This is a genomic window from Delftia deserti (assembly GCF_042653485.1).
Classification (GTDB): Bacteria; Pseudomonadota; Gammaproteobacteria; order Burkholderiales; family Burkholderiaceae_C; genus Comamonas; species Comamonas acidovorans.
In genome coordinates this window covers 6357092-6582557 of sequence record NZ_JBHSIH010000001.1, presented here as the reverse complement: position 1 = coordinate 6582557, position 225466 = coordinate 6357092, and the positions used below count along the sequence as shown (strand labels likewise).

Annotated in this window: 204 protein-coding genes and 16 pseudogenes (1 of these 220 only partly in view); 83 read left to right on the top strand and 137 right to left on the bottom strand. The window is 64.0% G+C overall.

What is annotated here, in order from left to right:
- The first annotated feature begins 3 nt into the window (after positions 1-3).
- Together ACFPFG_RS31035 and ACFPFG_RS31030 are read left to right on the top strand one after the other, a co-directional pair.
- Positions 4-987 carry a Bug family tripartite tricarboxylate transporter substrate binding protein gene (locus tag ACFPFG_RS31035; RefSeq protein ID WP_197955982.1) on the top strand — a complete coding sequence of 328 codons (984 nt, stop codon included), beginning with the start codon at positions 4-6 and terminating at the stop codon, positions 985-987.
- A gap of 110 nt (positions 988-1097) precedes the next feature.
- Positions 1098-1652, top strand: a complete 555-nt coding sequence (locus tag ACFPFG_RS31030; RefSeq protein WP_224986183.1) for a bacteriohemerythrin — start codon at positions 1098-1100, stop codon at positions 1650-1652.
- Between the two features lie 78 nt (positions 1653-1730).
- On the opposite strand, the gene ACFPFG_RS31025 is transcribed toward ACFPFG_RS31030, so the two are convergent.
- The 3 genes from ACFPFG_RS31025 to pobA form a co-directional block, all read right to left on the bottom strand.
- Positions 1731-2168 (bottom strand): universal stress protein, encoded by a 438-nt coding sequence (locus ACFPFG_RS31025; protein WP_183018309.1) that lies wholly within the window; start codon positions 2166-2168, stop codon positions 1731-1733.
- A gap of 99 nt (positions 2169-2267) precedes the next feature.
- Positions 2268-3050 carry a 2OG-Fe dioxygenase family protein gene (locus ACFPFG_RS31020; protein WP_197955981.1) on the bottom strand — a complete coding sequence of 261 codons (783 nt, stop codon included), beginning with the start codon at positions 3048-3050 and terminating at the stop codon, positions 2268-2270.
- Between the two features lie 130 nt (positions 3051-3180).
- Positions 3181-4356, bottom strand: a complete 1176-nt coding sequence (gene pobA / locus ACFPFG_RS31015; RefSeq protein WP_197955980.1) for a 4-hydroxybenzoate 3-monooxygenase — start codon at positions 4354-4356, stop codon at positions 3181-3183.
- A gap of 170 nt (positions 4357-4526) precedes the next feature.
- Here pobA and ACFPFG_RS31010 point away from each other — a divergent pair, with 170 nt between their 5' ends.
- Complete coding sequence (locus tag ACFPFG_RS31010) at positions 4527-5309, top strand: IclR family transcriptional regulator domain-containing protein (RefSeq protein WP_197955979.1); 783 nt, start codon at positions 4527-4529, stop codon at positions 5307-5309.
- A gap of 40 nt (positions 5310-5349) precedes the next feature.
- Here the strand turns inward: ACFPFG_RS31010 and ACFPFG_RS31005 are convergent, their stop codons facing one another.
- Complete coding sequence (locus ACFPFG_RS31005; protein WP_183018312.1) at positions 5350-6249, bottom strand: LysR family transcriptional regulator; 900 nt, start codon at positions 6247-6249, stop codon at positions 5350-5352.
- 203 nt (positions 6250-6452) lie between these two features.
- Between ACFPFG_RS31005 and ACFPFG_RS31000 the strand changes: the two genes are divergently transcribed.
- Complete coding sequence (locus tag ACFPFG_RS31000) at positions 6453-7460, top strand: Bug family tripartite tricarboxylate transporter substrate binding protein (protein ID WP_183018313.1); 1008 nt, start codon at positions 6453-6455, stop codon at positions 7458-7460.
- A gap of 75 nt (positions 7461-7535) precedes the next feature.
- Here ACFPFG_RS31000 and ACFPFG_RS30995 read toward each other — a convergent pair whose 3' ends face one another.
- Together ACFPFG_RS30995 and ACFPFG_RS30990 are read right to left on the bottom strand one after the other, a co-directional pair.
- Positions 7536-8678, bottom strand: coding sequence for a DSD1 family PLP-dependent enzyme (locus tag ACFPFG_RS30995; RefSeq protein WP_380109728.1), 1143 nt, complete (start codon positions 8676-8678; stop codon positions 7536-7538).
- An 11-nt stretch (positions 8679-8689) separates the two neighbouring features.
- Positions 8690-9094, bottom strand: a complete 405-nt coding sequence (locus tag ACFPFG_RS30990) for a GFA family protein (protein ID WP_380109726.1) — start codon at positions 9092-9094, stop codon at positions 8690-8692.
- Positions 9095-9204: 110 nt separating this feature from the next.
- On the opposite strand from ACFPFG_RS30990, the gene ACFPFG_RS30985 reads away from it, so the two are divergent.
- The 12 genes from ACFPFG_RS30985 (at position 9205) to arsH (ending at position 22934) form a co-directional block, all read left to right on the top strand.
- Positions 9205-9744, top strand: a complete 540-nt coding sequence (locus ACFPFG_RS30985; RefSeq protein WP_183018316.1) for a DUF6886 family protein — start codon at positions 9205-9207, stop codon at positions 9742-9744.
- A gap of 164 nt (positions 9745-9908) precedes the next feature.
- Positions 9909-13997: a TOMM system kinase/cyclase fusion protein gene (locus ACFPFG_RS30980; RefSeq protein ID WP_380109724.1), complete on the top strand. Its 4089-nt coding sequence runs from the start codon at positions 9909-9911 to the stop codon at positions 13995-13997.
- Positions 13998-14014: 17 nt separating this feature from the next.
- Complete coding sequence (locus ACFPFG_RS30975; protein WP_183018318.1) at positions 14015-14800, top strand: BMA_0021/BMA_0022 family TOMM bacteriocin; 786 nt, start codon at positions 14015-14017, stop codon at positions 14798-14800.
- Positions 14801-14810: 10 nt separating this feature from the next.
- The gene (locus ACFPFG_RS30970; RefSeq protein ID WP_380109722.1) at positions 14811-15641 is read left to right on the top strand and encodes a class I SAM-dependent methyltransferase; all 831 of its coding nucleotides are present in this window, start codon (positions 14811-14813) and stop codon (positions 15639-15641) included.
- The gene (locus ACFPFG_RS30965; RefSeq protein ID WP_380109720.1) at positions 15598-17811 is read left to right on the top strand and encodes a TOMM precursor leader peptide-binding protein; all 2214 of its coding nucleotides are present in this window, start codon (positions 15598-15600) and stop codon (positions 17809-17811) included. The genes ACFPFG_RS30970 and ACFPFG_RS30965 overlap by 44 nt, the downstream gene beginning before the upstream one ends.
- A gap of 119 nt (positions 17812-17930) precedes the next feature.
- Entirely contained in the window at positions 17931-18875 is a 945-nt protein-coding gene (locus ACFPFG_RS30960) for an FHA domain-containing protein (RefSeq protein WP_380109718.1), read from the top strand.
- 199 nt (positions 18876-19074) lie between these two features.
- Positions 19075-19410 carry a hypothetical protein gene (locus ACFPFG_RS30955; RefSeq protein WP_225970979.1) on the top strand — a complete coding sequence of 112 codons (336 nt, stop codon included), beginning with the start codon at positions 19075-19077 and terminating at the stop codon, positions 19408-19410.
- A 93-nt stretch (positions 19411-19503) separates the two neighbouring features.
- A complete protein-coding gene (locus ACFPFG_RS30950) occupies positions 19504-19911 on the top strand; it encodes a GFA family protein (protein WP_312372367.1) in 408 nt (135 codons plus the stop codon).
- Between the two features lie 187 nt (positions 19912-20098).
- Positions 20099-20422: an ArsR/SmtB family transcription factor gene (locus ACFPFG_RS30945; RefSeq protein WP_183018322.1), complete on the top strand. Its 324-nt coding sequence runs from the start codon at positions 20099-20101 to the stop codon at positions 20420-20422.
- A 72-nt stretch (positions 20423-20494) separates the two neighbouring features.
- On the top strand, positions 20495-21781 hold the full coding sequence (locus ACFPFG_RS30940) for an arsenic transporter (RefSeq protein ID WP_380109714.1): 1287 nt from the start codon (positions 20495-20497) through the stop codon (positions 21779-21781).
- Between the two features lie 21 nt (positions 21782-21802).
- Entirely contained in the window at positions 21803-22231 is a 429-nt protein-coding gene (gene arsC / locus ACFPFG_RS30935) for an arsenate reductase (glutaredoxin) (protein ID WP_183018324.1), read from the top strand.
- Complete coding sequence (gene arsH, locus ACFPFG_RS30930; RefSeq protein ID WP_183018325.1) at positions 22203-22934, top strand: arsenical resistance protein ArsH; 732 nt, start codon at positions 22203-22205, stop codon at positions 22932-22934. The genes arsC and arsH overlap by 29 nt, the downstream gene beginning before the upstream one ends.
- A gap of 598 nt (positions 22935-23532) precedes the next feature.
- Here arsH and ACFPFG_RS30925 read toward each other — a convergent pair.
- The 4 genes from ACFPFG_RS30925 to ACFPFG_RS30910 form a co-directional block, all read right to left on the bottom strand.
- Positions 23533-24237 (bottom strand): SDR family oxidoreductase, encoded by a 705-nt coding sequence (locus ACFPFG_RS30925; RefSeq protein WP_197955970.1) that lies wholly within the window; start codon positions 24235-24237, stop codon positions 23533-23535.
- Positions 24238-24267: 30 nt separating this feature from the next.
- Positions 24268-25269, bottom strand: a complete 1002-nt coding sequence (locus ACFPFG_RS30920; RefSeq protein WP_197955969.1) for an NADP-dependent oxidoreductase — start codon at positions 25267-25269, stop codon at positions 24268-24270.
- Between the two features lie 73 nt (positions 25270-25342).
- Positions 25343-25948, bottom strand: a complete 606-nt coding sequence (locus ACFPFG_RS30915; RefSeq protein WP_380109710.1) for a TetR/AcrR family transcriptional regulator — start codon at positions 25946-25948, stop codon at positions 25343-25345.
- 60 nt (positions 25949-26008) lie between these two features.
- Positions 26009-26902 carry a LysR substrate-binding domain-containing protein gene (locus tag ACFPFG_RS30910; RefSeq protein ID WP_312372380.1) on the bottom strand — a complete coding sequence of 298 codons (894 nt, stop codon included), beginning with the start codon at positions 26900-26902 and terminating at the stop codon, positions 26009-26011.
- Positions 26903-27025: 123 nt separating this feature from the next.
- On the opposite strand from ACFPFG_RS30910, the gene ACFPFG_RS30905 reads away from it, so the two are divergent.
- The 7 genes from ACFPFG_RS30905 (at position 27026) to ACFPFG_RS30875 (ending at position 33851) form a co-directional block, all read left to right on the top strand.
- Positions 27026-27340, top strand: coding sequence for a YciI family protein (locus ACFPFG_RS30905; protein ID WP_380109708.1), 315 nt, complete (start codon positions 27026-27028; stop codon positions 27338-27340).
- 272 nt (positions 27341-27612) lie between these two features.
- Complete coding sequence (locus tag ACFPFG_RS30900) at positions 27613-28920, top strand: flavin-dependent oxidoreductase (protein WP_380109705.1); 1308 nt, start codon at positions 27613-27615, stop codon at positions 28918-28920.
- 142 nt (positions 28921-29062) lie between these two features.
- Positions 29063-29965, top strand: coding sequence for a glutamate ABC transporter substrate-binding protein (locus ACFPFG_RS30895; protein ID WP_183022075.1), 903 nt, complete (start codon positions 29063-29065; stop codon positions 29963-29965).
- A gap of 3 nt (positions 29966-29968) precedes the next feature.
- Positions 29969-30631 (top strand): amino acid ABC transporter permease, encoded by a 663-nt coding sequence (locus tag ACFPFG_RS30890; RefSeq protein WP_183022076.1) that lies wholly within the window; start codon positions 29969-29971, stop codon positions 30629-30631.
- Positions 30628-31428 carry an amino acid ABC transporter permease gene (locus ACFPFG_RS30885; RefSeq protein WP_183022077.1) on the top strand — a complete coding sequence of 267 codons (801 nt, stop codon included), beginning with the start codon at positions 30628-30630 and terminating at the stop codon, positions 31426-31428. Before ACFPFG_RS30890 ends, ACFPFG_RS30885 begins: the two co-directional genes overlap by 4 nt.
- 246 nt (positions 31429-31674) lie before the next feature.
- Positions 31675-32358 carry an energy-coupling factor ABC transporter permease gene (locus ACFPFG_RS30880; RefSeq protein ID WP_380109702.1) on the top strand — a complete coding sequence of 228 codons (684 nt, stop codon included), beginning with the start codon at positions 31675-31677 and terminating at the stop codon, positions 32356-32358.
- A gap of 329 nt (positions 32359-32687) precedes the next feature.
- Entirely contained in the window at positions 32688-33851 is a 1164-nt protein-coding gene (locus tag ACFPFG_RS30875) for a GGDEF domain-containing protein (protein WP_374617585.1), read from the top strand.
- Between the two features lie 89 nt (positions 33852-33940).
- Here the strand turns inward: ACFPFG_RS30875 and ACFPFG_RS30870 are convergent, their stop codons facing one another.
- Positions 33941-35035, bottom strand: coding sequence for a glycosyltransferase family 9 protein (locus ACFPFG_RS30870; protein ID WP_380109699.1), 1095 nt, complete (start codon positions 35033-35035; stop codon positions 33941-33943).
- A gap of 208 nt (positions 35036-35243) precedes the next feature.
- On the opposite strand from ACFPFG_RS30870, the gene ACFPFG_RS30865 reads away from it, so the two are divergent.
- From ACFPFG_RS30865 to ACFPFG_RS30845, 5 genes are all read left to right on the top strand, one after another.
- Complete coding sequence (locus tag ACFPFG_RS30865) at positions 35244-37337, top strand: metallophosphoesterase (protein WP_380109697.1); 2094 nt, start codon at positions 35244-35246, stop codon at positions 37335-37337.
- 269 nt (positions 37338-37606) lie between these two features.
- Positions 37607-40960 carry an Ig-like domain-containing protein gene (locus ACFPFG_RS30860; protein WP_380109695.1) on the top strand — a complete coding sequence of 1118 codons (3354 nt, stop codon included), beginning with the start codon at positions 37607-37609 and terminating at the stop codon, positions 40958-40960.
- Positions 40961-41084: 124 nt separating this feature from the next.
- Complete coding sequence (locus ACFPFG_RS30855; protein ID WP_332259037.1) at positions 41085-41570, top strand: BLUF domain-containing protein; 486 nt, start codon at positions 41085-41087, stop codon at positions 41568-41570.
- Positions 41571-41808: 238 nt separating this feature from the next.
- On the top strand, positions 41809-42216 hold the full coding sequence (locus ACFPFG_RS30850; protein ID WP_183022083.1) for a PRC-barrel domain-containing protein: 408 nt from the start codon (positions 41809-41811) through the stop codon (positions 42214-42216).
- A 150-nt stretch (positions 42217-42366) separates the two neighbouring features.
- Positions 42367-42741 carry a c-type cytochrome gene (locus ACFPFG_RS30845; RefSeq protein ID WP_380109692.1) on the top strand — a complete coding sequence of 125 codons (375 nt, stop codon included), beginning with the start codon at positions 42367-42369 and terminating at the stop codon, positions 42739-42741.
- A 2-nt stretch (positions 42742-42743) separates the two neighbouring features.
- Here ACFPFG_RS30845 and ACFPFG_RS30840 read toward each other — a convergent pair whose 3' ends face one another.
- Positions 42744-43679: a LysR family transcriptional regulator gene (locus tag ACFPFG_RS30840; protein ID WP_374617581.1), complete on the bottom strand. Its 936-nt coding sequence runs from the start codon at positions 43677-43679 to the stop codon at positions 42744-42746.
- An 89-nt stretch (positions 43680-43768) separates the two neighbouring features.
- Here ACFPFG_RS30840 and ACFPFG_RS30835 point away from each other — a divergent pair, with 89 nt between their 5' ends.
- Together ACFPFG_RS30835 and ACFPFG_RS30830 are read left to right on the top strand one after the other, a co-directional pair.
- The gene (locus ACFPFG_RS30835; RefSeq protein WP_380109690.1) at positions 43769-45130 is read left to right on the top strand and encodes an MFS transporter; all 1362 of its coding nucleotides are present in this window, start codon (positions 43769-43771) and stop codon (positions 45128-45130) included.
- Positions 45127-45765 (top strand): LysE family translocator, encoded by a 639-nt coding sequence (locus ACFPFG_RS30830; protein WP_012206205.1) that lies wholly within the window; start codon positions 45127-45129, stop codon positions 45763-45765. Before ACFPFG_RS30835 ends, ACFPFG_RS30830 begins: the two co-directional genes overlap by 4 nt.
- 39 nt (positions 45766-45804) lie before the next feature.
- On the opposite strand, the gene ACFPFG_RS30825 is transcribed toward ACFPFG_RS30830, so the two are convergent.
- The 4 genes from ACFPFG_RS30825 to ACFPFG_RS30810 form a co-directional block, all read right to left on the bottom strand.
- On the bottom strand, positions 45805-46113 hold the full coding sequence (locus ACFPFG_RS30825) for a type II toxin-antitoxin system RelE/ParE family toxin (protein WP_380109688.1): 309 nt from the start codon (positions 46111-46113) through the stop codon (positions 45805-45807).
- The gene (locus ACFPFG_RS30820; RefSeq protein WP_202759172.1) at positions 46110-46385 is read right to left on the bottom strand and encodes a type II toxin-antitoxin system ParD family antitoxin; all 276 of its coding nucleotides are present in this window, start codon (positions 46383-46385) and stop codon (positions 46110-46112) included. The genes ACFPFG_RS30825 and ACFPFG_RS30820 overlap by 4 nt, the downstream gene beginning before the upstream one ends.
- A gap of 208 nt (positions 46386-46593) precedes the next feature.
- Positions 46594-46899, bottom strand: coding sequence for an antibiotic biosynthesis monooxygenase family protein (locus ACFPFG_RS30815; RefSeq protein WP_043821188.1), 306 nt, complete (start codon positions 46897-46899; stop codon positions 46594-46596).
- Between the two features lie 164 nt (positions 46900-47063).
- The gene (locus tag ACFPFG_RS30810) at positions 47064-48059 is read right to left on the bottom strand and encodes an NAD(P)H-quinone oxidoreductase (RefSeq protein WP_197955955.1); all 996 of its coding nucleotides are present in this window, start codon (positions 48057-48059) and stop codon (positions 47064-47066) included.
- Positions 48060-48200: 141 nt separating this feature from the next.
- Between ACFPFG_RS30810 and ACFPFG_RS30805 the strand changes: the two genes are divergently transcribed.
- Positions 48201-49097: a LysR family transcriptional regulator gene (locus ACFPFG_RS30805; protein WP_034398816.1), complete on the top strand. Its 897-nt coding sequence runs from the start codon at positions 48201-48203 to the stop codon at positions 49095-49097.
- Here ACFPFG_RS30805 and ACFPFG_RS30800 read toward each other — a convergent pair.
- Genes ACFPFG_RS30800 through ACFPFG_RS30775 form a run of 6 tightly spaced genes read right to left on the bottom strand, consistent with a single transcriptional unit; the run spans position 49069 to position 54597 of the window.
- The gene (locus tag ACFPFG_RS30800; protein ID WP_312372413.1) at positions 49069-51030 is read right to left on the bottom strand and encodes a hybrid sensor histidine kinase/response regulator; all 1962 of its coding nucleotides are present in this window, start codon (positions 51028-51030) and stop codon (positions 49069-49071) included. The two genes, ACFPFG_RS30805 and ACFPFG_RS30800, sit on opposite strands and share 29 nt — an antisense overlap.
- 45 nt (positions 51031-51075) lie before the next feature.
- Entirely contained in the window at positions 51076-51936 is an 861-nt protein-coding gene (locus ACFPFG_RS30795) for a sensor histidine kinase (RefSeq protein ID WP_183022089.1), read from the bottom strand.
- Positions 51933-52931, bottom strand: coding sequence for an ATP-binding protein (locus ACFPFG_RS30790; RefSeq protein ID WP_380109682.1), 999 nt, complete (start codon positions 52929-52931; stop codon positions 51933-51935). Before ACFPFG_RS30790 ends, ACFPFG_RS30795 begins: the two co-directional genes overlap by 4 nt.
- 47 nt (positions 52932-52978) lie before the next feature.
- Positions 52979-53383 carry an anti-sigma regulatory factor gene (locus tag ACFPFG_RS30785; RefSeq protein ID WP_197955953.1) on the bottom strand — a complete coding sequence of 135 codons (405 nt, stop codon included), beginning with the start codon at positions 53381-53383 and terminating at the stop codon, positions 52979-52981.
- Positions 53373-53747 carry an STAS domain-containing protein gene (locus ACFPFG_RS30780; RefSeq protein WP_012206213.1) on the bottom strand — a complete coding sequence of 125 codons (375 nt, stop codon included), beginning with the start codon at positions 53745-53747 and terminating at the stop codon, positions 53373-53375. The genes ACFPFG_RS30785 and ACFPFG_RS30780 overlap by 11 nt, the downstream gene beginning before the upstream one ends.
- Before the next feature lie 7 nt (positions 53748-53754).
- Complete coding sequence (locus ACFPFG_RS30775) at positions 53755-54597, bottom strand: STAS domain-containing protein (protein WP_380109680.1); 843 nt, start codon at positions 54595-54597, stop codon at positions 53755-53757.
- Positions 54598-55050: 453 nt separating this feature from the next.
- Here ACFPFG_RS30775 and ACFPFG_RS30770 point away from each other — a divergent pair, with 453 nt between their 5' ends.
- Positions 55051-55752 carry a pentapeptide repeat-containing protein gene (locus ACFPFG_RS30770; protein ID WP_183022092.1) on the top strand — a complete coding sequence of 234 codons (702 nt, stop codon included), beginning with the start codon at positions 55051-55053 and terminating at the stop codon, positions 55750-55752.
- 66 nt (positions 55753-55818) lie between these two features.
- On the opposite strand, the gene ACFPFG_RS30765 is transcribed toward ACFPFG_RS30770, so the two are convergent.
- Positions 55819-56082, bottom strand: coding sequence for a VF530 family protein (locus ACFPFG_RS30765; protein WP_312372422.1), 264 nt, complete (start codon positions 56080-56082; stop codon positions 55819-55821).
- 206 nt (positions 56083-56288) lie between these two features.
- Between ACFPFG_RS30765 and ACFPFG_RS30760 the strand changes: the two genes are divergently transcribed.
- The 6 genes from ACFPFG_RS30760 (at position 56289) to ACFPFG_RS30735 (ending at position 62311) form a co-directional block, all read left to right on the top strand.
- Positions 56289-57845 carry a methyl-accepting chemotaxis protein gene (locus ACFPFG_RS30760; RefSeq protein WP_183022094.1) on the top strand — a complete coding sequence of 519 codons (1557 nt, stop codon included), beginning with the start codon at positions 56289-56291 and terminating at the stop codon, positions 57843-57845.
- Between the two features lie 24 nt (positions 57846-57869).
- Complete coding sequence (locus ACFPFG_RS30755) at positions 57870-58175, top strand: NIPSNAP family protein (protein WP_183022095.1); 306 nt, start codon at positions 57870-57872, stop codon at positions 58173-58175.
- 123 nt (positions 58176-58298) lie between these two features.
- Positions 58299-59291: an ABC transporter substrate-binding protein gene (locus ACFPFG_RS30750; protein WP_197955951.1), complete on the top strand. Its 993-nt coding sequence runs from the start codon at positions 58299-58301 to the stop codon at positions 59289-59291.
- A gap of 19 nt (positions 59292-59310) precedes the next feature.
- Positions 59311-60174 (top strand): ABC transporter permease, encoded by an 864-nt coding sequence (locus tag ACFPFG_RS30745; RefSeq protein WP_013801848.1) that lies wholly within the window; start codon positions 59311-59313, stop codon positions 60172-60174.
- The gene (locus tag ACFPFG_RS30740; RefSeq protein WP_183022097.1) at positions 60171-60896 is read left to right on the top strand and encodes an ABC transporter ATP-binding protein; all 726 of its coding nucleotides are present in this window, start codon (positions 60171-60173) and stop codon (positions 60894-60896) included. The genes ACFPFG_RS30745 and ACFPFG_RS30740 overlap by 4 nt, the downstream gene beginning before the upstream one ends.
- 47 nt (positions 60897-60943) lie before the next feature.
- Positions 60944-62311: an LLM class flavin-dependent oxidoreductase gene (locus ACFPFG_RS30735; protein WP_197955950.1), complete on the top strand. Its 1368-nt coding sequence runs from the start codon at positions 60944-60946 to the stop codon at positions 62309-62311.
- 31 nt (positions 62312-62342) lie between these two features.
- Here ACFPFG_RS30735 and ACFPFG_RS30730 read toward each other — a convergent pair whose 3' ends face one another.
- The gene (locus tag ACFPFG_RS30730; protein ID WP_197955949.1) at positions 62343-63236 is read right to left on the bottom strand and encodes an amino acid ABC transporter substrate-binding protein; all 894 of its coding nucleotides are present in this window, start codon (positions 63234-63236) and stop codon (positions 62343-62345) included.
- 182 nt (positions 63237-63418) lie between these two features.
- Between ACFPFG_RS30730 and corA the strand changes: the two genes are divergently transcribed.
- Together corA and ppk2 are read left to right on the top strand one after the other, a co-directional pair.
- On the top strand, positions 63419-64393 hold the full coding sequence (gene corA, locus ACFPFG_RS30725; RefSeq protein WP_012206223.1) for a magnesium/cobalt transporter CorA: 975 nt from the start codon (positions 63419-63421) through the stop codon (positions 64391-64393).
- A 113-nt stretch (positions 64394-64506) separates the two neighbouring features.
- Complete coding sequence (gene ppk2 / locus ACFPFG_RS30720; protein WP_199136634.1) at positions 64507-65427, top strand: polyphosphate kinase 2; 921 nt, start codon at positions 64507-64509, stop codon at positions 65425-65427.
- A 60-nt stretch (positions 65428-65487) separates the two neighbouring features.
- Here the strand turns inward: ppk2 and ACFPFG_RS30715 are convergent, their stop codons facing one another.
- Entirely contained in the window at positions 65488-71574 is a 6087-nt protein-coding gene (locus ACFPFG_RS30715; RefSeq protein WP_380109673.1) for a DUF4011 domain-containing protein, read from the bottom strand.
- Positions 71575-71771: 197 nt separating this feature from the next.
- A complete protein-coding gene (locus tag ACFPFG_RS30710; RefSeq protein WP_172642953.1) occupies positions 71772-72047 on the bottom strand; it encodes a metal/formaldehyde-sensitive transcriptional repressor in 276 nt (91 codons plus the stop codon).
- Positions 72048-72092: 45 nt separating this feature from the next.
- Here ACFPFG_RS30710 and dmeF point away from each other — a divergent pair, with 45 nt between their 5' ends.
- A complete protein-coding gene (dmeF, locus tag ACFPFG_RS30705; protein ID WP_380109671.1) occupies positions 72093-73133 on the top strand; it encodes a CDF family Co(II)/Ni(II) efflux transporter DmeF in 1041 nt (346 codons plus the stop codon).
- 2 nt (positions 73134-73135) lie between these two features.
- On the opposite strand, the gene ACFPFG_RS30700 is transcribed toward dmeF, so the two are convergent.
- Both ACFPFG_RS30700 and ACFPFG_RS30695 read right to left on the bottom strand, forming a co-directional pair.
- Positions 73136-74806 carry an ABC transporter substrate-binding protein gene (locus ACFPFG_RS30700; protein ID WP_380109669.1) on the bottom strand — a complete coding sequence of 557 codons (1671 nt, stop codon included), beginning with the start codon at positions 74804-74806 and terminating at the stop codon, positions 73136-73138.
- A 115-nt stretch (positions 74807-74921) separates the two neighbouring features.
- The gene (locus tag ACFPFG_RS30695) at positions 74922-76391 is read right to left on the bottom strand and encodes a leucyl aminopeptidase family protein (RefSeq protein WP_380109667.1); all 1470 of its coding nucleotides are present in this window, start codon (positions 76389-76391) and stop codon (positions 74922-74924) included.
- A gap of 213 nt (positions 76392-76604) precedes the next feature.
- Between ACFPFG_RS30695 and ACFPFG_RS30690 the strand changes: the two genes are divergently transcribed.
- Complete coding sequence (locus ACFPFG_RS30690) at positions 76605-76943, top strand: DUF6616 family protein (protein ID WP_183022105.1); 339 nt, start codon at positions 76605-76607, stop codon at positions 76941-76943.
- An 84-nt stretch (positions 76944-77027) separates the two neighbouring features.
- Here the strand turns inward: ACFPFG_RS30690 and ACFPFG_RS30685 are convergent, their stop codons facing one another.
- The 7 genes from ACFPFG_RS30685 to ACFPFG_RS30655 form a co-directional block, all read right to left on the bottom strand.
- The gene (locus ACFPFG_RS30685; protein WP_259649371.1) at positions 77028-77231 is read right to left on the bottom strand and encodes a tripartite tricarboxylate transporter substrate-binding protein; all 204 of its coding nucleotides are present in this window, start codon (positions 77229-77231) and stop codon (positions 77028-77030) included.
- Positions 77232-77264: 33 nt separating this feature from the next.
- Positions 77265-78518: an MFS transporter gene (locus ACFPFG_RS30680; RefSeq protein WP_380109664.1), complete on the bottom strand. Its 1254-nt coding sequence runs from the start codon at positions 78516-78518 to the stop codon at positions 77265-77267.
- Positions 78519-78592: 74 nt separating this feature from the next.
- Entirely contained in the window at positions 78593-79030 is a 438-nt protein-coding gene (gene aroQ / locus ACFPFG_RS30675) for a type II 3-dehydroquinate dehydratase (RefSeq protein WP_183022107.1), read from the bottom strand.
- Positions 79031-79086: 56 nt separating this feature from the next.
- The gene (locus ACFPFG_RS30670) at positions 79087-79215 is read right to left on the bottom strand and encodes a hypothetical protein (RefSeq protein WP_380109662.1); all 129 of its coding nucleotides are present in this window, start codon (positions 79213-79215) and stop codon (positions 79087-79089) included.
- A 29-nt stretch (positions 79216-79244) separates the two neighbouring features.
- Positions 79245-80396, bottom strand: a complete 1152-nt coding sequence (locus ACFPFG_RS30665) for a porin (RefSeq protein ID WP_312372449.1) — start codon at positions 80394-80396, stop codon at positions 79245-79247.
- A 91-nt stretch (positions 80397-80487) separates the two neighbouring features.
- Positions 80488-81321 carry a shikimate dehydrogenase family protein gene (locus tag ACFPFG_RS30660; protein WP_183022109.1) on the bottom strand — a complete coding sequence of 278 codons (834 nt, stop codon included), beginning with the start codon at positions 81319-81321 and terminating at the stop codon, positions 80488-80490.
- A 48-nt stretch (positions 81322-81369) separates the two neighbouring features.
- Positions 81370-82764, bottom strand: a complete 1395-nt coding sequence (locus tag ACFPFG_RS30655; RefSeq protein ID WP_374617568.1) for an MFS transporter — start codon at positions 82762-82764, stop codon at positions 81370-81372.
- A gap of 196 nt (positions 82765-82960) precedes the next feature.
- On the opposite strand from ACFPFG_RS30655, the gene ACFPFG_RS30650 reads away from it, so the two are divergent.
- Both ACFPFG_RS30650 and ACFPFG_RS30645 read left to right on the top strand, forming a co-directional pair.
- Entirely contained in the window at positions 82961-83731 is a 771-nt protein-coding gene (locus tag ACFPFG_RS30650; protein WP_012206241.1) for an IclR family transcriptional regulator domain-containing protein, read from the top strand.
- A 17-nt stretch (positions 83732-83748) separates the two neighbouring features.
- Positions 83749-84186 carry a nuclear transport factor 2 family protein gene (locus ACFPFG_RS30645; protein WP_380109659.1) on the top strand — a complete coding sequence of 146 codons (438 nt, stop codon included), beginning with the start codon at positions 83749-83751 and terminating at the stop codon, positions 84184-84186.
- Positions 84187-84202: 16 nt separating this feature from the next.
- On the opposite strand, the gene ACFPFG_RS30640 is transcribed toward ACFPFG_RS30645, so the two are convergent.
- The 14 genes from ACFPFG_RS30640 to ACFPFG_RS30575 form a co-directional block, all read right to left on the bottom strand.
- Positions 84203-85228, bottom strand: coding sequence for an aldo/keto reductase (locus ACFPFG_RS30640; RefSeq protein ID WP_183022112.1), 1026 nt, complete (start codon positions 85226-85228; stop codon positions 84203-84205).
- A 72-nt stretch (positions 85229-85300) separates the two neighbouring features.
- Positions 85301-86197, bottom strand: coding sequence for a sugar phosphate isomerase/epimerase family protein (locus tag ACFPFG_RS30635; protein WP_183022113.1), 897 nt, complete (start codon positions 86195-86197; stop codon positions 85301-85303).
- A gap of 65 nt (positions 86198-86262) precedes the next feature.
- The gene (locus tag ACFPFG_RS30630) at positions 86263-87147 is read right to left on the bottom strand and encodes a 4-hydroxyphenylpyruvate dioxygenase (protein WP_380109656.1); all 885 of its coding nucleotides are present in this window, start codon (positions 87145-87147) and stop codon (positions 86263-86265) included.
- Positions 87148-87313: 166 nt separating this feature from the next.
- Positions 87314-88273, bottom strand: coding sequence for a Gfo/Idh/MocA family oxidoreductase (locus ACFPFG_RS30625; protein ID WP_183022115.1), 960 nt, complete (start codon positions 88271-88273; stop codon positions 87314-87316).
- 82 nt (positions 88274-88355) lie between these two features.
- Positions 88356-89225 (bottom strand): class III extradiol dioxygenase subunit beta, encoded by an 870-nt coding sequence (locus ACFPFG_RS30620; protein ID WP_012206247.1) that lies wholly within the window; start codon positions 89223-89225, stop codon positions 88356-88358.
- 1 nt (position 89226) lies between these two features.
- Entirely contained in the window at positions 89227-89685 is a 459-nt protein-coding gene (gene ligA, locus ACFPFG_RS30615) for a protocatechuate 4,5-dioxygenase subunit alpha (protein WP_012206248.1), read from the bottom strand.
- Between the two features lie 48 nt (positions 89686-89733).
- On the bottom strand, positions 89734-90651 hold the full coding sequence (locus ACFPFG_RS30610; RefSeq protein WP_013801815.1) for an amidohydrolase family protein: 918 nt from the start codon (positions 90649-90651) through the stop codon (positions 89734-89736).
- Positions 90652-90664: 13 nt separating this feature from the next.
- Positions 90665-91348 carry a 4-carboxy-4-hydroxy-2-oxoadipate aldolase/oxaloacetate decarboxylase gene (gene ligK, locus ACFPFG_RS30605; protein WP_071956256.1) on the bottom strand — a complete coding sequence of 228 codons (684 nt, stop codon included), beginning with the start codon at positions 91346-91348 and terminating at the stop codon, positions 90665-90667.
- A gap of 33 nt (positions 91349-91381) precedes the next feature.
- Complete coding sequence (locus ACFPFG_RS30600) at positions 91382-92410, bottom strand: amidohydrolase family protein (protein ID WP_197955939.1); 1029 nt, start codon at positions 92408-92410, stop codon at positions 91382-91384.
- A 37-nt stretch (positions 92411-92447) separates the two neighbouring features.
- On the bottom strand, positions 92448-93830 hold the full coding sequence (locus tag ACFPFG_RS30595) for an MFS transporter (RefSeq protein WP_183022118.1): 1383 nt from the start codon (positions 93828-93830) through the stop codon (positions 92448-92450).
- 101 nt (positions 93831-93931) lie between these two features.
- Entirely contained in the window at positions 93932-95056 is a 1125-nt protein-coding gene (locus tag ACFPFG_RS30590) for a 4-oxalomesaconate tautomerase (RefSeq protein WP_380109650.1), read from the bottom strand.
- A 180-nt stretch (positions 95057-95236) separates the two neighbouring features.
- Positions 95237-95755 carry a hypothetical protein gene (locus tag ACFPFG_RS30585; RefSeq protein ID WP_183022120.1) on the bottom strand — a complete coding sequence of 173 codons (519 nt, stop codon included), beginning with the start codon at positions 95753-95755 and terminating at the stop codon, positions 95237-95239.
- A gap of 184 nt (positions 95756-95939) precedes the next feature.
- Positions 95940-96941, bottom strand: a complete 1002-nt coding sequence (locus ACFPFG_RS30580; RefSeq protein WP_197955937.1) for a tripartite tricarboxylate transporter substrate binding protein — start codon at positions 96939-96941, stop codon at positions 95940-95942.
- Positions 96938-97801 (bottom strand): amidohydrolase family protein, encoded by an 864-nt coding sequence (locus ACFPFG_RS30575; protein WP_380109647.1) that lies wholly within the window; start codon positions 97799-97801, stop codon positions 96938-96940. Before ACFPFG_RS30575 ends, ACFPFG_RS30580 begins: the two co-directional genes overlap by 4 nt.
- Before the next feature lie 122 nt (positions 97802-97923).
- On the opposite strand from ACFPFG_RS30575, the gene ACFPFG_RS30570 reads away from it, so the two are divergent.
- Both ACFPFG_RS30570 and ACFPFG_RS30565 read left to right on the top strand, forming a co-directional pair.
- Entirely contained in the window at positions 97924-98811 is an 888-nt protein-coding gene (locus tag ACFPFG_RS30570; protein ID WP_183022123.1) for a LysR family transcriptional regulator, read from the top strand.
- Between the two features lie 119 nt (positions 98812-98930).
- Positions 98931-99707: an SDR family oxidoreductase gene (locus ACFPFG_RS30565; RefSeq protein ID WP_183022124.1), complete on the top strand. Its 777-nt coding sequence runs from the start codon at positions 98931-98933 to the stop codon at positions 99705-99707.
- Between the two features lie 74 nt (positions 99708-99781).
- Here the strand turns inward: ACFPFG_RS30565 and ACFPFG_RS30560 are convergent, their stop codons facing one another.
- A complete protein-coding gene (locus tag ACFPFG_RS30560) occupies positions 99782-100315 on the bottom strand; it encodes a phage late control D family protein (protein ID WP_380109644.1) in 534 nt (177 codons plus the stop codon).
- 563 nt (positions 100316-100878) lie between these two features.
- Between ACFPFG_RS30560 and ACFPFG_RS30555 the strand changes: the two genes are divergently transcribed.
- Positions 100879-101304 (top strand): Fur family transcriptional regulator, encoded by a 426-nt coding sequence (locus ACFPFG_RS30555; protein ID WP_012206260.1) that lies wholly within the window; start codon positions 100879-100881, stop codon positions 101302-101304.
- A 111-nt stretch (positions 101305-101415) separates the two neighbouring features.
- Here ACFPFG_RS30555 and ACFPFG_RS30550 read toward each other — a convergent pair whose 3' ends face one another.
- The 6 genes from ACFPFG_RS30550 to ACFPFG_RS30525 all read right to left on the bottom strand — a co-directional run bounded on the left by ACFPFG_RS30550 (position 101416) and on the right by ACFPFG_RS30525 (position 108461).
- The gene (locus ACFPFG_RS30550) at positions 101416-102780 is read right to left on the bottom strand and encodes a DUF3526 domain-containing protein (RefSeq protein ID WP_380109642.1); all 1365 of its coding nucleotides are present in this window, start codon (positions 102778-102780) and stop codon (positions 101416-101418) included.
- Positions 102777-104204, bottom strand: coding sequence for an ABC transporter permease (locus ACFPFG_RS30545; RefSeq protein ID WP_183022126.1), 1428 nt, complete (start codon positions 104202-104204; stop codon positions 102777-102779). Before ACFPFG_RS30545 ends, ACFPFG_RS30550 begins: the two co-directional genes overlap by 4 nt.
- Complete coding sequence (locus ACFPFG_RS30540) at positions 104201-105010, bottom strand: ABC transporter ATP-binding protein (RefSeq protein WP_380109640.1); 810 nt, start codon at positions 105008-105010, stop codon at positions 104201-104203. Before ACFPFG_RS30540 ends, ACFPFG_RS30545 begins: the two co-directional genes overlap by 4 nt.
- 8 nt (positions 105011-105018) lie before the next feature.
- Positions 105019-107205, bottom strand: coding sequence for a TonB-dependent siderophore receptor (locus tag ACFPFG_RS30535; RefSeq protein ID WP_380109638.1), 2187 nt, complete (start codon positions 107203-107205; stop codon positions 105019-105021).
- Between the two features lie 117 nt (positions 107206-107322).
- Complete coding sequence (locus ACFPFG_RS30530; RefSeq protein ID WP_380109636.1) at positions 107323-107712, bottom strand: DUF2946 family protein; 390 nt, start codon at positions 107710-107712, stop codon at positions 107323-107325.
- Between the two features lie 134 nt (positions 107713-107846).
- Positions 107847-108461 carry a TetR/AcrR family transcriptional regulator gene (locus ACFPFG_RS30525; protein WP_012206266.1) on the bottom strand — a complete coding sequence of 205 codons (615 nt, stop codon included), beginning with the start codon at positions 108459-108461 and terminating at the stop codon, positions 107847-107849.
- A gap of 134 nt (positions 108462-108595) precedes the next feature.
- Between ACFPFG_RS30525 and ACFPFG_RS30520 the strand changes: the two genes are divergently transcribed.
- Entirely contained in the window at positions 108596-108988 is a 393-nt protein-coding gene (locus tag ACFPFG_RS30520; protein WP_380109634.1) for a hypothetical protein, read from the top strand.
- 241 nt (positions 108989-109229) lie between these two features.
- The gene (locus tag ACFPFG_RS30515) at positions 109230-109508 is read left to right on the top strand and encodes an H-NS histone family protein (RefSeq protein WP_012206267.1); all 279 of its coding nucleotides are present in this window, start codon (positions 109230-109232) and stop codon (positions 109506-109508) included.
- An 87-nt stretch (positions 109509-109595) separates the two neighbouring features.
- Here the strand turns inward: ACFPFG_RS30515 and ACFPFG_RS30510 are convergent, their stop codons facing one another.
- The 7 genes from ACFPFG_RS30510 to ACFPFG_RS30480 form a co-directional block, all read right to left on the bottom strand.
- Positions 109596-110000: a RidA family protein gene (locus ACFPFG_RS30510; protein ID WP_183022131.1), complete on the bottom strand. Its 405-nt coding sequence runs from the start codon at positions 109998-110000 to the stop codon at positions 109596-109598.
- A 4-nt stretch (positions 110001-110004) separates the two neighbouring features.
- A complete protein-coding gene (locus ACFPFG_RS30505) occupies positions 110005-110457 on the bottom strand; it encodes an acyl-CoA thioesterase (protein ID WP_183022132.1) in 453 nt (150 codons plus the stop codon).
- A 9-nt stretch (positions 110458-110466) separates the two neighbouring features.
- Positions 110467-112107: an AMP-binding protein gene (locus tag ACFPFG_RS30500; RefSeq protein WP_183022133.1), complete on the bottom strand. Its 1641-nt coding sequence runs from the start codon at positions 112105-112107 to the stop codon at positions 110467-110469.
- A gap of 41 nt (positions 112108-112148) precedes the next feature.
- Positions 112149-113318 (bottom strand): acyl-CoA dehydrogenase family protein, encoded by a 1170-nt coding sequence (locus tag ACFPFG_RS30495; RefSeq protein WP_312372501.1) that lies wholly within the window; start codon positions 113316-113318, stop codon positions 112149-112151.
- A 2-nt stretch (positions 113319-113320) separates the two neighbouring features.
- Positions 113321-114178 carry an enoyl-CoA hydratase family protein gene (locus ACFPFG_RS30490; RefSeq protein ID WP_380109629.1) on the bottom strand — a complete coding sequence of 286 codons (858 nt, stop codon included), beginning with the start codon at positions 114176-114178 and terminating at the stop codon, positions 113321-113323.
- A gap of 45 nt (positions 114179-114223) precedes the next feature.
- Positions 114224-115027 carry an SDR family NAD(P)-dependent oxidoreductase gene (locus ACFPFG_RS30485; protein ID WP_380109627.1) on the bottom strand — a complete coding sequence of 268 codons (804 nt, stop codon included), beginning with the start codon at positions 115025-115027 and terminating at the stop codon, positions 114224-114226.
- Between the two features lie 204 nt (positions 115028-115231).
- The gene (locus ACFPFG_RS30480) at positions 115232-117580 is read right to left on the bottom strand and encodes a bifunctional salicylyl-CoA 5-hydroxylase/oxidoreductase (RefSeq protein WP_380109625.1); all 2349 of its coding nucleotides are present in this window, start codon (positions 117578-117580) and stop codon (positions 115232-115234) included.
- A 181-nt stretch (positions 117581-117761) separates the two neighbouring features.
- Here ACFPFG_RS30480 and ACFPFG_RS30475 point away from each other — a divergent pair, with 181 nt between their 5' ends.
- Both ACFPFG_RS30475 and ACFPFG_RS30470 read left to right on the top strand, forming a co-directional pair.
- Positions 117762-117980 carry a DUF7661 family protein gene (locus ACFPFG_RS30475; RefSeq protein WP_183022137.1) on the top strand — a complete coding sequence of 73 codons (219 nt, stop codon included), beginning with the start codon at positions 117762-117764 and terminating at the stop codon, positions 117978-117980.
- A gap of 26 nt (positions 117981-118006) precedes the next feature.
- On the top strand, positions 118007-118288 hold the full coding sequence (locus tag ACFPFG_RS30470; protein WP_380109622.1) for a hypothetical protein: 282 nt from the start codon (positions 118007-118009) through the stop codon (positions 118286-118288).
- 19 nt (positions 118289-118307) lie between these two features.
- On the opposite strand, the gene ACFPFG_RS30465 is transcribed toward ACFPFG_RS30470, so the two are convergent.
- The 23 genes and pseudogenes from ACFPFG_RS30465 to ACFPFG_RS33570 all read right to left on the bottom strand — a co-directional run.
- Complete coding sequence (locus ACFPFG_RS30465) at positions 118308-118709, bottom strand: hypothetical protein (protein WP_380109620.1); 402 nt, start codon at positions 118707-118709, stop codon at positions 118308-118310.
- Positions 118706-118861 (bottom strand): transposase, encoded by a 156-nt coding sequence (locus tag ACFPFG_RS30460; RefSeq protein WP_380109618.1) that lies wholly within the window; start codon positions 118859-118861, stop codon positions 118706-118708. The genes ACFPFG_RS30465 and ACFPFG_RS30460 overlap by 4 nt, the downstream gene beginning before the upstream one ends.
- 104 nt (positions 118862-118965) lie before the next feature.
- Positions 118966-119292, bottom strand: a complete 327-nt coding sequence (locus ACFPFG_RS30455; RefSeq protein ID WP_259649375.1) for an Imm58 family immunity protein — start codon at positions 119290-119292, stop codon at positions 118966-118968.
- Between the two features lie 165 nt (positions 119293-119457).
- Positions 119458-119737: pseudogene (locus ACFPFG_RS30450) on the bottom strand (hypothetical protein); the annotation flags it as partial.
- An 805-nt stretch (positions 119738-120542) separates the two neighbouring features.
- Positions 120543-121176: pseudogene (locus tag ACFPFG_RS33610) on the bottom strand (integrase core domain-containing protein); the annotation flags it as partial.
- Between the two features lie 192 nt (positions 121177-121368).
- Positions 121369-121785, bottom strand: a complete 417-nt coding sequence (locus tag ACFPFG_RS30440; RefSeq protein WP_312372511.1) for an SMI1/KNR4 family protein — start codon at positions 121783-121785, stop codon at positions 121369-121371.
- A gap of 171 nt (positions 121786-121956) precedes the next feature.
- On the bottom strand, positions 121957-122436 hold the full coding sequence (locus ACFPFG_RS30435; RefSeq protein ID WP_380110396.1) for a hypothetical protein: 480 nt from the start codon (positions 122434-122436) through the stop codon (positions 121957-121959).
- A 25-nt stretch (positions 122437-122461) separates the two neighbouring features.
- Positions 122462-122907, bottom strand: a pseudogene (locus tag ACFPFG_RS30430) (transposase); the annotation flags it as partial.
- Between the two features lie 264 nt (positions 122908-123171).
- Entirely contained in the window at positions 123172-123762 is a 591-nt protein-coding gene (locus ACFPFG_RS30425) for a DUF6896 domain-containing protein (protein WP_380109614.1), read from the bottom strand.
- A gap of 217 nt (positions 123763-123979) precedes the next feature.
- Positions 123980-124157, bottom strand: a pseudogene (locus tag ACFPFG_RS30420) (RHS repeat-associated core domain-containing protein); the annotation flags it as partial.
- 997 nt (positions 124158-125154) lie between these two features.
- Positions 125155-125292 carry a hypothetical protein gene (locus ACFPFG_RS30415; RefSeq protein WP_380109612.1) on the bottom strand — a complete coding sequence of 46 codons (138 nt, stop codon included), beginning with the start codon at positions 125290-125292 and terminating at the stop codon, positions 125155-125157.
- An 816-nt stretch (positions 125293-126108) separates the two neighbouring features.
- Positions 126109-126275: pseudogene (locus ACFPFG_RS30410) on the bottom strand (RHS domain-containing protein); the annotation flags it as partial.
- A 243-nt stretch (positions 126276-126518) separates the two neighbouring features.
- Complete coding sequence (locus tag ACFPFG_RS30405) at positions 126519-127037, bottom strand: DUF3592 domain-containing protein (protein WP_380109610.1); 519 nt, start codon at positions 127035-127037, stop codon at positions 126519-126521.
- Positions 127038-127290: 253 nt separating this feature from the next.
- The gene (locus ACFPFG_RS30400) at positions 127291-127734 is read right to left on the bottom strand and encodes a hypothetical protein (RefSeq protein WP_374617542.1); all 444 of its coding nucleotides are present in this window, start codon (positions 127732-127734) and stop codon (positions 127291-127293) included.
- Positions 127735-127739: 5 nt separating this feature from the next.
- Positions 127740-128487, bottom strand: a pseudogene (locus ACFPFG_RS30395) (RHS repeat-associated core domain-containing protein); the annotation flags it as partial.
- A 165-nt stretch (positions 128488-128652) separates the two neighbouring features.
- Positions 128653-128973, bottom strand: coding sequence for a hypothetical protein (locus ACFPFG_RS30390; RefSeq protein ID WP_380109608.1), 321 nt, complete (start codon positions 128971-128973; stop codon positions 128653-128655).
- Positions 128970-129941 (bottom strand): annotated as a pseudogene (locus tag ACFPFG_RS30385) (DUF6973 domain-containing protein); the annotation flags it as partial. The gene ACFPFG_RS30390 and the pseudogene ACFPFG_RS30385, both read right to left, overlap by 4 nt.
- A 145-nt stretch (positions 129942-130086) precedes the next feature.
- Positions 130087-130665 (bottom strand): tetratricopeptide repeat protein, encoded by a 579-nt coding sequence (locus tag ACFPFG_RS30380; RefSeq protein WP_197955916.1) that lies wholly within the window; start codon positions 130663-130665, stop codon positions 130087-130089.
- Positions 130666-130704: 39 nt separating this feature from the next.
- Entirely contained in the window at positions 130705-131244 is a 540-nt protein-coding gene (locus tag ACFPFG_RS30375; protein WP_380110364.1) for an RHS repeat-associated core domain-containing protein, read from the bottom strand.
- Positions 131245-131345: 101 nt separating this feature from the next.
- Complete coding sequence (locus ACFPFG_RS30370; protein ID WP_197955914.1) at positions 131346-131936, bottom strand: DUF6714 family protein; 591 nt, start codon at positions 131934-131936, stop codon at positions 131346-131348.
- A gap of 22 nt (positions 131937-131958) precedes the next feature.
- Positions 131959-133964 (bottom strand): annotated as a pseudogene (locus tag ACFPFG_RS30365) (RHS repeat-associated core domain-containing protein); the annotation flags it as partial.
- A gap of 91 nt (positions 133965-134055) precedes the next feature.
- Positions 134056-134634 carry a hypothetical protein gene (locus tag ACFPFG_RS30360; RefSeq protein WP_380109606.1) on the bottom strand — a complete coding sequence of 193 codons (579 nt, stop codon included), beginning with the start codon at positions 134632-134634 and terminating at the stop codon, positions 134056-134058.
- Positions 134635-135041: 407 nt separating this feature from the next.
- Positions 135042-135345 (bottom strand): annotated as a pseudogene (locus tag ACFPFG_RS33570) (RHS repeat-associated core domain-containing protein); the annotation flags it as partial.
- Positions 135346-135376: 31 nt separating this feature from the next.
- Between ACFPFG_RS33570 and ACFPFG_RS30350 the strand changes: the two are divergent.
- A pseudogene (locus ACFPFG_RS30350) lies at positions 135377-136125 on the top strand (integrase core domain-containing protein).
- Here ACFPFG_RS30350 and ACFPFG_RS30345 read toward each other — a convergent pair.
- The 27 genes and pseudogenes from ACFPFG_RS30345 to ACFPFG_RS30215 form a co-directional block, all read right to left on the bottom strand.
- Positions 136047-136376 (bottom strand): RHS domain-containing protein, encoded by a 330-nt coding sequence (locus ACFPFG_RS30345; RefSeq protein WP_380109601.1) that lies wholly within the window; start codon positions 136374-136376, stop codon positions 136047-136049. The pseudogene ACFPFG_RS30350 and the gene ACFPFG_RS30345 sit on opposite strands and share 79 nt — an antisense overlap.
- 87 nt (positions 136377-136463) lie before the next feature.
- Entirely contained in the window at positions 136464-136982 is a 519-nt protein-coding gene (locus ACFPFG_RS30340) for a hypothetical protein (protein ID WP_380109599.1), read from the bottom strand.
- A gap of 414 nt (positions 136983-137396) precedes the next feature.
- Positions 137397-137573: pseudogene (locus tag ACFPFG_RS30335) on the bottom strand (RHS repeat-associated core domain-containing protein); the annotation flags it as partial.
- Positions 137574-137845: 272 nt separating this feature from the next.
- Positions 137846-138322, bottom strand: a complete 477-nt coding sequence (locus ACFPFG_RS30330; RefSeq protein WP_183021790.1) for a hypothetical protein — start codon at positions 138320-138322, stop codon at positions 137846-137848.
- Between the two features lie 352 nt (positions 138323-138674).
- Positions 138675-139049, bottom strand: a pseudogene (locus tag ACFPFG_RS33565) (RHS repeat-associated core domain-containing protein); the annotation flags it as partial.
- The gene (locus ACFPFG_RS30320; protein ID WP_380109597.1) at positions 139010-139267 is read right to left on the bottom strand and encodes a hypothetical protein; all 258 of its coding nucleotides are present in this window, start codon (positions 139265-139267) and stop codon (positions 139010-139012) included. The gene ACFPFG_RS30320 and the pseudogene ACFPFG_RS33565, both read right to left, overlap by 40 nt.
- Before the next feature lie 395 nt (positions 139268-139662).
- Entirely contained in the window at positions 139663-140178 is a 516-nt protein-coding gene (locus ACFPFG_RS30315; RefSeq protein ID WP_380109595.1) for a hypothetical protein, read from the bottom strand.
- A gap of 86 nt (positions 140179-140264) precedes the next feature.
- On the bottom strand, positions 140265-140948 hold the full coding sequence (locus ACFPFG_RS30310) for an RHS repeat domain-containing protein (protein ID WP_380110361.1): 684 nt from the start codon (positions 140946-140948) through the stop codon (positions 140265-140267).
- Between the two features lie 174 nt (positions 140949-141122).
- Positions 141123-141764 carry a hypothetical protein gene (locus tag ACFPFG_RS30305; RefSeq protein WP_380109593.1) on the bottom strand — a complete coding sequence of 214 codons (642 nt, stop codon included), beginning with the start codon at positions 141762-141764 and terminating at the stop codon, positions 141123-141125.
- A 98-nt stretch (positions 141765-141862) separates the two neighbouring features.
- Positions 141863-142046, bottom strand: a pseudogene (locus ACFPFG_RS30300) (RHS repeat-associated core domain-containing protein); the annotation flags it as partial.
- A 586-nt stretch (positions 142047-142632) separates the two neighbouring features.
- Positions 142633-142860, bottom strand: coding sequence for a hypothetical protein (locus tag ACFPFG_RS30295; RefSeq protein ID WP_183021795.1), 228 nt, complete (start codon positions 142858-142860; stop codon positions 142633-142635).
- Between the two features lie 374 nt (positions 142861-143234).
- A pseudogene (locus ACFPFG_RS30290) lies at positions 143235-143414 on the bottom strand (RHS repeat-associated core domain-containing protein); the annotation flags it as partial.
- A 577-nt stretch (positions 143415-143991) separates the two neighbouring features.
- Complete coding sequence (locus ACFPFG_RS30285) at positions 143992-144573, bottom strand: DUF416 family protein (RefSeq protein WP_183021797.1); 582 nt, start codon at positions 144571-144573, stop codon at positions 143992-143994.
- A gap of 361 nt (positions 144574-144934) precedes the next feature.
- A pseudogene (locus ACFPFG_RS30280) lies at positions 144935-145180 on the bottom strand (RHS repeat-associated core domain-containing protein); the annotation flags it as partial.
- 3 nt (positions 145181-145183) lie between these two features.
- On the bottom strand, positions 145184-145528 hold the full coding sequence (locus ACFPFG_RS30275; protein ID WP_232245759.1) for an RHS domain-containing protein: 345 nt from the start codon (positions 145526-145528) through the stop codon (positions 145184-145186).
- Between the two features lie 574 nt (positions 145529-146102).
- Complete coding sequence (locus tag ACFPFG_RS30270) at positions 146103-146327, bottom strand: hypothetical protein (RefSeq protein WP_183021798.1); 225 nt, start codon at positions 146325-146327, stop codon at positions 146103-146105.
- Positions 146328-146652: 325 nt separating this feature from the next.
- Positions 146653-147276: a hypothetical protein gene (locus tag ACFPFG_RS30265; RefSeq protein ID WP_183021799.1), complete on the bottom strand. Its 624-nt coding sequence runs from the start codon at positions 147274-147276 to the stop codon at positions 146653-146655.
- 3 nt (positions 147277-147279) lie between these two features.
- Complete coding sequence (locus ACFPFG_RS30260) at positions 147280-151368, bottom strand: RHS repeat-associated core domain-containing protein (protein WP_380109590.1); 4089 nt, start codon at positions 151366-151368, stop codon at positions 147280-147282.
- 55 nt (positions 151369-151423) lie between these two features.
- Positions 151424-152035, bottom strand: a complete 612-nt coding sequence (locus ACFPFG_RS30255) for a hypothetical protein (RefSeq protein ID WP_197955903.1) — start codon at positions 152033-152035, stop codon at positions 151424-151426.
- Positions 152036-152064: 29 nt separating this feature from the next.
- The gene (locus ACFPFG_RS30250; protein WP_088164314.1) at positions 152065-152424 is read right to left on the bottom strand and encodes a DUF4150 domain-containing protein; all 360 of its coding nucleotides are present in this window, start codon (positions 152422-152424) and stop codon (positions 152065-152067) included.
- 3 nt (positions 152425-152427) lie between these two features.
- Complete coding sequence (locus ACFPFG_RS30245) at positions 152428-153537, bottom strand: DUF2169 family type VI secretion system accessory protein (protein WP_380109587.1); 1110 nt, start codon at positions 153535-153537, stop codon at positions 152428-152430.
- Positions 153538-153547: 10 nt separating this feature from the next.
- The gene (locus ACFPFG_RS30240; protein ID WP_380109585.1) at positions 153548-155857 is read right to left on the bottom strand and encodes a type VI secretion system Vgr family protein; all 2310 of its coding nucleotides are present in this window, start codon (positions 155855-155857) and stop codon (positions 153548-153550) included.
- A gap of 235 nt (positions 155858-156092) precedes the next feature.
- Entirely contained in the window at positions 156093-156806 is a 714-nt protein-coding gene (locus ACFPFG_RS30235; RefSeq protein ID WP_380109583.1) for an ABC transporter ATP-binding protein, read from the bottom strand.
- Positions 156806-157600 (bottom strand): ABC transporter ATP-binding protein, encoded by a 795-nt coding sequence (locus ACFPFG_RS30230; protein ID WP_380109580.1) that lies wholly within the window; start codon positions 157598-157600, stop codon positions 156806-156808. The genes ACFPFG_RS30235 and ACFPFG_RS30230 overlap by 1 nt, the downstream gene beginning before the upstream one ends.
- A complete protein-coding gene (locus tag ACFPFG_RS30225; protein WP_259649352.1) occupies positions 157597-158559 on the bottom strand; it encodes a branched-chain amino acid ABC transporter permease in 963 nt (320 codons plus the stop codon). Before ACFPFG_RS30225 ends, ACFPFG_RS30230 begins: the two co-directional genes overlap by 4 nt.
- Positions 158560-158561: 2 nt before the next feature.
- Positions 158562-159482, bottom strand: a complete 921-nt coding sequence (locus tag ACFPFG_RS30220) for a branched-chain amino acid ABC transporter permease (protein WP_197955899.1) — start codon at positions 159480-159482, stop codon at positions 158562-158564.
- Positions 159483-159592: 110 nt separating this feature from the next.
- Positions 159593-160768 carry an ABC transporter substrate-binding protein gene (locus tag ACFPFG_RS30215; protein ID WP_063325953.1) on the bottom strand — a complete coding sequence of 392 codons (1176 nt, stop codon included), beginning with the start codon at positions 160766-160768 and terminating at the stop codon, positions 159593-159595.
- A 197-nt stretch (positions 160769-160965) separates the two neighbouring features.
- Between ACFPFG_RS30215 and ACFPFG_RS30210 the strand changes: the two genes are divergently transcribed.
- Positions 160966-161871 (top strand): alpha/beta hydrolase, encoded by a 906-nt coding sequence (locus ACFPFG_RS30210; protein ID WP_380109578.1) that lies wholly within the window; start codon positions 160966-160968, stop codon positions 161869-161871.
- Positions 161868-162356 (top strand): MarR family winged helix-turn-helix transcriptional regulator, encoded by a 489-nt coding sequence (locus tag ACFPFG_RS30205; protein ID WP_183021807.1) that lies wholly within the window; start codon positions 161868-161870, stop codon positions 162354-162356. The genes ACFPFG_RS30210 and ACFPFG_RS30205 overlap by 4 nt, the downstream gene beginning before the upstream one ends.
- A gap of 22 nt (positions 162357-162378) precedes the next feature.
- On the opposite strand, the gene ACFPFG_RS30200 is transcribed toward ACFPFG_RS30205, so the two are convergent.
- Positions 162379-164016, bottom strand: a complete 1638-nt coding sequence (locus ACFPFG_RS30200) for a sensor domain-containing diguanylate cyclase (protein ID WP_380109576.1) — start codon at positions 164014-164016, stop codon at positions 162379-162381.
- A 414-nt stretch (positions 164017-164430) separates the two neighbouring features.
- The gene (gene dbpA, locus ACFPFG_RS30195) at positions 164431-165831 is read right to left on the bottom strand and encodes an ATP-dependent RNA helicase DbpA (RefSeq protein ID WP_312379367.1); all 1401 of its coding nucleotides are present in this window, start codon (positions 165829-165831) and stop codon (positions 164431-164433) included.
- Between the two features lie 350 nt (positions 165832-166181).
- Between dbpA and ACFPFG_RS30190 the strand changes: the two genes are divergently transcribed.
- Complete coding sequence (locus ACFPFG_RS30190) at positions 166182-168080, top strand: DUF1800 domain-containing protein (RefSeq protein ID WP_380109574.1); 1899 nt, start codon at positions 166182-166184, stop codon at positions 168078-168080.
- A gap of 55 nt (positions 168081-168135) precedes the next feature.
- Complete coding sequence (locus tag ACFPFG_RS30185; protein WP_312379370.1) at positions 168136-169584, top strand: DUF1501 domain-containing protein; 1449 nt, start codon at positions 168136-168138, stop codon at positions 169582-169584.
- A 45-nt stretch (positions 169585-169629) separates the two neighbouring features.
- Here the strand turns inward: ACFPFG_RS30185 and ACFPFG_RS30180 are convergent, their stop codons facing one another.
- Positions 169630-170574: an oxidoreductase gene (locus ACFPFG_RS30180; protein ID WP_380109572.1), complete on the bottom strand. Its 945-nt coding sequence runs from the start codon at positions 170572-170574 to the stop codon at positions 169630-169632.
- Positions 170575-170586: 12 nt separating this feature from the next.
- Positions 170587-171696 (bottom strand): SDR family oxidoreductase, encoded by a 1110-nt coding sequence (locus ACFPFG_RS30175; RefSeq protein WP_380109570.1) that lies wholly within the window; start codon positions 171694-171696, stop codon positions 170587-170589.
- Between the two features lie 75 nt (positions 171697-171771).
- Here ACFPFG_RS30175 and ACFPFG_RS30170 point away from each other — a divergent pair, with 75 nt between their 5' ends.
- The 3 genes and pseudogenes from ACFPFG_RS30170 (at position 171772) to ACFPFG_RS30160 (ending at position 173740) form a co-directional block, all read left to right on the top strand.
- Positions 171772-172161 (top strand): MerR family transcriptional regulator, encoded by a 390-nt coding sequence (locus ACFPFG_RS30170; protein WP_380109568.1) that lies wholly within the window; start codon positions 171772-171774, stop codon positions 172159-172161.
- Positions 172162-172257: 96 nt separating this feature from the next.
- Positions 172258-172344 (top strand): annotated as a pseudogene (locus tag ACFPFG_RS30165) (VOC family protein); the annotation flags it as partial.
- Positions 172345-172513: 169 nt separating this feature from the next.
- Positions 172514-173740, top strand: coding sequence for a PQQ-dependent sugar dehydrogenase (locus ACFPFG_RS30160; protein ID WP_380109566.1), 1227 nt, complete (start codon positions 172514-172516; stop codon positions 173738-173740).
- Between the two features lie 74 nt (positions 173741-173814).
- Here ACFPFG_RS30160 and ACFPFG_RS30155 read toward each other — a convergent pair whose 3' ends face one another.
- Entirely contained in the window at positions 173815-174048 is a 234-nt protein-coding gene (locus ACFPFG_RS30155; protein WP_012206300.1) for a hypothetical protein, read from the bottom strand.
- Positions 174049-174222: 174 nt separating this feature from the next.
- On the opposite strand from ACFPFG_RS30155, the gene ACFPFG_RS30150 reads away from it, so the two are divergent.
- Positions 174223-175605, top strand: a complete 1383-nt coding sequence (locus tag ACFPFG_RS30150) for an aminotransferase-like domain-containing protein (RefSeq protein WP_183021815.1) — start codon at positions 174223-174225, stop codon at positions 175603-175605.
- A gap of 158 nt (positions 175606-175763) precedes the next feature.
- On the opposite strand, the gene ACFPFG_RS30145 is transcribed toward ACFPFG_RS30150, so the two are convergent.
- Positions 175764-176480, bottom strand: a complete 717-nt coding sequence (locus ACFPFG_RS30145; protein WP_183021816.1) for an aspartate/glutamate racemase family protein — start codon at positions 176478-176480, stop codon at positions 175764-175766.
- An 89-nt stretch (positions 176481-176569) separates the two neighbouring features.
- On the opposite strand from ACFPFG_RS30145, the gene ACFPFG_RS30140 reads away from it, so the two are divergent.
- The 5 genes from ACFPFG_RS30140 to ACFPFG_RS30120 all read left to right on the top strand — a co-directional run bounded on the left by ACFPFG_RS30140 (position 176570) and on the right by ACFPFG_RS30120 (position 182097).
- Positions 176570-176872 (top strand): helix-turn-helix domain-containing protein, encoded by a 303-nt coding sequence (locus tag ACFPFG_RS30140; RefSeq protein WP_232245756.1) that lies wholly within the window; start codon positions 176570-176572, stop codon positions 176870-176872.
- 392 nt (positions 176873-177264) lie between these two features.
- Positions 177265-178494 carry a sensor domain-containing phosphodiesterase gene (locus tag ACFPFG_RS30135; protein ID WP_183021817.1) on the top strand — a complete coding sequence of 410 codons (1230 nt, stop codon included), beginning with the start codon at positions 177265-177267 and terminating at the stop codon, positions 178492-178494.
- 286 nt (positions 178495-178780) lie between these two features.
- On the top strand, positions 178781-179890 hold the full coding sequence (locus tag ACFPFG_RS30130) for an acyl-CoA dehydrogenase family protein (protein WP_183021818.1): 1110 nt from the start codon (positions 178781-178783) through the stop codon (positions 179888-179890).
- Positions 179891-179953: 63 nt separating this feature from the next.
- Positions 179954-180820 carry a phosphate/phosphite/phosphonate ABC transporter substrate-binding protein gene (locus ACFPFG_RS30125; RefSeq protein WP_013801769.1) on the top strand — a complete coding sequence of 289 codons (867 nt, stop codon included), beginning with the start codon at positions 179954-179956 and terminating at the stop codon, positions 180818-180820.
- A gap of 8 nt (positions 180821-180828) precedes the next feature.
- The gene (locus ACFPFG_RS30120; protein ID WP_183021819.1) at positions 180829-182097 is read left to right on the top strand and encodes a ferritin-like domain-containing protein; all 1269 of its coding nucleotides are present in this window, start codon (positions 180829-180831) and stop codon (positions 182095-182097) included.
- Between the two features lie 237 nt (positions 182098-182334).
- On the opposite strand, the gene ACFPFG_RS30115 is transcribed toward ACFPFG_RS30120, so the two are convergent.
- Together ACFPFG_RS30115 and ACFPFG_RS30110 are read right to left on the bottom strand one after the other, a co-directional pair.
- Positions 182335-182604 carry a type I secretion C-terminal target domain-containing protein gene (locus tag ACFPFG_RS30115; protein ID WP_232245754.1) on the bottom strand — a complete coding sequence of 90 codons (270 nt, stop codon included), beginning with the start codon at positions 182602-182604 and terminating at the stop codon, positions 182335-182337.
- Between the two features lie 35 nt (positions 182605-182639).
- Positions 182640-184571 carry a midcut-by-XrtH protein gene (locus ACFPFG_RS30110; protein ID WP_380109561.1) on the bottom strand — a complete coding sequence of 644 codons (1932 nt, stop codon included), beginning with the start codon at positions 184569-184571 and terminating at the stop codon, positions 182640-182642.
- Positions 184572-184978: 407 nt separating this feature from the next.
- On the opposite strand from ACFPFG_RS30110, the gene ACFPFG_RS30105 reads away from it, so the two are divergent.
- The 4 genes from ACFPFG_RS30105 to ACFPFG_RS30090 all read left to right on the top strand — a co-directional run bounded on the left by ACFPFG_RS30105 (position 184979) and on the right by ACFPFG_RS30090 (position 189428).
- Positions 184979-185446, top strand: a complete 468-nt coding sequence (locus ACFPFG_RS30105; protein WP_374617791.1) for a hypothetical protein — start codon at positions 184979-184981, stop codon at positions 185444-185446.
- 30 nt (positions 185447-185476) lie between these two features.
- Entirely contained in the window at positions 185477-185776 is a 300-nt protein-coding gene (locus ACFPFG_RS30100; protein WP_380109559.1) for a hypothetical protein, read from the top strand.
- Between the two features lie 307 nt (positions 185777-186083).
- Entirely contained in the window at positions 186084-187568 is a 1485-nt protein-coding gene (locus ACFPFG_RS30095; protein WP_380109557.1) for a helix-turn-helix domain-containing protein, read from the top strand.
- A 69-nt stretch (positions 187569-187637) separates the two neighbouring features.
- Positions 187638-189428 (top strand): methyl-accepting chemotaxis protein, encoded by a 1791-nt coding sequence (locus tag ACFPFG_RS30090; RefSeq protein WP_183021822.1) that lies wholly within the window; start codon positions 187638-187640, stop codon positions 189426-189428.
- A gap of 7 nt (positions 189429-189435) precedes the next feature.
- Here the strand turns inward: ACFPFG_RS30090 and ACFPFG_RS30085 are convergent, their stop codons facing one another.
- From ACFPFG_RS30085 to ACFPFG_RS30050, 8 genes are all read right to left on the bottom strand, one after another.
- The gene (locus ACFPFG_RS30085; RefSeq protein WP_380109555.1) at positions 189436-190233 is read right to left on the bottom strand and encodes an SDR family oxidoreductase; all 798 of its coding nucleotides are present in this window, start codon (positions 190231-190233) and stop codon (positions 189436-189438) included.
- 1 nt (position 190234) lies between these two features.
- Positions 190235-191248 carry an ABC transporter substrate-binding protein gene (locus ACFPFG_RS30080; RefSeq protein ID WP_380109553.1) on the bottom strand — a complete coding sequence of 338 codons (1014 nt, stop codon included), beginning with the start codon at positions 191246-191248 and terminating at the stop codon, positions 190235-190237.
- 38 nt (positions 191249-191286) lie between these two features.
- Positions 191287-192048 (bottom strand): ABC transporter permease, encoded by a 762-nt coding sequence (locus tag ACFPFG_RS30075; RefSeq protein ID WP_012206326.1) that lies wholly within the window; start codon positions 192046-192048, stop codon positions 191287-191289.
- Complete coding sequence (locus ACFPFG_RS30070) at positions 192045-192851, bottom strand: ABC transporter ATP-binding protein (protein ID WP_380109551.1); 807 nt, start codon at positions 192849-192851, stop codon at positions 192045-192047. Before ACFPFG_RS30070 ends, ACFPFG_RS30075 begins: the two co-directional genes overlap by 4 nt.
- Positions 192852-192856: 5 nt before the next feature.
- Positions 192857-194326 carry an acyl-CoA reductase gene (locus ACFPFG_RS30065; RefSeq protein ID WP_380109549.1) on the bottom strand — a complete coding sequence of 490 codons (1470 nt, stop codon included), beginning with the start codon at positions 194324-194326 and terminating at the stop codon, positions 192857-192859.
- Positions 194323-195441 carry a LuxE/PaaK family acyltransferase gene (locus ACFPFG_RS30060; RefSeq protein WP_380109547.1) on the bottom strand — a complete coding sequence of 373 codons (1119 nt, stop codon included), beginning with the start codon at positions 195439-195441 and terminating at the stop codon, positions 194323-194325. Before ACFPFG_RS30060 ends, ACFPFG_RS30065 begins: the two co-directional genes overlap by 4 nt.
- A gap of 218 nt (positions 195442-195659) precedes the next feature.
- Positions 195660-196709 carry a DUF418 domain-containing protein gene (locus ACFPFG_RS30055; RefSeq protein WP_380109545.1) on the bottom strand — a complete coding sequence of 350 codons (1050 nt, stop codon included), beginning with the start codon at positions 196707-196709 and terminating at the stop codon, positions 195660-195662.
- A complete protein-coding gene (locus tag ACFPFG_RS30050; RefSeq protein ID WP_374617507.1) occupies positions 196706-197332 on the bottom strand; it encodes a TetR/AcrR family transcriptional regulator in 627 nt (208 codons plus the stop codon). The genes ACFPFG_RS30055 and ACFPFG_RS30050 overlap by 4 nt, the downstream gene beginning before the upstream one ends.
- Positions 197333-197553: 221 nt before the next feature.
- Between ACFPFG_RS30050 and ACFPFG_RS30045 the strand changes: the two genes are divergently transcribed.
- Positions 197554-197841: a TFIIB-type zinc ribbon-containing protein gene (locus ACFPFG_RS30045; RefSeq protein ID WP_183021828.1), complete on the top strand. Its 288-nt coding sequence runs from the start codon at positions 197554-197556 to the stop codon at positions 197839-197841.
- Positions 197842-197922: 81 nt separating this feature from the next.
- Positions 197923-198423, top strand: a complete 501-nt coding sequence (locus ACFPFG_RS30040) for a MarR family winged helix-turn-helix transcriptional regulator (RefSeq protein ID WP_197955884.1) — start codon at positions 197923-197925, stop codon at positions 198421-198423.
- A 6-nt stretch (positions 198424-198429) separates the two neighbouring features.
- On the opposite strand, the gene ACFPFG_RS30035 is transcribed toward ACFPFG_RS30040, so the two are convergent.
- Positions 198430-199317, bottom strand: a complete 888-nt coding sequence (locus ACFPFG_RS30035; RefSeq protein ID WP_183021829.1) for an amidohydrolase family protein — start codon at positions 199315-199317, stop codon at positions 198430-198432.
- A gap of 195 nt (positions 199318-199512) precedes the next feature.
- Here ACFPFG_RS30035 and ACFPFG_RS30030 point away from each other — a divergent pair, with 195 nt between their 5' ends.
- From ACFPFG_RS30030 to ACFPFG_RS29990, 9 genes are all read left to right on the top strand, one after another.
- Positions 199513-201222: a tannase/feruloyl esterase family alpha/beta hydrolase gene (locus ACFPFG_RS30030; RefSeq protein WP_183021830.1), complete on the top strand. Its 1710-nt coding sequence runs from the start codon at positions 199513-199515 to the stop codon at positions 201220-201222.
- 183 nt (positions 201223-201405) lie between these two features.
- A complete protein-coding gene (locus ACFPFG_RS30025; RefSeq protein ID WP_380109541.1) occupies positions 201406-202554 on the top strand; it encodes a porin in 1149 nt (382 codons plus the stop codon).
- Between the two features lie 49 nt (positions 202555-202603).
- A complete protein-coding gene (locus tag ACFPFG_RS30020) occupies positions 202604-203596 on the top strand; it encodes a tripartite tricarboxylate transporter substrate-binding protein (protein ID WP_183021832.1) in 993 nt (330 codons plus the stop codon).
- 66 nt (positions 203597-203662) lie between these two features.
- Positions 203663-204148 (top strand): Rrf2 family transcriptional regulator, encoded by a 486-nt coding sequence (locus ACFPFG_RS30015; RefSeq protein WP_380109538.1) that lies wholly within the window; start codon positions 203663-203665, stop codon positions 204146-204148.
- Positions 204135-205034: an NAD(P)/FAD-dependent oxidoreductase gene (locus tag ACFPFG_RS30010; RefSeq protein WP_380109536.1), complete on the top strand. Its 900-nt coding sequence runs from the start codon at positions 204135-204137 to the stop codon at positions 205032-205034. Before ACFPFG_RS30015 ends, ACFPFG_RS30010 begins: the two co-directional genes overlap by 14 nt.
- 171 nt (positions 205035-205205) lie before the next feature.
- Positions 205206-207359 carry a TonB-dependent receptor gene (locus tag ACFPFG_RS30005; RefSeq protein ID WP_380109534.1) on the top strand — a complete coding sequence of 718 codons (2154 nt, stop codon included), beginning with the start codon at positions 205206-205208 and terminating at the stop codon, positions 207357-207359.
- A 77-nt stretch (positions 207360-207436) separates the two neighbouring features.
- Positions 207437-207709 (top strand): hypothetical protein, encoded by a 273-nt coding sequence (locus ACFPFG_RS30000; RefSeq protein WP_183021835.1) that lies wholly within the window; start codon positions 207437-207439, stop codon positions 207707-207709.
- Positions 207690-208028, top strand: coding sequence for a hypothetical protein (locus ACFPFG_RS29995; RefSeq protein WP_380109532.1), 339 nt, complete (start codon positions 207690-207692; stop codon positions 208026-208028). Before ACFPFG_RS30000 ends, ACFPFG_RS29995 begins: the two co-directional genes overlap by 20 nt.
- Positions 208025-209674 (top strand): PepSY-associated TM helix domain-containing protein, encoded by a 1650-nt coding sequence (locus tag ACFPFG_RS29990; RefSeq protein WP_183021837.1) that lies wholly within the window; start codon positions 208025-208027, stop codon positions 209672-209674. The genes ACFPFG_RS29995 and ACFPFG_RS29990 overlap by 4 nt, the downstream gene beginning before the upstream one ends.
- Positions 209675-209748: 74 nt before the next feature.
- On the opposite strand, the gene ACFPFG_RS29985 is transcribed toward ACFPFG_RS29990, so the two are convergent.
- From ACFPFG_RS29985 to ACFPFG_RS29975, 3 genes are all read right to left on the bottom strand, one after another.
- Positions 209749-209967, bottom strand: a complete 219-nt coding sequence (locus ACFPFG_RS29985) for a hypothetical protein (RefSeq protein ID WP_012206342.1) — start codon at positions 209965-209967, stop codon at positions 209749-209751.
- A gap of 104 nt (positions 209968-210071) precedes the next feature.
- Entirely contained in the window at positions 210072-210872 is an 801-nt protein-coding gene (gene blaOXA / locus ACFPFG_RS29980) for a class D beta-lactamase (RefSeq protein WP_380109529.1), read from the bottom strand.
- 185 nt (positions 210873-211057) lie between these two features.
- Complete coding sequence (locus ACFPFG_RS29975; RefSeq protein WP_380109527.1) at positions 211058-212752, bottom strand: long-chain fatty acid--CoA ligase; 1695 nt, start codon at positions 212750-212752, stop codon at positions 211058-211060.
- Positions 212753-212979: 227 nt separating this feature from the next.
- Between ACFPFG_RS29975 and ACFPFG_RS29970 the strand changes: the two genes are divergently transcribed.
- A complete protein-coding gene (locus ACFPFG_RS29970) occupies positions 212980-213519 on the top strand; it encodes a pyridoxamine 5'-phosphate oxidase (RefSeq protein ID WP_380110359.1) in 540 nt (179 codons plus the stop codon).
- A 1-nt stretch (position 213520) separates the two neighbouring features.
- On the opposite strand, the gene ACFPFG_RS29965 is transcribed toward ACFPFG_RS29970, so the two are convergent.
- Both ACFPFG_RS29965 and ACFPFG_RS29960 read right to left on the bottom strand, forming a co-directional pair.
- A complete protein-coding gene (locus tag ACFPFG_RS29965; RefSeq protein WP_312379408.1) occupies positions 213521-214024 on the bottom strand; it encodes a hypothetical protein in 504 nt (167 codons plus the stop codon).
- Between the two features lie 2 nt (positions 214025-214026).
- A complete protein-coding gene (locus ACFPFG_RS29960) occupies positions 214027-214929 on the bottom strand; it encodes a LysR family transcriptional regulator (protein ID WP_380109525.1) in 903 nt (300 codons plus the stop codon).
- A 258-nt stretch (positions 214930-215187) separates the two neighbouring features.
- Between ACFPFG_RS29960 and ACFPFG_RS29955 the strand changes: the two genes are divergently transcribed.
- Both ACFPFG_RS29955 and ACFPFG_RS29950 read left to right on the top strand, forming a co-directional pair.
- Positions 215188-220080: a DUF6765 family protein gene (locus tag ACFPFG_RS29955; protein ID WP_380109523.1), complete on the top strand. Its 4893-nt coding sequence runs from the start codon at positions 215188-215190 to the stop codon at positions 220078-220080.
- Between the two features lie 755 nt (positions 220081-220835).
- Positions 220836-221315: a right-handed parallel beta-helix repeat-containing protein gene (locus tag ACFPFG_RS29950; RefSeq protein ID WP_380109520.1), complete on the top strand. Its 480-nt coding sequence runs from the start codon at positions 220836-220838 to the stop codon at positions 221313-221315.
- A 29-nt stretch (positions 221316-221344) separates the two neighbouring features.
- On the opposite strand, the gene ACFPFG_RS29945 is transcribed toward ACFPFG_RS29950, so the two are convergent.
- Positions 221345-221995 (bottom strand): cysteine hydrolase family protein, encoded by a 651-nt coding sequence (locus ACFPFG_RS29945; RefSeq protein ID WP_380109519.1) that lies wholly within the window; start codon positions 221993-221995, stop codon positions 221345-221347.
- A 266-nt stretch (positions 221996-222261) separates the two neighbouring features.
- A protein-coding gene (gene hrpA / locus ACFPFG_RS29940; protein ID WP_380109516.1) for an ATP-dependent RNA helicase HrpA crosses the window boundary here: on the bottom strand, positions 222262-225466 show its 3' portion. The gene runs 884 nt beyond the window's last position; 3205 of the gene's 4089 nt are visible here — the last part of the coding sequence; its start codon lies off the right edge, out of view; the stop codon is at positions 222262-222264.

Genomic DNA, 225466 nt, shown 5'->3' with positions numbered 1-225466 from the left:
TTCATGTTCCGCCAACTGATCACCTGCACCGCCGTGGCCGCCGCCATGGGCCTGAGCTTTTCCGCAGCCGCCCAAGGTGCGGCTGCCGACTATCCGAACAAGCCCGTGCGCATGATCGTGCCCTTCCCGCCCGGCGGCGGCACCGACATCCTCGCGCGCGTGGTGTCCAACAAGCTCACCGAAGTCAGCAAGTGGACCGTGGTGCCCGACAACCGTGCGGGCGCAGGCGGCACCATCGGCATCACCGAGGCCGTCAAGGCCTCGCCCACGGGCTACGACATGGTCATGGGCCAGAAGGACAACGTGGTCCTGGGCCCCTACCTCTACAAGAACCTGCCCTGGAACCCCGTCAAGGACCTGGTGCCCGTGGCCCACGTGGCCTACACGCCCATCGTGATCGCCACCAGCGTGAACTCGCCCTACAAGACCCTGGCCGACATCGTGGCCGCTGCCAAGCAGCACCCGGGCAAGGTGACCTACGGCTCGCCGGGCAATGGCACCAGCATCCACATCTCGGGCGTGCTGCTGGAGAAGGCCGCAGGCATCCAGCTGGTGCATGTGCCCTACAAGGGCTCCAACCCGGCCCTGATGGACGCGCTGGCCGGCAACGTGGACCTGCTGGTGTCCTCCGTGCCCTCGGCCATCGGCCAGATCAAGGCCGGCAAGCTGCGCGCCATCGCCGTCACATCGGCCAAGCGCTCGTCCTCGCTGCCCGACACGCCCACGCTGGCCGAAGCGGGCCTCAAGGGCTTTGACGTGAGCACCTGGTACGGCCTGTTCATGCCCAAGGGCACGCCCACGGCCATCGTGACCAAGGTCAACGCCGAAGTGAACAAGCTGCTGGCCATGCCCGAAGTGCGCGACGCCATCCAGACCCAGGGCGCCGAGCCCCAGTCCATGAGCGTGGCCGACTTCGACAAGATGTTCCAGGCCGACTTCAAGCAGTCCAAGCAGATCGTCGAGTCCTCGGGCGCCAAGATCGAGTGACATGCCTGCGGTGCCAGGGCGGCATGCCCGGCACCGCCTGCAATGGCCAACGCCGCATTTCATTGATGCAGATCAGCCTGATCTGCATCAAGGAGCTATGTGACAGTCCCGTGAATACTTCTCTGGAAATCACCGAATTCCTGGAGAACGTCATGGCATTGCTGGTCTGGGTCCCCGAGCTGGACACCGGGATTGCAGAAATCGACCGGCAGCACCGCCGCATCGTCGATTACATCAACAAGCTCTACGAGCTGCGCTCGTCGCCCGACCGCGAGGCCCTGGGCGATGTCATCGGCGAGATGATCGACTACACCGTCTCGCACTTCGTGTTCGAGGAAAGCCTGATCGAGAGCGCCGGCTACATGTTCGCCGGCCCGCACAAGAAGGTGCACGAGCTGTTCACGCGCCGCGTGATCGAGATGCAGACCCGCTTCGATGCGGGCGAGGACGTGGCCGCCGAGCTGCACGGCATGCTCTCGCGCTGGCTGTTCAACCACATCCGCAACGAAGACACCGGCTACGTGGACTCGGCCAAGGCCTATCTGCGCATGGCGCGCGAGTCCAGTCCTGCCGCCGAGAAGGAAAGGCTCAAGAACGAAGTGCTGCAGGAGCTGGAACTGCAGCGCAAGAAAAAGGGCTGGCTGGCGCGGCTGCTCAATCGCTGAGCGCCCCCTGCCCTTGCAGCGCACCAAGAAAAACGGCTCCCGAGGGAGCCGTTGCAGTTTCACGCAGTGGCCTGGCGACTACTCGCGCACGACCAGCACCGGCACGCGCACGGCGCCCAGCACGCGCTGGGTCACGCTGCCCAGCACCAGCTTTTCCAGGCCACGGCGGCCCTGCGAGCCCATGATGATCAGGTCGGCACCCGTGCTCTCGAGCACGCGCACGATGCCCTCGTGCACGGCATGGCCCTCGCCGACAACGGTGGTGGCATTCACGCCAGCCTCGTCGGTGATCTTCTTGACGGCGTCCAGCGTGGTGTTGGCCTCGGCCGTGGCCGCGCTCAGGTACTGCGACTGGCCGTAGGCGAAGTCGGCGCCCACGCCCGTGAACGGATAGGGGTCCACCACGTAGACCGCCGTCAGCGTGCTGCCAAAGGCCTTGGCCAGCTCCACGCCCTTGTGAACCGCCAGCATCGAACTGTTGGAGCCGTCCACGGGAACCAGGATGTGCTTGAACATGCGTTTTCTCCTTTGTGCTTGGCCGCCGTCAACAATCGGAGGCGGCCGGGTCGATGAACCAAAGTGTGCGCCCATCATGCGCCAGCGTCTTGAGCTGCATCAATCCTTGCGGCGACGCGTCAGCTCCGAGCCCTGGAAACCCTGGCGGCGATAGGTCAGCACCAGGGTATCGCGCACGCCGCCCGGCTGCTCGGGCTGGATGGGCGTGGTCTCGTGGATCATGCGGGCATCGTCCAGCAGCATCACCGACCAGGGCTCGGTCAGCGTGAAGCGCTGGCCGCTGGGGCCCGTGGCCTCGAAGATGCGTGTCTCGCCGCCCTTCACGCCCTCGCGCCCGACCAGGATCACGGCCACCAGGTCTACGCCGTCGCGGTGCGCGCCTTCGGGCGTGGGCCGGCCAATGCCGTCCGTGGTGTCGATGCGGAACTGGTGGGACTCGATGAACCAGCGCTCGTGCTGCACATCATCGCCCTGGGCGCAGAACACCTGGTCGGACAGGCCGGCCAGCGCCAGCAGCAGCCGGCTCCAGGTGGCGCTTTGCGCCGTGGCATCGCGCATGGGATCGAACATGCGCAGCATGCCGCCATGCAGGGCGTTGTATTCCACCGGCTGCCAGTGCGCGCGATGCTCCACCTGCTGCAGTTGGCCCTGCCCTGCAATAAAGCAGGAATGGCGACGGCGCCGGTAGCGGCCGCCGTCCTTCAGAAAGGCATCGGGCGGCAGCTGGGCCCAGTCGGCATCGAGCGCATGCAGCTCGGTCAATGACACGCCTGCCCAGGCTGCGAATTCATCGGGGCGCAGCACCGCATAGCCTGCGTCGCGCAGCGACTGCGCTGCATTCTGGGGAGCGATATAGGGAGGGGGAAACGTGATGTGCGCCATAACCCGACAAGCTTACTCCTCGCCCGCCCCCATCCGGGCGAGGCGGGCTGCAAATTTGCGCAGTGCTGTGGCGACAGGCGCGCATCAATGCATTCACTGCCCCCCCGCTGCCACCGCCATTGCCCTGGGCTCACACCAGCGGCAACCCCACATAGTTCTCCGCCAGCGAGGTCGAGCCTGCCCGGGAGTTGACGATGTAGTCCAGCTCCGCCTCCTGCACCTTGGTGTCGAAGCCGCCCGCATCGGGGAAGCGGTGCATGAGCGAGGTCATCCACCACGAAAAACGCTCGGCCTTCCAGACGCGGCGCAGGCATTGCTCGGAGTAGCCATCGATGCCTTCGGGCGCCTTGTCGCGGTAGTACTGCGCGAAGGCGCTGGACAGGTAGCCCACGTCCGAGGCCGCCAGGTTCAGGCCCTTGGCGCCCGTGGGCGGCACGATGTGGGCCGCGTCGCCGGCCAGGAACAGGCGGCCGAAGCGCATGGGCTCGGTCACGAAACTGCGCAGCGGGGCAATGCTCTTTTCCAGCGAGGGGCCGGTCACCAGGCGCTCGCGGGCCTCCGGGTCCAGGCGCAGGCGCAGTTCGCGCCAGAAGGCTTCGTCGCTCCAGTCCTCGACCTTCTCGGTCAGCGGCACCTGCAGGTAGTAGCGGCTGCGCGTGGCGCTGCGCTGGCTGCACAGTGCGAAGCCGCGCTCGGTCTGGGCGTAGATCAGTTCGTGCGAGACGGGTGGCGTATCCGACAGCAGACCCAGCCAGCCGAAGGGGTAGACCTTCTCGAAGGTGCGCACCTTGTCCTGGGGCACGCTGGCGCGGCAGATGCCGTGAAAGCCGTCGCAGCCGGCGATGAAGTCGCATTGCAGCTCATGGACCTGGCCGTCCTTTTCGTAGCGCACGACGGGGCTGTCGCCATCGAAGCCCTCGGGCTGCACATTGCTGGCCTCGTAGACCGTGGTCAGGCCCTCGGCGGCGCGCACTTCCATCAGGTCGCGCGTGACCTCGGTCTGGCCGTACACCATGACGCGCTTGCCGCCTGTCAGGCCATGCAGGTCGATGCGGTGGCGCTGTCCGCCGAACAGCAGCTCGATGCCGTCGTGCGGCAGGCCTTCTGCGCGCATGCGGGCGTCGGCACCGGCCAGCTCCAGCAGGTCCACGGTGACCTGTTCGAGCACGCCGGCACGGATGCGGCCCAGCACGTAGTCGGCGCTGCGCTGCTCGATGATGACGTTGTCTATGCCTGCGCGGTACAGCAGCTGGCCGAGAAGCAGGCCGGCAGGGCCTGCACCGATGATGGCGACTTGGGTACGCATTGATTTGTCTCCGTTGCGTTGTTCGATGTCATGGCCGGTTCATGCCATGGCCTGCGCCCAAGATTAGTTTTGAGGCAGCGCAAAGACGAGGGGCTGCCGCATGCGTTGCGCGGTGATCGCGCAATCTGCGCGACAATCGCGCACTACCTGCATGCCCGCCCTCCCCGCCCATGAACCAGCCCTTTCCCATCGACCCGGATGACTTCATCGCCGGACTGGCCAAGGGCCTGGCCGTGCTGGAGAGCTTCGATACCGAGCGCCAGCGCCTGAACGCCACCATGGCGGCCGAGCGCTCGGGCATCACGCGCACGGCCGCGCGCCGCCATCTGCTGACCTTGACGCACCTGGGCTACCTGGAAACGGACGGCAGCCATTTCTGGCTTGCGCCCAAGGTGCTGCGCCTGTCGGGCAGCTACCTGGCGTCGGCGCGGCTGCCGCGCATCGTCCAGCCCGTGCTCTACCGGCTGGCGGCGCAGACCCAGCTGTCGTTCTCCTGCGTGGTGCGCGATGGCCACGAGGTGGTCATCGTCGCGCGCAGCGCCCTGCACGAGCGCGGCCAGCGCCTCATGGCGCACGGTCTGCATCTGGGCAGCCGCCTGCCCGCCCATGCCACCTCCACGGGCCGCGTGCTGCTGGCCGCCCTGCCTGCGGCCGAGCTCAGGCAATGGCTGGCATCGCACGATCTGCGGCGCCTGACCGCCCACACGGTGACGGACGGCACCGCGCTGCAAGGCGTGCTGGACGAAGTGCGCCGCCAGGACTTCTGCCTGGCCCTGGAAGAGCATGAGCTGGCCGTGCAGGCCCTGGCCGTGCCGCTGCGCAATATGGAGGGCCGCACGGTGGCCGCGCTCAACATCGTGACCTCGCCCCAGCGCATGGCGCCCGCCGACATGGCGGCCGAGCTGCTGCCGCTGCTGCAGGAGGCGGCGCGGGAGCTGCGGCCGCTGCTCTGAGGCCTGCTGGCCTGCAACCTGCCGCTTTCGCTGCAACCGCTCAGAGCGGCGCGCACACCTGCCGGCTCAGTTCGCGCAGGGCCAGCGAGGTCTTGCGGATCAACGGCGTGGCCTTTTTCTTGGCCGACTGCGCCAGGCACAGCGTGCTCACCACATGGGGCGATTCGATGGGAATGCCCACCAGCTCGGCGTCGGTCAGGTGGCTGCGCATGGCGCTATCGGTCAGCGCGGCGTAGCCGTAGCCGCCGCGCACCAAGTCCAGGATGGCCGGCACGCTGGACACTTCCCAGACCACGTTGAGCTTGACCTGGGACAGCGTGGCCTGCGCTTCCATCAGCTTGCGGAAGATCTGGCCGTGCTGCGGCATGATCAACGGGAACTGCGACAACTCGTCAAAGCGCACGCCGCTGCGCCCGCCCAGCGTGCGCGCCGGGCCGATCAGGCACAGGCGCTCTTCCAGCACGGGAGTGACCTCGATGTGCGGATGCGGCTCGGGCGTATAGACCAGGCCCAGGTCCATGCGGCCCGAAGTCAGCCACTCGGCGATGTTCATGGAAAAGCCCTCGACCACAGCCAGGCGGGCCTTGGGCATGTCCTTGCTGAACAGGTCGATCAGCGGCAGCGTCAGGCGCCGCGCCAGGCTGGGCGGCAGGCCCACCACGATGCGGCCCACGGGCTCGTCGCGCTGGCTGCCCAGGTCTTCGCGCGCCAGGGCCACGCGCTGCATGATGGCGTGGCCGTGCTCCAGCAGGCGGCGGCCCGCGTCGGTCAGCGTCACGCCGCGGCCGGTGCGGATCAGCAGGGTTTCGCGCAGCTCGGTCTCCAGCGCCCGCACCTGGCGGCTCAGTGCGGGCTGGGCCGTCTCCAGCAGCACGGCCGCCTTGCTGAAGCTGCCGGTCTCGGCCACATGCACAAAGGTCTCTATCTGCTGCAAATTCATGTTCTATCGTCTCCTCACTTATGCCATTTTGCTATAGCTGCTAGCGGCAGCCATGGCTAGGTGCTTTGCGGCGAACTGACACAATGCGGCGACTGGATCATCCAGCCGCTCACGCAAGAGAGCGTAAAAACAAGAGCAGCCCGTGCCTTGCCGGCATAGGACCAAGCCACCCAGCAAGCCCAACAGCGACTCGGAGACAAACCATGAAAGACAGCGCCTTCCGCATCAATCGCCGCCAGGCGGGCCTCGCCCTTGGCGCCCTGGCCATGGGCGCCCTGGCGCCCGCGCACGCCCAGTCGGGTGCCGCCGCCAGCTGGCCCACCAAGCAGGTGCGCATCATCAACCCCTTCCCCGTGGGCGGCGGGCCGGACGGCACCTCGCGCCTGGTGGCCGACAAGCTGGCGCGCCTGTGGAACCAGCCCGTCATCGTGGAAAACCGCCCGGGGGGCAACGGCTTCATCGCCATCGAGGCATTCAAGCGCGGCGCCACCGACGGCACGGACATCATCCAGCTGGACAACGTCCACCTGGCGGCCTATCCCCACCTGTTCAAGAAGCTGCCCTACAACATCGACAAGGACTTCGAAGTCGTCCTGCCGCTGTTTCGCACCTTCTTCTTCGTCTGCGTGCCGGTCAACAGCCCCTACAAGACCGTGGCCGACCTGATTGCCGACGCCAAGGCGCGCCCCGGCAAGCTCAACTACGGCTCGTGGTCCGTGGGCAACCCGGTGCACCTGGGCTCGGCCCTGCTGGAGTCGCTGACGGGCACCAAGATGGAACACGTCATCTACAAGGAAACCAGCCAGCTGTACACCAGCGTGGCCACGGGCGAGCTGGCCTTTGCGCTGGGCTCCTCGGGCACGGCCGGCCCGCTGATGCGTTCGGGCAAGCTGCGCTTCCTGGCCGTGCTGGCACCCCACCGCCTCAAGGGCTACGAGGATGTGCCCACCGTGGCCGAATCGGGCGGCCCGGCCGACGCCGTGGTCACCGGCTGGAATGCCTTTGCCGTCTCCAAGTCCACGCCGCCCGCCGTGGTCGAGAAGATCCGCCAGGACACCATGAAAGTCCTGCGCGAGCCCGACATCCAGCCCAAGTTCCAGACCTTCGGCTATGAGAACTACTTCCCCACGCCCGAAGAGTTCAAGGCCTTCATCGTCGAAGAGAACAAGCGCTTTGGCGATGTGATCCGCCGCGCCAAGATCGAGCTGTAAGCCACAGGCCGCAGCAGGCCGCAGACGCAAGGAAGCCGCCGCGCCGAAAGGCCGGCGGCTTCTTTCATGCCGTCTTCAGCGCGACATCCCGCGCGCCGCAATCGGCCACAGCGCGTGCACCAGGCCGTCCTGCAGCACCACCAGCTCGTCGTGCAGGTTGAATGTCGGGTCCACGTGCGAGGGCAGCAGCTGCAGCACGCTGCCCAGGGCGGGCGCCTGGGCGCCCGGCTCCACGCGCACCACGCTGTGCTCGTCGTTGATGGCCACGCAGCGCAGGCCCGGCGTGCCGTACATGGCAGGCGGCCCGCATTCGGCCGAGGTGGACTTCAGGCCCGCGTCCAGGATGACGCGGTCCGGCGCGGGCGTGCTCATCACCGTGGACAGCAGGAACAGGCTGCTGCGAAAGGCCAGCGCCCCGTCCCACTCGTTGGCGCCGTAGTCACCATCCATGAAGGCATAGGAGCCCGGCTGCAGCTCGGTGTAGACGCCGCTGGCCGCGTCGAACTCCACGCTGCCCGTGCCGCCGCCCGTGATGGTGTCGCAGGCCATGCCGTTGTCGCGCAGCAGTTGCGCGCATGCCGCCGCCTGGCGCGCCGCCTCCCGGCTGACCTGCGCACGCTCTTGGCGGCTGCGCCGGTGCTGCACCGCGCCGTGGTAGGCCTGCAGGCCGGCGAAATTCACGCCCGGCAGGCCGTGCGCCTGCCGGGCCAGGGCCAGCACGGCCTCGGCACCCGTGACGCCGCAGCGGCCCTGGCCCACGTCCACCTCCACCAGCACGTCGATCTCCACGCCCGCCTGCGCCATGGCCTCGGACAACTGCACCAGGTTGGCCGCGTTGTCCACGCACACGGCCATGCGCGCCGTGCGCGCCAGCCGGGCCAGCAGCGCGTGCTTGGCCGGTCCCACCACCTCGTTGCTGATCAGGATGTCGCGCACGCCGGCCGCCACAAAGGGCACGGCCTCGCTCACCTTCTGGCAGCAGATGCCGCGCGCGCCCAGCGCCAGCTGGCGCAGCGCGATCTGCGGGCACTTGTGCGCCTTGGCATGCGGGCGCAGCGCCACGCCATGGCGGTCGGCCCAGTCCTGCATGGTGCGCAGGTTGGCGTCAAAGACGGCCAGGTCCAGCGCCAGGCTGGGTGTATCGACCCGGTCGAGCGGATCGCCGGGCCGTGCGGCAGGCTCCATTGCCAGGCCGCTGGAGTCATCATGCAGGGGCATGGGGCTGTGCCTCATTCCTGCGGGGGCGCGTACTGGGCGATGACCTCGGCCTCGGTCATGGTCGGCGTCTGGTTGGCGAAGTCGTAGTAGCCGGGCTTCCTGTCGATGTAGATCTGCGTGGCCAGCTCGAAGTCCTGCGACTCGAAGGCGCCGGCCGGCACGAAGTACTCTCCCGTGGCGTGCAGCCGGTAGTACAGGTGCGTGCCGCACTGCTTGCAGAAGGCGCGTTCGGCCCATTCGGAGGAGGCGTAGGTGCCGATGTGCTCACCGCCCTCGAACTTCACCTCGGGCCCGCAATGCACGGCCAGCATGGGGCCGCCGCCCCAGCGCCGGCAGTACCCACAGTGGCAGGCTCCGATTTCCCGGGCCTGGGGAGAGACAAAGCTGACAGCGCCGCAAAGACAATGACCGTTCATGGTGCGTGGACCTTTCCGTGGGTTGCAAGTAGCTGTGATTATTCACAGGTGCCGCGCATCATAGGCGATGGCGCAGCACCTGCAAACCGCAGCGCCCTACACTGCGCGCCATGCAGCTTTTTCACTTCAGCGAAGACGGAGATATCCGGCAATTCCAGCCCCGCCCGGTCCTGAAGGCGGCACCCCGCCGCCCTGGCCAGGAATGGCTCAACGGACCCCTGGTCTGGGCCATTGACCCGTTGCACCAGCGGCTGTACCTGTTCCCCCGCGAGTGCCCGCGCATCGTCATCTGGCCGCACCAGCACAGCACCAGTGAAGACCGGGCGCAATGGCTGAACGCCCTGCCCGATGGAGCGCTGGCCGTGGCCTATGTGGAGACCGCCTGGGCCGCGCGCCTGCAAGCGGCCCGGATACACCGGTACGAGCTGCCGGCCGAGCCGTTCGAAAGCCTGGAGGACGCCGGCATGTACGTGAGCCGGCAGGCCGTGCAGCCCCTGCGCCGGGACCTGCTGGTCGATCTGCCGCAAGCGCTAGCGGAATGCGGCACCGAGCTGCGCATCGTCGATTCGCTGCAGCCGCTGCGCGGGGTCTGGGACAGCTCGCTGCATGCCAGCGGCATACGGCTGCGCAATGCGGCAATCTGGGCCTGAGCGCCGGACGCCACGGCGATGGCAACCGTGGGCAAGCACGCAGGCAAAAACAGTCAATTGCATTCGGACGTACGCTATAGTAACGAACGGTATCAAAGCACGGTCTGCCGTATGACAAATGGACGACTGGATACCCTCCAGGAGGATCCCCAACCGAGGCTGAAATGCACGATGCCATCACCAACCCCACGCAAGCTGCGGTGACCCCGGTGGCGCAAGCCCCGTTGAAGATCCCGGACTACGAACTGCTGGAAACCTTGGGATCAGGTGGCTACGGCACCGTCTACCGTGCACGCCACCGGCGCACGGGCGCGTCGGTCGCCATCAAGGTCGTCAAGCTGCAGGAAGGCGGCCGGCAGGTGGAGCGGTTCCACCGCGAAACCATGCTTTGCGCGTCCCTGCACCATCCGCACATCGTCCAGCTGCTGGACAAGGGCGAGCAAGGCGACTGCGTCTATGGCGTCTTCGAGTATGTGCCCGGTGAAACCCTCAAAAGCCTGATCCGCCGCCAGGGCGTGCTGACGGCGGCCGAAGCCGGCCGCCTCATGGCCGAGGTGCTGGATGCGCTGGACTGCGCCCACGCCGCCGGCATCGTGCACCGCGACCTCAAGCCCGACAACGTGATGGTCACCTCCACGGGTGCCGTGCGGCACGCCATGGTGCTGGACTTCGGCATCGGCACCGTCATTCCGCAGTTTGCCGGCCCGCAGGTCTCGCAACTCACCATGGGCGACGAATGCCTGGGCACGCCGGCCTACAGCGCCCCCGAGCAGCTGCGCGGCGAGCCGCCCAGCGCCCGCACCGACCTCTATGCCTGGGGACTGATGTTCCTCGAATGCCTGACGGGCACGCCCGCCGTGCAGGGCGCCTCGGTGGCCGAGATCGTGCACCGCCAGCTCAGCCCGCAGGAAGTGCAGCTGCCGCCGGCCATCTCCACCCATCCCATCGCCGCCCTGCTGCGCAAGGCGCTCAAGAAGCGGCCCGCGGAGCGCAGCGACTCGGCTGCGGCCCTGCTCAGGGACCTCATGCGCGTGCGGCTGGACGACCTGGTGGGCGAACTGCCCGCAGCCGCCCAGGTGCAGCAGGCGGACCTGACACGCACCGTGGCCACCACGCGCGTGTTCTCCGAAGTGCGCCAGCTCACGGTGCTGTGCTGCAGCGTCTCCCTGTGGCCGGGCAGCGACACCCACGGCATGGACAGCGCGCCACGCACCGCAGGCCAGCCCTCGCAGGGGCTGAACCTCGAAGACATCGAACTGCTGCAGCGCGAAGAACTCACGCTGTTCTCCGACGTTGCCACCCGGCGCGGGGGCATGTTGGCGGGCACGCTGGGCGACCGCATGCTGGTGCTCTTCGGCTACCCGCACACCAGCGACACCGATGCCCGCCAGGCCAGCATGACGGCGCAGGAGTTGCTCACGCTCAGCCGCAGCCGCGCGGCCGCCATCGAGCAGGTCCACGGACTGCACCTGGGAATCCGCATGGGCCTGCACACCGGCATGGCCGTGGTGGTCGGCGGCGAAGCGCCCTCGGGCCATGCCGTCAACGTGGCCATGCGGCTGGAGGCCATCGCCGATGCGGGCACCCTGCTGGCCAGCGAAAGCAGCCATCGCCTGCTGGCCCGTCATGCCCGTTTCGAGAAAGCCGGCAGCCTGCGCCTGCCCGGCCAGCCCACGGGCATGCAGACCTATCGCCTGGAGGTGGAACAGCCGGCCGGGCCACTGCCGGGGTCTGTGTCCGATGCGGCCTTGCAGTGCATAGGCCGCGAACCCGAACTGCAACGCCTGCACGACGCATGGGCGCGGGCCCGCGAAGCCGGGGGCCATGCGCTGTGGATTCGCGGCGAGCCGGGCATCGGCAAATCCTGCCTGGCCGACACGCTACTCGTCCACGCCAGGACACAGGGCGCGAACACCGTGGTGCTGCAATGCCAGCCCGAGCACCGCAACACTGCCCTGACCCCTTTCCTGGGCCTGATACGGCAGCGGCTGGAGGCGGCCGATCCCCCGCAGGACCACCGCGAGCAGATGCGCGAAGCCCTGCGCGCCGCAGGCTGCGATGCCGAGGCCGCCCTGCCCATTCTGTGCGCCTGGCTCTCGCTGCCCCTGGGCGACTGCGAGCCCAGCCGCATCTCGGCCGTCATGCAAAGGGCACTGCTGCTGCAGTCCACCGCGCAATGGCTGCTGCACATGTCCGAAGCCCAGCCCCTGCTGCTGATCGTCGAAGACGTGCACTGGGCCGACCCGACCAGCATCGAACTGCTGGAGCAACTGGTAGCGCGCCTGCCCCTGCGGCGCGTGCTGCTGGTGCTGACGGGCCGGCCGCAATGGCAGCCGCCCGAAGGCCTGCAGGCCGACTGCGTGGACGTGCGGCGCCTGGAAGACGCGCAGGCCACCGAGCTGGCCCGCCAGACGCTGGCGCCGCGCAGGCTCGGCACTGCCGTGATCCGCCACGTGGTGGACCGCACCGACGGCGTGCCGCTGTTCATCCAGGAAATGGCGCGCATGCTGCTGGACGCCCATCTGGTGGAGCAGGACGGCGTCTGGGACTTTCGCCATGCCGGGCTGCCGGCCGCCATTCCGCTGACCCTGCACGACTCCCTGGTCAGCCGCTTTGACCGCATCGGCCCGCTCAAGCCACTGCTGCAACTGGCAGCCACCATGGGCCGGCACTTCGACTTCGACCTGCTGTGCGCCTGCGTGGACCGCCCGCAAGGCGAAGTCGAGCAGGAACTGGCGCAGCTGGGCCAGGCCGGCCTGGTCATTGCCGATGAACGTGCGGGCGCCGGTGCCTTCATGTTCCGCCACGCGCTGATCCGCGACACGGCCTACGAATGCATGCTGGCGTCGCAGCGCCGGCTGCTGCACCGCGACGTGGCCCTGGCCCTGATGCAGCACCAGCCCCAGCGCGTTGCCGCAGAACCCGCAGGCGTGGCCCAGCACTGGGCAGACGCGGGCGACCATGCCCAGGCCGTGGCGCTTGCGGTGCGGCAGTTGCGCATCACGCAGCTGCGCTCGCTCAACGATGAAACCATCGCCTACGCGCGCCACATCGACGACTGGCTGCACCAGCTCCAGGGCGTCGCCCAGCGCGAGGCGCGCCTGGACGTCAACAGCTACGTGACCCAGGCGCTGATGAACAAGCACGGCTGGGCCCACGGCCAGGTGGTGGAGCGCATTGCGCTGTCGCAGCAGCTGCTGGCCGGCCCCGGCGCCAACGCCGTGGCCGACTACAAGCAGGTGCAGCACCTGTGGATGCTGATCACCTACCACCACGTGGCCAGCAACCGCGAGGAAGTGCGCCAGCTCAGCCACCGCCTGCTGGAGCAGGCCGTGCGCCAGCAGGACACGGGTGTGCTCGTGGCCGCGCAGACCTACCTGGGCCTGGCCCACTACTCCGACGGCCGCTTCGACCTGGCCGAAGAAGCGCTGACCGACGCCATCACCCGCTACGACCCGGTGGCCCATGCCCACCATGCGGCCGAGTTCGGCTTCGACACCCGCGTCTGGGCCACCTGCGGGCGCGCCCTGGTGCGCTGGTTCGCCGGCTTTGACCAGGCCGCGCTGACCGATGCGAACGACGCCGTGCGCCTGGCGCACGAGGTCTCGCACATCCCCTCGCTGAGCATGGCCCTGCTCTACCAGGGCCTGGTCCACCAGGCACGGGGCGACAAGGAAAGCGCCCTGGCCACCACGGGCGAGCTGCTGGACATCACGGCCCGCTACGGCCTGCCCGCGTTCTCGGGCTATGCGGACATCATCCGCTGCTGGGCGCTGGGTGACAGCGCAGGCAGCGCCAGCGCCGAGGGCATTGAACGCGCCAGCGGCACGGCACAGCTGCTCTGGGACATGGGCTGCCGCTACTGCCAGACCTACTACCGCTCCTTCGTCGCCGAAATGCTGGCGGCCAGCGGGCGCTGGACCGAGGCCCTGGACAAGATCGACGAATGCCTGCGCCTGGCCGACCTGCTGGACGAGCGGCTGCACACCAGCGAGCTGCATCTGAAGAAGGCCCGCATCCTGCTTGCCATGGGCGGCGAGCCTGCGGATGTGCAGGACAGCCTGGGCCAGGCGGCCGCCACTGCGCGCACCGCCTGCAAGTACCGCACAGAAACCGAGGCGCTGGCCCTGTCGCAGGCCCTGGCACCCGCCAGGCCGGACGTGGCCGCGCGCCTGAGTGAGCTGGCCGCATTGCGGCCTGAACTGTCCGTGCACCTGTCAGGGCCCCGGCCCGGCCAGGCGCTCTTTTCTTGAACCGAGGATGAAGTCACATGACCACCCAGCTGCAGAATACTGAACCGTTGCTCGCATTCCGCCTTGCCTACCTGCGGGCCATCGCCCGCTCCTGGCAGGATGACGCCTACCGCCGTGATCTGCTGGGGCAGCGCGACATCCAGCCCATGTTGCACCGCGACTTCAGCCTCCCCACGCAATGGCCCCAGGTCGATGTATCGCTGCGCCTGAGCGACGACCCCACCCAGCGCGCCGAATGGAAGCCCGTGCTCACGGCCGGCTGGATCGGTCCTGACGATGAATTCGTCATCGTCCTGCCCCAGGCGCCCCAGACCCACGCCTCCGAGGCGCTGGCCGCCTACTACCAGCTGTTCCCCAACTTCATGGGCATCAGCACCTCGTTCGAGGAACCGAACAACGGCATGCTCAGGGCTGCCCTGCCCACGGGCCTGGGCATCCCCGGCGGCGGCCCGGACTCGCTGCTGGCCTTTGGTGGCGTGGTGCTGCGCGCCATCGCCCTGGCCTGGCAGTCGCCCGAGTTCCACGCAGAGCTGACACGCGACGATGGCAAGGACAAGGCCCCCGTGCTGAGCCAATGGCTGGGCTACAACAACCCGTTCAACTTCCAGGTGCGTTTCGAGACCGAGCAGGCCTTCACCTGGGATGCGGCACGCGGCGAATGGAACCTGCAGCGCGCAGACGGCACGGCCATCAAGAACGGCATCGTGCTGAACTACCCGGTGGCGCCCGCCGAGCAGGACCTGTGGGCCATCGCCCTCACCTCCTACAACAACACCGGTGACGCCTACCCCTTCACCTGCTGATACGGCACCGGTGCAGCTGCAAGGGGCCACGGCCACCTTGCTGCTGACGCTGGCGGCACGCGCCCGGGCGGCAGGTCCGGCAGCTTCCTCGGAACTGCCGGACCTGCCGCCTTTTTCCGACCCCGAGGCGCGCCGCATTGCCACCGCCCTGCCCCAGGCCAGCGAGGCCCATGCGGCCGACCCCGCCTTTGTGCGCAGCGTGGTGCTGCGCTCGCAGCTGTTCGACCGGCTCACCACGGAATTTCTGACCGCCCACCCGTCCGGCCTGTGCATTGCGCTGGGTGCAGGCCTGTGCACGCGGCGCAACCGCCTGGCACCCAAGGCGGGCAGCGCACGCTGGCTGAACGTGGACCTGCCCGACGCCATCGCCCTGCGCGAGCAATACATCGCAGGCCCTGAAACCAACCTCGCCTGCTCCATCCTCGACACATCCTGGCTGGACACCGCAGCCCTGCCCGGCCACCAGCCCGTTCTGGTGCTGCTGGAAGGTGTCTGCCCCTATCTTCCCCAGGCGCCGCTGGAGGCCATGCTGCAGCAGCTGGCCCAGCGCTTTGCCGCACCCGGCAGCCCGCCGTGCACCGTGGTGCTCGACCATGTGCACCCGGCCCTTGCCCGGCTGCCCATGCAGGTGGGAGGAATGCGCCTGCCCGTCGTCTCGGGCTTTGCGGACGGCGCGCAGATAGAGCGCATCCACCCCGCCATCCGCATCAGCCTGCAAGAGCACCTGTATGCCCGGTTCTCGCAGCAGCACCAGCTGTTCGAGACCGCCTTCCACGCCACCACCGGCCAGCACCCCTATGCCGTCGTCCGCCTTGAACTCGGAGCACCGTCAGTTGCCTGAGCCCGCGGCCCCCGACCTGTTCGCCCACGCCTTTCGCTGGCACGAGAAATTCCTGCCGCCCGTGCAGCAGGGCGACCGCCTTTTGCTGGCCAGCGAACGCGACACCCTGGCCCTGGGCTCCGCCGCCGTGCTGGCGCTGAACGCCCCGCTGCAGGCCGGCACCAGCCTCATGCAGCACTGCGCCACAGCACCCGATGCGCCGCTTGCACAGATGCTGCACGCGCTGGGCGCCCTGCTGCGCCAGGGCCTGGTCCAGCCGGTGCTGCACAGCGGCTTGAACGGCCACGGTTATCTGCAACCGGATTTCTCGGCCCCGCCCGTGCGCCTGCAGGCATCGGAGCAGATCGACATCGTCATGCTGACTGCAGCGCTGGACAGCACAGCCGCCTGCCACTGGGCTGCGGCCGTGGCCACGCAGGCACCCGCCCCCGCCCCGCTCACCATCGTTTTCTGCGACGACTATCTGGACCCGCGCCTGGGCGCCATTGACGCCAACCAGCGTGCCGCAGGCCGGCCCTGGCTGCTGGTGCGGCCTGCGGGCGAGCAGGCCATGGCGGGACCGCTTTTCAAACCCCAGGCAACGGCCTGCTGGCATTGCCTCGCACACCGCTGGCAACGCAACCATCCCGCACGCGGCGGCAAGCACGGCCAGCCTCAGGACAGCGACCGCTGCCCGCCCGTGCGCGCCGGTGCCGACCTCATCGCCACGCGGCTGCAGGCCCTGCTGCCCACGGTGCAGGGCCTGCTGGCGCAAGCCGATGCGGCGCAAGCCGTGTGGACGCTGGAGCCTGAGCAGCCCCACCCGGTGGCCGCCCGCCCGCAGTGCCCTCATTGCGGCACGCCAGGGCTGATGGCCCTGCGCCAGCGCGAACGCATTGCGCCAGCGCCGGGCACACATGCCGCGCGCGCCGACGGGGGCTGGCGCAGCGTGCCGGCCGAGACCACGGTGCAGCGCCTGTCGCAGCACGTCAGCCCGCTGACCGGCGTGATTGCCAGGGTCACGCCCCTGACGGCCGAGACAGACGAGGCGCTCACCGTCTACCGCAGCGAAATCTTCAGAACACCGGCCCCGGGCAGCGCCCGCCTGGCCGGCTCCGGAACACAGCTGTGCCTGGGCAAGGGCCTGTCGGCCATGCAGGCCCGCGCCAGCGCCATGTGCGAAGCGGTGGAGCGCTACGCCGCCTTCCACCAGGGCGATGAAGCCGTGGTCATCGCCCATGCCGCCGAGCTGGACGCGCCCTGCATCGCGCCCACGGAGCTGGCCCGCTTCAGCGACCGGCAAACCGCCGGCTTTGCCACCGGCAAACCACCACATGCCGCAGCTCCTTGCGCCAACCGGCCCGATCCCCTATGGTGGGCACCCGCCTGGTCCCTGACCGCCGATGCGCGCCGCTACCTGCCGCTGGCCTTTTGCCTGGCCCATGCGCCCGCGCAAAGCCTGCACCATGTCGGCTGGACCTCCAACGGCTGCGCGGCCGGCAACACGCGGGAAGAGGCCATCCTGCAAGGCTTCATGGAACTGGTGGAACGCGATGCCGCCGCCATCTGGTGGTACGGCCAGATCCGCAGGCCCGCCATCGCGCTGCAAGGCATCGACCACGCCACACGCCAGCGCCTGGACCGCAGTTGCGGCCCGCAATGGTCGTACTGGCTGCTGGACATCACGCATGACTTCGGCATACCGGTCGTCGTCTCCGTGGGCCGCCATACAGATACAGGCCAATGGGCCGTGGGCTTTGGCTGCAGCCTGGACCGCGCCCTGGCCTGCGAACGCGCCCTCACCGAAATCAGCCAGCTGATCGCGGCCGGCAAAAGCTTTGCCGTGCCCGAGCCACTGCAGGCCTTCCTGCACCCGGCGGACAGCGCCGATGCGCCGCCGCAACAGCCTGCGCACCTGTCCGGGCGCAAGCCGGACATCGCACCGCCAGACATTGCCCAGGCCATTGCGCGCTGCGTGGACATCGCACGCGGCCTGGGCCTGGAAACCATCGTCTACGACCACTCGCGCCCCGACATCCCCCTGTACACCGTCAAAGTCGTGATTCCCGGCCTGTGCCATATCTGGCCGGAACTGGGCAATCCACGGCTGCGCGACGTACCCGTGGCCCTGGGCTGGCGCAGCCGGCCGCTGCAGGAATCGGAACTGAATCCGCAGGCGCTGTACGTTTGACAAACTGAAACGCGCAGCGGGCATGTACTCTCTCGGCTTGGCAACAGGCTGCCGGCTCCGGGCCAATGCGCCCCCAGCCCACCCCCTGTTCACACAAGCCCCAAGGAGAATTCGAGGCGATGGCCCTCTTTCGTAACCAACTCGACGGTCGCATCGTCGTGCTGCGGCCCCTGCATACCTTCGGCCGCCACCCCTCGGTCTGCCAGACCGTCATGAAGGCGCCCGACGTCTCCCAGGTCCACGCACTGTTCCGCTGGAACCGGCAGACCTGGGAAATCGTGGACCAGAGCCGCAACGGCACCATGCTCAACGGCGTGCGCCTGGTCGCCGGCCGCTGGACCGTTTTGGCGGTGGGCGCCAAGCTCAGCATGGGCGAAGGCGCAGAAGCGGCCTGGACCGTGGAAGACCTGGGACCTCCCATCACCTGCCTGAGCCCCGGCCCGGGCCTGCCCCAGGACGGCCCCCTGGCCCTGAACCCGCGCGGCACCCTGCTGCCCGACGCGCAGGAGCCCGAAGCCAACGTCTTCTTCCAGGACGGCCGCTGGCTGCAGGAGTCCGGCGACGGCACCGAGCCCCTGGTGGACGGCGCCATGGTCCACACCTCGGCAGGCAGCTGGGAATTCGTGCAATGCGACGACCTGGAATCCACGCGGGAAAGCAGCTTCGACCCGCGTGCGCCCAAGCCGCCGGAGGTGTCCTTTCGCTTCACCGTCAGCCAGAACGAAGAGCACGCCAGCCTCATCGTCCTGTGCGACGGCAAGCCCATTGCGCTGGGCGAACGCATACACCACTACACCCTGGTCACCCTGGCGCGCGTGCGCCAGCAGGACGCAGAAAAAGGCCTGGCCCCCGCAAGCCAGGGCTGGATAGAACTGGATGCACTCTCGCGCATGCTGGGCGTGGAGCCCTCGTACGTGAACATCCAGATCTTCCGCGCCAAGCACCAGATCCTCAGCGCCCTGCCCGAATGCGCTGCCTCGCCCGCCCTGGTGGAGAGGCGGCGCGGCAGCCTGCGCTTCGGGGACTTTCCGTTCCAGATCGAAGGCGGGGCGCGCAGCGCCTGAACGGCGAACCGGAGCGGAGAACGGCAGGCACACGGCGCATCGCTCGCCGCATGTAATCAGCTGTAATTTTCTTGTTGTGCACACGTGAATAAAGTGGGAACCGGTTCCTGCCGCCTGCGGCGCGAACCCTCTCACCCTCCTCCCGGACCGGGTTGCCCGAGTCCACTGGCGCACCTGGAAGACGCAAATGAGCATGGACATGCGACGTGTACTGTTGATCCCCGCCAGCGCGCGGCCTGTTGACCCCGGCCTGGCCAGCCTTTCCATGGACGCACAGGTCTGGGAAAACGGCTATCCCCTGGTCGTAGGCAAGGCCCGGCACGGCCTGCTGCAGGACTTCTGGCGCCACTACTACGGCGAATCCGCCGCCATGTTCGTGGCCGCCGACCAGCTGCTGGAGCTGCACAACGACATCATGGCCGCCATCCCCGCCTGCGTGGGCGAGATGCCCGTGCTGCGCTTTCTCAACGACCTCGGAAGAATGTGCCTGCAGGCGCATGGGGATGGCAGCGGGCTGCAGGTCATCGGCGACTGACGAAACGGATGACTCCTGGGGTTGCCGCGCATCCCTGTCGCGGCATTGGGGCGCATGCACAATGGCATGCGCCTTTTTTGCGCCCGACCGACCATGAGCAACGCCCCGGATAGCCCCCCTCTTGCCCTGGCAGGCAGCTGCCTGTGCGGCGCCATCGCCTATGAACTGCGGTCCAGCCCCAAGGCCGTGTCGCACTGCCACTGCCGCATCTGCCAGAAGGCCCACGGCGCCGCATTCGCCACCTACGGCAGCGTGCCGGTCAAAGACCTTGTCTTCACCCGGGGCCAGGAGCAATTGCGCTGCTTTGCCTCATCGCCCGGCATCACGCGCTGCTTTTGCCGGCGATGCGGCTCATCGCTGTCATGGCACAGCGAGCATTACGCAGAGGGCGCCTGGATCTCTGTTGCACTGGCCACGCTGGATTCGGAATTTGTGGTGGGTGGGCAGCGGCATGTGAATCGGGGCGTGGGGATGGGGTGGGTGGATTGTCGGATGGGGTGATCGGGGGCTGGGTTCGGCCAGGAGCAGTCCTCGCAGACATCCCGGCAGATGATGCCTCAGGCTGGTCGACGACGCTCAGTGGAGTCATCCAGACGACGGCTCCAAGCTCGAAGCAGACATTGGACAAACCGACTTCGCCAATGCTGCGATATTTCCATTATTATAGAAATATCGCATAATGCCTCGCATGGATGAACCCGCAGTCGTTGACTCTCTCGCCGCACTCGCACACCCGCTGCGCCTGCGAATCTTTCGCGCCCTCGTGGTGGTCGGCCCCGAGGGCCTGACGCCCGGCGTCATGGCCGAAGCTCTGGAAACCCCGGGTACGACACTCTCGTTTCACCTCAAGGAACTGACCCGTTCCGGGCTGGTGACGCAAGAGAGGTCGAGCCGCCACCTCGTCTACCGCGCGGCGTTCGAGCACATGAATGGTCTGCTCGGCTACCTCACGGAGAACTGCTGCCAGGGGGTGGCGTGCGCCGTGTCGCAAGACAAGGCCAGTTGCTGCTGACCAGGGCATCTTCCTTCATCCCATCGTTTCTTACGCCTGCGTGCTGCTCAGCGCGCCAACCTCCCTGCGCCCATGCTCCTCGCGGCCCTTATCTTCGTTGTCACCCTGATCTTCGTCATCTGGCAGCCTCGCGGCCTGGGCATAGGCTGGAGCGCCAGTGCAGGCGCCTTGCTCGCCCTTGGCCTGGGCGTCGTGCACCTCTCGGACATCCCTGTGGTTTGGGGCATCGTATGGAATGCGACGGCCACGTTCGTCGCCGTCATCATCATCAGCCTGCTCCTGGACGAGGCGGGATTCTTCGAGTGGGCAGCATTGCACGTTGCACGCTGGGGCAACGGCAGCGCAAGGCGCCTGTTTGCTTTCATCGTGCTGTTGGGGGCCGCTGTGTCGGCCGTGTTCGCCAACGATGGCGCGGCGCTCATCCTGACGCCCATCGTCATGGCCATGCTGGCGGCGCTGGGCCTCTCGCCGGCCACCACTCTGGCTTTCGTGGTGGCCGCAGGATTCATTGCGGATACGGCCAGCCTGCCGCTGGTCGTGTCCAACTTGGTCAACATCGTTTCTGCCGACTTCTTCGGCATCGGGTTCAACCGGTATGCCTCGGTGATGGTGCCGGTGAACCTGGCTTCGGTAGCTGCCAGCCTGCTCGTTCTGTACCTGTACTTCCGCAAGGACCTGCCCGCCACCTATGACCGAGCTTCGCTGAGGCCTGCAGCCGCTGCCGTCAAGGACCTGGCCACCTTCCGGGCTGGCTGGGTGGTGCTGGCCCTGCTGCTGCTCGGCTTCTTCGTGCTGGAGCCACTGGGCGTCCCGGTCAGCGTCGTGGCCGGCGTCTGCGCGGCAGCGCTGTTGGCGGTCGCGGCACGGGGGCATGTCATCAGCACGCGCAAGGTCGTGATGGGGGCACCATGGCAAATCGTGCTTTTCTCCCTGGGCATGTACCTGGTGGTCTACGGGCTTCGCAACGCCGGGCTGACCAGTGCGCTGGCGGGCCTGCTGGACCGGCTGGCAGCGGGTGGCGTCTGGAGCGCGGCCATGGGAACAGGCTTTCTTGCCGCCGGGCTGTCCTCCGTGATGAACAACATGCCGACCGTGCTGGTCGGCGCGCTGTCCATTGACCAGTCCTCCGCCACAGGTCTGGTGAAGGAGGCCATGGTGTACGCCAACGTCATAGGCTGTGACCTGGGGCCAAAAATAACGCCCATCGGCAGCCTCGCGACCCTGCTGTGGCTGCACGTGCTTGCCCGCAAGGGAACCACCATCGGCTGGGGACCGTATTTCCGCGTCGGCGTCGTCCTGACCGTTCCCGTGCTGGCGGCCACGCTGGCCGCGCTCGCTATTCGCCTGACCTTGGCGTAGCACCCATCCTCAAGGAGTCCCATGGGCCACATCACCATCTTCCACAACCCTGCGTGCGGCACGTCGCGCAACACGCTGGCGATGATTCGAAATTCCGGCGAAGAGCCCACGGTCATCGAGTACCTGAAGACCCCACCAGACCGACAGACGCTCCAGGCGCTCATCGCCGCCATGGGGGTGCCGACGCGCCACGTCATGCGCCGAAAGGGAACGCCCTATGACGAACTGGGCCTGGACGACCCGAAGTGGACCGATGAGCAACTGGTGGACTTCATGCTCCAGCACCCCATCCTCATCAACCGCCCCATCGTCGTCACCCCGCTGGGCACGCGGCTGTGCCGCCCCTCCGAGCTGGTCCTGGACATCCTGCCGAAGCCTCAACAGGCGGCCTTTGCCAAGGAAGACGGCGAACAGGTCATCGATGCGGAGGGTCGCCGTGTCGCACAGTGAACTCCCCAGCCTGGATACGGCATCGTTTCAATCGCTGGACCGAGCTCGGCTGTTTCCTGCTCAGCGGGCCTCGCACCCGCCGCGCATCCTGCTCCTGTATGGCTCACTCCGGGACCGGTCCTACAGCCGCTTGCTCGCCGAAGAGTCCGTCCGTCTGCTGCAGGCCATGGGCGCGGAGACGCGGATATTCGACCCGCGCGACCTGCCTCTGCCGGACGGTGCCCCTGACGACCATCCCAAGGTGAAGGAACTGCGAGAGCTGGTGCTGTGGTGCGAAGGCATGGTGTGGAGCTCTCCCGAGCGCCACGGCGCCATGTCGAGCATCCTGAAGGCACAGCTTGACTGGATTCCCCTGTCGATGGGGGCGGTGCGGCCTACGCAGGGCAAGACGCTGGCGGTCATGCAAGTGTGCGGAGGCTCGCAGTCGTTCAACGCCGTGAACCAGATGCGCGTGCTGGGCCGATGGATGCGCATGCTGACCATCCCGAACCAGTCTTCCGTAGCCAAGGCGTTCCTGGAGTTTGACGAAACCGGGCGGATGAAGCCTTCCTCGTACTACGAGCGCGTGGTGGACGTGATTGAAGAACTGGTGAAGTTCACCTGGCTGACTCGCGACGCGACCCCTTACCTGGTGGACCGATACAGCGAGCGCAAGGAGAGTGCCGAGGCGCTCTCGGCGCGGGTGAATCTTCGGAGTATCTGAGCGAGGGCAAGGTCCGCCACTGACCGCATTGCTGCCGTCGGAGCTTCGTCCGCAATCAGCAGCAACTGCTGCCAAGCCGATATCGGCAGGCCCAGGATGAGGGTCTGCAACGGTTCGACAGCGGACAACACCCAGCCTGCAGGCCTCTCCCCGAAGCGGCCTCCTCCAGCCGCGCGATCATCCGCGCCGCCACCGCCATCGCCACCGCCGCCGTCACGGGGCCGGCGCTTCAAAGCACCTTCACCACACAGCGGCTGAGCCTTCCCCAAAGAAGGTCTCGTCAGGCCTGGACGCCCGGCAAGTGGGGCCCCGTCCGCTCCTCCCTACGGGTTACGGGCGGGATGGGCGGTTCAAATCTCGCACAGGAGGGCGGCGCCATGAACGCCGTTTCTCTTGCTCTTGCCCGCGCGCCTCATCGGACTACGCCATGGCATCCATCACCAGCCCCGAGCCCCCCGAGTGCTCGATGGACAGGGCGCCCGCCAGCACCGCAGGCATGTGATGTTTCAACAAGCATGGAAACATAGGCCGGACCGGCGCTGACCGATCATGCCGGCCCATGCGTATGGGCCCCCATGGCTGACCGCCGTGCCCGGTCTCAGGCACCCTGCGGCAGATAGCTTGGCCGGGCCGCCGTCATGCCGCGCTTGACCTGCTGGGTGAGCTCGTCGGCCAGCACTTCATCGAGCCCGGCCTCCAGTCCGTCCAGCGCGCGCCTGACGATGTCCTCGGGGCTGGACTTCGGCGCGTCAAGCCCGCGCGTAAGGTCCGTATCGACATAGGCCATGTGCAGGCCCAGCACCTGCGTCTTCTGGCCCGCAAGCTCGTTGCGCAGGGCATTGGTGAGCGACCAGGCGGCCGACTTGCTGGCCGAGTAGGCAGCCAGCTCGCCGCCGTTCACCCAGGAGGCCACCGACAACACATTGAGCAAGGCCCCGCCGCCGTTGGCCTTGAGGACCGGCGCGAAGGCCTGGCTCATGCGCAGCACGGCGAAGAAATTGGTCTCGAAGATGCGCCTGGCGACCTCTTCGCTGTCGGGCGACAGAAAGCCGCCGGGCTGGGCGATGCCGGCGTTGTTGATCACCAGCGTGACGTCCGACGCCTGCGCCGCGGCGGCGGCCACGTCCTGCGGGCGGTTCACGTCCAGCTGCAGGGCATGCACGCCGGGCTGGGTGACCGTGGCGGGGTCACGCGCGCCGGCGTAGACCTTGCGGGCGCCACGGGCCAGCAGCTCGCGTGCGAAGGCCAGGCCGATGCCACGATTGGCACCGGTGACGAGAACAACAGCGTTTTCAATTTTCATGGATCGCTCCAGGGGTGGGGAAAAACAGATTCAACGGATCTTGATGACGACCTTGCCCTTGGCATGGCCGGCTTCGGCATGGGCAAGGGCCTCGTTGGTGGACTCGAATGCGAAGACCTTGTCGACGACCGGGCGGATGGCGCCCGCTTCGATGAGGCGGGTGATCTCGCGCAGCTGGCCGCCGTCGGCCCGCATGAAGAGGAAGGAGTAGTCAATGCCACGGCCTCGCGCCCGGCGCCTGATGCCGGAGCTGAGCAGCCGCATCACCAGCCGCACGAATGCGGGCGCCGCGATGTTTCTGCCAAACGCTGGATCGGGTGGGCCGGAGATGGAGACCAGCTTCGCGCCGCCCTTGAGCACGCGCAGGGATTTGCCAAGCGTCTTGCCGTCCTGGCTGTTCAGCACCACGTCGTAGTCGTGCAGGACGTCCTCGAAGTCCTGCGTGCGGTAGTCGATGACGACATCCGCGCCCAGGCTCCTGACCAGCTCGAAGTTGGCCGCGCTCGTCGTGGTGGCCACAGTGGCGCCCAGGTGCCTTGCCAACTGGATGGCGAACGTGCCCACGCCGCCGGAGCCGGCCTGGATGAAGACCCTTTGCCCCTTCGTCAGCTTCGCTGTCTCCACCAGGGCCTGCCAGGCCGTCAGGCCCACCAGGGGAATGGAGGCCGCCTCTTCCATCGTGAGCCCCTCCGGTTTTGGCGCCAGCGACGACTCCCTGACCGGCACGAACTCCGCGAACGTACCGATCCGGAAATCATCCGTGCGTGCATAGACCTCGTCGCCGGGCTTGAACTGCCGCACGCGCGGGCCGACCTTGACCACCACGCCGGCCACGTCGTGGCCCAGGATCAGGGGCAGGCGATAGGGCAGGATGGGCTTGAATTGCCCGTCCCTGATCTTGGAGTCCAGCTGGTTCACGCCTGCGGCATGGACCTGGACCAGGACTTCGTCGTCACGCAGCTGCGGCTCGGGCACCTCTGCCAGCTGCAAGGCGCGGCTCGCTCCATGGCTTTCCAGAATGAATGCCTTCATGGTCTTCCTTTATATGATGATCATCATATGTAACGGCGAAAAAAATCCAGGCACATGCACAGGGCATGCGCCATCAATGGCTGGCCGGCGCCAGGTGCTTGAGTGCTGCCTCGCGCAGGCTGTCGGACAGGCCAGGGTCGTCCACCGCCCGTGCCAGCAGCAGGCTGCCGACCATGGTGGACAAGGTGACGAGCGCGCGCTCATGGGCGCCGGGCTGTCCCCAGTCCGGCGATTGGCGGGCGATGAGATCGACCATTTCCTTGATGTGGCCCGTGGCCACGCGGCGCACCTCCGGCGCCTGGCGCGAGGTCTCGGAACCCAGGGCCGCCAGGGGGCAGCCCATCTCGGCGCGCTGGACATGTTCCTTGGAAAGATAGGCGGCCAGCATGGCCTGCAGCGCCATGCCGGGCGGCGCCTTGGCCACCACGTCGGCGACGGCGGCGCAGGATTCCGCGCAGGCCCTGCCCGCGGCTTCGGCCAGCATGGCATCGCGCGAGGCGAAATGGGCGTAGAAGGCGCCATGCGTCAAGCCCGCCTCCTTCATGATGTCCGCCACGCCGGTGCCGCCATAGCCGCTGCGGCGGATGGCCCGTGCCGCCACGGAGACGATGCGCTCGTGCGTGGCCTCTTTGGCCGAAGCCCGGGCGCTGGAATTTGTGATTCGCATGATGCTCATCATACATTTTTCATCCGCGATGCGCACAACGCCCGATGGACTCCGGCAACACCCACCCGGTTTTCAGACTGCGGCGAGCGTGCAGACGGCCTCGCGAAACGCCGTCACGATAGGCCGGGCATCATTGCTGCGCCAGACCAGATAGATCTTCACCCGCAGCCTCAGCCATTTCAGATCTCTGAAGACGACGCCCTCCGGTGCCTTGGTCTTGAGGGCGGATTGCACCAGCGTGACGCCAAGCCCCGAGCTCACGAGGTAGAGCGACGCCAGCGGATCCGTCGTCTCGTAGACGATATCCGGCGTAAACCCCGCCTCCTGGCACGCCGCCAGCAGGGCTGAACGGATCGTGTCCACCGGCTGGCGGGTCACGGCGATCCATGTCTGGCCATCCAGCTGCGCCGGCTGAAGGGTTCTTGAGCCGCACAGAGGATGTCCTTTCGGGATCGCCAGGGCCACAGCCTCGTCCAGCACCAGGGCACTGCTCAGGCCGGACTCGCGCTCGGGCATGCGGTAGGCCAGGCCGACATCCAGCATGTGCCGTTGAAGGTAGTCGAACTGCGTGGCACTGCCCAGGCCTTGCAGGGACAGCGTCACCAAGGGGCTGCCGGCCCTGAAGGCGCGCACGCTGGGACTGACGATGTTTGCGTACATCGCCCCCTCCACATAGCCCATGGCCAGCCGCCCGGCATTGCCAGCGCCCAGACGCCGCGCGAAGGTTTCGACTCGATTCGCGTTGGCCATCAGCGTGCGGGCCTCGCCGAGCAAATCCCGCCCTTCCTGAGTCAGCCGGATGCGCTGCCTGCTTCGCTCGAACAGCAGCACGCCGAGCTGATCCTCCAAAAGCCTGATCTGCCGGCTCAGCGGAGATTGGGAGATGTGCAGTTGTTCGGCAGCGCGTCCGACATTTTCCGCTTCGGCGACTGCGATGAAGTACCGCAGTTGGCGCAAATCAAGCATGGTTGAGTCCTTTGAGGACTCAACTTTCCCATATTTTGTCTTGGACTCCCGGCAGGCGTTGGGCGATCCTGAGGTCCCGCGAAGCAGTTGCCGCTTCCCTTGCAACCTCATCGAAGTCCTTTCATGCTCTACATCGTTTCCGTGAAATATGTCCGCCCTCTGGAAGAAGTCCAAGCACATCTGGAGGCCCACAAGCAATGGCTCGCCCGGCACGCTGCCGCGGGCCGCATCCTGGTGGCAGGCCCATTCGAAGACAAGTCTGGCGGACTGGCGCTGGCGTCATGCAGCAGCCGCGCCGAGCTCGACGCCATGATTGCGGAAGACTCTTTCGTGCTGCACCAGCTTGTCCTGGTCTCGGTGCAGGGTTTCGAGCCAGCCATCCGCGCCGAGGCCTTCGCGCCGCAGTGCGCTGGCAACGCAGCCGTGGTGAAGGCTTGAAGCGCCAGAGAAACCATTGCGTGTCTCACACATCGCCACAGTCATTGCCACGGCGCTTGCCGTGGCTCTCACCGCCTTGCCCGCATCGGGCCGTGCAGGTCCTCCTGCGGGGCCCACCCTGCTGGTGGGGCATTCCTGGGCAGGCCCTGTCATCGCGTGAGCCTCGGCATCCGTACAGTTTCCGCGGAACGTCTCGTCCGCATGTGAGCAGGCCGTTCCCATGCGCCGCGGCCGTGACATTTGCCGGCCGCCAATGCATGGACAATCTCGCCATGTCTGCTGCATCCCCCACGAATTCCCCGCGCCCCGTGCTGATTGCCGGCGGCGGCATCGGTGGCATGGCCACTGCCCTCACGCTGCACCAGATCGGCGTGCCCTGCATGGTGTTCGAGTCGGTGGCGCAGCTGCAGCCGCTGGGCGTGGGCATCAACCTGCAGCCGAACGCGGTGCGGGAGCTGCATGACCTGGGTTTCGGCAACGATGTGCTGGACACCATCGGCCTGCAGGCGCGCGAATGGGCGCTGGTGGGCCGCAACGGCAACGAGGTGTATGCCGAGCCGCGCGGGCTGCAGGCCGGCTACCGCTGGCCGCAGTACGCGGTGCACCGCGGGCAGTTGCAGATGATGCTGTTCAACGCCGTGCGGCAGCGCCTGGGCGAGGGCGCGGTGCAACTGGGCCGGCGCGTGACGGGCTACCGGCAGGATGCCGAGGGCGTGACCGCGCTCATCGACACCCGCGATGGCGAGCGCCTGGAGGTGCAGGGCTCGCTGCTGGTGGCGGCCGATGGCCTGCATTCGGCCGTGCGCGCACAGATGCACCCCGCGCAGCCGCCCATCCAGTGGGGCGGCGCCATCATGTGGCGCGGCACTACGCCGGGCGTGCCGGTGCGCACCGGCGCATCCTTCGTGGGCGTGGGCTCGCTGCGCCATCGCGTGGTGCTGTACCCCATCACGCCGCCGGACCCGGCAACGGGCCTGGCCACCATCAACTGGATCGCCGAGATCACGGTGGACAACGACGGCGGCTGGCAGCAAGGCGACTGGAACCGGCGCGTGGCGCTGGAGGAATTCATCCACCACTTCGACGGCTGGGACTACGGCTGGCTGGACGTGCCGGCCATGCTGCGCGGCGCCACGGACGTCTTCGAGTACCCCATGATCGACCGCGACCCCGTGCCCACCTGGGTGGACGGCCGCGTGGCCTTGCTGGGCGATGCGGCGCATGTGATGTACCCCGTGGGCTCCAACGGCGCCAGCCAGGCCATCGTGGACGCGCGCGTGCTGGGCGCGCAGCTGCTGGAGCACGGCGTGGGTCCGCAGGCGCTGCGCGCCTATGACGACAGGCTGTGCAAGGACATCTCGGCCCTGGTGCTGCGCAACCGCGGTGCCGGCCCCTTCGGCCTGCTGGGGCTGGTGGACGAGCGCTGCGGCGGCGTCTTCGACCATATCGACAAGGTGCTGCCGCGCGAGGAGCGCGAGGGCTTCATGGCCCGGTACAAGGCCGCTGCCGGCTATGCGATCGAGACGCTCAATGCCGCAGCCCCCACCATCGCGCCCGGTCGGCGCATGGCCAGCACGTGACCGGCGCATGACCGGCGCGTGACCGGCGCGTGACCGGGGACTGAGCCTTTGTGCGGCAGCAAGGGCCGCGAGTCGCCATAATCGGCCCTTGCCCCTGGCAGCCATCCCCAGATTTACATCACAGACCAAGCAGGAAGACCACATGCCCATCAAATCCATTCTGAAATCCACCGTGGTGACGCTGGCGATCGTGGGCAGTGGATCGCTTTTTGCGCAGGGCGCGCCCCTGAACACAGCGGCGTTCGACGCCCTGGTGGCGCAAGGGCCCGTCGCCGACGCCGCGACCATCGCATCGAGCACCTGGGCCAGCAAGATCAGGCAGACCGGCACGCTGCGCCTGGGCAGCACCCAGACCTCGAATCTGTTCTCCCTGCTCAACGAGAAGGACGGCAAGATCCGCGGCTTCGACGCAGGCCTGGCCCAGCTGCTCACGCGCTACATCCTGGGCGATGCCTCCAAGTACCAGTTCGCACAGGTGACCTCGTCCACGCGCGAGCAGGTGCTCATCAACAACCAGGCGGACATGGTGATCGCCACCTACTCCATCACCCCCGCACGCGCCGAGAAGATCTCGTTTGCCGGCCCCTACTACACCTCGCAGGCCGGGGTGCTGGTCAAGGCAAGCAACAAGACCGTGCAGTCGTACAGCGATCTGGCAGGCAAGAAGGTGGCCACGCAGGCCGGCTCCACGGGCCCCGCCATCCTGGCGCAGCACGCGCCCAAGGCCGCCGTGCAGGAGTTCCAGACCCACCAGGAAGCGCTGGACTCCCTGCGCCAGGGCCGCGTGGATGCCTACGTGACCGACTACACGCTGCTGCTCAACACCCTGAGCCTGGGCACTGGCGACGCACGGCTGGCAGGCGCGCCCTTTGGCGCCCAGGACTCCTACGGCATCGGCCTGCCCAAGGGCTCGGACGGCGTGGCCTTCATCAACGCCTTCCTGAAGAAAATCGAAGCCGATGGCACCTGGGCCAAGTTGTGGACCATCTCCATCGGACAGCGCACCGGCAGCACGGCCGTTCCCACGCCGCCCGCCCTGCCCTGAACGATGGGTGACATCTCCCGGCTCCTCGCCGACCACGGGCCTGCCTTCTGGCAGGCCCTCTTGCTGACCTGGAAGCTCACTGCCTTCTCGTTCCTGCCCGGCTTCCTGCTGGGCGTGGTCGTCACGGTGCTCAGGCTTCTTCCGCTGCCGCCGCTGCGCTTCGTGCTGACCGCCTACGTCGAGATCTTCCGCAACATTCCCAGCGTGGCGCTGCTGATCTTCATCGTGTTCGCGCTGCCCGATCTCAATGTCGTGATCGACTATGAGCCCAGCGTGATCCTGGCCCTGACCCTGGTCTGCTCCGCGTTCACGGCGGACTATCTGCGCGCGGGCATCAACACCATTGCCGGCAGCCAGATCGAGGCCGCGCTCAGCCTGGGCATGCGGCCCATGCAGATCATCTCGGCCGTGGTGCTGCCGCAGGCGCTGCGCTCGGTGGTGCAGCCGATGACGTCGCTGCTCATTGCGCTGATGCTGTCCACCTCGCTGGCGTCCCAGGTGCCGCTGGCGGGCCGGGAGCTCACGGCGCTGGTGTCCAAGATCGCCAACGACTCCGCCGCCGGCATGGCCGCGTTCGCGGTGGCCGCCGCCCTGTACGTGGCCAGCGGATTGCTCATTGCCTGGGTGGGCGCCATCCTGGAAAAGAAGCTGCGGATACTGCGATGAGCCGTTCTCTGGAAGACATTCTGTTTGGCGCGCCCAGCCCGCAGGCCAGGAAGATCACGCAGGTGGTCAGCCTGATCGCCGCGGCCGGGCTGATTGCGCTGGCTGCGGGCGTCGTGTGGCGTTTTCATTCCGCAGGCCAGCTCGAGGCCCGGTTCTGGGAGTTCTTCGCCTGGCCCACCACCTGGGCCTTTCTGGCCAGGGGCCTGCTGGGCACGCTGGCATCCTCGGCCATGGCCGCCGCCATTGCGCTGAGCCTTGGGCTGGTGCTGCTGGCGGGGCGCCTGGCGCGGCCACGCATCGTGCGCTGGCCCAGCATCGCCGTCATCGAATTCCTGCGCGGCACGCCCACGCTGCTGCTCATCTACGTGTGCTTTCTGGTGCTTCCCGCAGCCGGCATCAAGCTCGGCACGTACTGGATGCTGACCCTGCCCATAGGCCTGAGCACCGCCGCCGTGGTGGCCGAGGTCTACCGCGCAGGCGTGCTGGCCGTCCCTCGCGGCCAGACCGATGCCGCGCGAAGCCTGGGGCTGACCGAGGTCCAGGTCTTCCGGCTCGTCGTCTTCCCGCAGGCCCTGCGCTACATCGTCCCGGCCCTGGTCGCGCAACTGGTCATCGTGGTCAAGGACACCACCTTCGGCTACATCGTCACCTACGGCGAACTCATGCAGAACGCCAAGGTGCTCATCGCCAACTACCACGCGCTGGTGCCCGTGTATCTGGTGGTGGCGGTGCTGTACTGCCTTGTGAACTACGCGATATCGAGGGCGAGCAGGCGGTTGAATCGGCCGGTGCATTGAGGTGGGTGGCGCCGGTCAGCGGAAGGTGGCCCGGTGATTCGGGAAGGGGACTCCGGTGGCAGCCAGCAGACCGGGTTGCGCCTGTCTCGATGGGCGGCGAAGTCCGCTTGACCAGTATCGAAAATCCGCCCCTGTGGCTGCGCGGTATGGCGCAGCACACCGTCCCCGGCTATGCTCGGTGCCTTTGCCGTTGTGCAGTCGGTGCCCGCCGGCTTTCCAACGGACCTTGCCTGCTCAGGACCTCCCATGCACATCGAACCCGGCGTCGTCAGCCCCGAGAAAATCGCCCTCAGTTACGTCACTGCCGCAGCGGCCTTCGGCCTGACCGCCGCCCTGGCACGGCAAAGCCTGCGCGACAACGGCGGCGCGCTCGCGCTGCTGGTGCGCAGTGTGATCACCACCGCGCTGGTGTTCAGCTTCTTCGAGGTGTTCCCGCATGAGCCGGTCGGCGTATCCGAGGTCCATCTGATTCTGGGATCGACCTTGCTGCTGATGTTCGGCGCGGGTGCGGCGGCCATCGGCCTGGCGTGCGGCCTGCTGGTCCAGGGCCTGTTCTTTGCGCCCTTCGACCTGCCGCAGTACGGCATGAACGTCACCACCTTGCTGGTGCCGCTGTATGCGGTGAGCCAGCTGGCGCGCCGGCTGATTCCGGCCGGCACGGCCTATGTGGACATCGGCTACCGGCAGGCCCTGGCCCTGTCCACCACCTACCAGGGCGGCATCGTGCTGTGGGTCGCCTTCTGGGCCATCTACGGCCATGGCGCCAGCCTGGCCACCATGACCGAGGTCGCAAGCTTTGGTGCCGCCTACATGTGCGTGGTGCTGGTGGAACCCCTGGTGGACCTGGCCGTGCTGTGGCTGGCCAAGCGTCTGGCCGCCTTCACACAAGGGCCGCTTTTCAATACCCGCCTGCACGCAGCGGCGATCTGACAGCCGGCTTCCCGGTCACCGCACCCTTGGTGCTCCGCTGTGGCGGGCTGTTCAAGACTCCAGCCGCATCCGCGCTGACCAGCACCACGGCGGCTGCATCACGGAAATCAGGCCGGAAATCAGGCAACGGGCTCCCTTTCAAGGGCAGCCCGATCCGTGACTTGCACCCAACGGACTGCCGCGCAGCAAGCGCCTGAAGGCCCGCATCCTGCGACAATTCGGCCGGGCGCTCCGCTCCATTTCAATGCGGCGGCCCCGACCTCCGCCGCATTGCTCCTTGCCTGGCAGCTATTGCACGGAGCCTGCCTGCGCCGATACCTTCATCGTCCATGGTTCTCGATCCCTTCACCCTGCTCGTTCTCACCACGGCCATGGCCGCCGCCTCGGCGCTGTATCTGGCTGCGGAATGGAGCAACGTGCGCGAACGCTCACTGCTGCTTTGGAGCGGGGGGTTCGCCATCATCGCCGTGGGCTGTGTGCTGGCCCTGCTGCGCTCCAGCGGCCATGTGCTGTTCGGCATCTGGTTTCCCAACGGCTTGCTGATATCCGCGCATTGGCTGTTCCTGGCCGGCGTTGCCGCGTTCACGCACGCCCGGCTGCCGCGCGCGTGGTGGCTGGTGGCCATCGTCTGGCTGGCAATGCTGTTCCTGCCCGGCGGGCCGTGGTGGTCCAGGGCAATGCTGGGCATCCAGTCGCTGCTGATCGCCGTCATCAGCCTGCGCGCCGGCCTGCTGCTGCGTCCGCAGGGCGGCACGCTGGGCGTGGGCGCGGCGCAACTGCGCTTCGTTCTGCTGGCCCACGGCCTGTTCTATCTCGCCAAGGCCGCCTCGGCCGTGGCGCTGGACACCTTCATCAACCTGGCCAATTTCCACGGCACGGTGATCCTGGTGTCGCTGGTGGAAGGCGTGATGGCGATCATGCTGCTCGCCATGTCCATGACCGGCACGGAGCGCCATCGCCGCGAGGAACGCATCGCGCAGATCGCCGCCCGCGACCCGCTCACCGCACTGGACAACCGCCGCGCGCTCTATCTGCGCGCACCCCAGCTGCTGGAGCAGGCCTCGCCGGCCAACCCCTGCGCCCTGCTGCTGATCGATATCGACCACTTCAAGCAGGTCAACGACCTGCACGGCCACGATGCCGGCGACCGCCTGCTGCTGACCCTGAGCGACCTCATACGCAGCGCGCTGCCGCGCGGCGCACTGGCCGCACGGCTGGGCGGGGACGAGTTCGTGATCGTGCTGCGCAGCGTCGACCACGCGGCAGTGCAGGCGCTGGGCCAGGACTTGCGCGAGGCCTTCGCGCAGCAGGCGCGCACCATGTTCGAGACGCCGGAACCGGTGTCGCTGAGCATCGGTGCCACCCTGTTCGACCAACCGGGGGTGGAGTTGTCCCACTGGCTCAAGCAGGCCGACGAAGCCCTCTACACCTCCAAGCGCAAGGGACGGGACCGGATGGAACTGGTCCCGCTTGCGCCCGGGCGGCCGCACTGACGGCGCCGAGGGTGCCCTGGCCCTGGGCGGGCACCTCGCCTGCAGCCTGCTGCCCACCTTGACCGGTTACCGGCCGGGCCCGGCATGCCTCACGCCAGCTCTTCATCCGCCAGCGCCAGCGCTGCTTGCGCCAGCAGTTCGGCGGCTTGCGCATCGTTGCCGGGGGTGAAGACCCGGTGGCGCTGCGGGTCCAGAGGCGGACCCCGGTCCACTTCGCCGGCTTGCGAGGCGACCACGCTGCGCGTGCCCAGGGCAGCAGCCATCATGGAGACGGTGGTGTTGTTGCACACGGCCACGCTGGCCGATGCCAGCGCCGCGCCCAGCATCCAGATGTCGGTGCGGCCGCTCAGGTCCAGCGCGGGGTGGCGCATTTGCGCGGCCACCGATGCCACCAGGGCGCGCTCGTCCTCGCTGCCGGTGAGCACCACTTCCAGCCCCGCCTGCGCCAGCCGGTCGGCCACGGCCGCGAAGCCGCTGGCGGACCAACGGCGCACAGCCAGCCGCGCCCCCGGGTGGACGATGGCGTAGCGGCGGCTTGCGGGCAGCAGCGGGCGGACGCGGGCACGGTCATCGGCATTCAGCGGCAGGTCCAGCTTGAGACCGCGGCGCGGCAGGCCCATGTAGTCGGTCAGGGCCAGCAGGCCCAGCACTTCGCTGCCCTGCCCGGGCCAGGGCACAAAGCGCAGGGAATCCGCCTCGGGCACCCAGTCATCGGGGTCCGCAAAGCCCGCGTTGCGGCGCGCGCCAAAGTTGGCGACCAGGGCATTGGTATTGCGGCCCGAGTCGTGCAATTGCACCACCAGGTCAAAGCGGCGCGAACGCATGCGGCGCTGGAAGAAGCTGTATTCATCGGCCTTGGCCGAGGGCACGCCGGGCAGATCGGGCCAGCCGGGAAACAGCTCGAAGTCATCTACCGAAGACAGCCTTTGCGCCAGGCCTTCGGCCTCGGGCAGCCCGATCAGGGTGATGCGTGCCTTGGGCCAGGCCGCAGCCAATGCACGCAGAACGGGCGTGGCGCACAGCAGATCCCCAAAGCGGCGCGCGCGGAACACGCCGATTCTGCGCAGCTGCGGCAAGACGGCCGACGTGCGGTGGCCCGTGTATTTGCCGGGCCTGAATTTGCCGCGCCTGAGGGCCGGGGTTGAATCGGTCAGCCTCAGCAAGGGGTGATTCATGGAATTCATGGGCACTCTCCGCCTATGGTTGCAGGCCATGGATATGTAGCAATCTGCGTGCCTGCTGCGTGCCTGCCCCTGCAAAAGTCGGACGGCGTCTACCACGCCAGGCCGGGTTGCCCTGTCACGCCCATGAAACATGGTCTGCAGACAATGCCGGACTTTGTCAAACAGAGCGCCCCGCGCAACACGAAGAATGCAAGTCTGGAAATTGGGAATGGTGGCCGGTGCCGCAGCGCTGGCCCTGGCGGGTTGTGGTGGCAGCGATGGCGATAGGGCAGATGGGGGAACGAACAGCCAGGCCGTGGCCTTCATGGCCGATGTGCACTTCCAGGACGTGTACGGCGACCTCAAGAACAGCGGCTTCAAGGGCGTTCCCACGGCCAATGGCATGTTCGCCACCATCCGCACCATGTATGCGCAGCTGACTTCCACGCGGCTGTTCAACGAGAACTACTTCGCCTTCCGCGCCGCGCTGGACGATTCGCTGGCCAAGGGCGTGAAGCTGGTGGCCTTTCCCGGCGACTTCTCCGACGACGGCCAGCCGCTGAACGTGAACGGCTTTCGCGCCGTGCTGGCCGAGTACGAGAAAAAGGGCATGCGCTTTTTCATCGCGCCCGGCAACCATGACCCTGTCGCCCCCTACGACGATGACGAAAAGGGCAAGGACGACTTCATGGCCGCCAACGGCAGCACGGTCAAGGTCTACGCCAAGAACTACCAGGGCTGCCTGAACGCCGAAGCCAACGTGGTCTGTACCGACCAGTTGATGGAGCAAGGCTATGCCTCGCTGCTGCGCGACCTGGCCCCCTACGGCCTGATGCCCAATGAAAAGGACGTGTACTGGGAGACCCCCTACAGCACCTACGCGCAGGACAAGTACAGCTATGCCGAGGCCACCAGACAGGCCCGGCTGGGCCAGCGCAGCTACGAGATCTGCAAGGAAGGCGAAGGCGGCAAGTTCAAGCAGGCCGGCTACACCAATTGCACCAGCATTGCCGATGTGAGCTACCTGGTCGAGCCCGTCAAGGGCCTGTGGCTGCTGTCGGTGGACGCCAACGTCTTCGTGCCGGACAAGCTGGACCCCGCCAAGCCCAACTCGCCCAAGGGCTTCACCGGCGCCGGCAATGCAGGCTGGAACAAGATGACCACGCACAAGAAGAGCGTGATGGCGTGGATCGAATCGGTGAGCGCGCGCGCCAAGGCCCAGGGCAAGCAGCTGGTGGCCTTCTCGCACTACCCGACCATGGACTTCTACGCCAACCAGACCGATGCCATCAAGGCCGCCTTCAAGCCCGGCGCCTTCCAGACGGCGCGCGTGCCCGAGCAGGCCACGGCCGAGGCGGTGGCCGCCACGGGCCTGCCGCTGCACATCGGCGGCCACATGCACTTCAACGGCACCAACGACTACCTGAGCAAGAGCGGCAAGTACCTGGTGAACGTGCAGTCGCCGTCGCTGGCCGTCTATGGCGCGGCCTACAAGATCGTGCGCTTCGACACGCCGCGCAAGGTGGACGTGCAGACCGTGGCGCTGAACAATGTTCCGCGCTTCAACGAGCTCTTTCCGCTGTACGAGATGGAATGGAAGTACGTGGAAGGCAGCAGCAAGCCCGAGGACGCCAAGCGCCGCTGGGACAAGGCCATTCTGTCCAGCACCAGCTATGGCGACTTCACCAGCCGCTACTTCGGCGAGCTGTCGCGCCTGCGCTTCCTGGACGAGTACTGGGCCTGCGACATGAAGGACCTGGTCAGCCAGCTCAACCTGCAGCAGATGCTGACCATGGCCCAGCTGGACACCAAGGTCACCTACGCCCAGCTCGCCGGCCTGGCCGCGCAAGGCGTTGCCGTGCCGTTCAAGCCCAGCGCCGGCTGCCTGCAAGGTGGCCCCGTGGCCGGCAATGCCGCGCAGTGGGCTGCCGACTGGGCCGTGGCCGAGAACGCCGCCCGCGCCAAGGCCCAGGCCGCGGGCGTGGACTTCAGCGCGCTGGCCAATGTGTCGGCCTATACCTTCTACGGCGACTTCCACCGCACCGTCTACGCGGGCGCCCTGTCGCTGAACGACATGGGCAAGCAGCGCGTGCAGCAGTACCGCCTGCTGATGAGCGCCTTCCCTGCCCTGACCTCGGCGCCCCAGAAGACGGGCGACAAGCTGGCCGACAGCACGCCCGTGGGCCAGCCCTTCCAGTACAGCTTCAAGCAGGTGTTCTCCATCCTCAAGGGCCTGGGCTCGGGCAAGCCCAGCGACCATTTCTCGGTGGACTTCGACACCAGGACGCTGCGCGCCGAAGGCAGTGACAGCCTGAAATTCTGACGAAAGCACTCCCGGCTTTGCTCAGCCCCGCACGGCCTTGGTGCCTGCGGGGCTGTTTCTTTGGGCAGGCGAGAAAGGGACAGAGAGCAAAAGGAGACGCTTGTAGCCCGAAAGGGGGACAGACAGGCCGGCACAAACGCCCTAGATTGAGGCCGCCCCAAAACCTTCCCTGACCGACGCCAGAGAACGCTCCCATGCACTGCGGATTCCACTTCAAGGCCCTGCCTGTCAGAGTCCTCTTGCCAGGAACCAGGGCATGGACACTGGCCTTGTGGTCCGGGCTTGCGTTGTGCGCCGTCCTGCTGGCGGGATGCACCGGGCCCACCTACAGCAGCCCCTCCTGGATCGAGGCGCCGCTGGTGGCAGACGGCGAACTGGGCGCCACGGGCAGCTATGCGGCCTGGAACCCCACGCTGGCCGTCAACGCCAGCAGCAGCGCCTGGCTCAAGTTCAGCCTGGACAGCCTGCCTTCGGGCGATATCGACGCGGTGTCATGGGACAGCGATACCCACAGCAGTGCGAACCGGCAGCCCTATGCACTCACGCCAGCCAAGGTGCTGAGCGCCCGGCTGGTGGTTCTGGTCCAAAGCGTTGGCCGCACGGGCCACCTGCGCCTGGCCATGGCCGACGAGGCCGCCGGGCAGGACTGCTACGCGCTGGAATCGGAGCGGCCCGATTGCAGCGCGCTGACGGCAGGCACCACGCAGGCGCGGGATGCCGACGATCCTGCGGCCACGCTTGCGGTCACCCATGCGGGCTACTACTCTTTCGATGTCACCGGCTTCGTGAAGCAACGGGTAGGCCAGGGCCGCCACCTGTCCCTGGTGCTGCGCCCCGAGGCAGGCGCCAATGCCGCGGATGTCGCCATAGGCGCCAAGGAGCAGACCACCTACGTCAAGCTGTTCAGCGACCAGGATCCGATCCCCACCTCGCTGGCGCCCGAGGCCAAGCTGTTCATCACCCTGTCCGATGCCTTCGGCACCACCTCGACGACCGACATCTATTCGCAGGCGCCCAATGTGCGCAATTTCCGCTATTCGGCCAGCGATCCTGCGGTGGCGGACACGGATTTCGTGAAAGATCCCGAACTGCTGCTGCAAGCCCCCCCATACACCGGCGCGGGCGACGCCGCCTATGCGTATTTCCTGAGTCCCGTCACGCCCTTGCAGTCCCTCAAGCGCGCACAGGCGCGCTCGGCCTTTCCCGATGGCCTGGGCATGCGCCAGAGCCTGGTGCTGCGCACCCGCGCGCCCGCACCGCCGTCCAGCCAGGCGCAGCCGCTCAAGTGGTTCAGTTCCCCCTTCGGCCAGGCGCGCACGGGGTCCCAGTGGAGTCCCCCGGACCCCGCCGCCCAGCCCCAGGGCAGGACCGCCCTGGTCGCCGGCCAGGACCACCAGGTGGCGCTGCTGGACAGCGGCCCCATCGCCGTGCGGGCGATTGCCGATGCCTACAACGCCTCCGACGACGTGGGGCCGCTGTACGCCATCGCCGCCACCAGCGACACGGCCACACCGGTCAAGATGGAGGCCTGGGGCGCGGGCCAGCCCCGCTACATCACGGCGGTGACGCCACGGCCCGATCCGCAGACCCCCACCTTCATCGACCCCGATGACCGCACCTACCAGCGCACCTGGTGCTTCAGCGCGCAGCAGAACATCACCTGCAGCCGCGGGGTGGAGTCTCATTCCGTCCGGGCGCGCATAGGCCAATCCTTCCCCAGCATCGGGCTGTCGCCCATCCTGGGCTACGGCACCCTCGCTTCACCCACCGGATCCATCCAATGGACGGGCCTGCTGCAGTCGGACATCTACCGCTCGACACCGGCATCGGGCCCCAGCGCCACGCTTTCCACGCCCTATATGTTCCGTTTCATGTACGGACGCTGGCCCGTGGCCGGCTACTGGCTGGACCTGGGGCGTGCGAACCGCGAAGTGGGGACCTACGACGGCTTCATCAGCCTGCCGGGCCACAACAACCGCTTCGTGGTCCACTACGAGAACCTGCCCTTGCCGGTGCCCCTGCTCACCGGCCCCGCCCAGCTGACACTGGACTGGCCCGGCAGCGCGGCCGTCACAACCCCGCTCACGGGCCCCTCTGCCTATGTGCTGGCGGTGGACGACTCCGTGGCCCAGCTGGACGACGGCACCCTCTACTGGAATTTCTCCAGCAGCAACCCCGACGACACCGTGCCCGCGCCCCGGCTCAAGCAGGGCACAGGCAGCCAGGCCGTGAGCTTCGGCCTGCGCGGCCCGGGCCTGCGCACCCTCACCGTGACCAGCAATGGCGACGACCAGGCCCGGCACAGCATGGACGTGATGGTCCAGGCCGACACGCTGACCGCCCTCGCGGCCGAGAGCAGCCTGACCGTCCATGGCCAGCCCATGGTGGTCACAGCCACCGTGCAAGGACCTCTTGCGCGCCTGACGGGTGCAGTGGCCGTGTTCCGTGAAGGCGTGCAGCAAGGCGCGGCGGTGAACCTGGATGCGAACAACCAGGCCCGGTTCTCCCTGGACCTGCCCGTGGGAGCGCATTCGCTGGTGGCCCGCTACACGGGCGGCGCGGCGGCGGGCCTGCTGCCTTCGGAATCGGCCGTGTTCAGGGTGCGCGTGGACCGCGCGAGCAGCCGCACGGCGCTGACGGTAGCTTCCTCCATCGCAGCGGGCTCACCGGTGACGGCCAGCGTGCGCGTGACGGCCGAGCCGCCCGGAGCGTTCATCCCCACGGGCAACGTCACCATCTCGGCCGGGGCAAGCCAATGCACGGCGGTGCTGGTCCAGGGTGCAGCCAGCTGTGTGCTCGGACCGTTCTCGTCGGCGGGCCATCTGAACCTCCGTGCCAGCTACCCGGGCGATGCGGGCTTTGAGGCCAGCGAGGCCAGCCAGGCGGTGGATGTCGGAAAAGCCGCCTCACGGACCGTGCTCACCCTGCCCGGCTCGCTCACCGTGGGGAACAGCGCCGAGGTCAGTGCCTCGGTCAGCGCTGCCGCCAGCAACGCGCAGGCGCCGGGCGGCACCGTCACCATTTCAGGCGCGCAAGCCAGCTGCACGGCCACGCTGGCCAACGGCCTGGCGCGCTGCGAACTCACGCCCGGTGCCGCCGGCCCGGCCCAGGTCTTCACGGCCAGCTATGCGGGCGATGCCCAGTTCGCGGCCAGCAGCGGCACGCGCGAGGGCGATGTCCAGGGCCTTGCCAGCGTGCTCGGCATCAGCTCCACGCCCAACCCGTCGCGCAGGGACGAGGACATCGTGTTCAGCATCCAGGTCACGGCCGCCCCTGGCGCTGCGGCGCAGCACAACGCTGTCCAGGCCCAGGCACAGGCCCTGCCCACAGGCACGATCACGCTGGCGGAGAACGGGCGCACCCTGGGCTCGATCGCCCTGGATGCAAATGCCCGCGCCCGGCTGCGCGTGGCCTTGTCCGCGCTGGGGGCGCACACCATCACGGTCGAATACAGCGGCGACGCGCGCAACGCGCCAGCCAGCATCCAATGGGTGCAAACGGTTGCCGAGGCGGCGGCCATTCCTGCCTCCACCCCGGGGCTGCTGGCCTTGGGCAGCCTGCTGCTGGCCTTGGCGGCTGGTCCGGCGCTTCGCCGCATGCGACCGGTGAAACGGGCGGGGTAGTCCCCAGGCCCCCGCATGCCCTGCCCGCCAGGGCTTGTTGGGGGCTTGTGGGGGCTTGTGGGGGCTTGTGGACCTTGGGCCCTGCAGCCGCCCAGGCCCGTGGCGTCGAGCAGTATGGTTACATATGCAACAACGGGTTGCGCACCTACGTGATCACCTTCGCGCAACGCATACCATCGCCGCCCTACAACTCAGAAAGGGGGAGGATATGCGAGAAAATTCTCTCGAATGTTTCCTTTATCACAGCCAGTTGGCCCCAGGGGCTGACACCACATGCATCGCGGGGATCATCAAGGCCGCACGCACCTTCAACTGGTCGGCCGGGATCACGGGCATGCTGGTTTTCGACGGTGAACGCTTCTTCCAGTATGTCGAAGGCCCGCCAGAGCAACTGGCCCTGCTGGTGGAGTCCATCTCGCGCGATGAACGTCACATCAACTTCACGCCCCTGTTTCCGCAGGCACGCCTTGATCAAAGGCGTTTTGCCAAGTGGTCCATGGCCTATGTGATTGTTGAAGACACGGAGCCGCTGGGCACCATCTCCGAACTCAAAGGCCCCGGCGCGCTGGACAAGCTGCAGGAGCTCTTACCGCTTCTGGACGCTCAGTAATGCCTTTGGCACCAAACACCTGCGCGCCGGGATATTGAAGATAGACCGGTCCATGGTCTGCGGCATCGATACCAATGACCGGGCACTGCCCGTATTGAAATCCATCATGACGCTTGTAGGCAAGCTCCTCGCCGCGCCGCTCGATTGGCTGACAGGCCTTTGCTTGCTTTTCCGATCTCCATGCGCTTGCGCAGCGCTCCTAATGAGGGCTTCAAATTTTGTTTTCCAGGAGTTCTCTATGACAGGTCACAAGACGCTGAAGATGGGTTTGATCGCTGCCGCACTGATAGCAGGTGCAGCCTCCACCAGCTGGGCCCAGCCCGTGGCGGGCACCACCACGCTGGGCGTGGCGGCCACTGAAGTCCAGGCCGTGGCCACGGGCTGGAGCCTGAAGAAGTCCGTGCTGGGCAAGAGCGTCTACAACGAGGAAGGCAAGGCCGTGGGCAAGATCGACGATGTGATCGTCGCACCCGACAAGGCCGTGTCGTACGCCATCATCGGCGCGGGCGGCTTCCTGGGCCTGGGCAAGCATGACGTGGCCATTCCCGTGAACCAGTTCCGCGTGGAAAACAACAAGATCACCCTGCCCGGCGCCACCAAGGACGCGCTGAAGGCGCTGCCCAAGTTCGAATACGCGAAGAAGTAAGCCAGGCGCGCCCTCTCGCCTCATTCACAAGCCCTGCACTGCAGGGCTTTTTCGTGGGCGCGTGGCTGGCAGCCAGGCAAGCGTCCAGAGTGGCCGTGGAAGGCAATATGATCGCGGCGGATCAGATTCATACAAAAAATCCACGAGCAAATGAAAATACTCTTCGCCGCGTCATTGGGAATATCGTTGGTCATTCAGGCATCGCCCTCATTTTCGGACAACAGCAATGGCAAGCAGCTCTATTCATCGAGATGCGCCATGTGCCACGGGCCAGACGCCAGGGGCACGGGCCCGCTGGCCAACAAGAGCAACCCTCCCACGCCCGACCTGACGACCGCCGCCTTCAGAAAAAGGCTGCATGATTATCCGGGCGTGATTGTCTCGTCCGTCATTCTTCGCCCGAATGGAGATTTGATTCCCCGCACCTTGCGGGAAAACGGCGTGAAAGTACCGCCCCATGCCTGGACGGTGAAGGATTTTCGTGACCTGAATGAGTATTTCAGCGGCCTGATCACGAAGAAATAAATTCAAATTGCGATTTCCTGCCTGCGCACATGCTCGCGCACGGCATCGACCAGGATGCGCGCAAGGCGGTCCACGGGCTCCGGGGCATCCAGCGCGGCGCGGCCCAGGATCAGGTCCATGGACGGCAGGGCCGGCAGGCCAAGGGCCTGTGCATCCAGCGGCCTGACGTGGGCGGGCAGGCCGAACGGCGTGCGCACGGACAGGCCCAGGCCGGCCGCCGTGGCGGCCCAGACGGCGGTCAGGCTGGCGCTGTTAAAGGCGTGGCGCCAGGCCAGGCCCTTTTTGTCCAGGGCGGCCGTCACGATGTCCCGCAGGGGGCAAGGCGCCTCAAGCATGGCCAGGGGCAGCGCCTCATCGCCCTGCACCCCGCCGTTGAGGCCGCGCGCCCAGCCGGCCTCGGCCGCATCCAGCGATGCCGGGCCAATCCACTGAAGCGGCAGCCGCATGATGTGCTCGCCATGCACGCAGGCATGGTTCATGCCCACATCCCAGAGCAGCGCCAGGTCGAACTGGCCCAGGGCCATGCGTTCGCGCAGTTCATCGCTGCGGGCCACGCTGGCCTCGATGCGCACGTGCGGGTGGGCACGTGCGAACTGCCCCAGCACATGGGGCAGCACGCTTTCGCCCAAGTCTTCCTGCAGGCCCAGGCTCACCAGGCCGCGCAGCTCGCTGCCGCGCACGGCCGCCACGGCGCGGTCGTTGAGCTCCAGCAGGCGCAGCGCGTAGCCGCGCAAGGTTTCCCCCGCCTCCGTCAGCACCAGCCCCCGGCCGGACTTGCGCAGCAAGGGCGTGCCGCACTGGGACTCCAGCTTTTTGAGCTGGGCACTGACGGCCGATGTGGAGCGGCCCAGCCGGTCCGCCGCCCGGGCAAAGCTGCCCAGTTCGACGCCGGTACAAAAGGTGCGCAGCACATCCAGGTCATAGAGAACGCGTGTCATTGCCAAGCCCCAATCGTGCTGAAAAAATGGATTGTAGATGCGAAATTATGTGATTTTCAGGATGATTGAGGCCCAACATACTGCCGCCCATGACCTCCTCTTCTCCTGCACCCAGCGCCGATCCGGGCCCCCTGCCCTTGCCCTCCCCGCCCCGCCACCGTTGGAAGGTGCTGGCGGCAGGCGTCATCGCCAATGCCGCGTTTTCCGTGGCTTTCAGCGGGATTCCCATGACGGCCATCCTCATGCGTTCGGGCTACCAGCTGGACACCCGGACGCTGGGCCTGGCGCTGGGGCTGATGGGCCTGGGCATTGCGCTCAGTGAATTGCCCTGGGGATTGCTGACGGACCGCTGGGGTGACCGGCCGGTGCTGCTGCTCGGCCTGTGCGGCACGGCCGTGGCCCTGGTGGCCATGGCGCTATGGGCTTCGCCATCGCCGGCCCATGTCCCGCCGTTTGGCTTGCTGGCTGGCGGCCTGGTGCTGGTGGGGCTGCTGGGCGGCAGCGTGAACGGTGCCAGCGGCCGGGCAGTCATGGGCTGGTTTGCCGAAGGCGAGCGCGGCCTGGCCATGAGCATCCGCCAGACCGCCGTGCCGCTGGGTGGCGCCATCGGCGCGCCCTTGCTGACCAGCCTGGCCACCCATGCAAGCTTTGCCGCCGTCTATGGCGTGCTGGCTGCGCTGTGCCTTGGGGCTGCCGCATTCGCCGCGCTGTGGATTCAGGAGCCGCCGCAGTCACCGCTTCGAAGCAAGGCCGCCGCGCCGGACCGCGCCGCAACCACCACGCCCGGCCCATTGCGCGATCTGCAGGCCTGGCGCATGGCCGCCGGCATCGGCATCCTGTGCGCCCCGCAGTTCGCCGTGCTGTCCTTCGGTACGGTATTCCTGCATGACTATGCCCAGTTGGGGCTGGGCGCGGCGGCGGCCCTCATGTCGGTCGTGCAACTGGTTTCCATGGCCTTGCGGATCTGGAGCGGCCGCTGGACCGACAGGCACCGGAACAGGCCTGCCTTTCTGCGCGCCTGCTGCCAGCTCACCCTGGTGCTGTTCGCAGGCCTTGCGGTCCTGAGCTGGTCCGGCCACCCGGCCGGTTCTGCTGCGATGGGTGTGGCTCTCATGGTGATGCTGGGCATCTGCGGCATCTGCGTGTCCGCCTGGCATGGCGTGGCCTACACGCAGCTGGCCGGGCTGGCCGGTGCAGCCCGCGCAGGCACGGCGCTGGGCATGGCCAATACCTCCGTGTTCGCGGTCTGCTTTCTGGTGCCCCTGGCCATACCGCATCTGCTGTCGGCCCAGGGCTGGGGGCTGGCCTGGGCCTGTGCGGCGGCCTGCGCGGGCTGGGCCATGCAGCTGTTTGCACGGACCGGTGCCATTGGCAATGCCAAGGCCGCGAAGACCCCCCAATTGCCCGAGAATGTCGGCTGTCTTCCCCCACCGACCTCCCCCCGATCATGACCATCGCCCACTGGCTTGTTTTCTGCGGCGTCTCGCTGTTGATGTGCTTCACCCCCGGCCCCGCCGTGTTGCTGGCCATCTCCAACTCGGTTGACGTGGGCGCAAGGCGAACGGCACTGAGTTCGCTGGGCAGCTCGGTCGGCATCTTTGTGGTGTCCGGGCTGGCGATGATCGGCATGGGGACCATCCTCGCCATGTCGGCCCATGCATTTCTGGCCATGAAGGTGGCGGGCGCCATGTACCTGATCTGGCTGGGCGTCAAGCGCTGGCGCAGCAAGGACGGCTTGCTGGGCAGCGATGCGGGCCTGGCCCCCACCCAGCGGCGCGAGCGCAGGAACTGGCAACTGGTGGCCCAGGGCATGGGCGTGTCGCTGACCAATCCCAAGGCCATCCTGTTCTTCTCGGCGCTGTTTCCCCAGTTTGTCGTCCCGGGCGAGCCGCTGCTCACGCAGTACCTGGTGCTGACCACCACCTTCGCGGTCTGCGCCCTGATCTCGCACGCCTGCTACGTGCTGCTCATCTCCCTGATCAAGGGCCACCTGGTGGCGCACGCCAAGCTGTTCAACCGCATCGTGGGCGGCACCTTCATCGCGCTGGGTGTGGGACTGCTCAGGACAAGGCACAAGCTGGGCTGAGTGCGTGCGCAGCCCTTGCTCGCACGGGCCGGCCCGCTGCTACTCACCCTCTTCGAAAAAAACAGCGGCGTAGTCCATTGCGCCGTGCAGGATGTGAAGAATGATGGTCCGCTCTTCTTGCTCGGCCACGCGGTAGAAGATCAGATAGTTGCCATGCACGCGCCGACGAATGCCGTGGCCTTCATACCGGGGTACCAGCGGAAAAGCGAATGGCCTGCGTGCCAGGGCTTCGCACTTGTCACGCAACTCCTGCACGAATGACAGTGCGCGGCGCGGATTGTCCTGAGCTATGTAGTCAGCGATGTGCTCCAGGTCGCATTCCGCATTGCCCGTGAATTCAACAATCATGCGGACTGGTTGTTCTTTTCGGCCTGTTCGGTCATTGCGCGGTATTTGGCTTCCAGTCTGTCGAACACAGCGCCAGCTGGCTTTGTGCGCCCCGCGTCCGCGTCAGCCAATCCGCGCCTGATGGACGCGTCGAGCGCAGTCAGCTTGGTTTCCCTGTCCTGCACCAGCCGAACCCCCTCACGCAATACTTCGCTCTTGGATCCGTACCGCCCGGTGTCGACAAGCTGCTGGACATAGCCTTCGAGTTGCTTGCCCAAATCTGCAGAAATCATGCTGCGCCCTCCTCGTGGGGTTGGAAACTGCAACAAAGCCTAGCGCATTTATCAACAGTTATCAAATCAATACATTGCTGCCGATGTGCCATACCAGCCCTGAAACGCTGCGTATGCAAGAGGATGAGGCGAATGCAAGCCCGTCCCCAGCGCCGGCCACGCCCGCGACGCCCACGAAGGGCGGGCGGCGCGGCCGCAGATGCCAGGCTCAGTTCGCCCGCGCATCCCTCACCACGAAATGCTCCACATGCGGTGCCTGCGCGAAGTACGGGCCGATGATGGCGCGCCACTGTGCGAAGGCGGGTGACTCGCGAAAGCCCACGGTGTGGTCTTCCAGGGTCTCCCAGTTCACCTGCAGCACGTAGCGGCCGGGCGTTTCCATGCAGGCAAGAATGCTGTGCCCACGGTATCCACCGGCCTTGGACAGCACGTCGGCCACGGCCTGGGTCAGGGCCTGACCGAATTCCTCGTGCCTGGCGGGATCGACCCTCAGTTCGGCAATTTCAACAATCATGGATATCTCCTGGAGAGGCGGCTCGATGTCGGCGCGCGAGGCAGCCGGGGTCATCGCTCCTGGTTGAGAGACTGGATGCGCGCAGGGCTGCGCGCATCCGGAGACTTGGAATATTGCAGAACTTGAGGATTCCTGCCCGGGGGATGCGCGCCCTGGCAGGCGCCTTACTGCCCGGGCTGCCCAGGGATCAGCAGCAGCTTGCCCACGCTCTGGCCCGATTCCATGCGCCGGTGTGCCTGCGCGGCCTCGGCCAGCGGGTAGGTGCTGTCGATCACCGGACGGATGGTGCCGGCCGCCAGCGCGGGCAGCCAGCGCTGGGCGAAGCGCTGGACCATGGCCTGCTTGACTTCGGGCGGGCGCGACTTCATCACCGTCCCGAAGATCCGCAGGTGCTTGTACAGCAGCACATCCATGGGCACGGCCGCCGCCAGCGCGCCGCCCAGCAGGCCCACGCAGACCATGCGCCCGCCCATGCCCAGCGAGCGCATATTGCGCTCCAGGTAGGGGGCGCCAATGAAATCGACCACCACGTCCACGCCCTTGCCTCCCGTCCTGTCGGCCACCACGGCCTGGAAGTCTTCGCTGCGGTAGTCGATGAACACGTCGGCGCCAAGGCCCGTGACGGCGTCCCGCTTGTCGCCGCTGGCCGTGGCAAACACGCGCGCGCCGGCCGCATGCGCCAGTTGCACGGCTGCCGAGCCCACGCCGCTGCCCGCCGCGTGGATCAGCACCGATTCGCCGGGCTGCAGGCTGGCCAGGTGGAACAGCGCCTCATGCGCTGTGACGAAGACTTCGGCCACCGCGCCGGCGTCGGTCAGCGACAGGCCCTCGGGCACATGCATGGCCATACGGTGGTCGATGCGCGACAGCTCGGCATAGGCGCCGCCGCCCACGATGCCCATGACGCGGTCGCCCACGGCAAAGCCCTGCACCTGCGCGCCCACCTCCACCACGGTGCCGGCGATCTCCAGGCCCATGAGGTCGGATTCGCCAAAGTGGGCTCGGCCATAGGCGCCCTTGCGGTGCGATACATCGGCACGGTTCACGCCAATCGCGGTGTTGCGCACCAGAAGGTCATGGGGCCGGACTTCGGGCCGGGCCACGTCGCGGGCCACGAGCACTTCGGGGCCGCCGAAGTCGTCGAAAACAATGGCTTGCATGCTTGTGCTGTCTTTCATTGCGCAATGGGTGTTCAAAAAAAGGGTTGAAGGTCCGATACCCAAAGCTTACGACTGCTCCAAGCCGCTCAAACGCAGCGATTTCGCTCTACAGTGCTGCAAATCTGCATCACCAAAACCGCCATGAACTGGGATGACACCCGCATCTTCCTCGCGCTGACGCGCACGCCCTCCCTGCGCGCCGCCGCGCGCAGCCTGGGCGTGGACCAGGCCACCGTGGGCCGGCGCCTGAACGCGCTGGAGGCCGAGCTGGGCAGCAAGCTGTTTTTGCGCGCCAGGGATGGCTACCTGCTCACCGCCGCTGGCGAGGCCGCGCTGGGCGCCGCGCGGCGCATGGAAGGCGCGGCGCTGGACCTGCGCACGCGCATCGAGGGGTTGGACGACAGCCCGGCCGGCCTGGTGCGCGTGACCAGCACCGATTCGATCGCCACCGAATTCCTGCTGCCCGCCATCGAGCGCCTGCAGCAGCGCTGGCCCGGCATCCGCGTGGATCTGGAGGTATCCACGCACATGCTGAACCTGGGCCGCCGCCAGGCCGATATCGCGTTTCGCAACGTTCGCCCCGAAGCACCCGAGCTGGTGGTGCGCCGCGTGGTCGCCTGGCCCGTGGGACTGTTTGCGAGCGCAGCCTATGTGGCGCGCTTTGGCCAGCCGTCGGCAGAGGACGAGTTGCGCGGCCACCACCTCGTGGTCTATGGCCCCTTCCTGGAACAGCGGCCCGTTCCCACCATGGTCGATGTGCCCGCGCGCCAGGCCCGGATCGCCATGGCCGCCAACTCCAGCCTGCTGGTGCGCAAGGCCGTGGCGGCCGGCATCGGCCTGGGCGAAATGCCCGTGAGCATGGGCGAGCGCGAAGGCCTGCTGCGCATCTGGCCCCAGCGCCAGCGCTCGGACGACTACGAGGTCTGGCAGGTCATGCACCCCGATCTGCAGCGCACGGCCCGGGTGCGCGTCACGGCCGAGTTCCTGGCCCAGGCGCTGGGCCAGACCATCAGCCCTGCTCCAGCAGCACCCGGATGAGGAGGTGCGGCTGCAGCGGCTTTTCCAGATAGTGGTCAAAGCCTGCCTGCAGCGCCTGGGTGCGGTCCTGCTCCCGGGCAAAGGCGCTGAGCGCGACGATCTTCACCTGTCGGGAGCCGCCAAAGTGCGCGGCCTCCGCTTCGCGCAGGGCCTTGACCAGCTGGAAGCCGTCCTTGCCCGGCAGCCCTATGTCGCTGACGATGAGGCTGGGCCACTGCGCATGCACCAGGGCCATGGCCTCGTCAAAGTTCTCGGCACTCCTGACGATGGCGCCCTGGTCGGTCAGGACCACCCTCAGCATTTCGCTGGTGTCCGCATTGTCTTCAACGATGACGATGTCCCTGCCCTTCAGGGTCTCGCCATTTTCAAGATGAGCGCTCAGGGGGTCGGCCTGCAAAGAGCTGCCGTCATGCAACGGAATCTCCACCAGCATGGTGACTCCGCGACCCACGCCTTCGCTGTGGGCTCGCACGGTGCCCCCATGCAGCTCCACCAGGTGCTTGACGATGGACAGCCCCAATCCCAGGCCGGAATGCCCACGGGTGGCGGGGGCGGAGGCCTGCGAGAAGCGCTCGAAGACATGGGGAAGAAACTCAGGCGCGATGCCCACGCCCTCGTCCGCCACGCTCATCAGCAGTTTCTCATCGTCGATTTCAAGACCGACCCGCACCACGCCACGCGCACTGGAGAACTTGATGGCGTTGGACACCAGGTTCCACAGGATTTGCTGGAATCGCGTGACATCGATCCACGCCATGATTTCATCGGACGGCGCCTCGAACTGCAGGGTGATGTTCTTGTCTGCTGCGCTGTCGCGCAAGGGCTCCAGGCTTTGCACGGCCAATGAGCAGACATTGACCTCCTCGCGGTGCAGATTGAGTTTTCCCGTCGTCAGGCGCGAGATATCCAGAATGTCCGCAATGATGCGGCTTTGTGCCTTCACGCCTTTCTCGATGGCATCTATGCCCTTCTTGAGCATGGCCTCGCTGAGGTTGGCGCGCTTGAGCAAATGCGTGCCCCCGTTGAGCAGGGACAGCGGCGTGCGCAGCTCATGCGAGAGCACGGCGACAAAATCATCCTTGGTGCGGCTGATGCGCTCTGCGGCCACGCGCGCCGCCTGCTCCTGCTCCAGCATCTGCTGGCGCTGCCTCTCGAACTCCAGGGACTCCGTCAGGTCCTGGGCCACGGCCAGGCGGATGCCGGGCTCGATGGGATCGGAGAACTTCCAGGAGATCAGGCGCTCCTGCCCGTCTGCCGGGAGGATGGGGAACTCGCCGCGCCAGGACTTTTCCGGGTCTTCGGCCAATTGCTGCGCAGCTTTTTCCCGAACGGCCTGCGGAACAAAGCCGGCCAGCGGCTTGCCCGCCAGGTCGTCAATGCCGCGCTGCAGCAGTGCCTGGGCCTGGGAGTTGGCATCGCTGATCAGGCCGCCGGCGCTGACCAGCATCATGGCCGCCGGCGCCTGGTCATAGATGGCGCGAAAGCGTGACTCGCTGCGGCGCAGCCCGTCTTCGGCCAGGCGTGCGCGGATCAGGGCATGCAGCGTGGCAATCAGCAGCTGCGGCTCCACGGGGTGCACCATGTAGGCGTCGGCCCCGGCGTTGAGGCCCGCCACCTGGTGGTTGCTTTTCACATACTCGGCCGACAGGTGCACCACGGGAATCAGGCTGGTATGCCGCGCACCGCGGATGGTGCGGCATACGTCAAAGCCCGAGATATCGGGCAAGTGCACATCCAGCACCACGGCTGCCACGCCGGTCTCCGACAGGGCAATCGCCTTTTCCCCGGTTTCCGCCTCGACCGTCTGGAATCCTGCCGCCCTGATGACCCGTGCCGTGGAATAGCGCGTGGCAGGATTGTCGTCAACGACAAGAATCGTGTGCAGGCTTCGGTCGAATGAGGGAAGAATCATTCCAGTCGTGTTCTTGGGCATGATGTTCCTGTTGTTTTTGATGGCATGAAGACCGGCTTGCCCGTATCAGGCCTTGAGATCCTTGGTATCGACCGGAAGATGCGCGGGAACGATCACGGAAAAAGTGGACCCTTCGCCCAGGGCGCTTTGCACTTCCACCCAGCCTCCCAGAAGCTGTGCCAGCTGCTTGGACAGGGCCAGGCCCAGGCCCGTGCCCCGCAGGCGCTTCTGGATGGGTGAATCGACCTGGGTGAAGTCATTGAAAATCGCGTCGTGGAATTCCGAGGCGATTCCTATGCCGGTATCCGCCACCGAGAATTTCACCAGCATGTCTCCCACCAGTTCTGCCGATACCTTGATCTCACCCTGCGGGGTGAATTTCAGCGCGTTGGAGATGAAGTTTCTGAGGATCTGCGAGAGCTTGCGGTTGTCGGTGTAGAAGCGCGGCAGATCGCCGGGCTCTTCGAACACCAGGCTCAACTCCACGTTGTCCGCCATGGCCTTGAACATGCCGCGCAAGGCGGCAAACAAATCCATCATCTCGAACCAGCCCGGCGAGATTTCCAGGCGGCCCGCCTCGATCTTGGCCAGGTCGAGCAGGTCGTTGACCATCTCGGAAAACTCGGCGGCGGTTTCCTGGATGAAGCCGACCTGCCGGGTCTGCTCGGTGGTGAGCGGTCCATCCACATGGTCCAACAGCAGGCGCGCGTTGCTGCGGATGGCGCCTATGGGCGTGCGGAACTCATGGCTCATGTAGGAAAGGAAATGGCTCTTGAGCTCGGTGGCCTTGCGCAGCTTCTCGGCCTGCGCATCCAGCTCGCCGTAGAGCGCGACCACGCCGCGATTGGTCTCGTCCAGCTCCTCGCGCAAGGACCTGACCTCGGCGCGGCACAGTTCCAGTTCAGCTTTGAGATCGTCTTCGTTCATTGCTCTTCCTCGGCCTTGAGGACGACCACGGTGGCGTCATCCCTGCTGCGGGTGTTGTGCCAGAGAAGGCAGGCGGCCAGCAGGCCGGCGTCCCTGCCCAGCAGGCCCGCATAGTCCTCATGCTTCCAGCGGGCAGACACGCCGTCGGAGTGCAGCACCAGAACGCCATGGTCAAGGCTGGAGCAGTCGGCCACCCTGGGCCGCGAGATCTGTACACCTGCCGTGCCGTGCTGGCTGCTCAGGGAAAGGCTGGCCACGCCATTGAAAAGCCTGCCACTGATGTTTCCCGCACCGCAGCTGTGCACGGCCTGTGCACCGAAGCGCACCGCCAACAGGGCCGCCCCGCGCGTGCCGCGCAGCGCTGCATGGGCCTGGGCCACGAACTCCCCCAGCGGCATGGCGGCATCGGCAGCGCCGCTCTCGTTCCCGCTCCCGCTCCCGTTCGCGTTCTGCGACGCGAAGACATCGACCGCCGCCCGGGCCGCCTCGCCCGCCAGCGGTCCATGGCCCAGGCCATCGACCACCAGCACTTCGGCCAGTCCCGCGCCCGACCTGAGCGCCCAGGCGTCGCCGCTGATGGTCTCGGGCGCAACGGCCAGGCAAACGGCGCCCATGCGCAGCGACAGCGCCGACGGCGCCCTGCGGCCTTGGCGCAGCCGCGCCAGGCTCACCGTGCCGGTGGCTGCGGAGACGACAAAGAAATCGTCGGCCAGCCTGGAGATGGCACCCAGGCCCGTGCCCGGCGAGCCCGAGCCGGTGCTCACCCCGTCCTGCATGGCAGTGGCGATGTCCTCGATGCCCGGGCCGCGATCGACGCAGATGATCTCAATGTCATGCAGGGGCGGCCGCGCGGCTATCCAGATCTCAGCGTCCCGGGCATGCCGCACCAGGTTGGTGGCCAACTCGGTCGCCACCAGCCCCGAGCGGCCCATGTCCTCCTCACCCCAACCCATGTCTGAGGCCAGTGCAACCACATGGCGCCTGACCTCACCCACACGGCTCGCATCGCCTATTGGAAATGAACGATGGGTCCAGCCCCGGATTACTTCCACTTGGTGATACTCACTCGTGTGCCCTGGCCCAGCTCGGTTTCTATCTTGAAATCATTCACCAGCCGCTTGCTTCCCGGCAGGCCCAGGCCCATTCCCATGCCGGTGGTGAAACCATCGGTCATGGCCATTTTCAGATCCTTGATTCCGGGCCCGGTGTCTTCAAAGACCAATTGCAAGGCCTGTTTGCCGTTGACTTCGATGATGGCCCAGTTCATGTGGCCACCTTTTCCATGAATCAGCGTATTGCGGGACAGCTCGCTTGCAGCGGTAATCATCTTTGTCTGATCGACCAGCGAGAACTTCAGCATCTGGCAAAGCGAGCGCACCGTTTGGCGCGTGGCAACAATCTGCTGCTCGTTGTGTAACGGCATTTGGCCACTGCGATCATGTTCCAAGGGTGGCTCCCGACTGCTGGGCCCGCAAAAGGGCCATTCCCCTCTCGACGGTCATCGCGGTCCTGACCCCGCCAAGGGACAGGCCCAACTCCACCAGGGTGATTGCAACGGCAGGCTGCATGCCCACCACGACGGTGGCGGCAGACAGGATGCGGGCAATGCCCGAGATGGTCACCAGCATGCGCCCGACGAAGGAGTCCACCACCTCCAGCGCCGAGATATCGATCATGACGCCGCTGGCGCCCGTGCTGGCGATGCGCTCGGCCAGGTCGTCCTGGAGCGCCAGCGCCGTCTGGTCCTGCATGTCGATCTGGATGGAAACCAGCAGCACATCGCCCATGCGCAGGATTGGAATGCGGTCCATGGATGGCTCACTCCTGTGCCTGGCGGGTGATGCGCCAGCCGGTCTTGCCCATGGCCAGCTTGAGCGCCTCGGCCAGCGTGGCCTTGGTGGTGATGTCGCGCATGTCGATGCCCAGGTGCACGATGGTCTGGGCAATCTGGGGCCGGATGCCGCTGATGATGCAGTCCGCGCCCATCAGGCGAATGGCCGTCACGGTGCGCAGCAGGTGCTGGGCCACCAGCGTGTCCACCGTGGGCACGCCGGTGATGTCGATGATGGCCAGCTCCGACTCGGTCGACACCAGGCTTTGCAGCAGGGACTCCATCACCACCTGGGTGCGGTTGCTGTCCAGCGTGCCGATCAGCGGAATGGCCAGCACCCCCTCCCACAGCTTGACGACGGGGGTGGACAGCTCCAGCAATTCTTCCTGCTGGCGGATGATGATCTCCTCGCGTGCCTGCTGGAAGCTGCTGACCGTGTGCTGGGCCATGTTGTCCACCAGCAAGGTGGCCCGCCAGATTTCCTGGATGGCTGCGGCAGGATCGCCCGACAGCCCGCGCTGGATGTGCGCGAACAGCGGCTTTTTCAGCGACAGGATGAACTGGCTGGCCTCACCGGCACGCTGGCCCTGGGCGGCGCGGGTGCGGGACAGCTCGGCCAGCAGGCGCCGCGCGGGATTCCAGCCTTCGTCCGAAAACCTTTGCGGATCGGCGCCGGAAGCGAAGCCGCCCACAATGGCGTTGATAATACCGCGCGCTTCTTTTTCAGCATTCTTCCCAAGCGTGGAGTCTCCCACGCTGGCTTGGGCCATCCAATCCTGGACCAAGCCATCAATATCATTTCGGAGTGTTTGCTGGATAATTCCGGTCATAGATATTTGCTGGATTTCAAACAAATTATTCGTCGAGGCTGCCAGAGAAATGCATTCGTGAAAATACAGCTGGCGTGCCAACCATGTTTTTCTGCAGATTATTCACTGATGCCCTCGCCACGAGAGACACATTTTGTAATATCAAATGGCATCTTCCTGTAAGGGTTTTTCGACAGATGCATGTCCGCCAAGCCGCCACCTGGTCAGCAAGCCCCCCGGTCAGCAAGCTCCCGGTACGCAGCCATGGGGAACGTGGGCACGCCGGTTCCGCCCCTTCCTGGAGGGCGGGACCGGCGCCGTAAGCAGCCTGCAACCCGTGTGCTCACAGGTTTTTTCATCCGTCAAACTGCGCAATGCATGCCCTTGGAAAATCCCAAGGGCATTTCACACCTGGGCGCGGCAAGGCCATACACTGCCCAGCCTTTCTGAAATACGCCATGCCTGATATTGACCATGCAAACAACGCCTTCCACAAAAACCATCGTCAATCAGATTTTTGATCAGGACAGTCTATCGGAGCTATTGAAACAAGAAGCCTCTCATGGCCTGTTTTTCGAGCAATGCGAATTCGATGGATTGAATCTCTATCAACTCGATTTGCAGGGCGCGCAATTTGTGGAGTGCAGTTTTGCCGACACCTGCTTTGAAAGCTGCCAACTGGCCGGCACCCGCTGGCTGCATTGCAAGGCGGGCCGCGCCGATTTTCGGCTGGCAAACCTGACGGATGCCCTGTTTTGCCAGAGCGACCTGAACAACACCAACTGGGAATTGGCCAAGCTGGCCTCAGCGCGCTTTCTTGAAGTCAAGCTGACCGGCGCCAGGTTTGGCGGTGCGCAAACCCTGGGCATTGATTTTCATGAATCCCTGCTGATTGGTGCCGATCTGCGCGGCATGTCCTTCCGCAAGAAAACGCTGGAAGGCCTGAACTTCAGCGATGCCGATCTGGCCGGCTGCGACTTCCGCGATGCCGTCTTCCACAAGGCAAGCCTGCGCGATGCCCATCTCAAGAATGCCCGGTTCGATGGCGCGGACCTGCGCTCGGCGGACTTGCGCGGCTTGACGATTGCCTCGCTCAGCCAGCATTTCAAGGGCAGCCTGATCTCGCATGAGCAGGCTGCCGAGCTGGTGGGCGGGCTGGGCGTGCGCGTGATGTGAGCCGGTTGCGGGCCGGTTGCGGGCCGGTTGCGGGCCGGTTGCGGGCCGGGTGTCGGCCGGCGAAGCTCAGTCCCCTTGCCCGGGCCTGCGCCTGTCCTTGCGCAGCATGTCCAGATAGAGCGCTTCCACCTTCTCGCGCGCCCAGGGCGTCTTGCGCAGGAATTTGAGGCTGGAGCTGACGCTGGGGTCCAGCGTGAAGCAGCGCACCGGGACCTGCCGTGCCAGGGCGGGCCAGCCATAGCGGGCCTCCAGGGCACGGACGATGGCTTCGAGCGTGACGCCGTGCAGCGGATTGCGGGGCTGGGCGGCGGGGGGCGGAGTTTCTTGCATGGGGTGATTCTCCCTTGTGATGGACCGCAAGCCTGGCAGTGCGGTGCACGCGCTGGTGCCGAGGTTGGCAGCGGCAGGACAGGTCCCGCAGAAACGGGGCCGCGCCGGCACTGTGCGAGCGCGGAAAAATTTGTAAACACATGAAACCAAAGAAGAAGTTTCTGTAGCATTCACGGCGTCCTTGCCTCTTCTTCGAACCCGCTTCCATGCCTGCCCTGTCCCTTCGCCAGAAACTGCTGGCTCCGCTGGTTTTCTGCCTGCTGGCGCTGCTTGCGCTGACCCTGTTCAACGCCTACCAGGCACGCAGCAAGGCCTATGAGGCCCGGCAGCAGGCGCTGCGGGACTTTGTCGATTCGGCAGACAGCCTGATTGCCGCCATTGCGGCAGAGGCCAAGGCCGGCAAGCTGCCTGAAGAAGACGCCAAGGCCACGGCCATTGCCCGCGTGGGCCAGCTGCGCTATGCCGGTGGTGCGGGCTACATCACCAGCATCACGACGGATTCCGTGGTGCTGAACAACCCGGCCAGCCCGGGCATCAACGGCAAGAACATGGCCGGCTTCCAGGATGCCAAGGGCAGCTACCTCTACCGCAGCATTGCCGCCGTGGGCGCTTCGGCCCAGGGCAACGGCTATCTCACCTACTGGTGGCCCCGTCCCGGCGCGAAGGAGCCCAGCGAGAAGCTGGCCTATGCCAAGCGGTCCACCTCCTGGAACTGGGACCTGATCGCGGGTGACTATGTGGACGACATCCAGCAGGCCTTCATCGCCACCATCATCAAGTCGGTGGCGGCGCTGGCGGTGCTGGGCGCACTGCTGTCGTTGATTGCCTGGATGGCCACGCGCAGCGTGCTCCATGCCATCGGCGGAGAGCCGGCCGTGGCGGCGGAGATCGCCAACCGCATCGCCGCCGGGGATCTGTCGCAAACCGGGCTGGAGGGGGCATCGCACGCACCGGAAGGCAGCGTGATCGCGGCGGTGCAGCGCATGAGCGAGCAGCTGCGCCAACTGGTGACGCGCATCCATGACACGGCGGGCATCATCCACCGCTCGGCCGGAGAGATCGCCACGGGCAGCCTGGACCTGTCGCAGCGCACGGAGCAGCAGGCCAGTTCGCTGGAGGAAACGGCGGCGTCCATGGAGCAGTTGACCGCCACCGTGCACCAGAACGCGGAAAACGCGCAGCAGGCAAGCCAGATCGCCTCGGGCGCCTGCTCGGTGGCCGAGCGCGGCGGCGCCGTGGTGGACCAGGTGGTGAGCACGATGGGCGAGATCAATACCTCGTCGCGCCGCGTGGTGGACATCATCGGCGTGATCGACGGCATCGCCTTCCAGACCAACATCCTCGCGCTCAACGCGGCCGTGGAGGCTGCCCGTGCTGGCGACCAGGGGCGCGGCTTCGCGGTCGTGGCGGGCGAGGTGCGCACCCTGGCGCAGCGCAGCGCCTCGGCCGCGCGCGAGATCAAGACGCTGATCCAGGCCTCGGTGGAGCGTGTGGATGCCGGCGCCACCCTGGTGGACCAGGCCGGGCAGACCATGCGCGAAGTGGTCACCACGGTGCGCAACATCACAGGCATCGTGACCGAGATCGCCTCGGCCAGCCGCGAGCAAAGCAGCGGCATCGAGCAGGTGGGCCATGCCGTGACCGACATGGACCGCGTGACCCAGCAGAACGCCGCGCTGGTGGAGCAGTCCTCGGCCGCGACACAAGTGCTGCAGGCCGAGTCCGAGAAGCTCTCGCGCCTGACGGCATCGTTCAAACTCTAGGCTTCGCTTCCCTTCTTTTCAGACATGATCACCTGCTACCTGCGCTACATCATCGACCCGTTCAAGGCCAAGGAATTCGAGCACTACGGCAAGACCTGGATTCCGCTGGTCGAGAGATTCGGCGGCAAGCACCACGGCTACTTCCTGCCGTCCGAAGGTGCCAACAATGTGGCGCTGGCCATGTTCAGCTTCCCCAGCATGGCGCTGTACGAGGAGTACCGCATCAAGTCCATGCAGGACCCCGAATGCCAGGCCGCCTTCCGCTACGCGGAGGACACGCGCTGCATCCTCAGCTACGAGCGCAGCTTCATGCGCCCGGTCTTCGGCTGAGCCTCTTGCATGCCGCGCCCATGTGTGCGGCATGTGCGCATGCATGCGTTTGCAAATACGGAATCGGTATTTTCACAACTGAAGCACGCTAACTAGCATCCATCCCATTGCAATCTTTTGAGGATGGAGCGCGTGAACAAGCGTCGTTTCCTGCTGGCCGGCCCTTCTCTGCTGGCCGCTGCCGCCCTGGCTTCCACCCACGCCGCGCGGGCTGCGGCGGATCCCCGGACCCGATTGGTCGTCGCCGACCAGAGCGAGCTGCTGCGCCACCTGCTGGATGCCAGCGGCGAGCGCAAGCGCCTGGGCTTCCAGCTGGAGCTGCCCAACTTCGCGGGCGGCCCGGCCATCTTCGAGGCCATGCGCGCAGGCGCGCTGGACATTGCCTATGTGGGCGACACGCCGCCCATCCAGGCGCGCGCCGCCGGCGTGCAGTTGCCCATCATCGCCACCTTCACGCGCGAGCGCGCCCAGTACCGCCTGGTGCAGCGTGCCGATGCAGGCATAGAGCGCCTGGCCGACCTGCGCGGCAAGCGCCTGAGCTATGTGGAAGGCTCGGGCCGCCAGGTCTTCCTGATCGAGGCATTGACACGCGCGGGCCTGACGCTGGCCGACGTGAAGCTGGTCAACCTGCGCGTGGCCGAACTCAACGACGCGCTGCGCGCCAAGGCCGTGGACGTGGCCGTGCTCATGGAGCCCCATGTCACGCGCCTGGGCAAGCAGATCGGCGCGCGGCCCGTGCCCGATCCGCAGGAGCGCGCGCTGCTGCCCGCCACCTCGTACCTCTATGCCCGGCCCGATGTGCTGGCCGATCCGGCCAAGTCCCAGGCCATCGTCGATTTCCTGGGCGCCTTCGTGCGCGCGGGCAAGTGGAGCAATGGCCACGAGCAGGAATGGGGCCGCCACTACTACACGCAGTTCCAGCGCATCGATGCGGAGAGCACGGCGGCCATCCTGGCATCGCAGTCCGACCTGCTGTTCCAGACGGCCGCCGAGGCGCAGCCCCACCACCAGAAGCTGATCGACATCCTGCACGCGGCGGGCAGCCTGCCGCAGCGGCTGGATGCGGCCGGCTCCTTCGTGTCCACCTACGACCGCGTGATCGTGGCCAACCGATGAACCGGCCAGAAGACACACGATGACGCAAGCGCAACTGGACATCAACGCGGCCGGTCTGGCACCGGCCACCGCAGCCACTGCTCAATCCGCGCCCGCCACCCGGGCCGCCGTGCAACTGGTGCCCGCGCGCCTGTCGCAGGGCGCGCTGCTGGTGGGCCCCGGCCTGCTGCTGGTGCTGTGGGAGGCGGCCTCGCGCCTGGGCTGGCTCTCACCCGAGACGCTGACCGCGCCCTCGCAGGCCCTGGTCGCCGGCTACGGCATGGTGGCCGACGGCAGCCTGCTGCCCCACCTGCTGGCATCGGCAGGCCGTGCCTACAGCGGGTTGCTGCTGGGCGTGGTGGCCGGCGTGCTGCTGGCCCTGGCCTCGGGCCTGACGCGCACGGGCGAGGCCCTGCTCGACGGCCTGGTGCAGATCAAGCGCGCCGTGCCCACGCTGGCGCTGATTCCCCTGGCCATCATCTGGCTGGGCATTGGCGAGTCCATGAAGATCTTCCTGATCTTCACGGCCGTGCTGGTGCCCGTCTACATCAACACCCACGCGGCCCTGCGCGGCATCGACATCGGCCATGTGGAGCTGGCCCAGACCCTGGGCCTGTCGCGCGCCGAATTCATCCGCAAGGTGGCGCTGCCGGGCGCGCTGCCGGGCTTCTTCGTGGGCCTGCGCATTGCCGTGTCGCTGTGCTGGACGGCGCTGGTGGTGCTGGAGCTGATCAACACCCAGACCGGCATCGGCTACCTCATGAACCGCGCCCGCGACTGGGGGCAGACCGATGTGATCGTGGTAGGCATCCTCATCTACGCCCTGCTGGGCCTGCTGTCCGACGCCGTGGTGCGCCGCATCGAGGCGCATGTGCTGTCCTACCGGAGGTCGCTGGGATCATGAACCATCACCCCACCCCGGGCGCCGTGCGGCTGCAGCGCTTCACGCGCAGCTTTGGCGGCAAGAACGTGCTGGACGCCATCGACCTGGACATTGCCCCGGGCCAGTTCGTGGCCCTGCTGGGCGAGTCCGGCTCGGGCAAGACCACCTTGCTGCGCGCGCTCGCCGGGCTGGACGGCCATGCGCAGTCCAGCGGCGCGGCCAGTGCGCTGGGCAATGTGTCCGTGCTGTTCCAGGACGCGCGCCTGCTGCCCTGGCTGTCGGTGCTGGACAACCTCACGCTGGGGCTGGACGCCCGCGCCGTGCGGCCTGCAGCCGAACAGATCCTGGCCGACGTGGGCCTGCAGGACAAGGCCGGCGCCTGGCCCGCCACGCTGTCGGGCGGCCAGAAGCAGCGTGCATCGCTGGCCCGCAGCCTGCTGCGCGACCCGCACGTGCTGCTGGCCGACGAGCCCTTCGGCGCGCTGGACGCGCTCACGCGCATGCGCATGCACGGCCTGCTGCTGCGCCTGGTCGAGCGCATACGGCCCACGGTCATCCTCGTCACGCACGACGTGGACGAATCCCTGCTGCTGGCCGACCGCATCCTGGTGCTCAGGGACGGCCGCATCGCCGAGGACCACGCCGTGGACCTGCCCCATCCCCGCCGCCCCGACCATCCTGCCTTCATGCAGCTGCGCGCCACCTTGCTGCGCAGCCTGGGCGTCGAGACAGAGATCGCCTGACGCCGGCCCCGCCCGCGAAACAACCCACACAACAAAGGACTGCTCCCATGCCTCGGCAACTGCACCTGAACCTGTTCCTCATGACGCGCGGCCACCATGAAGGCGCCTGGCGCCATCCCGGCGCCAACCGCAAGGCGCTCACCGACCTGGAGCTGTACGTCGATGCCGCACGCATCGCCGAGGCCGCCAAATTCGACGCCGTCTTCCTGGCCGACAGCCTGGTCGGGCCCGAGAGCGGCCAGCAGATCACCTCGGGCCTGCTGGACCCGCTGGTGCTGCTGACGGCACTGGCGCTGCGCACCGAGCGCATCGGCCTGATCGGCACCGCCTCCACCACCTACAGCCATGCCTATACGCTGGCGCGCCAGTTCGCCTCCCTGGACCATCTGTCCAAGGGACGGGCGGGCTGGAACATCGTCACTTCCTGGGCGCCCAACGCGGGCCTGAACTTCGGACTGGCCGACAACGTGGACCACGGAGACCGCTACCGCATCGCCGAGGAATTCGTGTCCGCCGTCGATGCGCTGTGGCGCAGCTTTCCGGCCAGCGCCCTGCTGGACGACACGACGGCGGGCCAGTTCCTCGACGCATCGCAGATCCAGCCCGTCCACTTCGAGGGCAAATACATCCGCACGCGCGGCCCGCTCAACGTGCCCGGCAGCCCGCAGGGCCGGCCCGTCTTCGTGCAGGCCGGCCAGTCCGAGTCCGGCCGCGCCTTTGCCGCGCAATGGGCCGAGGCCATCTTCACGGCCCACGGCTCGCGGGAATCGGCCCAGGCCTTCTATGCCGACATCAAGGGACAGGCGCAGCAGTTGGGCCGCCGCCCGCAGGACATCGTGATCCTGCCCGGCATCAGCGCCGCCATCGGCTCTACCGAATACGAGGCGCGCCAGGTCTGGGAAGAGCTCGACAGCCTGACCAGCATCGAGGTCGGCCTGGCCCGCCTGTCCGCACGCTTTGGCGGCCACGACTTCTCGGCCGTGCCGCTGGACCGCCGGCTCACGCGCGACGACTTCCCCGATCCCGACAAGGTCGAAGCCTCGCGCAGCCGCGCCGTGGGCTACGTGGAAACCAGCCTGCGCGACGGCCTCACCCTGCGCGGCCTGCTCAAGCGCCTGGCCGGCGCCCGCGGCCACCTGGCCGTGGCCGGCACGCCCGAACAGGTGGCCGACATCATCGAAGACTGGTTCAGGCACGGCGCAGCCGACGGCTTCAACGTCATGCCGCCCATACTCAACCAGCAGTTCGAGCTGTTCACCAGCGAAGTCGTGCCGCTGCTGCGCAAGCGCGGCCTGTTCCGCGAGGAATACGAAAGCCGCACGCTGCGCGGGCATTTCGGGCTGGGGGAGCTGGCGGGGACGGGAGCGGTTGGTGCCCCAGCCGCCCGCCCAAGGGAGCAAGCGCTGGCGGCTTGACCGATGCGGCGCTGCGGCTGCACAGACAGGTCTACAGCAGAATGTCCGCCGTGGGGTACTTCCAGAAGTCGCGCAGCAGGTAGCTGATCGGCAGGTTCAGATTCGTGGAGCTGGGTGGAATCGGCTGCAGGAACCACTTCTCGTAGATGGGATGGATTTCGCGGCTGATGATGAGCCGCTTCATCTCTTCATCGACCAGTTTCTTGAACGCGGTATCGGCCTTCGGCAGCATGATGGCCAGGGGTTCGGTGGTCAGGAACTTGCCCACCACCTTCAGGGCGCGTGGATCGGGCCGTGCAGCGGCCAGCCCGTTGAGAAGCACGTCATCCATCACGAACGCATCAGCCTCGCCCTTCTCCACCATCTCCAGCGCCTTCGCGTGATCTGGCGCCTCCAGGATGGTGATGCCCAGGAGGCGCTGCCTGTTGGCCTGCGTGGCCACGGCCATCGGGCTGGTGCCCTTGGTGGAAACCAGCTTTTTCCCCTTGAGATCTTCCATCGCGTTGACGGTGCTTTCGGCCTTCACGAGCATCCGGGCGCCGGTGATGAAATGGGGAACCGTGAACGCCACGGTCTGGCGCCGCTGCGCGTTGTTCGTGGTCGAGCCGCACTCCATGTCGGCCTTGCCCTGCTCGATCACGCCCATGCGATTGGCGGGCGTGACCATCAGGAACTCCACCTTCATGTCCTTCCTGCCTGTCTGCTTGCGCACCGCCTCGGCCAGGCGAAGGCACAGATCCAGCGCGTAGCCGACGGGCTTGCCGCTGCGCGTGTCGATGTAGGAGAAGGGAACCGACGATTCCCGGTGCGCAATCACCAGCGCGCCACCGGCCTGGATCTTGTCCAGCACACCGGCTGCAGATACACCGCTCAAGGCCGACAGGCCCAACGCACCCAACGCAATTCCCCACTGGCGAAAGATCATCGGAGTCCTTGGCTCGCAAGCGCCGGGCGGCGCCCAGCAGTGTCGTGACAGGTTATACACGTATTGTTACCAGATGTGCAAACCGGGGCTGCCGCCGGTTTTGATGCCTCCTTGGCCACCGGCTTTTCCCCCTCCCCCGTTATGGCAGGATCACCAGCACCAGAATTACCGAGGGAACTCCCATGCTGATCAACTGCGTCGCCTACGAAAACGGGGCCAAGCTGGCGGACATACCCGTCGCCGACATCAGCAACTACATAGAGCGACCCGGCTGCTTCGTCTGGGTGGCGCTGGCGGACGCCACGCCGGCCGAGCTGGAGGAGATGCGCCAGGAGTTCGGCCTGCACGCCCTGGCCGTGGAGGATGCGCTGCACGGCCACCAGCGGCCCAAGCTGGAGGAGTACGGCAGCTCGCTGTTTGCCGTGATGCACCTGCTCGAGCCCGAGCCCGAGCGGCCCGGCCACTTCAACCATGGCGAGGTCGATGTCTTCGTGGGCTCCAACTATGTGCTGTCGGTGCGCAACCGCAGCAAGCGCGGTTTCCTGGGCGTGCGCGAGCGCTGCGAGAGCGAGCCCGAGCTGCTGCGCCACGGCTCGGGCTTTGTGCTGTATGCGCTGATGGATGCGGTGGTGGACCGCTACTTTCCCATCATCGACGCGCTGGAGGTGGAGCTGGAGCAGATCGAGCAGCAGATCTTCACCAAGGGCGCGGCGCGCGACAACATCAAGCAGCTGTATGAACTCAAGGGCCGCGCCATGGACCTCAAGCACGCCGTGGCCCCCCTGCTGGAAGCCGTGGGCAAGCTCAACGGCGGGCGCGTCCCCCAGATCTGCGTGGGCTCCAGGGACTACTTCCGCGATGTGATGGATCACCTGGGCCGCATCAACGCCCAGATCGACACCATGCGCGACACCGTGGGCACGGCCATCCAGGTGAACCTGTCCATGGTGTCCATCGAGGAAAACGAAGTCACCAAGCGGCTGGCGGCCTGGGCCAGTATCTTCGCCATCTGCACGGCCTTCTTCGGCGTCTGGGGAATGAACTTCGAGAACATGCCCGAACTGAAGTGGCAATACGGCTATCCGGCCGCACTGCTGTTCGTGCTGGGCGTTTGCGGCCTGCTCTACTACAAGTTCCGCAAGGCGGGGTGGCTGTAGGCGGCGGAAGGCGAGCGGTGCCAGGGTATTCACCCAGCCGCACCGTCACAGCCGCGTCACACATCCACGCCACCATCCCAGGCGCCAACTCCTGCACGCCCGGATTCCCCACCATGTACGACGAACTTCTGCCCGACCACCATGATTCGCTGATGCAGCGCATCGAACGCGACCTGCTAGACAGCTACGACGAAGAACTGGAGATGGAGATAGACGACGCCCGCCTGGGCAGCGGTGGCGACGATCTGGACGGTGCCGACACCGTGAGCCGCCAGACCTACTTTCGCGAACTGCTGCGCCTGCAGGGCGAGCTGGTCAAGCTGCAGGACTGGGTGCAGCACCACAGGAAAAAGGTGGTCATCCTCTTCGAGGGCCGCGATGCGGCCGGCAAGGGCGGCGTGATCAAGCGCATCACCCAGCGCCTGAACCCGCGCGTGTGCCGCGTGGCCGCCCTGCCCGCTCCCAACGACCGCGAGCGCACGCAGTGGTACTTCCAGCGCTATGTCTCCCACCTGCCTGCGGGTGGCGAGATCGTTCTCTTCGACCGCAGCTGGTACAACCGCGCGGGCGTGGAGCGCGTGATGGGCTTTTGCTCCGACGAGGAGTACGAGGAGTTCTTCCGCTCCGTGCCCGAGTTCGAGAAGATGCTGGTGCGCTCGGGCATCACGCTGGTGAAGTACTGGTTCTCCATCACCGACGACGAGCAGCACCTGCGCTTTCTGGGCCGCGTGCACGACCCGCTCAAGCAGTGGAAGCTCAGCCCCATGGACTTCGAGAGCCGCCGCCGCTGGGAGGACTACACCAAGGCCAAGGAAGCCATGCTGGAACGCACCCACATCGCCGAGGCGCCCTGGTGGCTGGTGCAGGCCGTGGACAAGAAGAAGGCCCGGCTCAACTGCATCTCCCACCTGCTGACGCAGCTGCCCTATGAAGAGATAGAGCACCCGGCCATCGTGCTGCCAGAGCGCACGCGCAATCCCGAATACACACGCAACCCCGTTCCCCAGCACATGTACGTTCCGGATCTGTACTGAGCGGCGGCCGGCAGCGGGCTGCCGGCGTTCTCACGCCCCGTCTTCTCAAGACCCGTTTCCTCAAGCCTTCTGCGCCTCGCCATCCTCCACGGATGCCTCGGGCCACTCAGAGGACACGGAGGACGCGGAGGCCTCGGAGGACTCGGACGCCTCAGGCATCTCTGGCGCTGGCCCTGCCCCGGCGACTGCAGCCGCCTGCGGCACCTCGGCAACCTCTACAACCTCGGCCGCACGCTTGCGCCGGTCCTGCTCCAGCAGCGCGGTCAGCGCCGCGTGGATGCGCTCCAGCGTGCCGCCCGGGTTGACCCACCAGTCCGTGGACCAGATGCGCAGAATCTGCCAGCCCAGGCCGCGCAGCACCTGCTCGCGCAGCTTGTCGCGGTCGCGTGCCGTGGCCGAGCGGTGGTAGGTGGCGCCGTCGCACTCCACGCCCGCCAGGTAGCTGCCCGCATGGTCCGGGTGCACCACGCCCAGGTCCACGCGGAACGAGGATGCGCCGATCTGCGTGTGCACGCGCCAGCCCTTGCGCTCCAGCGCCTGGGCCACGCTGGCCTCGAAGGGGCTGTCGAAATCGCCCTGGCTGCCATGGTGCGACTCGGCCAGCGCGCGCGGGCCGCGCTCGGCAAATTCCAGGAAGTGCTTGAGGTCGCGCACGCCCGCCGCCTGGGTGCGCGACAGGTCCATCTGCTCGCCGCGCAGGCTGGAGAAGATGCGCAGCTCCTGCCGCGCGCGCGTCACCGCCACGTTCAGCCGCCGCTCTCCACCATCGCGGTTGAGCGGGCCGAAGTTCATGGACACGGCGCCCGAGATATCAGGCCCGTAGGTGATGGAAAAATACATGATGTCCCGCTCGTCGCCCTGCACGCTCTCCAGGTTCTTGACGAAGACGGGCTCCAGCAGCGCATCGGAGAAAAACGGCTCCAGCCCCGGGTCCTTGCGGCGCTCCTCGTCCAGCAGGTCCTCGATCAGGCTTTGCTGCTCGGAGTTGAAGGTGACCACGCCGATGGTGGCGCCCGACTGCGCAAACCCCGGCGACTGCAGCCGCGCCACCAGGTCGGCCACCAGGGCCCTGGCCTCGGGCTGGTTGATGCGGGCGCCACCTTTTTCATAGCGGCCCTGCACGGCGTGGAAGCTGACGGCGCGGTCATCGGTGACGGGCGAGGGAAAGGTCACCAGCCCGCCGCCGTAGTAGCGGTGGTTGCTGAAGGCGATCAGGCTTTCATGGCGCGAGCGGTAGTGCCAGGACAGGTTGCGCGTGGGCAGGCTGGCGCCCAGGCATTCGTCCAGGATGCTTTCCATGTCGCCTTCCACGCCCTGCGTGTCGTCGTCGAAGGTGTCGGAGGTGTCGGCGCGGCCGAAGAAGCTGGTGGGCGGCAGCTGCTTGGGATCGCCCACCATGACCACCTGCTTGGCACGCGCCATGGCGCCGATGGCGTCCCAGACGGGGATCTGCGAGGCCTCGTCGAAGATGACGATGTCGAAGTTGCTGGTCTCGGCGCTGAGGTACTGAGCAATGGACAGCGGGCTCATCAGCAGGCAGGGCGTCAGGCGCAGCACGGCCGAGGGGATCTGCTCCAGCAGCTGGCGCAGCGGCAGGTGCTGGCGCTTCTTGGTGATCTCGCGCCGCAGGATGCCCCACTCGCTGTTGCGCTGGATGCTGTCGGCCGACGGCAGGCCCGCGCACAGCCGCGCACGTATCCACTGGCGCGTGACCGAGGTGAATTCATCGTCCAGCGCGCGGAAGTCGGCAATGCGCCGCTCATGCTCGGCAGAGACGAAGCGCTTGAGCACCTCGTCCTCATCCACGGCCAGCGCCAGCCACCAGCGCGCGTAGTTGACCTCGAAGGCCTGGGGCGCCTGGGCCGGCTCCAGGCTGCCGGACTCGATGGCGTCGGCCAGCGCACCCAGCCCGCCCGCGCGGGCCGCGGCCTGGGCATTGCGCCAGGCGCACCAGGCATGCAGGCCGCCCTGCCCGGCCAGCACGCCGCCCGCTGTGGCCGCCAGTTGCTCGGCGGTGCGCTGGGCCAGGGCACGCTGCTGCGGCTCGCCATGGGCTGCCGCCGCGCCGAAGGGGTCTATGGCCGCGTGCAGGCCGGCCAGGCTGTCCAGCAACTGCTGGCAGGCCATGCCGACTGCGGCGCCCTCGCCCAGCTCGGCGCTGCGCAAGGCCAGCACCTGGTGCAGGGCCTGGCGTGCCTGGGCCAGCTCGGCCTCCTGCCAGCCCAGCCCGGTCAGCCCTGCCTGCAGCGATCCCTGCAGGCGCAGCGCATGCTCCACGGCTTGCGGGCGCGTGTCCAGGCCGTCCCAGACGCCGGGGCAGCGCAAGCGCAGCTCGTCCAGCGCCAGCAGCTGTTCCTCGATGGCGCTGCGGGCCGCCAGCTGCGCATGGGCCTGCTGCAGTGCCGCACCACAGCGGCCCTGGGCCACGGCGGCGTGCGATGCCATCAGGCCGCCGCGCCGCGTCAGTTGCAGGCGCTCGTGCTCGAAGGCCAGCGCGTCCTGCAAGGCCTGGGCATCGGTTTCCAGGCCGCGCCACAGGCCGTGGCTGGCATCGGCCAGCGGCAGGTAGCCATCGAGCTGGCGGTCGATCTGGTACAGGGCCTGCAGGCGCTGCACTTCGGCTGCCCAGCGCTCGCCGCCATGGCCTTCTGCCACGGCCTCCAGTCCGTCGAGCGAGAAGGATTTCTGCGCGCGCGCGGCCAGCAGGGCCGCATTGGCCTTCAGGGCGCTGCGCGCATGGTCGGTGCGCGTGCGGTGTCCGGCCCACAGGCCATCGGCTGCGGCGCCGGGCTGGATCTGGTCCAGTTCCTCGCGCAGGCCCCGGATGCGCACCAGGGCGGCCAGGTCATCGGCCACGCGCGGCTCGCCCGCGCCTTCGATGGTGGCCTCCAGCGCCGCGCGCACCTTGCGCCGGCCCAGCCAGGACAGCGGCCACAAGGACTTGCCGGCCCTGGCCCATTCGCGCTGCAGCTGCACCACGTTGAGCTGGCCCACGCCCGCGCCGTACTTGACGGACAGGCCCTGGCGCAGCGCCGCGATCTCGTCGATGCACTGCAGGCCGCGCTCCAGCTCGTCGCCCAGTGCCACGGGCCAGGGCGTGCCCAGCCCGGCCTGCAGGCGCCGGCGCTGCGCCAGCAGGTCCAGCGCCTGGGCCAGGCGCGCCTGCAGCTCGGCCGGCCAGGGCGCCGGCATCTGAGAGGACAGATCACCGTGCTGCGCCAGCAGCTGCAGGCCCGATTGCAGGGATTCGCAAATGCGCGCGCTGTCGGGCAGTACGCAAAAAGCCAGGTTGCGGCCTGCGGCCGCAGGCAACGCCCGCGCGATCACGCCCAGCGCCGAGCGCGCCTGGCGCCCCAGCGCAGGCCACTCGATGCGCAGCAGCCGGCCCAGTTCCTGGGCGGCAGCGGCAAAGCCCCGGCCTGCCTGGTCCAGCGCCTGGGCGGCGTCCACCATCTGCTGCTGCCAGCGCACGGACCAGTCGCTGGCCTGCACCGTGGCCAGCGGCCCGTCTTTCAGATGCTGCGCGCCCACGGCCTGGGCATTGGCCTGCAGGCGGCCCGCAGTCTCGCGCAAAAGGGCCAGGCCCGCTTCGTCATGGGCCTGGGGCGTGGGCCAGTGAAATCCCAGGCGCGGCAGCGCCTCGCCACCGGCCACGGCGCCAATGGCGCGGTAGATGGTCCAGCCGTTGGCGTGGCGCCGGTGCAGGCGCTCCACATAGGCCGACAACTGCTCGCGCAGGCGGCCGAGCTGGCTGGCCTTGGCGGCCCAGGCCTCGGCATCCACCTCCCCGTGCGAGTCCCAGGATTTCTGCAGCTGGCCCAGCACATCGAGCTTGCGGCTCTTGTTGGAGTGCAGCTCCAGGCAGAACTCGCCCAGGCCCACTTCGCGCAGGCGGCGGTAGACCACGTCCAGCGCGGCGATTTTCTCGGCCACGAAGAGCACGCGCTTGTCCTCGGCCAGGCACTGCGCGATCAGGTTGGCAATGGTCTGGCTCTTGCCCGTGCCCGGCGGGCCGATGAGCACGAAGTCCTTGCCGCGCGCAGCGGCCATCACGGCCGACAGCTGCGATGAATCGGCCGGCAGCGGGCTGAAGACCTGCTGCGGCGCGAACTCCTGGTCCAGCCGCCGCGTGTCGGGAAAGGCGATCTCCGAGCGATAGGGCTCGCGCGGCGTGTCGATCAGGTGGGCGACCACGGGCGAGCTGCGCAGCTGGTCGGCGCGCTCGGCCAGGTCCTTCCACATCAGGTACTTGGCGAAGGAGAACATGGACAGCACCACGTCCTCGCTGACCTCCCAGCCGCGCACGTCCTTGATCGCCTCGCGCACGCGGGCCCAGATGCCGGTGATGTCCAGCCCGGCCTCGTCGCGCGGCAGGTCGCCTGCGGGCACGCCCAGCTCCAGCTGGAAGTCCTGGCGCAGCATCTCGACCAGCGTGGGATTGAAGCGCGGCTCGTCCTCATGCGCCTGCAGCGTGAAGCCCGAGCGCGCGCTCTTGCGCTCCAGCGTGACGGGCAGCAGGATCAGCGGCGCGCGCACGCGCACATCGGGCTTGTCGGGCCGGCTCCAGACCAGAAAGCCCAGGGCAACGAACAAGGTGTTGGCGCCGCCTTCCTGCAGCGCGTTGCGTGCGCCGCGAAACAGCTCCACAAAGCGGCTGTCCAGCTCCAGCGGCTCCAGGTCGATGAAGACCTCGCGCCGCTGCAGCGCCTCTTCGGCGTGCGCGCCGCGCAGGTCTTCCAGGCTGCGCGCCTCGTGCAATGGCTGGCTGCGCGGGTCCTTGCCCTGCATGAGCTCGGGGCTGGGCAGCAGCTTGAGCACCTGGCCCTGGGCCAGCGTGTCCTCCAGCGCAGGCGCGGCCACCTGCAGCAGCAGCGATTTCTTGCCGGGCTTGAAGTTGAGCAGTGCATTGCGCAGCGACAGGTCCAGCAGCCGGCGCTGCCAGCGCGCCAGCCTGTCCTTGGGATCGAGCTGGGAGGTGGGCACTTCGCGTGTCTGCGCCTGCGCCAGGAGCTCGGGCGGCGGCTCCACGGTGAGCCGTGGCTCGGCCTGGCCTTCGCCGGCCTCGGGCGCGGCGTCCTGGGGCTGGGCCAGCGCCAGCGGGCGGATGCGCTGCATGCGCGCGCGCCGCACGTCCACCAGCAGCTCGAACTGGTCCTCATGCTCTTCGGCGAGCTGGCGCGCGCCCTGGGCAATGGCCTGGCTGAAGGCCACGGCCTGGCCTTGCGCGGCCAGCGTGGTCTCGAAGAGCACCAGCTCCTGCAGCTTGAGCCGCTTGCGCACGGCCGTGATGTCATCGACCACGGCGGTCGAGAATTCCTGCCTGCCCAGCCACAGGCCCACGAAGGCATGGCCGCGCGTGAAGACCAGCAGCGGGTTCAGGTGCGCCTGCTCCAGGCAGGAGGCGAACAGCAGCGTCAGGTCCAGGCAGGTGGCCAGGCCCGCATCCAGTACCTGGGACGCGCCGCGTATCTTCTGGCCCGCATGCTCGAAGCTGGCCGGCGGCAGCGCGTAGTTGAGCTTCTTCTGGAGCACGGAAGTCCAGATGGCCGAGGCCAGTTCCCAGGCCCGCTGCGGCCCCTGTTCATAGCCGTTGATGGCGCCGGACTTGCCCGCCGCCTCCAGCGCCTGCGCAGCGCCCTTGAGGATGCGGTCCACGGCCGGGTCGTTGGGTTGCACGAAGGCCGCCACCATCTCGGGCAAATGCCCCAGGCCGCCCCACTGGTTGCGTGCCAGCAGTTCCAGCGGGTGTTCGTGCCGGGCCAGCACCGTCTCTGCCGGCTGGCCGCTGCGCAGCTCCAGCCGCAGCACGGCGGGCTCGGCCTCGGTCAGGCGCGAGAGCAAGGCGCCGTCCAGCGCCACATCCAGGTCGGTCAGCGCATAGGTGCTGTGCGCGGCCACCGACTCCAGGCGCCAGGTGCGCGGCTTGATGAAGGCAGGCTCCGAGGCCAGGTGCAGGCTCAGCGCCTGCAGCGGCAGCTCGCCCTCGTTGACGATGGCCAGCTCCAGCAGCGCGGGCACGGCGTTCTGGAAGTCGGCGAGATTGAGCTTGGCGACGGTGCCGATGCGCAGCTGCGTGGCCGTCTGCGGCGCCTGGGCGGCGGAGGCTGCGGCATCTGCGGGGGAATCTCGGCGGGGGTCTTCTGTCATGCGCGGTAGTCCTTGGCTGGCCAGCAGGCGGCGGGAACTGTCGAAATCCCGTCATATTCCTGGCCCGACGATTGTCCGCTGCGAATGGGGCGCCGTGTCCGAGATGGGCGGTTTTCAGGGGTCACTGTTTGCAAAAAATGAGAGCAGGAAACCGCGCCGAGAGCGCCAATCCGCAGGGCCGGCCATCACTTCATCAATCACTTCATGTACGAGCGCATCACCGACAGCACCAGGTCCACGTCGTCATCACGGGCCTGGCCGCCGGCCGTGCCATCGACCAGATGGGTGCGCACATGGCCTTCGAGCACCTCGAAGATCATGCCGTTGACGGCGCCGCGCACGGCCGCCAGTTGCTGGAGGATGGCCGCGCAGTCGTGCTCGGCCTCGAGCGCGCGCTCCAGCGCCTGCGCCTGGCCCTGGATGCGGCGGATGCGCGTGAGCAAGCGCTTCTTGTTCTGAATCGTATGTGCCATGAGGGCCATTCTAGGCGCCTGCATATACTGGGGTACAGTATCTTCATGAGCAGCATTCCATCCCTCTCTACCGCTGGCGGCGCCAGCCCCAGGCAGCATTCACACCGTTTCGACGAAGGCAACCCGCTGGGCGAGCGTCGTGCCATGCTGGCTGCGGGGCTGACGGCGGCCATGATGGTCGGGGAGATCACAGGCGGGTACGGATTCAACTCCATGGCGCTGCTGGCCGATGGCTGGCACATGGGATCGCACGCGCTGGCGCTGGGGCTCTCAGCTGGCGCCTATGCGGCCGCGCGCAGATTGGCGGGAGATACGCGCTTTGCCTTCGGCACCTGGAAGATCGAGGTGCTGGCCGGCTACACCAGCGCCATCTTGCTGCTGCTGGTGGCGGGCGGCATGGCCTGGCAGTCGGTGCAGCGCCTGTTCTCGCCCTCGCCCATCCACTACGAGCAGGCCCTGGGCGTGGCCGCGCTGGGCCTGCTGGTCAACCTGGCCTGCGCCCGGCTGCTGAAGGGCGGGCACGGGCATCACCATGGTCACGGTCACGGTCACGGTCACGGTCACGACCACGGCCATCACCACGGGCACGGGCACGGCAGGCATGCGCACGGCGGCCACGCGGGCGACCGCCATCACGGCGACCACGGCGATCTCAACCTGCGCTCGGCCTACCTGCATGTGCTGGCCGATGCCGCCACCTCGGTGATGGCCATCGCCGCCCTGTTCGGCGGCATGGCCTGGGGCCTGGGATGGCTGGACCCGGCCATGGGCCTGGCCGGCGCCGTGCTGGTGGCGGCATGGGCCCTGGGCCTGCTGCGCGACAGCAGCCACGTGCTGCTGGACGCCGAGATGCACGCCCCCGTGGTCCGCGAGGTGCGTGAGGCCATCGCCCAGGCGCCGTTTGCCGCGCAGATCTCCGACCTGCATGTCTGGCGCGTGGGCAAGGCGCGCTACGCCTGCATCGTGGCGCTGGACGCGCCCGCAGGCGTGGACCCCGATGCCGTGCGCCATTTGCTGGGCGTGCACGAGGAACTGGTCCACGTCACGGTGGAGGTCAACCGGCCGCAGCCGGCTGCGACACACTGAGCCTATTGCGCGCCGGCCACCGCAGCCTGGCGCGCACCGGGCTGCTTGAACAGCTTGAAGTACGGCGTGTTCGACGGATTCACCGGGATGTCGAACTTGCGCACCATGGCATAGGTCTGGATCTGGTCGTGCAGCGGCAGGTAGATCAGCTCCTTTTGCACCGTGCTCCAGATGGAGTGGATGGTGGCATCGCGCTTGCGCGCATCGCCCTCGGAGGCCAGGGAGACGATCTTGCTGTCCAGCTCGGCATTGCTGTAGCGCGTGGCATTGGTGTTGCCCCGGCCGTTCTTGCCGCGCGTGTGCACCAGGTAGTCGAAGACATAGGCCGAGTCATAGGTGGGCACGCCCCAGCCGTAGAGGTAGAAATCCGTTTCCTGGTTGTTGATGGCCGCCGTCTGGATGGCCAGCGGCCGGGACGACACGGCGGTCTTCACGCCGATGCGGCCCAGAAAGCCTGCGATGGCCTGGCAGATGGCCTCGTCGTTCAGATAACGGTCGTTCGTGCAATGCAGGGTGATGCCGAAGCCGTTGGGGTAGCCGGCCTCGGCCAGCAGTTTCCTGGCCTGGGCCAAGTCGGCCTTGCCCACGGCGCCAAAGGATTTCTCGTAGCCGTGCACAAAGGGCGGCGCAATGATGTTGGTGGGCACGGACAGGCCGCGCATCACGGCGCGCTGTATGGCCTGGCGGTCTATGGCCAGCTGGAAGGCCTGGCGCACGCGCAGGTCGGCCAGCGGGTTCTTGTCCTTCACATCGGAATGCGCCAGCGGGGCGGCGCCCACGTTCAGGCCCAGGAAGATGGTGCGGTTCTCGGCGGCCTGGTTGATGCGAAAGCGCGGGTCGGCGCTCAGGCGCGCGATGTCCTGGATGGGCAGGTCCTGCACGAAGTCCACCTCGCCCGACAGCAGCGCCGCCACGCGCGTGGCCTGGGACTTGATGGGCAGGTAGACCAGCTCGTCGATCTCCAGCGGGAACAGGCCCTTGCCCCAGTAGCCGGGGAACTGCCGCAGCACGGTGCGCGTGTCCTGCTCGCGCGAGGCGATGACATAGGGCCCCGTGCCGTTGGCGTTGCGCGTGGCGTAGTTCTCTTCCTTGGCCAGCGCGTTCTGCGGCTGCTCGGCACCATGGGCCTTGGCCCAGGCGGCGCTCAGGATCTGGATGTTGATGAGGCTGGCCGGCAGCAGCGGGTTGGGCCCGTTGGTCCTGATGTGCACGGTGAAGGCATCGACCTTGGTCACGTCGGTGATCGAGGTCAGCAGCGAGCGCATGTCCGAGGTGGCCGAGCGCGCGCGGCGCAGCGAGAACAGCACGTCGTCGGCCGTGAACAGGCTCCCGTCATGGAACTTCACGCCCTTGCGCAGCTTGAACTCCCAGACCGAGGGGTCGGCAGTCAGCGCCCAGGACGTGGCCAGGGTGGGCAGCAGCTTGCCATCGGCCGTGCGGATGATCAGCGGCTCGTAGATCTGGTGCAGCAGGTTGTGGTTGGGGCCGTTGTTCAGCGCGTGCGGGTCCAGCGTGGATGCGTCGGTGGAGCGTGCCCAGCGCAGGGTTTCGGCCTGGGCGGGCGGTGCGCACAGCAGGGCTGCGGCCAGGGCGGGAAGCAGTGCGGAAGTTCGCAGGGTGCGCAAGTGGGTGCGCAGCAGGGAAAGGCGAGGCAGGAAGCGTCTTTGGGTCATGAAGTGTCCTGGCAGCCGGAACAAGATCGCAGGAAGGCGGCGGCGGGTGCCGCGCCGGCTGCACCAGACGGCCGATTGTGTGGAGCCACCGGCCCGCCGCAAAGCCCGATTGCGCCTATGCAAATGCGCTGCGCGCAGATGCAAAGCGCTGCGACAGCAGGGCGTACAGCGCGCGCAGGCCCTGGGCCTCGCCGCCCCTGGGACGGCCGGGGCGCTCCTCCAGATTCCAGGCGAACAGGTCCAGGTGCAGCCAGGGCAGCTCGGGCGGCACAAAGCTCTCCAGGAACAGCGCAGCCGTGATGGCACCGCCCTGCGGCGTGCTGGCGGCGTTGAGCAGGTCGGCCTGGTCGGAGCGGAGCATGCGGCGGTACGGCGCCCACAGGGGCAGGCGCCACAGCGGGTCGGCCTGCGCGCGGCCCTGGGCCAGCAGCGCATCGGCCCAGCCGTCATGGTTGCTGAACAGCGCGGGCAGGTCCGGCCCCAGCGCCGTGCGCGCAGCGCCCGTGAGTGTGGCCAGGTCGATCAGCAGCGCGGGCGGCATGGGCGCGCTGCGAATGGCGTGGTGCAGCGCATCGGCCAGCAGGAGCCGGCCTTCGGCATCGGTGTTCTCGATCTCCACGCGCCGGCCGTCACCGGCCTCGATGATGTCGCCGGGCCGCAGCGCACCGGCACCCACGGCGTTCTCCACCGCAGGCACCAGCAGCTTCAGGTGGATGGGCAGGCCCGCCTGCATCAGCAGGTCGGCCAGGGCCAGGGCGTGTGCGGCGCCGCCCATGTCCTTCTTCATCCAGCGCATGCCTGCGGCGGGCTTGAGGTCCAGCCCGCCGGAGTCAAAGCACACGCCCTTGCCGATGAGCACCACATGGGGCAGCGCGGCATCGCCCCAGGTCAGCTCGGCCACGCGCGGCGCCTGGGACGCCGCCCGACCCACGGCGTGCACCAGGGCAAAGCCTGCGGCGGGCAGCTCGTCGCCCACCCATTGCCGGTAGCGCGCGCCATGGCGCGCGGCCAGGTCGGCCACGGCCTGGGCCAGCTGTTCGGGACCCAGCTGGTTGGCAGGCAGGTTGACCAGCCGCCGCACCTCGCCAATGGCTGCGGCCATTGGCGCGACGGCTGCCTGCTCATCAGGGCTTGCCACCAGCTGAGCGAGTGATGGAGCGGTTGCCGCATCCGACTGCCGCGCCTGGCGGGTCGATGGCAACGCGCCCAGTGCCCAGCCCAGCAGCAGATGCGGCCTCTGAGCCTCATCCGCATCGGCGAGCGCATAGATGCCGGGCGGCAGCACAGCCGGCAGGCCGGCCAGCTGCCACAGCGGCTGGTCCGGGTCCACGCCGACCAGCACGCCAGCGAGGGCAGTGCACTCGCCCTGCCCTTCGCCCTGCATGCCGGGCAACAGCAGGATGCGGCCCGGCTGCGCATCGAAGCCTGCGGCGCGCGCCCATCGGGCCTGGGCCGGGGGCAGTTGCTCCAGCAAGGCCGCCAGCGTAGCCGGCGTGGCGCGGTGCAAGGCCGTGGCGGGTTGGGATGAAATGGCAAAGGCGCCGGGGCGGGAATCGGAATGGACAGTTGTGACGGAGCTGGACATGGCGTGGTCAAAGCGCGCCAGCCTAAAGGCCAGCCCGCCTATCGCAAACAAGCCTGCCGCATATGGATATGCGCAAACCCCTGATGGAAGGCAGCGCCAGAGCAAAGCCATCGACGGCACAGGCTGCGTGCCATGGCACCAACATATAATTAGCTGCCATACAATATGCCAGCATCACAACCGGCGCACAGCGTCTCAACCCCAGGAAACACCATGTCCCACTATCTGGTCGAGCTCTATTCCCCCAACCCCGCCTGGCTGGCCCTGCCCGCCGCGCAGCGCCAGCAGTTTCTGGACGCGGTTGCCAGCGCCATGGGCGGCCTGGCTGCCATGGGCGTGCAGGTGCTGGCCCTGGCCGAGACCGATGCCACCCTGGACCGGGCCAGCCCCCACCGCTTCCTGGGCATCTGGCGCTTTCCCGATACCGCCGCGCGCGATGCCCTGCTGGCGGGAATCAAGGCCAGCGGCTGGTACGGCTACTTCGACCATGTGAACGCGGCCAGCGGCACGGGCGGCCTGGAAAGCCATCTGAAGGCGCTGGCCGAGGCCTGAGGCGCACGTCGGGTGCGTTCACCACCTTGTTGATGGCTTCGTTGAGCTGCTTGACGATGGCGTCGGAGGTGCCGGCCGGGGCCATCACGCCCCACACGCTGGCCAGCTCCACGCCCTTGATGCCGATTCGGTGCAGGTCGGCACGTCGGGCAGCAGCTTGGAGCGGCTCGCGGTGGTCACGCCGATGGCGCGGACCTTGCCCGACTGGATATGCGACAGCAGCGTGGGAACGGAGCCCATGTACATGTCGATGCGCCCGGCATGTCCCACCACCGGTTCATGAAGCATCGGGGGGAACACCGCACGGATGCGTGAACAGTGTCATGACCGGGGCTGAACCCTTTGCGCTGACCGCAGCCGGTACAGCCGCGGCAGCCAGGCAAAGGCGATAAGGACCAGCACAACGCCCGCCAGCGCCATGGGCAGCACCATCGGCCAGGCACCGTGGCGCATCGTCGGATCGACAAATTGCGCCGCCAGCTGGCCGGCGCAGAAGGCCACGCACATGATCGCGAAGCCCGAACACGACACGGCCCGCCCGGCCAGCTGCGGCGGCAGGCCACCCACCGCGCCCGCCTGGCCGCAAGGCTGGTGCAGGCCATGGCCCAGTGCATACACCGCGTGCCCCAGCAGCAGTGGAAAGGGCGAGGCCGGCGCCAGCACGCAGCCGGCGATCTGGATGCACGGCCCTAGCAGGCTGAGCGAAGCGCCCAGCTGCACCGTGCGCACCGGCCCGTGGCGCGACAGCAGGCGCCGGCACCATGTAATGCCGAGGATGTAGACCAGCGAGCCGCCCGCTGGAATCCAGCCGTAGAGCACGGGCGACAGGCCGAACAGGTCGACGTACACCATCGGCGACAGCAGCAAAAAGCAGAAGATGCCGCCGTAGGTGGCTGCGGCCAGCGCCGTCCAGGCGCAAAAGCCGGGGTCGGCGATCACCTGGCGCACACCGCCAGCGGATACGGATACGGGTACGGATGCGATGACCGGGGCAGACTCCGCTGGCGCTTGCCGCGTCTCGCTGAAAGTGCGCCAGCACAGTGCCAGCAAAGCCAGCGAGTAGACGCCCATCGCCACCAGCACCCAGCGCCAGCCGGTGGCCTGGACTCCCCATGCACCGGCAATCGGCGCCACCAGGGCCACCAGCCCCAGGCCTGTGAGGCCGCGGGCCATGATGCGCGGCCCTTCATGGGCCGGATACAGGTCGCGCACCGCAGCCCGTGCGCACACCAGGATGGCCGCCATGGCCGCGCCCTGCACGGCGCGCCAGGCCACCAGTGCGTCCGCGCTGCCCGCCAGCGCACAGCCGGCCGCCGCTGCCGTGTAGCAGGCCAAACCCGTCAGCAGCATGGGCCGGCGCCCGAAGCGGTCGGCCAGCGGCCCGCACACCAGTTGGGCGACACCGAAGGCCAGCATGAACACGGTCAGGCTGCTGCTGGCCGAGCCCAGGTCGCGCGCGATCTCGGGCAACGCCGGCAGATAGCCATCGGTGGCGACCGGCTGCGCGGCCAGCAGCAGCGGCAGCAGCAGGAGGAAGGAAACGGAGCGGCGCGGGCCGGGATCGGCGAAGTTCATCTCAATGAAGCCTGGTCACGGCATGCAGCGCGTCGAGCGAGGGAGTTCAAAGGCAGATGCATGGCCGGTTGCGCCTATGCGATGGAGGACAGCACAGCCCGCAGGCCCAGCAGATAGCTGTCCGCGCCGAAACCGCAGATCTGGCCCCGGGCGATGTCGGCAAACACCGAGTGGTGGCGGAAGGGCTCGCGCGCATGGATGTTGCTCATGTGGATCTCCACCACGGGCACGGTGAGCATGGCCAGCGCGTCGCGGATGCCGTAGCTGTAGTGCGTCCAGGCGCCGGCGTTGATGAGCACGCCATCGACGCCGTCCCTGAAGCCCTGGTGTATGCGCTCGCACATGGCGCCTTCGCAATTGGTCTGGAAGCTGTCCACCTCGCAGCCCAGCTGGCTGCCCAGGCTGCGCAGCGAGGCGTCGATCTCGGCCAGCGTGACCGTGCCGTACTGCGCCGGATCGCGCTGGCCGAACATGTTGTGGTTGATGCCGTGCAGCATCAGGATCTTTTTCATGGTGGCTCCGTGGCTCGATGTCTTGGATGGAGGATGGCGTGCCGGTGGCGTCCGGGTCAGGCCGTGGTGTCGATGGCGGCGCCCATGCGGGCAGCCTGCGCAATGGCCTCGGTGATCTGCAGGTTGCGCAGGCCGTAGCGCACGCTGAGCAGCGGCTGGGCCAGGCCACGCGCCACCTGCGCCACCTGCGCTATTGGGCCATGGCGAGCCCCTCTCAGAAGCGGTGCAGCACGCCCAGCTGCACGCCCTTGATGGTGCGGCCGTTGACGTCGTCGGCCGATGTGAAGTTGGGCTTCATGCCGCCCGAGGCCGCCAGCCGGAAGCCCGCATTGCGGTCGTTCTTCAGCTGCTCGGCCACCGCGTAGAGCATGGTGCGCCTGGACAGGTCGTAGTAGGCCGCGACCGCGCCGCCCGATGCGCCGCGCCCGCTGTCCGAGCCATCCTGTATGCGGCCCCACAGCGCGCCCACGCGCAGCTGCGGCGTCACGCGGTAGTCGGCCGACAGCTGCCAGACGCGGTAGAAGCGGCGCACATCGGCATTCGTGCCCGCCACCAGCCCGCCCACATTGCCCAGCACCGTGCCCGTGTTGTTGCCCGCCGAGCCTGCCGTGCTGTTGTTGGACCGCACAAAGGCCAGCTGGACCTTGCCCTTGCCGTAGTCGTAGTTGGCGTAGAGGTTGTCGTAGCGGACCGCGTCGGTATAGGCCGCGTTCTGCGGCGCACGCGCATACAGGCCTGCATAGCCGACGCGGTAGGGGCCGTTCAGGTAGTCCAGGCCCAGCTGGTAGATGGCCTGGCGCGCTGGAGCACCGGTCTCGGCCATGGCGTAGTGGGCCTCGAACAGGAAGCCGGCCATGCGTGGCGAGGTGTAGGAGATGTCGTTGTCGAAGCGCGAGGGCACGCCGAAGTTGTTGACCATCGATCCCAACGTGCGCGAGGTGAAGTCGATGTAGTCGCCGCGCCCGAAGATCACGGTGTTCTGCCGGCCCAGCCGCACCTCGCCCCAGCCGCCGCCCAGGCCCACCCAGCTTTGGCGGTCGAAGCCGCGCGTGCTGTCGGCCTGCGTGCCGTTGTCGGCGTTGATGCCCATCTCCAGCTGGAACTTGGCGTACAGGCCACCACCCAGGTCTTCCTGACCGCGAAAGCCCAGGCGGCTGCGCAGCAGGGCGCCGTCCTCCAGCGTGGTCATGGATGCGCCCGAGCTGCTGCGCATGTGGTTGATGTACTGGTCCACGCTGCCGTATATGGTGACCGAGGACTGGGCGTGGGCACCCGCGCCCCAGGCGCCCAGCACGGTGGCCAGGGCCAGGATGCGAAGGGCCCCGCGCTGCGGCACTCGCGGTGTCTGGTGCATTTGCTGTTGCATGGTCTTGTCTCCTTCTCTGTGAAAAATGCTTTTTCGGGCGTGGCTGCGCCCTGCCCTGGACGCATCCCGGGCCGGTTGTCTGTCGGCTGGATCAGTAGGAGATGTGCGCGGTGGCGCGCAGCTCGTCGGGCGTGGCGCTGCCGAAGCCGAAGAATTCGAGGTAGGCGGGAATCATCTCGAACAGCATGTCCGTGCCCACCTGGAAGTCGCAGCCCTTGTCGCGCACGGCGCGCAGCAGGGGTGTGAACTCGGACTTCATCACCACCTCGCCCACAAAGGTGGTGGGCGCGATGCGCTGCACGTCGAACGGCAGCGGGTCATCGGCCTTCATGCCCAGCGGCGTGGCGTTGACGACCACGTCGAAGCCCTGCGGGTCCCTGGAGCCCGTGCCCACCTTCAACCTCGGGTAGTAGGCAGCGAGCCGCCCGGCCAGGGCCTGCGCGCTCTCGGCCCGCGTGTCGAACAGCATCAGCTCGCCCACGCCGGCTGCCGCCAGCGAGGCGGCAATCGCCGACCCCACGCCACCCGCCCCGGAAATCAGCACCCGCGCGCCCTGCAGCTGCCGCCCCTTGCGCAGCACGCCGCGCACAAAGCCCGCACCGTCGAACTGGTCGCCCAGCAGCGTGCCATCCTCGCGCCGCAGCACGGCATTGCAGGCGCCTGCAATGTGCACGGCGGGCGTGACCTCGTGCACCAGGTCCACCACGGACACCTTGTGCGGCATGGTGATCAGCGCGCCGCGCAGGTTGGTGAAACGCATGATGGCCGCGAAGTCCGGCGCGAAATGCGCCGCCTTCACGCCCATGGGCACGACGCAGGCGTCTATGCCCCGGCCGTCGAACCATGGGTTGTAGATCATGGGCGACTTGAAGGTCTCGGTGGGATCGCCGATGTGCGCGATGAGGGTGGTTTTTCCGGAAATCATTCCCTGGGCTTTCGGATGCTTGGGTTGGCGGTATGTGGCGTGTGAAATTCAGCGGCCGGACTGGGCCAGGGCCTGGGTGCGCAGGCGCTCGTACTCGGCGGGGTCCACAGGCCGTGCACCGGCCTCGCCCAGATCCTCCATGCGCACGCGGTAGGTCTCGCGGGCGCTCCAGGCGGCCAGCGCTGCGACCACGGTGATGCCGAAAGCGATCAGCCCCACCGTCAGCCAGATGTTCTGGGAACCCGGAGGCGCCACGGCCGTGAACAGCGCAGGCAGCATGGCGGTGATGGCCGTGCCCACGTTCTGCGAGATGGCCATGGCCGAGACGCGTGTGCGGGTCGGGAACAGCTCGGGGTAGAAGCTGGGGAACACCGCGTTGTAGCCCTGGTAGACCACGCCCCACATCAGGATGGACATGGCGAAGGCCAGCGGCATGTTGCGCGTGCTGATGGCGTAGAGGTAGCCGATGGCCAGCAGCCCCGACAGCAGCGCGCCGAAGATGATGGGCGGGCGCCGGCCGATGCGGTCGGACAGGTTGCCCACCATGGGGATCACCAGCACCGCGACGATGTTGCCCACCACGGGAATCCACAGGTACATGTCCTTGGCGAAGCCGATGCCGTAGGCGGGCTGCACCGCATAGGCGGCACCGAAGATGGTGGCCACCACGGGGATCACGTTCATCAGCGCCATGCAGACCACGCGCAGCATGTCGGGCGAATGGTGGCGGAAGGCCTCGACCACGGGCGAACGCGGACGCGCCTCGCTGCGGCCTGCGGCGGTGAAGGCCGGGGTCTCGTTGACCTCGCGGCGGATGATCCAGCCCGCGATGATGACCACGAAGCTCAGGATGAAGGGAATGCGCCAGCCCCAGCTGTTGAACTGCTCGGTGGGCATGTAGTGCGCCAGCGGCAGGAACACGGCCGCTGCCAGGATCTGGCCGGCCTGCACGCCCTGCAGCGTGAAGCTGGCGAAGAAGCCGCGCCGCCCGAACGGGGCATGCTCCAGGATCATGGAGCTGGCGCCCGAGATCTCGCCGGCCACGGCAAAGCCCTGGATCAGCCGCATCAGCACCAGCAGCGCCGGTGCCCACAGGCCGACCTGGTCATAGGTGGGCAGCAGCCCCACGGCGATGGTGGAAAAGCCCATCAGGAACATGCACCACACCAGCACCTGCTTGCGCCCGTGCGTGTCGCCCAGGTGGCCCAGCACGAAGGCGCCGATGGGCCGCGCCACATAGCCCACGCCATAGGTGGCCAGCGAGGCGATGATGGCAATCGCCGGATCACCCTGCGGAAAGAAGATCTGCGGAAAGATCAGCGCCGCAGCCGTGGCGTAGATGAAGAAATCGTAGTACTCCAGTGCCGAGCCTATCCAGCCGCTGGTTGCGGCCTTCCTGGGTTGGTGCTGCGTTGACTGCGTATGTATCGGTGTTGCGCTCATGTGTTGTCTCCTCCAGGCAAAAGATCCCCGCTGCGGCAAGTGATGGATGCTTGCGGCCAGGCCAGCGGGATGTAAAAAATGTAGTTCCCGCCTATGAATCTGCCCAAGCCAATTTCCAGGGGCATGTGCGCTGATCGCACCGTGCAGTTCGATAATCGCACGCACCCAGGGTTAATACGGAAAACTCAAGCTCGCCATGACAACACCTTCCACCCTCGCCCAGCGCGACTGGATTGCCGGACTGGAACGCGGCGTATCGATCATCGAAGCCTTTGACGACGCCCACCCGCGCATGACGGCCGCCGAGGCCGGCCAGCGCACGGGCATGACGCGCACCGCCGCGCGGCGCTACCTGCTGACGCTGCAGCACATGGGCTACGTGGCGGGGGACGGCAAGCTGTTCTGGCTCACGCCGCGCGTGCTGCGGCTGGGGCAGTCGTACCTGGAGTCGGCACGGCTGCCGCGCATCGTCCAGCCGTTTCTGCAGCGCGTGGCCGCCGGCACCCATGAAACCGCCTACCTGGCGGTGCTGGACGACGACGAGGTGGTCTACATCGCGCGCAACGGACCCAACCGCAACATGAACACCGGCTACGTGCTGGGCGCCCGCGTGCCGGCCCAGGTCACGGCGGCCGGCATGCTGATGCTGTCCATGCGCAGCGACGCCGAGCTGGAGCACTGGCTGGACAACCGCGCGCTGACGGTCTTCACCTCGCACACCATCACCTGCCCCGCCGAAATGCGCCGCGAGCTGGCCCTGATCCGCACCCAGGACTGGGCGCTGTGCGAGCAGCAGCTCAACCTGGACTCGCGCGGCATTGCCGTGCCGCTGCGCGACCGCCACGGTGCGCTCGCCGGCGCCCTCAACATCACCATGCCCATGGGCCGCGAAACCGGCAAGGACGCCGTGGCGCGCGTGCTGCCCATGCTGCGCGAGACGGCGCAGGCCATGCGGGATCTGATCTGATGGTGAACAACATAGCCATGGCGCAACTTCCTGACCTGGACATGCATGGCGGCGACGACCATCTGCTGCAGCATCTGCAGGCACTGGAAGTGCGACTGCACGATCCGCAGGTGCGATCGGACGCAGGCCAGCTGCAGGCGCTGCTGCATGAAGACTTCCTGGAGTTCGGCCGCTCGGGCGGCGTGCATGACAAGGCCGACAGCGTAGGCAGCCTGGGCGCTGCCGTGCAGCCTCAGCCGCCGCTGCAGCTGGTGGCAGATGGATTCGCCCTGGCGCGCCTGGGGCCGGACAGCGCGCTGCTGACCTACCGCTCGGCCAGCGTGGCCGAGGATGGAACGGCCGGCAGGCATACGCTGCGCTCCTCGGTCTGGCTGCGCACGGCCCTGGGCTGGCAGATGCGCTTCCACCAGGGCACGCCCACGGCGCCATTCGACCTGGCCGCATCCATGCCATGAGCGGCCTGCGGCGTGTTCAGACCGTCTCGAACGCGTATTTTTCCGTGTCCACCTCGCGCTGCGAAGCCACGGCATAGCGGTCGCCCTGGATGCGCTCGGGCTTGAAGAGGTCGTCCAGTTCGGCCAGCAGGGCCGCATCCAGGCGCACGGCGCCGCCGCGCAGGTCTTCGTGCAGGTGGTCCACGCTGGTGGTGCCCGGCAGTGCAATCACATGCTCGCCCTGGTGCAGCACCCAGGCGATGGCCAGCTCGGCCAGCGTGCAGTCGGCGCGCTCGGCAATGGACTGCATGGGCGCGAGCAGTTGCAGGTTCTTCGCATAGGCCTCGGGCGCGAAGCGCGGCATGGCGGCGCGGATATCGCCCTTGACCAGGCCCTCGACCTCCTGGAGCTTGCCGGTGAGGAAGGCGCGGCCCAGCGGGCTGAAGGCCACGTAGGCAATGCCCAGTTCCTTGCAGGCCTGCAGCGTGCCCAGCTCGGCATTGCGCGACCATAGCGAATACTCGCTTTGCAGCGCGGCGATGGGGAAGGTGGCATGGGCGCGGCGCAGCGCGTCGGCGCCGATCTCGGACAGGCCCAGGGCGCGCACCTTGCCCTCTTCCACCAGGCGCGACATCTCGCCCACCGATTCCTCGATGGGCACGCGGCGGTCCCAGCGGTGCAGGTAGTAGAGGTCGATGACATCGGTGCCCAGGCGCTGCAGGCTGTCTTCGCAATTGCGGCGCAGGGTCCTGGGGTGGCCATCGATCACGCGGCGCACCACGCCATCGTCGCCGCGCACGCCGGCCATGCCGCATTTGCTGGCCAGGGTGATGTGGTTGCGGTGGGACTTGAGCACGGGGCCGACCAGGGATTCGTTGGCGCCGAAGCCATACAGCGCCGCCGTGTCGAACAGAGTGACGCCGGCGTCCAGCGCCGCATGCAGCACGGCCCTGCCCTGCTCGGGCGACGGCGGATGGCCATAGGCGTGGCTGAGGTTCATGCAGCCCAGGCCGACGGCGCTGACGGAGAAGGGACCCAGGTGGCGTGTGGACAGGTTGGTCATGGTTTTCTCACAGGGAAAAGAAGCAAGGGAGCGGCCAGCGCTCCCTTGCAATGTCGAAGGCCCATTTTGCCGTCAAACCGACGGGCCCCTCACGCCCGTGCGCGCCCAGGCCGGCAGCGGCACGGGCCGGTGCAGCACGTCGTCGTTGAGCCACTGCGCGCTGCGGCGCGCACGCTCGGCCACGGTGTCCAGCGGCAGTTGCTGATAGTCGTCGTTGAAGACCTCGAAGCTGTAGTCGCCCCGGTAGCCCAGGCGGTCCAGGCGCAGCACCAGGTCGGCCAGGCGCTCGCTGTGCACGCCCTCGCCCGGAAACACGCGGAAGGTGCGCGCCGTGGCCATGCGTTCCTCGAAGGTGGGCGCGTCATGCCACATGAAGTCGGACAGCTGCACCAGGAAGATCTTGTCGCGGTCGATCAGCTCCAGCGCATCCAGCGGCGTCTTGGCAGCCAGGATGTGGAAGGAGTCCAGGCCGATGCCCAGGTTGGACATGTCGGCGCGGCAGACCACGTCCCAGCTGGTGGTGAATTCGTTGACGTTGCGGCCCCAGGACAGCCCCTCGTAGGCGATCTTCACGCCCAGCGGAATGCCCAGCATGGCCAGCTTGCGCAGGTCGCGCGCAATCACGTCGAGGTCGCCCGTGGCATGGCGCGAGGTGGACGAGCAGGCCAGCAGCACGGGGCTGCCGATCTCGGCGCACATCTCCAGCATGGATTTGGCGATGTCCACCTTGTAGTGGTGCAGGTGGTCGGACAGGCCCTCGAAGTCGCGCAGCACCTGAAAGCCCGTGGGCCGCAGGCCGCTGGCGCGCACGGCCGCCGCCGCCGCCTTGACGCCGCCCGGGTGACCGGCCAGGTCGCGCGCACTGAGCATGACCTGGGTGAAGCCCGCGCGCCGTATGGCGTCGAGCTTGGCCTCCAGCGAGCCATTCAGAGTGATGGTGTCCATGCCATAGCTGTCCAGCAAGCCCATGTTGCCCTCCAGGATCGTTGTGTGTATCGGCGGTTGAATCGGACGGCGGCGCGCCAGGCTTTGCGCTAGGCGTCGCGGTGCACCAGCTCGAACACCACGGTGCCCATGGCGTTGCGCGTGAGCGCGCCGCGGTCATCGGGGTGCAGGCGGCTCGATTCCACGAACTCCACGCCGCGCTGGCGCAGCGCCTGCACGGCGCCAGGCACGTCGGTGGTGCCCAGGCCTATGCGCTGCAGGCGCTCGGGCATGTCGTCCCACTCCAGGCCCGGATCGGGCTCGATGAGCTGCCACAGGAAGCGCTTGCAGGGGCTGCGCATGAGCTTGCCCTTGGGCAGGATGCCGAAGCGCTGCGCGTCGGGCAGCAGGTGGAAGTCGAACATGCGTTCGAAGTAGGTGATCCAGTCGGCGCTGCGGCCACGCCCTATGTACTGGACCACGCCGAAATAGCCCAGGCCGGTCAGCGCCGGTGGATGGGGATCGGCCCCGGCGACGGGCTTGAAATCGATGTCGTAGATGGAGAACTCCTGCCATCGATCGACAAAGTAGAAGCGGCTGCCACCCGGGCCGTGGATGGCCGGGATGTGCAGCTCCATCGCCTGGGCCTGGCTGGGCGCCGCCCAGGCTCCCAGCTCGATGCAGCGCGTATGCGCCTGCAGGGCATCCTGCACGCGCAGCGCCACGGCCGAGATGACGGGCTGCCCGTCCGAGGCGGCATTGGCCAGCGCATCGGCAGCGCCCGCATTGACCACCAGGTTCATGTCCCCCTGCCGGTACAGCGTCACCTCGCGCGAGCGGTGCCGCGCCACGGGGCGAAAACCCAGCCCCTCCAGCACCTGGCCCAGGGCCTGGGGCTGGCTGGTCGTGTACTCGATGAACTCTATGCCGTCGATCCCGAGGCGATTGGACGCCTCGGGCACGTCTTCCCGGCTGCTGGAGGAGGAATCGGTCATTGCGGTACTCCGGGTGGAAACATGATTGTCGCGCCACGCCCAAGTGGCATCGTTCTCTTACGATCAAATACGCGTAAAACTGGCTCGGCCCAACTCAGAGACACCAAGGAAGGGCCGCCCCGCACCGAGGGTGTCGTCCCCCTTTCAGGGGAAGACGCGAAGCGGCTCAGGGGGTGAGCTGTTTTTCGAGGTCGTGCAGGACCTGATAGCAGGGCAGCACCTGGGCCACGCTGGCATTGGGCTCGCGGCCTTCGCGGATGGCGGCGAAGAACTCGCGGTCCTGCAGCTCGATGCCGTTCATGGACACATCGACCTTGGAAACGTCGATCTTCTCCTCCTTGCCGTTGACCAGATCGTCATAGCGCGCGATGTAGGTGCCGGTGTCGCCGATGTAGCGGAAGAAGGTGCCCAGCGGGCCGTCGTTGTTGAACGACAGGCTCAGCGTGCAGATGGCGCCATTGGCGGCCTTGAGCTGGATGCTCATGTCCATGGCAATGCCCAGCTCCGGATGGATGGGGCCTTGCACGGCGTTGGCCTTCACGATGGGGCTGCCGGCCTGGTAGGCGAACAGGTCCACGGTGTGGGCAGCGTGGTGCCACAGCAGGTGGTCGGTCCAGCTGCGGGCCTGGCCCAGCGCGTTCATGTTGGTGCGGCGGAAGAAGTAGGTCTGCACATCCATCTGCTGGATGTTGAACTCGCCGGCCTCAATCTTCTTGTGCACCCACTGGTGGCTGGGGTTGAAGCGGCGCGTGTGGCCGCACATGGCCACCAGGCCGGTCTGTTTTTGCAGATCGGCCACGGCCTGGGCGTCCTTGAGGCTGTCGGCCAGCGGGATCTCCACCTGCACATGCTTGCCGGCCTTCAGGCATTCGATGGCCTGGGCGGCATGCATCTGCGTGGGCGTGCACAGGATGACGGCGTCCACCTCGGGCAGGGCCAGGCTGTCGGCCAGCTCGGTGGTCACATGCTTGATGCCGTACTTGTCGGCCACTTCCTGGGTCTTGGCCAGCTCGCGGCCCACCAGGGAGACGACTTCCACGCCGGCTATGTTCTTGATGCCGTCCAGGTGCTTGATGCCGAAGGCACCGGCGCCCGCCAGGGCGACTTTGATGGTCTTGTTGCTCATATGAGTCTCCGTAGAGCCGCCTCAAGGAGGCGAAGGCCCCCTCGGGGGGCAGTGAATACACGCAGTGATGAACGTGGGGGCCTCAGCCGTTCTCCAGGATGAGGTGTCCCACGGCCGTATTGGACGCGGGCACATGGTAGAAGCGGTGGTTGACCTTGGGCAGCGGCGCAGGGCCATCCACATCGGCCATGGCGCCGCGCGCGATCAGCCACATCACCAGCTCGATGCCTTCGGAGCCAGCCTCGCGCACGTAGTCGATATGCGGCATCTTGGCCAAACCGGCAGGGTTCTCGATCAGCAGGTCCAGGAAGCGGTTGTCCCACTCCTTGTTGATCAGGCCCGCACGCGCGCCCTGCAGCTGGTGGCTCATGCCGCCCGTGCCCCAGATCTGCACGTTCAGGTCTTCGTCGAAGCTTTCCACGGCGCGGCGGATGGCGCGGCCCAGGTTGAAGCAGCGCTGGCCCGACGGCACGGGGTACTGCACCACGTTCACGGCAAACGGAATCACCGGGCAGGGCCAGGCGCCCGTGCGCGCATCCTGCTCGCCGCACATCAGCGACAGCGGCACGGTCAGGCCGTGGTCCACGTCCATCTTGTTGACGATGGTGAGGTCGAAGTCCTGCTGGATCACGGACTGCGCGATGTGGCTGGCCAGCTCGGGATGGCCGACGACCTTGGGCACGGGGCGCGGGCCCCAGCCTTCGTCGGCGGGCTGGTATTCGGCGGCCGTGCCGATGGCGAACGTCGGGATGAAGTCCAGGCTGAACGCGGTCGCGTGGTCGTTGTAGACCAGGAAGATCACGTCGGGCTTGTTGTCCTTGAGCCATTGGCGCGAGTGCTCGAAGCCCTTGAACAAAGGCTGCCAATAGGGCTCGTCTGCCTTGCCCAGGTCCATGGCCGCGCCGATGGCGGGCACATGCGAGGTGTAGACGGATGCGGTGATGCGCGCCATGTCAGTTGCCTTCCTTGTTGTTCTTGTCCACGCTGCCGGCCTTGCCCTGCGGCTGGCGGTGGGCCTGGGCATCGCCCTCCTCGCCCACGCGGCGGTTGCCTTCGGCCGAACGGCCTCCGCCCACCATCATGTTGCGGTATTCCTCTTCGGACATGCCGGTCATGGAGCCTGCCATCTGCTGGAAGCTCTTGCCGTCCGTGGCGCCGATCTTGGCCAGGAAGTAGATGTTGCCGCCCGTGCGCATGCACCAGTTGAGGTCGCGGGCAAGCACGGCCTGCTTCTGTTCCTCGCTCATGGCCCATTCGTCCAGGTAGGCACGTTCGTCGGCCTTGAAGCGCTCGCGGTTCTCGGCCTTCATCAGCGACATGCAGAACTGGTTGAGCCAGTAGCCTTTGCGGGACTGCTCGGCATCAAAAATGATGGTGCCGGGCACGTCCAGATAGGGTTTGTCCAATGCCATGGATATCTCCTTGAATATGTCCGGCACCCAGGCCGGACATGGTCGCCTTCAGGCCTCTTCGGGCCAGTAAAGGCGCATGGGGTTGTCCACCAGCAGCTTGCGCTGCAGTTCGGCCGTGGGGGCGATGTGCGGGATGAAATCGACCAGCAGTCCGTCATCGGGCATGTGGTCCTTGAGGTTGGGGTGGGGCCAGTCGGTTCCCCACAGCACGCGGTCGGGGAACTCCTCGACCACGCGGCGGGCGAAGGGCACCACGTCGCGGTAGGCATTTTGCTCGCCGTCCAGCGCCTTGGGGCCGGTGACGGACAGGCGCTCTGGGCAGCTGACCTTGCTCCAGACGTTCTGGTGCTCGCGCATGAACCTGAGGAACAGCTCGAACTCGGGGCCGTCCACGGGCTTGTTCACATCGGGGCGGCCCATGTGGTCCACGACCACGGTGGTGGGCAGGCTGGTGAAGAAATCCCACAGCTCGGGCAGGTCCACGGCCTCGAAGTAGATGACCACGTGCCAGCCGAGCTTGGCGATGCGGCCCGCGATCTCCAGCAGCTCGTCCTTGGGCGTGAAGTCCACCAGGCGCTTGACGAAGTTGAAGCGCACGCCGCGCACGCCGGCGGCGTGCAGCTCCTGCAGTTCCTCATCGGTCACGCTGCGGCGCACCGTGGCCACGCCGCGCGCCTTGCCGTTGGCGGCCTTGCAGGCATCGACCATGGCGCGGTTGTCGGCGCCGTGGCAGGTGGCCTGCACGATGACGTTGCGCGCAAAGCCCAGGTGGTCGCGCAGCGCGAACAGCTGCTGCTTGCTGGCGTCGCAGGGCGTGTACTTGCGCTCGGGCGCGAAGGGGAATTCATCGCCAGGGCCGAAGACGTGGCAGTGGGCATCCACAGCGCCTGCCGGCACCTGGAACTTCGGCTTGGAGGGGCCGGCGTACCAGTCCAGCCAGCCGGGGGTCTTCTCGAAATTGCTCATGCGCTTCTCCTCCTCAATCGATATAGCGCAAGCCGGCCTTTTCCAGGGGCTCGCGCATCTTGTACATGTCCAGGCCCAGCACGCCGGAAGCCAGCTTGGCGCGCTTCTCGCCCTCGAAGCTTTCGCGCTTTTGCGCGGCTTGCAGCGTGGCGGCGGCCTTGGCGGCGGGTACGCAGACCACGCCGTCATCATCGGCCACGATCACGTCGCCGGGCGTGACCCACATGCCTGCGCAGACCACAGGGATGTTGACCGAGCCCAGCGTGGCCTTGATCGTGCCCTTGGAGGAGATGGCGCGGCTCCACACGGGGAAGTTCATTTCCTGCAGCGTCTTCACGTCGCGCACGCCGGCGTCGATGATCAGCGCACGCGCGCCGCGCGCCTGAAAGCTGGTGGCCAGCAGGTCGCCGAAGTAGCCGTCCGTGCATTCCGAGGTCACGGCCGCGACCACGATGTCGCCGGGCTGGATCTGCTCTGCGGCCACATGCATCATCCAGTTGTCGCCGGGCTGCAGCAGCACGGTGACGGCCGTGCCCGAGACCTGCTGGCCCGCGTAGATGGGACGCATATAGGGCTTGAGCAGGCCCACGCGGCCCATGGCCTCGTGGACGGTGGCCGAGCCCAGGGCGGCCAGGCCGTCGGCGGCCGCGCGGTCGGCGCGCTGGATGTTGCGGTAAACCACACCGAGTTCGTACATGGTGTTCTCCTTGGATCTGTGGTGGCGGCCTGCTTACAGGCCCTTGTGCTTGAGGGCGGCGTCCAGGCGCGGGAACACGCGGCGCGCGTTGCCTTCGTAGACCTGGTAGCGCTCCTCTTCGGTGAGGTTGGCCGTGGCCTCGATGTAGCGCTTGGTGTCGTCGTAGTAATGGCCCGTGGTCGGGTCGATGCCGCGCACGGCGCCGATCATCTCGCTGGCGAACAGGATGTTCTTGACCGGGATCACCTTGGTCAACAGATCGATGCCGGGCTGGTGGTAGACGCAGGTGTCGAAGAAGATGTTGTTGAGCAGGTGCTCGTCCAGCAACGGCTTCTTGAGCTCCTGCGCCAGGCCGCGGAAACGGCCCCAGTGGTAGGGCACGGCGCCGCCGCCATGGGGGATCAGGAACTTGAGCGTGGGGAAGTCCTTGAACAGGTCGCTGGTCAGGCACTGCATGAAGGCCGTGGTGTCGGCATTCAGGTAGTGGGCGCCCGTGGTGTGGAAGCACGCGTTGCAGCTGGTGGAGACGTGGACCATCGCGGGGATGTCGTACTCCACCATCTTTTCGTAGATGGGATACCAGGAGCGGTCCGACAGCGGGGGCGAGGTCCAGTGGCCGCCTGAAGGGTCGGGGTTCAGGTTGATGCCCACGTTGCCGTACTGCTCCACGCACTTGACCAGTTCGGGGATGCAGGTGGCGGGATCCACGCCCGGCGACTGCGGCAGCATGGCGGCTGGGATGAAATGCTCGGGGAACAGCTCGCTGACGCGGTAGCACAGCTCGTTGCAGATGGCGGCCCAGGTGCTCGATGTCTGGAAGTCGCCGATGTGGTGGGCCATGAAGCTGGCGCGCGGGCTGAAGATGGTGAGATCGGAGCCGCGCTGCTTCATCAGCTTGAGCTGGTTGGTCTCGATGGTCTCGCGGATCTCGTCGTCGCTGATCTTCAGGTCGCTGGCCCTGGGGGCCTTGGACGGGTCCTTGAGGCCTGCGATCTGCAGGTCGCGCCAGGCGCCCAGGGCCGCGGGCGCGGTGGTGTAGTGGCCGTGTACGTCGATGATCATCGGATGGTCTCCTGCGTCTTTATGGGGTGGGAATGTGTCAGTGGAGGGGTGCGGCAGGCGCCGCGCCGCCTTGCGGCTCGGGACTGCTGTACTGCTTGATGATGAGGGCGGCCATGGCGATCACGCCCGGAATGGCCACCACGGCAAAGATCTCGCTGAAACCCAGCTGGCGCGCCGACAGCTCGGCCACCAGGAAGGAGCCCGCGATGCCGCCGAAGCGCCCGATGCCCAGCATCCAGGCCACGCCCGTCGCACGACCACGCGTGGGGTAGTAGGCGGCGGCCAGCGCCGGCATGGACGATTGCGCGGTGTTCATGATGGTGCCGGCCAGGAAGACGGCCACCACCAGCCAGCCCAGGTGGCCGGCCGTCTGGCCTATCCACCAGATCGAGGCCGCCGTCAGCGCATAGCCGATGGCGATGATGCGGTTGGCATTGAAGCGGTCCATGAGCCAGCCGAACAGCACGGCGCCCACGCCGCCCAGCGGGAACAGCGCGGCCACCAGGGTGCCGGTCTTGGGGTCCAGGCCCGCTTCCTTGAACAGCACGGGCATCCAGTTCATCAGCGCGTAGAAGATGACCAGGCCCATGAAGTAGGCGATCCACAGCATGATCGAGCCCACCCGGTACTCGCGCGACAGCACCACGCCCATGCCGCTGCTGGCCTGGGATTCGGGCTGGGGCTTGGACTCGGTCAGCACGAAGCGCTGCACGCCCTGCACGGCATCACCGGCAATGCGCGCCAGCACCTTGCGGATGCGCTCGGCCGGGTAGTTGTTGGCCACCATGTGGCGTACCGATTCGGGCAGCAGCACGACCAGGGCCACCAGCAGCAGCAGCGGCGCGGCACCGCCCAGGATGAGCACGCTGCGCCAGCCGAAATGCGGGATCATCCAGGCCGCCAGAAAGCCGCCGAAGGCCGCGCCCAGCGGAAAGCCGCAGAACATGGCGTTGGTCAGCGTGGCGCGGCGCGAATCAGGGCAGTACTCGCTCATCAGCGTGACGGCATTGGGCATGGCGGCGCCCAGGCCCAGGCCGGTGACGAAGCGCAGCACGGCCAGCGTCCAGATGTCGGGCGAAAAGCCCGAAGCCAGGCAGGACACGGCAAACACCGCCACCGAACCCACCAGCACGGTCTTGCGGCCCAGCCGGTCAGCCAGCGGACCAGAGAACAGGGCGCCTGCGGCCAGGCCGAACAGCGCCGCGCTGAGCACGGGCGCCAGCGCAGGCTTGCTCACGCCCCACTCGCCGATCAGCGAGGGCGCGATGTAGCCGATGGCCGCCGTGTCAAAGCCGTCGAGCAGGACGATCAGGAAACACAGCGCAAAGATCACCCACTGGAATCCCGAAAACGGGTGCTCGTTGAGCAGGGTCTGCACATTGACGCCGGTTGCTGCGGCGTCCTTCTGGACGGATGTCATGACTTGTCTCTTCCACTGTCTCTCGGCCTGGCGGATACCGCATCTGCGCGCGCGACCCGCCCCTTGCACTGCAGGGGCCGGCAAGCCCCTGCGCTGTTTCTTCAGTCCTGCCTGCGGCCGTCCCAGACCGAGCGCGGCACCATGACCTCGCCGCGCATCAGCAGGCGCGCCGTGCGCAGCAAGGCGGCCTTGGTCACCTCCTCGGGGTGGGCCGGGTCGCTGTCCAGCGTCACGCTGAATTCGCCCGTGGGATGCTCCACCGACACCGTGAGCGGGCCCGCGCCCTGCGTGAGCTGCGCCACGCCGTCGCACACGGTGCCCGGCATCTTCACGGCCGTGCCGACGGTGACGGCTGCCAGCACGCCGATGGCGTCATGGCAGACGTGGGGGATGAAGCTGCGCGTGCTCAGCGCGCCGCCATGCCGGGGCGGCGCGATCAGCGTCATCTTGGGGTAGTTCTTGGCCGAGACATCGCCCAGGCCCATGGTCCGGGAGATCTGCAGGCGCAGCGCCTCGATGCGGCGCTTGAGGTCGGTGTCGGCGTTGAGCTCGGCCACGGTCTCCAGGCCGGTGGCGCCCACGTCGGCGGCCTTGAAGATCACCAGCGGCATGCCGTTGTCTATGCAGGTGACGTCGAGCGTGAAGGGTTCGAACCCCTCGCCCGTCACCGTGACCGTGTCCCGGGGCTTGCCCGTGGGCAGCAGGCCCGAGCAGACCGAGCCGGCCGTGTCCAGGAAACTGATCTCGATGGGTGCCGAGCTGCCGGGCGCGCCGTCGATGCGGGCCGAGCCTTCGTACTCCACCTGGCCGCCGGGCGTCTGCACGGTGATGTCGGCCGCCATGCCGGTGTTCAGCGTCAGCACGCGGAAGGTGCTGGTCTCGCCGCGCGAGGAGACCATGCCGGTCTCCAGCGCAAAGGGAACCACGCCGGCCAGCATGTTGCCGCAGTTGGGCGTGGTGTCCACCGTGTCCTTGTCGGGCTGCAGCTGGGCGAAGAGGAATTCGAGGTCGATGCCCTCCTTGTCGGAGAGGCTGACGATGCCGACCTTGCTGGTCAGCGGATGCGCGCCACCCACGCCGTCGATCTGCCGCTTGTCGGGCGAGCCCATGGCTGCGAGCAGCACGCGGTCGCGCGTGGGCAGGTCGGAGGGAAGATCGGTGGCCCGGAAGAAGGGGCCCTTGGAAGTACCGCCCCGCATCAGCAGGCAGGGAATGGCCGTTTGCATGGCTGTCTCTATCAGTATGGGTATGACAGCTATTGTGAGCATGGCGCGGGCCGGGCACCACTGAGCAAGCCCGCTAGCAGCTATAGCAAACCGGCATAGCCCAATGCCAGGCCTGGGCCACAGACTGCGACGCCCGAGCGCCGCAACTGCTTGATACAACTTATTTTTATGCGGTGCCGCTCAATCGCGGCCATGGCCCCGGCCGCGATCATGGTCATGCCCGCGGCCGCGGTGGTCGTCACCACGCCCGCCATGGCGATCGTGGCGATCGTCACGGTCCCAGCGGCGGTCATCGCGGCGGTGTTCCCATTCACGGTGGCGGCGCTCCTCGCGCCAGCGAGGATCGGGCCGCGGTGGCCCGGCGTGCCAGTGCGGCGGCGGGTTGCGCAGGAAGTACACCGGGCGGCCGCAGGCGCCGTAACGGGCGCAATGCTTGCCCCAGTGCTTGGCGTGGCCCGGGGGCACCCACATGTAGACAGGCGGCGGAGCCATGGGGGCCGGCGCAATGATCACGGGGCGCTGGTACAGCAGCGCTGGCGGCGGCGCGTTGCCGATGTCCACGGTGCCGTAGACGCCCGGTGCCAGCTGGCCCGAGACCGAGCCGCTGATGTAGGTCTGCGCCTGGGCCGCAAGGGCCGAGCAGGCCAGCGCAAGGGCGGCCGCGGCGCGCAAGGTGGATCGCAAGGTGAGCAGGGCCATGTTCTTTTGAAGTGGGTGAAACAGGAAAGGCCCCGTTTCTACCAAGCGCGCGGGGCCGCGTGGGCCGCTGCGCCTGAAAAGGTGTAAGAACCCGTTCAAGCCAGCGCCCGTTCCTGTTCAACGCGCCAGGGCTGCCTGCGGTGTACAGCAGACCGCAATGGTCCGGTTTCTGGCCTGCACGCGCTCAGTCCAGCTTGAGCCGGGAATCCTTCACCACCTTCTGCCATTTGGCGATCTCGGCGCGGCGGAAGGTCTCCAGCTCGGCCGGCGTGGAGCCTATGGGCTCGGCGCCTATGCCAGCCAGCCGCTCCACGATGGCGGGCTCGCGCAGCACCTTGGCCAGCACCGTGGACAGCCGGTTCACGATGGCGGGCGGCGTGCCGGCCGGCGCAAAGATGGCGTTCCATTCATAGGTCTCGTAGCCGGGCACGCCCGACTCGGCAATGGTCGGCAGCTCGGGCGCAGCCTTGGAGCGCTCCAGCCCGCCCACGGCCACCGCGCGCAGCTTGCCGGTCTTCACGTGCTGCCAGGCCGAGCCCATGCTGGCAAACATCAGCGGCACCTGGCCCGACATCACATCCATCATGGCCGGGCCGCCGCCCTTGTAGGCCACATGGTGCAGCTGCGTCCTGGCCAGCAGGTTGAACAGCTCGCCCGCCAGGTGCTGGGCCGAGCCCGGTCCTGCGGACGCAAAGTACAGATGCCCGCCCGCCTCGGAACGGCCAGCCAGGATCAGGTCCTGCACGCTCTTGATGGGGGACGACGGCGCCACCACCAGCACATTGGGCACGCGCAGCAGCAGCGACACGGGTGCAAAGGCCTTGAGCGTGTCGAACTGCATGCGCGCGTGGATGGCCGGGTTCTGCGCGTGGTTGGAGGCATCGAGCATCAGGGTGTAGCCGTCGGGCTGGGCCTTGGCCACCTGGGCGCCGCCGATCATGCCGCCTGCCCCGCCCCGGTTCTCGATCACCACGGGCTGGCCCAGCTCGGCAGACAGCCTGGGGCCGATCAGGCGCGCCACCACATCGACGGTGCCGCCCGGCGGATAGGTCACGACCAGGGTGACGGGGCGCTCGGGGTAGTTGGGCGCTGCAGCCGCTGCGGCCGGCGCGGCCATGCCGGCAACGGCCCAAAGCAGGCCTGCGGCCGCCCACAGGCTGGCGGTGCGTCTGGACAGGGAATTCATGGTGTGTCTCCTTGGTTTGGCATGTCGTTTTGGAATCGGAACAGCTCGAAGGCGGTGCGGCCCAGCACGGCCTGCAGGGGGCCGGCATCGTCCAGCCAGGCCTGCAGCCAGCGCACGGCCGCCGGATAGCTGGCCTGGCCGGCGTGCTGCGTGTGCGGCCAGTCGCTGCCCCAAAGCAGTCGCCCGGCCGTGAAGGCCTGCAGCAATTGCGCGGTGGCCTGCCGGCCCGAGGCGGCGCAGTCGGCGGCCTGCCAGATGCGGTAGGGCGCGGATAGCTTGACCCACACACGGCCGCTGTCGGCCTGCTGCAGCAGATGGCCAAAGCCCGGATCGCGCACGCCCAGGGCCGGGTCAGGACGCCCGAAGTGGTCAATCACTACGCGACAGCCGGCTGCCAGCAAGGCGGGCAGCAGGTCCGGCAAGCGCCCGGCCTGCAGGTGCAACTCCACATGCCAGCCCAGGGTGTTGGCCTGCTCCAGCACGCGGCGCCAGCCGGGCGCATTCAGATCGGGCAAAGGCAGGCCGATCAGGTTCAGGCGCATGCCCACCACGCCGGCATCGGCCAGGGCCTGCAGTTGTTCATCGCCCGTGCTCTCATCCACCACGGCCACGCCGCGCAGGCGCTGCGGCTGGGCGCGCAGTGCCTGGAGCAGGTAGCTGTTGTCCGTGCCCAGAAAGCTGGGCTGCACGAGCACGCCATGGGCCAGCCCATGCGCGTCCAGGTGCTGCAGATACGTGGCCAGGGCCGCATCTGCGTCGGGCGCGTAGCGGCGCACATCGGGCATGGGCAGGCCACGCTCGAAGACATGGGCGTGGGTATCGACGCTGGACGCAATGGCGAACCGGGGCACGGCAGACACGGGAAGAACTCCTTGTGGGTTGCGCCACGCAAGGCGCGGCGCTGGGGGCATGGGGCCGGATTCTAGGAACGGGGGATATATATTTCCATTCTTCAAAATGGATTTATTCATACTGGATCGATATGGAAACCCGGCATCTGCGCTACTTTCTCGCGGTGGTGGACCAGGGCAGCGTCAGCCGCGCAGCCGACTGGCTGGGCATTGCACAGCCCGCGCTGAGCCAGACCCTGGCACGCATGGAAAAAGACCTGGGCGTGCAGCTGTTCCAGCGCTCACGCCAGGGCGCCCTGCCCACGCCGGCCGCCCTGGCCATGCTGGACGATGTGCGCACCAGCGTGGCCCGCATAGATGCCGCCGCCAGCCGCGCGCGCGAGATCGCCAGGGGCAGTGCGGGCCAGTTGACCGTGGGCCTGGTGTCCTCGGCGCTTTTCGGCACCCTGCCCCGTGCCCTGCGCGCGTTGCGGCAGCAGGCGCCCGGCGTGCGGGTCATCCTGCGCGAGATGAGCAATGCCGAGCAGGCCGAGGCCCTGCAGACCGGCGCCATCGACATCGGCCTCATGCACACGCCCGTGGCCGTGGGCGGGCGCATGCGCGAGCGCCAGCTGCTGCGCGAGCGCCTGGTGGCCGCCGTGCCCGATGAATTGCAGATCGGCGAGGACGGCCGGGTCAGCCTGGCCCAGATCGCCGAGGCCGGGCTGGTGATGTATCCGCAGGCGCAATTGCCCGTGCTGCATGCCGGCATCCTCGACGCGCTGCGCAAGGCCGGGCACGAGGCCCATGTGGCGCAGGAAGCCAACCGTACCCTCACCGTGCTGGCCTGCGTGGCCGGCGGCTGCGGCGTGGCCCTGCTGCCCAGCTGGATACGCTCCATGGACTTTCGCGGCGTGCGCTTTTGCGAGGTGCGCGACGGCCAGGCCCTGCCCAGCCTGGACCTCAGCGCCATCTGGCCCGCACGCTCCACGCCCACGCTGGCCGACCTGTTCGCGCACCTGGATCTGGGGGAAGACTGAGCCGCCAGAGCCCGCTGCAACCAGGTGCGGACCGGCACCCGTGCAAGAAGCGGGATGCGCCTGCGCCTGCGCCGCACTACAAACCGCTTTCCCTCATTCACGGAAAGAAAAGGTGCGAGATGCAGCCATCGCCACAGCAACTCCACGGAAAAGTCGCCCTCATCACCGGCGCCAGCTCAGGCATAGGCCGCGAAGCCGCCAGGCTGTTTGCCCGCCACGGCGCCAGGCTGGTACTCACGGCCCGCCGCCAGCCGGAACTGCAGACGCTGGTGGCGGAGATCGAGCACAACGGCGGCCAGGCCATCGCGCTGGCCGGCGACGTGCGGGACGAGCCGCTGGCACAGGCGCTGGTCGAGACCGCCACGGCACGCTTTGGCGGCCTGGACATCGCCTTCAACAATGCAGGCATGACCGGCGATCCCTGCGCCCTGCCCGATCTCTCGCTGCAGGCCTGGCAGGACGCCATCGCCACCAACCTCACCAGTGCCTTTCTGGGTGCCAAGCACCAGATACCGGCCCTGCTGGCACGCGGCGGCGGCTCGCTGATCTTCACGTCCACCTTCGTGGGCCATACGGCGGGCCTGCCCGGCATGGGCGCCTATGCCGCCAGCAAGGCCGGCCTCGTCGGCCTCACCCAGGTCATCGCCGCCGAATACGGCCCCCGCGGCCTGCGCGCCAACGCCCTGCTGCCCGGCGGCACCGACACACCCATGGGCCGCGCCAGCACCCCCACGCCCGAGGCGCGCGCCTTCGTCGAAAACCTGCACGCCCTCAAGCGCCTCGCCACGCCCGCAGAAATCGCGGCGGCGGCGCTGTTTCTGGCGTCGGACGCATCCAGCTTCATCACGGGCACGGCCATGGTGGTCGATGGTGGCGTGTCCATCAACCGGACTTGAACGAGATCCCTGGCCGGCATGCCCAGGCCAGGGGCCTCAACGCCTGGACCGCATCTGTCCCATGCGGCTTACTGTTACGTCCTGGCCATGCCTGCCCGTGCAACTTCAGGGCCGTCGCTGCAATGGCGGCCCGGTTTGATTTCCTGCTCCCGCTGCCGGGCGTGGTTGTTTTGCGGATCGCCTGCGCCGGCCTTTTCAGGAGGATAGAAAGGAATGAATTCATCCCCGGGCAATGCGCCGTGCGAGGCATGCTCGAAGAAGAAGAAGAAGTAGATGCCTTCGTGCTCCATCCATCGCGGGACAAGATCGCAATCGCTTTCGTTGAATTGAACGCAGCAGTCCCAGTTGCGATAGGCGCGCGTGAGTTTCCTTTGCAGCGGATGGCCATAGACACCCAATACCTGCTCGATGATGTCGGGCACGGTCTGGTTCTGGAGGATGCGAAATTCGCTCTTGCGCGTGGCCAGCCACAGCCAGCGGCTCAGGCGCGTCTTGCAGGCATAGTGGCGGTGGTCCCGTCCCTGCATGCCAAAGCGGGTGACGATGCCGTCGATGAAGCGCCTGCCGCCGCCCTGGATTTCTATTCCTATGGTGGCCGCGCAATTCACGGAAATGCAGCTGCTCGCCCAATGGCATATGGATGTGGCGTATGGCTGATGACCAGGCGTGTCATTGTGTGAACCGCCCTGGGACTCAGTTCCAGGGCGGCCTCCTCTTCCCTTTCAAGGGAACGGAGCATAGACAAATGAAGCGCATTGATGCAATCCATCTGAATTGGAAATACACTATCCATGCAGGCAACTGCACCTCATCTTTGGCCAGCGCCATCTTTTGCATTCCAGAAATAAAGCGCCATAAGCCCCCGCATTCCAAGCACTCTTCAAGCAATAGATCAATTACACCCCATTACAGCATTGTTGACGGCTATGGCATTTAACCTTCGCACAAGGACCATCGAATGCTCACGACATATACTCGCGCCAAATTGCAGGAATGGAATACCTGCAGTCCGTCAACTGTGATTTGTTGCCTTTGGAGCAAGGATTCGTTGCCTAGACTGCATCTCCATGCCTGCAGGAGCTACAGGCAGGCACAGTTCCAATTCGGCTGTGAGCGTTCGTGAACACTGACTAATCGCGTCGAGATTGTTATAGTAAATAACGGAATCACCATGACTAGACACACTCAGCCCATCGTGGAGCGCTTGTTCAGGCCCATGGAACGCTCGACCCGTCAACGCAGTTCGATACGCACGGTCATGGAAGAGGCTGGACGCCCCTTGCTGCCGGCCGAGATCCTGGGCGCAGCGCAGCGCGAGGTGCCAGCCATCGGGCTGGCCACGGTGTACCGCAACATCAAGCAGCTGATGGAAGCGGGCGAAGTGCAGGCCGTGGACCTGCCCGGCGAGGCCACGCGCTACGAGCTCAGCGGCCGCGCCCATCACCACCATTTCCGCTGCATGAGCTGCAACCGCGTGTTCAACGTGCCCGGCTGCCCTGGCGACATGCAGCGCATCGCCCCCGAAGGCTTTGTGGTGGAGCGCCATGAGATGACGCTGTACGGCGTCTGCAGCGACTGCCACCAGAACGTGCAATAGCAGGCGGCCGCCAGCCTCGGGCTCAGCCTCTGGCCCACGGATCAAGAAGATGACAGCCATGGTGCAGGCCCTGCCTGAGCCATGGCTGTTTCTTTTTTACCCGCCCTTTGCTCAGCGCCTGCCGGGCCGGACGCGGCCTGCGGCAAAACAGGCGGCCAGCACGGCCAGCGCAGCCACCACCCACAGCATTGCCGTCTGCGCCCAGGCCGGCCGCGCAGGCCGCAGGCTGGCCGTGAAGGCGGGCTGGGCCGCAAAATCCTGCGCACCGAATGCGCGGTCCTCAAACAGATAGGGATAGAGGAAGGCGCGCAGGCGCGCGTGAAAGGCGGCGATGTCGTCCTGATAGGCCAGTTGCGCCAGCAGGTCGGTGCCGGCCTGGCGGTGCAGCGCGGCCTGCACGCCCACGCCGGGCAGCAGCCAGCCCAGGCGCCCGGTCCAGGCCTGGCGTGCCTGCAGGCCGGCGCGGTAGGCGGCGAACTGGGGCGCGACACTTTCATCGCCGAGCTGCTGGAAGGCGTAGTACCACTTCCAGTGAAAGCCTGCGGGCAGCGGCGCGGTGTCGCGCCATTCGGGGTGGTTGCGGAAAAAGCGCTCCATGGTCTGCTCGCGCGGCAGGTCCCAGGCGCCATGCACGGTCTGGCGCTGGGCCAGCATCAGCTCCACGCCCTGGCTCACGGGGATGGTGCGCGACAGTGCGGCATTGGCCAGCGTGGGCAGCACCAGGGTCAGCACGGCCCAGCAGCCCATGAGGGCCATGGCATTGGCGACCGAGCTGCCGCCCAGCGTGGCAACCACCAGGCACAGGCCGCTCCAGAAAACCACATAGGCCGTGGCGGACAGCAGCACCGTGGCAAGGGCGCCGGCCGCCGCACCGCCGGCCAGTGCACCTGCCAGGGCAGGCAGCATCACGCAGGCCAGCACCAGCGCGCAACGCAGTCCCGCGCGGCGCAGCCACAGCCGCCGCCCGGTGCCGGGCATGGCCTGCAGCGTGCCCAGGCGGCCCGATTCGCGCTCGCCCGAGACCAGGTCGTAGAGCAGCGCGATCAGGAACAGCGGCACCAGGTAGACCAGCACGAAAGCGAAGTCGAAGCGGCCCGCCAGCGCCAGCTCCGGATTGAAGATTTCGCCTTCATGCAGCTGCGCCTGCAGCGCCAGGGCACGCACGCGCAGCACATAGGGCGCGGCATCACGCAGGCCCAGGGCAAGAAAGGCCGTGGACGATGGTGCATCCCAGGTGGCGTGAAAGCCGTAATAGGCCACCGAGCCTGCGTCGCCGGACTGGGCATGCCGGCCTGCCTGGGCAGCCATGTCCTGCTGCTGCAGTTGCGCAAGGCGGTCCAGGGTCAGGCGTTGCGAAGCGATCTCGCGCAGGCCAGACAGCACGGCCAGCGTGGACAGCAGCAACAGCAAGGCCAGGGCGCACAGCGCCAGGCGCGAGCGCGTCAGAAGACGCCATTCGTGCAGGAGCCAGCTCATCGCGCCACCCTCCCCAGCCGTTGCGCGGCCAGCAGCAAGGCCACTACCAGTGCAGCCAGCCATGCCAGCAGCACGCAGGCGCCAGGCGCCGCACGGCTCAGGGCCGCCAGCGGTGGATCGGGCTCGTGGTGGAAAGCGGACACGCCGCGCCAGTGCTCGTGGCCGATGCGGTTGTCGCGGCTCGATCGGTCGGCCGCATAACTGAGCTTGTCCACCTGCAGGCGGTTGAGGGCCTGCACCATGCGGTAGCGATGCTGCTCGGCCTGCTCCAGAAAGCGCCGGTAGCCTTGCAGGTCGGTCCCGGCCACGGCCATGGACAGGCGGCGCAGCGCGATCACGGGGCTGACCAGGGCAAATGCGTCGGCCCGGCGCAGTTGCTCGGCCTGCAGATCGAAGCTGGCCTCGGCATGGCGCCTGAAGAGTTCACTGGTCAACCGCTCGCCCTCCATGCCGACCAGGCCCTTGTAGTTGACGGGCAGATCCTCGACGCGCGAGACACCGTACTGCGCCAGCACCCTGGCGCGGAAAGCGGCGAAATAGGGATCGTCGGGATTGTGGCTGTCGCCCAGTGCCGCCAGTTCGCGCGCGGTGGCGATGTCGGTCTCGAAGCGCGTGGGCAGCGCCAGGGCAGATCCCACCAGCTCAGGCACCAGACGGGGCAGCAGTACCACGGCGACGGCCCAGGCCGCCAGCAGGGCCAGCAAGGCATCGCGCCCGCGCCGCATGAAGGCCGAGACAGCGGCGATGCCCACCGCCCAGAGCATCAGCCACAGCACATGGCCCGCCGCCAGCGTGGCCACCAGGCTGATGGGCACCGGCGTGGCCACGGCCATCCAGGCCAGGGCCAGCAGGGCCGGCAGCAGCACCAGGGCCGCCACGCCCGCCAGCGCCAGCAGCTTGCCGGCCACGAATTGCCGCGTGCCCACGCCCTGGGCCAGCAGCACGCGCAGGGTGCCGGCCTCGCGCTCGCGTGCAATGCAGGCATGGCCCATGAAGACCAGCAGCAGCGGCGCCAGCACCTGCAGCACAAAGGCCGGCGTGAGCTGGCCGAACCGCAGCAGCAGCGAGGACTGGCGCACATCGCCGAAGTTGGCGCTGTTCTGGCGGTGGCCCTCCAGAAACAGCGTGTGGCCGGTGTAGGCGTCGATGCCCGCATCAAAGGCCGCCAGCGGATTGAGCGGACGGAACACGAAGTGGCCGTAATGCACCATGCGGTGCGGATGGCGGTCGGGCTGGGCTTCGAACTCGCTGTCCACCTGGGACTGGTGGCGCTCGCGCTGGGCCTGGGCCGCGCTGCGCTGGTCCCAGGCGGTGAAGGCGGCAGCGGCACTGAGCAGCAGCCACAGCGCCATTCCCAGCACGGCCACGCGGTCGCGCAGCAGCAGGCGCCATTCCTCGCGCGCAATGGTCCAGGCCGCGCTCATGCCGCTGCCCCCCGCCTGTCGGCTTCAATGTCCGTGTCCGTGTGCCTGTCCATGCCCACCCCTGCATAGTGGCGGTGCAGTGCGCGCACATCGAAGCGCCCCTCGCCGCTGGCAGCCACTTCCTCGATCAGGCGCCCGCCTGCGATGAAGCCCATGCGGTCGGCCACATCGGCGGCCCCCAGCAGGTCGTGCGTGACCATGAGAATGGCCACGCCCTGGCCGCGCAACTGCATGAGCAGCCGGCTGAACTCGGCCGTGGCCTGCGGGTCCAGGCCCGAGGAGGGTTCGTCCAGCAGCAGCGCCGGCACCTTGCGCGCCAGCGCCAGCGCAATCGCCACTTTCTGGCGCATGCCCTTGGAAAAGCCGGAGACACGCCGGTCGTGCGCGGCGGCGTCCAGCCCTGCGGCAGACAGCGCCTGGCCGATGGCATCGGCCGTGGCCGGCTGGCCCGCCAGCTCCAGCAGGTAGGCCACGTTCTCGCGCGCACTCAGGTGCTCGTACAGCGCCACGTTCTCGGGGATATAGGCGATCAGGGCACGCGCCTGTGCAGGCGCCGTCACCGGGTCCACGCCCTGCACGCGCACCTGCCCGCTGCGCGGCCGCACAAAGCCCAGCAGCAGGCTCAGCGTGGTGGTCTTGCCCGCGCCGTTGGCGCCCAGCAGCGCATAGATCTCGCCCGCATGCACCGCCAGGTCCAGGCCCTGGAGGATGGTGCGTTCGCCGTAGTCCACCACGGCGCCCAGCGCTTGCAGCACGGGCGTGGAGGCAGAGGTGGGGTTGGAAGAAACAGGAAGGGATGGATGCATGGCTGGGCTCAGAACTTTGCTTGAAGGCCCACGGTGACGGTGCGGGCCGTGCCCGGCGTCACCCACAGCCGGCTGTACGAGCTGGTGTAGTAGGTCTTGTCGAAGAGGTTGTCCACGTCCAGCGTCAGGCGCAGCGTGGGGCTGATGCGCCAGTAGGCAACCAGCTTGGCCGTGGTGTAGCCGGGCAGCTCGAAGGCGGCCTTGCCGGCATCGGCCTCGGCCTGCGTGCGGGCCTGGCCCAGGCGCTTGCCCATGTGGGTGATGCCGCCGCCGATGCCATAGCGCTGGCCGTTGGAGAAGGCGTTCTCGTAGACCGCCAGCACGCTGCCGTTGACCTTGGGCACGTTGAGCAGGCGCCCGCCCACCTCCAGCGTGTTGTCGCGGGAGATCTCCACATCGTTGAGCACCAGGCTCGCATTCAGGCGCCAGCGCTGCGTGACCTGTCCGGCGAAGTCGAATTCCAGGCCACGGCTGCGGATCTCGCCGGCCGAGACCGAGTAGCCGGCGTTGCCCGGGTCGGCCGTCAGCACATTGCGCTTGCGGATGTCGAACAGCGCGGCCGTGGCACCCATGCGCTGGTCGGCGCTTTCCCACTTGGCGCCCAGCTCCATGGAACGGCCGGATTCGGGACTGAAGCCCGCACCGGCCACATCGACGCCCACGTTGGGCCGGAACGAGCGGCCCGCGTTGGCATAGAAGGTCCATTGCGGCAGCGGCAGCCAGCTCAGGCCCAGGCGCGGCGAGGTCGAGGTCGGGTCCTGCTGCGTGGTCGCCCCCGTGCGGCGGTTGTGCAGCGACTGGTCGTAGCGGTCCATGCGCAGGCCGGCCACCACGCGCCATTGGGGCGAGAGCTTGATGGCGTCCTGCAGGTAGAACGCCGTGTTGCGCTGCCGCTCGAAGGTGTCGGTATTGGCCGTGGGCACGGGGCGCGCGCCGCCGTGGATGGGGTTGTAGATGTTGATGGCGTAGGGATTGGCCGCCGTCGGGTTGGCGCGCAGCATCAGCGTGTCCATCTCGAAGCGAAAGCTCTCCAGGCCCAGCAGCAGTTCGTGTTCGACGGTGCCCGTTTTCACCGTGCCCTGCAGTTCCGCCTGCACGGCGATATCGTCGGACTGGTAGTCGCGGAAACGCCGCTGGCGCGTCAGGTCGCCATTGGCCAGCAGCGCGTGCGGCTCGGTGGAAAAGCCGTTGATCGAGGTCTCGCGGTAGGACAGGCCCAGGCGGCTGCGCCACTGCGCGTTCCACTCGTGCGAGAGGATGAACTGGTGGGTGCGGTTTTCCACCGTCACATCGCCGTCGCCCGGCTCGCCCAGGAAGCGGCTGCGCGAGATGGCGCCCAGCCGGTCGCCCACGGCCACCACGCCACGGTCCAGCGGCGTCTTGTGGCGCAGCAGCTCGCCCGAGTACTCCAGCACCGTATCGCGCCCCAGCTTCCAGGTGAAGGCCGGTGCGATCACCTGGCGGCTGGCGCCCACGAAATCGCGGAAGCTGTCGCGGTCCTCCACGGCGATGTTGAGCCGGTAGGCAAAGTTCTCGCCCACCGGTCCCGTGGTGTCCAGCGCGCCACGCCGCAGGCCGTAGCTGCCTGCATAGGCTTCCACGGAATGCGAAGGCGTCCACAGCGGGCGCTTGGAGACCACGTTCAGCGTGCCACCCGGCTCGCTGCTGCCATAGAGCGCAGCGGCCGTGCCCTTGAGGAACTCGATGCGCTCCACGCCGGCCAGGTCACGCGGCGCATTGAAGCCGCGCCCCGAGGAAAAACCGTTGAACAGGGTGGACATGCCCACGTTCTGGTCGCCAGGCAGGCCGCGGATGACGATGTTGTCCCATAGCCCGCCAAAGTTGTTCTGGCGCGAGACGCCGCCCACGTAGTCCAGCACGTCGTCGAGCTTGGTGGCGCCCAGGTCGTCCATGGCCTGGCGCGTGATCACGCGCACCGACTGCGGCAGCTCGCGCAGCGGCAGGTCGGTCTTGGCGCCTGCCGCCTCGTCGGTGTGATAGGCGCCCGAGGCCGTTCGGCCCACGACTTCCACGGCAGGCAGCAGCGCCTGCTCCTGGGGCGAGGGCACCGATGCCGCAGGTTGTTCCCGGCCCTGGGCCAGCACGGGTGTGGAGAAGAAAGCGGCAGCGCTCAGGGCAAGCGGCAGCGGGCAAAGGCCGGAAAGCGGCTTCGCGGGGAAGAAAAAGGCAGTCATGGTGAAAACGGGCACAGGCGCATGCCGCCGGCATCCAAAGCCGGCGCGCGCAAACACGGACCTGCCGCCAGCACCAACGGGCGCTGGCGGCAGAGAAGGAGAAAGGTGCTTGCGGGTTCAGCGCGGCGGGTCGCGCGATGCAAAGGCCCAGCGGTTCTGCGAGGGGATGGCGCCGCCCACGGTGCGCGGCGGCACCCTCTCGGGTGGCGCGGCCACGGCCAGCGGCAGGCCGAAGTGCGGCAGCCAGGCCGCCGCATGCGGTGCATGGCCCATGCACCATACGCAGACGGCTTCGGCGGCTTCGACGACTTCAGCCTTTTCGCCAGCCTGGCCGCGTTGGCCGGCCTGGCCGGCCAGCGCATCATCTTTGCAGCCGTTGAGGCCTACAAAAGCCTGGGCAGGCCCGGCCACCGCCTGCCGGATATGCGTTGCGCCGTGCAGGGGCATGCCAATGGCCGTGTTGAAGAACACGGCCAGCAATAGCAGGCGCAAAACAAGCAGACGCATAAGACGGCGATCTTACTATTGACAATTAAATATCATTAACAACCTGCCGCCATTTTCTGCACAGGGCCGGGACAGCAGCGCGGAAATATGCCACCGGCATGTGACAGGCCGATTGGTGATTTTCAGCCTTGCGCCTATTTATCTGCCGGTCCCACGCCCCGGAAGAACATGTCGCAGATCTGGTCCGCCACCTTCTCCAGCGAGCCCTTGCGGGGGTTGAACCAGGACTGTATGGAGTTGATGCTGCCCAGGATCATGATGCGTGCCAGGTGGATGTCGGCGTCGGCCCGCAGCCGGCCTTCGGCGCGCAGGTCTTCCAGCAGGCCGCTCCAGAATTTCTGGTGGCGCTCGCGGCGCTTGATCTGGCGCTCGCGCACCTTGTCGGGCAGCTGGCCCAGCAGGCGGCCGTGGGCCAGGGCGAAGTCTCCATGCTTGACCAGCCCCGCCATCTGGCCCAGCACGGCAGCGCGAAAGCGCTGCTCGGCCGTGGCGTCGGCGCCCAGCGCGGCAAGGCGCTCCTGCTGCTGGCTGATGATGCGGTTGCCGCCCTGCTCCATGACCTCGTCCACCAGCTCCTCCTTGGAGGCGAAGTGGTAGTAGATGCTGGCGGCCTCGATCCCGGACTGCTCGGCGATGTTGCGCATGGTGGTGGCAGAGTAGCCCTGCTCACCGAAGGTGCGGGCGGCCAGCTTGAGAAGGGTCTCGCGGGTCTCGTTGCCGTCGTGGGCGCTGGTCTGCCTTCTTGCCATGTCTGCCAGGTGGTGGATCGTTGTAGTGCGGCGATCCTAACAGGCTGTTGGTAGCGCGCCAATCAAGCGTTCGGTGCCTGCCTGCCGCAGGCTGACGCATGGCCTGGCCGCGAAATCCGATTCAAGAATCACCCTTGAAACAACTGCAGGCTGCAATGGCTCCGGCAATCGGTAAGCCGATGCACTTGCCTTGTATCGACAGAAGGTGCCGCCATTCGCCATTAGAACAGGCGATCTTTGCCAATACAAAAAACCTATCCTGCAAATCGATTATTCAAATGGAACCACAGGCATCAATCGATTCATCGAATAACCCGATCAAATCACATGCAATATATTTTATAAATCAATTTCATTATTCGATTGATAAAATACAAATGCTGATTGTTTTCCATAACCAAGGCGGAACTTTCGAGGTCAACGCTGCGCACTCACCTGAAAAAGTCATGACAGCACGTCGCCTCCAGAGGAGGAAGCGCCAACCACAGTGCTCTGCAAATGTAACAACGGCACAACAGCTTTTGTAAAGTGCCGGTTATCAAGATTGCCCTGGATATAATGCAGTTCGCCTTGGAATATGCCAAGGCATGAGAAGAAGCGCCCTACCCTCCATAGAGCGCCAAGATCATCAGTATTTGTACTTACGGTGAGTTCTTCATCCCCACTGCACATGCACCAGAATTGACCATTCTGCAAAGAGTCCTGGGTCCAGGCTCTTGCTGCGCAGTTTTCACACAAATAGCCGCACTTAGAAATTCTTCCATCAAGATGACTACATACCAAGAGCTGATTGCCCAGAAAAAATTGCTCGACCAGCAAATCGACGATGCCCGCAAGCTGGAGTCCAAAGCGGCCCTGGCATCGGTGCAGGAACTGGTCCGTGAGTTCGGCTTCACGGCACAACAGGTCTTCCCCTGGAAGCCCGATGGCAAAAAGAGCGCTCCCGCCAAGTACCAGGACCCCGAGTCCGGCAAGACCTGGACCGGCCGCGGCAAGCCGCCGAACTGGATCCTGGGCAAGGACCGCACCCTGTTCGAAATCAAGTAAGTCCCTGCCGCGCATGTGCCCGCCCGCCCGGCGGCTCACATGCGCGGGCATCGCGCGGTTGGCGCGCAAATGGGGCGCGGATGGACATCAGGCCGGCACCACCGCCGTGACCTCGATCTCCACCTTGGCCCGGTCTTCCACCAGATCCGCCACCTCCACGGCCGTCATGGCCGGGAAATGCCGCCCGATCAGCGCGCGGTAGTGCTTTCCTATGGCGGGATAGGCCGCCACGTATTCCTGCTTGTCGGTCACATACCAGGTCATGCGCACGATGTGCTCGGGCCTGGCGCCGCCTTCGGCCAGGATGGCGACGATATTGGCCAGCGCCTGCCGCACCTGTTCGGCAAAGTCGTCCGTCTCGAATTGCTGCTGGCCGTTCCAGCCGATCTGGCCACCGACGAACACCAGCCGGGAGCCGACCGTCATCTCGGTGAGGATGCCATTGGCATAGCCTCGGGGCGCCAGCCAGTCCGGGGGTTGCAGAGTCTTCATTGCTTCATCCTGTTCTCGTTGAATCCATAAAACCGTCCTGCGGCACCAGATAGGCCTGCAGGCGCTCGCGCAGATCGGCCGGCAGTGGCGTGGCCTTCATGCTGTGCAGATCCATGGTGACGATGGTCATGCGCGCAGACAGCCGGCGTTGGCCATCCAGCCCCTCGAAACGCACATCGAACTGGAACGATGCCCCGCCGATTCGGCGCACCTCCAATACCTGGCGCAGCGTGTCGTGCCAGTGGCTGGGCGCCGTGAAATCGCATTGCACCGACACCGTGGGCGTGCCCACCTGGCGCTGTACATGCAGGGTGTGGAATGGCAGGCCCATTCCCCTGTCGAACCATTCCTCGACCAGGTCGTTGACCATCTCGAAATAGCGCGGGTAAAAGACGATGCCGGCCGGATCGCAATGGCGAAACAGCACCTGCACCTGGCTGACGAAGGCGGAGGCCATGGCGCGCGCTCACTGCATCTTGCGCAGCACGAATCGCTGCAGCTTGCCGGTCTCGGTGCGCGGCAGGGCCGGCACGAAGACAATGGCGCGCGGGTACTTGTAGGGCGCAATGCTGGCCTTGACGAAGGCCTGCAGCGTGGCTGCCATGTCGTCCCCGGCTGCAAAGCCGGGCTTGAGCACCACGAAGGCCTTGACCACCTGGCCACGCTCGTCGTCTGCCGCGCCGATCACGCCGCATTCGGCCACGGCCTCGTGGCGCAGCAGCGCGTCCTCCACCTCGGGACCGGCGATGTTGTAGCCGGCGGAGATGATCATGTCGTCATTGCGCGCCTGGTAGAACAGATAGCCGTCCGCGTCGCGCACAAAGGTGTCGCCGGGCAGGTTCCAGCCGTTTTGCACAAAGCGCTTCTGGCGCTCGTCGGCAAGATACCGGCAGCCCGTGGGGCCCTTGATGGCCAGGCGGCCGGGCGTGCCGTCGGGCACGGGCTGCATGTCGTCGTCCACCACCTGGGCCACGTAGCCGGGCACGACCTTGCCGATGGCGCCCGCGCGCACTTCCTCGGGCGGGCTGGACACGAAGACGTGGATGAGCTCGGTGCCGCCGATGCCGTCGATCATCTCGATGCCCGTGGCCTGCTTCCACAGCTGGCGCGTGGCGTCCGGCAGGGCCTCGCCGGCCGACACGCTTTTCCTGAGCGACGACAGGTCGAAGCGCGCTGCCTGCGCCGCCATCTGCCGGTAGAAGGTGGGCGCGGTGAAGACGATGGTGGCGCGGAAATCCTGCACCAGCTGCAGCAGGCCCTCGGGCGTGAGCTTTTCGGCCAGCACGGTGCTGGCGCCCACGCGCAGCGGAAAGCACAGCAGCCCGCCCAGGCCGAATGTGAAGGCCAGCGGCGGCGTGCCGCAGAAGATGTCGTCCGGCCCCGGCCGGATCACATGGCGCGGGAACAGGTCGCACATGGCCAGCACGTCGCGGTGGAAATGCATGCAGCCCTTGGGCGCGCCCGTGGTGCCGCTGGTGAAGGCGATCAGGCAGACATCGTCTGCCGCTGTATCGCAGCAGGCGAAGGTGTCGGGCTTGGCTGCGGCCAGGGCGTCCAGCGCATCGGCTGCGCCATCGTTGAAATACAGCACGCGCGAAAGGTCCGGGCAATGGTGTTCATGGCCGGGCTGCAGGCACAGCTGCACCTCGTCCTTGAGGCGCACATCGCACAGCACGGCCTGCACCTGGGCCTTGTCGATGATCTGCTGCAGCTCCTTGGCACGCAGCAGCGGCATGGTGGGCACCGTCACCAGCCCGGCCTTGATGGCAGCCAGCCAGGACGCGGCCATCATGGCGTTGTTGGGGCCGCGCAGCAGCAGCCGGTTGCCGGGCACCAGCTGCAAGTCTTCCACCAGCACATGGGCGATGCGGTTGGTCAGTGCCTGCAGTTCGGCATAGGTCATGGCAGCCTGGTCCGCGCCCTGCCTCCAGCGCAGTGCCACGCGGCCGCCCTGGCCGCGCGCCACCATGGCATCGACCAGTTCGGCCGCGCAGTTCAGGCGTGCGGGATAGGCCACGTCCGGCCCGTCGAGCAGGAACTCGGGCCATTGGTCGGGCGGCGGCAGATTGTCCCGGGCGAAAGTATCGATGTGGGCGGAGGCTTGCATGCGATGTTCCCTGGCTTTGCGTTGAATGGGCAGCCTGCCGCTCAGGCCTTGAGCAGCTCGCGCGCGATGATGAGTTTCTGCACCTCGGTCGCGCCCTCGTAGATGCGCAGCGCGCGGATCTCGCGGTACAGCGTCTCCACCGGCATGCCCGAGACCACGCCCGCCCCGCCGAACATCTGCAGCGCGCGGTCGATCACGGCCTGGGCCGATTCGGTGGCCGTCATCTTGGCCATGGCCGCCTCGCGCGTGGTGCGCGTCTTCCTCACATCGCGCATCCAGGCGGCGCGGTAGGTCAGCAGGGCCGATGCGTCGATGGCCGTGTCCATGTCGCCCAGCGCGGCCTGGGTCAGCTGCAGGTCGCCCAGGGTCTGGCCGAACATGCGGCGCGACTTGGCGCGTGCCAGGCCTTCGTCCAGCGCGCGGCGTGCAAAGCCCAGTGCGGCGGCGGCCACCGAGGCACGGAAGATGTCCAGCGTCATCATGGCCAGCTTGAAGCCCTGCCCCGGCTCGCCCAGGCGCTGCGACACGGGTATGCGGCAGTTGTCGAAGCGGATGGTGGCCAGCGGGTGCGGCGCGATCAGCTCGATGCGCTCGCCGATCGAAAAGCCCGGCGTGTCCGCATCGACCACGAAGGCGCTGATGCCGCGCGCGCCCGGCGCCTCGCCCGTGCGGGCGAACACGCAGTAGAAGTCGGCGATGCCGCCGTTGGAGATCCAGGTCTTGGCGCCGTCGAGCACATAGTGGTCGCCTTCGAGCCGCGCCTCGCAGGCCATGGCCGCCACGTCGGAGCCCGCATCGGGCTCGGACAGCGCAAAGGCCGCAATGGCCTCGCCGCGCGCCACGCGCGGCAGGTAGCGCTGGCGCAGCGCGTCCGACCCCAAGAGCGATATCGCACCGCTGCCCAGGCCCTGCATGGCAAAGGCGAAGTCGGCCAGGCCCTCATGGCGGGCCAGGGTCTCGCGCAGGATGCAGACCGCGCGCGAGTCCACCTCGGGCAAGGCACCGCCCCAGGCACCGCCGGGGCCGGACGGCACGGCATAGCGCAGCCAGCCGGCCTGGCCCAGGGCCTTGACCAGCTTGCGGCAGGCCGCATCGGCATCGTGGTGGTCCACATCGCCCAGGGATTGGGCGCACCAGGCATCGGCCTCATGCGCCAGCGTGCGGTGGGCGTCGTCGAAGAAGGGCCAGTCCAGCCAGGAGGAATCACGCATTTTCAGTTTCCTTCGAAGACAGGCTTTTGCTTGGCCACGAAGGCCTCGTAGGCGCGGTGGAAGTCGCGCGTCTGCATGCAGATGGCCTGGGCCTCGGCTTCGGCCTCGATGGCCTCGTCCACGCCCATGTTCCATTCCTGGTGCAGCAGCTTCTTGGTCACGCCATGGGCAAAGGTGGGGCCTGCGGCCAGCTGGGCGGCCAGCGCGTGGGCGGCTTCGCCGATCTGTTCGGCGCCATGCAGGGCATTGAAGAAGCCCCAGGCAGCGCCCTCCTCGGCCGTCATGGCGCGGCCCGTGTACAGCAGCTCGGAGGCGCGGCCCTGACCGATCATGCGCGGCAGCAGCGTGCAGGCGCCCATGTCGGCACCGGCCAGGCCCACGCGGGTGAAGAGAAACGCCGTGCGCGCCGCGGGCGTGCCCAGGCGCATGTCGGCGGCCAGCGCGACCATGGCGCCCGCGCCCGCGCAGATGCCGTCCACCGCCGCCACGATGGGCTGCGGGCAGGCGCGCATGGCCTTGATCAGATCGCCCGTCATGCGCGTGAAGTCCAGCAGCTCGGGCATGCTCATCTTGGTGAGCGGGCCGATGATCTCGTGCACATCGCCGCCCGAGCAGAAATTGCCGCCCGCGCCCGTGACCACCACGGCCTTGATGTCGGTGGCATAGACCAGGGCACGGAACAGGTCGCGCAGCTCGGCATAGGAGCCGAAGGTCAGCGGGTTCTTGCGCTCGGGCCGGTTCAGGGTGATGGTGCCGATCTTGCCGTCGGCCGATACCTGCCACAAAAAGGTCCTGGCCTCGTAGCCGGCCAGGGGGCGCTTGTGGTGCTTCATGCTGTGTTCTTCGGGCTGGGTGCTCATGGTGTCTCCATCAAGAATTCAGAAAACGGGGGGAGTGGACCGGGTTCAGCCGGTCATCACCTCGCCGCCGTCGACGGCAATGGACTGGCCGTTAACCGAGGCGGACGCCGGCAGGGCCAGCCAGGCCACGGTCTCGGCCACTTCCTCGGGCTGGACCAGGCGGCCCTGCGGGTTGCGTTCGGCCAGCCTGGCGCGGGCCTCATCCGCCGTCATGCCGGTCTTGTCCACGATGTTGGCCACGGCGCCGCGCACGATGTCGGTCTCGGTATAGCCGGGGCAGACCGCGTTCACCGTCACGCCCTTGCCCGCCGTCTCCAGCGCCAGCGAGCGCGTGAGGCCGATCACGCCATGCTTGGCCGCGCAATAGGCGCTGACATAGGCATAGCCGATCAGCCCTGCCGTGCTGGCCACATTGATGATGCGGCCCCAGCGCGCAGCCAGCATGCCCGGCAGCGCGGCCTGCATGCAGTGGAAGGTGCCCGTGAGGTTGACGGCCAGCATCGCCTGCCACAGTGCGGCATCGGTGCGCTCGAACTTCTGGCTGCTGGCCTGGCCCGCGTTGTTGACCAGCACCTGCACGGGACCGAAGGCCGCCTCGGCCTGCGCGAAGGCCTGGCGCACCGAGGCCTCGTCGGCAATATCCGCCTGCACGGACTGCACCATCTGTGCTGCCTGTGCCGTGCCGCCCAGCTCGCGCACGGCAGCCTCCAGCGCCGCACCATCGCGTCCCAGCAGCGTGACCCGCGCGCCGCGCGCCAGCAGCGCCCGCGCACAGGCCAGGCCTATGCCGCGCGCCCCGCCCGTCACCAGGGCATGGCGCCCTTCAAGAAAATTCAAAGATATGGTCATTTCAATCACCCGTGGCGATGCGAGCCACCCGCAACCTATGAAACCGGCGCGCCACACAGCGAGGGACGCCGAGGAAGGACCTGGGCCGGCCGCGCCGCCCCGCACCGACGGTGTCGCCGGTGGCCCGTATGCCCCCCTCCCGCGAAGCGAGAGAGGGCGCCGTGCACACGGGGGAAGGCGCGAAGCGACTCAGGGGGTGTAGTTTCATTTCGCGTCCAACTGCGCCATGGCGGCGGCGCGTTCGAAGTTGGTTTCCAACTGGCGCTTGCCGGGCTGGTACTGGTTCGGCCAATCCACATCCTGCGCACCGAGGCGCGCAGCCTCGCGAAGCGTCCAGGCGGCATCGGCCAGGTGAGGACGCGCCAGCGCGCACAGGTCGGCGCGGCCCGAGGCGATGATGGCGTTGGCATGGTCGGCCTCGAAGATGGCGCCCACGGCAATCGTCGGTATGCCGGCCTCGTTGCGGACACGATCGGCAAAGGGCGTCTGGTACATGCGGCCATACACCGGCTTCTGGTCGGGGCTGACCTGGCCCGAGGAGCAGTCGATCATGTCGGCGCCCGCCGCCTTGAAGCGGCGTGCGATCTCCACCGCATCGTCGGGCGTGATGCCGCCTTCCACCCAGTCATGGGCCGAGATGCGCACCGACATGGGCCGGTCCTGCGGCCAGGCTGCACGCACCGCCTCGAACACCTCCAGCGGAAAGCGCAGGCGGTTGTCCAGGCTGCCGCCGTATTCGTCGTCGCGCTGGTTGGTCAGCGGCGAGATGAAGCTGGACAGCAGGTAGCCGTGCGCGCAGTGCAGCTCCAGCCAGTCAAAGCCCGCTGCCGCAGCGCGCCGCGTGGCGGCCACGAAGTCCTCACGCACGCGATGCATGTCAGCGCGGGTCATGGCGGCGGGCACTTGCGAGAGCCCCTCCAAGTACGGCAGTGCCGATGCCGACAGCAGCGGCCAGTTGCCCTGCTCCAGCGGATGGTCGATCTGCTGCCAGCCCAGCTGGGTCGATCCCTTGCGCCCCGCGTGCCCCAGCTGCACGCCCATGCGCGCACCGCCCTGCGCGTGCACGAAATCGACAATGCGCGCAAAGGCCTGCGCCTGCTCGTCGTTCCACAGCCCGGGGCAGCCGGGCGTGATGCGCGCGTCGGGCGAGGTGCAGGTCATCTCCACCATCACCAGGCCGGCGCCGCCCATGGCGCGCGCGCCCAGGTGCACCAGGTGGAAGTCGCCAGGCACGCCGTCGGTGCAGGAATACATGGCCATGGGCGAGACCACGATGCGGTTCTTCAGTCGCAGGCCGCGCGCCTGGTAGGGCGTGAGCATGGGCATGGGCGGACGGCGGCCTTCGGGCACGGTCTCGCCCGCATGCTCGGCAATCCAGCGCTCGAAGCCCTGCAGCCAGGCGGCATCGCGCAGGCGCAGGTTCTCGTGCGAGATGCGCTGCGAGCGCGTCAGCAGCGAATAGGCGAACTGCTCCGGCTCCAGGCCCGCATAGCGCTGCACGTTCTCGAACCATTCCGTGGAATTGCGCGCCGCGTTCTGGATCTTGAGCACCTCCACGCTGCGCACCTCCTCGTAGTGGCGCAGGCCGGTCTCGATGCCACCTGCAGACCGCAGGCTGCGCGCCAGCTCGATCGCATCCTCCAGCGCCAGCTTGGTGCCCGAGCCAATCGAGAAATGCGCCGTGTGCGCCGCATCGCCCATCAGCACCACGGGCACGCTGCGCGGGCCGCGCGGCGTGTCCAGCGCGTTCCAGTGCACCCAGGTATTGCAGATCACGCGCGGAAAGCGGATCCAGATGGCCGAGCCGCGCAGGTGCGTGGCATTGCTGACCAGGGCATGGCCGTCCAGCCAGGGGGCGAACAGCTTCTCGCAATAGGCAATGCCCTCCTCCTGGCTCATCTGCTCTATGCCGGCGGCCTGCCAGGTCTCCTCGGGCGTCTCCACGATGAAGGTGGACATGCCGTCTTCGTAGCGGTAGGCATGGGCCTGGAACCAGCCGTGCTCGGTCTGCACGAAGGCGAAGGTGAAGGCATCGAACACCTTGGTCGTGCCCAGCCACACGAAGCGGCAGCGGCGCTGGTCGATATCGGGCCGAAAGGTATCGGCATAGCGCGTGCGCACCTGGCTGTTGATGCCGTCCGAGGCGATGACCAGGTCGGCGTCGTACTCGCGCGCAATCGCCTGGTCGTCCTGCACGAAGTTCTCGAACACCAGCTTCACGCCCACGTCCTCGCAGCGCGCCTGCAGGATGTTGAGCAGCTTCTTGCGGCCTATGCCGATGAAGCCATGGCCGCTGCTGCGCAGGCTGCGGCCCTTGAAGTGGATGTCGATATCGTCCCAGTGGTTGAAGGCGTCACCAATGGTGCGGGCCGACACGGGATCAGCCTCGCGCAGGTTGTCCATGGTGGCGTCCGAGAACACCACGCCCCAGCCAAAGGTGTCATAGGGCCGGTTGCGCTCCACCACCGTGACCTCGTTGGCGGAGTCCTGCAGCTTCATCAGCAGGCCGAAGTACAGGCCGGCGGGACCTCCACCGATACAGACGATCTTCATACCGCAAACCCTTTTCTCGACGGGCGGCAGGCGCCCCAGGTTCAGCAACAATGCCCAATCACTTTAGGCCTGAATAGTTTAGGTTTGAAATATATGGACAAACCGCCACCGCGGACATGGGGAGAACACGGATATGCCACTGGCTTCCCGTTACGATGCCCGCTCAACAGGAGACGCCCGCTTGGAAAAATACCGCTTCAATGTCTTTGGCCGCATCATCGCCATCGAACGGGCAGACTCCCACTGGCGCTGCTTCAACGTGGGCGCGGACGGCAAGCGTGCCCCGGCCCTGCTGGCCATCCCTGCCGACGTGACGCACGCCGAACTGGCCCAGTACCTGTACGACATCTATCACGAGAGCGCGGCCGCATCCGACCAGGACATCTTCGAGATCACCTGACACCCGGCTACGGCAAGGGCGAGCCCATGGAGCAGGACTACCTGGACAGCCTGGGCGGCGGCATCTGGTACGGCAACTGGACCAGCCACCCGCCCATTCCCCCGGCCTTCCAGCTGGACGAAGCGGAAAGCGCCGGCATGGGCGATGCACTGGAAGACGACGGCATCCGCATCATCCGCGACGGCAAGCCCTTCTTCCACGTGGCCAACGCGGCCGGCTACAACTGGTGCGCCACGGGCGCGGACAGCATCGTGCTGGTCTACGAGCCGGAAAGCCGCACGGTGCTGTTCACCTTCGACTGGACCTGAGCCGCCGGCATGGGGCCGCTCACACGCGGCCCGGCTCGGGCGTGACGATCAGATGCGCCAGCAGCGGGCGGATGCGATCGTCCTGGTAATAGCCGCCGTACTCCGTGTAGCGCAGAAAGGCGGCATTGCAGTGGTGGCAGCGCCAGAGCGTGCAGCGGTTATACGGGTGCCAGCCCAGGGCGATGGGGGCATCCGGCGACCACTGGTTCGTGCCCTGCGGGTGATATTCATCGAGCAGTTCCCGTGTCTCCGGCGTGCCCAGCGCACCAACCTGCTGCAGATGCGAAGTCTTGTCCGCTCCCGACAAGGACTCCCAGCCCGGCCTCCACAGCACCGCGCAGTCTGCGCATCGCTGCTGCTCGGCCGCCGCCGCAGCGAAGGCCCTCAATTCGGGTTCGGAAAGGGGGGTTGAAGTTGTCATGAGGCTTGCATGCCGCCGTACTTGGCGCGCCACTTATAGAACGCGCGTTCGCTGAACCAGCATTGGCGGCAGACCTTCTCGACTGACAGGCCAGGCTCGGCCTGCTTCAAGAGCCCAATGATTCTTTGTCTAGTAAATCGACCCTTCCTCATGTCCGTCATTCTCCAAGATGGCGGACCTCACTTCCATTCAACCGGTACGGCTATGAGGGGAAAAGTCAGTGCAACCTTCTTCAATAGAAATTCTTCTTGTTATTTTAATATTCAATCTTTTCCAGCTTCCCCGAAGAAAATATAAACCTAACGTCACCATACCATATCAAATCATCTTCCATTTTTATTTGAGGAATAATTCCTTTTTTGTTGATGGTTGCGTTTTTCATTTTATCTTGAACCACTTCCACATCCATGCCAACCCATTCTCTTTCGATGAGTACAACCAAATTATCAATATCTACACGTGCTGATTCATATCCTTGATTTGAATAAGACAATGTTATTGATTTATCGACATTGGAATACGACAAAAAAACAATCACTGATATCATGGAAATTATTAAGATGAATGTTTTATTTATCTTCATTTGATTATGAACCTGCTTTGGCGACATATCTCATAAAAGACGAGGCAGTGATTTTAACCGAATGGATTACGGTTGTATTTTTCTCGATCATTATTTTCTCAAATTTCCTTTGCGTAGTTAGCAACCTTTTTTGGCCCCCTGAACTACAGACCAATTTTGCTGGTGTTCCTTTCCCTGATCTTCCTGCATGCCGTTGAGCAGGCGTGTGGTGCTCTCAGCCTGTTCGCCCAATATGGCCTGGGCACTGGGCGGCAGTCCGTGGTTCACGGCTGTAGCGCAGGTGGCGGGTGGCCTCTTGCTGCTTGAGCCTGCGGCCCAGGGCGTCGTAGGTGTAGCGGCTGTGGTGGCGCAACTGCTCTGCGTTGCCCTGGATCTGGCTGCTGCGCACGGCGATGAGTCGGTGGGCTCCGTCGTAGTGCAGTTGCTGCTGGCTGTGGTCTGCCTCGGACGTGGTGCCATCGCTGTAGTGGTAGTGCTGGCAGCGCCCGAGGCGGTCTATCTGGGTCATGAGGCGCCAGGGACCATTGGCAGGTCCACAGGGCGGAGGGCCAAAGCCCCAGAGGATGTTGCCATCGCCGCTCTTTAGTTACTCATAAGCACTCTTTAAATAAAGAGCAAGAACTCAAAAAATAGGAAACATAGAAAATTGGAACTGCCAACGAAATATACATGACCCTATATCCTTTTTTCTTTGGCACAAAAATGAATATCAAGAGAAAACACAATATGGAAAATATTATATTGATATCTTCTAGATTGTCAGAAAGAAAATCGACGTCGCAATTATAGGAAATATAATATGAAGCAGAGAAGAATAGCCAAATTATTGCGCCATATAAAAAAATCAACAGTACACTTTTCTTCATTGTGAACCTATCTAAACGATTTCTATGGGTGCAATGTAATTTTCGATGGGCATCGGGCTCCCATATCCCGGCGCTTGCCACTCCCCATTCGTTTGTAACGTTGGAAGAGTCGCTCCCGCATTTTTAGTCACTCCTGCAACATATGAATTGCTATTGCATTCTCCATTATACATCTGACCATCTTGCACCCCAGAAATCAATGAGGCATTAGGTTTTGAGAAAAAAACAATTGCAATATGACTACGATGATTTTTTTCAGTTTCTTTTAAAAATCACAAACTTTTTTTGGTTTGTCGCGTGGCGCATTGGGACTGCCAGCCCCAGCAGGGCTGGGGTATCGGCAGCTACGGTCCAGGGTGTGGTGCAGGCATATTTTGCTACCAAGATGTTCAATCCCACAGTGAGATGGTGCGGATGAGCCTAAAGCGGCCTGGATCTTTTTCCCATGCCTCGCAAATCACCCGGAATGGTGTCTTCCACCCGAGCGCCTTCAAGTGCTTGCCGAAGTTGTAGCCTTGAACGAATGCCTGGACATGCTCCCGTAGCTGCGACAGCCCCTCGTACTCGTAGGCCTTGATCGGGGATTCCTTGATGGTCCGGTTCATGCGCTCGACCATGCCGTTCGTCCAGGCGTGGTACGGCTTGGTATGCCTTTTCTCGACATGCGTGAATTTTGTGACGCGGTCTATGGCGACGAACATGTGCTGTTTGCCGCGTGCCTTCGTGGCAGCTGCGTTGCGGACTGTCGGCTGATTCCGCGACGCTGCAGGCATCGATGCAAGGCGCTGCGGCTGAGCTTGGGTGCTGTCTCCAGGAGTTGCCCCATGAGATCGTCCAGCGACAGATGCCCTTGCTTGCGTAACGCAAGCGCCAGGTGTTCTTGCTGTTGGGAAAGATGCTGGCTTGCGCTGTCCCGAGGACCCATGGGCTCATCGAGCACCGAGGTGCGCGCGCGCCACTGGGCCACGGCCTTGGGGTTGATGCCGTAGAGCTGGGCCAAGGACCGATGGGAGCCGGTCAAAGGCTTCTTCCATAGGCCAGCGGCACAAGGCAGTCAGACTCATAAAGCTATAGCCTGCGGATTGTCGTGTCTTTTGTCTGCTGGGAGTGCTCGGCCTGTATACGATTACCGCCACAAACGAATTTAATGACTGTAATTGGTATAGCTTACCTTCAAAAAATAAAATTATTCTGCTGCGCGCCAACCGTTTTAGGGCGCATCGGCGCACCACTTGATAAAGCCATTGAAATCTTCCCATGATTTCTCTTGAAACCCATCATGCGAAAACTCTACAACGGATCCATCCATATTAAGGCAAATCGGATCTCCAGCATGAGTCTCCGATATCACCAAAAACCGCCCTTTCTCAATCATTCCATCGTCTTCATATTTATTTGTAACCTTATTAACTGTATTAAAATGCGCATCCATCAATTCAACAGAACTTCCCCCATACAAAGGATAAGCACCTATTACCGCACCTCCAGAAAACTTCAAAAATTCTTGATACTGCGATGATACCAACCCATGATAAACATCAACCAATTTCTGAATTTCACTTTGACTCATGCCTTCTGCAAACATAAAAGGATAACTATTTTTCAGATCAACAATATTGGATTTCATAATTTACATCCATTTCTTCTATCTAGCTCTTCTTGAGCTTTAGCACGCCAATAATCTTCTCTCCATTTATTGAAATCTGCACAAGCCGAATACCCTATTCCTTGACCGTTCTGATTACCATTCGGATGCTGATGGGGATTGCCGATCTTATGACACAAATAGTATATTTTATTATACTCTTGATATTTCCATGAAAAATTCTTCTAGATTATCATATCTATAGTAATCCGACTGAGCGCAATGCCAGATCGCAGGTTCTTTCCTGCACTCGCTCCAGTCAATATATATCTCTTCTGGCTCATAAGGATTGAATGACAAAATAGAACAGAAAGAATCCCCCACACTTCCCGGAGGCACATGATCCCAATTTTCTTTTCTCAGACTTATCCATTCCACCAACTTCGCATTGTATGGAAAACTATTTATCTCATCCAAAGAGAGCATATTTTGAGAAAGATAAAAATCATCCCATCTGTCGCAAAAAATAAATCGATCCCTCAGCATTGGACTTAGATCATATTTGGTAACTCCATCAATAGCATATATTTTATTTTCGCTAATAACTTTAGCTGCAGATGGGAGGCCAATCATTTCTCCTATATTTTTCATTTCCCTCTGGTAATTCGACATCAGAGAATGAATATTGGTCATTTAGTACGTCCTGAACAATCATGTTTTCAGCCGCAGGCAGATAACGCCCGAGCTGCGCGGCCAGGCGCGGGGCCACCCGGTTGTAGTTCTGGCGCAGCCGCAGTCCGTGGTCTTGTGCTGCCTTGACCAGGTGCTGGCGGCTCTTGTCCAGCAATCGGCTGTTGGTGGTATCCACGACCACCTGCTGCGTGCTGGCCTTCTGGGCCAGTACGGGTTCTCCGCCCAGGTGTTCACCACGGTTTCGTCGGAGGCATCGAAAGTGTGCTGCAGGTACAGCAGCCCTGCGATCAGGCGCGGCGGCAAGGCGGGCCGGCCACACACAGAAGTGAACGAGACCGCGAACGAGCGTTCGACCTCGGGCCAGTCGATCAACGCCGCCAGCTTGACCAGCGGGTAAGGCATGCTCATCTGCTCGTCCAGCCGTGGACGGAACAACTCGGCCGTTTGCGGCTGTGAAGGCTTTGGCCCCATGGGAATCCTTGGTGGAATTTGCAAGAAAACAGGCGTTGGCAGAACCATACCTTGCAAATCCTGCGTTCAACAACCCGAAGAACTGCGAACCAGATCAACGGCTTGCAGGTTGTTCAGGGCGGATTAAATAGAATCTTATAAATCCAAGTTTTATTCTCATAAAAATTTATTGATACGAAATAAATACTATTTTCAAAGATTATTATTCAATACAAAATCCAGAAGATTTTATCTTATTTGCCAATTATTAAATTAATGACAGCATTAAGATGAAAGGAACCTGTAATACCCCGTTGGCAGCACCTTCACGATATTTCCTGTAGATTCCAAATAAATCAAGGCTGATTTAATCGCATCGTCTGCATCTTGGTTTTTGAAATTAAATTTAATCGATTCGAAATAGAAAGATAATCTATTGACGTTAAAAAAATCTCCATTTGACAGAAAATAATCATTTATATCAATAATCGTACTTTCATGAGAAAATTCATAACCGCATCCATGTTTTTTAAATTTCCATTTATTCATTTCTTCATCAAAAATAAATCCACTGCGAGGAAGAAATTCTATATTTGACAACTTCACAATATCACTGTGAGTTTTCATGAAAGAAGTATGTAGAATCTCCTGTTTTTCCACATATCTTTTTATGCCAAAAGCAATATTTTTGATGAGGGAATAATCCACCATAGTCAATACCTTGTTATATTTGAACGAGCAGCGGCAGGACCTTGGTGTTCCAGGCTTGTCGTCATTGCGCGCTTCGTGGGCCTGCTGCACGAAGAGGGTTGTACAAGGATTTGCCGCATGCATTCTGGTGTTGTCCCAGAGGCTTTGCGGTATACCGTCCAGCAATTTCTGCGTGCCCAGGCCCCTTGGCCTCTATTTCGTTGGGTTTTAAGCCAGCGTGCTGAGCAGGACGCAATCTTGCTTCACTGCTACTAACAATGGTAACTCCTTCCTTTGTTGGAGTATGCAATTGTGGCTCGACTTTGTGTCGCTTTGGGTACTTTCTGACGAATCTCTATTGCTCTTTTTTCGGCATCTGTTTTTTCTCCGCAATCGCATTTACACCATCCTAATGGATCAATCCATCCAGCAGGATTAGGCGTATATTGATAAACATTATATCCACCAGCCAACCCAATCGGATCCTGACTAACACCCCCCCCCACATCCTTATCGTAGTACCTGGACCGGTTGTAATGCAGCCCCGTCTCAACGTCAAAGTATTGCCCCTGGAATCTCAGGTGCTGCTCAGGCCGGTTGTGCTTGTCTTGCTCCACCCAGTGCTGGGTCAAGGTATTACCCATGCGTATCGTCTGCAGCACGACGGGATGGTCGATGCTGGCATAGCCAGCTCTTGGCCACCGCGACGCCAATCGCAGCCCCCCACTACTGCACCTATTGGTCCACCCACAGAAGCCCAATTTCTAGACAAAGCTTGTCCAGAGTATGTTGCATAAATATAAAGCAGGCCTGCTCTTCAGATTTGAGAGCAGTAATTTAAATACGGACTATTTCTTTAAATGAATGACGATATAAACACTTGTTATAACAAAAATACAAGTCGATGCCATCAGAGATATTTTGTTATCAACAAAAGGAACTTTGAAATTAATAACACCTTTTAAAATTGACAGAAGAACAATAGATGCCATTGCATATATTTTATTCTTCACATATTTGATCTTTGCAGCCAAATATATTGAAAATATAAAAGCCAACATATCTATTGAGACCAAATATACGACAGATATATCACCTGAGGCCCAGCAGGCAGAGGGCCACATAAATGTTGTGCATATTATGAAATTGCAATTTCGCATTTTATTTACAGGGTCAAGTGAATCCATTTATATCACCGGATTTTAATGCTTCCCACGCTTTCTTTGTGCTCTCAAATAGTGGACTATCTTTATTGGGGACCAACGATTCTTTCCCTGTATGAGCAAGAATATCCATAGTACTCTCTTGTCCAATCCAAAATTGAAATCCCGAGTGAGAGGGTGAAGTCGAATCTTGTATGGCGTGCAATGCCGCACCGAAATGGAATGGTGCTGCCTCGGCAGCCGGATCGCCTAGTGTATGCCCTGCGTTTTGTACTCCTGCAGTACATTTCCCCAAGGGTCCAGCTTTGCTGCTCAGGCCACCTAGCTGTCTGGTCCATCAGCGCCATTGACGTGCCCAGGTGGTCGCAGTCGTAGTGGTGGATGGCGATGTGGGCGTGCTGATCTCTTTACTTTTTTACAGTTGAGCCTGCATGCAACTGATCATGGTTTGCATGAAGGTCAGGGCCAACGTGTGACTGAGGTCGCCCCGGTCGGGCTGGCCTGCGGTAATGGCTCGTACCAGCAGATAGGGTTCGCTGGCCGTGGTGCTCATGCGTGAAGCTGCTCGGTTGGTGTAGACCGTGTGTTCTATGTGGAGGGTGTCCCTGCCGTGCTGCATGCGTTCGGCGTGGGGTTAGGCAGTTGCCATCCCTTTCTTAGTAATGGATATGTTTAGTACTATATGCGTGATACGCATGCTGCCGCCAGTCACTTAGGCGCCGAGCTTAGGCGAGAAATTCATCATGCGCCCTAGGGAAATCGTCCTTGGTGTTTTTCATACTGCTGTGGATAAGTATTTTAATTTTTAAAAATCTTTTCGCACAATAATTTTGTGACCAGAATTATTTCAATATTATCTTCTTTGCTTTCAATGATTATCGAATTTTTTCTATTGAAATTCTTAAAAAATGATCTCTCATTTAAACCAATCTTCTCTCCATCCATTTTTTCTTTTTTTATATAATCCACAAATGGTTTAATGCTTGTTGTTTTATATTTTTTCTTTATCTCATTAAATATTTCACCAGGAGTTTTCCTTTGATTTAGATATTAATATTCAAAATACAACTCCCCCAATGATATGCATCCATCGGATCTACTCAACAACATCCATTCTTTTTCACCTTCAGCCATGGAATTTTGAGCAAAAGTTAGAATATATAGACTTATAGTTAGCGCCAATTTTTTCATGTTTATTTTCCATTAATTTCAGAAAATAAAATTCTCCAACCGAAACAATAGTAGTCAAATCTCATTCCATTTTGAAATCAATAATTTTATCTACAGCAGATTCTACCTAGCTTTGCCCAGGATCGTTTTCCATTGATGTTGGGAATGGGCAATGTCTATGAAATTCGCGCTTAATACGGCCCATCTCCCTGTCATGGTGCTGCCCCGGCAGCCGGATTGCCTGATGGATGCCTTGCGGGGCTGTATTCCTGCAGCACATTGCCCCAGGGGTCCAGCTTTGCAGCCCAGGCTATCTGCCCCGTCTGGTGCCAGCGCCAGCGGAGTGTTCAGGTGGTCGCAGTCATGGCGCGTGTTGGGGCCCGAGCAGTCTGCCGGATGGTGCTCATCCATCTTCTGTACTATCACCTACAGGCCTTGCTGCAGAGACTAATCGCATCCTGAAAAAGCTCTGGGGTTAGCTTTTACTTGTTGATATTTCTCAATGAAATCTTTTGGCGCTACGGTCTCTGCGTAATCTTTACATAATTCATAGCTTTATTGACAACTATAATTTTTGAAGAAGTAATTATCTTCATGAACTTGCGAAAACTATTTTCGTGGATTTCTTATTTTTCTGAAGATTATTAAAATATATAAAAATGACAGTATCAAAATAGGAATTGCAATCAATGCCATAAAATATAAATCATTTGGCGTAGAAAGATAGACTGATTTTTTTGGGTTTTTAGGGTCATACCTAATTTCTATTGAGTTGGATTCTTCAAATGCTTTCTTGAGCTCCATTATTTTTTTATTTGTCATTTGAACAACTGTTTGCTCATCGGGATCTATACGATTTCCTTTGTATCTTATACCATTGACTTCATAGCTGTACTCCACTCTTACAAATTTGGATTTATTTGCTCTATCTTCTATTGATAATTTTTCCAATCTTGCGTTTTTATTTTCCCAGGGGATGATTTGAAAATATCCAGATGCTGTGGAATATATCTCTTTCGTCAAATTGATTGTCAATAGAACTGCAACAAAAAAAACCGACCAACCACCAAGTGTCTTGGGCCATAAGTATGGTTCCAGCTCATCAATTATTGATTTATGGTTATTCACATTTCGTCTCGCAAATTAGACATGGAAGTTCAGTAGTACCACTAACAGCACTTCCCAGGGTCGTCTGCCCCAAGGTGCCGATTGATCCGTTTTATTGACCTAGGCCTGTTGTTCCTGCAGTTACTTACGCATCTCCTGCAGCATTTTTATGGTGTGCTCCTCGTGGGTACCCAACATGACCAAGCGATCTGCGCGCGTTTTGGCCCCATCTTGTTATAACCCATGGGGCTGAACAATCTACGCATATCGAGACTCACTGTGACTGGTGATCTTTATTTTCAACGATCTCTTTACTTATTAGAAAATCACCGTATGGCCATGCGGTCATGGTGGTCGTTCTAATAAAATTGTTATTTCCGTCAAATCTTGAGTATTTTGATAATTTGAAATAATAAGTTTCCTTTCCCAATGTATTTGAAACACTTATTGATACAGGGAAAGCAGTTGATTTAATGTTAGATTCTTTTATCCTAAGTTCGACATTTTGACGAATTAGGTAGCGATGGCTTTGCCATCCCATTATATCTTTGACGCTCAAATCATAGTCTGGATTTCCCAGCTCATTAAAAATATGAGACAAATCAGATCCCTCTATATCCGATAAATCAATTTTCATTGGTGCCATCAAGAAAGTTAGCAAAGCTATTATTTGAAAACCAAGCGTTGCCGCTATTATGCAAATTACTGCTTTCATCATCTTTTTCAATCTTTGCATCTTCTATATATTGGATTGCCTTTAGGCGATGCCCCATTCCATGCCAACCAGTTGAATTTGATCCGTCTTCCGAGCCCGCGCCAATGGTTGTACTACTCCCGGTCACGACTGCCACATGCCCGGTAGCGTCCCCATATGGATATGCTACTGCGACAATATCACCAGGCTTTGGAGAAGTAACAAGTTCAAATCCGCGAATTGTTTTTTGTGGATTTCCCCAATCTCCAGCAGTTGCTGGTCCTATTGGTACACTCCCGAATCTGTAGCACGAGGGAGATTCGACAGCTGCATTTTATAGCACTTCATGAACAAAGAGATTACATTTCTTTCTGACCCAAAGCCATAACTCGAGGCGTATGAATATTTTTCTTGATTGTTTAATTTGTCCGCTGATTTCAAAATTCTCTCTGCACACGTTTTTACAGGAGCCAAGCCCAAAGTATCCATGAAAATCATGGGATTTATCGCATATATACTTTTGTTAACCGCTCCAGCCAACCCAATAGGATCCTGATTGATAGAACTCCCCACTACCGGATCGTAATATCGATGCCGGTTGTAATACAGCCCCGCCTTCCTGTCATGGTGCTGCCCCGGCAGCCGGATCGCCTGGTGGATGCCCTGCGGGTTGTACTCCTGCAGCACATTGCCCCAGGGGTCCAGCTTGGCTGGCCCTGGCCGGTCCGTCAGGGCTATTGGTGTGCCCGAGTGGTCGCAATGGCAGTGGTGGATAGCGCTGTTATCGGCCCGCTGAAATGTTATAGATCGACGTGCACACCCACCTTAGCATAGATGCAATATCAAAAGTCTCGCTTAACTGCATGAGTGCATTAGCCAAGAAAAATCTACGCTACTTGGCACTAGTCTTTATCTCACGGAATATTAAATCATGGTAATATTTTATTTTCCAAAACACCCATATTTACCCATAGAATTATTTATCACCATTTCTTCCCCAGAAGAAATTATTCCATTATTTTTTATAAAGAAATAAGTAAAAATGCCGTCATCCATTGATTCTTTATATGTCACATCATCTTTTATATAATTCGAATATTTCTTCAAATCCTCAAGAACAAATAATTTTGGCGTATATGGTGGAAATATGCAAACAAAGTCGTAATCTCTATTTATAGAATAACTAAAATCATTTTTTTTTAAGAAGAAATACCAACTCAATATTATCGAAAAAATAATAACTACTGTTAATTTAATTTTCATGGAATTTTCCAATCTTGGCTTGTGGTGAGCGCGCCAGAATCTCTATCTATAAACCATAGACCGCCATCATCAAGACTATCTTGGCAATTATTTTCACAGTCATTTTTTGTTTTTGAAGATAGCGAGCAATTTCTGCCTTTTTGATTGTTGTGCAAATCCATTATTTCCTCCTTTTTTGCTTGACCTGCTTTTGCTCCATACTCCTCATGAGTATCGCCAACAGATTTCGCCTGGTCTACCCCTATCCTTAAACTCATAATGCAAGACCAATAACAATGACGGAATGCATCGCCCTTTCCATTGTGCAACTCATTCCTTGGAAATTTTCTCTGAGCTGTAGACAGGGCATCTTTATTATCAGATTTTTTACTAAGATCATCCCATGGACCGATATTCCATATATGACTCAGCTCTTCCATCAAACCTAGTGGATCCATGCCTTTTTTTGGATTTTTGACATAAATATTCTTATTGGCCCCACCTGCCAACCCAATCGGATCCTGATTGATATAGCTCCCCACCACAGGATCGTAATACCGATGCCGGTTGTAATACAGCCTCGTCTCCCTGTCATGGTGCTGCCCCGGCAGCCGGATTGCCTGATGGATGCCTTGCGGGTTGTATTCCTGCAGCACATTGCCTCAGGGCCCAGCTTTGCGGCCCAGGCCATCTGGCCTGTCTGGTCCGTCAGGGCCATGGGTGTGCCTAGATGGTCACAGTGGTAGCGGTGTATGGCGATGCGCGACTGCTACGCTTTGGCCTGCTCCTGCTGTTGGGCCTGCATGCATACCGAACATGCGTGCGGCGCCCTCGGCCTGTTCGCTCAGCATGGCCTGGGCGCCGGGCGGCAGGCCGTGCTCAAGGGTGTGGCGCAGGTGCCAGGTAGTCTCTTGCTGCATGTCGCACGGCATGGCGCTGAGCATCGTTTTCATGAGGACTAGGGCTGGCGTGTGGCTGGGGTCGTCCTGGAGGAAGTGCATCGACGGTGCAGCACTACATTTTCTTGTATCGGCGTGAGGACGAACTGCAGGTCATGAGCGATGTGAGAAAACTCTACAGAGATATTGCGCTTCTTTTATTTTTTGGCGGGTTTACCGGCAACATTGACATAAATCACCTTTTTGCAGAATCGAACCACTTTCTTGCCTCATTTGAATCTTGAGGAGTACCGCGTCCCAGCCCATACATCAAACCTAGCTGAAATTGTGCATCTCTATTTCCCTGCGCCGCAGCAAGATGAAACCATCTCATTGATTCTTTGTAATCTCTCTTAACCTTTTCGCCTTCTTTATAAATTAATCCCATCATTAACTGAGATTTTTGATTTCCGTTCTCCGCAGATAATTTATACCACTTCAATGCCTCTTTAAAATTTCGAGGGGCACCTTTCCCGTCATCATTCAAAACACCCACGATATACTGAGCATTCGCATCGCCGTTACTCGCGGCCAAAAAAAACCATTTAAAAGCTTCTTTATAGTCTCGATAACTGCCTTCATCATTTAAATAAATTTCACCAAGGCATAGTTGAGAATGGGCATCCCCGTCAGAGGCCGCTCTTTTCAGCTCCACTATTGATATTGCATATTTTTGACATAAGGCTTCTTTCTTCTGCGCAAACGACGGCAAAACAAACAAAAAAGAAAGAAGTGAAGAGACTACTAGTAACAATATTCTTCTTTGAAACGGCATAAATCTCCATGAAATAAATTCATTTCCAATGAAATTGTCTTACTTTAATAAGATACTATCACCAATGGAATTTAATTGGTATCTTAGGATTGAGACAGGTCCAGTCGCTGTGGTTCCAGGCGTATTTTTTATAGCGTCTTTTGCGACTTTCCCGACATCCTTAACGCCTTCCTTCATTAGATTATCAATCTCTTTCTCCATAGCAGACAAATCCTCACACCCCTTTGGAACATCAGGGACAGCAAGTATGCATTTCGATATCTTATCTTGAAGCTCTCTGCGTCGACGCCCTTTATTCCCGATCTCTTTCACTAGATCCGCCGTTTCTTTTGCATCATTTATTTGATCACCCTTTTCCTTTACTTCCCACATTTTCTTTGCATCTTCAAAAATATTTCCAAACCCGAACAAGCCAAATGAATCAATACCCGCATTTGGATTAAATGGATATTTAACCAAATTTACCCCACCCATCAACCCGATCGGATCCTGATTGATATAACTCCTCACCACCGGATCGTAATACCGATGCCGGTTGTAATACAGCCCCATCTCCCTGTCATGGTGCTGCCCCGGCAGCCGGATCGCCTGGTATTACTCTTTTATATCAAAATAATTATCATTACTCAAAGAATGAATGCATTAATCAATAAGATTATATAAACCCCTTGATTTATTAATCAGAATAGTAAAAAATTACCCCAATAGTTGGTTAGCGCTCTCTGCGCTTGCGCCTTCTCCATGTATCCATCTGGAAGCAAATTAGCTGTATTTACCAAAAATATTGCAACAAGCTTGGATTGCTCGTGACTCAATTTATTGAACCCAGAATAATCCTGCCGTCGTCTGCCTGCGTTGTAAGTAGCCTTGGATTCATTCAGCCCCAACTCCAACTTATCCATAAAATAAAGATAATATTCCAATGCAAAATGTTTTAGATCGTAGAAATATAACAAAAATGACGGAAGGTAATAAATAAAACCGTCGTCATTCAACATTAAAAACTGCACATATTCTTCATATAAATAATCAAGATCAACCTCGGTCCATTTTTTTCCTCGAAATAGTCTAATACCCTTCTCATAGTCAATAGCATCGTCCCCGTAGAATGTATTATCAATAAACAATCCGCAATTCGGCAGATCATCAGAAAATTCTTTCTTTAATGCAATGTTGTATCTTTCCCGTAAAGAAGGCTCAAGTTTACTATCACGTAATCTTTCTGAAATTATATTATTCAAATTCATATTTATTCCGCCTGTCCTGTGCATTTCCCTATCCTGCCCCTATAGCGACTGTATTCAATCCTGTGGGATCAATTTTTAATGTTGGAAAAGACTCTGAGTACAAAATTTTATTTACACCACCTGCCAATCCAATCGGATCCTGATTGATATGGCTCCCCAGCACCGGATCGTAATACCGATGCCGGTTGTAATACAGCCCCGTCTCCCTGTCATGGTGCTGCCCCGGCAGCCGGATCGCATGGTGCATGCCTTGCGGGTTGTATTCCTGCAGCACATTGCCCCAGGGGTCCAGCTTCGCGGCCCAGGCCACCTGGCCGGTCTGGTCCGTCAGGGCCATGGGTGCGCCCAGGTGGTCGCAGTGGTAGTGGTGGATGGCGATGCGGGCCTGCTGTTCTTTTTCCTGTTTCTGCAGTTGGGCCTGCATGCCGCTGAGCAGGCGGGCCGTGCCCTCGGCCTGTTCACCCAGGATCGCCTGGGCACTGGGCGGCAGGCCGTGCTCCAGGGTGAGGCGCAGGTGGCAGGCGGCGTCTTGCTGCATGTCCTTCGGCATGGCACTGAGCATGGTTTGCATGAGGGCCAGGGCCGGCGTGTGGTTGGGGTCGTTCTGGTCTGGCAGGCCTGCGGTGATGGCTTGCTCCAGCAGGTGAGGCGCGCTTTGCGGGTCGCCGTTGGCCGTGGTGCTCAGGCGTACCAGGGGCGTGAAGCTGCCCGGTTCGTAGATGGTGTGTTCTATGTGGCGCGTGTCATCGCCGCCCTGCAGGCGTTCGGTGTGGATGAGGCGGTCGCCGTCCCAGCCGTAGTAGTGGGTGCGGGTGGATTCTGTGGAGTCCGCGCTTTCCACTTGCTGCTTGAGCCTGCGGCCCAGGGCGTCATAGGTGTAGCGGCTGTGGTGGCGCAACTGCTCCGCGTTGCCCTGGATCTGGCTGCTGCGCACCGCTATGAGCTGGTGAGCTCCGTCGTAGTGCAGTTGCTGCTGGCTGTGGTCTGCATGCATCTGTGCAATGCGGTTGCCGCAGGGGTCGTCGCGCCAGACGCAGTCTTCAGTGAAGCCGATGCGGTTGTCTTCCCAGCGCTGCACGGGGCCTTGCCGCTGGCCTGCAAGGTGGGCCAGGCCCATGAGGTTGAAGTCGGTGTGCCGCCAGTGGGCGTGGACCTGGGCAGCCCAGTTGTCCTGGGTGTTCGTCTGGCCCGGTGCGCCAGGTGCACCGGGTGCTGGCAGGCGATTGCCTGCGGGGTCGATCTGCCAGCGAGTGGTGGTCTGGGGGTCCTGGCTGTCGGTGGCCGCTCTCAGGCGCCCGGCGCTGTCGTAGCCGTAGCGCAGCAGTTGCGCGGCCTGGCCCGGGGCGCCGGCCTGTTCGATGGCGACGAGCTGGCCCAGGCTGTCGTAGTGGTAGCGGCGGCCGAGGATCTGACCGATGAGGGGCTGGACGAGGTGATCCCTGCCTTCCGTGCTTTGCAGGCCTGTGGTGCCCAGGGCCGCGAGGCGGCCCATGCTGTCCCATTGGCGTTGCACCTGCAGGGGGTGGTGTGCGTCTGCGTCTGCTGCGGGGGTGGGTGGGTGCAGGCTGCGGCGGACTTCGCGGTGCAGGTTGTCGCGTTCGAAGTCGATGAGGTCGGCGCCGTTGAGCTGCAGTCCGTGCACATGGCCTGAGCCGTAGTTGAGCCAAGCAATTTTCCCCAGGCCTTGCAGCTGGCTGTGCTGGCGTGCGCCCAGGGGTCCAGAGTGTGGGCGATGCGGTGTTCGTATTCGATCTGGTCTGCGCCGCCGTCCTTGCCTGGGCGGTGCAGCTGCTGCACTTCTGCCGTGATGCGGCCCAGGGCATCGCGTTCCAGTGCTATGCGGCTTTGCAGTTGGGCGATGAGGCCGTTGTCGTTGTCTGTGGTGCTGTGCTGCCAGACGCTGGCCGCCGTGAGGCGCCCGGCCGCATCCCATTCGTAGCGGTGGGTTTGTCCGGGCGCATGGGGCGTGGCGGGCAGCTGGCGTTCGGCGAGGTGCCCGCCTTCGTCCCAGCGGTAGTGGCTTCTGCTTTGCTGCGCGGCGTTGCCGTCTGTGATATGTTGCCTCTTTATTTACACCAATCTTGCATTATGAGATATAAAACCCACTACATTAAATAATCAAAAATTACATCCATTGCGAATTCTATTGATAATCAATTTCTGTTAGACAGGTGTAGGACTGTGATTTGTATGGGGTTTTCATGGTCATCCTTGCATGTGTAGGTTTACTTGAGAAAATATTATTTCTTCCTTCAATGCTCCTAGAATAAAGAATTATTTTATCTCTGTTTAAAATCATATGAATTTGAATATTTTCCAGACTCCTTGATATTTTCTGTCTGCTTTTTTTATCCGGGCTATTTATATAAATCATTCCACTATTTTTTATTTCCTCCAACAAAGACGATAGCGAATTTTCTTGCTGCCCCTTTGATTCATACTCATTTCCATGACCGACACCAAATGCATATTTTACAGGAAGAAAATTACCATTATTTATTGACCCGGGTTCAACTATCCAAGAATAGTTTATTTCATTTTCTTCATTGCCCCCATCATTAATAATCCATATTTTTTGATCTTTATCCATAATTTGAAAACTGGCCGCAAATTTCTTTGAATCTACACCAACCAAACATTCTGGCTCTCGACTTTCAATATCTTTGGCGTACGATGAAGAAAAATTCAAACAAATAGAAAATAAAAAAAACAAATATTTCATCGTCGTGTGCCTTTTGGTCTAGTCATGATCTTTTGCATAATTTCCAATATATCGTCCGTATCTGCTGCAGGAGCGGTGCCAGGTCTGGTGGGGTTGCTCTTCAGCCGAGATTTATTGCATTTCTCGCCAACTGGCAAAGTCATTGATTTAGGACTAGAAAGAATACTATCGTTGCTTCTTGTGATAGTTTTTCCAGGTTTTTCATCAAAAGGACGACATGTCCTTCCTTCATTATCCGACTCCCACTCCAGGCATTCAGTTGTGTAATCGAATGGACTAAACTTCTTCCATACTTTGTCATTAGGATTTATTTGATCGTATACCTTATCTAATGGATAAGGCCCTTTTTCTGGAATTGGAACAGGGTTAATTGGCTTGTCCTTTCCAAAATTCTTCGGGATTTTTCCAGAGAGACCTGTTGGATCAATACCAAGCAATGGATTTGAGGGATAGGTGAAGAAATTTACCCCACCCATCAATCCAATCGGATCCTGATTGATATAACTCCCCACTACCGGATCGTAATACCGATGCCGGTTGTAATACAGCCCCGTTTCCCTGTCATGGTGCTGCCCCGGCAGCCGGATCGCCTGGTGGATGCCTTGCGTGGTTGTACTCCTGCAGCACATTGCCCGAGGGGTCCAGCTTGGCGGCCCAGGCCACCTGACCGGTCTGGTTCGTCAGAGTGTACGGTCCCAGGAAGTCATGGTGCATTCTTCAGACTGGAACAGGAGAAAGCACTATGGCAATCCGCCTGCATGGCAGCGTCCGCACAACGCCGCGTATCCGGGCAGAGCTCCAGCTAGCGACCGGCTCCCATCGGTCCTTGGCCCAGCTCTACGGCATCAACCCCAAGGCCGTGGCCCAGTGGCGCGCGCGCACCTCGGTTCTCGATGAGCCCATGGGTCCTCGGGACAGAGCAAGCCAGCATCTTTCCCAAGAGCAAGAACACCTGGCGATTGCGTTACGCAAGCGAGGGCATCTGTCGCTGGACGATCTCATGGGACAACTCCTGGAGACAGCACCCAAGCTCAGCCGCAGCGCCTTGCATCGATGCCTGCAGCGTCGCGGAATCAGCCGACAGTCCGCAACGCATCTGCCACGAAGGCACGCGGCAAACAGCACATGTTCGTCGCCATAGACCACGTCACAAAATTCACGCATGTCGAGAAAAGGCATACCAAGCCGTACCACGCCTGGACGAACGACATGGTCGAGCGCATGAACCGGACCATCAAGGAGTCCACGATCAAGGCGTATGGGTAGGAGGGCCTGGAGCAGCTACGGGAGCATGTCCAGACATTCGTTCAAGGCTACAACTTCGGCAAGCACTCGAATGCGCTCAGGTGGAAGACGCCATTCCGAGCGATTTGCGAGGCATGGGAGAAAGATCCAGGCCGCTTTAGACTTCATCAGCACCATCTCACTGCGGGACTGAACATCTTAGTCAGGGTATTGCCCATGCGTACCGTCTGCAGCACGGCGGGGTAGTCAATGCTGGCCGTAGCGCCCCAGGCCTTGTAGCTGGTGGCCCAGACGATATGGCCATCTGCGTTGGTCAGCTCACGGGGTGTGCCCAGGTGGTCCGTGTGCACATGCAAGGTGTGGCTTTGCAGCGCCTTGAGGGGTGATTCCTGCGGCACCACGCCCTTCAGGCGCGATTGCAGTTTGCGCTGCAGCGGCAGGACCTTGGTGCTCCAGACCTTGTCGTCATTGCGCGCTTCGTGCAGGGATTGCTGCACAAAGGGGTTGCCCAGGGCTTTGTCGCGCGCCTCCTGATCTTTGTTCTAGAGGCTTTGCATCTGGGCCAGTGTCACGAAGCTCCAGATTTATAGAGATCTAAAAATATAATTTCTATCACTCAATTGATCTAATTCAAGCCTCCCAAGTCTCTCCTTAAGAGATTTTATATATTCAATTTCCTCATCCCCTTTTTTTCTCACATCCTCTTCTTGATAAGAGTTTAGGCTCACATTTTTTGAGCTTTTAAAAATATGCTCTTGCTCAACAAAATCAACTTCCTGAACTCTGTAGTCAATCACTCCATCTCCAGTGAATCCATCCGCATCAAGGAGCTGAAAAATCAGTTCATCTAGAGAATATGCAAGAAAATTGATCAACATTTCCTCCTTAGAAGCACCCTGTTCATCAACAATTATTTGATTTATATATTTCTTACCATCTTTCAGAAATTTTTTTGTAATCTTCTTCGAGAGTGCGCCCCACAAATCATCGATTAACTTTAATATGTTTTCATCTGAAAATCCTTTACAATCATTTTTCATTCTATCAATGATCAAAAGGGACAACACATACTCGACACCATGCTGAATTATTTTTTCATTCATTTATTTAACTTTTTTCTCGGAAAAACTGGATTAACACCACTGGAATCGATGCATCCTTGCCAATCTTTACAAATTGGCCTACTCACCGCAACTTCTAAAACTCTCTATCCATTTGGTTTTACCCATTGATCGATGATATTACGTTCCGCATGCCCCTCTGGAGCTTTCGTTTTCGCGACATTGACAGGAATAACTCCAGATCCATGAGCAGCTGCAGCCTAATCTCAGGAAAATTGTCCTTTAATTTTTGCGGCAACTGTTCGTATTTTTCCGTCCATCATCTGCACCTTTCTGCAGCAACCGTCGTGCTATTAAAGCCTCTGGGCGATCCATTGGTCTTTAATAACTCTCCATGAATATTATGAGCAGTTTTTCCAAATAACTCATATCAGGATCATATCTACACCTTGGATTTAAAACTAAAACATCAATCCACTCCGTTGGATTTAATGCGTAAATATAGAAATTTGTGGCACCTCTAAGCCCAATCGGATCCTGACTAACAAACCTCCCCACAACCGGATCGTAGTACCTGAACCGGTTGTAGTGCAGCCCCGTCTCAACGTCAAAGTACTGGCCCTGGAATCTCAGGTGCTGCTCAGGTTCGCCGTCCTGGTCCTGCTCCACCCAGTGCTGGGTCAAGGTATTGACCATCCGCACCGTCTGCACCACGGCGAGATGGTCACTGCTGGCCGTGGCGCCACAGGCCTTGTAGCTGGCTGGCGGCCCAGACGCTATGGCCGTCTGCGTTGGTCAGTTCCCGAGAGGGCGCCTAGATGGTCGGCGTGTACATCTTTGCAGCGCCTTGGGGCTGATATTCCTGCGGCACAACGCCACCCTTTAGGTGCGATTGCAGTTTGTGCTCAAAGTCTATTATCCAGTCCAAAGCGCGTCCTAGAGAAATTCAAGAAACCATTTGCATACTCAAGATCGACCTTAGCCAAACTTATAATCATAAGATCCAGCAAATCCGTAGCCACATATTCTGGATAATTACTATAAGCCAGCATCTCCTGCTCGGTAGTTAGCGCTGTTATCAACAATCTAATAATTGATTTTATATTCTGCGGACTACCAACATTTTCCCGCCACAGCTCTTCTTTTAATTTTTTGTTTTTTTCATCAGAAAGCAATCTCTTCGAATTCTGTTCAGCATATTGCAAATATTTTTTAAAATCAAAATTGGTTAAAATGCTTATTTTTTCGTTAAACTTCGGCTTCTCATATAAATCATTCAAATATTTAACATATAGATCTATAATACAATAAAATCCAACATTTTCCCAATCGAGAATTTTATATATTTCTGCAATCATATCTTTTACATTAAGGTTTTCCATTTAATAACCTCGTAAAGCAACCCACACCCTGCTCATCAAGCAAATATTGACAACTAGAGCAAGGGTTCATTAACTTTCCTTTCTTGTCATTTCTATGCGCTGAAATCTGCGACCCTTTGTTCATATTCTTTAGCTCCTCATCAGTTTTTACACCCGCTAAATTTGCAGCCTTACTCATTCCATTTGGCTCCGCACAATCTCCATGGAATGGTGAGCGGAATTTTTCGGGCACCCTGTCCATTGCCCGCTGCACCGCTTAGTTGGTAATTCCTTCCCCTCCTTCCCCCGTACTCAATCCAGAAACCGTCCCCCCAGGAATATTGGGACCAGTTTTTATTGATCGAGCACCAGTCAAGCCATATGGATCGCTCCAGTTAATCGGATTAGGTGCATAAAAATAGTGATTCACGCCCCCAACCAACCCAATCGGATCCTGACTAACAAACCTCCCCACATCCGGATCGTAGTACCTGAACCGGTTGTAATGCAGCCCCGTCTCAACGTCAAAGTATTGCCCCTGGAATCTCAGGTGCTGCTCAGGTCGGCTGTCCTGGTCCTGCTCCACCCAGTGCTGGGTCAAGGTATTGCCCATGCGTACCGTCTGCAGCACAGCGGGATGGTCAATGCTGGCCGTAGCGCCCCAGGCCTTGTAGCTGGCGGCCCAGACGATATGGCCTTCCGCGTTGGTCAATTCCCTCGGAGTGCCCAGGTGGTCCGTATGTACATGCAAGGTCTGGTTTTGCAGCGCCTTGGGGGGGCTTCCTGAGGCACCACGCCCTTCAGGCGCGATTGCAGTTTGCGCTGCAGCGGCAGGACCTTGGTGTTCCAGACCTTGTCGTCATTGCGCGCTTCGTGCAAGGCCTGCTGCACGAAGGGGTTGCCCAGGGCTTTGTCGCGCGCCTGCTGGTCTTTGCTCCAGAGGCTTTGCACCTGGGCCAGCGGCACGAATCTCCAGATTTATAGAGACCTGAAAATATAATCTCTATCACTCAATTGATCTAATTTAAGCCTCTCCTTGAGAGACTTGATATATCCAACTTCCCCCCCTTTTTTCTCACATTCACCAGCTTCGCCTTATATCGACAATTATTTACCTCATTCAAGGAATGTATATTTTTAGAAAGCTAAGATTCATCCCATCTGCCGCAAAAAGCAAATCGATACTGAGCGATGAGCCCATACCATATCTTATAAATACATCAATAATATAAATTTTTCTTCAATTATTTTTCCGAAAATCGGGAGCAGCGAATTCACAGATTTAGGCGAGCAACATCAACCATCTGAAACCTTAGAATATCGGCAGAAATAATATAAATTGATCGACATATGAAATATCACTAAATTACCTCCCTAACAGTATCCGTATCGTCCATCATCCCATTGATATACAATAGAAACCTTCTGAAAGAATTAAATCTATAGAATTCGGCACCAAAATAATGCCACACCCTGGGCTCCAATCTACCCTCATCCCACACCAAATAGATCTCTTCGGGCTCATATGGGTTGATAGCAAAAATAGCCAAATTTCTCATTGGATAATCTTCCAAAGGATCTCCATCGTAGGAATTTTCTTTCCTCAGATTTACCCATTCATTTATTTTTTCATCATTTTCCCAATTATTTATTTCATCAATAGAAAGCCATTTCTGCGATAGATATGCATTCTCCCATGTCGAACAAAATTCAAATCTCTTTTTCAACATAGGACTTATCGGCCTAGAGAAACCTGGCTCAAAAGTCATTATACCTCCTGAGTAAGGAATGGATTTTTCAATCCTATGCGGACCAAGTTTTGGAATTTCAGCATCTCTTATATTTTTATATTTTCCCAAAAGATCTAGAACGTTCATATCCTCTCCTTAGCAGTTTGCTAAATCCGCAACAAGCTTCACACTGTCATAGGAATATCCAACAGGCAAATGTCGAACAATTCCGCCTACATATCCATTGGTCGCAGGGAACTGCGCCATCCAATCCAAAGGAACTGCCGGCCCACCAGCTGCAGCATCTGGAACATGTCCCGCGACCTTACCTGCCGGACATTGACACCGTATTTTCGTTTCCACTCATCAGAATCTTTCTGCTCCTGAGAAGAAAGAACTCTTCGAGTCATACTGCCTCCATTGTTTTTTATTTGTTTATTCCATCGATCAACAAAGTTTTTTTGCTCTTTGGATTCAGGAGATTTTGCCGCGAATTTATCTTTAATGCATAAAGTCTTGCCATTTCGTTGATGCGCAATCGGTGCCATCCCCCAGGGATCAACAAATGCAATAGGATTAGCTGCATAGAAGTAAAAATTTATACCGCCAACTAAGCGAACGACATTCTGGCTAACAAACCTCCCCACATCCGGATCGTAGTACCTGAACCGGTTGTAATGTAGCCCCGTCTCAACGTCAAAGTATTGGCCCTGGAATCTCAGGTGCTGCTCAGGCCGGCTGTCCTGGTTCTGCTCAACCCAGTGCTGGGTCAAGGTATTGCCCATGCGCACCGTCTGCAGCACGACGGGGTAGTCAATGCTGGCCGTGGCGCCCCAGGCCTTGTAGCTGGCGGCCCAGACGATATGGCCTTCCGCGTTGGTCAATTCCCTCGGAGTGCCCAGATGGTCCGTATGCACATGCAAGGTACGGCTTTGCAGCGCCTTTGGGGGGTGCTTCCTGCGGCACCACGCCCTTCAGGCGCGATTGCAGTTCGCGCTGCAGCGAATTGAGGTTTTTAGAGATCCCCTGTAATTTTTCAGAGATTATATTTTGGCAAAATCCAAAACTTACTTAATTTCCACTTCTCACTTCTATTCAGAATATCCTATATAAGGATATCCAATTTCCTCAAGATCCTCCTGCAGCTTATCCAAATCGATATCAAAAATTATAGTTTTCACAAAATTCATATCTATCGGTTTAAATTCAAAAACACTTCTCACAAGCTCAATATTTATTATCTTTTCAAAATATTTCTCCGCCCAATTTTTATAAACCTCTGGTCCACCACATATCCATCGGAACAGAGAATCCGCCCCACCACCCAAGTAATCATCATCGTTTGAATCACCTATTTTTTTCCATTTTCTATCGACCACATCAAACCAGATAATGAACGTCGCCTCTTCTATATAAAATGCCGGCTCATTGATAAAATCAACATATATTTTCGGAATCAATTTATGGTCCATGTTAGCAAGACGATTGGTTCCAGTCTCATAACTTTCACGACAACTACCTTTTATCGCAGCACCAAAATTTATGAACAATATAAAGTAATCATAACCCTCTCCATCTCTCATGGATCCCATTTCAGAAATATCTGACCATTTAGAATTGTGACTAAAATATCTCAACTCACATTCTTGACAAAATATGGCATCCAAGACGGCAAGTGCCTTTGTTTTTTTATTAATGACTTCTGGAACTGGAATTTCTATCAATTTAATCATAATAATTAATGTATTAGATCAGAAAACAATCTTCCCAATCGATTTAATATTTTGAAACTAGGCTTCAATCTATTCGAAAAGCTTGCTGATATTTTATCTAAACCCAAGGGGTCGATCCAATCTATTGGATTAGGGGCATATTGATACAAATTTACCCCTCCCCAAACAACCCAATCGGATCCTGACTAACAAACCTCCCCACATCCGGATCGTAGTACCTGAACCGGTTGTAATGCAGCCCCGTCTCAACGTCAAAGTATTGCCCTGGAATCTCAGGTGCTGCCCAGGTCCGCCGTCCTGGTCCTGTTCCACCCAGTGCTGGGTCAAGGTATTGACCATTCGTACCGTCTGCAGCACGGCGAGATGGTCAATGCTGGCCGTAACGCCCCAGGCCTTGTAGCTGGCGGCCCAGACGATATGGCCATCTGCGTTGGGAGTCCATCAGCATGTCCAAGTGGCTCGTATATACATCGAAGATCAACTCTGCCACGTTCTGCAGGAATTACGTCTCCTGTTCAACACGATTGGAGATATCTGCATATCCACACTGGAAACAAAAACATAAATAAGAATTTTCTTTTCAATAACAGTTTCTGAATCTTTATCTTACAACCATTTTTTTATTACACTTACCACAAAACAATAGCTATCAATTATTTGATAATAGAATTATATTGCACACCATCAAATAAAAATTCCATGAACTGATTCTGATTCTAAAATATTCAATATCGCACTGTAATTTCTTACGCTCTCCACAAGGCAGTTCGTTAGTAAGTTTTCGATATTATTGCTCTATGAAACATATTGAACAATTTTTATTTAATCAAAACTCGTCCATCAATAAATTCAATATCAATCCTTGATATCAAATATTATTGGCAATAAAATCCCAAAACTCTTCTTCGGACAATTCAAATTCAGGACCTGCATCCATTCCTTTCAGAAAGTCAATCACAAAATTAAGCTTTGAATCATCTATACGATAATCCAAGCTAAATTCAAAGACATATCTAGAAATCTTTTCAGCGGAATACCCTTCATTTTCAATTAATAGATTTAACCCTTTTAAAAATCGATGCTTCGTATCAGACATATCCATCTCCTTTACTAACAACTTCAGCACGTGGCTCTTCCCGCTGCAGTCGCTTTACCTGAATCTATATCTGCCTTAGTTGGAGGATAATGAGGTAGTTCAAGAATTTCTCCGTTATTCATTTTAGGATGAACACGATTTACCTTACCCATATGATCATAGGTTTCCTCCCATACGCGTACTTGCCCTGTATTTGGATTCCACTCCGTTACATGTGAGCGCCCTCTAGTTGGTCCAAGTTTGGCTGCAAGCGCCTCTTTCTCATAATACCGAACCCTTCCGTCCGGCAAATTTCTAACTCTTACGGCTTTATCCTGCGCACCTTCTACTGCTCTTAATTTTCTAGCTAGTTTTTGCGCAGGACTATCGCACCTTAATCCTAATGGGGCTATCCATTCAATAGGATTCGGTGCGAATTGGTATAGATTCACACCACCAAACAACCCAATCGGATCCTGGCTAACAAACCTCCCCACATCCGGATCGTAGTACCTGAACCGGTTGTAATGCAGCCCCGTCTCAACGTCAAAGTATTGCCCCTGGAATCTCAGGTGCTGCTCAGGTCGGCTGTCCTGGTCCTGTTCCACCCAGTGCTGGGTCAAGGTATTGCCCATGCGTACCGTCTGCAGCACGGTGGGGTAGTCAATGCTGGCCGTAGCGCCCCAGGCCTTGTAGCTGGCGGCCCAGACGATATGGCCATATGCGTCGTTGTTCAGTTCCCGGGGGGGCGCCCAGGTGGTCCGTATGCACGTGCAAGGCCTGGCTTTGCAGCGCCTTGGGGGTGCTTCCTGCGGCACCACGCCCTTCAGGCGCGATTGCAGTTTGCGCTGCAGCGGCAGGACCTTGGTGTTCCAGACCTTGTCGTCATTGCTCGCTTCGTGCAGGGCCTACTACACAAAGGGGGTTGTACAAGGATTTGCCGCATGCATCCTGGTGTTTTCCCAGAGGCTTTGCGGTATACCGCAAAGCCATCAATTTCACGGAATTAAATCCTTCAGAATACTTAATTTTTAAGCATCGATCTGGCAACTCTAAGCAAGGATTTATTTACCACCATCAAAAGACTTTAGGCAAATAAGTATCTCAGTATTATCTTAAACCCCTAGAGAAGATGATAAATTTAAAAACTCGTCAATTAACAATTAATCCTATATTTGTATTTTTATATTTTCTCTTCAATTCAAATAATAGTTCATTCGATGCCATATTTTTAGCCAAAATAATATCCTCCGCCTGTCTATCCAACTCCTGTTTCACAAGAAAATGTTTTTCTACCTCCTCATCAATATGATGATCTCCAGTATCCATATCCTCCAAAACCTGAATATACATATCCAATGTATCTCTCCCAAAATCCAATATATGATTTCTAGAGTTTATATCTTTATCATTTTTAAATTTGAACCAAAAAGACAAAGCCAAACAAGCATCCAAAGCAGATGACACCAATATATCTTGATAATCCTCCGTATCTGGTGCAACAGACTCCGCCTGACTCTCCAAATCATCAATCACAAATCTATCGTATTTGTCACCCTCCTCTATAATCCATGCTTGATTGAGGATTTGTCGCAATGGCTTTGGCAGATTATATTTTTCGCAAAATATAGAATATCCAGGAAACATTCTCTCACAAAATGCAAGAGTTAACGATGTTTGAAATCTTTTTGGAAAGGAATTTAGCGCTTCTTTAAATTGATAAAAATCAAGCATAATTTATCTATTCTTCCTTGGACTCAAGGGCGGAACACCTCTCTTGCCCATTTCATCTTGACAATTGCAGCATATTGGTCGACTTGCAGCTATCCCAATAGGATTTAGACCCAGAGATACAGCGGTATTAAGCCCAGTGATTTCTGCGTGCCCAGGCCCCTTGGCCTCTATTTCGTTGGGTTTTAAGCTAGCGCGCTGAGCAGGACGCAATCTTGCTTCACTGCTACTAACAATGGTAACTCCTTCCTTTGTTGGAGTAACTGCAATTGTGGTTCGACTTTGTGCCGGTTCAAGTACTTTTTGATGAATCTCTATTGCTCTTTTCTCGGCATCTGCTTTTTTCTCTGCAATCGCATTTACACAATCCTAATGGATCAATCCACCCAGTAGGATTAGGCGTATATTGATAAACATTATATCTACCAGCTAACCCAATCGGAACCTGACTAACAAACCTCCCCACATCCGGATCGTAGTACCTGAACCGGTTGTAATGCAGCCCCGTCTCAACGTCAAAGTATTGCCCCTGGAATCTCAGGTGCTGCTCAGGTCGGCTGTGCTGGTCCTGCTCAACCCAGTGCTGGGTCAAGGTATTGCCCATGCGCACCGTCTACAGCACGGCGGGGTAGTCAATGCTGGCCGTGGCGCCCCAGGCCTTGTAGCTGGCGGCCCAGACGATATGGCCATCGGCGTTTGTCAGTTCCCGGGGTGTGCCCAGGTGGTCCGTATGTACATGCAAGGTCTGGTTTTGCAGCGCCTTGGGGGGTGCTTCCTGAGGCACCACGCCCTTCAGGCGCGATTGCAGTTTGCGCTGCAGCGGCAGGACCTTGGTGCTCCAGACCTTGTCGTCATTGCGCGCTTCGTGCAAGGCCTGCTGCACGAAGGGGCTGCCCAGGGCTTTGTCGCGCGCCTGCTGGTCTTTGCTCCAGAGGCTTTGCACCTGGGCCAGCGGCACAAAGCTGTCGGGCTCATAAAGGTAGAGCCTGTGGCTTGTCGTGTCCCTGCCGCCCTTGTGCTGCAGGGCGTGTTCGGCCAGCAGGCGGTTGCCGTCCCACAGGAAGTGGGTGACAGGGGAGGCAGTGCCTGCGCCGGGGCGGAATATTTCTGTTCAGACGTTTCCTGCCATTTGGCTAGGCACCGGCCGAAGGGATCAAAGGCATAGTGCCAGGACGCCTTTTGTGGCTTACACACATCTCCACAATCAAAAAAATATCTCTACAAGATTTTTGTAGAAGCCGGCGGGAAGAAAATCGCTCCACAAATAGTATATTTTATTATACTCTTGATATTTCCATGAAAAATTCTTCTAGATTATCATATCTATAGTAATCCGACTGAGCGCAATGCCAGATCGCATGTTCTTTCCTTCACTCGCTCCAGTCAATATATATCTCTTCTGGCTCATAAGGATTGAATAACAAAATAGAACAGAAAGAATCCCCTACACTTCCCGGAGGCACATGATCCCAATTTTCTTTTCTCAGACTTATCCATTCCACCAACTTCGCATTGTATGGAAAATTATTTATCTAATCCAAAGAGAGCATATTTTGAGAAAGATAAAAATCATCCCATCTGTCGCAAAAAATAAATCGATCTCTCAGCATTGGACTTAGATCATGTTTGGTAACTCCATCAATAGCATATATTTCATTTTCGTTAATAACTTTAGCTGCGTATGGGAGGCCAATCATTTCTCCTATATTTTTCATTTCCCTCTGGTGATTCAACATCAGAGAATGAATACTGGTCATTTAGTAATCCCATAAACGGGTGACATGTCAGGTTTTTTCTAGCCAACTATTTTTGTAAGACGGCTCGGTTGGCCTGAGTTTTCTTTTAGCTATGTAGGCCCGCACTTTTATCAATTTCTTCTTGCCATTGATTCCCATATTCTTTAAGCTCATTAAATTCTGAGATTCATTAATTTTCTTTGGATTGATTTATTTAGTTGTAAGCTCACCATTTTTTATTTACCAATTTCCTTCAAAGTAGAGTTCAATTTTCGAACGCTTCGGAGCCGAAATTCCGCATTATTTATTTATAAAGTGTCGTGTAAAGAAAATTTAGGCGTCAATTTTATAATTGAACATATTCATCCGGAAATCCAAATTTCATTAATTGCGAGATCATTCGCACAACTTCTTCTTGCAATTCAACTTCGAATACCAGAGGATTGTTTTCATGATTCACCACTATTGAATTCTTATCCATACATATCGACAACAAAGGAATTGACTCATCATCACTCAAAGGATAATCGCCGGTATAAACCCGCCCATCTATTGCTCTTGCAATGGATAAATACTTTGGTTCCAAGCTGCCATATTCAGCCACTTTGAAGCTTGTGAAGAATTTATCCACATACTCAATACTTAAATACTGTTTGCCAGATTTTCCATAATGAAAATTATTTATAAATAAAAATAGCTGATTTGTTATCTCTTTTTGCAATGGTGTTTGATCAAAATATTTTAATATTTTTGATGTTTTTGTTTTTTTAATACAAAATCCATTCACATCTCTTTCTATGAATTCAATTTTTGAAAAACTTGGATCAACAAGTGGGGTTTTATTTAACGCGAAACAACCCAAATCCTTTGAATACCCGAATGCCTCGTTGTGATGTATATCAAAATATATATCAGAACGAAATCCAATTGATCCACTATATTCTTTTTCATTTACAACGTACGGATTCATAATCTAACTACTATATTTCTTCAAAATATCCCAAGATGAATTGGAACGACACAGTGTTTTACTTTGCGGAATATTACTAAGCATATCTCCTAAATCTTTTTGAGCTTTCAAGAAATTCTCTCTTTTTATTGTAATTTGACCAACAACTTTATTGGCACGAGTTTCTGGTATCGTTACGCCGGTTGCTCCACCTTCAATAAGAGAGTCAAACATATTCAATCGACACTTGCAACACATTCCAACAGGTATATTTCCAGTTCCAAAATGTCCTTCAATATCGGAAATTGTTACATGCTGCCCTCTTAATGCACCTTGTTTATTTAACACATCCAGATTTCTTATTTCCGAATGTACGCCCTTTGGCAAATTTGGCAATGAGCTAGACCCCTTCGAGGTAGATACCTTGGAGGTTGCTCCTCGCATTCTTGCAAGACCAAATATATCCACCCAAATGATTGGGTTCTCTGCATATTGGTATGTATTAACCCCTCCCGCCAACCCAATCGGATCCTGACTAACAAACCTCCCCACATCCGGATCGTAGTACCTGAACCGGTTGTAATGCAGCCCCGTCTCAACGTCAAAGTATTGCCCCTGGAATCTCAGGTGCTGCTCAGGTCGGCTGTCCTGGTCCTGTTCCACCCAGTGCTGGGTCAAGGTATTGCCCATGCGTACCGTCTGCAGCACGGCGGGATGGTCAATGCTGGCCGTAGCGCCCCAGGCCTTGTAGCTGGCGGCCCAGACGATATGGCCTTCCGCGTTGGTCAGTTCCCGGGGTGTGCCCAGGTGGTCCGTGTGCACATGCAAGGTCTGGTTTTGCAGCGCCTTGGGGGGTGCTTCCTGAGGCACCACGCCCTTCAGGCGCGATTGCAGTTTGCGCTGCAGCGGCAGGACCTTGGTGTTCCAGACCTTGTCGTCATTGCGCGCTTCGTGCAAGGCCTGCTGCACGAAGGGGCTGCCCAGGGCTTTGTCGCGCGCCTGCTGGTCTTTGCTCCAGAGGCTTTGCACCTGGGCAAGCGGCACGAAGCTGTCGGGCTCATACAGGTAGAGCCTGTGGCTTGTCGTGTCCTTGCCGTCCTTGTGCTGCAGGGCGTGTTCGGCCAGCAGGCGGTTGCCATCCCACAGGAAGTGTGTGACTGCGTGGCGTGCGAGCTTTTTCTGGACTGCAGGGGCGTGGTGTTCCTGCCATTTGGCTATGCGCCGGCCAAAGGGGTCGTAGGCATAACGCCAGTGCGCCTGCTCACCCTGGCGCTGGTTCTGGTTTTCCGTGTGGACTGCAATGAGCTGGTGCTCCGCATCCCAGGTGAAGTGCTGTATCTGGTGCTTGCCGCTGCGCTTGTCGGTGCAGTTGCCCCAGGTGTCGTACTCGTAGCGGTGCTCCTGCCAGACCTTGAGCCGGTTGCCCGCCACGCGATCCCATTGCGCGGGGTCGGCGTTGGCGATCAGCGCGTCGTCCCTCAGTTGGAGCAGGTTGAAGTTGGGGTCTGAAAGGTGTTCCCTGACGTAGCGCGCCCATTGTTCGTCCGGAGTCTCCGTGCCTGGCGGGCGCGGGCTGGCAGGGCTGGCTTGTTGTGGCGGCGGCTGATCGGGGTCGATGAGGTTGTGCGCCGGGTCGAAGGCGAAGCGCTCCGCCGCGTGGCCAGCCAGGGCCTGGGTCAGGCGGCCGATGGCGTCGTACTGGTAGAGCGTGCGGCCCGTGCGGCTGTCGTCGATGCTTTGCAACTGGCCTGCAGCGTCGTAGCTGTAGCGCCTTGCGATGCTTTGGCCGCTGGTGGTGTTGTGGGTGCTGGCAGCAGGCGCTGTGCTGGCACCGTCTGAGGCGGGCCCGGCCTGGCTGGCCAGCAGGCGCCCCAGGGGGTCCAGGTGGTAGCGGCTGCGCAGAGTGCCCTGGCTGCGCTCGATTTCCCGGTGCAGGGCGTCGCGTTCAAAGTCGCAGATGACTTCGCCGTCGATATGGATCTGGTGCACGTGGCCCGATCCATAGGTCAGCGTGTGGATGGTCCGGCCATCGGGCAGGCAGGTGGAGATTCGGTTGCCCAGCAGGTCGTAGCGGTGCGTGAGCGCGCCGTGCTGGCCCAGGCGGGTGTGCAGGATTTCGCTGGCGATCTGGCCCACGGGGTTGTAGAGCAGTTGCACCCGCGCATTGGCATTGCGTGCCATGGTGAGCTGGCCCGCGGCGTCGTAGGCCAGGCGGGTGCGCGTGGGTGGCTGCCCGCGCTTGTGGGCCCGGCGCTCCAGCATGCGCCCCATGGCATCGCGCTGGTAGTAGGTACGGATGGCCGATGGATCGCGCCCCATCCATGTGGCGCCCTGGGGCAGTCCATCGACCATTTCCAGCAGATGGCCGACACGGTTGTAGCGGTAGTCCAGGCGCCGGCCATCAAAGCCCTGCTCCGCCAGGAGACGATCCAGGGCATCCCAGGCAAAACGGTAGTGGGCCCCGTTTTCGTTGATGAGGCGCGTAAGGCGACCGAAGCCGTCGTACTCGTACTGCAACGAATGGCCCAGCGCATTGGTGCGGGCGAGCGGGTTGCCGTAGACGTCGAGCTGGTAGCGGGTGTTCTGTCCCAGTGGGTCCTGGTGCGCAATCAGGCGGCCTGCGGGGTCATAGGCGAAGCGTTCCTCGCAGCCATCCGCTGCGCGCAGCAAGGTCAGGCGCCGGACACGGTTGAGGCGCGTGTAGCCGTGCAGCGTCTTGTGGCCCAGGGCGTCGGTGATGGACAGCACGTTGCCCTCAAGGTCCCACTGCAGTTGTGTGGGCTGGCCGGAGCAGTCCGTGTATTGGACCAGCTGGCCCAGCCCGTCGTATTGCAGCTGCCTGGATTTGCCCAGGGCGTCGGTGATGGTGACGGGCAGGCCGCGCTGGTCGTAGCGGTAGCGGGTGGTACTGCCGTCCGCAGCCGTGGTGCTCAGAAGGTTTCCGCGCTCGTCCCATTCGAAACGGGTGGTCCGTCCCAGGGCATCGGTGATGGCGACAGGCTTGTCCTGGCCCTGCAGCCACTGCGTGGACTCTTGGCTTCCGTCAGGCAGTTGTGCCAATGTGGTCCGGCCCCGCGCGTCGTATTGGTAGGTGGTGATGTTGCCTTGGGCGTCGGTGTGTAAAAGCACGTTCCCATAGGCATCGCGTTCGAGCCGGGTGACGCCGCCCAGCGCATCCACCGATGCAAGAAGGTGGCCATCCGCGTCGAAGCGCTGCTCGAAGCTGCGGGACATCGTGCCGCTGCTGTGCGTGACCTGGACCGTGTGCGCTGCGTCGTCATAGCGCATGTGCCACTGCGCGCCTGTGGAGTGCCGCATGGCCAGTACCTTGGCCTCTGGCTGGAGGGAACTCCATTCGTAGCGGACAACCAGCCCACTGGCTTCCTGGCGCTCCACCAGTCGGTGGTCCACGTACGTAAACCGCTGGCAGACGACACCGGTGTCATCCACGACTTCGCTCAGGGCGCCATCCTTGCTGTAGCGGTAGCTGACCAGCAGCGGCGCCTGTGCAGGCGCCGGCGCCTCTTCCTCGAGCTGACCATGCCATAGCACCTGCACCAGCCGGGGACTGCCCGGGACGATGGACCAGTCATAGGCAAAACCCACTTGGACGCCGTCCGTCCTGCGCAGTGTCACGGGCAGGCCGGCGGCGTCGTACTGCAGGTGGAAGCCGTTGCCGTTGCTGTCCTCCACTCCCGCCAAGCGGATATAGCGGGTGGCGGCCGCTGCGGCGGCCCCAGGCGCTTCGTCGCCACGGCCGAACAGCAGGCGCGTGCCATCCTGGCTGACCACTTCCCAGCTTGCACCACCTACACACCGCAGCGTGATGTGCTCATACCGGGAGTAGAACTGCTGGCCTGCCTCCAGATGCGGAAACGAAATACGCCGGCCCTGCGCATCGATGAGGACTACTTCCTCGGGCATTGCGAGCAGATGCAGCGACATGGGCACAGTCCATCCCCTGCCAAGAAGGCCTGCATGCGCGTTGTCGGACAGGTAGGTACGCTGCCAATGCAGGGGCATGGCCCCGTCGATCACGAAGTCTCGCTCGTTGACCCCATTGAGCACGCATGCGCCATAGGCCAGTTGAATCGTTTCAGGATTGGCGCTCATGCGTATTCCCTCTCTTTTTATCTATTTGTCTATTTTTTCGCACTGCAGAATTTTTCTAGCAGGCGCAGTTCTTGTCGGATTTCCCCTTGCCCCTGCGCCGAATAAACGCCCCGGACAGGGAGGCGGCGAATACCGTAGTGAGCTGGTTGCGTGCATAGCTTCCCAATTCAGGGACTTCCTTGGGATCAATGCTCTCCTTGCTGGCCCTTTCCTTGAAAAGCTCCAAAGCCACTTTCAGCTGCTCGCGGCGCGCATATTGTTCAGGACCCCCACCAGGAATGGATCGCCCTGACCCATAGTCGCCAAGCTCAGTAAGAATCGCAGAAGTTTCTCCTCTTATCTTTTCACGAGGAACGCCATCGACATAGTTCTTCAGCCCATCGATGCCTTTTTCCCAGTCGGACAATGGTGGCAGCCCCGGCTTTGGTTCTGTCTTCTGCTGCGCAGGCGCTGAGCCTTGATATGTCTCGGTTTTTGGTGTGATGATCCCCGGGGCATTGGCATGGGTGCCAGGCTGCGGGAATCCGTTCGCTTTCTTCGTCGCGCGTTTGTTGATCTGATAGCTTTCATCTGGCTTGACCACAACTTGATGAATAACCCATCCATCACCTTTTGAGTTTCTTGAATATTCGTAGCCATCACTGGCTCCATTGCCGGAGGTGGTCATTTGCGATAATCCATTCTTATCACGTCATGTCAGGGTTTCTTGCGATTCATCCAGACCTTGTCACCGGTCCGCACCACATGGCGTTGGTTGACAAAAACGGTGGCGCTGTGCTGCTCGCTGCGGCTGATCGCTACATGCGTGCCGGACACGATTCCCTTGCCTCCACCTGGCTCATCACCTTTCACGTTGTCCACGTAGCTCTCTTCGTGCAGGTAGGCAGGCTTTCCTGCAAAAAACACATTGGGAGAGCACTGCCCACTCTGATCCATGCTATGCATGATGGGATAAGGGATGGGTTTCCCTTTTTTGTTGGGCGTCAGGCATACATCCGGCAGTGTGTTGATCAAGACAAACTGGCCATCCTGGGCTGTTCCCATTTCCTTTGCCATAAATCACTCCTGGGTGCGCTGAAGAACTTCGATCATCTTTATTCCTGCATTGGCCGCGATGTTGGTGCGGTGCACGCAGGTCAGTGTCATCTTCTGCATGTCGAAAATCAGCGTATCTAGATGCATGGGGCGCTCCAGTACCGGGCCCGCGTGAAGCCCCACCAATGAATAAGGATGATTGCCTGGGACCTTTGCGCGCAAATATCCTCCGCCTGGCGTCAGTCCGAACAAGGTAATGCTCTCGCCACCTTTTGGATAATCAATCTGCTGGTCCGCAGGTGCACAGTTCCAGTAGGAAAAATCAAAATCCTTGGGCAAGGCAGGCCAACGGCTTTCAAGCCATTTGTGGTCATAGCTGCCTGTCAGCTGCACACGTGGCTGCCACCAGCGTCCGTTAGGCCCCAGCCCGACCACAGGATAGTTCTGGCCGCGGAGCCATCCATCATCGAAGGCCTTGTTGAACACTTCGATCTGTGGTGCACGAAATTCATTTTTCCCGGTTTTTTTGACCCATGCCTTGTCCAGGAATCCGCATCCAATCGGATTGAGTTCATGACGCGAAAAAATCTCGGGATCGGCGTCTTCATCGTTTTTTTCCGGCCAACGACAGGTTCCACCAAACGCAAGTTCATGGCAGATAGGTACACGAGTGGCCTTTTCTGGCTCACTGAGCTGCCAGCCCAATAAACCGGAGCGTATGACGCGCGGGCCGCAAACCATCAACACCTTGTCCCATTTATCGATCTTGACACCGGCAGCCCAGCGATTGAAGGGTTTCTCCTCCGGAGAATGTGCAAAGGCATGCGAGAAGATGACATCGCAGCGGGGCTTGTAGGGCGAAAAATCGCTCTCCTGGACAATCGAGCTGGTATGACACCCGGTATAGAACTCGTCGGTTTGCACCAGTTCAACTTGCTTTTTTGCAAGACGTGGAAACCCGTTTTCATCCAGTCGATTCAGGTCATAGGTAATCCGGGTGACCATGACGTGAAATACGTGGTCATCGGTATCCAGCATCTGAAAATACTGGCTCGGGAAGCGGGTGCGATTTCTGACTTCGGGCAAGTCCGCAGTGGGCGTCGAAGATTCCAGAACATAGGAGGGGCTGCTCATTGCACACCCCTCAGTTCAGGTCTATCCGGTCGGATTCCATGCCTATGTGCTTGGACCCAACCACATCGATGGTGTTTCCATTGACGACAATGGTCCCATCCTCCTGCATCACGATCAGGCTTTTGCCCACCTTCAACGTAATGCTCTTGCCGTCCATGGTGATGGATGACCCGGCCGCGCCGCCGCCTTCCGAATTCGCGCTGCTGGGCGCGGTGATGTTCATCGCCATCCCGGACGATGCGCTTCCACTGCCGCCCCCTCCACTGCCCGCGCCGACTTTGAGCTCGTACTTGTCGCCCACACTGACATCCTGTGTCTTGCCGATCGTGTCCTTGCGGCTACTGCCCACATTGGTGATCATGGTCATGCCTACGTTGAGGTTGTAGGCCACGCCAATATTCACCATCTTGGCGACACCCACGTTCTGCATGTAGGCGATGCCTATGGTCTCGGTCTTGAACCGGCCCACAGTGATGGACCAGTTGCGACCTATCTTGTCCTTCTCGTGTTTGCCAACGGTTTTGTTGCGTGACTGCCCGATCTTCACGGTCTCGTTCAGATCCACGGTCCGTTGGCGGTTCTGGTGAACGGTCAGCGTCTCATCCAGGTCCACCACTTCAGTGCGCCAGCCGTGGACATCGATCTTCTCGTTGCGGTCCACGGTCTCGGTACGGTCCCGGTGGATGACGCTGGTCTCGTCCCGGTCCACGGTCTTGCGCCGGTCGTTGCCCACCCATTTGTCCTCGTCGTTCTCGACTTCGGTGAGCTGGTCCTTCTGGGCATGCAGCCACAGCTGCTCGGCGCCTGCCTTGTCCTCGAAGCGGATGGCGTTGGCGTCACCCGGGCCGTTCTTCATGCCCGCGCCCGCGGCGCCGCCCTTGCTCGATCTGGTCTTGATGCCCGATTGCGTGGCGTTGGCCGGCAGCGCCCAGGGCGGCATGTTGGCCGCGTTGTAGACGCAGCCCGTGACCAGCGGGTGGTCGGGGTCGCCGTTGAGGAAGTCGACGACGACTTCATGCCCTATGCGGGGAATGGAGATGGCACCGAACCCCGGGCCTGCCCAGTTCGTGGCCACGCGGATCCAGCAGCTGGAGTTCTCGTTCATGCCGCCCAGCCGGTCCCAGTGGAACTGCACCTTGATGCGGCCGTATTCGTCGGTCCAGATTTCTTCTCCGGCCGGGCCCACGACGACGGCGGTCTGCGGGCCCGTGGTGCGGGGCTTGGGCGTGGTGCGCTGTGGCGTGTAGGCAAGACTGGTGGGCTGGGCCTGCAACTCGTAGCGCTGGAAGGAGCCGTCTTCCGCGGCGCTGCCCTTGGCGCCCGGGGCCACGGCACTGACGCGGGGGTTTTCTTTGAGGTGGTAGCTCAGGCCCGTGATCAGGTACTGCTGGTTCTGGTCGCCGCGCGGGTAGTTGTAGAGGCTGAAGGTGTAGCCCGTGGCCAGCGCCCGGTGGCAGGAATGGCCCCGCACCCGGCTTTGGCCCGTGAGGCTTTCCTTCAGGCGCACGCGGATGTAGTCCTCGCCGTCGCTCAGCTGGGTGTAGCCGCCCGGCCATTCGTAGATTTCGTGGCCGTCATGGGCGTGGCCCGGTGGGTCGCGCCGCAGGTGGGTGAGGTCGGCCCGGGGTTTCTTGAAGTCGTAGTCGTCGCTGTAATGGCGGCCCGATTTGATTTCCTGCTCCAGATGCCAGGCGTGGATGTTTTCCTGATCGCCTGCGGCGGCTTTTTCCGGGGGATAAAAGGGAATGGAGGCGCCCCCGGGCAATACGCTGTGCGAAGCAATGATGTCGTCGCACAGCACCAGGGTGTGCTGGCCCGAGGCATGCTCGAAGAAGTAGTAAATGCCTTCGTGCTCCATCAATCGCGAGACAAAATCGCAATCGCTTTCGTTGTATTGAACGCAGTAATCCCAGCTGCGATACGCACGCGTGAGTTTCTTTTGCAGGGGATGGCCATAGACGCCCAATACCTGCTCGATGATGTCGGGCACGGTCTGGTTCTGGAAGATGCGAAAGTCGCTCTTGCGCGTGGCCAGCCACAGCCAGGGGCTCAGGCGCGCCTTGTAGGCGTAGTGGCGGTGGTCCTGGCCCTGCATGCCGAAGCGGGTGACGATGCCGTCGATGAAGCGCCTGCCGCCGCCCTGGGTTTCTATTTCTATGGTGGCGTTTTTGCCCAATAGGGCCTTGGGATCGATGCTTTCGCTTTCGCTGAGCATTTCCACATCGAGGCTGAAGAGCTGGCTGATGTTTTCCTGGCCGCGCAATTCACGGAAATGCAGCTGCTCGCCCAATGGCGTGTGTATGGTGACTCGGCGTGTCATAGTGCGCGCCGCCCTGGGGGCGGCCTCCCTGCTCTTGGTGAGCCGGGATCATAGACAAGCCGATGGCCATAGGGCAATCAAATGCAGGGCCGGATACATCCTGTAAATGTAAGCAATTGCCCATCTTGGATACAGGCCTGTATTTGAATGGCATGCCACCCATTGATCTTCAATGCCATTCAACCCTCCATCGCGCCTTGAATTTCGCCTTGAACCGCGAATGCATTGCGCGTGCTCACACTCCCAAATACCGTTCCCACAGCGCTCTGTCCCCATCCAGCGCGGCCGAGTCTCCGCTCCACACGACTTTGCCGCGCTCCAGGATGAGGTGGCGGTCGGCCAGGCCCAGCAGGCGCTCCACGTATTTGTCGATGACCAGGATGGTCTGGCCGGCGGCGCGCAGTTGGGCCAGGCAGGCCCAGATCTCTTCGCGGATGCGGGGGGCCAGGCCCTCGGTGGCTTCGTCCAGGATGAGCAGGCGCGGGTTGGTGACCAGGGCGCGGCCTATGGCCAGCATTTGCTGCTCGCCGCCTGACAGCTGGTTGCCCATGTTGGAGGCGCGCTCGCCCAGGCGGGGAAACAGCGCGAACACGCGCTCGGGCGTCCAGGGCTGGGCCGCGCCGGGGCTGCCCGAATTGCGCTGGGCCACAAAGGCCGTCAGGTGCTCGCGCACCGTGAGATTGGGAAAGCACTGGCGGCCTTCGGGCACGATGGCCACGCCGGTGCGGGCGATGCGGTCGGTGGCCCAGCCGGCAATGTCCTGCCCGACAAACACCATGCGGCCGGCGCGCAGGGGCAGTTGGCCCAGCAGCGTGCGAAGCAGCGTGGTCTTGCCCATGCCGTTGCGGCCCAGCAGGGTGACGACCTGGCCTGCCTCGATGCGGAGGTCCACGCCGAACAGCACCTGGCTGGGTCCGTAGCCGCTTTGCACGGCCTGCATTTCGAGCATCACGCGCCCTCCTTCACTTCTTCGTCGCCCAGGTAGGCCTGGCGCACGTCGGCGTTGCCACGTATCTCGTCGGGCGTGCCGGTGGCGATGATGCGGCCGTAGACCAGCACGGAGATGCGGTCGGCCAGGCGGAACACGGCCTGCATGTCGTGCTCCACCAGCAGCATGGCGGCACGGCCGCGCAGGGATTCGATCAGCTCGGTCAGGCGCAGTGTTTCATCGGGGCCCATGCCGGCCATGGGCTCGTCCAGCAGCAGCACGCCAGGGCGCGCGGCCAGGGCCAGCGCGAATTCCAGCTTGCGCTGCTCGCCATGCGGCAGCGTGCCAGCGGGGCGTTGCAGCAGGCTGGCATCAATGGCGCATTCGCGCGCCAGCTCGCGGGCCTGCTCGTAGAGCGCGGTCTCGGCCGCGCGCGGGCGCCAGAAGCTGAAGCTGCTGCCCGCATGCGCCTGCACGGCCAGCACCAGGTTGTCCAGCACGCTGGACTGCTTGAAGATGTTGGTGATCTGGAAAGACCGCGACAGCCCTGCCGCCACGCGCTGGTGGGCGTTGAGCGCGCTCACATCGCGCCCCGCCAGCACCAGCGTGCCCGCATCGGCCGCCAGCGTGCCGGACAGCAGATGGATGAGCGTGGACTTGCCCGCGCCATTGGGGCCGATCAGCGCATGGATCTCGCCAGGCGCCAGCGACAACGAGACATGGTCGGTGGCCAGCAGCGCGCCAAAGTGGCGCACCAGGCCCTTGGCTTCCAGGGCCGGGGTGGGAATGGAGATAGGGGTGGCCGCGCCGCTCATGCCTGCCTCCCGCGTGCGGGCCACAGGCCCATCAGGCCGCGCGGCGCACCGAACACCACGCACAGCAGCAGCAGGCCCAGCGGCAGGTGCCAGTACTCGGTCCACATGCGAAGCACTTCCTCCAGCGTCAGCATGACGACGGCGCCGGCCACGCCGCCCCAGCGCAGGCCCACGCCCCCCACCAGCACCATGATCAGCAGGTTGGCCGACTGGGTCCAGTGCATGAGGCTGGGGGAGATGAACAGGTTGTGGTTGGCCAGCAGCGCGCCCGCCAGCCCGGCCACGGCGCCGCTGAGCACAAAGGCTGCCAGCTTGATGCGATAGACCGGGTAGCCCAGCGACTCCATGCGCGACTCGTTCTCGCGCACGCCCTGCAGCGCCTTGCCGAAGCGCGAATCCACCAGCCGCCCGAACACGGCCATCAGCACCGCGAACAGCACCAGCACCACGTAGTAGAAGGAGACATCGTGGCCCAGGTCCAGCCCGGGCAGCACGGAATGGCCGGGCAGGTTCAGCCCGTCCTCGCCGCCGTACTGGCGCAGCGAGATGAAGATGTAGAACAGCATCTGCGCAAAGGCCAGCGTGATCATGATGAAGTACACGCCGCGCGTGCGCAGCGACACGGCGCCCGTAGCGGCGGCCAGCAGCCCGGCCAGCAGCGCGGCGGCCGGCCAGGCCACCAGGGCCGAGGTCACGCCGTTCATCGCCAGGATGCCCACCGCATAGGCCCCCGCACCGAAGAAGGCCGCATGCCCCAGCGCCACCATGCCGCCATAGCCCAGGATGAGGTTCAGGCTGGTGGCAGCCAGCGCGTAGATCAGTACGCGGCGCACGAAGGAGATGTAGAAGTCCAGCCCCAGCGCCGGAGCCACCAGCGGGAACACCGCCAGCGCCAGCAGCGCGAGCACGGTCCAGAAGAACCGGGCCTGGAACCTGCCCTGTAATGTGCTGTGTTCCATGCTCAGCCTCGCGCGGGGAAAAGGCCGGAAGGACGGTACACCAGCACCACCGCCATCAGCACATAGATGGAAATCGCCGCCAGCGTGGGCCCCACGCTGGATGCCACGGCCGGGGAGAACACCTGGCGCAGCAGCATGGGCAAAAAGGCCCGCCCCGCCGTATCCACCATGCCCACCAGCAAGGCGCCAACCAGGGCGCCGCGTATGGAGCCTATGCCGCCGATGACGATGCACACCAGCACCAGGATGAGGATGTCCTCGCCCATGCCCACCTGCACCGAAGTGATGGGCCCCAGCAGCGCCCCCGCCACCGCCGCCAGCATGGCGCCCAGCGTGAACACGCCCAGGAACAGCAGCGGCACGCGCACGCCCATCAGCGTGGCCATCTGGCGGTTGGAGGCCCCTGCCCGCACCAGCACGCCGGCGCGCGTGCGCGTCACGAACCAGTACAGGCCCAACGCGGCGGCCAGGCCGAAGACGATGATCATCAGCCGGTAGGCCGGGTACATGAGATCGGGCAGCAACTGCACCGGCCCCGACAGCGCGGCCGGCATGTTCAGCATCACCGGCGCCGGGCCCCAGACCATCTTGACCAGGTCATTGGCAATGAGGATGACGGCATAGCTGCCCAGCACCTGGGCCAGATGGTCGCGCACGGCCAGGCGCCGTATCAGCACCAGCTCCAGCACCACACCCGCCACGCCCGTGGCCACGGCTGCCACCAGCACGGCCGCGGCGAACGAGCCCGTGCGCTGCATGGTCTCGGCCGCCACATAGGCGCCCGCCATGTACAGCGAGCCATGGGCCAGGTTCATGATGTCCATGATGCCGAATACCAGGGTCAGCCCGGCCGCGATCAGAAACAGCATCAGCCCGAACTGCAGGCCATTCAGCAATTGCTCCAAGAGCAGCGTCCACGTCATCCACACGCCCCCTGCCGCAGGCGCAGTGGCCCGCGCGCGGTCAACAAATCATCCGGCTTTGAAAATCAAGATCAAGGCACGCCGCGCCCGACGGGGGCGCGGCGGCGGGGTCACATCCTGCAGTCGTTGACGTAGACGTCTTGATATTTATCGAACACCTTGCCCACCAGCTTGTTGGTGATGCGGCCGCTGCCGTCCTTCTCGATCACGCGCTGGTAATAGGCCTGGATGGGATAGTGGTTCTTGCCGTAAGTGAAGGGGCCTCGCACCGAGGCGTAGTCGGCCTTCTCCAGCGCCTTGACAATGGCCTGGCGGTCCGAGGCCTTGCCGCCGGCCTGCTTGACCGCCGCATCCATGGCCATGATCACGTCATAGGCCTGGGCCGCGTAGACCGAGGGGTTGCGGCCCTTGTACTCCTTGCGGAAGGCCTCGACGAAGGCCTTGTTCTGCGGCACGTCCAGGTCATGCGCCCACTGCGCGGTGTTGACCATGCCCAGCATGGGCTCGCCCACGGCCTGGATCACGTCCTCGTCGGCCGAGAAGCCCGGGCCGATCAGCTTGACGCTTTGCGACAGCCCCGTGGACACGAACTGCTTGACGAAGTTGATGCCCATGCCGCCCGGCAGGAAGATGTAGACCGCATCGGGCTTGGCCGCGCGGATCTGGGCCAGCTCGGCCGCGTAGTCGATCTGGCCCAGCTTGGTGTAGACCTCCTCGCCGGGCGCGGTCTTGTAGCCGCGCTTGAAGCCGACCAGCGCATCCTTGCCCGCCGGATAGTCGGGCGCCATGATGAACATCTTCTTGAAGCCACGGTCGGCGGCCAGCTTGCCGGCTGCCTCATGGAAGGCATCGTTCTGGTAGGACGTGCCGAACCAGAACGCATTGCACTGCGCGCCCGCGAACTGGCTGGGGCCGGGGTTGTTGGACAGGTAGGGCACCTTGGCGCCGAACAGCGCCGGGCCCACGGCCAGGGCCACGTTGGAGCCGATGGGGCCGGTGAAGAAATCCACCTTGTCGCGCTGTATGTAGCGCGTGACCAGCTGGCGCGCCTGGTCGGGGTTGCCGCCCATGTCGGTCTGCAGGAACTCGGCCGGCTGGCCGCCCAGCTTGCCGCCCAGCTGCTTGATGGCGAGGTTGAAGCCATCACGCGCCTCGGCGCCCAACGCGGCAAACGGCCCGGAAATATCGTTGGCGATACCGACCTTGATGGTGTCCGCCTGCGCGAGCGCGGGAACAAAGGCAGGGGCCAGGGCCGCTGCGGCCAGGAAGGGGGTGAGGAAACGCATGCTGCTGTGCTCCTTGCGCGGGCCGCGCGGATGGCAATCGGTGGTGAGGCAGTCTTCCGTCACGCTGGACGGGAAACTCTGTAAGGGCTGGAACGGTTGGCGCAGGTCTTAGTTTAGGTTTAAAGTATTTTGCAGAACAAGTCTGGGACTTGTACCAATACCTGCCATACAAACCATTTCGCGCCATCTCCGTTCCAATGCCCGCACTCTACCGTCACTACGACCGCGCCGGACTCGATGTCCAGTACAACGCCCGCGCGACGGTACCCGACATCACCCCCATCATCAAGGCCTATGCCGACGACAGCCGGGCCGCGCGCCAGAGCCTGCCCTGCGCGCTGAACGTGGCCTATGGCGAGCATGCCGACGAGCTGCTGGACATTTTCCCGGCAGCAACCGGGGCGGCAGGCGCCCCTGTTCTCTTCTTCATCCACGGCGGCTACTGGCGGCTGCTGTCCAAGGACGACTCCAGCAGCATGGCGCCCACCTTCACGCGCGCCGGCGCCGTGGTGGTGGCCCTGAACTATTCGCTGGCGCCCGCCGTCACGCTGGACCGCATCGTGGACCAGACACGCCGCGCCCTGGCCTGGGTGCATGCCCACATCGCCCGCTACGGAGGCGACCCGGGCCGCATCCATGTCTGCGGCAGCTCGGCCGGCGGCCACCTGGCGGGCATGCTGCTGGCCGGTGGCTGGCATGCGGACTACGGCGTGCCCGAAGACGTGGTGCGCGGCGCCGCGCCGCTGTCGGGCCTGTTCGACCTGCGCCCGCTGGTGCACACCCACATCAATGAATGGATGCGCCTGAGCGAGCAGGATGCCATTCGCAACAGCCCCGCTCTCCTGCCGCACGGCGCGGCCTGCCCGCTCATCGTCAGCTACGGCGAGAGCGAGACCGATGAATTCAAGCGCCAGAGCGACGATTACCTGGCCGCCTGGAACCAGCGCCGTGGCCCTGGTCCATCGTCAGGCCAGTACGTGGCCATGCCCGGCACCAACCATTTCGACATCGTGCTCACCCTGAACGACCCGGCCGGCCCGCTGACGCGCGCCATCCTCGCGCAGATGGGCTTGAGCGCCTCCACACCGCAGAACCAGCCATGACCCACGCCCCCGACCTGGAATCGCGCGCAGCGCCCGACGACCACCATGCGCTGCGCCTGTGGCTGCGCATGCTCACCTGCTGCAATCTGATCGAAGGCGAGATCCGCAACCGCCTGCGCGGCGAATTCGACACCACCCTGCCCCGCTTCGACCTCATGGCCCAGCTGCAGCGCGCGCCCGAGGGCATGAAGATGGGCGAGCTGTCGCGCCACATGATGGTGACCAACGGCAACATCACCGGCATCACCGACCAGCTGGAGAAAGAGGGCCTGGTGGTACGCACCAAGGTGGAGTCCGACCGGCGCAGCTCCGTGCTGCACCTCACCCCACTGGGCCGCAAGACCTTTGCGCGCATGGCCAAGGCGCATGAATCCTGGGTCATGGGCATGTTCGGCGACATGCCGCAGGCCAGCCGCAACGACCTGTACCAGGCGCTGGGCGACCTCAAGCAGCAGGTGGTGGCCCACCGCTCGCCCACGGACTGAGCGCGCGCAGACCCAACCCCATTCAGCCCTGCACGCAGTTGCGCCCTGCGGCCTTGGCGCGGTACAGCGCACGGTCGGCCGCTTCCACCAGCGCCACGGCGGCACCTTGGGTGGTGCCTTGTGTAGCGCCTTGGGTCGCGCTTTGTATCGCGCCTTGTGTCGCGCCTTGGTTGACGCCAGCCTCATCACCCTGCGTCGTGGCCACGCCAATGCTGGCCGTCACATGGCCAAAGCGGCTGATGCGGTGCTCCAGGGCCAGGCCCTCGATGCGCGCGCGCAGCCGCTCGGCCACCTGCTGCGCGCCGGCCTTGTCGGTATTGGGCAGCACCACGGCCAGCTCTTCCCCGCCATAGCGCGCCGCCATGTCGCCGGGCCGTTGCACCGCCTGGGCCAGCGCGCTGCACACGGCCTGCAGGCAGGCATCGCCCGCCACATGGCCGTAGGCATCGTTGTAGCCCTTGAAGTAGTCCAGGTCGATCAGCAGCAGCGACAGCGGCGTGCCCTCGCGCGCAGCGCGACGGGCCTCGCGCTCCAGCACCTCGTCAAAGCGGCGGCGGTTGGCCAGGCCCGTCAACTGGTCCTGCGCGGCCAGCACCTCCAGCCGGCGATTGGCGTCCAGCAATTCCTCGCGCGCGCTGACCAGGGAGCACTCGGCGCGCGAACGCAGCCGCATCGCGGCCGTCAGGCGCCAGCCGATCAACGCAATCGCCAGAAACAGCCCCAGCACCACGGCCAGCGTCAGCAGCGCCTGGCGCCGCCAGGAGCTCAACGCCTCATCGCGGCCCAGGGCCACCGTGGTCACCAGCGGATAGCGCTCGCTGCGCAGGAAGGCATAGATTCTCTCCGTGCCATCCAGGGCCGAGCGGAACGACGCCGTGCCCGACATCGCCCCCACGTAGTGGCGCAGGAAATTGGGCGACTGCGAGAAGTCCCGCCCCAGGTCCTGCTCGCGGAACGGGTGGCGCACCAGCAACTGCCCGCCCGGCGTGCTCAGTGCAATGGCCCCCTTCTCGCCGATATCGATCTTGCCGAACAGCCGCAGGAAATTCTCCACCCCCAGCGCCACCACCACCGCGCCCGCAAACTGGCCCTCGGCGTCCGTATAGCGCCGGCTGATGGTGATCACCCATTCGCCCGTGGAGCGGCTGCGGATCGGCGGACCGATGTAGATGCCTGAAGATGCGTCGTCACGGTGGTGCGTGAAGTAGTCCCGGCCGGAGCTTTCCGATCCTTCGGGGAACGCCCCCTTGGACGACATCAGCCAATGGCCCTGCGCATCCACGATCAGCAGCTCGTTGAGCTGGTTCAGCAGCTGCTCCTGCCGGTTGACCAGGTACAGCACCCGCTCCAGGAGCACGGGGCTGGCGCCATCCACCTCCAGCCGCTCGGCAATGCCCAGCAGCAGCATGGAGCTTTGGGTGATCACGCCCTCGGCATAGGTGTTCAGTGTCTGGGCCAGGTTGCGGTTGCCGGTATCGACCTCGGCCAGCGTGCGCTGGCGCGCCGCCACCAATTGCCAGACCGTGGCCGCAGAGACCGACACGAACACCACCGCCAGCAACCAGGCCACCAGGCAGGCATCACGCTTCACGGGCCGGCCTTTGCCTCCGCACCAGGCCTTTGTCCACCAATCCCTCTCCATCACATGCACCTGCGCCATCTCGGCAGTCCCGCCGCCGTCCGATCTTGGGATTTCTGCGTCCGGGCTCAGCGCCTGGGCAGCGTCTTTGCGCGGGTGATTTCGGTCTTGACCCAAGTCAAGCCGGAAAAACCCGCGAACCCGATATTGTCCCCGGCTTCGGAAAAATAGGCCGGACGGGCAGGAATTGGGGGCGCCCCGGTTTCGGAGGGTATTTCCCTGTTCCCCGGGGACACGGGTTTGGCGGCCCGTACACAAGCGCAGCAGCCGCCGTTGACCCGCACCACCGTTCACCGGGCCGCGCACGCTGCCGCGCCAAGCCTCCCCCCTTTCCCAAGGCACCAGCACGGCATGCTGGCCCATTGCTGAAAGGGACTGGCATGCACTGCCCATGCCCCACACAGAAGTGACACTGACTGATGCGCCTGAAACCCCTCAATCCTTGAGCAAGCGCGCCTTCACCGTTCGCCCCTTGATCTTCCCGCTATTGAGCCGGGCAACCACGTCATGCGCAATCTTGCGGTCCACGGCCACATAGGTTGCGAACTCGTTGATGTCGATCTTGCCCACTTGCTCGCGGGTGTAGCCCAGGTCTGCGGTGAGAGCGCCCAGCACGTCGCCCGGGCGGATCTTGTCCTTGCGGCTGGCATTGATGTGGATGGTGGCCTTGGATGGCAGGAGCCGGCCGCCGGGAGCCGGCGTCAGCTCGTCCAGCGGGTACCAGACGGAGGGGCTGCCCTGCATCTGTTCGATGTTTCCGACCGCGCCCATTTCGTCCATCGTCGCAAGACTCAGGGCCAAACCTTTCTGGCCGGCGCGGCCTGTGCGGCCGATGCGGTGCACGTGCACTTCAGGGTCGGGCGTGATGTCCACGTTGATGACGGCGCCCAGATGGGTCACATCGAGGCCGCGAGCCGCCACATCGGTGGCGACCAGCACGGAGCAACTGCCGTTCACGAAGCGCACCAGCACCTGGTCACGGTCACGCTGCTCCAGATCGCCGTGCAGCTCCAGCGCGCTGTAGCCCTGGGCCTGCAGCAGCTCGGCAAGGGCCCGGCAGCGCGCCTTGGTATTGCAGAAGGCCAGCGTGCTCTCGGGCCGGAAATGCTCCAGCAGGCGAGCTACCGAAGGCAAGCGTTCTTCCTTGTCCACCTCGTACCAGCGCTGCTCGATCTGCTCGCCGCTGTGCTGTGCGGCGACCTTGACCGTGACCGGGTCACGCATGAATCGCGCGGCCAGCTTGGCGATGCCTTCGGGGTAGGTGGCGGAGAACAGCAAGGTCTGGCGCTGCGGGGGGCACTGCTTGGCGACTTTCGCGATGTCATCGACGAAACCCATGTCGAGCATGCGATCCGCTTCGTCGAGCACCAAGGTGTTCAGCGAATCAAGGTTCAGATTGCCCCGGTCCAGGTGATCGATCACACGGCCGGGCGTGCCCACGATCACGTGCGCGCCGTTCTCCAGGCTCGCGTTCTGGCCGCGCAGCGGAACGCCACCGGACAGGGTCACCACCTTGACGTTGTCTTCCGCACGCGCCAGGCGGCGAATCTCGGTCGTCACCTGATCGGCCAGCTCGCGGGTGGGGCAGAGCACCAGGCCTTGCACCGAGAAATTGCGCGTATCCAGCTTGGCCAGCAGCGCCAGGGCAAAGGCTGCGGTCTTGCCGCTGCCGGTCTTCGCCTGAGCGATCACATCCTTGCCTTCAAGCGCAGGGGGCAGGCTGGCGAGCTGGATCGCCGTCATTTCAAGGTAGCCGAGCCGCTCAAGATTGGCGAGCGTTGCCGGCGAAAGCGCAAGTTTGTCGAAGGAATGGGGGGAAGCCGAGGGAGGAGTCATGAGGGCATTTTAAAGTTGGCGATTTCAAGACCGAAGCGCACACGTTGGTCACTGAAAAAGAACAGGAGACATGCTGGGCAATTGCCAGCATGTGCGAGAGGACGGCCAGCGGGGTGTTGAAGCCATGGATGACACAAGACGCCTCAACCGGCGGCGGCCCCGGGCGAGACCCATGCGTCTTGGCCCAACGCCGTGTTTCTGCATGCCGCCCCTGCAACGCATAACATCTTGACACGCTTTAGGACTGAAAAGTGTCCGCTCACATCCGAAAACCTTGGAACACTCTGCGCCACGCGCCGAGGAGCGAGGCAGTTCGTTGCCACGCCCCGGCCGCCGCCTGAAAGCCCGCAATGCACCCCACACCACAGGCTGCAGCCTCCACGCTGCAGCCGCCTGACCGCGCGCCCGCGAACTCCTACCCGGCCTGCGCAGAGCCGGACCACCTCGGCCACGATGCCAAGAGTTCCTTGATCCCTCCCGCCCTGGCCTCCTCCCTGGCGGCCGCGCTGCTGGTGGCCTGCGGAGGCGGTGGGGGCGATACGGCACCCGGTACCGGCAATGGAGGCACGGGCGGTACGGGCACCGGCCCTGGTGGCGGAACCGGTACCGGCACCACGGCCACCCCCGCCAGCGACGAGGAAGCCGCGCGTTTCCTGCTGCAGGCGCAGTTCTCGGCCACCGACGAGGAGATCGCAGCGCTGCGCGCCAAGGGCTACGGCCCCTGGCTGGCCGAGCAGTTCGCGCTGCCCGTGGACACCACGGGCACGGCCTGGCTGATGCAGCGCGGCTACGGCGTGGCAGAGGCCGGCACGCGCTACGACAACGTCTCGTATCCCTCCGACTTCATGCTCTGGAGCCAGCTTTTCACGGAGCGCGACGCCGTGCGCAAGCGTGTGGCATTGGCGCTGTCGGAGATCATGGTGGTCTCCACCACGGGGCTGGAGCAGCCCTGGAGCATCTTCCTGGCCTCCGGCTACTGGGATCTGCTGAACCAGCACGCCTTCGGCAATTTCCGCGCGCTGTTGGAGGCCGTGACACTCAGCCCCGCCATGGGCATCTACCTGAGCACGCGCGGCAACCAGAAGGAAGACACCCGCAGCGGCCGCCAGCCCGACGAGAACTACGCCCGCGAGGTGATGCAGCTGTTCACCATCGGCCTCTACCGCCTCAACCCCGACGGCACCGAGCAGCGCGACGGCAGCGGCAACCGCATCGATACCTATTCGGCAGCCGATGTGAGCAACCTGGCGCGCGTCTTCACCGGCTACGACTACGACACCAGCAAGAACCAGCCCACCAACCTGAGCGGCAGCACGGTGACGGGGCTGCAGCAGGCGCTGCTGCCCATGGCCTTCAACGCCGCGCGCCATTCCACGCTGGCCGCCACTTTCCTGGGCACGACCGTGGCTGCGGGCACGTCGGGGCCAGCGGCGCTGAAGGCGGCGCTGGACACGCTGTTCAACCACCCCAACGTCGGGCCCTTCATCGGGCGCCAGCTGATCCAGCGGCTGGTCACCAGCAACCCCAGCCCCGCCTATGTGGGGCGCGTGGCCGCCGCCTTCGCCGACAACGGCAGCGGCACGCGGGGCGACCTGCGCGCCGTGATCGCCACCGTGCTGCTGGACCCGGAGGCGCACAGCGCGGCAGGGCTTGCCAGCCCCCAGTACGGCCGCCTGCGCGAGCCCATGGTGCGCTTCGTGCAATGGGGCCGCACCTTCGGGCTGCGGTCGGCACGCGGCACCTGGAAGATCGACAACCTGAGCGACCCGGCCACCCGCCTGGGCCAGAGCCCGCTGCGCTCCGGCTCGGTGTTCAACTTCTTCCGCCCGGGCTACGTGCCGCCCTCCACCGCCCTGGCCACGACGGGCAGCGTGGCGCCGGAGTTCCAGATCGTCACCGAGACCAGCGTGAGCGGCTACCTGAACTTCATGCAGAACGTGATCCGCAACGGCTACTACGTGAACGCGCCGGACCTGCCCCAGGGCGGCAGCAGCGCGGCCAACGGCTTCGACATCACCTGCAGCTACGCCAACCTGCTTCCCCTGGTGGCCGACGCCGCCGCGCTGGTGCGCAAGGTGGCGCTGCTGCTGTCGGCAGGGCAGGTATCGGCTGCCACACAGGCGCGCATCGTGGCCGCGCTCAATGCCACGCCGGTGACGGCCACCAGCAACACCGCCACCCAGCTCAACCGCGTGGCCGCCGCCGTGCTGCTGGTGATGGCCAGTCCCGAATATCTGGTGCAGAAGTGACCCAACAAGTGACCGAACAGGTGACCGAACGTCTGCAAAGCAAAGCGATATCGCCATGAATTTCATCGACCCCGCCCGCCACACGCGCCGCGCATTCCTGCGCCGCAGCACGCAACTGGCCGCCGCCGGCACCGCCCTGCCCTTCGCCCTGAACCTCGCCGCGCTGGGCGAGGCCGCCGCCTTCGAGGCGAACGACTACAAGGCGCTGGTCTGCGTCTTCCTCTACGGCGGCTGCGACTACGCCAACACCGTCGTGCCCTACGACAGCACCCGCTACGGGCAGTACTCCACCATCCGCGGCGGCAACAGCGACGGCACGGCCGGTGGCATTGCCCTGGCCCGCGCCGCGCTGGGCAATACGCTGCTGCAGCCACGCACGGCACTGGCCGGGGGCATGCAGTACGCGCTGCACCCGTCCATGACGGGCCTGGCCGGCCTCTTCAACGCGGGCCGTGCGGCCGTGCAACTGAACGTCGGCCCGCTGCTGGTGCCGCTCACGCGGGCCCAATACACCAGTGGCGACCGGCGCAGCTACCCGCTGCCGCCCAAGCTCTTCTCGCACAACGACCAGCAGTCGGTCTGGCAGTCGCAGGGCGCCGAAGGCTCCACCGTGGGCTGGGGCGGCAACCTGGGCGATCTGGCGCTGTCGGCCAACGCCACGTCGCTCTTCACCTGCATCTCGGCCACCGGCAACGCCGTGTTTCTTTCAGGCGACCAGGCACTGCAGTACCAGATCAGCCCGAGCGGCGCCGTGCCCATCAACGCGGTCAAGGGCGCCAGCGTCTATGGATCGACCGCCGTGCGCGGCCTGCTGAGCGAGCTGGTGCAGACGGTCGGCCCCCACGCGATGGAGGCCGAGTACGCCCGCGTCACGCAGCGCTCCATCAGTGCCGAAGGGCAGATCTCTTCGGCCCTTTCCAGCGCCAGCCTGTCCACCGCCTTCCCTGCCAGCAACCCGCTGGCCGACCAGCTCAAGGTGGTGGCCAGGCTCATCGCCGGACGCAACGCGCTGGGCACGCGCCGGCAGGTGTTCTTCGTCTCGCTGGGCGGGTTCGACCTGCACGACAACCTGATCGCCAACCAGCCGCAACTGCTCAGCAAGGTGAGCAGCGCCATGACGGCCTTCTACAACGCCACGGCCGAACTCGGCGTGGCCGACAAGGTCACGGCCTTCACCGCGTCGGACTTCGGCCGCACGCTGACCTCCAACGGCGACGGCTCGGACCATGGCTGGGGCAGCCACCACTTCGTGGTGGGCGGCGCAGTGCGTGGCGCGTCCTTCTATGGCGCGCCACCGCCCATCAGCGTGGGCAACGGCAGCGGCAGCGAAGACCAGTGGCACGTCGGCCAGGGGCGCCTGTTGCCCAGCACCGCCGTGGACCAGTACGCCGCCACCCTGGCGCGCTGGTTCGGCGTGGCGAATACCGAGCTGGCGGGGGTGCTGCCGCACATCGGCAACTTCGGCGGCTCGGCATATCCCATCGATCTGGGGTTCATGGGCTGAAGCCTTGCTTTTGCGATGGCGGGCTTTGTGGTCAAGGCACGAAGATCAGCCGGGGCCGTCGCTCGCTGCGGCGAGAAGTGGCACCAGGACATCACCAATCGGTGTCGGAACTGCGCGCGCCCGGCCGCGGCGCGCGATGACACCGTTGCGGATATCCCATTCGAGCGGCCGGCCTGCCTCACGATCCGCCAGTATGGACGTGCCCAGGTCGGCCGGGAATGCCTGGAACTTGTCGAGGATCGCCTGCGGGACCTCATCGCCCAGTTCAGCACCTTCGGCACGTGCCACGGCCAGGCACTCCCTCAAATAGTCCAGAGCGAGCGTCGAAATATCGTGCCGGCCGAACATGCCCGAGCGGCGATGCGTGAGTGCCATGAGCCCGGCCGCTGCGTTCTGCAGCAGCTTTTGCCACGCCAGGGATTTGAAATTCGAAACCAGGTCTACCGAGCATCGGGTGCCTTGCAGTGCCTGCGCGACCACGAGGGCCGCAGCCTCGTCAGGCAGGCTGATCCGGGCGTCGCTGCGCAAGAGCACCGACCCGTCGGGTTGCGCCTGTGCAGGGAACCACACGACTGCGGGAACGATTCGCCCCTGCGGGCACAGCGGGGTGACACTCTCCACCTGCTCAACCCCGTTTTGCAGGACACACACGACGGTTTGCGGACCGCTCAACGCCGCCAGCCAATGCGCAACCGCAGCAGTTTGAGTCGCCTTGACCGCGAGAAAAACAAGGTCCGCCGGACCTTCGACCTGGGCCGGGTCCGTTCTGACCGGGCCGGGAACCACGATGCGAAGACCGCTGCCGTGCAGCGTCAGGCTGTCGCGCGGCGTACGACCGCACAGCAACGGCGTGCGACCGACTTCATGCAGCGCAGCAGCAACCGTTGTCCCGATTGCCCCGGGCCCCAGCACCGCAATGCGTGGATGGGTTGGTTGATTCACTGAAACGAGCTCCTTGACCTTGGTGCGCAGCGCCAACTCGGGCACCATTGAAAGCGGTGATTATGATGTTCTGCGCAGTGGAGGGGCAAGTCGGCGGGCCTTGCCTTTTGGAATGCAATATGAGTTGACATATATTGCAGTATTCCTCAACGACTGGCGCATATCCGGCTTTGTGATTCCATGCCTTTGGGCAAATTGCTCCACTTCCGTCGTGTCAAAACGGGTTGTCTGGATAAAATCCAGGGCCTCGGCGCTGGTATTCAAAAACCTAGCGATGGGAGGAATACCCAGAAGCCATTTCAGCAATCGCAGCGGAATATGACGCCCGGGCGCCTTCAGCCCCAAAGGTTGTGCCACCTGCGCGAGAAGTTCCTGCAAGCCGGGGCTCCGGGCATCGAGGGCCAGCAGTTCCTGGCCCACCATGGAAGGATCAAAGGCGCAAGCCGCCACCAACTCGACCAGATAATCCACAGTGACCAGTGGCAACCAGTGCGCGGCAGTACCGGGTACTGCAGCCAGCTTTCCCTGCACCAGATTGCGTATGAGATCCACCAGCGGCTGGCCATCCGCGATATGCCCCGTGCGGCTATGACCGCAAACCGTGGCGGGGTGTACAACGGTCATCTCTCCACCCTTGGCATTCATGCAGCTGAGGGTGGCGAAATGCGCCTCCAGCTTGCTCGCCTCGTAAGCACCGACTTGGCGATAGATGGCAGGCCAATCCGTCAGCTCCGGATGGCCGGGATCAATCCCGATGCGTTGCAGATGTTCATTGTTTTTCAGCATGTAGCCGCCGATCATCACCAACCGGCTCTCTTGCTCGGCCGCCAACTGCGCCACGCGCCTTGCCCCTTCCACATTCACTGCACGTGCATGCGCCATCGAAAGGCCCCAGGCGAAGTGGGCTCCCAGATGGAATACGACCTTGGCCTGCCGCAGGACCTCTCTATCCGCAAGGCTCAGACCAAGGTTTTCTTGCTCCAGATCGCCTGCTACGGCAAAGACGCGGGCTGCGACGCCACCCAGACTCTCGACCTGCTGGCGCAGTTCAGCGAGGCGCTCCGGGCGACGCATCAGCACCCGAATGGTGTGACCTTTCGCGCTCAGGTACGACAGCAAATGCTGGCCGATGAAGCCCGTCCCTCCCGTAACAAAGCACTCCACGCTCATTTTTCTGCTCCTTGGCACGATGAAAAAACCAAGTGTAGACTGTCGACTCAACTCTACAGTCAAGCGATTTTTTCCATGAATATCGGGGAACTTGAGGTCCGCAGCGGCGCCACGCGCCATACCTTGCGCTATTACGAGAAAATCGGCCTTATTTCACCCTTGCGGCGAACCAACAATTATCGCGTTTACACACCGCAAACCCTGCAAGACCTGGACTTTATCCAGCGAGCACAAAGCATGGGTTTTTCTCTTGGGGAAATAGGCGAAATTCTGAATGCGCAGAGAAACAAGTCAATAGATTGCGCCGGGGGTGCAAGACTGATTGAAAAGAAGATGGCGGAAATCAAAAAGAAAATCACTGACCTCAAGAGCATTTATCGGTATTTGGACGCGGAGCGCGCAAACCTTGAAGCCAGTGCGGCCAGGCAACTTGAGCTTCAGCAGCTCAATGGCTCTTCCAATTAATGGGGCAGCATCCGGAGTGCAGGTGCTGCATGATGGATATTCTGACCGAGCAGTCCTGCACCCAGCAGAACTGCAGCCCCGCACACGGAGCCAAGCATGACCAAGTCCCTCTTCATCAGTCTCCCCGTGACCGACCTCGGCGCCTCCACCGCCTTCTACAAGGCGCTGGGCTTCAGCCAGAACCCGCAGTTCAGCAGTGAGGATGGTTCCGCCATGGTCTGGAGCGAGGCGATCCAGGTCATGCTGGTCACGCATGCCAAGTGGCGCACCTTCAGCCTGGAATTCGGCGGTGCATTCGGCGGTGCCGCGGTGATGCACGGATACTGTCCCATCCCCCACTGCGGAGCAAAGCATGCGATTGCCGAAGTCTGGACTCATCCCCTGGTTGCTCATGGTTGCAACCCCCGTGTTGGCGCAGATCAATGCGGGAACGCTGCCTGCCACTGCATCGCCTCCGTTCAAGCTCACCAAGGTCGCGCAATTCGATCTGCCCTGGCGCATCGCCTTCCTGCCGGACGGGCGCATGCTGGTCACCGAGAAGGTTGGCAAGCTGTTTCTCGCGGCCCAGGACGGGCAAAAGCTCGAAGTCACCGGCGTGCCGCCCGTGCTGCATGAAAACCAGAACGGCCTGCTGGGCGTCTACCTGGCCCCTTCGTATGCGAGCGACGGGGCCATCTACCTGACCTATTCGGAGTCCGGAGAAATCCGCGGCACCTCAAGCCTGGCGCTCGCGCGCGCCACGCTCAGAATCGGTGCCGGCACCGCTGCGCTGGACGGCCTCAAGGTCATCTGGCGCGACCCCGTCAAGGGCAAGGGCGGGCAGGTGGGTGCCGCCGTGGCTTTTTCGCCGGACCGGAAGTTTCTGTTCCTCACGGCCGGGGACCGGCAGCGCTTCACGCCTGCCCAGGACCCGAATCAGCCGGCCGGCAAGATCCTGCGGCTGACCTTGGACGGCAAGCCCGCGCCCGGCAATCCGATGGAAGGGCAGACCGGCGCGACGTCGGTTCCTGTGATTGATCCGCCCAAGGACACAGAGGCCGCCAAGACCGCGCCGGTGTTGCGCACGTTTGTCTTTGACGGTCCGAATCCGACGCCGTCCGAGACCTGGTCCACGGGGCATCGCACGCCCTACGGCCTGGCGTTCGCGCCGGATGGGCGTCTTTGGGAGCTTGAGCATGGGCCGCGCGGCGGCGATGAGCTCAACCTGATCGAGCCGGGCAAGAACTATGGCTGGCCGCTGGTCTCCTATGCGGTGAACTACAACGGCGTGCCGATTGCCAGCCCGGATACGCGAGCGGACCTCACCAAGCCCGTGATCTACTGGACGCCTGTCTTCGCGCCGGGCAGCCTGATGTTCTACAGCGGCGAGATGTTTCCGCAGTGGAAGGGCTCAGCCTTCGCGTCCGGCCTGCTGACCCGCGCCCTGCACCGGATCGAGGTGAACGGCGCGAGCGCCACGCCTGCCGAGCACTGGACGGTAGGCTTTCGCGTCCGCGACGTGGCGCAGGCGCCGGATGGTGCGCTGTGGCTGATCGAGGACGACCGCAAGGGCGGTCTGTATCGGCTCACACCGAAGTAGGCAGCTGGGGAATGGTTGCCGCGCTGGGCACGGCCTGCGGGCAGCAGGCCCGGCGCTGGCAGCGCCACCTGCCATCAAAGGCTCAGGTCCATGCCCAGCATGGTGGCCAGGCCGAAGGTGAAGAGCAGCACGCACAGCAGCAGCAGCGTGAAGACGGCAACGATCTTGCCGCTGGCAATGAGCAGCTCACGCCGGCTCGCCCCCTTCTTCTTGCCCTGGTCGTAATGCCACTTGATGGCGAAGAACATGGCCGTGCCGAACACGAGCACCTTGAAGGTGACGAAGACTATGGGGACCCAATCGATCATTTGAGAGCTTCCAGCCAATGACTTGGCGCTGTCCATGGTGAGGAGCCCCCCTCCCGGACATGGAAGGCGAGAGCGTCAGCGACGGCCATGCAAGCACGGTACTGCCACACCTTGTGGCGCATACTACCCAAAAGCAATTTCCATACATGAACCCATACGTCGCCGCTTAAATCCATGCAAGATGAGCCTTTGCCCCTCTGGTTGCCGCAACTGGCCGTGCAGGGCGGCCCCCGATTCCTGCAGATCGCCGATGCCTTGCAGGCAGCCTTGGCAGACGGATCGCTGAAGCCCGGTGACCGCCTGCCCCCACAACGCCGGCTGGCGGCCCAGCTGGATGTGGACCTGACGACGGTCACGCGCGCCTACGACGAAGCCAGGCGCCGCCAGCTGCTGGAAGGACGCGGCGCCAGAGGCACCTATGTCGCGGCGCCCAAGGTGGAGCTGAACGCCGTGCTGGACCTGAGCATGAACACCCCGCCACCGCCGGCTGGCGTGGACCTGGACGACATGTTGAAGCAGGGCCTGTCTCAAGTGCTGATGGGTGCGGATGCCCAGTTGCTCATGACCTACCACCTGGGCGGGGGAAGCGACTCAGACCGCAAGGCGGGAGCCAGGTGGCTGCAGCCCATGTTCGGAGATGTGGATGCCCGGCAGCTGGTGGTCTGCCCGGGCGCGCAGGCGGCGATTGCCGCCCTGGTGCTTGCGCTGACGGAGCCTGGCGATGTGATCCTGACCGAGCCCACCAGCTATCCCGGCCTGCGTGCCGCAGCGGCCCAGTTCGGCCGGCGCATCATTGCGGTGCAAGCGGACAGCCAGGGGATCATGCCCGAGCGGCTTGAGCAGGCATGCCGACAGCACAGGCCCGGGCTGGTCTACCTGAACCCCACGCTGCAGAACCCGACCGCCATCACGCTTGCCGAGGACCGGCGCCAGGAGATCGCCAGCATCGCAAAGCGCTGCCATGTGCGCATCGTCGAGGACGATCCCTACTGGCTGCTGGCCGATGCCCCGCCGCCGCCGATCGCCAGGTTTGCCCCGGAGCAGGTGTACTACATCTCCACCCTCTCGAAATGCCTGACGCCCGGTCTGCGGGTGGCCTTCGTGCTCCTGCCTGACCCGCACGAGCGCCAGCGCTTCCTTGTCGCGCTGAGATCCTTTGCGCTGATGGCCACGCCGCTGACGGCCGCCCTGGCCACGCAGTGGATCCTCGACGGTTCGGCCGGAAAATTGATGGAAGGCGTGCGCAAGGAGGCGCGCCTGCGCCACCTGATGGCCAGGGATGTGCTGGCGGGCCGGTACAGCGGCGCGGGAGACGGCCTGCATGTGTGGCTGGAGCTGCCCAGCTACTGGAGTTCCTCGCAGCTTGCGCGTGCCGCCGACAGCGAGGGCATCGCCGTCACGCCGGCACAGGCCTTCGCCACCGGCGGCGAATCCGTGAATGCCATCCGCATCTCCCTGGGCAGCATCAAGGACCGTGGACGCCTGCAGGCAGGGCTTCAACGGCTGTCGCACCTGCTTGCGCGCCTGCCCGAGTCGTTCAGTGCTGCCGTGGTTTAGCGGTTCAGCGCGCACCGAGGCGTGAGGCGTGAGGCGTGAGGCGTGAGGCGTGAGGCGTGAGGCGTTGCGCCGATGGGTTGCCACAACGGCTCAAGGCGCCCGGCAACCCGGGGGGTGCACGCCTTTGAAAGCAGACCTGGGCATGGCTCGCTGGCCGTTCAAGGCGCCAGAGCGAAGTCCACCGCCGCCTGCGCATGCAGGGCGGTGGTATCCAGCACGGGCACGGGGCAATGCTCCTGCTGCACCAGCAGGCTGATTTCCGTGCAGCCCAGCACCATGGCCTGCGCGCCCTGCCCGGCCAGCTGCGCCATGATGCGCTGGTAGGTGCGCCGCGACTCTTCAAGAATCCGGCCCGTGCACAGTTCCTCGTAGATGATGCGGTGCACCTCGGCGCGGTCCGCCTCCTGCGGCACCAGCACCTCCAGACCCTGCTGCTGCAGCCGCTCACGCATGAAGGGCTGCTCCATGGTGAAGCGTGTGCCCAGCAGCCCCAGCTTCCGGTAGCCGCCTGTGCGGGCTGCGTCGGCTACCGGCTGGGCAATGTGCAGGAAAGGGATGCGCACCGCTGCCGCAATGCGATCCGCCAGCTTGTGCATGGTGTTGGTGCACAGCAGCACGCCGTCCGCCCCGCCCTGCTGCAGCCGTCGCGCGGCATCCTCCAGCAAGGCGGCCGCGTCGTCCCATCGGCCTTCATGCTGGGCCAGCTCGATGGGGCCAAAATCCACGCTGTACATGAGCAGTTTTGCAGAGCGCAGCGGACCCAGCCTGTCACGCACGCCCTGATTGATGAGCCGGTAGTACTCGGCGCTGGACTCCCAGCTCATGCCACCGATGAGACCGATGACGCGGTGAATTTCCGTGTGGTTTGAGTTCATGCCTGTAGTGTGCTTCATGGCTCGGCAATGCAACGCGCCCACCGCCGGCGTCGAGGCCTTGCGCCCGGTGCCGCCCTGTCCTGGAGCGCATGGCGGCCGATTTTGCACAGCCATTGAGCCTTGCGCAGCTGGCCCGGATGATCCACCGCACGCCGCTGCAGTTTCTGCGCGAGTTTTCCCAGCTGCCGGACATGACGCCGCATGCCTATCTTGTGGAAACCCGCGTACCGGCGGCCCGCCCCATGATGCAGGCGGGTGCCCATTCCCTGGCTGGTATCGCCCACGATTGCGGCTTCGGCCATCAGTCGCACATGGGAGCGGCTTTCCGCAAAACTCTGGGGCTGACGCCGGGCCAGTACCTGGCCCGCATTCGTCACACGGGCAAGCAGTGACCGATGGAGCACATGAGACAGTCACAGCCAGGACATAGGGCCTCACGGGCTTTCCAGGGAGTGCCAGGCACTTTCAGCGGCCCGTGTTGGATTTTCATAACTATTGTCAATCCGAACAGACGGACTCGACCTGCGCACTTCAACCGCGCATACTCATGTCTGTTCTTCTCGCTACTGCTCTGGGCTGCGATTGGGGGTTGAGATTGGGGGTGTGATCGCGCGGCAACCATACTTTGCCGTGCACCGGTCAATGGATCGGGTTAATGATAATTCATTCCCTTTAGCAAGCCATACCGCACCGATTGCCATCGCACTCGGAACAGAGGATAGCCAACCCGCAGGCAGCATGTGAATTTAATGTGCGTACACATCTGATAGAGCAGATCAACGAAATGACCCTTCGTAAATCCACATTCGCACCTTTGAGCAGAATTTTCGCTTTCGCCATTGAACTGGATGGAGTCGACCGTGTTCTGTCTGTCGTTCGGCGGCATCTCGGCATGGACGTAGCCTTTGTGGCCCGATTCCGGGAAGCGGATCGGGTGCTGGAGCATGTGGACGAGAGCACTGCCGGAGTGATTTTTCGGCATCAGAAGATTCCATTGAGCGAGGGCTATTGCCAGAAAGTGGTCAATGGCGAGCTGCCAGAGCTGATTCCCGACACATCCCTGTTACCCGCTGCCCAGGAGATACCGGAAACGCACACCATTCCTATCGGTTCGCACCTGAGCGTCCCCATCCGTCTGGATGACAACCAACTGTTCGGCACTTTGTGCTGCTTCAGCCACCAGCCCAATCCTGCGCTGAGTGTGCACGATATGTCGCTGCTGCGCGCATTCTCCGATTTATTGGGACTTCATTTCAGTGCAACTTCTGCCGTCCGGCATGCAAGAGACAAAGTAACCCACGAAATTCGACTTGCAATGCAAGGCAATGCGCTGCGCCCTGTATTTCAGCCCGTATACACCATCGCGACAGGAAAGCTGCACGGCTTCGAATGTCTGTCACGCTTTGACCTGGAGCCACGTCGCCCGCCCGACCAGTGGTTCAAGGCAGCGCACGAGGTGGGGCTGGGGCTGGAGCTGGAGCGCCATGCGATCGACACAGCGCTTGGCGCACTTGGCAGCCTGCCCACCGACTGGCTGGTCGCCGTCAACTGCTCACCGCAGTTGATCCAGTCGGGGCAGTTGCCCAGGCTTCTGGGTTCGGATCGGGATCTCTCACGCGTGACGCTGGAAATCACGGAGCATGCCGCCGTGGATGACTACAGGGCTTTGGCTGATGCCCTGGCGCCGCTGCGGCGCCGGGGCGCGACCTTGGCAGTCGACGATGCAGGGGCCGGATATTCCAGCATGCGGCACATCCTGCATCTGCAACCGGACATGATCAAGCTGGACATGAGCATCACGCACGACGTCGATACCGACCGCAGCCGCCGTGCGCTGGCCAAGGGCCTCACGAGCTTCGCGCACGAGATAGGAAGCGTGGTGGTTGCCGAGGGCGTGGAGACTGCCGAGGAATTCAACACTCTGGCGAGCCTGGGCGTGGATTTGGCCCAGGGCTACTTTTTTGCCAAGCCGATAGGGCCGCAAGAGGCGCTGGCAATGGGCGCTGCAATATAGGCCACGATCTTCCTGCCGGCGTCCTTGCCTGGCCGACTGTTGGCCGAAACCGCCGAAGGCAGTGCCCAGCCACCAATTGACCGATATCAAGTGCCACCGGCAATTGCGCCCGGCCGTCGCGCACCCGGCGCATAATCTTTCCCATTCTTTACCCCAGCCCATCCGCCATTGCAGGTCTGCATGCGGCAGGCGCGTCCAGCGGCCATCGCGGCGCTCCAGCATTTCCCCAGACTTCCAGCAAGTGCCTCCCGGCAGGCGGCCATGGGCATGCCTACGGTGAACCCAGATGGAAGTTTTGCAGCAACTCGAACCCCTCATGCGCGAGATCATCGCGCCCCAGGCCGCGCAGATTGACGAGCAGGCGCGCTACCCGCGCGCTGCGCTGGATGCGTTGGCCGCAGCCGGCCTGCTGGGCCTGATCAGCGCCAGCGAGGTGGGCGGCCGGGGCAAGGGCCTGGCCGAGGCGGTGCAGGTCATCGAGCGCATTGCCCAGGACTGCCCCTGCACGGCCATGGTGCTGACCATGCACTACTGCGGCGTGGCACTGATCGAGCCCTTTGCCGATGACGAGGTGCGCCGCGACATTGCCGCCGGCCGCCACATCACCACGCTGGCCGTGTCCGAGGCGGGATCGCGCAGCCATATCTGGGCGCCCACGGGCACGGCCACCGCAGCCGAAGATGTCATCCACCTGAATGCGCTCAAGAGCATGATCACCTCGGCCGGCGAGGCCGATTCCTATGTCTGGATCTCGCGCGCCACGCAGGGCGAGGGCAATACGCTGTGGCTGGTGGACAGCCGCCTGCCGGGGCTGTCCATTCCCGGGCGCTTCAACGGCATGGGGCTGCGCGGCAATGCGTCGTCGCCCATCGAGGCGCGCGATGTGGGTGTGCCGCGCGCCCGCATGCTGGGTGCCGATGGCGAGGGCGAGGCCGTGAAGGGCCGCCACCTGATGCCGTTTTTCCCCACACTGATCGCCACCACCTCCATCGGCCTGATGCAGGGCGCACTGCGCCGCGCCGTGGCCCATGTGGCGGGCACGCGCTTTGCGGAAAGCGGCAGCTCGCTGGCCGACCTGCCCACCATCCGCGCCTACCTGGCCCGCGCCCAGCTTCGCCTGGAACAGGCCCGCCTGCTGCGCGACGACACCGTGGCCGCCGTGCAGGCCGCCCGAGCCGACACGCGCACGCGACTGCTGCAGACCAAGGCCGCCGCCGCCGAAGCCGCGCTGGAGGTGACCGACATTGCCATGCGCGTGTGCGGTGGCGCCGCCTTCCGCAAGGAGCTGGGCATAGAGCGCCTGTTCCGCGATGCGCGTGCCGCCTCGGTCATGGCGCCCACCACCGACGTGATCTACGACATGCTCGGCAAAGGCATGTGCGACGCCGCCGCCTGAACCTGAACGGCAGAACCCGTCGATCGCTTCACCACCCTCCCCCATCCAGCAAAGGACTTCCGAATGACGACAACCGCCCCCGTGATCAAGCTCGGCGCCGTGGCCTACGCCCCCAAGGTGATCACCATCTGGGAAGGCTTCAAGGCATATTTCATCGAGCGCGGCTACTACTTCGACTACGTGCTCTATTCCAACTACGAGTCGCTGACCGAGGCGCTGATCGCAGGCGATGTGCACCTGGCCTGGAACTCGCCGCTGGCCTTTGTGCGTGCCGACCGCATGGCCCGCGCGCGCGGCCTGCGCGTGGAGTCCATCGCCATGCGCGATACCGACCTGGACCTGCATTCGCTGCTGGTCGTGCCCGCCGACAGCCCCATCCAGAGCGTGCAGGACCTGCGCGGCAAGACCGTGGGATTCGGTGCGGTGGACTCGCCCCAGGCCACGCTGATCCCGCTGGACCATCTGCGCCAGGAAGGGCTGGTGGCCGGGCGCGACTACACGGCGCGCCGCTTCGACGTGCTGGGCGGCAAGCATGGCGACCACATCGGCGGCGAGCGCCTGGCCGCCGCCGCCATGGTGGCCGGCGAGATCCAGGCATCGTGGATGGTTGGCAAGAACTACCAGGCCTTTGCGCGCGAGGGCACGCTGCCGGCCGGTGGCACGCGCGTGCTGGCCACCTCGGGCGCGTTCGACCACTGCAACATGACGGCCGGCCCGCACATCGATGCCGAACGCGCCGCCGCCTTCCGCGACATCCTGCTGGCCATGTCCTGGGACGACGCGGCCGTGCGCCCGCTGCTGGAACTGGAAGGCCTGAAAGTCTGGCACCCGGGCCGAGGCACGGGCTACGGCCTGCTGGAACGCGCGGTGACGGACGAGGCCTTCTACGACGCCGAAGGCCGCATCACCGTGCAGGACTACCGTTACTGACACGCGCCATGGCCATGCCCGATTCCTCCAGTCCCGCCCAGCCACTGACCGATATGCCGGTCGCCGATCTGCCTGTCATCGACCTGCAGGGCCTGGGCTTCGATGCCGGTGCCCATCTTCTGGTCAAGCACGCGCTGGCCGCGCTGCCCGTGGGCGGGCAGCTGCGCGTGACCGGCAGCGCGCCGGGCTGGCAGGCCCAGCTGTCGGGCTGGTGCCGCGACCAGGGCCACGGCCTGCGCTGGGAGGACGGCGCGGGTGCTGCACAGGCCATGGCCATCGTCGCGCGCGGCGGCGCCCAGGCCGGGCGCTGGCGCGGCGCGGCGCACACGGGCCGCAGCGATGCACGCGCGGGCAGCGATGCCGTGGCCGCGCAGGCCCAGCCGTTCTGGGGCCTGGCGGCGCGGGGCGCGCAGGTGGAAGCCGGGGCTCCGGCCTTCCATTTCCGGCTCAGCGACAAGCTGCAGGTCTGGACCGACAGCGCCGCCGACCTCTACGCCCAGGCCGTGGCCGCGCAGTGGAATGCCGACACCGACATCGACTGGTGCGATGCACCCGAGCTGCCCGCTCCCGTGGAGGACGCCATCGTCCAGCTCATGACCTATATGGTGGAGAACGAGAACGCGGCCCTGCTGGTGCCTGCGCGCTTCCTGGGCCAGTTGCACCCGCACTACCGCGAGCTGCAGGCGGCGCTGGCCATCCAGGTGGCCGACGAGGCGCGACATATCGATGTCTTCACGCGCCGCATCCGCCGCCACGGCCGCGAGCCCGCCCTGTCCACGGCGGGCGGTCAGGCCTCGCTCAAGAGCCTGCTGGACGAGACGGATTTTTCCGTGGCGGGCTTCCTGCTGTCGGTGCTGGGCGAAGGTACCTTCGTGCACCTGCTGCAGTTCCTGCAGACCGAGGCGCCCGACCCCCTCACCCGCCAGATCTGCCGCCTGGCCGCGCGCGACGAGGCGCGCCATGTGGCCCTGGGCATGTCCCACCTGCTGTACCGCCTGCAGCACGAGCCCGGCTTCCAGCACCAGCTGGCCCAGGCCGTGGAGCAGCGCTTCGACAACCTGGCCGGCACCTCGGGCCTGAACGAGGAAGTCTTCGACGCCCTGATCCTCATCGCCGCCGGCGCCCTCACCCCCGAAGCCCTGGCCCGGGGCGCCGCCCGCGTGCAGCAGCTCATGCGCGACATGGCCGATGGCCGGTTTTCCAAGCTGCTGCGGCTGGGGTTCGAGCGGGAACACGCAGAGCGGCTGGCTTCGCTGCATACGAGGAATTTCATGTAGACGGGGCACAGCCCACTTGAAGGCTGCGCAAGCCCCCTCAATTCCGGCGAATGAAGCTCAAGCGCGTGCTCTTCTACTGCCTGCTGCCTTTCGCAGTGGCGCTCGCGCTTGTCGGGTTTCCCATGCCGGTGGCACCGCCCCGCGCGACCAAGGCGGGCCAGGAGCAGTCTGCGCCTGCACAAGAGCGGCGTTGAGCTGCGGGAGCATTTCTCGCACGGCGACGCCCGAACGGCAGCCTCAATCCACCATCAATTTATTGTTGTTCAGCAGCTGGGTGATGATCTGCTGATCCGTGGTGGCACCGGAATACAGCGTCTGCAGATTCACGCCTTCCAGGATGATCTGCTGGGTCCAGGCAGATGCCCAGTAGCTTGCACCCACCGCATGGGAGTCTGCACCGAAGCCGCCCGCGTGGCTGACATGGACCCAGGTATCGCCTCCCGTGATCTCGAAGTGCAGGGGTTCCCGCGGCAGCCGTGACGTATTCGTTGGCCGAGCTGCCCGCATAGCCGCCGCTCTCCACTGATCCTGATCGACAGGGTCTACGAGCCATCCGTATCCACCAGCTTCGTGGTGATCGGAAACCTGACGCTGGTCCCGCCTGTGCCGTGCGCGATGGCCAGCGCGGACTTCAGGACAACGACCGAAGGAGCGCTGGCCGCTCCAACTGACAGATTGACCGTTGCGGTACTGGTAGCGCCGTGCTCATCGCTGACGGTGTAGAGAAATCTGGCCGGTCCTTCGTAGCCTGCAGCGGGCGTGAACAGCACCCCGCCCGCCTGCGATGCAAGGCTGCCATTGACCGGCGCATGAACCGAGGTGATGGTCAGGTTGACACCGTCAGCATCCGTGTCGTTGGCCAGCAGCGTGGCAAAGCTGATGCTCAGCGGGATGTCCGTGGCAACCATCAATTGATCTGCCACGGCGACCGGTGCATCGTTCACGGGAGTGACCGTGATGGAAACAGTGACGATGTTTCCCATGGCCTGCCCGTCGCTGGCACGGTAGGTGAAGCTATCGGAAGTCGTCTCGCTGCCGTTGTGGGTGTAGCCGAAGGTGCCATTCGCATTCAGGGCCAAGGTTCCGTGCACAGGACCTGTCACCAGCACCGCGACGAGCGGATCGCCGTCAGGATCCGTGTCGTTGGCCAGCAGGCTGGGCGAGCCCCCCACCAACACGGTGGCTGTGCTCCCTTCGGCCACGGAAATCGAATCCGCCACGGCCACCGGAGGCTGATTGCCGGCAGGCGCTGCTTGAACAGTCACCGTCACGCTGGCCGTGGCGGAACCGCCATTGCCGTCGCTGATGGTGTAGGTGAAGCTGTCGTTGCCGGAAAACCAGCTGTTCGGCGCATAGACAGGGTTGCCCGTGATGGCATCGATCACCACGGAGCCTTGTGCGCCCTGGCTCACGCCGGTGACGGTGAGGCTGTCGCCATCGGCATCCGTGTCATTGCTGCGCACGGCAATGGTGACTGGCGTAGCAGCGCTGGTGGCAGCTGTATCGCTGTGGGCCACGGGCGCCCGGTTCACGGAAATGCTCAACGTGCTGGATGCTCCTGTCTGCGTGGCATAGCCGATGACCAGAGGGTAGTTGCCGCTGTAGCCAGCATCCGCCTGGAAGGTGAATGCGCCGTTGGGCTGCAGCGCCAAAGTGCCTCGCCCGGCCACGGTCCTGGAACTGCCCGCCGCCACGGTCTGGCCTTCATAGGTGAAGCGGGTGACGGTCAGCGGGCCATCCGGATCGGCGTCGTTGACCAGCACGTTGCCCGTGCCTTGCCCTCCCGGGGCCACCTTCACGGTATCGGGGACGAGCACGCTGGGATGGCTGCCGCGCACGGTATCCGCCGCCTCGGCGCACAGTTGCGCCACGTCCACCCAGCAGGAATCGCCCGCCTCCAGCGCGGCGCCGACTGCGCAGGCGCTGCCGGGACGTGGGGCCGTCGAGGGAATCGCGCCGGGCACGCCCAGCGGAAAGCAGGTGTTCCACACAGGGTGCGTGATGCCGGTGATTTTCAGCCGCACCGATGTCTGGTTGCGATAGACCACGGGCAGGAATCCCTGCGGTGCACCATCGGCACCCAGCGCTGTCGTCTGCACGGGAACGGTGAGCGTCTCGCCTGCGGCCTGGTTGAAGGCTTCCTGCAATTCCTGAATCTGGGCCTGCACCCGCTCGCCCCAGACCGCCGTGGCCGCGGTCACGACAACAGCACCGCCCATGGCCCAGGCACGCAGGCCGACCAGGGAGATCCGCCCTTTTTGCACACCCCGCACAAGGCAGGCCCCCAAAGCCAACGCCAGCAGCGCAAGAGCGCCAGGGTGGTCCACAGGAATCGCCGTCGGCGTCACGGCTGCCAGCGGTGCCACCGTGATGCTCTGGGCCTGGGCGGCCGGCAAGGCAACGGCAGCAGCAAGAGCGCTGCACGCCTGTACGAAGCCGACGCCACGAGCGGGGAAATGGAAACGTTGCAGCATGGGCCTTGCCGGAAAAGACGAACAGAAAAGACAAGGCAGACCTTTGCGCCGCCTTGGGGCTGGTTACAAATGACTGCTCTGCTGACGACTTCTTACTTTATCCGGTCGCCTGCATCGCGCACATACCTGAAAACAGGTAATTGCATAGATCACTCCACGCCACGGCTTGCGGATATTCGCCCGTGTGCTTGAAAGGCACAGCATGCGCAGGGCCCTGCGCACAGACCATCATCGTGCCGGGCCTGGAGCACCCATTGCAGGCCATGACTGCGGCATAGTCTTTTGCTTTATTCGTCTCTTCAAGTGGCGCTTGCGCCTGTCGCGCTTCCCAGCCGGTCGATCATGAAAGAATGCCGGCTTCTCACCAAACCCCGGCTGATTGCACCCAGCGCGCTGCCCCTGCATCCATGACCACCGAACAGTCCCAGGCGAAATGTGCCTTTGCAATCGGCCTGCTGCTTTTGCTGCCTGCCACTTGGTCCTTTTTCAGCGCCATCTGGTCGGCGATAGGCACAGGGGAAGTGCTTGTCATCAGCATCCACAGATTTCGGACGGAGCGGGTGTTCGTTTCCTGGCTGGAAGGGTGGCCCAGGTTTGCCGGACCCGGCCTGCTCGTGGCGTCGCTGCTGCTGTGGTGGCTGCAGGGCGTCCACAGCAGCCCAAGGAATTGGCAGGCACCAGGAGTCTGCGCACTCGCGGGCCTGGGCCTGTTGCTGTTCTCCAAATGGTTTGCAGCGTGGAGCGGTGCGGCGCTCTTCCTTGGCTGCGCCACGTGCTGCATATTGGCCGCGTTCGTGAACCATCGGTACAGCCAGGGGTTGGCTGCGGCCCTGCTTCTTGCCTCTGCAGCCGCGCTGCTGTGGCTCCTTGGCTGAGGCCAAGGCGCGCAAAGCCCACGAAGGGCCATGCGCAGCAGACTGCAGAGGCAGGGTGCCTTCGCCAGCCGCCAGTGGACGGGATGGCGCCATGGCCAGGCAGTAGGGATCGTCCATGCCGGCCACTTCCTCGGCCAGTGGCTCGCCCTTGCCGGGGCGCCTCAAACCCAGGTCCAGCTCTCCGGCGCTCAGGGCGCGCAGTTGCTGCGAGGTGATCATCTCGCGGGCTTCCACGCGCAGGCTCCAGCCGGTGTCGGCAATGCGGGGCCGGTGGTACAGGCAGGCAGCCGGCCCAGCTCGGTGCTGCTGGGCATATCGCACGCCTTCTGATTGCCGGGACAGGCGCGGCCAGCGCCTGCCATGCCGACATGGCAGCCTGGCTGGAGCCTGTGCGCTGTAACAACCCCATGAAAACCAGGGAATATTTCACCTATTTGAATGGATTTTTCCAATCAGAAAAAACCTGTCCAATCAGCGAATTAGGCGATTTAAAAGAGAGAAAGTTTCGCAAAAGGACAAGTGGCTGCGCAATCCGGCAAGAAAAATAAAAACCAAATGTAAACAATTGTTTATTCAACCTGTAAGATTCTTCCAGTCAATCAGTGTTTCCCAGGAGGTGTTCTGAAACACCTTGCCGATGAATTCATCGGAAAAATGCATCACACCCGCCTGTTCATTGATTTTTTCATATAAGAATTCTTACTCATTCAATCTTTTGACGCACCACATCCACGGCCACCAAGATGAGAGCGCATCCAGATTATGGAGAACAATATCCGACCATCACCAGCAAGCCGATACTGGATATAACAAAATCAGCCGGGCCGAGGAACTGCTACAGGCATGCAAATGGCCCGAGCCTTCCATATATCCCATGCTGGTGCTCAGATATGTGCAAGAGGCACAGGCCATCTTCGAGCTGCACCGCATGCCTGACCGCGTGGTCTCATGCCGCATTGCGGCCGCCTTCATCCATTGCCAACTGGGCGAAGAGCGCAATGCGATTGCACTGGCCACTGCGGCAATGGCCAATCCCGCGCTGCTGCAGCCGGAATCCATGGCCTGCGCCACCTATGTGAGGGCGCTGGCGCACAGCCGGCTCGGTGAGCTGGATACCGCGCTGCAATTGATCGAAGGCAAGGACCATGATTTCGCGTTGATGGCGCCGGGCGTCACGCCCTGGCTGTCCGCCCTGATCAATTGGGCCAGGGCGCAGATTCTGTGGAAGATCTATCTCTACAAGAATCACCAGAATCTGTGGTGCGGCCCACCCCCGGATTCAGGCCTGGTCCAGCTCGGTGCCGCGGCACCCGACAGCGCCGACCTGCAGGCGCTGCTGGAGCGGGTCGGCCGCCAGCTGCCAGCGGGCCTGGCATGGCCCTACAGCGATTTGCTGCAGCTCTCGGTCAAAGGGCTGGATGCGGGCCGCCGCGAAGCCGCTTGCGTGATCCGTGCCATTGAAGGCATCGGCGTCCGCCACCAGATCAAGAACCCGCCGATTGCCGGCTGGGCCTGGCTCAGCAGCGCACTGGTGCACTGCAGCAAGCGCCAATATGCCCAGGCCCTGCAGGCGGTGGTGCTGGCAAAGTCCACGGCCCAGACCTACCAGCTCGAGGGCCTGTACCGCAATGCCCTGGTCTACGAGTACCACATACAGGAAACGCAGGGCGATTTTGCAGGCGCCCTGTCCACGCTGAAGGCGCTGAACATCATGCGGCTCAAGAGCATGGCCATCAGCCCCTATCTGGAGAAATCCAGATTCACGGCCATGGACGAGGCACGGCTGCACGATCTGGAACCCGCCTATGTCAAGCGCGCCCTCCAATACATACAAGAAAACCTGGACAAGAAACTACCGATCCAGACCATTGCCGACCATTGCCGCGTCAGCCGGCGCACATTGGAGGTTTCCTTTCGCAACAGCCGGTCGTGCAGTATCGGCGAATATATAAGGCAAAGCCGTATCCATCTTGCGGCCGAATCGCTGCTGACCACCGACCAGAGCATAGGACAGATTTCTTCGCAGCTTGGTTATTCCTCGCTCTCATCATTTTCCAGAGATTTCTCCGGACATTATGGAATACCACCGTCTCTCTGGGTACGCCATCATCGATTGGCGTGACCCGGATTCTTATGCAATGCGGCCCGATTGCATGGCACGCAGCCATATTGAATACTGAAAGGAATACGCATGACATACCTGAAAAACATGAAGACGGGCTCCATGTTGGGTCTGGGATTTTCGATTCTCATTGCCATTGCGCTATCGATCGCGCTGTATGGCCGCGCCCAGCTGGTGCAGGCCTCCGATGATGTGTCCTACCTGGCCGACACGCGGATCACCAGCCTGCTCAGGCTGGTGGAGATCAAGGGCTCGGTGGAGTTCATCTTTCGCGGCGTGCGCAGCATGGCGCTGATGGAGGACGCCGCGGAAAAGAAGCTGGCCAAGGCCGCGCTGGATGCACAGCGCCAGAAGATCGGCCAGCTGATGGAGAAGTTCCGCGAAGGCCTGAGCACACCGCAGGGCGTTGCCCTGTACGACAACATGAAGAACGCGCGCATTGCCTATCTGCCGCTGCTCGACCAGTTCATGGAGGCGGCCACGCGCCACGACCTGCAGGCCGTCTCGGCCATGCTCGGCGAAAGCGGGGAGTTCCGCAAACGCCAGGACGCGTTCTTCACCTCCATCAATGACATCCTGGCCCATCAACAGGTGCGTGCCACGGAAACGGCGCATGCTTCCGAGGAAAAATCCCTGGCTGCCGGGCGGCTGATGCTGTCCCTGGCGCTGGCCGCCCTGGCCACGGGCGCGCTGGTGGGCTGGGCCATCACGCGCCGCATCACGGGCCTGCTGGGCGGGGAGCCCGCCTACGCGGCGCAGATCACGCAGGAAGTCGCCAAGGGCAACCTGGCGGTGGCCGTGGCGCTGCGGCCCGGTGACACTACCAGCCTGCTGGCTGCGCTGGACTCCATGCGCGCGAGCCTGGCCGACATCGTCAGCCAGGTGCGCCACAGCAGCGAATCGATTGCCACGGGCGCCAGCCAGATCGCCTCGGGCAATGCCGACCTGAGCGCACGCACGGAAGAACAGGCCGCCAACCTGGAGGAAACGGCCGCCTCCATGGAGCAGATGACCGCCACCATCCAGCAGAACGTGGACACGGTGCGCAGTGCCTCGGGCCTGGCCCAGTCGGCCAGCGCAACGGCCGTGCACGGCGGCGAGGTGGTGCATGGCGTGGTCAGCACCATGGAGGACATCACGCACAGCTCGCGCAAGATCGAGGAAATCATCGGCGTGATCGACGCCATCGCCTTCCAGACCAACATCCTCGCGCTCAACGCCGCCGTGGAGGCCGCGCGTGCCGGGGAACAAGGCAAGGGCTTTGCGGTGGTCGCCTCGGAGGTGCGCTCCCTGGCCCAGCGCTGCGCCAACGCGGCCAAGGAGATCAAGGGCCTGATCAGCGAGAGCGTGGGCAAGGTCGCCGCCGGCTCCCGCCAGGTGGCCGAGGCCGGCAGCACCATGAACGACATCGTCACCCAGACGCACCGCGTGGCCGAACTGATCTCCGACATCGGTGCCTCCACGCAGGAGCAGTCCCAGGGCGTGACCCAGGTCAGCGATGCGGTGCAGCAACTGGATCAGGTGACACAGCAGAACGCCTCCCTGGTGGAAGAGTCCGCAGCCGCCGCCGACAGCCTGAACCGGCAGGCCGCGCAGTTGGTGCAACTGGTCAGCGTGTTCCGGCTGGATGAGAGCGCAGCCCGCGCACAGGCCATGTCGATGTCGGTGGCAACGGCCGCGCCGGCACGCGCAAAGACCGTCCAACCTTCCCCAGCGCTGGCACCCGCCGCGCCCCGCACCCAGCCCTTGCGCGCGGCAGCGGCTGCGGCCTCCAGCGCGCCTTTGGCGCTGCCTGCCAGGACCACGGCACCCCGCCGCGCCACGGCGGCCGAGATGGCGGAGGAGTGGGAACAGTTCTAGGACAGACTCAGCGCATCACCAGTCCGCCATCGACGAACAGCAGCTGCCCCGTCATGAAGCCGCTCAGTTCCGAGGCCAGGAACAGCACCGGCCCCGCCACGTCTTCGGGGCTTGCCAGGCGGCGCAGCGGCGTGGCCGCCATCAGTGATTCGCGAAATGACTCGCGCGTGTCCTGCGTGCCCTGCGTGGGATAGACCAGGCCCGGCGCAACGCAGTTGACGCGTATGCCCACGGGCCCCAGCTCGCTGGCCAGGTTGCGGCTGAAGGCCACCAGCGAGGCCTTGGCCGTGGTGTAGTCGTGGTAGGGCACGACGGGGTGCTCCACCAAATTGCTGGCGATGTTGACGATGCTGCCCCGCGCACGCTGGCGCATCTGCGGCAGCACGGCGCGGCAGACATTGAAGGCCGCGCCCACGGCACCGTCGTACTGGGCCTGGTAGTCGCTCCATTGCAGGTCGTCGAAGCGGCGGCGGCGCTCGGGGTCGAAGGCGTAGGGTTTGAAGGCGTTGTTGACCACGATGTCGATGGCGCCCGCCTCGCGCGCAATGGCCTCAGTCATGGCCTGGACGGCGGGCTGCGAGCCCACGTCGGCCTTCACGGCCCAGGCGTCGCCGCCTGACTCCTGGCCCGCCGCCTGGCAGGCCGCCACGGTGCGGGCGGCGGCTTCGTCGTTGGACAGGTGGTTGACCACCACGGTGGCACCCTCGCGCGCAAAGGCGATGGCAATGGCCGCGCCTATGCCGCGGCCGGCGCCGGTGACCAGCACCACCTTGCCTTGCAGTCCCAGGGAAGACGGCTGTGCCATCTCAGGCCCCGGGCAGCAGGCTGGTGTCCACCACGTCGGACACCTTGATCTGCCTTTGCACCATGCCCAGCGCACGGTAGGCGTCGGCGCCCTTTTGCAGGGCGGCCAGGTCGAAGCTGCCCAGCGGCTTGCCGGCCTGCAGCGGCTGCGAAGACGCATTGCGCAGGCGGATCACGTCCAGGTTGATGTCGCGCTGCGTGCCGTCGATGGCGTGCTTGCCGGCCAGCGTGGCGGCCTCCTCGGGGTTGGCCATCATCCAGGCGGCGCTGTCGCGGTAGCCCTTGAGGAAGGCGCGCAGCAGGTCCTTTTTGTCGCGCAGCGTGTCCTCGCGCACCACGAACATGTCGCTGGAGATGTTGAGGTGATCGCGCACCTGCATCACATCGACCTCGCCAATACCCTTGCGCAGGCCCACGGCCAGGCCGGTGTCGGTGGCGGCCGTGGCATCGACCTGACCCTGCATCAGCGGCGCGAAGTTGAGCAGGCCGGTGACGACGATGGTCACGTCCGATTCCTTGAGGCCGGCCTGGTGCAGCATCACCAGCAGGTTCTGGCGCGTGCCGCTGGACAGGCTGTAGACGCCGATCTTCTTGCCCTTGAGGTCGGCCGGCTTGCGGATGCCTGCCGACTTGAGCGAGACCACGTTGAACACGTTCTGCGGGTAGATGTCGTAGATGGCGACCAGCTTCTCGCCCTTGTCCAGCGCCATGAAGAAGGAGCCGGGATCGGTGAAGGCCACGTCGGCCTGGCCGCTGAGCATGTTGCGGATGGCGTCGCCGCCGCCTGCGCCGGGCAGGTAGGCCAGCTCCACGCCCTGGGCCTTGAAGAAGCCCTTGTCGGGCTCGGCCAGGATGTTGGTGATCTCGCTGATGGGCTTGCTCCATCCGGCCAGGCGGATCTTGCCCTGGGCAGGCGCGGTCGCTGCCGAGGTGCCGGCCAGAGCCAGGCCTGCCAGGCCAGCGGTGGCGCCCAGCAGGCTGCGGCGGGTGAGGAAGGGGGATTGCGGTGTGTGCATGGCGCTTTGGGAAAAGGTTTCGGGAGTGTTCAGTGTGGTCAGGCGGCGCGCGAGCGCAGCAGCCGGCGCTCCAGCACCAGGCAGGCCTGGTACAGCAGCAGGCCCATGGCGGCGATCAGCACCAGGGCCGCAAACATGAGGGTGGTGTCCATCATTCCCTGGGCGGCAATGACCACGGCGCCCAGGCCGCGGCTGGCGCCCATGAACTCGGCCACCACGGCGCCGACCAGGGCCAGCACCACGGCCACGCGCAGGCCCGCAAGAATGGCGGGCAGGCCCGTGGGCAGCTTCAGGCGCAGCAGCGTCTGCAGCCGCGTGGCGCCCAGCATGCGAAACAGCTGCAGCCGCTGGGCATCGACCTGGCGCAGGCCGGTCAAGGTGTTTTCCATCAGCGGGAAAAAGCAGATCAGCGCGGTGATCAGCACCGTGGGCAGCATGCCGAAGCCGAACCACAGCACGAACAGCGGCGCCAGCGCCAGCTTGGGCACGACCTGGCTGACCACCACATAGGGCTTGAGCACACGCTCCAGCAGCTCGGATTCAGCCAAGGCCATGCCCGCCAGCAGGCCGATCGCGCTGCCGGCCGCCAGCCCCAGCAGCAGGGCCTGGAGCGTCGCCCGGATGTGCGGCCAGAAATAGCCCGTGGCCAGCCCCGTCCACAGCGATGCCGCAATGGCCGAGGGCGCCGGCAGCACCAGGGCGGACAGGCCCCATTGCCGCACCAGCAGCTCCCACAGGCCCAGCAGGACCAGCGCCAGCGCGGCGGCCAGCAGGCGGGCATGGAACAAGGACACCGTCATGCCGCCGTCCTGTCCATGGCTGCGCGCACGCGGGCGCAGTGCTCGTTGAACGCCGGCCCGTGGCGCATGGCCTGGGTGCGCGGCGCGGGCAGATCGACCGCCATATCGGCCACGATGCGCCCGCCGTGCATGAGGGCGATGCGGTCGCCCAGGTAGACGGCCTCGTTGATGTCGTGGGTGACGAAGAGCACCGTGGTGCCGCGCTCGCGGCAGGTGCGCAGCAGGTCGTCCTGCAGCTCGGCGCGCGTGATGGCGTCCAGCGCGGCAAAGGGCTCGTCCAGCAGCAGCAGCGGCGGATCGAGGACCAGCGCCCGTGCCAGCGCCACGCGGCTTTGCTGCCCGCCCGAGAGATGGCGCGGATGGCGCTGCGCGTGGCTGGCCAGGCCCAGTTGCTCCAGCAGCGCCAGGGCGCGTTGCTCGTCCTGCGGCGCGGGGCGCCTTTGCAGCGACACGGGCAGCAGCACATTGCCCAGCGCCGTATGCCACTCCAGCAGCGTGGGCGCCTGGAACATGAAGCCCAGCTGCGGGCCTGGCTCGGCCAGCTCTGCGCCGCGCAGCAGGATGCGGCCCGACTGCGGCCTGAGCAGCCCGGCTGCCAGCTTCAGCAAGGTGGTCTTGCCGCAGCCGCTGCGGCCCAGCAGGCAGTGGACCTCACCGGCCTGCACGCGCCAGTGCACGCCGTCCACCACGGGCGGGCGGCCCGGGTAGGTGAACACCACCTGTTCGATATCGAGAAACGCCATGCCGTCAGTCCCGTCTGTCATGCCCGTCTTGCCCGTCATGCCCGTCGTGCCGGTGTGCATGGATGTCAATCCGCATACGGGGCGAACGGCTGCGCCGCCGCCTCGGCAGATTGCTCGATCTCGGCCATGCGCACCAGGTCCAGCAGGTTGAAGCGGCCGTCATGGTGCCAGCCGGCCTCGGGCATGCTCATGGAGCCGATGGCGCTGATGCGCGTGACGCCGGCCGCGCCCAGCAGGCCGGCCAGCCGGTACAACTGCTCGGGCGAGGCGGCAATGCCGGCCGTCTGCAGGTATTCGCGCTGCGCGGCCACCACGGGCACGGCGTCATCCAGGCGGTCCACTCCCACCACGGCAATCGTGCGGTACAGGGCCGTGGGCGCCAGCGGCTGCAGGCTGTCGCTGTACGCCACGCTCCAGGGTGCGTCAACGGGGCCCAGCAGTTGCTGCGCGTCGCCCGACCATTCCACGGACTGCTGCCAGCGGGCCACGGCGGCGCCCTCCTCCAGCTCCAGCGGCCGGCGTGCAAAGCGCCGCTGCAGGTTGGCCAGCTCGGCCGCCAGATAGTCGGCAAAGGCACGCGGAGAAACGGGGGCGCCGCGCTCCACGTAGAAGACATGGGGCGAGTAGCAGCCCTGCTGGTCGTAGCGCATCACGTCCCAGGCCGCCAGCCGCGCCACGGCAGGCGCCTTGAGCGTGTCCAGCGCGGCAGCGCCCACCATGCCAAAGCCCAGCTTGTGGCCGTGCGGCAGAAAGCGCGTGGTCACGGGCAGGCGCTGGCGCAGTGCCTGCAGCGTCTGGTTGCCGCCGTAGGCGAGCACGGTGTCGGCCTCGGCGTGGAGCGCGGCGGCGGCATCTCCATCCGCGCCATCCGCACCGCTCCACCACACCACGGCCAGGCAATCGGCCAGCGGCGGGTGCACCTCGGCCAGCAGCCGTGCGAACCAGCCCGCGAACAGCGGCTCGGCGCTGGCCAGCTTGCCAATGGCGGGCGCCTTGACCAGCAGGCCGCAGACCAGGCTCCACAGGGACAGCGCAGGCACATTGCCCGCCCAGCTGTGCATCAGCAGGTCGGGGCCGAAGGCACGCACCGCGCCGCCCTTGGGCGCGGGCTGGAAGCCGTCGAGCACGGCCGGGTTGGCAAAGTCCTCGGCCACGAAGCGCCGCAGCTGCGCGGCGCGAAAGGTCTTGAAGAAGCCCGTCAGCCCCAGGCGCACCATGTCGGCGTCATGGCCGCTGACCACGGGCAGCCAGGCCTCGGCCTGGCGCCGATAGGGATCGCTGCGGTCCAGCAGGCGGGCAATGGCGCGGTCGATGGCGTCGATGATCTCGGCCACGGGCATGGCCCTGAGGTGGCGGTCGGCGGCACGGCGCACATGGGCTGCCAGCGCATGCATCTGCGGGCCGGTCAGCAGGGGCACGGAGACTTCCAGCCGCATGCCGCCGCGTTCGAAGGGCAGTACATGCCACTGCACCTCGTCCTCGCGCAAACCAGGCAGTTCGGGCAGGTAGCCGGCCGTGATCCGCTCCGTCGTCATGCCGCCGCAGCCTTCACGAATTCATCGACCGCCAGCGAGCAGCCCTTGGCCGCTGCGCCCTCGGCACGCCCCAGCAACAGGAACCCGCTGTTCTCGCCATGGCCGGCCCACAGGCCCACGTCCTCGGTGAGGATGGTGGTGACCGCGTTGTAGTTGGCCAGGTCGCAGTGCACGAGAATGCCGCGCTCGCCGGGCGCCACGCTGCGCCCGGTGACGGGCTCGACCAGGCGCGAGCGTATCCAGTGCGGTCCCGACTTGACCGAGGGCAGCGTGGCATTGCCGTCGTCATAGAACTGCGTGCTCAACTCGGTCATGCCGTACATGTTGATGCAGTGGCTGCGCGGCACGCCCAGCAGCCGCGACAGGTCGGCGTAGAAATCCTCCAGCGGCAGCTCGCGCGACTGGCCCTTGTAGCCGCCCGTGTCCAGGATGCGGCTGCCCGGCGGCAGGCAAAAGCTGCGGCCCTGCTCGCGCAGCGCATCCATCACATGCACCAGGCTGAAGCTGGCGCCCAGCAGCGCATAGGGGCGGCCGCTGCGCTCGGACTCCTGCAGCGCGGCGCACAGGCCGGGCATGTCCAGGCCGTCGGGGGTCAGGAAGTAGCGGCTGTCAGGAGTGCCGAATTCCGACATGGCCAGCGCCAGGTAATGCGCCAGCGAAGAGTTGGGCATGGCCTGCTCGTCGGGAAAGAGAATGCCCATGGGCAGGCGCTCGTGCCCGGCCATGAAGCGCTGCGCGAAGTTGCGCGTCATCGACGCATCGTAGACATCGAGCGCGGGATGGAAGTGGCGCCCGCGCGAAGACAGCCCCTTGGCCTGGCCCGTGGTGCCGCTGGTCATGAACACGCGCTCCGAGGGCGAGGCCGGCTCGCTGCGCAGCTCCATGGCCTTGAACGCGTCGATGGGCACGGCGGGAATGTCGCTCCAGGTCTTCACATTGCGCAGCGTGGCGCCGCGCCGCTGGCAGAAGCTGCGAAACGGCGCATTCGATTCGTATTGGTAGGCGAACAGCCGCAGCGCCAGTGCGTCGAACTGCTCGTCGGTGCAGCCGTCCATGGCGATGAATGCAAGCAGGTCTGCGACCAGAGAAGCCGCCTGGGGCCGGGCCTTGTCCATGGAATTCCTTCGAGAGCTGGGACGTGATGCTCCGAAGGCTCCCCCGCCCGTGGCGCATGGGTGGCCACGCAGGGGTGCAAGCTCTTCTTCCGCCGGAATGACCCGGTTCAAGTTCTCGGGTGTGGATCTCAGCACTGGCGTGCACCCCGGAGCGGAGGGCTATCTTACAGCAGGGTCGCCAAGGGTGCAGGACCGGGACAATCCTGCTGCGGGCCGCATCAGCCCACGGCCGTCAGCCGCCGCATCACCCACTCCACGGGCCCCTGCGCCACCTTCTTGCTCCAGGCCCAGGCGGCCAGGCTGGCGATGATCACGTACAGCGCGGCGGCCACGGCCACTTCGCGCAGGCTGCGTGATCCGTCCAGCGCGCCCATGGCCTCCAGCAGGCCCATGCCGATGAGGATGTGTGCCAGGTACAGGGTCAGCGTCATGCGCCCGGCCGGCAGCAGGCCGCGCCACGGTCCAGCGGGCCAGCGGTCGGCCAGCCGCAGGCAGGCGCCTATGGCAATGCTGGCGCAGCCCAGGCCCATCAGCAGGTAGGCTGGGCCGGGCGGCATGGGGCCGGTGGCCAGCCAGGGAGCCCATTCACTCTGTGCCGCAAGTGCCGAGACGGCGCAGGCCAAGCCCACCATCGCTACACCAGAAGCCACCAGGCCCCATTGCACGCGCGGCTCGGCCAGCGGCAGGCGTGCCAGCAGCATGCCGCAGAGGAAGAACGCAAACCAGGGCAGCACCGGATGGAAGCCGTTGAACAGCAGGTTGCGCGCAAAGCCGGCCGGCTCCCACAGGCCCTGGTAGGACAGGCTGGCCCAGTCCCAGCCCTGGCTGTAGTCCAGCTGCAGCAAGGCCCAGGCGGACAGCGCGGCCACGGCCGCCATGCCGGCCAGCAGCGCCCGTGCGCCGGCCTGCAGCCAGGCGATGGCCAGCACGAAATACACCGCGTAGTAGTGGATGATGTCGGCCGGAAAGATCAGCAGGTTCATCCAGCCGGCCACCAGCAGGAACAGCGCGCGGCGCAGCGTCCAGGTGCGCGCCGTGGCGGGCTCCAGCGAGCGCGTGGCCAGCACCAGGCCCAGGCCCGCCAGCACCACGAAGGTGGCCGAGGCCTTGCCCTCCAGGAAATGGAAGAACGACAGCAGCCAGCCCGGCTCCTGCAGCGCGGGATGCATGGCCTGCTTGAAGTTGACGAACACCATGCCCGCCAGCGCCAGGTAGCGCGCCAGGTCCAGCCCCGCCAGGCGGGCGCCCCTGCCGGTGGCGTGCCTCATGTCGCGTCTCCCCGTGCCTCGCCTCCCAGAAGGCAGGCCAGCAAGGCGGGATGCAGCACATCGACCCCTTCATCCGCCCCCGCGTCTTCTTGCGGCGTCACCGCCAGCGCAAAGCGCAGGGCATCGCTTTCCACGGCGTCCAGCAGCAGTTGGGCGGCCAGGCGCACGGGCACGGCGGGCCGCAAGAGGCCCTGCTGCGCCCCGCGCTCCATGAAGCCTGCCAGGCCGTCGAGCATGCGCCTGCGGTTGGCCTCGAAGGCCGGCGCCAGCCCGGGCGAACGCGCAATCTCGGACAGGCATTCGGCGCTGAGCACGGCCCATTCCCGCTGGCGGCACAGCGCCTGGTAGGCGGCCAGGAATTGCGCCACCACAGGCAGCGAAGGGGCTGCTGCCTGCTCCAGCGCCTGCAGCAAGGGCAGCAGCTCGGTCTGCTCCTGCGTGGCGACCTCGGCAATCAAGGCCTGCTTGCTGTCGAAGTGGTTGTACAGATTGCCCAGGCTCACCGACGCCATCTGCGCTATGTCGCGCATGCTGGTGCAGTGAAAGCCGCGCTCCACGAAGCACTGCAGGGCCGCCTCAACGATGAGGGCCCGGCGCTCGCTGATGTCTTCCTTCTTTTTCATGCCTCGAATAATGAACGAACGTTCATTCATAGTCAATACCAGGCCTGCCATCAAGGTCGCATGGCACGGCACGACATGGAAATGGCGCTTCGGGCGGCGGAACTATCCACCGCCCCCGCAGTCGAACGGCCTTCGCTGGAGATCTCAACGCATAACAGCCCGGCCCACACTCCATCGTTGCCGATGGAGCCACTGCCTGAACAGGCAAAGGTGAAACTGTCATGCAATGTCCCGCCTGCCGAGATGCCACGCTCATCATCTCCGAGCGCCAGAACATAGAGATCGACTACTGCCCCCAATGCCGCGGCGTCTGGCTGGACCGCGGAGAACTGGACAAGCTCATCGAGCGCTCCGCCGCCCAGGCACCCGCAGCGCCAGCAGCCTATGAACGCCCGCAGGAACGGCGCGCGGGCCCTGACGGATCCCATGACCGGCGCGAGCACTCCAGCCACGATGGCTACCGCCGCAAGAAGCGCGAAGGCTTTCTCTCCGATCTTTTCGACTTCTAGCACCAGGGCAAGTCCGCTGCGCCGGCATCGGGACATGGCAGCCGCGCCCCACTATGATTCGGCTTTCAGCTCCTTGTCCCCATGCCCCGCGCCCGCACACCCAAGCCCGTCCCTGCCGAAGAGAACACGGCCCCGTCCAGCACTGCAGCGCCGGGGCCGTCCATCGACGCCTCCTTCCTGCACACCCTGGTGGGCTACAACGCCCGGCGTGCCTCGCTGTCCATCATCGAAGTCTTCGTGGAGCGCATGGCCACCCACGATCTCAAGATGGTGGAGTTCTCCGTGCTCTCCCTGGTGTCCCACAACCCCGGCATCACCTCGCGCCAGCTGTGCGCGGCGCTGGATGTGATGCCGCCCAACCTGGTGGGCCTGATCGCAGCGCTGGAGCGCCGCAAGCTGATCGAGCGGCGCACCCACCCCACCGACCGCCGCGCCGTGGGCGTGCACCTGACGCCGGCTGGCGCCGAACTCACGGCCCGGGCGGAAAGAACGGCGGCGGAATTGGAAATGGATGCCACCTACCGCCTGACCGACGCCGAGCGCAGGACGCTGATCCAGCTGCTGCAGAAGATCTACAACTGAGCGCGCTCAGTCCGCCTTCTCCGCTGCCGGCTGCTCCAGCCCCAGCAGCCGCACCGCGTTGCCCTTGAGGATGCCGGGCATCACCTCGGGCTTGAAGCCGGCTTCCTGGAAATCCTTCATCCAGCGCTCGGGCGTGATCAGCGGATAGTCGCTGCCGAAGAGCACGCGGTCCTTGAGCAGGGTGTTGGCGTACTGCACCAGCTGCCGGGGAAAGTACTTGGGGCTCCAGCCCGACAGATCGATCCAGACATTGGGCTTGTGCAGGGCCACGGACAAGGCCTCGTCCTGCCAGGGAAAGCTGGGGTGGGCCATCACGATCTGCATGTCGGGGAAGTCGATGGCCACATCGTCCAGGTGCATGGGGTTGCTGTAGGCCAGGCGCAGGCCGCCGCCGCAGCGCATGCCGCTGCCAATGCCGCTGTGGCCCGTGTGGAAGATGGCCGGCAGCTTGTGCTCGGCGACCACCTCGTAGATCGGCCAGGCCATGCGGTCGTAGGGATGGAAGCCCTGCACCGTGGGATGGAACTTGAAGCCCCTGACGCCCTCTTCCTCGATCAGCCGCCGCGCCTCGCGCGCACCCATGCGGCCCTTGTGCGGATCGATGCTGGCGAAGGCCACCATCATGTCGCTGTTGGCCCGCGCGGCCTCGGCGATCTCCTCGTTGGGAATGCGGCGCCGGCCCAGCTGCGACTCGCTGTCCACCGTGAACATCACCAGGCCCAGGTTGCGCTCGCGGTAGTAGGCCACGGTCTCGGCGATGGTCGGTCGGCGGCCGTTGCCGAAGTACCTGTCGGCGGCACGGTCATATTCCTCGCCGTAGTTGTCGAACGGGTTCCAGCAGCTCACCTCGGCGTGCGTGTGGATGTCGATGGCAATCAGTTTTTCGTGGTCCATGTCTGTCTCCTGTGCGGCCTGCTGCCTGCCCCGGCATCAAGGGGAAGTCCCAATAAGAATTTTGCAAAGGCCGCTTGAATTGGTTATTAAATATAACCAAAATCGCGGCCATCAGAAAGCGATGCGGAAGCGGGCAACGGCTGCCACGCAACGGTTTCGCGCTGAGGCTTCACACCACCTTCCGAGGAGACAGACATGGACAGAAAGATCCACAAGACCCGTTCCCGCGCCTTGCCGGTCACGCTGGCCGCCGCCCTTCCCGCCCTGTTGCTGGCCGCCTGCGGCGGCTCGAACGACGGCATTTCCCAACTGGCCGAGGCCCGCCCGGCAAGCCTGCTGTCGTGCAACGACCTGGCGGCCAAGATCTCTTTTCCCAACACCCGCATCACCGCCGCCGAGACCGTGGCTGCCGGCACGCTGACGGTGGCAGGCAAGCCCATTGCCGAGCACTGCCGCGTGACCGGCCGCATGCACGAGCGCGTCAGCACCGTCGACGGCCAGAGCTACGCCGTGGGCTTCGAGATGCGCCTGCCGCGCGACTGGAACGGGCGCTTTTTCTACCAGGCCAACGGCGGCCTGGACGGCAGCGTGAGCACGGCCGTGGGCGCACTGGGCGGCGGGCCGCTGGGCAATGCGCTGCAGATGGGCTTTGCCGTGCTCAGCTCCGATGCGGGCCATGCAGGCAGCCTGGGCCCCTTCTTCGGCCTGGACCCGCAGGCGCGGCTGGACTACGGCTACCAGGCCGTGGGCAAGCTCACGCCCATGGCGCGCAGCGCGCTGCAGACGGCCTATGGCAAGGGCCCGGACCGCTCCTACCTGGGCGGCTGCTCCAACGGCGGGCGCCACGCCATGGTGGCGGCCTCGCGCTATGCCGACCAGTACGACGGCATCATTGCCGGCAACCCCGGCACGCGCCTGCCGCTGGCGGCCATTGCCAACATTGCCGGTGCCCAGGGCTACGCCCGGCTGGCCACCACGCCCGCCGACCTGGGCACGGGCTTCACCCAGGCAGAGCGCCGCCTGGTCAGCCAGGCCGTGCTGGCCCGGTGCGATGCGCTGGACGGCGCCACCGACGGCATGGTGCAGGCCGGCGCAGCCTGCCAGGCGAGCTTCGACCTGTCGCGCGACGTGCCCACCTGCGGCGGCGCGCGCGACGGCAGCTGCCTCAGCGCCGAGCAAAAGAGCACCATTGCCGGCCTGTTCAAGGGCGCAGCCACCAGCGGCGGCAGCCGCATCTACAGCAGCTTCCCGTATGACGCGGGGCTGGATACGGCCGGCTGGGCCGGCTGGAAATTCTCCAACTCGCTGAACCTGGACACCGGCGCCGTGGGCCTGGTCTGGCAGGCGCCACCCGAGAACCCCACCACCTTCAACGGCCCGCAGTTCGCGCTGACAGGCAGCGTGGACAGCATGCTGGCCAAGGTCCAGGCCACGACGGCGCTGTACACCGAAAGCGCGCTGTCCTTCATGCTCCCGCCCGACTACGGCAAGCTGCCCGTGCTGCGCAACCGGGGCGCCAAGCTCATGGTCTACCACGGCACGGCCGACCCCATCTTCTCCAGCGACGACACCGTGCAGTGGTACGACACGCTGCGCCGCAACCATGGCGACGCAGCCGACTTCGCCCGCCTGTACCTGGTGCCCGGCATGAACCACTGCAGCGGCGGCCCGGCCACCGAGCAGTTCGACATGCTCAGCTCCCTCGTGGCCTGGGTGGAGAAAGGCCAGGCCCCAGACCGCGTGATCGCCAGTGCGCGCGGCGCAGGCAACGCGGGCGGCGTCAACGCCGACCTGCCCGCCACCTGGTCGCCCACGCGCACCCGGCCGCTGTGCCCCCATCCGCTGGCCGCCCACTACAACGGCAGCGGCGACATGGAAAGCGCTGCCAGCTTCAGCTGCCGCTGACCATGCACTGAAGGCGGGCGGCGCCTGAACGGTCTCCTGAACGGCACGCCCCCTCCGCCCTCATCCACCCCTTGTCCGCAGTCCCGCCCCTCGGCGGGGCCGGGCACCGCTGCGCCTGAAAAAAGGCGCGCGGACACCCACGCCAAGACGGCAACGATTTTTCAAACCAGAGGAGACATCACCATGCAAAAAACCCCTTCCACACTGACCCTGGCGGCCGCCGCCGTGCTGGCCCTGGCCGGCTCCAGCACCAGCTTCGGCGCCTTCGCGCAAGGCACCTCCAGCGTCACGCTCTACGGCATCGTCGATGTGGGCGTGGAGCACATGAACAATGTGGCGGCGGGCGGTGGTCTCAGCCGCATGCCATCGACCACCAGCCTGGTGCCCTCGCGCTGGGGCCTGCGCGGCAGCGAGGACCTGGGCGGCGGTCTCAAGGCCATCTACACGCTGGAGTCGGGCTTTGCGCCCGACCAGGGCACCTTCAACCAGGGCGGGCGCGGCTTCGGGCGCCAAAGCTGGGTGGGACTGGGCGGCAACTGGGGCAGCCTGACCATGGGCCGCCAGAACTCCATGCTGTTCTGGTCGCTGCTGGACTCGGACATCATCGGCCCGGCCGTGTTCGCCATGGGCTCGCTCGATGCCTACATCCCCAACTCGCGCGCCGACAACATGCTGGCCTGGCGCGGCAACTTCGGCGGCCTGGCACTGGGCGCGGGCTACAGCTTCGGGCGCGATGCCGTCAACGCAGGCCCCAGCCCCGCCGGCACCAACTGCCCGGGCGAGAGCGGATCGGACACGCAGGCCTGCCGCCAGTGGTCGCTGTACGCCAAGTACGACACGCCGGCCTGGGGCGTGGCGCTGGGCTACGAACAGCAAAACGGCCGCACGCCGGCCTCGTCCACCGACCCGGTGTTCGGTGGCATGACCTCCAGCGCCAAGCATGACGAGCGGCTGCACCTGGGCGGCTACTTCAAGCTGGCCGGCGTGAAGGTCGGCGGCGGCCTGCTGCGCCGCGACAACGATGGCGACGCCGTCAAGCCGCGCAGCAACCTCTGGTACGTGGGCGCCTCGTACCCGGTCACCGAGGCGCTGGTGCTCGAAACCCAGTGGCTGACGCTGCGCTACCGCGGCGTCTCGGGCTACGACTCCGACCTGCTGGTGGCACGCGCCATCTACAACCTGTCCAAGCGCACGGCGGTCTACACCCAGCTCGGCCACATACGCAACGACCGCCTGGCCACCGTCTCGGTCAGCGGCGGCGCCCCGGGCAGCAACACCGCGCCGGGCCGCTCGCAGACCGGCATCAACGTCGGCATCCGCCACATGTTCTGAGCCTGTTCTTTCCAGCTTTTCCTTTTTTCGATTTCACCAGGAGACATCCATGCAGATGCATCGCCGTCATTTCGTCCAGGCCCTGGGCAGCGCCGCCGCCCTGGGGTCGCTGTCGCCACTGCAGGCCCTGGCCCAGGCACTGGACCAGGTCAAGATCATGTACGGCTTCCCGGCAGGCAGCTCGGGCGACAGCGTGGCCCGCCGCGTGGCCGAGCGGCTGGGCGGCACGCCCTACAGCAAAGGGCCGGGCTTTGTGGAAAACAAGCCCGGCGCCGGTGGCCGCATCGCGGTGGAGGCCCTGAAGAACGCCCCGCCCAACGGCTCGGTGCTGGCGCTGGCGCCCGTGTCGGCCTTCTCGGTCTACCCGCACATCTACCCCAAGCTGACCTACAAGCCCGAGGATGCGATCCCCGTCTCCATCGGCGCCGTCATCTACCACGGCCTGGCCGTGGGGCCTGCCGTGCCGGCCGAGGTCAAGACCCTCAAGGACTTCCTGGCCTGGGCCAAGGCCCACCCCGACCGGGCCAACTTCGGCTCGCCGGGCGCGGGCTCCATGCCGCACCTGCTGGGCGCGCTGCTGAGCCTGCGCTCGGGGGTGGAACTCAAGCACGCGCCCTATCGCGGCACCGTGCCCAGCATCACCGACCTGGTGGGCGGCCAGGTCGCGGCCACCATGAACCCCAGCGGCGACTACCTGCAGTACCTGAAGGCCGGCCGCCTGCGCGTGCTGGCCACCTCGGGCAAGCAGCGCTCGCCCTTCCTGCCCGACGTGCCCACCTTTGCCGAACTGGGCTTTCCCGATGTCACGGTGGAGGAATGGTTCGGCTTCTACGCCCCCGCCAAGACGCCGGCCACCACCATTGCCAACGCCAACGCGGCCATCACGGCCGCGCTCAAGGACAAGGCCGTGATCGACGGGCTGGCCGCCCTGGGCCTGCTGGCGCGCGGCAGCACGCAGCAGGAGATGGCGGCCGACCAGCAGGCCGAGCTCGAGCGCTGGAGTTCGCTGGTCAAGCAGATCGGGTTCACGGGCGAGTCCTGATCAGTCGGCGGCAGGCCCATTCCCCTTCACGGGACAAGGCCACACTCATGCAACAAATAATGTTGCATGAAACAGAACAGCCAATTCTCGGACGTCCTCCATGTGCTGCTGCACATGGCCGAGGGCGATGGACCTGCCACCTCCGACATGCTCGCCGCCGCGCTGCAGACCAACCCGGTCGTGCTGCGCCGGCTGATGGCGGGCCTGCGCGATGCAGGCCTTGTCACCTCCGCCAAGGGCCATGGCGGGGGCTGGGTGCTTTCTTGCGAACTGGACCGCACCACGCTGCGCGACGTGCATGAGGCCCTGGGCGCGCCCGGCCTGGTGGCGCTGGGCTTCCGGGAAGACCGGCCCGAATGCCTGGTCGCCCAGGCCGTGAACGAAGCCCTGAGCAACGCCGTGCAGCAGGCCGAGGCCGCCCTGCTCGCACGCCTGGGCACGGTGACGCTGGCTGCCCTGTCCCACGACTTCCACGCCCGCCTGGCCCGCCATCGCGCAGCGGGCGGCCAGGGCTGGCACCAACTGCAGGAGCACTCGCATGAAACACGTTGATTTCGCCGTCATCGGCGGCAGCTATGCCGGCCTGTCCGCCGCGCTGCAACTGGCGCGTGCGCGCCGCCAGGTGCTGGTGGTCGATGCCGGGCTGCGGCGCAACCGCTTCGTGGACCAGGCCGGCGAGACATCGCACGGCTTTCTCACCCAGGATGGCGTGGCCCCCGCCCAGATCGCCGCCCAGGCCCGGCAGCAGCTGATGGCCTATCCCACCGTGCAGTGGCTGGACGGCACGGCCGAGGACGCCCGCGTGGCGCCCGATGGCCGGCTGGAGTTCCGTGCAGCGGGCACGGCCATCAGCGCCGCCCGCCTCGTCCTGGCGCCGGGCGTGCATGACAGCCTGCCGCCCGTGCCGGGACTGGCCGAGCGCTGGGGCCGCAGCGTCTTTCACTGCCCGTACTGCCACGGCTACGAGATGAATGCGGGCCGCATCGGCATCATCGCCAGCTCGGCCCTGGCCCACCACCACGCCGTCATGCTGCCGGACTGGGGCCAGACCACGCTGCTGCTCAACGGCGCCTACACGCCCGGCGCCGAAGAGCTTTCCACCCTTGCGCGCCGGGGCACCCAGGTGGAGTCCACGCCCATCGCCCGCCTGGAAGGCCGGGCCGACGTGGTGCTGCAGGATGGCCGCCGCCTGGTGATGGACGGCCTGTTCACCCAGCCGCGCACCCGCATCGCCAGCCCCGTGGCCGAGCAACTGGGATGTGCCCTGGAAGAAGGCCCCATGGGGCCCTTCATCAAAGTGGCAGAAGGCCAGGCGACCAGCGTCCCCAACGTGTTCGCCTGCGGCGACGCGGCCCGCGCAGCCGGCAACGTGGCCATGGCGGTGAGCGATGGCGCCATGGCAGGCATTGGCGCGCACCGGTCGATGATGGGGTGGTGATGGTGTGGTGATGAGGTGGTGATGGGGGGGCGGGCCTTGGGCCCGTGCATGGACGCAGATCAACTGCCCGCCGGACGATGCGTGGATACAACAACTTCCCATGCTAACTAAATCCGAAAATATAATTAAGACTGATTCTCATTGACATCTACAACATCAAGAGTCCAGTCCATGCACACCACCAACGGCCGCACGCTGCGGTTCAACTCCATTGTTCTGGCCATGCTGGCCGCCGGCGCCGGGTCCACGGCGATCGCACAGGATGCAGCGCAGGCGCCGACCGCAACGACGCCGACGCTGTCGCAGATCGACGTGCGCGACAAGTACGAGCGCGAGGACCTGCCCACGCTGGCACCGGGGCGCAAGGCCGCCAAGGGTGCACGCCTGGGCATCCTGGGCGCCACCTCCATCGTGGACGCGCCGGTGCATGTCAACGCCTACACCCGCGAGCTGGCCGAGGACTGGTCCGCCCTGTCGCTGCAGGATGTGCTGGAAAACGATGCGGCCGTGGTCTTCACCACCAACAAGGGACACCTGCTGCAGAACTTCAACCTGCGCGGCCTGGATGTGACGGCCATGGACATCGCCACCAACGGCCTGTACGGCGTGGCGCCGGCCAATTCGGTGCCCATCGAGATGTTCGAGCGCGTGGAGGTGATGCGCGGCCCCAACGTGCTGCTGTCGGGCATGCCGCCTCTGGCCAGCGTGGCCGGCTCCGTGAACATGGTCACCAAGCGCGCGCTGGCCCAGCCCATGGCCGACCTGACGGCCACCTACGTCTCGGACTCCTACCTGCAGATGCATGCCGACGTGGGCAGGCGCTTCGGCCCCGAGCAGCGGCTGGGCCTGCGCTTCAACGGCGTCTACGGCTCGGGCGACATGGGCGCCAGGGACGAGAGCCAGAAGCGCCGCGTGGGCGCCCTGGGCCTGGACTACCTGGGCGACAGGGCCCGCTTCTCGCTGGACCTGTACAACAGCATCACCAAGATCGACGGCGGCAGCCCGGGCATGTTCAGCTTCCTGGGCAGCGCGGCCATTCCCGGCGTGGGCCGGCTGCTGGCACCGCCCGGCGGCGACGTGAACATGTTCCGCGGCACCCACGGCCAGTACGACAACAGCGGCCTGCTGGCGCGTGCCGAGGTGGACTTCACGCAGAACTGGCAGGGCTATTTCGCCTTCGGCGCCTCCGAGGCGCAGGGCAAGGGCCTGCTGTTCGGCACCCGCGCCATCGTCACGGGCCTGGACGGCACCACGCGCGGCGCCATCTACAACGTGCACACCGAATCCGAGCGCCGCACGGCCGAGGCCGGCGTCATCGGCAAGTTGAATACGGGCAGCGTGCAGCACCGTCTGCAACTGTCGTTCAACATCCTCAAGCACAAGGAAGGCACCTACAACACGGCCTGCAACTACTGCTACACCACCAACATGTACGAGCCGACGACGCCCACCTTCCCGGGCGCGCCGCAGTGGAAGGGCTACACCACCGAGAACGAATTCCGCTCGCTGGCCCTGGCCGACGTGATGAGCTTCGCCAACGACAAGGTGCTGCTGACGCTGGGCGCACGCCACCAGACGGTGAAGACGCCGCTGGTCAACGGCGTGTCGTCCAACTACAGCAAGAGCCGCGTCTCGCCCATGGCCGGCCTGGTCGTGCGGCCCTGGGGTGACAACGTCTCGCTGTATGCCAACTACACCGAAGGCCTGGAGCCCGGCCGCACCGTGGGCGCGGGCTTTGCAAACACCGGCGAGACCCTGGCGCCCATGCAGACCAAGCAGGGCGAGGTGGGCGTGAAGCTGCAGGCGGGCCAGACCACGCACACGCTGAGCGCCTTCCGCATCGAAAAGCCGTCCATCATCACCAACGGCGGCAATGCCCAGGTGCTCGATGGCGAGCAGCGCCTCAAGGGCCTGGAGTGGAGCGCCTTCGGCAAGCTCACGCAGACGCTGTCGCTGCTGGGCGGGGTGGAGTACATCAAGTCGCGCCAGATCAACTCCGGCCGTGAGAACTACGGCGTGCCCAAGCTGCGCGCGCGCATCGGCATCGACTGGGAGACGCCCGTGCAGGGCCTGTCGTTCGGCGGCCGCGTGCTGTACACCGGCTCGCAGTGGGTGGACTCCGGCAACAAGCTGCGCGCCCCGGCCTGGAACCGCTTCGACCTGATGGCCAAGTACGAGACCAGGTTCGGCGCCACGCCCGTGCGCTTCAATGCCAGCGTGGAGAACGTGACGGACAAGAACTACTGGATCGGCATGTTCACCGACGGCTTCGTCATGCCCGGCGCACCGCGCACCTTCAGGCTGTCGGCGACCGTGTCGTTCTGACCGCCTGACGCCTTGCAGGCCAACCGGCGGGGCGCATGTGTCCCGCCGGGTCTTTTGCTTCCCACGATCGAATTTCCATGCCGTTCTTCACCGTCGCCGGCCTGCTTGCCACCTCGCTGGCCTGCCTGTGCATCTATGCGGCCTCGCCCAACCAGAGGCTGTGGGCGGCCGCCTGGCCGCGCTGGCCTGCCCGGCTCACGAGCGTTGCCCTGCTCGCCGCCGGCTGGCTGGCGTTCGCCCAGGACATGCGGGCGCTGGCCGCCACCTTCACCTGGCTCACCCTGCTGATGCTGGCCTTCGCCCTGCTGCCCTATATCGGAGCGCTGTTCCATGGCCGACGCACACCCTGAGGCCCGCCCGCGCAAGCCGGTCCCCATCCGGCCGGACTGGATCTCCAAGACCCTGGCCGGCCTGCTGCTCGGCCCGGGCCTGGCGATCAGTGCCAGCGGCCTGCTGGCCGCCCTGCTGCACGACATGCCGCTGGCGGTGAGCGGGCAGCTGGTCATGTGGCTGGTGCCGCCGGTCTGGCTGCTGGTGCAGTCCCTGGTGTATTTCTTCTCCAGCGGCCTGCGCGCCTGGGCCTGGCTGGGCGGGGCCAACGCGCTGGCCCTGGCCGCATGGTGGCTGGTACGCGCCGCAACGCAGGGCAGCGTGGGAGCCGTGTCATGAGAGCCGACTACATCCGCATCTACAAATCCGTCCATACCTGGACGGGCATCCTCAGCGGCATGGCGCTGTTCATTGCCTTCTATGCCGGCGCGCTGACGGTGTTCAAGGAGCCCATCCGGCGATGGTCCACGCCGCCGGCCGCCGTGGTGCAGGCCGTGCCCATGGACGAGGTGCAGCCGCTGATCGCCCGGACCCTGGCCAGCACGCCGGCGGCCGCGCGCGGCGCCATCGTGCAGCTGCAGGGCGACAACGCCATACCGCGCCTGCAATGGCAGGTGCGCGATCCCAAGGCCGACGACCATGACGAAAGCGCCGTACGCCACTACACGGCACGGCTCGCGGCCGACGGCAGCGTACAAGTCGATGAGCAGCGTCCGTCCCGCCTGGTGGAGTTCATCGACGTGCTGCACCGCGTGGTCGGCCTGCCCGTGGACTCGGACCCCAACCGCTGGATCATGGGAGCGATCTCGGCCCTGTACTTCCTGGCCCTGGTGTCGGGCGTGGTGATCCTGCTGCCCTCGCTGGTCAAGGACTTCTTCGCCCTGCGCGTGGGCAGGAACCTCAAGCGCATGTGGCTGGACGCGCACAACGTGGTGGGCATCGTCAGTCTGCCCTTTCACATCGTCATGGCCTTGAGCGCCGTGGTCTTCGCCTACCACGACCAGATCTTCGAGGTGCAGGACAGGCTGATCCACGAAGGCCAATGGGCCCAGACCTTTGCGCGCCCATCGGGCAAGGCCCCGGATGCGCCCGCGCGCAACCCGGCCGACATGCTCAAGCCCTCGCAGCTGGTGGAGATCGTCAAGGCCGCCGCGCCCGGCTTCGAGCCCGAAAGACTGCAGTACGCCCAGGTCACCGGCCCCAGGCCCACCGTGCGCGTCTGGGGCAGGAATCCCCAGGCCGTATCGCCGCGCGCCGTGGGTGGCTTTGCCATGCTCGATCCCTACAGCGGAAAGCTGCTCTCGGCCGACTACCTCTCGGGCGGGCAGAGCACGCCCAACCTGTTCATCAGCAGCTTCTTCGCGCTGCACATGGCCTCGTTCGGCGGACTCGCGGTCTGGTGGCTGTACTTCCTGCTGGGCCTGGCGGGCGCGTGGCTGTTCTACGGCGGCAATCTGCTGTGGGTGGAGACGCGGCGCAAGGCCCAGCGCAAGGGCGCAGACATGCCCGTGCAGCGGCGCGACACGGCCCTCATGGCCTCGGCCACCGTCGGCGTCTGCCTGGGCTGCGTGGCCGGCATTTCCGCCACCATTGCCGCCGCCAAGTGGCTGCCGGGCCGCGTCGATGACCTGGCCGCATGGCACATGGGCATCTACTACGCCGTGTTCTTCACCAGCATGGCCTGGGCCTTCGTGCGCGGCGCGGCGCGCGCGGCCCCGGCCTTGCTGTGGCTGGCCGCCGCCTGCACGGCCGCGATCGCGCTGTCATCGCTGCTGGGCTGGCTGGCGCCAGGCACCGGCGCGTGGGTGGACACCTCGCTGATCGGCCTGGACCTGACGGCCGCGGCCGGCGTGCTGGCCCTGGCCTGGATGGCGCGTGCCACGGCACGGCGCACGCGCAGCGGCCCGCAGGACAGCGTGTGGTCCGCGCCGCGCGACAGGCTGGCGCCTCAGGACACCAAGGACTCACCGGCACCGGCCAGCTGAGCTGGCCGGCACGCCATGGGAGTGCGCAGGTGGGCCGGTTGCCTGGTGGGCCGGCCCATCCCCTGCTGCCGGGTCTATCCGAAAACGGCGCCGCCCGCATCCAGCGAGGGTGGGCGCAGGAGATCGGCATTGACGCCCATGGCCTCGCTGGCCCGCTCCACGGCCTGCCACAGGGGGGCTGGCATCTGCAGTATTTCCTCGGGGGAGTTGGCGCGGGCAATCCAGTCGCTGATCTCAACGTGCTGCTCGGGGGTGAGCAGGTCCAGGTTCAGCATTTCGTCAATGGTCTTCATCGGGTGTCGGTCTGTCGCTCTTGTGCAGGAGATGTGCGGGAGATGTGCGGGAGATGTGCGGGAGATGTGCGGGAGAGGTGCGGAAAGGAAACGCCCGTGCATTGTCAGCGGTCCGCAGCAGGCAATCGCTGCAGCAGGGCATCGCGTGCGCGCAGGCCGGCATTGGGCTTTCGAGCCTGCTCATCCTGGATCAGCGTGGCGAACACCAGCCTGCGCTGGTCCTTGGTGGCCCAGCCCACATACCAGCCGTAGGCCCGGCTGGCATCGTAGCGGTTGTCGCTGCCGGGCGACCCGGTGCCGGTCTTGCCATGCACGGTCCAGCCGTCCACAGGCACGGGGTGCCGGGTGATGCGCGCAGTCATGTCGATGGCCTGACTGCTCACAGACAGTTCCCGGCGCACGATCTTGCGCATGAAGGCCACCTGCTCGGCCGCCGAGATGCGCAGCGAGGACACCACCCACGCGCCGTTGTGGCCGGGATGGGCCACGGCAACGGCGGAGACATCCTCGTTGCCGTACTGGAAGGCCCTCACGTAGGCGCCAAACCGCTGCTGGCCCAGCTCCCGCGCCACCTGCTGCGAGTACCAGAACACCGAGTCCTTCATCCAAGCCTGGGGCGTGATCTCTCGCCGCCAGGCATCGCCGCCCCAGTCCGGATACTCCAGTTGGTACGGCCACGCGGGCCGGGATTCGTCCTGCAGGATGCCGGCGTCATAGCCCATCAGGCTGATGGCGATCTTGAAGGTGGAGGCCGGCGTGACGCGCTCGGCACAGGCCGGGCCGCTGTGCACCAGGGACTGGCCCGTGTCGGCGTCGGCGACGATGGTGCACAGTTCGTGCGCGCAAGCGGGAAGGCAAAAAAATGCCGCCACGACCGTGGCAGCGGACCCAGGAAATCCATGCATGTGCTGTGTACTGTGTGCTGTCTGATGCAGTGTGAGTGTCTGGCGCGCGATCATAGATGCGCGCGCAGCATTCGCAGCGCCCATGCAGCAAACATCCCCACAGCGTCCTCGGCGGCCGCGTCAGGAACGCGCCGAGGGCAAGGGCAAGGGCTTAGGGCTCTAGCCTTTGAGGCCCTGAGGGCCAGTCAGCCAGCCTCCGCCTCCTGCAGCTGCCGCCACATCACCTTGCCGCTGCCGCTCTTGGGCAGGGCCTTGACGAACTGCACGATCTTGGGCGCCTTGTAGACGGCCATGTTCTCGCGGCACCACTGGATGATGTCCTCGGCCGTGGTGTCTTCCTTGCCGGCGCGCAGCACGACGACCGCCTTCACCGACTCGCCCCGGTAGGCGTCGCGCGTGGAGATCACGCAGGCTTCCTGGATGGCGGGGTGGCGGAACATCAGCGATTCGACCTCGGCCGGCCAGACCTTGAAGCCGCTGGCGTTGATCATGCGCTTGAGGCGGTCGGTGATGAAGTAGTAGCCGTCCTCGTCCACGTGGCCCAGGTCGCCGGTGCGAAAGAACCGCTTGCCGTCGATCTCCATGAAGACCTGGGCCGTGGCGTCGGGCCGCTTCCAGTAGCCGTCGAAGACCTCGGGGCCGTGGACGACGATTTCGCCCTGCTCGCCCTGCGGCACGTCGGCGCCGGTATCGGGGTCGATGACACGCGCCTCGGTGCTCATGAAGGGAATGCCCAGGCATTGCTGCTTTGGATGCTCGAACGGGTTGCTGTGCGTGGGTGCGGCCGTCTCGGTCAGGCCGTAGCCCTCGCTGAAGCGCAGGCCGTATTGCTCCAGCAGGCGCTGGGCCACGGCCTGGGGCATGGCCGCACCGCCGCCGCCGATGTACTTGAGGCTGGTGAGGTCGAATTGCGCAAAGTTGGGGCTGCCCAGCAGGTCGATGACCATGGTGGGGATGTTGGTCCAGTTGGTGACCTGGTAGCGCGAGATCAGCCGCCCGGCCAATTCGCGGTCCCAGCGCGGCATGACGACCACGGTGGCGCCCATGAAGATGGCCGTGTGCAGCACCGACACCATGCCCGTGATGTGGAACATGGGCACCACGGCCAGCACGACCGCCTCGCTGGTGCCGCTGCCCCAGTAGCTGCCCGCCACGGCGTTGTGGTTGATGGAGCGGTGCGGGTGCATGCAGCCCTTGGGATGGCCCGTGGTTCCGCTGGTGTAGGGCAGCACGGCCATGTCGTCGCGGCCCACCACATGGGGCGGCGCGGCGTCGGTACAGGCCAGGGCCTGCTGCCAGGTGTGGACGCTGCCGCCATCGAGCACGGCCGGCTCACGCCGGGTCAGCAGCCAGTCGTGCCACTGCACGGGCGGGGCGTCGTCGCCCTGCACCCCGGCATCGAAGGCGTCCGTGAACTGGGTGACGACCAGGTGCTCCAGCCGCTGGCCGGGCGCCAGCGCATTGCTGGCCTTGGCCAGCTCCGGGGCCAGGTCGGCCGTGGTGATGGCGACCTTGGCGTCGGCGTCGGTGATGTAGTGCCTGAGCTCCTCGGCCATGTTCATGGGATTGACCGGCACCACCACCGCATTGGCACGGAAGATGGCGTAGTGCGCCAGGATGAGTTGCGGCGTGTTCTGCATCAGCAAAATGACGCGGTCGCCGCGCTGCACGCCCAGGCCGTGCAGGTAGGCCGCCATGCGCTCCGTGCCCTCGCACAGCTCGCGGTAGCTGATGGAGCTGCCGAAGTAGCGGATGGCTGCCTTGTCCGGGTAGCGGCGCGCATTGACGGCCAGGTTGTCCCAGACGCTGGTGGCGGGCACGGTGATGGAATGGGGCAGGCGGCTGGGCCAGAAAGCGTGGTGCGCGGGCTGGGAGGACATGGGTGGATGGGCTTTGAAGTGTCGGTGAGTGGAAGGGACGGCGGCAATCCGCCTTGCCAGCGAGGCTAGGCCCACACCCGGTTCCCGGCATTGGGGAAGGCCCCAGGAGATCGTCGCCAAAGTGACGCTTGCGCGCCCATGGCATACCGATGCCACCGCAACTCGCCTTCTGCTTTCGCAAGCCGGCCACGGGCACGTCAAAAGTACGCCACAGGTACGATGGCGCCATGCCCTCCACGCCCGCCATGCCCCGCCTGTCCCGCCTGCAGCTGTCGCTGCGCGATCTGCTGGTCCGCCACCGCAGCGCGGCCCTGGCCACCCAGCCCGCCGACTCCCCTGCCCCCGGGGCTGGAGATGCACTGCCCGCTCCCCGGCTGTCCATGGTGCCCTGGGCCTGGAATGCGCAGTTTGGCTGCTTTGTGCTGCACGTGAGCGCACAGGCAGCGCACACGCGGGCCATGGAGCTGCACCCGGCCGTCAGCCTGCTGGTATGCGCGGCCGAAGTGGACGGCGAGGGGGTGCATGCACTGGAGCGCGTGGCCATCGAAGGCGTGGCCAGCACACCGCCGCCCGGCAGCGTGCTGGCCGATGGCGCGCGCGACAGCTATGTGCTGCGCTTCCCCGAAGCCGCGTTCATGACCGATCTGGGCGACTTCCGCTTTGTCTGCATCACGCCATCCATCGCCCGGCACGTGGCGGGCTTTGGCGCGGCGCGCGATGTGTCGGCCCATGACCTGATCGAAGCACTGAGCATCCCGGCCAACTGACTCACTCGCCCCGCACGTGGGCCGCGATCAGGGCGCCCGCCGCATCGCCCTGCCCCGCCACGCAGGCGCGCACATGGTCCTCCCACATCTGGCCCTGCTGCTCCACCTGGGCATGGACAAAGCGCCGCAGCATGCGCCGGGGATCGTCGCAGCGCTCATAGGCATAGGGATCGCCGCGCGCGCACAGCGCCTTGAACTGCAGCCAGGCGGCCTGCCGCGTGACGGGCATGCCCTGCAGGCGCTGCCACTGGTGCAGCAGCTCATGGGCAAAGATGCCTGCGATCTGCGGATGCACCAGGCGCAGCGGCTGGTGCGGATCGGACTGCGTGAAGAAGGCGCGCGGCATGAAGATGCGCCCGCCATTCATGGACAGCGCCCTGCGCGTATCGCCCAGGCGCCGCTGGTACAGGCGCAGGCGCGGCAGCAGCGCATCGAGCGAGGCGCCGAAATGCGTGCGCACAAAGGCCTGCTCCTGCGCATCCAGTGGCCGGCTCCAGAAGACCATGCTCAGCCGCCCGACCCCTGCCGATAGCGCCGCGCCATGAAATCCACAAACGCGCGCACGGCCGGGCGCAGATGCCGCGTGCGCGGATACAGCGCGTGGTAGCTGTACTGCCCCAGATGAAAACAGGGCAGCACCCGCACCAGCTGGCCGCGCTCCACGGCCGAGCGCACGGTATGCCAGGTCAGCGCAGCAATGCCCCGGCCTGCGCGTGCGGCCTCGAAGATGGTGGCCACCGAATCGGTGCGCAGCGCCGTGTGCGGCTGCACCTCGGTGACGGCGCCCTGCGCGGACACCACGCTCCAGCGCAATGGGGCCGGGCCCGCCGCAAAGGCCAGGGCGCGGTGCTCGGCCAATTGCCCGGGCACCTGCACCACGCCCTGGCGCATCAGGTAGGCGGGCGACGCCACCAGCACCAGCGGCGAATGCGTGAGCAGCCGCGCCTGCAGCCCGCTGTCAGGCAATTGGCGGCTGATGCGCACGGCCGCATCCACGCCCTCGGCCACCAGGTCCACCAGCCGGTCGGTGCAAAGCAGCTGCAGCTCCAGATCGGGGAATTGCTGCTCGAACTCGGGCAGCCAGTCGCCCAGCTCGATGGCGCCCACGGCCAGCGGCAGCGTGATGCGCAACACGCCCGCCACGCGCGCACGGCGCTGCGCCAGTGCGGCCTCGGCCGCATCGAGCTGCTCCAGCAACTGCACACAACTGAGGTAGTAGCTGCGCCCCGCATCGGTCAGGCTCAGCCCGCGCGAATTGCGCTGCAGCAGCTGCGTGCCCAGCTCCGACTCCAGCCATTTGACATGGCGCGACGCCGTGGAATGCGTCATGCCCAGCCGGTCCTGGGCCGCCGTGAAACCCTGCGCGTCCACCACGCCGCAGAACACCCGCATGGCTTGCCATCTGTCCATTGCTCATGCACTCCTTTGGCGGGGATTGTGGGGCATGGACGCGGCCGCATCCCGTTGCGCAGCAGCCCCAAGCCAGCCCTCATTTCCGCCCCCTTCCTCATCCTCTGCCTCAGAAACAGACTATTCCTAGAGACACGCGGGCACTAACTGCCTAGATTGGCGGGCTACCCCAACCGGGACACGCCGCCACCAGCCCGACGCCAGACGGATGGCCGTTCCATACCCGAGATTCGCCAAGACCGAGGGAGGAAGACATCCATGAACCGAAGGCACGTCCTGCTGCGCAGCGCCTTGCTAAGCATTGCCGCATTGCTGGCCCACGCCACGCCGCCCCTGGCGACTGCCGCCCCCAACCTGGGCGGCGGCTCCGGCAAATGCGACCCCACCGTGCAAAGCTGCGCCCCCGGCACGGGCGGCGGCATCGACCTCGGCGGTGGCGGTGGCGGTGGCGGCTCGGGCGGCGGCACCTGCACCCCCACGCCCGGCGGCAGCCCCTGCGGCGGCGCCGGCCCCGCCACCCAGGGCAACTCCAGCAGCACCCACCAGGGCGCCGGCAACCCCATCCACCTCATCAACGGCAACAAATACCAGCGCGAAGTGGACATGCCCGCCTTGCCCGGCGTGCTCGGCCTGGAAGTCGTGCGCCACTACAACAGCAGCTACAGCCGGGCCTACGTGCCCCCGGGCCTGCTCGGCCGCGGCTGGCTGCTCAGCTACGAGGCCCGCCTGTACGACCACCCCACCAACCTGCAGATCGTGCAGGCCGACGGCACCCGCATCATCTTCAGCAAGCTGCGCGAGCACCCCAGCCTGTGCGCCAGCGAGCAGCCGGGCAACGGCATCGTGCGCATCGAAGGCCCGGATACAAAGGGCACCAAGGAAACCAAGCCCGGCCAGGAACGGCACTACACCTGGCAATGGATGGACGGGCGCGAGCTGCGCTTCAACCACCGGGGGCGCCTGACCCGCATCAGCCTGCCCTCGGGCGAGCAGGTCCGCCTGGACTACAACGCCAAGGGCAACCGCCTGCTCAAGGTCACCGACCCGCAGGGCCGCAGCCTGCGCCTGCACTACGCCCAATCTTCGGGCGAGGGCAGCTTCACCGGCGTGCAGGCCATCGACACTCCGCTGGGCCGCATCGACTACCGCCACGGCAGCGCGCCCTTGCCCGGCAGCACCCAGCCCCAGGCCAAGCTGAACGCCAGCCTCGTGCAGGTCATCCTCCCATCGGCCGATGGCCAAGCCCCGGTCCAGCGCCACTACCACTACGACGACCCGCAGCACCCCACCTTGCTCACGGGCATCAGCGTGCAGGGCCAGGGCAGCGACGGCAAGCCCATGGACGAGCGCATCGCCAGCTACGGCTACGGCGACAACGGCCGCGCCACCTTGAGCGTGCGCGGCCCGCCGGACAGCCAGCAGGAAAAAGTCACCCTGGACCTCAGCCAGCCCTGGAAGAACACCCTCACCAACAGCCTGGGCCAGCAAACCACCTACCACTACGACACCATCGGCGGGCAATGGCGATTGCTTGAAGTGCGCGGCCCGGGCTGCGCCAGCTGCGGCCCCGGCGACATGCGCTACCGGTACGACGCGCAAGGGCGCCTGACCGAAGCCACGCGGCTCGATCCCGCAGGCCACCCGCTGGAAGGCACGCGCACCGAGCTGGACCCCTTCGGCCGCCCGCTGGCCGTGTACCGCATCGCCTACACACAAGGCCAAGCCAGGGCCCCGCAGCTGCAGGTGCGCTACGGCTACGGCAAGGACCCCTGGAAGCAATACGCACCCGAACTCATCGCGCGGCCCAGCGTCGTGCCCGGGCGCGAGCACCAGATCCGCATCCGCTACAACAGCAGCCGCCAGCCGCTGCAGATCACCGAGACGGGCTTCAGCCCCCTGGACGCCCAGGGCCAGCCCGCAGGCAATGCGGACGGCGCCACGCCCATCGAACGCAGCACGCGCTACCGCTACACCGAGATCAACGGCCGCAGCGTGCTGGTGGACATCGACGGGCCGCTGCCCACCTCGCTGGCAGGCTATGACGACGGCAGCCCGGCGCAGAACGACCTCACGCGGCTGCGCTGGGACCGCAGCGGCAGCCACGTCACGCGCGTGCTGCAGCCCGATGGCACGACCGTGGCGCTGGAGCATGACCAGGCCGGGCGCATCACGACCCGCACCGAAGACGACGGCGTGCGGCGCCTTCAGCGCCAGATACGCTACAGCGCCTTGTCTGCCAACGCCCTGCAGGCAGAAGAAATCAGCACCAGCGGCTGGCTGCTCGATGCCGACGGCCAGCCCCGCGCCAGCAGCCGGCTGAGCCTGAATCCATACCGCATCCGCCACGACGCCCTGGGCCGCCCCAGCCATGCCATCGACACGGCAGGCCGCAGCACCACCTGGACCTACCAGGGCAGCACCCAGGCTCGGCTCGACGGCCTGGGCAACCGGGGCCAGATCGAACGCGACAGCGAAGGCCGCATCACGCGGCTGGGCCTGTACCGCGAAGGCCAGGACCTCCCCGAACGTGCGGCCTACTACGGCTGGAATGCGCAGGGGCGCCTGAGCCATCGCCTGCTGCCCGATGGGCGCCTGGACAGCTACACCTACGGCGACGCGGGCGAGTTGCTCCAGCACACCGATGGCGACGACATCCGCACGCGTTGGTTGAACAACGGCAGTCTCCATGCCAGCCTGTCGCAAGCGCCCGATGGCTGGATACGGCTGGCCCTGCAAGGCTCCTCCGATGTGCCGACAGCACCCCAGGACATCGGACACCAAACCACTGCTTCCCAGGGAACCCAACCCGCCGAACGCCGCCAGGCCCTGCACGACGACTTCGGCCGCACCGTATGGCTTCAGCTTGCCGATCATGGCCGCCAAAGCGCACGCTACAACGAAGCCGATCAATTGCGGGTGCACACCCGCGCCGACGGCAGCAGCACCCACTACCAGTACGCTCCCAGCGGGCGTCTGCTGGCCAAGACCTACGAGCCGGCGCCCGGTGCAGATCGTCGCTCTTCCTCGCAAACCCGGCTGCACTACCAGGGCCGCCTGCTGCAGACCATCGATAGCAACTGGCAGCGCGAGTCCATCGAATACGACGCCCTGGGCCGCCCCGTGGCACGCACCATTGCGCTGGCCACGCCCGATGGCAAGGCCGAACATACCTACCGCACCGCCACGCGCTATGGCCCGGACGGCTGGGTCCACAGCCGCACCCTGGCCGATGGCCGCGTGCTCGTCACCCGGCGCGGCCCCGCCAGCGAAGGCGCCAGCGTGCAAGGGCTGCAGCTGCAAAGCGCCTGGGTGGCCGGGCTGCTGCAGGCCAGCGACCACTGGCTGGGCACCGGCGCCACAGGCTTGCTCGAACGCCTGCTGCCCGCGCAGACGGTGGCTGGCGACATCGGCATCGACGCCTTCAACGGCCTGCAGCACTACACGGCAGGCAATGGCCTGGCCACCTCGCGCCAATACGACATTGCCGGGCGCCTCACGCAGCAGACCACCGGGCAAGGCACATCACAAGGCACATCGCAAGGCAGCGCACCCATCCTCAGCCAGCGCTACCGCTACGGCGTGGGCCCGCGCATCCGCGCCATCGAGCAGGACGGGCGACCCGCAGACGCAAACACAGAGGCCAACGCGCCAGCCGGCCTGCACAAGACCGACTACCGCTACCAGGGCTTCGGCAGGCTGGTGCAGGACAACGCACCGTCAGCACCAGCGCCCGTGCAGCTCGACAGCCAGGGCCGCACCGTCCAGGACGCGCTGCACCGCTACGCCTACACCGAGGCAGGACAGCTCCAGAGCATCAGCGACCACCTGGACCGGCCCATCGCCAGCTACCGCTACAACAGCCTGGGCCAGCGCGTGGGCAAGACCGTGCACCAGGGCGACGGGCAAACGCACAGCCACTACCTGTGGCAGGACAACCGACTCGTCGCGGAAATGGATGGCGAAGGCCGCATCACCAGCCAGTACCTGTACCTGAGCGAGGGGACTCGCACCCTGCCCATCGCCAAGCTGGAATCCGAGCACAACCGGGACAACGCCAGCGGCAAGGCGCGCATGCTGCACATCCACAACGACCACCGGGGCAGTCCGCAGGCCATGACGGACGCAGGCCAGCGCGTGGTCTGGCGTGCCCGCCAGACGCCCTGGGGAGCACCGGCCGTGCATCAGGCCGGCCACACAAGCCTGCCCCGGCAGCAGGCCGTGCTCAACCTGCGCCTGCCGGGCCAGTACTTCGACGAGGAAAGCGGACTGCACGACAACTGGCACCGCAGCTACGACCCGGCCAGCGGCCGCTACCTGCAGCCGGACCCGCTGGGCTACCCGGACGGGCCCGATGCCTACCTGTATGCCGGCGGCGACCCGCTCAACCGCATCGATCCCACCGGGCTGTACCAGGAGGACATGCACTACTACATGGTCTTCTTCCTGGCCCTGGCCGCCGGCCTGGACTACGAGCCGGCACGCATCACGGCGCTGGCTTCGCAGTACGTGGATGACAACCCCATCACCAAGCCGCTGGACGATGCCAACACCCTCACCACGGTGGGCTCGATCTTCAAGAACCACCGGCAACTGCTGTGGTACCACTTCACGCTGTCCGACGACAAGGGCACCACGCTGCCCCAGTACGCCAACGACAACGTCAACAGCGTGGTGGGCAACCTGAGCCCGCAACTGAACAACCTGCTCAACGCCAGCCGCCTGGGCAACCCGGCCCAGCCTTGCGCCGAATACCAGTTCCTGGGCGAATTCCTGCACTCCTACCTGGATACCTTCAGCCATCGTGGCAGGGACAACCGCCCCGTCGATGCGCTCACGCTGGGATTGGGCATAGGCCATGGGTTCTCAGGTTCCGAACCAGACTACACCTACAACGGCGATCCCGATTACACGGGAAATGACCCAACCGTCAATGCAAGGCATTGGAATGTGCGCGCGGATCGCACATTAGCGGGACAGAAGGCAGTTTATGAATTCCTGACTTCTTATGGAATCAAGCCTGCAATTGGTTTCGAGGAAATTGAGAGTATTCTAGTGGAGTTCAACAAGATCAGAGAAGATGGGAAAGATTTTTCAAAGAAAAATAAATTTCTGCAAGATGCCATCAATGATTTAATTAAAAATGAAAACTAAATTTAACAAAATTTGGAAAAAATGGCAAAAGAACAAAAGTCAACAATATAAATATAGAGAAAGATGGCGAGGATGCATACAAAAAGGATGATGCCAAAGAGAATAGAGATAAATATCTTGACAGACTTTCTGGCCAGGAAGATAAATATCCAGGTGTTTGTTTGCCAAGGAGTCCAATATGCAAAGATGTGTAGTTTTTGGTTTTTACATATCAGCTTCTCTTATGATGATTGGCTGCCAAGTAGCTCCTCAAAAATCTCTTACAAAAGAAGAGTGGGCAGAGACGTCGTCACCCCCCCAGTGACAGAGGAACACCACTGCCTGAGGGGTGCAAACGCAGTTAAATATAGCGGTGGATATTATCCAATAATGGCTTAAGTCTCAGGACCTGGTTACTATTGCGTTGTGCATGATTTTATCTCAGCAGAAGAGCGCGCGATTGAGAGATTGGAAGGCGGATAGACACCGAGGAACTGCAGGACGAGCAGTTTTAAACTTCAGCCGGAATAACAACCTTGGATCTAGATTTGCGCGGCCATCTTGTCACGGGGAAGCCGTTTGATAATACTACGGGTAGTCGGCATAACGTCAGGCAGGGATAATTTGCCATCCAACTAAGAATGCATATCGGGAAAATAGAAACCCCCGGGCACAATAGGATTGGGGGTATGTATGCACTCCATATTGCTATTGAAAAGAATAGAACTCTGAGATGAAAGAGGATTTTGCTAGTACGAGAAAATCCGGGTGGAACATTGAGATCAAGAGAGTTCAACGAAATCCCCTGGGACTACACCCCACCCACCTTCTACACCGCAGAAAACCTCCAAATCAAATCCGGCGGCCGCGCCATCATCATGGCGGGCTCCGACAACGTGGTGCGCAACAACACCATCGAGGTCGATGGCCGCACCGCCGTCTACCTGTACGGCCCGCGCTCGCTGGTGGAGGGCAATACCTTCATCGTGCACATGGACCTACGCGACAAGGCGCCGCTGCCCGCCATCCTCAAGCTGCGCGATGCCGATGGCTCCATCATCCGCAACAACCGCTTCATCGTGAAGCGCAGCGGGCTGTTCAGGAAGAAGGAAGAGGAACCCCAGGCAGGCATCAATCTGCTGGAGTCCAGGGACGTGGTGATCGAAGGCAATGTGTTCGAGCAGATCGCCGTGCCGGTGCGCAAGGATGCGGCCAGCACCACGACGGAGTACGGCAACGCCGTGGATTCTCGCTAGGAGACGATACGCGGGCCCTGCCTGCAGGCTCAGCGCAGGGGCAGCTGCACCACATGCGCGGTGGACATGACATCGCCGAACACATCCTCGATCTCGGCCAGCGCGGCACGGTGCAGGCTGTCGGCGTCCACGGATTCGCCGTTGCTGCGCGTGATGGCACGTGTGGCCACGGCATCGCTGGCAACGACGACCTCGAAGCCCAGCGGCGCGGCATCGCGTGCGGCGCCGGCCACGCAGGCGTGGGTCATGAGGCCGCAGATGACCACGGTGGTGATGCCACGCGCGCGCAGCTGGTCGGCCAGGTCGGTGCCGACGAAGGCGCTGACGCTGCGCTTTTGCACCACGGTGTCGCCCGCGCGCGGCTGCAGGTCGGGGTGGAACTGGACGGTGCTGCCATTGACGGCAAACACGGGCGCACCTTCGGGGGCAATGTGCTGGATGTGGAACACGGCAACCTGCCCGGCATCGGCCCATTGCAGCAGGCGCCGGGCCTGCTCCAGGACCTGCGGGCCGCGCGGGATGGGCAGGCGGCCGCTGAAGTACTCGTTCTGGAAGTCGATGACCAGCAACGCCGTGGCACCCCGTGGCAACTGGCTGCGCGCCGGCGCGCCGGACAGGGCTCGGAGGGTGGGATGGCTGGTGGATTGGGTGGCCTGGCTGGCCTGTTCTGCGAGGGACATGCAGTGCTCCTGAAAACGGGAAGTGGTTGATGCCTGCAGTCTAGAAACGCACAGGCTCCGCCGCAACGCCATGGAGCGGCCAGCATCTGTGCAGGTTCTGCACAGATCGCCCATGCTTTGAAAAATGCCCCATCTCTGTGATGGCGCATACGGCCTTGGGCCTTGCATCGCTCCAACCGGCCGCGTGCCGGTGAAGGTGGCGATGCCGCATTGAAACATGGCCTGCGGCCCTCCCGCTCAAGAAAGGGCCGCAGGCCGGCACGGCGCTAGTTCTGCAGCTGCTGCCAGACCTTGTCCAGCCGCTTGATGCTGACCGGGTAAGGCGTGCGCAGCTCCTGGGCGAAGAAGCTCACGCGCAGCTCCTCCAGCATCCAGCGGTACTCCTGCATGCGCGCATCGATGTGGCCCTTGCGCTCGGCCACCAGTCGCCAGTAGCGCTGCTCCAGCGGGCGCAGCTCGGCCAGGCGGCTGGCGTCGCGCGCGGGGTCGGCGCGGTACTTGTCCAGCCGGCTGGTGATGGCCTTGAGGTAGCGCGCGTAATGCTGCAGCTGGGTCCAGGGCGCGGCCGCGATGAAGTTCTTGGGCACCAGGCGCTGCAGTTGCTGGGCGGCGTCGGCCGTGGCATCAGGCGCGTTCTTGGTGTCCTTGATCTTGCGCTGCGCCGCCGCGTACTCGACCAGGATGGTGGAGGCCATGCGCGCCACCTCGTTGGCGATCAGCGTCAGGCGTCCGCGCCCATCCTGCACGCGCTGCTTGAACTGCGCGTCGTTGGTGGGCAGCGGCTCCTGCAGGAAGGCGCGGTCTATGGCCACGTCGATGATCTGCTCGCGCAGTTCCTCCTGCGTGCCCAGCGGCATGTAGGCGACGGCCATCTTCTGCAGGTCCGGAATGTTCTTTTCCAGGTACTTGAGCGCGTCGCGGATCTGCAGCGCGAACAGGCGGCGCAGGCCCACGCGGTGGCGGGCGGCCGCAACCTCGGGCTCGTCGAAGACCTCGATGCCGACGGCATCGCCGTGATCGATCAGCGCCGGGAAGCCGATCAGCGTCTGCCCGCCCCGGCCGATCTCCATCAGCTCGGGCAGCTCGCCAAAGCTCCATTCCTTGTAGCGGCTGTCGGCGGGCTGGCTGGGCTTGGCGTTGCTGGCAGGCGTGGCCTGGTCCGCCTTTTCAGGCTTTGCCGCCTTGTCCTGCCTGGCGCCAGATGCCGCCTTCTTGCCGGCTTCGGGCGCGGCGGCAGGCGGGGCCGCAGCCTCCGTGACCGAAGCCACCTTCAGCGCGGCCAGCGCCTGGAAGGCGCCGCGCGCCTTGGCGCCCAGTTCGGCCTTGAGCGCGCCCAGGTTGCGGCCTTGGCCCAGCTGGCGTCCATGCTCGTCCGTGATGCGGAAGTTCATGAACAGGTGCGGGCTGAGCATGTCCAGCTTGAAGTCGGCACGCTTGACGTCCAGCGAGGTCTCGTCGCGCACCTGCTTGAGCAGGGCATCGATCAGCGATCCCTGGCCCCAGCGCTCGGGCGTGGTGAAGAGTTCGGCCAGGCGCTGGGCGCTTTCGGGCAGGGGCACGAAGCGGCTGCGCGGGCGCTGCGGCAGGCTCTTGAGCAGGGCCTGGAGCTTGTCCTTGAGCATGCCGGGCACCAGCCATTCCACGCGCTCGTCGCTGACCTGGTTGAGCACGAACAGCGGCACGGTGACGGTGATGCCGTCGCGCGCGTCGCCCGGGCTGTGCAGGTAGCTGGCCGTGCAGTCCACGCCGCCGAGCTTGACCACCTTGGGAAAGGCCTGGGTGGTGATGCCGGCCGCCTCGTGGCGCATCAGCTCGTCGCGCGACAGGCGCAGCAGGTCGGCGTTTTCCTTGGCCGCCTCGCGGAACCAATGGTCGAAGGTGGCGCCGCTGAACACGTCCTTGGGGATCTGCTGGTCGTAGAAGGCGTAGATCAGCTCGTCATCGACCAGCACGTCCTGGCGGCGGCTCTTGTGCTCCAGCTCCTCGACCTTGCGCACCAGCTTGAGGTTGGCGGGCAGGAAGTGCCAGCGCGTATCCCACTGCCCCTCCACCAGGGCCTGGCGGATGAAGATCTCGCGCGCGGACTGCGGATCGATGCGGCCATAGCTCATGCGGCGGCCGTTGTAGACCACCAGGCCGTAGAGCGTGGCGCGCTCCAGCGCCACCACGTCGGCCTGGTTCTTGGACCAGTGCGGATCGAGCAGCTGCTTCTTTAGCAGGTGGGCGCCGACTTCCTCCAGCCACTGCGGATCGATGGCGGCGATGCCCCGGCCGTACAGGCGCGAGGTTTCCACCAGCTCGGCCGCAACGATCCAGCGCCCCGGCTTCTTGGACAGGTGGGCGCCCGGGTGCGGATGGAAGCGGATGCCGCGCGCGCCCAGGTAGGCATCGCTTTCGTCGCCCTTGTAGCCCAGGTTGCCCAGCAGGCCGGACAGCATGGACAGGTGCACGGCGTCGTAGCCCGCAGGCTCGGTGTTGATCTTCCACTTGTGCTCGTTGACCACGGTCAGCAGCTGCGAGTGGATGTCGCGCCACTCGCGCACGCGGCGGATGTTGATGAAGTTCTGGCGCAGCAGCTGCTCCCACTGGCGGTTGCTGAGCTTGTGCGAGGGCTCGTCATCCGTGCCGGGGCCGGTGTCCTGCGGATGGAAGGCCGCCAGCGCCTCGGCCGCCGGTGCGGCCACGCTCTGCCCGCCGCTGCGCTGGGCCACGGGCAGGAAGGCGGCATTGCGCGCCGACGGCTTGGCGGCCGGTGCCTGGGCGCCGGCCATTTCCTTGCGGCTCTTGGCCACCACCTTGCCGCCGCGCGCATCCTGCAGCCATTTCCACAGGCGCAGGTAGCCGCTGAATTCGCTTTTCTCGTCGTCGAACTTGGCGTGCTGCTGGTCGGCCTGCTGCTGGGCCTCCAGCGGCCGATCGCGCACGTCCTGCACGGACAGGGCGGAGGCGATGACCAGCACCTCGGCCACGGCGCCGCGCGAGCGCGCCTCCAGGATCATGCGGCCCACGCGCGGGTCCAGCGGCAGGCGCGACAGCTCGCGGCCCATGGGCAGCAGCTCGCCGCGCTCGTCCACGGCGCCCAGCTCGCCCAGCAGTTGGTAGCCGTCGGCAATGGCGCGGCCCGAGGGCGATTCGAGGAAGGGGAAGTTCACCACGTCGCCCAGGCCCAGCGACTTCATGCGCAGGATGACGCCGGCCAGCGAGGAGCGCAGGATTTCGGGGTCGGTGAAGCGCGCGCGCGTGCCGAAGTCGGCCTCGTCGTACAGGCGGATGCAGATGCCGTTGGCCACGCGGCCGCAACGGCCCGCGCGCTGGTTGGCCGCCGCCTGGCTGATGGGCTCGACCAGCAGCTGCTCGACCTTGCTGCGGAAGGAATAGCGCTTGACGCGCGCCGTGCCCGCGTCGATCACATAGCGGATGCCGGGCACGGTCAGCGAGGTCTCGGCCACGTTGGTGGCCAGCACGATGCGC

What these genes read in the sequence shown, in the direction of transcription:
- ACFPFG_RS31035 (WP_197955982.1), top strand. Translation starts at nt 4, where the DNA reads ATGTTCCGCCAACTGATCACCTGCACCGCCGTGGCCGCCGCCATGGGC.
- ACFPFG_RS31025 (WP_183018309.1), bottom strand. Translation starts at nt 2,168, where the DNA reads ATGTTCAAGCACATCCTGGTTCCCGTGGACGGCTCCAACAGTTCGATG.
- ACFPFG_RS31020 (WP_197955981.1), bottom strand. Translation starts at nt 3,050, where the DNA reads ATGGCGCACATCACGTTTCCCCCTCCCTATATCGCTCCCCAGAATGCA.
- pobA (WP_197955980.1), bottom strand. Translation starts at nt 4,356, where the DNA reads ATGCGTACCCAAGTCGCCATCATCGGTGCAGGCCCTGCCGGCCTGCTT.
- ACFPFG_RS31010 (WP_197955979.1), top strand. Translation starts at nt 4,527, where the DNA reads ATGAACCAGCCCTTTCCCATCGACCCGGATGACTTCATCGCCGGACTG.
- ACFPFG_RS31005 (WP_183018312.1), bottom strand. Translation starts at nt 6,249, where the DNA reads ATGAATTTGCAGCAGATAGAGACCTTTGTGCATGTGGCCGAGACCGGC.
- ACFPFG_RS31000 (WP_183018313.1), top strand. Translation starts at nt 6,453, where the DNA reads ATGAAAGACAGCGCCTTCCGCATCAATCGCCGCCAGGCGGGCCTCGCC.
- ACFPFG_RS30995 (WP_380109728.1), bottom strand. Translation starts at nt 8,678, where the DNA reads ATGCCCCTGCATGATGACTCCAGCGGCCTGGCAATGGAGCCTGCCGCA.
- ACFPFG_RS30990 (WP_380109726.1), bottom strand. Translation starts at nt 9,094, where the DNA reads ATGAACGGTCATTGTCTTTGCGGCGCTGTCAGCTTTGTCTCTCCCCAG.
- ACFPFG_RS30985 (WP_183018316.1), top strand. Translation starts at nt 9,205, where the DNA reads ATGCAGCTTTTTCACTTCAGCGAAGACGGAGATATCCGGCAATTCCAG.
- ACFPFG_RS30980 (WP_380109724.1), top strand. Translation starts at nt 9,909, where the DNA reads ATGCACGATGCCATCACCAACCCCACGCAAGCTGCGGTGACCCCGGTG.
- ACFPFG_RS30975 (WP_183018318.1), top strand. Translation starts at nt 14,015, where the DNA reads ATGACCACCCAGCTGCAGAATACTGAACCGTTGCTCGCATTCCGCCTT.
- ACFPFG_RS30965 (WP_380109720.1), top strand. Translation starts at nt 15,598, where the DNA reads ATGCCGTCGTCCGCCTTGAACTCGGAGCACCGTCAGTTGCCTGAGCCC.
- ACFPFG_RS30960 (WP_380109718.1), top strand. Translation starts at nt 17,931, where the DNA reads ATGGCCCTCTTTCGTAACCAACTCGACGGTCGCATCGTCGTGCTGCGG.
- ACFPFG_RS30955 (WP_225970979.1), top strand. Translation starts at nt 19,075, where the DNA reads ATGCGACGTGTACTGTTGATCCCCGCCAGCGCGCGGCCTGTTGACCCC.
- ACFPFG_RS30950 (WP_312372367.1), top strand. Translation starts at nt 19,504, where the DNA reads ATGAGCAACGCCCCGGATAGCCCCCCTCTTGCCCTGGCAGGCAGCTGC.
- ACFPFG_RS30945 (WP_183018322.1), top strand. Translation starts at nt 20,099, where the DNA reads ATGGATGAACCCGCAGTCGTTGACTCTCTCGCCGCACTCGCACACCCG.
- ACFPFG_RS30940 (WP_380109714.1), top strand. Translation starts at nt 20,495, where the DNA reads ATGCTCCTCGCGGCCCTTATCTTCGTTGTCACCCTGATCTTCGTCATC.
- arsC (WP_183018324.1), top strand. Translation starts at nt 21,803, where the DNA reads ATGGGCCACATCACCATCTTCCACAACCCTGCGTGCGGCACGTCGCGC.
- arsH (WP_183018325.1), top strand. Translation starts at nt 22,203, where the DNA reads ATGCGGAGGGTCGCCGTGTCGCACAGTGAACTCCCCAGCCTGGATACG.
- ACFPFG_RS30925 (WP_197955970.1), bottom strand. Translation starts at nt 24,237, where the DNA reads ATGAAAATTGAAAACGCTGTTGTTCTCGTCACCGGTGCCAATCGTGGC.
- ACFPFG_RS30920 (WP_197955969.1), bottom strand. Translation starts at nt 25,269, where the DNA reads ATGAAGGCATTCATTCTGGAAAGCCATGGAGCGAGCCGCGCCTTGCAG.
- ACFPFG_RS30915 (WP_380109710.1), bottom strand. Translation starts at nt 25,948, where the DNA reads ATGATGAGCATCATGCGAATCACAAATTCCAGCGCCCGGGCTTCGGCC.
- ACFPFG_RS30910 (WP_312372380.1), bottom strand. Translation starts at nt 26,902, where the DNA reads ATGCTTGATTTGCGCCAACTGCGGTACTTCATCGCAGTCGCCGAAGCG.
- ACFPFG_RS30905 (WP_380109708.1), top strand. Translation starts at nt 27,026, where the DNA reads ATGCTCTACATCGTTTCCGTGAAATATGTCCGCCCTCTGGAAGAAGTC.
- ACFPFG_RS30900 (WP_380109705.1), top strand. Translation starts at nt 27,613, where the DNA reads ATGTCTGCTGCATCCCCCACGAATTCCCCGCGCCCCGTGCTGATTGCC.
- ACFPFG_RS30895 (WP_183022075.1), top strand. Translation starts at nt 29,063, where the DNA reads ATGCCCATCAAATCCATTCTGAAATCCACCGTGGTGACGCTGGCGATC.
- ACFPFG_RS30890 (WP_183022076.1), top strand. Translation starts at nt 29,969, where the DNA reads ATGGGTGACATCTCCCGGCTCCTCGCCGACCACGGGCCTGCCTTCTGG.
- ACFPFG_RS30885 (WP_183022077.1), top strand. Translation starts at nt 30,628, where the DNA reads ATGAGCCGTTCTCTGGAAGACATTCTGTTTGGCGCGCCCAGCCCGCAG.
- ACFPFG_RS30880 (WP_380109702.1), top strand. Translation starts at nt 31,675, where the DNA reads ATGCACATCGAACCCGGCGTCGTCAGCCCCGAGAAAATCGCCCTCAGT.
- ACFPFG_RS30875 (WP_374617585.1), top strand. Translation starts at nt 32,688, where the DNA reads ATGGTTCTCGATCCCTTCACCCTGCTCGTTCTCACCACGGCCATGGCC.
- ACFPFG_RS30870 (WP_380109699.1), bottom strand. Translation starts at nt 35,035, where the DNA reads ATGAATTCCATGAATCACCCCTTGCTGAGGCTGACCGATTCAACCCCG.
- ACFPFG_RS30865 (WP_380109697.1), top strand. Translation starts at nt 35,244, where the DNA reads ATGGTGGCCGGTGCCGCAGCGCTGGCCCTGGCGGGTTGTGGTGGCAGC.
- ACFPFG_RS30855 (WP_332259037.1), top strand. Translation starts at nt 41,085, where the DNA reads ATGCAACAACGGGTTGCGCACCTACGTGATCACCTTCGCGCAACGCAT.
- ACFPFG_RS30850 (WP_183022083.1), top strand. Translation starts at nt 41,809, where the DNA reads ATGACAGGTCACAAGACGCTGAAGATGGGTTTGATCGCTGCCGCACTG.
- ACFPFG_RS30845 (WP_380109692.1), top strand. Translation starts at nt 42,367, where the DNA reads ATGAAAATACTCTTCGCCGCGTCATTGGGAATATCGTTGGTCATTCAG.
- ACFPFG_RS30840 (WP_374617581.1), bottom strand. Translation starts at nt 43,679, where the DNA reads ATGACACGCGTTCTCTATGACCTGGATGTGCTGCGCACCTTTTGTACC.
- ACFPFG_RS30835 (WP_380109690.1), top strand. Translation starts at nt 43,769, where the DNA reads ATGACCTCCTCTTCTCCTGCACCCAGCGCCGATCCGGGCCCCCTGCCC.
- ACFPFG_RS30830 (WP_012206205.1), top strand. Translation starts at nt 45,127, where the DNA reads ATGACCATCGCCCACTGGCTTGTTTTCTGCGGCGTCTCGCTGTTGATG.
- ACFPFG_RS30825 (WP_380109688.1), bottom strand. Translation starts at nt 46,113, where the DNA reads ATGATTGTTGAATTCACGGGCAATGCGGAATGCGACCTGGAGCACATC.
- ACFPFG_RS30820 (WP_202759172.1), bottom strand. Translation starts at nt 46,385, where the DNA reads ATGATTTCTGCAGATTTGGGCAAGCAACTCGAAGGCTATGTCCAGCAG.
- ACFPFG_RS30815 (WP_043821188.1), bottom strand. Translation starts at nt 46,899, where the DNA reads ATGATTGTTGAAATTGCCGAACTGAGGGTCGATCCCGCCAGGCACGAG.
- ACFPFG_RS30810 (WP_197955955.1), bottom strand. Translation starts at nt 48,059, where the DNA reads ATGCAAGCCATTGTTTTCGACGACTTCGGCGGCCCCGAAGTGCTCGTG.
- ACFPFG_RS30805 (WP_034398816.1), top strand. Translation starts at nt 48,201, where the DNA reads ATGAACTGGGATGACACCCGCATCTTCCTCGCGCTGACGCGCACGCCC.
- ACFPFG_RS30800 (WP_312372413.1), bottom strand. Translation starts at nt 51,030, where the DNA reads ATGCCCAAGAACACGACTGGAATGATTCTTCCCTCATTCGACCGAAGC.
- ACFPFG_RS30795 (WP_183022089.1), bottom strand. Translation starts at nt 51,936, where the DNA reads ATGAACGAAGACGATCTCAAAGCTGAACTGGAACTGTGCCGCGCCGAG.
- ACFPFG_RS30780 (WP_012206213.1), bottom strand. Translation starts at nt 53,747, where the DNA reads ATGGACCGCATTCCAATCCTGCGCATGGGCGATGTGCTGCTGGTTTCC.
- ACFPFG_RS30775 (WP_380109680.1), bottom strand. Translation starts at nt 54,597, where the DNA reads ATGACCGGAATTATCCAGCAAACACTCCGAAATGATATTGATGGCTTG.
- ACFPFG_RS30770 (WP_183022092.1), top strand. Translation starts at nt 55,051, where the DNA reads ATGCAAACAACGCCTTCCACAAAAACCATCGTCAATCAGATTTTTGAT.
- ACFPFG_RS30765 (WP_312372422.1), bottom strand. Translation starts at nt 56,082, where the DNA reads ATGCAAGAAACTCCGCCCCCCGCCGCCCAGCCCCGCAATCCGCTGCAC.
- ACFPFG_RS30760 (WP_183022094.1), top strand. Translation starts at nt 56,289, where the DNA reads ATGCCTGCCCTGTCCCTTCGCCAGAAACTGCTGGCTCCGCTGGTTTTC.
- ACFPFG_RS30755 (WP_183022095.1), top strand. Translation starts at nt 57,870, where the DNA reads ATGATCACCTGCTACCTGCGCTACATCATCGACCCGTTCAAGGCCAAG.
- ACFPFG_RS30750 (WP_197955951.1), top strand. Translation starts at nt 58,299, where the DNA reads ATGGAGCGCGTGAACAAGCGTCGTTTCCTGCTGGCCGGCCCTTCTCTG.
- ACFPFG_RS30745 (WP_013801848.1), top strand. Translation starts at nt 59,311, where the DNA reads ATGACGCAAGCGCAACTGGACATCAACGCGGCCGGTCTGGCACCGGCC.
- ACFPFG_RS30740 (WP_183022097.1), top strand. Translation starts at nt 60,171, where the DNA reads ATGAACCATCACCCCACCCCGGGCGCCGTGCGGCTGCAGCGCTTCACG.
- ACFPFG_RS30735 (WP_197955950.1), top strand. Translation starts at nt 60,944, where the DNA reads ATGCCTCGGCAACTGCACCTGAACCTGTTCCTCATGACGCGCGGCCAC.
- ACFPFG_RS30730 (WP_197955949.1), bottom strand. Translation starts at nt 63,236, where the DNA reads ATGATCTTTCGCCAGTGGGGAATTGCGTTGGGTGCGTTGGGCCTGTCG.
- corA (WP_012206223.1), top strand. Translation starts at nt 63,419, where the DNA reads ATGCTGATCAACTGCGTCGCCTACGAAAACGGGGCCAAGCTGGCGGAC.
- ppk2 (WP_199136634.1), top strand. Translation starts at nt 64,507, where the DNA reads ATGTACGACGAACTTCTGCCCGACCACCATGATTCGCTGATGCAGCGC.
- ACFPFG_RS30715 (WP_380109673.1), bottom strand. Translation starts at nt 71,574, where the DNA reads ATGACAGAAGACCCCCGCCGAGATTCCCCCGCAGATGCCGCAGCCTCC.
- ACFPFG_RS30710 (WP_172642953.1), bottom strand. Translation starts at nt 72,047, where the DNA reads ATGGCACATACGATTCAGAACAAGAAGCGCTTGCTCACGCGCATCCGC.
- dmeF (WP_380109671.1), top strand. Translation starts at nt 72,093, where the DNA reads ATGAGCAGCATTCCATCCCTCTCTACCGCTGGCGGCGCCAGCCCCAGG.
- ACFPFG_RS30700 (WP_380109669.1), bottom strand. Translation starts at nt 74,806, where the DNA reads ATGACCCAAAGACGCTTCCTGCCTCGCCTTTCCCTGCTGCGCACCCAC.
- ACFPFG_RS30695 (WP_380109667.1), bottom strand. Translation starts at nt 76,391, where the DNA reads ATGTCCAGCTCCGTCACAACTGTCCATTCCGATTCCCGCCCCGGCGCC.
- ACFPFG_RS30690 (WP_183022105.1), top strand. Translation starts at nt 76,605, where the DNA reads ATGTCCCACTATCTGGTCGAGCTCTATTCCCCCAACCCCGCCTGGCTG.
- ACFPFG_RS30685 (WP_259649371.1), bottom strand. Translation starts at nt 77,231, where the DNA reads ATGCTTCATGAACCGGTGGTGGGACATGCCGGGCGCATCGACATGTAC.
- ACFPFG_RS30680 (WP_380109664.1), bottom strand. Translation starts at nt 78,518, where the DNA reads ATGAACTTCGCCGATCCCGGCCCGCGCCGCTCCGTTTCCTTCCTCCTG.
- aroQ (WP_183022107.1), bottom strand. Translation starts at nt 79,030, where the DNA reads ATGAAAAAGATCCTGATGCTGCACGGCATCAACCACAACATGTTCGGC.
- ACFPFG_RS30665 (WP_312372449.1), bottom strand. Translation starts at nt 80,396, where the DNA reads ATGCAACAGCAAATGCACCAGACACCGCGAGTGCCGCAGCGCGGGGCC.
- ACFPFG_RS30660 (WP_183022109.1), bottom strand. Translation starts at nt 81,321, where the DNA reads ATGATTTCCGGAAAAACCACCCTCATCGCGCACATCGGCGATCCCACC.
- ACFPFG_RS30655 (WP_374617568.1), bottom strand. Translation starts at nt 82,764, where the DNA reads ATGAGCGCAACACCGATACATACGCAGTCAACGCAGCACCAACCCAGG.
- ACFPFG_RS30650 (WP_012206241.1), top strand. Translation starts at nt 82,961, where the DNA reads ATGACAACACCTTCCACCCTCGCCCAGCGCGACTGGATTGCCGGACTG.
- ACFPFG_RS30645 (WP_380109659.1), top strand. Translation starts at nt 83,749, where the DNA reads ATGGCGCAACTTCCTGACCTGGACATGCATGGCGGCGACGACCATCTG.
- ACFPFG_RS30640 (WP_183022112.1), bottom strand. Translation starts at nt 85,228, where the DNA reads ATGACCAACCTGTCCACACGCCACCTGGGTCCCTTCTCCGTCAGCGCC.
- ACFPFG_RS30635 (WP_183022113.1), bottom strand. Translation starts at nt 86,197, where the DNA reads ATGGGCTTGCTGGACAGCTATGGCATGGACACCATCACTCTGAATGGC.
- ACFPFG_RS30630 (WP_380109656.1), bottom strand. Translation starts at nt 87,147, where the DNA reads ATGACCGATTCCTCCTCCAGCAGCCGGGAAGACGTGCCCGAGGCGTCC.
- ACFPFG_RS30625 (WP_183022115.1), bottom strand. Translation starts at nt 88,273, where the DNA reads ATGAGCAACAAGACCATCAAAGTCGCCCTGGCGGGCGCCGGTGCCTTC.
- ACFPFG_RS30620 (WP_012206247.1), bottom strand. Translation starts at nt 89,225, where the DNA reads ATGGCGCGCATCACCGCATCCGTCTACACCTCGCATGTGCCCGCCATC.
- ligA (WP_012206248.1), bottom strand. Translation starts at nt 89,685, where the DNA reads ATGGCATTGGACAAACCCTATCTGGACGTGCCCGGCACCATCATTTTT.
- ACFPFG_RS30610 (WP_013801815.1), bottom strand. Translation starts at nt 90,651, where the DNA reads ATGAGCAATTTCGAGAAGACCCCCGGCTGGCTGGACTGGTACGCCGGC.
- ligK (WP_071956256.1), bottom strand. Translation starts at nt 91,348, where the DNA reads ATGTACGAACTCGGTGTGGTTTACCGCAACATCCAGCGCGCCGACCGC.
- ACFPFG_RS30600 (WP_197955939.1), bottom strand. Translation starts at nt 92,410, where the DNA reads ATGATCATCGACGTACACGGCCACTACACCACCGCGCCCGCGGCCCTG.
- ACFPFG_RS30595 (WP_183022118.1), bottom strand. Translation starts at nt 93,830, where the DNA reads ATGACATCCGTCCAGAAGGACGCCGCAGCAACCGGCGTCAATGTGCAG.
- ACFPFG_RS30590 (WP_380109650.1), bottom strand. Translation starts at nt 95,056, where the DNA reads ATGCAAACGGCCATTCCCTGCCTGCTGATGCGGGGCGGTACTTCCAAG.
- ACFPFG_RS30585 (WP_183022120.1), bottom strand. Translation starts at nt 95,755, where the DNA reads ATGGCCCTGCTCACCTTGCGATCCACCTTGCGCGCCGCGGCCGCCCTT.
- ACFPFG_RS30580 (WP_197955937.1), bottom strand. Translation starts at nt 96,941, where the DNA reads ATGAATTCCCTGTCCAGACGCACCGCCAGCCTGTGGGCGGCCGCAGGC.
- ACFPFG_RS30570 (WP_183022123.1), top strand. Translation starts at nt 97,924, where the DNA reads ATGGAAACCCGGCATCTGCGCTACTTTCTCGCGGTGGTGGACCAGGGC.
- ACFPFG_RS30565 (WP_183022124.1), top strand. Translation starts at nt 98,931, where the DNA reads ATGCAGCCATCGCCACAGCAACTCCACGGAAAAGTCGCCCTCATCACC.
- ACFPFG_RS30555 (WP_012206260.1), top strand. Translation starts at nt 100,879, where the DNA reads ATGACTAGACACACTCAGCCCATCGTGGAGCGCTTGTTCAGGCCCATG.
- ACFPFG_RS30550 (WP_380109642.1), bottom strand. Translation starts at nt 102,780, where the DNA reads ATGAGCTGGCTCCTGCACGAATGGCGTCTTCTGACGCGCTCGCGCCTG.
- ACFPFG_RS30545 (WP_183022126.1), bottom strand. Translation starts at nt 104,204, where the DNA reads ATGAGCGCGGCCTGGACCATTGCGCGCGAGGAATGGCGCCTGCTGCTG.
- ACFPFG_RS30540 (WP_380109640.1), bottom strand. Translation starts at nt 105,010, where the DNA reads ATGCATCCATCCCTTCCTGTTTCTTCCAACCCCACCTCTGCCTCCACG.
- ACFPFG_RS30535 (WP_380109638.1), bottom strand. Translation starts at nt 107,205, where the DNA reads ATGACTGCCTTTTTCTTCCCCGCGAAGCCGCTTTCCGGCCTTTGCCCG.
- ACFPFG_RS30530 (WP_380109636.1), bottom strand. Translation starts at nt 107,712, where the DNA reads ATGCGTCTGCTTGTTTTGCGCCTGCTATTGCTGGCCGTGTTCTTCAAC.
- ACFPFG_RS30525 (WP_012206266.1), bottom strand. Translation starts at nt 108,461, where the DNA reads ATGGCAAGAAGGCAGACCAGCGCCCACGACGGCAACGAGACCCGCGAG.
- ACFPFG_RS30515 (WP_012206267.1), top strand. Translation starts at nt 109,230, where the DNA reads ATGACTACATACCAAGAGCTGATTGCCCAGAAAAAATTGCTCGACCAG.
- ACFPFG_RS30510 (WP_183022131.1), bottom strand. Translation starts at nt 110,000, where the DNA reads ATGAAGACTCTGCAACCCCCGGACTGGCTGGCGCCCCGAGGCTATGCC.
- ACFPFG_RS30505 (WP_183022132.1), bottom strand. Translation starts at nt 110,457, where the DNA reads ATGGCCTCCGCCTTCGTCAGCCAGGTGCAGGTGCTGTTTCGCCATTGC.
- ACFPFG_RS30500 (WP_183022133.1), bottom strand. Translation starts at nt 112,107, where the DNA reads ATGCAAGCCTCCGCCCACATCGATACTTTCGCCCGGGACAATCTGCCG.
- ACFPFG_RS30495 (WP_312372501.1), bottom strand. Translation starts at nt 113,318, where the DNA reads ATGCGTGATTCCTCCTGGCTGGACTGGCCCTTCTTCGACGACGCCCAC.
- ACFPFG_RS30490 (WP_380109629.1), bottom strand. Translation starts at nt 114,178, where the DNA reads ATGAGCACCCAGCCCGAAGAACACAGCATGAAGCACCACAAGCGCCCC.
- ACFPFG_RS30485 (WP_380109627.1), bottom strand. Translation starts at nt 115,027, where the DNA reads ATGACCATATCTTTGAATTTTCTTGAAGGGCGCCATGCCCTGGTGACG.
- ACFPFG_RS30480 (WP_380109625.1), bottom strand. Translation starts at nt 117,580, where the DNA reads ATGAAGATCGTCTGTATCGGTGGAGGTCCCGCCGGCCTGTACTTCGGC.
- ACFPFG_RS30470 (WP_380109622.1), top strand. Translation starts at nt 118,007, where the DNA reads ATGGAGCAGGACTACCTGGACAGCCTGGGCGGCGGCATCTGGTACGGC.
- ACFPFG_RS30465 (WP_380109620.1), bottom strand. Translation starts at nt 118,709, where the DNA reads ATGACAACTTCAACCCCCCTTTCCGAACCCGAATTGAGGGCCTTCGCT.
- ACFPFG_RS30460 (WP_380109618.1), bottom strand. Translation starts at nt 118,861, where the DNA reads ATGAGGAAGGGTCGATTTACTAGACAAAGAATCATTGGGCTCTTGAAG.
- ACFPFG_RS30455 (WP_259649375.1), bottom strand. Translation starts at nt 119,292, where the DNA reads ATGAAGATAAATAAAACATTCATCTTAATAATTTCCATGATATCAGTG.
- ACFPFG_RS30440 (WP_312372511.1), bottom strand. Translation starts at nt 121,785, where the DNA reads ATGAAATCCAATATTGTTGATCTGAAAAATAGTTATCCTTTTATGTTT.
- ACFPFG_RS30435 (WP_380110396.1), bottom strand. Translation starts at nt 122,436, where the DNA reads ATGACCAATATTCATTCTCTGATGTCGAATTACCAGAGGGAAATGAAA.
- ACFPFG_RS30415 (WP_380109612.1), bottom strand. Translation starts at nt 125,292, where the DNA reads ATGAGCACCACGGCCAGCGAACCCTATCTGCTGGTACGAGCCATTACC.
- ACFPFG_RS30400 (WP_374617542.1), bottom strand. Translation starts at nt 127,734, where the DNA reads ATGATGAAAGCAGTAATTTGCATAATAGCGGCAACGCTTGGTTTTCAA.
- ACFPFG_RS30390 (WP_380109608.1), bottom strand. Translation starts at nt 128,973, where the DNA reads ATGAAAATTAAATTAACAGTAGTTATTATTTTTTCGATAATATTGAGT.
- ACFPFG_RS30380 (WP_197955916.1), bottom strand. Translation starts at nt 130,665, where the DNA reads ATGCCGTTTCAAAGAAGAATATTGTTACTAGTAGTCTCTTCACTTCTT.
- ACFPFG_RS30370 (WP_197955914.1), bottom strand. Translation starts at nt 131,936, where the DNA reads ATGCACAGGACAGGCGGAATAAATATGAATTTGAATAATATAATTTCA.
- ACFPFG_RS30360 (WP_380109606.1), bottom strand. Translation starts at nt 134,634, where the DNA reads ATGAAATATTTGTTTTTTTTATTTTCTATTTGTTTGAATTTTTCTTCA.
- ACFPFG_RS30340 (WP_380109599.1), bottom strand. Translation starts at nt 136,982, where the DNA reads ATGAATGAAAAAATAATTCAGCATGGTGTCGAGTATGTGTTGTCCCTT.
- ACFPFG_RS30330 (WP_183021790.1), bottom strand. Translation starts at nt 138,322, where the DNA reads ATGGAAAACCTTAATGTAAAAGATATGATTGCAGAAATATATAAAATT.
- ACFPFG_RS30315 (WP_380109595.1), bottom strand. Translation starts at nt 140,178, where the DNA reads ATGAACGTTCTAGATCTTTTGGGAAAATATAAAAATATAAGAGATGCT.
- ACFPFG_RS30305 (WP_380109593.1), bottom strand. Translation starts at nt 141,764, where the DNA reads ATGATTAAATTGATAGAAATTCCAGTTCCAGAAGTCATTAATAAAAAA.
- ACFPFG_RS30295 (WP_183021795.1), bottom strand. Translation starts at nt 142,860, where the DNA reads ATGTCTGATACGAAGCATCGATTTTTAAAAGGGTTAAATCTATTAATT.
- ACFPFG_RS30285 (WP_183021797.1), bottom strand. Translation starts at nt 144,573, where the DNA reads ATGCTTGATTTTTATCAATTTAAAGAAGCGCTAAATTCCTTTCCAAAA.
- ACFPFG_RS30270 (WP_183021798.1), bottom strand. Translation starts at nt 146,327, where the DNA reads ATGACCAGTATTCATTCTCTGATGTTGAATCACCAGAGGGAAATGAAA.
- ACFPFG_RS30265 (WP_183021799.1), bottom strand. Translation starts at nt 147,276, where the DNA reads ATGAATCCGTACGTTGTAAATGAAAAAGAATATAGTGGATCAATTGGA.
- ACFPFG_RS30260 (WP_380109590.1), bottom strand. Translation starts at nt 151,368, where the DNA reads ATGAGCGCCAATCCTGAAACGATTCAACTGGCCTATGGCGCATGCGTG.
- ACFPFG_RS30255 (WP_197955903.1), bottom strand. Translation starts at nt 152,035, where the DNA reads ATGACCACCTCCGGCAATGGAGCCAGTGATGGCTACGAATATTCAAGA.
- ACFPFG_RS30250 (WP_088164314.1), bottom strand. Translation starts at nt 152,424, where the DNA reads ATGGCAAAGGAAATGGGAACAGCCCAGGATGGCCAGTTTGTCTTGATC.
- ACFPFG_RS30245 (WP_380109587.1), bottom strand. Translation starts at nt 153,537, where the DNA reads ATGAGCAGCCCCTCCTATGTTCTGGAATCTTCGACGCCCACTGCGGAC.
- ACFPFG_RS30240 (WP_380109585.1), bottom strand. Translation starts at nt 155,857, where the DNA reads ATGACACGCCGAGTCACCATACACACGCCATTGGGCGAGCAGCTGCAT.
- ACFPFG_RS30235 (WP_380109583.1), bottom strand. Translation starts at nt 156,806, where the DNA reads ATGCTCGAAATGCAGGCCGTGCAAAGCGGCTACGGACCCAGCCAGGTG.
- ACFPFG_RS30230 (WP_380109580.1), bottom strand. Translation starts at nt 157,600, where the DNA reads ATGAGCGGCGCGGCCACCCCTATCTCCATTCCCACCCCGGCCCTGGAA.
- ACFPFG_RS30225 (WP_259649352.1), bottom strand. Translation starts at nt 158,559, where the DNA reads ATGGAACACAGCACATTACAGGGCAGGTTCCAGGCCCGGTTCTTCTGG.
- ACFPFG_RS30220 (WP_197955899.1), bottom strand. Translation starts at nt 159,482, where the DNA reads ATGACGTGGACGCTGCTCTTGGAGCAATTGCTGAATGGCCTGCAGTTC.
- ACFPFG_RS30215 (WP_063325953.1), bottom strand. Translation starts at nt 160,768, where the DNA reads ATGCGTTTCCTCACCCCCTTCCTGGCCGCAGCGGCCCTGGCCCCTGCC.
- ACFPFG_RS30210 (WP_380109578.1), top strand. Translation starts at nt 160,966, where the DNA reads ATGCCCGCACTCTACCGTCACTACGACCGCGCCGGACTCGATGTCCAG.
- ACFPFG_RS30205 (WP_183021807.1), top strand. Translation starts at nt 161,868, where the DNA reads ATGACCCACGCCCCCGACCTGGAATCGCGCGCAGCGCCCGACGACCAC.
- ACFPFG_RS30200 (WP_380109576.1), bottom strand. Translation starts at nt 164,016, where the DNA reads ATGGCGCAGGTGCATGTGATGGAGAGGGATTGGTGGACAAAGGCCTGG.
- dbpA (WP_312379367.1), bottom strand. Translation starts at nt 165,831, where the DNA reads ATGACTCCTCCCTCGGCTTCCCCCCATTCCTTCGACAAACTTGCGCTT.
- ACFPFG_RS30190 (WP_380109574.1), top strand. Translation starts at nt 166,182, where the DNA reads ATGCACCCCACACCACAGGCTGCAGCCTCCACGCTGCAGCCGCCTGAC.
- ACFPFG_RS30185 (WP_312379370.1), top strand. Translation starts at nt 168,136, where the DNA reads ATGAATTTCATCGACCCCGCCCGCCACACGCGCCGCGCATTCCTGCGC.
- ACFPFG_RS30180 (WP_380109572.1), bottom strand. Translation starts at nt 170,574, where the DNA reads ATGGTGCCCGAGTTGGCGCTGCGCACCAAGGTCAAGGAGCTCGTTTCA.
- ACFPFG_RS30175 (WP_380109570.1), bottom strand. Translation starts at nt 171,696, where the DNA reads ATGAGCGTGGAGTGCTTTGTTACGGGAGGGACGGGCTTCATCGGCCAG.
- ACFPFG_RS30170 (WP_380109568.1), top strand. Translation starts at nt 171,772, where the DNA reads ATGAATATCGGGGAACTTGAGGTCCGCAGCGGCGCCACGCGCCATACC.
- ACFPFG_RS30160 (WP_380109566.1), top strand. Translation starts at nt 172,514, where the DNA reads ATGCGATTGCCGAAGTCTGGACTCATCCCCTGGTTGCTCATGGTTGCA.
- ACFPFG_RS30155 (WP_012206300.1), bottom strand. Translation starts at nt 174,048, where the DNA reads ATGATCGATTGGGTCCCCATAGTCTTCGTCACCTTCAAGGTGCTCGTG.
- ACFPFG_RS30150 (WP_183021815.1), top strand. Translation starts at nt 174,223, where the DNA reads ATGCAAGATGAGCCTTTGCCCCTCTGGTTGCCGCAACTGGCCGTGCAG.
- ACFPFG_RS30145 (WP_183021816.1), bottom strand. Translation starts at nt 176,480, where the DNA reads ATGAACTCAAACCACACGGAAATTCACCGCGTCATCGGTCTCATCGGT.
- ACFPFG_RS30140 (WP_232245756.1), top strand. Translation starts at nt 176,570, where the DNA reads ATGGCGGCCGATTTTGCACAGCCATTGAGCCTTGCGCAGCTGGCCCGG.
- ACFPFG_RS30135 (WP_183021817.1), top strand. Translation starts at nt 177,265, where the DNA reads ATGACCCTTCGTAAATCCACATTCGCACCTTTGAGCAGAATTTTCGCT.
- ACFPFG_RS30130 (WP_183021818.1), top strand. Translation starts at nt 178,781, where the DNA reads ATGGAAGTTTTGCAGCAACTCGAACCCCTCATGCGCGAGATCATCGCG.
- ACFPFG_RS30125 (WP_013801769.1), top strand. Translation starts at nt 179,954, where the DNA reads ATGACGACAACCGCCCCCGTGATCAAGCTCGGCGCCGTGGCCTACGCC.
- ACFPFG_RS30120 (WP_183021819.1), top strand. Translation starts at nt 180,829, where the DNA reads ATGGCCATGCCCGATTCCTCCAGTCCCGCCCAGCCACTGACCGATATG.
- ACFPFG_RS30115 (WP_232245754.1), bottom strand. Translation starts at nt 182,604, where the DNA reads ATGCGGGCAGCTCGGCCAACGAATACGTCACGGCTGCCGCGGGAACCC.
- ACFPFG_RS30110 (WP_380109561.1), bottom strand. Translation starts at nt 184,571, where the DNA reads ATGCTGCAACGTTTCCATTTCCCCGCTCGTGGCGTCGGCTTCGTACAG.
- ACFPFG_RS30105 (WP_374617791.1), top strand. Translation starts at nt 184,979, where the DNA reads ATGACCACCGAACAGTCCCAGGCGAAATGTGCCTTTGCAATCGGCCTG.
- ACFPFG_RS30100 (WP_380109559.1), top strand. Translation starts at nt 185,477, where the DNA reads ATGCGCAGCAGACTGCAGAGGCAGGGTGCCTTCGCCAGCCGCCAGTGG.
- ACFPFG_RS30095 (WP_380109557.1), top strand. Translation starts at nt 186,084, where the DNA reads ATGAATTCATCGGAAAAATGCATCACACCCGCCTGTTCATTGATTTTT.
- ACFPFG_RS30090 (WP_183021822.1), top strand. Translation starts at nt 187,638, where the DNA reads ATGACATACCTGAAAAACATGAAGACGGGCTCCATGTTGGGTCTGGGA.
- ACFPFG_RS30085 (WP_380109555.1), bottom strand. Translation starts at nt 190,233, where the DNA reads ATGGCACAGCCGTCTTCCCTGGGACTGCAAGGCAAGGTGGTGCTGGTC.
- ACFPFG_RS30080 (WP_380109553.1), bottom strand. Translation starts at nt 191,248, where the DNA reads ATGCACACACCGCAATCCCCCTTCCTCACCCGCCGCAGCCTGCTGGGC.
- ACFPFG_RS30075 (WP_012206326.1), bottom strand. Translation starts at nt 192,048, where the DNA reads ATGACGGTGTCCTTGTTCCATGCCCGCCTGCTGGCCGCCGCGCTGGCG.
- ACFPFG_RS30070 (WP_380109551.1), bottom strand. Translation starts at nt 192,851, where the DNA reads ATGCACACCGGCACGACGGGCATGACGGGCAAGACGGGCATGACAGAC.
- ACFPFG_RS30065 (WP_380109549.1), bottom strand. Translation starts at nt 194,326, where the DNA reads ATGACGACGGAGCGGATCACGGCCGGCTACCTGCCCGAACTGCCTGGT.
- ACFPFG_RS30060 (WP_380109547.1), bottom strand. Translation starts at nt 195,441, where the DNA reads ATGGACAAGGCCCGGCCCCAGGCGGCTTCTCTGGTCGCAGACCTGCTT.
- ACFPFG_RS30055 (WP_380109545.1), bottom strand. Translation starts at nt 196,709, where the DNA reads ATGAGGCACGCCACCGGCAGGGGCGCCCGCCTGGCGGGGCTGGACCTG.
- ACFPFG_RS30050 (WP_374617507.1), bottom strand. Translation starts at nt 197,332, where the DNA reads ATGAAAAAGAAGGAAGACATCAGCGAGCGCCGGGCCCTCATCGTTGAG.
- ACFPFG_RS30045 (WP_183021828.1), top strand. Translation starts at nt 197,554, where the DNA reads ATGCAATGTCCCGCCTGCCGAGATGCCACGCTCATCATCTCCGAGCGC.
- ACFPFG_RS30040 (WP_197955884.1), top strand. Translation starts at nt 197,923, where the DNA reads ATGCCCCGCGCCCGCACACCCAAGCCCGTCCCTGCCGAAGAGAACACG.
- ACFPFG_RS30035 (WP_183021829.1), bottom strand. Translation starts at nt 199,317, where the DNA reads ATGGACCACGAAAAACTGATTGCCATCGACATCCACACGCACGCCGAG.
- ACFPFG_RS30030 (WP_183021830.1), top strand. Translation starts at nt 199,513, where the DNA reads ATGGACAGAAAGATCCACAAGACCCGTTCCCGCGCCTTGCCGGTCACG.
- ACFPFG_RS30025 (WP_380109541.1), top strand. Translation starts at nt 201,406, where the DNA reads ATGCAAAAAACCCCTTCCACACTGACCCTGGCGGCCGCCGCCGTGCTG.
- ACFPFG_RS30020 (WP_183021832.1), top strand. Translation starts at nt 202,604, where the DNA reads ATGCAGATGCATCGCCGTCATTTCGTCCAGGCCCTGGGCAGCGCCGCC.
- ACFPFG_RS30015 (WP_380109538.1), top strand. Translation starts at nt 203,663, where the DNA reads ATGAAACAGAACAGCCAATTCTCGGACGTCCTCCATGTGCTGCTGCAC.
- ACFPFG_RS30010 (WP_380109536.1), top strand. Translation starts at nt 204,135, where the DNA reads ATGAAACACGTTGATTTCGCCGTCATCGGCGGCAGCTATGCCGGCCTG.
- ACFPFG_RS30005 (WP_380109534.1), top strand. Translation starts at nt 205,206, where the DNA reads ATGCACACCACCAACGGCCGCACGCTGCGGTTCAACTCCATTGTTCTG.
- ACFPFG_RS30000 (WP_183021835.1), top strand. Translation starts at nt 207,437, where the DNA reads ATGCCGTTCTTCACCGTCGCCGGCCTGCTTGCCACCTCGCTGGCCTGC.
- ACFPFG_RS29995 (WP_380109532.1), top strand. Translation starts at nt 207,690, where the DNA reads ATGGCCGACGCACACCCTGAGGCCCGCCCGCGCAAGCCGGTCCCCATC.
- ACFPFG_RS29990 (WP_183021837.1), top strand. Translation starts at nt 208,025, where the DNA reads ATGAGAGCCGACTACATCCGCATCTACAAATCCGTCCATACCTGGACG.
- ACFPFG_RS29985 (WP_012206342.1), bottom strand. Translation starts at nt 209,967, where the DNA reads ATGAAGACCATTGACGAAATGCTGAACCTGGACCTGCTCACCCCCGAG.
- blaOXA (WP_380109529.1), bottom strand. Translation starts at nt 210,872, where the DNA reads ATGCATGGATTTCCTGGGTCCGCTGCCACGGTCGTGGCGGCATTTTTT.
- ACFPFG_RS29975 (WP_380109527.1), bottom strand. Translation starts at nt 212,752, where the DNA reads ATGTCCTCCCAGCCCGCGCACCACGCTTTCTGGCCCAGCCGCCTGCCC.
- ACFPFG_RS29970 (WP_380110359.1), top strand. Translation starts at nt 212,980, where the DNA reads ATGCCCTCCACGCCCGCCATGCCCCGCCTGTCCCGCCTGCAGCTGTCG.
- ACFPFG_RS29965 (WP_312379408.1), bottom strand. Translation starts at nt 214,024, where the DNA reads ATGGTCTTCTGGAGCCGGCCACTGGATGCGCAGGAGCAGGCCTTTGTG.
- ACFPFG_RS29960 (WP_380109525.1), bottom strand. Translation starts at nt 214,929, where the DNA reads ATGGACAGATGGCAAGCCATGCGGGTGTTCTGCGGCGTGGTGGACGCG.
- ACFPFG_RS29955 (WP_380109523.1), top strand. Translation starts at nt 215,188, where the DNA reads ATGAACCGAAGGCACGTCCTGCTGCGCAGCGCCTTGCTAAGCATTGCC.
- ACFPFG_RS29945 (WP_380109519.1), bottom strand. Translation starts at nt 221,995, where the DNA reads ATGTCCCTCGCAGAACAGGCCAGCCAGGCCACCCAATCCACCAGCCAT.